The organism is Pseudomonas sp. IT-P176 (genome assembly GCF_949767245.1).
Lineage (GTDB): Bacteria > Pseudomonadota > Gammaproteobacteria > Pseudomonadales > Pseudomonadaceae > Aquipseudomonas.
The window spans coordinates 451182-679642 of sequence record NZ_CATKPN010000035.1 but is presented as its reverse complement, the minus strand read 5'-3'; the positions used below and the strand labels follow the sequence as shown (position 1 = coordinate 679642).

Genomic DNA, 228461 nt, shown 5'->3' with positions numbered 1-228461 from the left:
CTGTAGGAGCGAGGCTTGCCCACGAAGGCGGTGTGTCAGTCACATTGATGTTGAATGTGCTGACATCTTCGCGGGCAAGCCTCGCTCAGGGGATCGCGTATTGTTCAGAGCAGCTTGTGCTCCATGGCGTACTTCACCAACTCCGCCAGTGAGGTGATGTTGAGTTTCTGCATCAGCCGCGCCTTGTGGGTGCTGATGGTCTTACTGCTCAACGCCAGTTGCTGGGCGATGTCATTGACGTTGGCGCCCTGCGCGAGGCGCTCGAACACCGAGAACTCGCGCTCCGAGAGTAGCGAATGCAGGGGCCGTGAATCAGTCAGGCCGACTTCGAAGACCATTCGATCCGCCAGCTCCGGATCGATATAGCGCCCGCCAGCCGCCACCTTGCGAATCGCCGTCAGCAGCAGTGCCGGGTCGCTGTCCTTGGTGGCATAACCGGCGGCCCCGACCTTCAAGGCACGGGCGGCCATCTGCGCCTCGTCGTGCATCGACAGCACCAGAATCGCCGGTGGATTGTTCAGGGCGCGAATCCGCGGGATCGCCTCCAGGCCATTCACCCCGGGCATGGAAATGTCCAGCAACACCACCTCACAGGGCACGTGGCGCAAGGTTTCGAGCAACTGTTCGCCATTGCTCGCCTCCCCCACCACCAACAGATCCTTGGCCAGGCCGATCAATTGCTTGATGCCTTCACGCACGATGGTGTGGTCTTCGGCTACCAGTACACGGATCACAGGCTTCTCCAGAAAAATCAGTTGCACGCTTCATGCAAAGGCACACGGACCTCAAGGGTGGTGCCCTCGCCCGGCACGCTGTCGAGCTGCAGTGTGCCACCCATGATCAACACTCGCTCGCGCATGCCCACTACCCCAAAGGAAGTCGGCCTACCGGCTTGAGCGACAAAACCTACACCATCGTCGCTGACGGTCAGGCACAACTGCTCGTCTTCCAGCACCAGTGTCAATTCGACAGTATGCGCCTGGGCGTGGCGCATGACATTGGTCAGTGCCTCCTGGAGGATCCGGAACAAGCCAATCGCCTTGGCGTCACTCAGCACCGGCAGGTTGTCGGGCACCTGCACCAGGCAGGGAATCTGGGTACGCGCCTCAAAACGCCGGGCCTGCCACTCGATGGCCGAGGCGATGCCGGCGTCCAGAATCGGCGGACGCAGCGCCGTGGCCACGTCCCGCACCAGTTGGAACAGCTGGGCGATCAGGCGTTTCATGCTATTGAGCCGATCACTCAGGCCCGGGTCCAGTTCGGCGTAGGCCAATTCGCACATCGAGGTTTCCAGCTTGAGTACCGTCAGCATCTGTCCCAACTCATCGTGGACTTCCCGGGCAATCCGCGCCTTTTCCTCTTCGCGCACACTCTCCAGATGCGCCGACAGCTCACGCAGTTGCTCGCGGGAGCTGGCCAGTTCCAGTTCGATGCGCTTGCTCTCGCTGATGTCCCAGACGATCCCGTCCCAGACAAAGGCGCCATCGTCGAGGCGCCGAGTGATGGCCTTGATCTCGGCCCAGCGTTGCTGCCCCTGGCGGGTGAGGATGCGGCCTTGCCACGACCAGTCACTGTCGGTGTCCAGCGCGTGATCCTGGGTGCGGTGGTAACTGGCTCTGTCCTGCGGATGTACCACACTGCGCAGGCCCATGTCGCGATGGCTCAAGGTGGCGGGCGAGTAGCCCACCAGGCTCTCACTGCCTTCGCTGATGTAGGCAAAGTCGATTTGCCCGGTCACCGGCGCCCGCTCAAGACGAAATACCAGTCCGGGTACGTTGGCGGCAATCCCCTGCAGCCGCGCCTCGCTTTCGCGCAAGGCCGCCAAGGCCCGCCGGCGCTCAGTGACGTCATTGAGGTAGACCACCAGGTATTCGCTGTCGCGAAAGCGCAGGAAGCTCAAAGTCACGTCAGCCGGCAAAATGCTGCCATCGGCGCGCAGGCAATTGGTTTCGAAGCTTTGCGGCCCCTCCTCGCTGGCCCGCGCGCGTTTCCACAGGTTCAACCAACGGTCCATGTGCAAGTTGGGTTCGAAGTCGATCAGCGGTCGGTCGATCACCCCGCCCGAGACATACCCGAGCATGTCCTCGGCCGCCCGGTTGGCGTAGCGCACGTGGCTGTCCCAATTGACCCAGAGGATCCCGACGGTGCTTTGATCGATGGAGAACTGTGTCAGGCGCAACGCTTCTTCGCTGGCCGCGCGCAGGGCAATGTCCTCGCGGGCGGCGAGCAAGCGCTGCTCGAGCAGGTGTTGCTGGCGCCGTTGCCAGATCACGATGGCCATGGCGCTCAGCAGCAATACCCCCAGCAACAGGCAGAGGTTCTGCCAGAACCCCGGGGACTCCGACAAACGTGGGTACTTGGGTTGCAACCAGCGTGCGTGCAATTGCTCCAGGTCCTTGGCCGGAATCGCGTGCAAGGCGCTTTCGACGATGCCGGCCAACTCCGGCCAATCGCGACGGGTAGCCACCCGCAGCAACTGCGGCAGGCCGATATCCCCCACTACGGCCAACCCGGCAAACTCGGACTCGGCGGACAGCCGGCTGAGTTGGGCCTCATCGATGACCGCGTAACGCGCTTGCTGGGAGAGAAGCAGTTGCAGGGCCTGGCGTTCCTGGGGCACGCCCTGCAAATTGAGGTTGGGGTAGTTGCTGCGCAGGTAATCGGCGATCGCACTGGGCATCCGCACCGCGACCCGTGACTGATCGTCGAGCTTCTCAAGATCCACCGCGCCGGCGCCCTTCTGTTGACCCACCACCAATTGCGGCACGCGCATATAGGGGTCAGTGAATTGCCACAAGCGCAGGGCGGCTGGGGTTTGGGTCAGGCCTGGGGCCAGGTCGACCTCCCCCTCACGCACCGCCTGCTCCAACTGCGCGACATCGGGAAAGTTGCGCCAGGTCAGCTCGACCTTCAGGGCGCTGGCCAGCCACTGCATCAATTCGATATTGGCCCCGGACAGGCGCTGCAGCCGCCGGTCGTACTGCGCGTAAGGCGCCTGCAGCACCACACCGACCCGCAGCTCAGAGTGACGGGCCAGCCATTGCCGTTGCTCGCTGCTCAGTTGCGCCACGCGCGCAGGCGGCGCGGCAGCCGCCCAGGCCATCAAGGGAAGCCAGAAACAGCCGATAAGCAACAGGCAGCAAAGACGTTTCATGCGAACTCTCACACACTGACAAATACTGACCAACCCATTAGGCTGCCGGGAATACTTCTGGCCTGGAATATCCGATGCCCCCTGTCTACCGCCTGGCACTGCCAGTATTGTGCCTGTCGTTGATCTTGCCTGGCGCCTTTTCCGCCCAGGCTGCCGAGCCAACGGAACCTGCTGCCAGCGCACCCTCCGAGCAACGCCAGCCCCTGCCTGAGCGTAGCCAGGAAGAAGCTTTTGCCCTGCAACGCAGCCTGCCCCCTGGCGAACAGCAACAGTTGTCGGCAGGCAGCGAGACCTTCCTGGCCCTGTGGCAGCCGGCCAACACCAGCGAGCCCCAAGGTACGGTGATTATCATCCCGGGCACAGGCGAAACAGCTGACTGGCCTCAAGCCGTCGCGCCGTTGCGGCAAAAATTGCCCGACGCCGACTGGAGCAGCCTGAGTCTTACCCTGCCGGACCTGCAAAGCAATGCCCCCCAACCGCGCATCCTCGAAAGTGCAACGGCACCGGTCAGCACCGAACCCCCGAGTAAAGACGCCAACACCGCGGCCCCTATCGAGCAAGTGGCCGGTGGCGAAGGTGAGGTGCCTGATCAGCCGGTGCCGCAGACCCACGATGAGCAACTCAAGGCCGATACCCAGCGAATCTTCTTGCGCATCGACGCCGCCCTGGCGTTTGCAGAGCAACAGAACGCCCGCAGTATCGTCCTGCTCGGCCACGGCACCGGAGCTTACTGGGCCGCCCGTTACCTGAGCGAAAAACAGCCTGCCCAAGTCGCGAAGCTGGTGATGGTCGCCGCCCAGGTACCCGCCTCCAGCACACCCGGGCTGGCGGAACTGACCAGCGGATTGAAATTGCCAACCCTGGATCTGTACTACAACGACAAACCGTTGCTGCAACGCGCAGCCCAGGAACGCCTGCAGGCCAGCAAACGGCTGAAGGATTCGAGTTTCCGGCAGATTTCCCTGAACGCCCTGCCCGGCAACAACGCCGCCCAACAGGAACAATTGGTACGCCGGGTGCGAGGCTGGTTGACCCCGCAGGACAACGCCGCGCAGTTGCCCTAGACAGGGCGCTACTGCGCTCGATGCTCCCTAGCGAAAATCGCGGCGCTGACGAATCAACGCATAGGCGCTGTGCAACTCCCGGGTCTTCTCCGTCGCTTCGCGCACCTGGGACGGCGAAGCCCCGCTGCCAGCGATCTTGTCCGGGTGATGCCGACTGAGCAGGCGTCGGTAGGCCCGCTTGATCTGCTCCGGCTCGCTGCTCAGCGTCACCCCCAGCAGGCGCATGGCGTGTTGGTAAGCCTCGCCACTGTTGGCCAAGGGTCGCTTGTGCAGTTCGTAATCCTGGGCCAGGGCCTGCACCTGCTCCGGCGTCCAGTCCAGCCATTTGCCCCATTGGGCCAGCAGCTCGCGCTCGGCACGGCCCGCACGCCCGTCTGCCCAGACCATCCGCCAGCACGCCCGCAACACCCCTTCGGCAGCATGGGGCTGTGCGCGCAAACGGCGCAGGTAGCCACGCAACCGATCGTGCCCGCTCTTGCCACGGTTGAACGCCGCAATCGCGCGTTTCTGGGCAAATTCGTTCATCTCCAGTGCGCGCATTTCCTGGCGCGCCTGGTAGATATGGCCGTCGCCCACCCGGCCGTCGCTCTTGGCCAGGCGCCCGAGCAGCACGAACAGCAATTCATCGTTGCGCAACATCGCGCGCCCGCCCAGGCGCTCGCGCAGATGCCCCAGGCTTTGCAGTTGCAAGCGCCGATCCAGCGCCTGCCCCAACAATGCGCCAAGCATGGCCCCCGGAATGCTGGCGATGGCAAAACCCGCCCCGGCTCCGATCAGAGTCCCTGGCCACAACATCTCAGCGGCTCGCTTGCAGCAAGTGTTCGACTTCGGCCAGACGCTCGTGGGTGCCGACATCCACCCAATGACCTGACAACCGCTCGCCACTCACCTGCCCTTGGGCCATGGCGTTGCGCAATAGCGGCGCCAATTTGAACGCACCGTCGCTGCAACCGGTGAACAGCTTGGGGTCGAGCACGGCGATGCCGCTGTAGGTCAGGGTCGGCGCATCGGCCTGGCCGTCGAAGACCTGTCCTTCAACCAGGGCAAAATCCCCTCCTGGGTGGTGGGCCGGGTTATCGGCCAGCACCAGGTGGGCCAAGCCGGCCAGTGGCCGGCGCAAGACACTGAAGTCGTAATCGGTCCAGATGTCGCCATTGACCACCACAAAGGCGCCCTCGCCCAGCATCTCCAGGGCACGGAAGATCCCGCCCCCGGTTTCCAGTGGCTCGCCTTCCGGCGAGTACTGAATGCTCAGGCCATAACGCGAACCGTCTCCCAGGTAGTCTTCGATCTGCTGCCCCAACCAGGCGTGGTTGATCACCACCTCGGTGAAACCCGCCGCCGCCAGGGCCTTGAGGTGGTACTCGATCAGCGGTACGCCGCCGACCTGCACCAGTGGCTTGGGCGTGGTCAGCGTCAAGGGGCGCATGCGCTCGCCCTTGCCGGCCGCCAGAATCATCGCCTTCATACACAAGCTCCGGGCGCCGGGCGCAGACTGGCCAGCAGCTCAGCCAACTCCGCCAGTTCTGGCCGACGGGCCAATACGGCTTCTATATAAGCAAAGAACCGCGGCACGTCCGTCAGGTAGCGCGGCTTGCCGTCGCGATGGCAGATACGGGCGAAGATCCCGATCACCTTCAGATGCCGCTGCACACCCATCAGGTCGCTGGCTCGCAGGAACTCCTGGAAGTCCGCCTGGACTGCAATCCCGAGTTCACCGGCCTGTTGCCAGTAACGCTCCAGCCAGCCGAGCACGCGGGTCTCGGGCCAACTGAGGAAGGCGTCCTTGAACAGGCAGGTCACGTCGTAGGTCACCGGGCCGTACACCGCGTCCTGGAAATCCAGCACGCCTGGATTCGGCTCGCTGATCATCAGGTTGCGCGGCATATAGTCACGATGCACCAGCACTTTCGGCTGGGCCAGGGCGCTGTCGATCAGCAGGTCGCTGGCACGCTGCCAGAGGGCTTGTTGGTGCGAGTCGAACTCGATCCCCAGTTCGCGCTTCACGTACCACTCGGGGAACAGCTCCAGCTCGCGACGCAACAGGGCCACATCATAACTGGGCAACGGCGCCACCATCGGCAACTGCTGGAAAGCCAGCAACGCCTGCAGGGCGTCATCGAACAAGCGATCGGCGTTTTCGTCGTTGATCACGTCCAGATAGGTCTGGTTACCCAGGTCATTGAGCAAAAGAAATCCGCGCTCGAGGTCCTCTGCGTAGATTTTCGGCACGTTAATCCCGGATTTCGCCAGCAAAAAGGCGATATCCACGAACGGTTTGCAGTTTTCCTGGGGCGGTGGTGCATCCATGACGACAAAACTCCTGCCATCACCTTCCCAGCGGAAGTAACGGCGGAAACTCGCGTCGCTGCTGGCCGCAGTCAACGTGGCCTGGGGCACAGCCCCCCAGCCTTGTGCGGCAAACAGGATGGCCAATTGCTCATCGAGCCAAACTTTCAGGTGTAGCAAGCGTACATCTTGATCAGGCATTGCAAGGGTCTCCGACGGCGCTAGCCGTCAAGCGGGTCATGCTTTATTATCCAGCATCTTTTTCAGACCATCGAGAGGCGTGCGGCCCACACCGCGGGCAGATGGCACGCAGGAAGCCCGGACTAATAAGATGGCATTGAAATCCCCCGCGTTTCGTAAAAAATTTCCGTTGTTGGTTACCGGCAGTCTGCTGGCCCTGCAACCTCTAGCCACTTCCTTCGTGGTCGCCGCGGAACAGTATGACTGCTCAGTCTCTGCTTCGGGTGCCTGGGATTGCGCGCCGAAAACCAACGCGGCTCAACTGCCTCCGCGCCCTGTGCATGATGCCAGTGCGGTCAGCTCGGGCAACGAATCGGCAGCAGACACCAGCGTTGCCGGCGAAAGCGCCGACAAACCGGCGTTGGTTACCGAAGCCAAGGGCCGCGGCCTGAAGTCGCGCAGCGCCGACTACAGTCACCTCGACTGGGTCCCGCGTGAACAGCTTACCGCTGCCCAACTGGCCGAAACCGGTCCGTACTGCTCCGGTGCCTATGTCGAACCGACTCGTCCTGGCATGAATGACAAGACGAGCAAAAGCGACGCGCCGACCTTTATCGGTGCCAAGGCTTCCCGCTACCAGCAGGAACAGCAGATTGCCACCCTCGCCGGTGACGTGGTCATGCGCCAGGGCAGCATGCAGGTCGAGGCCGACGAGGCCAGCCTGTACCAGGCCGAGAACCGTGGCGAGCTCAACGGCAACGTCCGGGTGCGCGACAACGGCGCGCTGATCGTTGGCGACCACGCCGACGTGCAACTGGACACTGGCGAAGCCAAGGTCGACAACGCCGAATACGTGTTGCACAAGTCCCGTGTGCGCGGTAACGCGCTGTACGCCAAGCGTGCAGAAAACGCGATCATCCGTCTCAAGGACGGTACCTACACCACCTGTGAGCCGAACAGCAACGCCTGGCAGCTCAAGGGCAACAACATCACGCTGAACCCGGCGACCGGCTTCGGTACCGCGACCAACGTGACGCTGCGGGTCAAGGACATTCCAGTCCTGTACACGCCGTACATCTATTTCCCGATCGATGACCGCCGCCAGTCCGGCTTCCTGCCGCCGACCATCGGCAGCGGCAGCGATACCGGGATGCTGTTGGTCACGCCGTACTACTTCAACCTGGCACCGAACTACGATGCCACGTTGTACCCGCGCTACATGAGCAAGCGCGGCATGATGGTGGAAGGCGAGTTCCGTTACCTGACCGAATCCAGCGAAGGCCAGTTCGGTGGGGCGTACCTGGACGACCAGGAAGACGAGCGCAAGCTGCAGTCCGACTACGAAAAAACCCGCTACATGTACAACTGGCAGCACAAAGGCGGCCTCGATTCGCGGGTCTTCACCGAAGTCGACTACACCAAGATCAGCGATCCCTACTACTTCCAGGATCTGCAGACCGACCAGTTGGGCGTTAAAAGCGTTTCCGATTTCGTCAATCAGCAAGGTGCTGTCAGCTACCGTGGCGACACCTTCACTGCACGTCTGAACGCGCAGGCCTATGAGTTGGCGTCGGTATCGAACATCACACCGTACGACCGCATGCCACAGATCACCTTCAACGGTTTTCTGCCACAACAACCGGGCGGGCTGAACTTTGCCTACCAGACCGAGCTCGTACGCTTTGACCGCGATCTGCAAACAGGGACCTTCTTCGATGAAAACGGCAACCCTGACGACCGCCTCGACACTAACGTCCAGGGTCTGGCGCGAGCTACCGGCAACCGGATGAACCTGGCGCCAAGCGTCAGTCTCCCGCTCGACTGGACCTATGGCTTCGTGAAGCCGTCGCTGAAGTACCAATACACTCAGTACGATCTGGACCTCGACAATCAAGGCAAACTCGACATTGCCAACCAGGGTTCGGAAGGCGATCGCCTCAACGGCACTTATGACCGCAATCAAAACCGCGCCGTGCCGATTGCCAGCATCGACAGCGGCCTGTACTTCGACCGCAATACCCAATGGTTCGGCAAGAACTACCGCCAGACCCTGGAACCGCGCCTGTACTATCTCTATGTTCCCGAGAAAGACCAGTCCGACATTCCAGTGTTCGACACCAGCGAATCCGTGTTCAGCTACTCCTCGCTGTTCCGCGACAACCGTTTCACCGGCTCCGACCGTGTCGGCGACGAAAACAAACTGTCGCTGGGTGTAACCAACCGCTGGATCGAAGAAAACGGCTTCGAGCGTCAACGCATCAGCGTCGGCCAGGCCTTGTACTTCAAGGACCGCGAAGTCCAGTTGCCGGGTATCGATGCCAAGACCCGCGAGGATGCCCACTCCAACGTGTCGCCGTATGCCCTGGAATACGAATACCGCTGGAACCGCGATTGGCGCACCACGGCCGACTACAACTGGGATCCGGACAGCCACAGCCCTCGCTCGGGCAGCGCGATGTTCCACTACCAGCCTGAAGACAACCCGAACAAGGTTATCAACGCCGGTTATCGCTATCGCAACGACCAGGTCCGCTACGACCAGAACACTGGTAAATGGACTGTGGGCGGCGGCGACTACGGCACCCCGGGCCAGCCTGGCTACGTCAAGGATTACTACAAGATCCAACAGCACGACTTCTCGGTCATCTGGCCTGTCGTGCCGCAATGGAATGCCATCAGCCGCTGGCAGTACGACTACAACCGCAACCGTACGCTGGAAGCCTTCGGTGGTTTCGAATACGACAACTGCTGCTGGAAACTGCGCCTGATCAACCGTTACTGGGTGTCCTATGACGAATTCAGTCAGGAAGCCCCGCAAAACGAAAAAGGCGACCACGGCATCTTCCTCCAAATCGTTCTGAAAGGTCTCGGTGGCGTAGTTGGCACCAAAGTAGAGAGCTTCCTCGACAAAGGCATCCAAGGTTATCGTGAACGTGAAGACCAAGCTTTCTGATTGTCTGCGCCCGCTGATGCTGGGCGCGCTGTTCCTGAGTACCGCGGCCAGCGCCGCGGTACAGTCCATCGACAAAGTGGTGGCCATCGTCGACAACGACGTGGTCATGCAGAGCCAACTGGACCAACGGGTTCACGAAGTCCAGCAAACCATCGCCAAGCGTGGCTCGGCCGTTCCACCGGCCGGCGTGCTGGAACAACAGGTGCTTGAGCGCCTGATCGTCGAAAACCTGCAACTGCAGATCGGCGAGCGTTCCGGCATCCGTATCACCGATGAAGAGCTGAACCAGGCGATCGGCACCATTGCCCAGCGCAACAACATGACCGTGGATCAATTCCGCGCCGCCCTGTCCCGCGATGGCCTGTCTTATGAAGACGCTCGTGAGCAAGTGCGCCGTGAAATGATCATCAGCCGTGTGCGTCAGCGTCGGGTCGCCGAGCGCATCCAGGTCACCGAGCAGGAAGTGAAGAACTTCCTCGCCTCTGACCTGGGCAAGATGCAGCTGTCGGAAGAACTGCACCTGGCCAACATCCTGATTCCGACCCCGGAAAGCGCCAACTCCGAAGCGATTCAGGCTGCGTACCGCCAGGCGATGGAGGTTTACCAGCAACTCAAGCAGGGCGCCGACTTCACCCAACTGGCGATTGCCAAATCCGGTAGCGACAACGCCCTGGAAGGCGGCGACATGGGCTGGCGCAAGGCCGCTCAACTGCCACCGCCGTTCGACCGTGAACTGAGTGCCATGTCCGTCGGTGACATCACCCAACCAGCACGTACCCCTGGCGGTTTCATCATCCTCAAGCTGCTGGAAAAACGCGGCGGTGGTAATCAGACCCGTGACGAAGTCCACGTTCGTCACATCCTGATCAAGCCGAGCGAAATCCGCAGCGAAGAAGAAACCAAGCGCCTGGCGCAGAAACTCTACGAGCGCATCGAAGCGGGTGAAGACTTCGCCGAACTGGCAAAGACCTACTCCGAAGACCCAGGTTCTGCCCTCAACGGCGGCGACCTGAACTGGATCGATCCGAACGCACTGGTACCGGAATTCCGTACCGTGATGAACAACACCCCGCAAGGTCAGTTGTCCAAACCGTTCAAGAGCCCGTATGGCTGGCACGTCCTGGAAGTCCTTGGCCGTCGCGCCACCGACAGCACCAGCCAGGCGCGCGATCAACAAGCGATGACTGTGTTGCGTAACCGCAAGTACGACGAAGAGCTGCAAACCTGGTTGCGTCAGATCCGTGACGAAGCCTACGTTGAAATCAAGCTCCCTGGCGTCGACCAGGCACCGAAGTGAAACCCAGACGTTTCGCTCTGACACCCGGCGAACCAGCTGGCATAGGTCCCGACCTGTGCCTGCTGCTCGCCTCGCACGCCCAGCCACACCCCCTGATAGCCATCACCAGCCGCGACCTGCTCCTCGAGCGGGCCGCGCAGCTGGGCGTGGTCGTTGATCTGCTGAGCGTCAGCCCCGGGCACTGGCCGGACGTTCCCGCGCCCGCCAACAGCCTGTACGTCTGGGATACACCACTCAACGCCCCGGTCGTTGCAGGTCAACTGGACCCGGCCAATGCCGCCTTTGTCCTGCAAACCCTGACCCGCGCGGGCCAAGGCTGCCTGGATGGCGACTTTGCCGGAATGATCACCGCCCCGGTGCACAAAGGCGTGATCAACGAATCCGGAATTGCCTTTTCCGGGCATACCGAATTCCTGGCCGACCTGACCCATACCAGCCAAGTGGTGATGATGCTTGCCACCCGTGGCTTGCGCGTCGCCCTGGTGACCACTCACCTGCCGTTGCGCGAGATTGCCGACGCAATTACCCCGCAGCGCCTGGAGCGGGTCACGCGGATCCTGCACGCCGACCTGCAACACAAATTCGGCATCGCCCAGCCACGCATCCTCGTCTGTGGACTCAACCCCCACGCTGGCGAAGGCGGCCACCTGGGCCATGAAGAAATCGATATCATCGAACCCACCCTTGAGCGTCTGCGCGGCGAAGGCATGGACCTGCGTGGTCCCCTGCCCGCCGACACTCTGTTTACCCCCAAATATCTGGAGCACTGCGACGCAGTGCTGGCGATGTACCACGACCAGGGCCTGCCGGTGTTGAAGTACAAAGGCTTCGGCGCGGCAGTCAACGTAACCCTGGGCTTGCCGATCATCCGCACTTCAGTCGACCACGGCACCGCCCTGGACTTGGCTGGCAGCGGAAAAATCGACACCGGCAGCCTGCAAGTTGCCCTGGAAACCGCCTACCAGATGGCCGAGACCCGTTTATGACCGAGCATTACCAACACCGGGCGCGCAAGCGCTTCGGCCAGAACTTCCTGCACGACGCCGGCGTAATCGACCGTATCCTGCGCTCCATCCACGCCAAGGCCGACGACCGCCTGCTGGAAATCGGCCCGGGCCAGGGTGCCCTGACCGAAGGCCTGCTCAACAGCGGCGCGCAGCTTGATGTCGTGGAGCTGGACAAGGACCTGATCCCGATCCTCAACCAGCAGTTCGCCGGCAAGAGCAACTTCAACCTGCACCAGGGCGATGCACTGAAGTTCGATTTCAACAGCCTGAATGCCGCGCCCAACAGCCTGCGCGTGGTCGGCAACCTGCCGTACAACATCTCCACGCCGTTGATTTTCCACCTGCTGAACAACGCCGGGATCATTCGCGACATGCACTTCATGCTGCAAAAGGAAGTGGTCGAGCGCCTGGCGGCGGGTCCTGGTGGTGGCGATTGGGGCCGTCTGTCGATCATGGTCCAGTACCACTGCCGGGTCGAACACCTGTTCAATGTCGGCCCTGGCGCGTTCAACCCGCCACCCAAAGTCGACTCGGCTATCGTGCGCCTGGTGCCCCACGCGGTACTGCCGCACCCGGCCAAGGACCACCGCCTGCTGGAGCGGGTCGTTCGCGAAGCCTTCAACCAGCGTCGCAAGACCCTGCGCAACACCCTCAAGGCCTTGCTCAGCAACGCTGAAATCGAAGCCGCCGGCGTCGATGGCAGCCTGCGCCCGGAACAGCTCGACCTGGCAGCCTTCGTGCGCCTGGCCGATCAGCTGGCAATCCAGCCCGCGCCGGCCGCTGAATAACTCAGAGCCCCTGTAGGAGCCAGCTTGCTGGCGATGGCGTCGGCAAAGTCGACAGATCCACTCGCTGGCAACCCAGCTCCTACAAGGCAGACCACATCGTTCTCCTGTCCTCGGCCACAGCATCTCTGGCCTACTGCCTGCCAGTTGGCCTAGACTGATCACCTCTCGCGTTAGGTAATCTGCGCTTTTGCTTTTAAGGCCTTCTTGCATGTCCGATCCTCGTTATCAGGTCGACGTCAGCGTCGTCACTCGCTTTCTGGCAGAACAGTCGCAACCCGAGCAGAACCGTTTCGCCTTCGCCTACACCATCACCGTGCACAACAACGGCTCGCTACCCGCCAAGTTGCTCTCGCGGCACTGGGTGATTACCGATGGTGACGGCCATGTCGAAGAGGTTCGTGGTGCGGGCGTGGTTGGCCTGCAACCGTTGATCGCCGCCGGCCAGAGCCACACCTACAGCAGCGGCACCGTAATGACCACCCGCGTCGGCAACATGCAGGGCAGTTACCAGATGCTCGCCGAAGACGGTACACACTTCGACGCCATCATCGCGCCCTTCCGCCTGGCGGTGCCCGGAGCCCTGCACTGATGGCGACGTATGCCGTCGGCGATCTGCAGGGCTGCCTCGAGCCGCTGCAGTGCCTGCTCAAGCAGGTCGCCTTCGATCCGCAGACCGACCGTCTGTGGCTGGTGGGCGACCTGGTCAACCGTGGCCCGCAGTCGCTGGAAACCTTGCGCTTCCTCTATAGCATCCGCCAGTCGCTGGTCTGTGTGCTGGGTAATCATGACCTGCACCTGCTGGCCGCCGGGAACAAGATCGAGCGCCTGAAGAAAGCCGACACCCTGCGCGAAATTCTCGAAGCGCCCGACGCCAAGGAACTGCTTGAGTGGCTGCGCCAGCAAAAGCTCCTGCACTACGACGAAATCCGCGACATGGTGCTGGTACATGCCGGCATCCCGCCGCAGTGGTCCCTGCGCAAGGCCCTCAAGTGCGCCGCCGAAGTCGAGGCCGCCCTGCGCGATGACAACCTGTTCGCACCCTACCTGGACGGCATGTATGGCAACGAGCCGGCCAAGTGGGACAGCGACCTCAAAGGCGTGACTCGCCTGCGGGTGATCACCAACTACTTCACCCGCATGCGCTTTTGCACCAGCGAGGGCAAGCTTGACCTCAAGGGCAAGGAAGGCGCCGACACCGCGCCGCCTGGCTACGCGCCCTGGTTCAAGCACAAGGATCGCAAGACTCGCGGCCTGAAGATCATTTTTGGCCACTGGGCCGCACTCGAAGGCCGGTGCGACGAGCCCGGCGTCATCGCCCTCGACACTGGCTGTGTCTGGGGCGGCGCCATGACCCTGCTGAACATCGACACCGGCGTACGCCTGAGTTGCCAGTGCGACGAGCACGGCCATGTTGCGTCGCCTGTCGCCCCACCTACCCCCGAACCATTGTCGGCCAGCGTCAAGCGCTAGGCTGCGCTGTCAGTCTGGCCACAGGAGCCCGCCATGAGCGAATTCAAACGTATCCCCCCCGAACAAGCCCAAGCCCTGCGCGAACAAGGCGCCGTGCTGGTCGACATCCGCGACCCCGCGACCTACGCAGCGCTGCACATCAGCGGCTCCACGCATCTGGACAACCACTCCATCTCGGACTTCATCCGCGCCGCCGACCTCGACGCGCCAACGGTAGTGGTCTGCTACCACGGCAACTCCAGCCAGGGCGCTGCCGCCTACCTGGTCAGCCAGGGGTTTTCCGACGTCTACAGCATGGACGGTGGCTTCGAGCTGTGGCGTACGACGTACCCTTCAGAAACCGCGAAAAGTAGCGGCGAATAATTTTTTTCAGCGCTCCAGCCCACGTCCCGCGTGGGCTGACGAACGGTAGTACACAACAAATTGCGCATTGCTCCTTTACCTCGCGGATTACCAACTATCCTTAGCCTCAGGCCATCCAAAACAGGGGAGAGCCGGTACACCGGCGAGCGGGTCATCGGGAGTAGCTTTCAGGGTTGATAGCTTTGAAGGTGTTCTGGGGGGGTAAAAAGCAGCTGAAATTGCGGCTGCTGACCAGCATCGACTGAATGATCCGACGTCGGCTCCACGTATCGAGCGAGGTGACGTCATGAGTATCTTTAGCCACTTCCAACAACGCTTCGAGTCAACACGCCAGGAAGAACTCTCGCTGCAGGAGTACCTGGAACTCTGCAAACAGGACCGTAGCGCCTACGTTTCCGCCGCCGAGCGTCTGCTGCTGGCAATCGGTGAACCCGAATTGCTGGACACTTCGACCAACTCGAGGCTGTCGCGCATTTTTTCCAACAAGGTGATCCGACGCTATCCGGCCTTCGAGGACTTCCACGGGATGGAAGAATGCATCGACCAGATCGTCTCCTACTTCCGCCACGCCGCACAGGGCCTGGAAGAGAAGAAACAGATCCTCTACCTGCTCGGCCCCGTCGGCGGCGGCAAGTCGTCCCTGGCCGAAAAGCTCAAACAACTGATCGAGAAAGTGCCCTTCTATGCCATCAAGGGCTCTCCAGTATTCGAGTCGCCACTAGGGCTGTTCAACGCCACCGAAGACGGCGCGATCCTGGAAGAAGACTTTGGCATTCCCCGGCGCTACCTGAACACCATCATGTCGCCTTGGGCGACCAAACGGCTGGCCGAATTCGGCGGCGACATCAGCCAGTTCCGCGTGGTCAAGCTCTACCCTTCGATCCTCAACCAGATCGCGGTCGCCAAGACCGAGCCGGGCGATGAGAACAACCAGGACATCTCGGCACTGGTGGGCAAGGTCGATATCCGCAAGCTCGAAGAATTCCCGCAAAACGACGCCGACGCCTACAGCTACTCGGGCGCCCTGTGCCGGGCCAACCAAGGCCTGATGGAATTCGTCGAGATGTTCAAGGCGCCGATCAAGGTCTTGCACCCACTGCTGACCGCCACCCAGGAAGGCAACTACAACAGTACCGAAGGCCTGGGCGCGATTCCGTTCACCGGGATCCTGCTGGCGCACTCCAACGAATCGGAGTGGCACACCTTCCGCAACAACAAGAACAACGAAGCCTTCATCGACCGGATCTACATCGTCAAGGTGCCTTACTGCCTGCGGGTCAGCGATGAAGTGAAGATCTACGACAAGTTGCTGTTCAACAGCTCCCTGGCCAAGGCTCACTGCGCCCCCGACACCCTGAAGATGCTTGCCCAGTTCACCGTGCTCTCGCGCCTCAAGGAGCCGGAAAACTCGAACATCTACTCGAAAATGCGGGTCTACGACGGTGAAAACCTCAAGGATACCGATCCGAAGGCCAAATCGATCCAGGAATACCGCGACACCGCCGGTGTCGACGAAGGCATGAACGGTCTTTCGACCCGGTTCGCCTTCAAGATCCTGTCGAAAGTCTTCAACTTCGACCCGCACGAAATCGCCGCCAACCCGGTGCACCTGCTTTACGTGCTGGAACAGCAGATCGAGCAGGAGCAGTTCCAGGCAGAAACCCGTGAACGGTACCTGCGCTTCCTCAAGGAATACCTGGCACCGCGCTACATCGAGTTCATCGGCAAGGAAATCCAGACCGCGTACCTGGAGTCCTACAGCGAGTACGGGCAAAACATCTTCGACCGCTACGTGCTGTACGCGGACTTCTGGATTCAGGATCAGGAATACCGCGACCCGGAAACCGGCGAGATCCTCAACCGCGTAGCCCTGAACGAAGAACTGGAGAAAATCGAAAAACCGGCGGGCATCAGCAATCCGAAGGATTTCCGCAACGAAATCGTCAACTTCGTCCTGCGTGCCCGGGCCAACAACAACGGCAAGAACCCGACCTGGCTCAGCTACGAGAAACTGCGGGTGGTCATCGAGAAAAAAATGTTCTCGAACACCGAGGACCTGCTGCCGGTCATCAGCTTCAACGCCAAGGCCAGCAAAGAGGACCAACAAAAGCACAACGACTTCGTCACACGGATGGTCGAGCGCGGCTATACCGACAAACAGGTACGACTGCTCTCCGAGTGGTACCTGCGGGTCAGAAAATCACAGTAACCCGCTGCCGGTCAGACCGGTTGTCGTTAGCCAGAGGCCTGTCTACGCATTTTCTGTTACACAGGCCTCTGGAAGGTGTTCGAAAGTCGGTAGCGAGGTACAGGCAGCACCCTGAGCGCTTGGGGGAGCGTGAAACGTCCCTTGGCCTGAGTCCATGCTGCGTCACCGCTCGCCCCTTTCAGGACAGCTTCTAAGGAGCAGTCATGAGCTATGTGATCGACCGACGTCTCAATGGCAAGAACAAGAGCACGGTAAACCGTCAGCGGTTTCTGCGGCGTTACCGTGATCACATCAAAAAGGCCGTCGAAGAGGCGGTCAGTCGGCGTTCCATCACCGATATGGAACACGGCGAACAGATCAGCATTCCCGGTCGCGATATCGACGAACCGGTGCTTCATCACGGTCGTGGTGGCAAACAGACCGTGGTGCATCCGGGCAACAAGGAATTCACCAGCGGTGAGCATATTGCACGTCCACCCGGTGGAGGTGGCGGTAAAGGCCCGGGCAAGGCCGGCAACTCCGGCGAAGGCATGGATGAGTTCGTCTTCCAGATTACCCAGGAAGAATTCCTCGAATTCATGTTCGAAGACCTGGAGCTGCCCAACCTGGTCAAGCGCAACCTGACCGGTACCGACACCTTCAAGACCGTGCGAGCCGGCATCAGCAACGAAGGCAACCCATCGCGGATCAACATCATCCGCACCCTGCGCTCAGCCCATGCCAGGCGTATCGCCCTGTCCGGCAGCAGCCGCGCCAAACTGCGCGACGCCAAGGACGAACTGGCACGACTGAAACTGGAAGAACCAGACAACTTCGGCGATATCCAGGAAATCGAAGCAGAAATCGAGCGTCTTAGCGCACGTATTCACCGCGTACCGTTCCTGGACACCTTCGACCTCAAGTACAACCTGCTGATCAAGCAACCCAACCCCAGCTCCAAGGCGGTGATGTTTTGCCTGATGGACGTTTCCGGCTCCATGACCCAGGCGACCAAGGACATCGCCAAGCGCTTCTTCATCCTGTTGTACCTGTTCCTCAAGCGTAACTACGACAAGATCGACGTAGTCTTCATCCGCCACCACACCAGTGCCCGGGAAGTGGACGAAGAGGAGTTTTTCTACTCCCGCGAAACCGGCGGCACCATCGTCTCCAGCGCCTTGAAACTGATGCAGGAGATCATGGCCGAGCGTTATCCAAGCAACGACTGGAACATCTACGCCGCCCAGGCCTCCGACGGCGACAACTGGAACGATGACTCGCCGATCTGCCGCGACATCCTGATCAACCAGATCATGCCGTTCGTGCAGTACTACACTTATGTGGAGATTACCCCGCGCGAACACCAGGCCCTGTGGTACGAATACGAGCGTATTGCCGAAGCCTTTTCCGACAATTTTGCCCAGCAGCAACTGGTTTCGGCCGGGGATATCTATCCGGTCTTCCGTGAACTCTTCCAGCGCAGGTTAGTGACATGACCGCCAAAGAGCAGAAGCGCCAACCCATCTCCACCGGCTCCGAATGGACATTCGAGCTGATCCAGGCCTACGACCGCGAAATCAGCCGTATTGCGGCCCGTTATGCGCTGGATACCTATCCCAACCAGATCGAGGTGATCACCGCCGAGCAAATGATGGATGCCTACGCCTCCGTGGGCATGCCCCTGGGCTACCACCACTGGTCCTATGGCAAACACTTCCTCAGCACCGAAAAATCCTACAGCCGAGGCCAGATGGGGCTGGCCTACGAAATCGTGATCAACTCGGACCCCTGCATCGCCTACCTGATGGAAGAAAACACCATCTGCATGCAGGCATTGGTGGTGGCCCATGCCTGCTACGGCCACAACAGCTTTTTCAAGGGCAACTACCTGTTCCGCACCTGGACCGATGCCAGCTCGATCATCGATTACCTGGTGTTTGCCAAGCAGTACATCATGCAATGCGAGGAGCGCCATGGCATCGACGCCGTCGAGGACCTGCTGGACTCCTGCCACGCCTTGATGAACTACGGCGTCGACCGCTACAAACGCCCATACCCGATCTCGGCGGAGGAAGAACGGCGCCGCCAGAAAGACCGTGAAGAACACCTGCAAAAGCAGATCAACGACCTGTGGCGCACCATTCCCAAGGGTGCCGACAAGTACAACGAGAAAGACAACGCGCGTTTTCCCGCCGAACCCCAGGAGAACATCCTGTATTTCATCGAGAAACACGCACCGCTGCTGGAGCCCTGGCAGCGGGAAATCGTGCGCATCGTGCGCAAGATCGCCCAGTACTTCTACCCGCAACGCCAGACCCAGGTGATGAACGAAGGTTGGGCGACGTTCTGGCACTACACCTTGATGAACGACCTGTATGACGAAGGCCTGGTCACCGACGGTTTCATGATGGAGTTCCTCACCTCGCACACCAGCGTGGTCTACCAGCCGGGGTTCGACAGCCCGTACTACAGCGGGATCAACCCCTACACCCTGGGTTTTGCCATGTACCGCGATATCCGGCGCATGTGCGAAGAGCCCACCGAGGAAGATTACCGCTGGTTCCCGGACGTCGCCGGGACCGACTGGCTGTCGAGCATCAAGTTCGCCATGAGCAGCTTCAAGGATGAGAGCTTCATCCTGCAGTACCTGTCGCCCAAGGTGATCCGCGACCTGAAGCTGTTCAGCATCCTCGATGACGACCAGAAGGACGACCTGCTGGTGCCCGCCATCCATGACGAGGACGGTTACCGGACTATCCGGGAAACCCTGGCGGCTCAGTACAACCTGGGCAATCGCGAACCCAACGTGCAGATCTACAGCATCGACCGCCGTGGCGACCGCTCGCTGACCCTGCGCCATCAACAACACGATCGCAAACCCCTGGGAGAGTCGACCGAGGAAGTACTCAAGCACCTGCACCGTTTGTGGGGCTTCGATATTCACCTGGAAACCCTGCAAGGCGACCAGGTCATGAAAACCCATCACGTCCCGCCCAGATCGGAGCACAGCGAGGGCGACTACGGCCGGCTCGACCTGGCCGTCATTCATCTTTGAAACCAACCTGGCCTCCGTTGGCTCGATGCAAGGGTTATCCTGTCGAGCTAACGGAGGTTTTTTATGCAGATTTATAAAGTCGGCGGCGCAGTGCGAGATCGCCTGCTCGGCAAACCTGTTACCGATATCGACTGGGTCGTGGTGGGTGCCAGCACCGAAGAGATGCTCGCCAAGGGCTTTCGCCCGGTTGGTGCTGACTTCCCGGTGTTCCTGCACCCCAGGACGGGGGAGGAATATGCCCTCGCCCGCACCGAACGCAAGAGCGGGCGCGGGTATGGTGGGTTCACCTTTCACGCCAGCCCCGAAGTGACCCTGGAAGAAGACCTGATTCGCCGGGATCTGACGATCAACGCCATGGCCGAAGACGATCACGGCCAATTGACCGACCCCTACCAGGGTCAACGCGACCTCCAGGCCCGCGTACTGCGCCACGTTTCCCCCGCGTTCGCCGAAGATCCCCTACGAGTCCTGCGGGTTGCCCGTTTCGCCGCCCGGTATGCCGCGCTCGGTTTCACCGTAGCCCCAGAGACTCTGGAGCTGATGCGCCAACTCAGTGAATCCGGCGAATTGCAGGCACTGACTGCCGAGCGCAGCTGGAAGGAAATCTCCCGCGCCCTGATGGAGGAGCAGCCCCAGGTGTTCATTCAGGTGCTACGCGACTGTGGCGCACTGAAGGTTTTGTTGCCGGAGATTGATGCGCTGTTCGGCGTGCCCCAACCCGAAGTCCATCACCCGGAAATCGACAGCGGCGTGCATACCTTGAGCGTCCTGCACCAGGCCGCCCTACACAAACAACCGCTGACCGTGCGCTGGGCCTGCTTGCTGCACGATCTGGGGAAAGGCCTGACCCCACAAGACGAGTGGCCCCGGCACATTGCCCATGAACACAAGGGCCTGAAGCTGATCAAGGCGGTCAATAACCGCTTCAAGGCTCCGCGCGACTGCCAGGAACTGGCATTGCTGGTGGGCGAGTACCACACCCACGGCCACCGCGCACTGGAGCTAAAGCCCTCGACCTTACTCGAACTGCTGCAAAGCTTTGACGTTTATCGGCGCCCGCAGCGCTTCGAAGAATTCATCGTCGCCTGCGAGATGGATGCTCGTGGGCGCAAGGGCCTGGAGCAAAGAAGTTATCCACAAGCGGATTACTTGCGTGGCGCAGCGACCGCCGCTCGCAACGTGGCGGTTCAGCCGTTGCTGGAACAGGGATTCAAGGGCCCGGAACTGGGCGAAGCGCTCAAGCGCGAACGGCTCAAGGCACTGAAAGCCTACAAAGAGGCGGCATCTGCCTGAAAAGCATCGTGGGCAAGCGGAGCAGCGCCCGGCCCGCTCCCACATGGACGGTGTTCATCCTGGATGTGGGAGCTGGGGTCAGAGCAGATTCAAAGGCGTCAGCGGCTCTCCACGCCACTCGAATGCCACCGGCGCCAACACCTGATCAATCTGCGCCTCAGCCCACAGCGTCGCGAAGCTTTTTCCCGCTCCCGGATGCACCCGGTCCGGGGCAATCAGCGACAACGGCCACAACACAAAGGCATTTTTCAGAATTTCGGCACGCGGAAGAATCAAACCGTCAAAGTTGCCCACCAGATCGCCGTACAACAACACGTCGATATCCAGCGGCAACCCCTTGCGATCCGGCGCGTAACGGCCGTTATCGGCCTCGATGAACTTCAAGCGGCGATCCAGTTCGATCAACGGCAGGCCGGTAAACGCCGACACCACAAAGTTGAAAAACGGCCCGCTCTTGATCCCCACCGGCTGGCTTTCGAATACCGCCGAGCAGCGCATATCCACCAAAAACCCACTCAGCGCTTCCAGCCCCGCCAACAAATGGGTTTCACGCTCGACATTACTGCCCAGCCCAAGAAATACCTGAGTTAGCGACATCCGCGCTCGATCTCCACGCCCACGCCAGTAGCCGCCGGAACGGCCCCTGGCTTGGTCAGTTTGAGACGCATCCAGGTGATCTTGAATTCGCTCATCAACACTTCGGCCAGGCGCTCGGCAAAAGTCTCCACCAACTGGAACTGGGCTTGCTCGGCAAACGCCTGGATACGCGTCGAAACACTGGCGTAATCGAGCGCCAGGGTCAGGTCATCGCCGGCTGCTGCCGGACGATTGTCCCAGGCAAAGCTCAGATCAAGACGCAGGCACTGACGGATGCCGCGCTCCCAGTCGTAGGCACCGATTACCGTGTCGACTTCCAGGCCCTCGATAAACACTCTGTCCAAGCACTTTTCTCCGCAGCACGACAAGGGCGCAATGCGCCGTTAGAATCAGGGCGTCCTCGCCCGGAATAGTTAGCATGTTTTGGTCACTGGCGATTTTCGCCTACCTGCTTGGCTCGCTGTCCTTCGCCATTTTGCTCAGCCGCCTGACCGGTAACCCCGATCCGCGAATGAGTGGCTCGGGTAATGCCGGCGCCACCAACATGTTACGCCTGGCGGGAAAAAAACTCGCGGTCCTGACGTTGCTGGGCGACCTGTGCAAAGGCCTGCTGCCGGTTCTGCTGGCGGCCATCGCCGGGCTGTCGATCCAACAACAGGCCTGGGTCGGCATCTGCGCCGTCATCGGCCACCTGTTCCCGCTGTACTTTCGCTTTCGCGGCGGCAAAGGCGTGGCGACCGCCGCCGGCATGCTGCTGGGGCTCTACCCGCCGGCTGCACTCCTGGCCATTGGCGGCTGGCTGCTGACCTTCTACCTGACCCGCACCAGCTCGCTGGCGGCGTTGATCGCCACACCCCTGACCTTGCCATTGCTGGCCTGGCAGGAGCCGGCAGCGCTGCTGCCCATGAGCGTCCTGACGATCCTGATCGTCTGGCGCCACCGCGGCAATCTACGCGACCTGTTTGCCGGGCGCGAACGGCATTTTTAACCCCGCCCCCTGAGCCACCTTCACCAGACCCGGTTTACAGCGCCGACAACTGCTCCATTGGCCAACGTGCCTGCACGCTGATCGCCAGGCTTTCATGCTGCCCAGCCTGCAGACGCTGGCAGCCGGCAAAAGCGATCATCGCGCCGTTATCGGTGCAGAACTCCGGGCGGGCGTAGTAAACGTCGCCCTTCATATCACCGAGCATTTTCTCCAGGGAAACCCGCAAAGCCTTGTTCGCGCTCACGCCGCCAGCGATCACCAGACGCTTGAGACCCGCCTGTTTCAAGGCGCGCTTGCACTTGACGGTCAAAGTCTCCACCACCGCCTGCTGGAAGGCCAGTGCGATGTCGCTACGAGTCTGCTCGCTGTCGTCTCCAGCGCTGACGCACTGCTGCCAGGTGTTCAGCGCAAAGGTTTTCAGGCCACTGAAGCTGAACGCCAGGCCCGGCCGGTCGCACATCGGCCGCGGGAAGGTGAATCGTCCCGGGACACCGTGCTCTGCCAGACGAGCGATTTCCGGACCGCCGGGGTAATTGAGTCCCATCATCTTCGCCGTCTTGTCGAATGCTTCACCCGCGGCATCGTCGAGGGTCTCGCCCAACAGCTCGTATTGACCGATTGCATCGACCCGCACCAGCTGCGTATGCCCACCGGAGACCAACAAAGCGACGAACGGAAATTCGGGCGGTTGCGGCTCGAGCATCGGCGCCAGCAAATGCCCTTCCATGTGGTGCACGCCGAGGGCCGGAATACCCCAGGCAAACGCCAGCGCCTGGGCGCAGGAAGCCCCCACCAGCAAGGCGCCCACCAGGCCGGGACCCGCGGTGTAGGCGATCGCGTCGATCTCGGTCGGCACGCAGTCCGCCTCAGCCAAGACCTGACGGATCAAGGGCAGCATGCGCTTGACGTGATCCCGTGAAGCCAGCTCTGGCACCACGCCACCATAGGCACGGTGCAGGTCGATCTGACTGAACAGTGCGTCGGCCAGCAGACCTTTTTCACTGTCGTAAAGTGCGACGCCGGTTTCGTCGCAGGAGGTTTCTAATCCCAGTACTAGCATGGGTTTGCGCCTTGTTTAGGCTAAATTCGAAGGCGCGCATAATAGTCCCCATGGGATGCCCCGACCAGCGGTTTTCGATCAGAGGCTTTGCATTCCGAGCGATGAGGGGTTAACATCCGCAACCCTTAAAAACCGACGTCTTCAAGTGCTCTTTTGCCGCGAGGATGTTGACCCCGGTAATGAATGAAGGTAGCTCTGGATGCCAGCCGTCAAAGTAAAAGAGAACGAACCCTTCGACGTAGCTCTGCGTCGTTTCAAGCGCTCCTGCGAAAAAGCCGGTGTACTGGCTGAAGTTCGTAGCCGCGAATTTTACGAGAAGCCAACTTCTGAGCGTAAGCGCAAAGCAGCAGCCGCTGTTAAGCGTCACGCCAAGAAAGTTCAGCGCGAACAGCGCCGCGCCGTTCGTCTGTACTAATACACAGACGATCGTAGCAAGCTTCTGCCAAGCCCGGCCCTCAGCCGGGCTTATGGCATTTGCGGATATCGCTTGATGCTTCACTGTCAAAGCCGCAGACGCGACCGCGACAAACTGCTTTACACGTCAGACCTGGCTCTTTTGCCAGCAGTGCACGTCTCTTCTGACGAGCCTTCCAAGGCTACTGACGAGCACACCCTACTGATTCCTCTCAACGACGATCAGCCCAAGGCGCCTTCTTGCGTGCCTGCTTTTGAGCTATCCGAGGCCTGTCACCGGGCACTGCGGGACTCAGCGCAATACTTTCGAACAGTCGAACCCTGATTGGGACTAACCTCAGTGGATTTTCGGCGGATACACTCCCCTACCGCGAATACGCAGACGATACCTGGTCGAGCCGCACACTTGCCGCGCCTCAAAATCATGACCGGTATCCACTCGCCTCTCGCGTGGGCCAGATACTCACATGCAGTGATGACGAGAACGCCATGGCCGGGCTGATTCCCCAGAGCTTTATTGACGACCTTCTGAACCGCACCGACATCGTCGATGTGGTCAGCTCGCGGCTGCAAATGAAAAAAGCCGGCAAGAACTACACTGCCTGCTGCCCATTCCACAAAGAAAAGACCCCCTCCTTCAGCGTCAGCCCGGACAAACAGTTCTATTACTGCTTTGGCTGCGGCGCGGGAGGCAATGCCCTCGGCTTCCTCATGGACCACGACAACCTGGACTTCCCCCAGGCCGTCGAGGACTTGGCCAAAGCCGCCGGCATGGAAATTCCCCGCGAAGAAAGTGGCCGCCCGCACAAACCCCGGCAACCCACCGACTCGCCGCTGTACCCGCTCCTGAACGCCGCCGCCGACTTTTACCGCCAGGCTCTGAAAAGCCATCCGGCGCGCAAAGCCGCGGTCGACTACCTGAAGGGCCGCGGCCTGACCGGTGAGATCGCCCGGGATTTCGGCCTGGGTTTTGCGCCTCCTGGCTGGGACAACCTGTTCAAGCACTTGAGCAGCGACACCCTGCAACAGAAAGCCATGATCGATGCCGGCCTGCTGATCGAGAATGCCGAAAGCGGCAAGCGCTACGACCGCTTTCGCGATCGCGTGATGTTCCCGATCCGCGACAGCCGTGGACGCATCATCGCCTTTGGCGGCCGGGTGCTGGGCGACGACAAGCCGAAATACCTGAACTCACCGGAAACCCCGGTCTTTCATAAAGGCCAGGAGCTCTACGGCCTGTATGAAGCGCGCAAAAACAACCGCAACCTCGACGAGATCATCGTCGTCGAGGGCTACATGGACGTCATCGCCCTGGCCCAGCAAGGCCTGCGCAACGCCGTCGCCACACTCGGCACCGCCACCAGCGAAGAACACCTCAAGCGCCTGTTTCGGGTGGTGCCCAACGTATTGTTCTGCTTCGATGGCGACCAAGCCGGGCGCAATGCCGCCTGGCGCGCCCTGGAGTCGACGCTGTCGAGCCTGCAGGACGGACGACGCGCACGCTTCCTGTTCCTGCCGGAAGGCGAAGACCCGGACACCTTGGTCCGCTCCGAAGGCACCGACGCCTTTCGTGCCCGCATCAACCAGCACGCACAACCCCTGGCCGACTATTTCTTCCAGCAGTTGATCGAAGAGTCCGATCCGCGCTCGCTTGAGGGCAAGGCCCACATGGCCACCCTCGCCGCGCCGCTGATCGACAAGGTGCCCGGGGCAAATCTGCGCACCCTGATGCGCCAGCGCCTGAGCGAAATCACCGGCCTCAACAGCGAAGCGGTCAGCCAACTGGTGCAAAGCGCACCACAAGAAGCGCCGCCAGCCTACGATCCAGGCATCGATTACGACGCCATGCCGGATTATTCCGACTACCATCAACCGCAGGAAGCCTACGCGCCCCAGCAGGAATGGACGCCGAAAAAGTCTGGCGGCGGCAAGAAATGGGAAGACAAACCCTGGGACAAAAAAGGCAAGCGAGGCGGCGATCGCGATCAGCCACGTGCCCCGCGCGTCCCGGCCGCCGTCGAACCACCAACACTGGCCGCTTTACGCACGCTACTGCACCACCCGCAACTGGCGGAAAAAGTCGAGGACGCCGGGCACTTCGCGGCCGAGGACCACTCCAACACGCAATTGCTGGTGGCACTGCTCGAAGCGGTACAGAAGAATCCCAAGCTAAACTCATTTCAGTTGATTGCGCGCTGGCACGGGACCGAACAAGGTCGCCTGCTCAAGGCATTGGCCGAAAAGGAATGGTTGATTGATGGCGACAACCTTGAACAACAGTTTTTCGACACCATAACTAGCTTGTCAGCCCGCCAACGCGAGCGAAACCTGGAACAACTGCTCAGGAAAGCACGTCAAAGTGAGCTGAGTAGCGATGAGAAAAACCAACTGCGCGACCTTCTAAGTCGCAATGTTTCCGCATCAAGCCCGACCTCAACTGGCGCGTGAGGTCATAGCTCAGGTATAATCCTCGGCTTGTTTTTTGCCCGCCAAGACCTTCAGTGGATAGGGTGTTATGTCCGGAAAAGCGCAACAGCAGTCTCGTATCAAAGAGTTGATCACACTCGGTCGTGAGCAGGGCTACCTGACTTACGCGGAGGTCAACGACCACCTGCCGGAGGATATTTCAGATCCGGAACAGGTGGAAGACATCATCCGCATGATCAACGACATGGGGATCAACGTATTCGAGGTTGCGCCAGATAAGGATTCCCTTATGCTGGCCGACGCCGATACCGACGAAGCCGCGGCCGAAGAGGCAGCAGCAGCGTTGGCAGCGGTTGAGACCGACATTGGTCGCACTACCGACCCAGTGCGCATGTACATGCGTGAAATGGGTACCGTAGAGCTCCTCACTCGTGAAGGCGAAATTGAAATCGCCAAGCGTATTGAAGAGGGCATCCGTGAAGTGATGGGCGCGATTGCGCACTTCCCTGGCACGGTTGATCACATTCTCTCCGAATACACTCGCGTCACCACCGAAGGTGGTCGCCTGTCTGACGTCCTGAGCGGTTATATCGACCCGGACGACGGGATTGCGCCGCCTGCTGCAGAAGTGCCGCCGCCTGTCGACCCGAAAGCAGCGCCTGCTGCCGACGATGCCGAAGAAGACGACGCTGAAGCCAGTGACGACGAAGAAGAAGCCGAAAGCGGTCCGGATCCGGTCATCGCAGCCCAGCGTTTTGGCGCTGTCGCCGACCAGATGGAAATTACCCGCAAGGCCCTGAAAAAGCACGGTCGTGACCACAAGCAAGCAATTGCCGAAATGGTCGCGTTGGCCGAGCTGTTCATGCCGATCAAGCTGGTGCCCAAGCAATTCGAAGGCCTGGTCGAGCGTGTGCGCAGTGCCCTGGATCGTCTGCGTCAGCAAGAGCGCGCGATCATGCAACTCTGCGTACGTGATGCACGTATGCCGCGTGCCGACTTCCTGCGCCAGTTCCCGGGCAACGAAGTAGACGAAAGCTGGACCGAAGCACTGGCCAAAGGCAAAAGCAAATACGCTGAAGCCATCGGTCGCCTGCAACCGGACATCATTCGTTGCCAGCAGAAGCTGACCGCACTGCAAACCGAAACCGGTTTGACGATCGCCGAGATCAAGGACATCAACCGTCGCATGTCGATCGGTGAGGCCAAGGCCCGCCGCGCGAAGAAAGAGATGGTCGAAGCGAACTTGCGTCTGGTGATCTCCATCGCCAAGAAGTACACCAACCGTGGCCTGCAATTCCTTGACTTGATCCAGGAAGGCAACATCGGCTTGATGAAAGCGGTGGACAAGTTCGAATACCGTCGTGGCTACAAATTCTCGACTTATGCCACCTGGTGGATCCGTCAGGCGATCACTCGCTCGATCGCCGACCAGGCCCGCACCATCCGTATTCCGGTGCACATGATCGAGACGATCAACAAGCTCAACCGTATTTCCCGGCAGATGCTGCAGGAAATGGGTCGCGAACCGACCCCGGAAGAGCTGGGCGAACGCATGGAAATGCCTGAGGACAAGATCCGCAAGGTATTGAAGATCGCTAAAGAGCCGATCTCCATGGAAACCCCGATCGGTGATGACGAAGACTCCCACCTGGGTGACTTCATCGAAGACTCGACCATGCAGTCGCCAATCGATGTCGCTACCGTTGAGAGCCTTAAAGAAGCGACTCGCGAAGTACTCTCCGGCCTCACTGCCCGTGAAGCCAAGGTCCTGCGCATGCGTTTCGGCATCGACATGAATACCGACCACACCCTCGAGGAAGTTGGTAAGCAGTTCGACGTTACCCGTGAACGGATTCGTCAGATCGAAGCCAAGGCGCTGCGCAAGCTGCGCCACCCGACGAGAAGCGAGCATCTGCGCTCCTTCCTCGACGAGTGATCACAAAACCCCCGGCCCTGCCGGGGGTTTTGCTTTATGCAGATTAAATCCTCGCGACATCGCTCCCGCCGCCCAGCCCGTCTACACTCGAAACATTCCCCCCCAAGCCATAACGAGACCGTTATGCCCAGACTCCCGGCCGTGCTGCTACTGTCGCTGATGACCTGGACCGCAACGGCTGGCGCGCTGACTCTTAATGACGAAGAACGTGGCTGGCTGGCGGCTCATCCAGAGTTACGCCTGGGCGTCGACGCGTCGTGGCCGCCATTCGAGTTTCGTGACGAGCAAGGCCGCTACCAGGGCCTGGCGGCGGACTACATCAACGTGGTGCGCGATCGTCTGGCCGTCAAGGTTACGCCCGTGGAGCCGGTCAGTTGGACCGAGGTGCTGGACCAGGTCAAAAAGGGCAAGCTCGACCTGCTGCCCGGCATCATGTCCACCCCCGAGCGCCAGAACTACCTGGCCTTCACCCGACCCTACCTGGATTTCCCCATCGTTATCCTGGCCCATGTGGGAGGCGCCCAGCCCCATAACCTTGAGGACCTCTACGGCCTGAAAATCGCCGTGGTGGAAAACTACGCCCCGCACGAACTGCTGCGCACCCAGCACCCCGATCTCAACCTGGTGCCCTTGCCCAATGTCAGCTCGGCGCTGCAGGCCCTGGCTACCGATGAGGTCGACGCCGTTGTCGGCGACCTCGCGTCCAGTGTCTGGAGCCTGCGCCAACTCAAGCTCGATGGGCTCTACGTCAGCGGCGAAACCCCCTATCGCTACCAACTGGCGATGGCCGTGCCACGGGATAACAAACTGCTGGTAAGCATCCTCGACAAAGTGCTGGCCGACATGAGCCCCGGGGAAATCAGCGCCATCCAGGAGCACTGGGTAGGCAACGTCCTCGATCACCGGGGCTTCTGGTCCGACCTGTTGATCTATGGCCTGCCCGGTGTGGGCTTGCTGATCGCGATTCTCGCCGTGGTGATCCGCATCAATCGCCGCCTGAGCTCGGAAATTTCCCGGCGGGTCGCCCTGGAACAGGAACTGCGCAGCAGCGAATACCATTACCGCGGCCTGGTGGAGAGTTTGTCCGCCATCGCCTGGGAAGCACGCATCAGTGACTTCACCTACAGCTACGTGTCGCCCCACGCCGAAGATCTACTCGGTTACCCCCTGTCCCACTGGTTGATTCCCGGCTTCTGGCGCAACATCATTCACCCCGCCGACCTGACACGGGCCCAGAGTTTCTGCGATCACGAAGTGCTGGCCGGGCGCGATCACAGCCTCGACTACCGAGTGATCACGGCCGACGGGCGTTGCCTGTGGGTACGCGACATCGTCAGTCTGATCGAACACGGCCACGAGCCGATCATGCGTGGCCTGATGATCGACATCAGCGAAGCCAAGCGCACCGAAGAAGCCCTGCGCCTCTCCGAGCAGAAGTTTGCCTCGGTGTTCCAGCAGTGCCCGGACATCCTGGTGATTGCGCGCCTGTCCGACGGTTGCCTGCTGGAAGTCAACGAGGCCTTCGAGGAGCAGATCGGCCTGAGCGCCGAACAAGTGGTGGGACAAACCGCCACCGATCTGAACATCTGGGGCATTGCCGGCGTCGGCCCGGGACTGTTGCAGCGTTTGCAGGCCGGCAGCATTCGCAACCTGGAGATGCCCTTTCGCCGCAGCAATGGCCAAGTGTTCACCGGCCTGATCTCCGCCGAGCCCTTCGAGCTCGACACCACGCCAGCGCTGGTGGTGGTGGTCCGGGACATCAGCCAGCTCAAGGAAACCCAACAGCAACTGCAGACCTCCGAAGAGAAGTTCGCCAAGGCCTTCCATGCCTCACCTGATGGCCTGCTGCTCTCACGGGTCAGCGACGGTCTGCTGATCGAGGTCAACGAAGGGTTCAGCCGCATCACCGGTTTCAATAGCGCCATGTCCCTGGATCGCTCGACCCTCGACCTGGGGATCTGGGTCAACCTCAATGAGCGTCGCAAAATGCTCGACCTGCTCAAACGCGACGGCTTAGTGCGCGACTTCACCTGCCACATCCGGCGCAACGACGGGCAGATCCGCCTCTGCGAAATGTCCAGCCGACCGCTACCGATCGGCGAAGAAGAATGCATGCTGACCATCGCCCGGGACATTACCGAGCGGCACCTGATGCAGGAAAAACTGCAACAGGCTGCCACCGTGTTCGAGAGCACCGCCGAGGGCGTGTTGATCACCGACACCCAGCAGCACATCAGCGCCGTCAACCGTGCCTTCAGCGAGATTACCGGCTACAGCGAGACCGAAGCCCTGGGCCACACCCCAAGGCTCCTGGCCTCGGGCCTGCACGACAGCGCCTTCTACGCGGCCATGTGGCATCAGTTGACCGCCGAGGGCCATTGGCAGGGCGAGATCTCCAACCGGCGCAAAAATGGCGAGCTGTACCCCAGCTGGCTGACCATCAGCGCGGTGCGCAACAAGGACCGCTTCATCACCCACTTCGTCGCGGTATTTGCCGATATTTCGAGCCTCAAGCACGCCCAGGCCAAGCTCGACTATCAGGCCCACCACGACCCGCTGACCGGCCTGCCGAACCGCACGCTGTTCGAAAACCGCCTGCTGACAGCCCTCAACGGCCAACGTGAACAGGGTGGCCTGGGGGCCGTGCTGTTTCTCGACCTCGACCGCTTCAAACACATCAACGACAGCCTCGGGCATCCAGTCGGCGACCTCCTGCTCAAGGGCATCGCCGTGCGGCTCAAGGAGCAACTGCGGGACATCGACACCGTGGCCCGCCTGGGCGGCGACGAGTTCATCATCCTGCTGCCGGGCCTGCAGCAAGCCAGCGATGCCGACAACATCGCCAACAAGCTGCTGAACTGCTTTGGCGCGCCGTTCCAGGCCGGTGAACATGAGTTCTTCATCAGCGCCAGCATCGGCACCAGCCTCTATCCCAAGGACGGTAGCGACGTCGCCACCCTGGTCAAGAACGCCGATGCGGCCATGTATCGCTCCAAGGCCAAAGGCCGCAACCGGGTCGAAAGCTATACCCGCGACCTCACCGCCCAGGCTAGCGAACGCATAGCCCTGGAACATGAACTGCGCCGCGCCATCGAACGCAACGAATTGTCCCTGTACTACCAACCGAAAATCAGCCTCAACCATCCACGCCTGGTCGGCGCCGAAGCGCTGATCCGCTGGCACCACCCGACCTTCGGCGATGTACCGCCCGAGCACTTCATTTCCCTGGCCGAAGAAAACGGCATGATCCTGCAGATCGGCGACTGGGTACTGGAACAGGCTTGCCTGCAGATGCACGAATGGAGCAAGCGCTACGAGGGGTTCGGCTCACTCTCGGTCAATCTCGCCGGCGCCCAACTGCGCCAGCCCAACCTCTTGGGGCGCATCGAACAACTGCTCAGGGACAACCACCTCAAACCCGGCCTGCTGCAACTGGAGATCACCGAAAACTTCATCATGAGCCAGGCCGAAGAAGCCCTGGAAGTCCTGCACCAACTCAAACGCCTGGGAGTGCAACTGGCCATCGACGACTTCGGCACCGGCTACTCCTCCCTCAGCTACCTCAAGCGCCTGCCGCTGGACTACCTGAAAATCGACCAGTCCTTCGTCCGCGGCCTGCCCGACGACCCCCACGACGTGGCCATCGTCCGCGCAATCATCGCCCTTGGCCGCAGCATGCAATTCACCATCATCGCCGAAGGCGTGGAAACCCAGGCCCAACAGCAGTTCCTCGCCGGCGAAGGCTGCGAACAGATCCAGGGCTACATCGTCAGCCTGCCCCTGCCCGCCGACGAATTCGCCGCAACCTTCCTTCGTATCGCAGTTTCGGACTTTTCGGATAGCACAGCCGAGAAACCATCGCTATAATCCGCGGCCTACTGAGGGCCTATAGCTCAGTTGGTTAGAGCAGAGGACTCATAATCCTTTGGTCCACGGTTCAAGTCCGTGTGGGCCCACCAAATCCGAAAGCCGCGCACTGCGCGGCTTTCGTGTTTCTGGATGGACCACTACATTGGCCGATGAGCTGCCCGTCCACAGTCCGTGGACGTCGACCGTAGAGGACTGCCCAATGCTAGCCAAGTGGATGGATTCAGTATCTAGACAAGCCAGCTAGTTTGTAGCCTTCAAGCCACAAATAATAACTAGGACACCTATTCTGTAGCCCGTGAGCCATAAATCAAATGTGGCGTCTCTTGCGCAGATGTAGCCCAAGAGCTACATTTTCCTGCATCAAATCTGTTTTAGATGCCCAGGGGCTACAAATGACCTCTCTCTACGATATTTCCGAAATGCTGAAACAGGCGCGTGGCGATGCGAAACTGAGCCAGGACGCACTGGCCAGCCGTGCCGGCGTTTCACGCACCACGGTAGCGCGCATGGAAACATTGGCCAAAGGCGATATGAGCGTCTCAGTGCTGGTTCGGCTGCTGGAAGCAGCAGGCTATGACCTGAAGCTAGTTAAAGCCGGGCACGAACGCACGGTTGAAGACATCCTCAGCGAACAGCGGTCAGGGAGTGCTTGAGCATGATCCTCGACGTTCACGTCAGCTCAAGGTTAGTGGCCAAGCTCTACCGGGAGCGCGATGAATACGTGCTGAAGTATCTTCCAGGAACAGCAGTGGAAGACTTTGTCAGCCTGACGATGCCTGTTCGCGAAGAAGCATGGCGCTGGCCCCGCGACCTGTTCCCTTTTTTCCGGCAAAACCTGCCCGAGGGTTATTTGCTCGGTGTTATCCGTGAAGAGTTTGGCCCGCTGCTCGATGGCACCGATCTGTCGCTGCTGGGCGTGGTGGGAGGCACCGGCATCGGCAGAGTCTCGGTCACGCCTGAAGGCATTCAGCCAGGCGTCGAGATGGCTCCCCTGGAGATCAACCACCTTCTCAGGGCGCAAAACACCACCGACCGATTCGCCGCACTGGTACGGCAATACGCTCGGGTAGCCGTTTCAGGGGTCGTGCCAAAATTCATTGCCACCGACGCCGCCGAACCTCGGAAGCCGCTAGGCAAACCGACCCTGCGCACGGGCTTTCACATCATCAAAGGCTCCGACGACACTACCCCTTTTCTAGGTTTCAACGAGTTCTACACCATGCGCGTACTGGCGCGGCTTAATGTCGTACCGGTCGCAACTTGTCGCATGTCTGAGGACGGCAAAATCCTGGTAGTAGATCGCTTCGACGTGGACGAGCACGGCCTCCCACGCTGCGGCGTCGAAGACGCCTGTGGGCTACTGGGTTTGCCGCCACATGAAAAGTACGCCCCCACCACCGAACGGGTGTGGAATGCCACACGGGCCTACATCCCCGCTGACCGTCTCCAGGCTCAACGCGAGCACCTAGGCTGGCAGCTACTGACCAACTACGTGGTGCGCAATGCCGACTGCCATTCGAAGAACATCGCGCTGTTTTATACCTCGCGTGCTGACGTGGCCTTTACTCCGGTCTATGACCTGGTGACCACTCAGGCCTACCCGCGCTTCGCTAGCAGCCCTCCTGGTCTGTCCGTAGGCAGAAGACAAACCTGGACACCGGGTCGATCACTGGAAACATTTTTCAAAGCCGTGCTGAGCATTCCTCCGAGCAAGTACGCTGCCATGGTCGAACAACTCTGCGAATCCGCCGTAGAGGTCGGACTCGAAGTTATCGAAGCATCGAGAAATGAGCCCGCTTGGCGCGATGTGGCCAAACACATGTTGCACGCCTGGAACGAAGGCATGGAAACATTGCGCAGCCCCAAAGCCGCCCCGCATTTTCGCGGCTTGGATACCGCCATCGAAGAGGCTGGTTTCTCAGGGCCGCGCAAAACAGAGCGCAGCCGAGAGGTGATTGGTCGCTCTGAATTGCTGGCAAAGAAGCACTGAAACTATAGCTGGGGGCCAACTGGTTTAAACCACTCCCCACAGCAGCCTTGCGCTGCGACGCCCCAGTGAGCCAAATATCCGAAGATTGGCATTGAAGCGACTTTCGTGTTTCTAGTCGACGCGCGCTGATTCACCCCTAACCACGCTAATCAAATGTCCAGCTATCCCTGCCGTGAGGCGAATAACTTTCATCAAGCGTTGGCATGGCGGCCGGAACTATAGCGAACTCACCATCCAGAGCCCCCAGGACTCGTGCATAAGCGACCATGCCCACCGACAGATCACCCTTTTCGATGGCGATAACCTTCTGTCGAGTGATGCCCGCCAGGGCCGCGAGGCGGGCTTGGGTCAGCCCGCGATTCAGGCGGCGTTGGCGGAGCTGCTCATACCCTCAATATTCCCCGCCCTTCGTTCCCTGCAACAGCTTTCCCAGCTATTTGCGACCGCCTGCCCATTCGTGCGTTTAGGGGTTGGTCACATCACTCAGCATTTGCTAGATTCGAGCCTTGCCTGCCTGGCGAGCCTGAGAGTTGTGGGCGTCATTCCGTGCTTGAATCAGCCGCGACTGATCCCGTTTCCGGGCGTATAAAAAAACATCAATACAGTCAATGGCATACCTAGCGGACATCGGACATGGAAGTAGTTCAGGCACATCCAGCAGTAGACTCCAGGTTGAGTCATGTGCGTGATTTCGAAGAGTGTCGCCACACCGAGAGCGGCGCTGTGTTTATTATCGCCTCGGGCAGTTCGGCCAAGGACTTCCCGATCGAAGAATTCGCTCACATCCCGATGATCACCATGAATGGTGCGATCTCGCTGTTCAGCAAGACGGCCATCCGGCCGCACTTCTACGTTTGCACCGACATGAGCTTTCCGCTCCAGCAGCCTGAGTTTTTTGCCCATGCGATGAAAATCAGCCAACGGGTTGCCTTGTGGGCAGAGTATGCGCGCCGCACAAACGTGCACCCGGCGGGGAAACTGTTCACGCTCAAACGTGCCCCGAAACAAACCTGGCTCGACTATTTTTTTCGGCGCAACAAGAACCTGGTGCAAAGCCGTGCGCCCATCGGGCAACGAGCCAAGAGTATTGGCTTCAGCAAGAACCTCAGTGATGGTTTTTTTGATGCCCGCACGGTGGCCTATCTGGCATTGCAACTGGCCCACCACCTGGGCTTCAGCAAAGTGTTCCTGGTGGGGGTCGATCTGAATCAGTCCACCGGGCGTTTTTATGAAACCACAGGCTCAGTGCTCTCCCCTTGCGGCCTCGACAAGCATTTCCACACGCGGATTCTTCCCTCGTTGAAGTTGATGTCGAACAAAGTCATGGGGGAAAACTTCGCCGTGTATAACCTGTCCAGCAGCTCGCGGATTCCTGACAGTGTGATTCCGAGAATCGATCTCCCGGCCCTCAGAACCCTTCTCAAATGAGACCTTAAAGGGCGCAGTTGTCCCCCCAGCGCCGCCATGGATGTGCTGTAACATGCACGCCCACTGACCTGTGCTGTTGGAGAAGCCGTTTTGCCTGACACTCGCCCCCTCGCGCTCGATGAAATCGACCGCCAATTGATCGCCGCCTTGCAGCTCAACGCCCGCGAAAGCGTGGCCATGCTCGCCCGGCAACTGGGCATTGCGCGCACCACGGTGACGTCGCGGCTGACGCGCCTGGAAAAGGCCAAGGTGATCACCGGCTACGGCGTGCGCCTCGGCCAGCGAGTGGTCGACGGCGGCTTGCAGGCCTATGTCGGCATCACCGTGCAGCCGCGCTCCGGCAAGGAAGTACTGCGCCGCCTGAGCAGCATGGCCCAGGTCCAGCAACTCTGTGCGGTCAGCGGTGAGTTCGATTACGTCGCCTGGCTGCGCACCGAGTCGCCGGAGCAACTGGACCAATTGCTCGACCAGATCGGCAGCGTCGATGGCGTCGAGAAAACCACCACCTCGATCATCCTCAGCAGCAAGATCGACCGCGGCCAGCCAGTCTGACCAGAATATTCGTCATATCGAAGCATCACCATGCAAAACGACGACACTTTGCGTCTTATTAACGTGCACTACGCTCCCTAGAATGGCGACAGTCTTTTCCTATACTCAGCACCTCGTGCGAGTCGCCAGCAAGGTCAGCCATGAACAACAACAATCGCCATCCTGCAGACGGTAAAAAACCGGTCACCATCTTCGGTCCCGACTTCCCTTTCGCCTTTGATGACTGGATCGAACACCCGGCCGGCCTGGGCAGCATCCCGGCGCACAACCACGGCGCGGAAGTGGCGATTGTCGGTGCCGGCATTGCCGGGCTGGTGGCGGCGTATGAGCTGATGAAGCTGGGCTTGAAACCGGTCGTCTACGAAGCCTCGAAAATGGGTGGGCGCCTGCGCTCCCAAGCCTTCGAAGGTGCCGAGGGGATCATTGCCGAACTGGGCGGCATGCGCTTCCCGGTGTCGTCCACCGCCTTCTATCACTACGTCGACAAGCTGGGGCTTGAGACCAAGCCCTTCCCCAACCCGCTGACGCCGGCCTCCGGCAGCACGGTCATCGACCTGGAAGGCCAGACCCACTACGCGCAAAAACTCGCCGACCTGCCCGCGCTATTCCAGGAAGTCGCCGACGCCTGGGCTGACGCCCTGGAGGACGGTTCGCGCTTTGGCGAGATCCAGCAAGCGATCCGCGACCGCGACGTACCGCGCCTCAAGGAGCTGTGGAACACCCTGGTGCCGCTGTGGGATGACCGCACCTTCTACGATTTCGTCGCCACCTCCAAAGCCTTCGCCAAGCTGTCGTTCCACCACCGCGAAGTGTTTGGCCAGGTCGGTTTCGGCACGGGCGGCTGGGACTCGGATTTCCCCAACTCGATGCTGGAAATCTTCCGCGTGGTGATGACCAACTGCGACGATCACCAGCACCTGGTGGTCGGCGGCGTCGAACAAGTACCGCTGGGTATCTGGCGTCATGTGCCGGAACGTTGTGCGCACTGGCCAGCGGGCACCAGCCTCAGCTCCCTGCACAACGGTGCGCCACGCACCGGGGTCAAGCGCATCGCCCGTGCTGCCGATGGGCGCTTCAGCGTCACCGACAACTGGGGTGATACCCGCGAGTACGCGGCGGTGCTGACCACCTGCCAAAGCTGGTTGCTGACCACCCAGATCGAGTGCGAAGAATCGCTATTCTCGCAAAAGATGTGGATGGCCCTGGACCGCACCCGCTACATGCAGTCGTCGAAGACCTTCGTCATGGTCGACCGGCCGTTCTGGAAAGACAAAGACCCGGAAACCGGCCGCGACCTGATGAGCATGACCCTCACCGATCGCCTGACCCGTGGCACCTACCTCTTCGACAACGGCGATGACAAGCCTGGGGTGATTTGCCTGTCGTACTCCTGGATGAGCGACGCGCTGAAAATGCTCCCGCAGCCGATCGAAAAACGGGTGAAACTGGCCCTCGATGCGCTGAAGAAGATCTACCCAAAAGTCGACATCGCCGCGCGCATCATCGGCGATCCGATTACTGTGTCCTGGGAAGCCGACCCGCACTTCCTCGGCGCGTTCAAAGGCGCCCTGCCCGGCCATTACCGCTACAACCAGCGGATGTACGCGCACTTCATGCAGCAGGAAATGCCGGCCGAGCAGCGCGGGATTTTTATCGCCGGCGATGACGTATCCTGGACCCCGGCCTGGGTCGAAGGCGCGGTGCAGACCTCGCTCAATGCGGTCTGGGGCATCATGAATCACTTCGGCGGCAGCACCCATGCCGAGAACCCGGGCCCGGGTGATGTGTTCAATGAAATCGGGCCAATCGCCCTGCCCGAGTAAGAGGAGTCCGAAATGCGCGTAGCCCTGTACCAATGCCCACCGCTGCCGCTCGACGTTGCCGCCAATCTGCATCGCCTGCAGCAGCTCGCGACAGAAGCCAAGGGCGCCGACCTGCTGGTGGTTCCGGAGATGTTCCTCACCGGCTACAACATCGGCGTCGACGCGGTCAATGTCCTGGCCCAGGTGTACAACGGTGAAGCCGCGCAACAGATCGCCCAGATCGCCAGAACCTCGGGGGTCGCCATCCTGTATGGCTACCCCGAGCGTGCCGAGGACGGGCAGATCTACAACGCCGTGCAGTTGATCGACGCGCAGGGCACGCGCCTGTGCAACTACCGCAAGACCCATCTGTTCGGCGACCTCGACCACTCGATGTTCAGCGCCGGCGAGGACGACTTTCCCCTGGTCGAGCTCAACGGTTGGAAGCTCGGTTTTTTGATCTGTTACGACCTGGAGTTCCCGGAGAACGCCCGGCGCCTGGCCTTGGCCGGAGCCGAGCTGATCCTGGTGCCGACGGCCAACATGATCCCCTTCGACTTCATCGCGGACGTCACCGTGCGCGCTCGTGCCTACGAGAACCAGTGCTACGTGGCCTACGCCAACTACTGCGGCAGTGAAGAGCAGATCCACTACTGCGGGCAAAGCAGCATCGCCGCACCGGATGGCAGCCGTATCGCCCAGGCTGGCCTCGATGAAGCGCTGATCGTCGGCACCCTGGATCGCCAATTGATGCTGGACTCGCGCGCCGCCAATCGCTATTTCCTCGATCGTCGGCCAGCACTCTACGACGCGCTGAACAAGCGCTGACCCAAGGTTTTCGCTAGCATGAGCACTTACCCAGTAGCGGAAGTGCTCATGCCTGCGCCGATCCACCCCCTTGTCCACCACGAAACCCTGGCCAACGGCCTGCGGCTTGCGCTGCGTCATGCGCCCGGTTTGAAACGGTGTGCCGCCGTGTTACGGGTGGCCGCCGGCAGCCACGACGCGCCCCTGGCCTGGCCTGGCCTGGCGCATTTCCTTGAGCACTTGCTGTTCCTTGGCACCGAACGATTTCCTGCCAGCGATGGGCTGATGGCCTACGTGCAACGTCAGGGCGGCCAGTTGAATGCGCAAACCGGCGAACGCCGCACAGACTTTTTCTTCGAACTGCCGCCCGAGGCTTTTGCGGCGGGACTCGAGCGCCTGGGCGACATGCTCGCCCACCCGCGACTGCATCCGGACGAGCAACTGCGTGAACGGGAAGTGCTGCAAGCCGAGTACCTCGCCTGGTCCCAGGATGCCGCAGCCCAGCAACACCAGGCCCTGTTCGACGGCCTCGCGGCGGATCACCCGTTGCGCGGCTTCCACGCCGGCAATCGTGACAGCCTTGCGGTGCAGCACCCTGAGTTCCAACAAGCGCTCAAGGACTACTATCAGCGGTTTTACCAGACCGGGCAGATGACCTTGAGCCTGGTCGGCCCGCAGCCTGTGGATCAATTGCAGCGCCTGGCGCAGCAACTGGTCAGCCCGTTGCGGGTCGGCGCACGGCAACCGCAAAGTCCGCCGCGTTCCTTGATGTCCGAGGCGGGCAGCAGTTATCAACAGGCCAGCGAACGCCAACTCAACCTGCTGTTCGCTTGCGAAGGTTTGCCCGAGTCCAGCGCCGAAGCCCTGGACTATCTCTGCACCTGGCTCAACTGCGCCAAGCCCGGCGGCCTGCTCGCCGAGTTGCGCCAGCGCCAGTGGGTCGACAGCCTCAAGGCAACAGCGCTGTACCACTTTGCCGGGCAAGCGCTGCTGCATGTGCAGTTCCAGCTCAGCGCCACCGCTACCACGCAGCCTGCCTCAATCCGCAGTCTGTTCAACGACTGGCTGAGCTTCTTCGGCCAGCAGTACACCGCGCCAAAACTCGGCGAAGAATATGCCCTGCTGCAGCAACGCAGGCGCCAGTCGAGCAACGCCTTGAGCCTCGCTCGCCTCGACATCGAGCCCGTGCAACCGCTGCTGCCTGAGTCCGCGGTCGGTGCCCTCGCGACGATCTTGCAACAGCTCGATCCGGCACCTGTGGATAACCCGGCCATCACCTGGCAACTGCCACCGCCCAATCCGTTCCTGCGCAGCGCCGAAGAGCCGCCAGCCGCCGGCCTGATTCGCGGCCAAACCAGTGCGCACCGGGGCTTGCGCACCTTCGCCCAGGACCGCACCCGCGGTCGTCGCGAGCGTTCGGCCTTGCAGTTCAACCTGGCGCTGCCAGACACCAGCGGTGAAGGGGCTGTGTGCCTGCGCTGGCGCCTGGCCTCAACGCCGTCGGCCAACCTGCAGCCGGTGCTGGCCCGCAGCCTGCAAGGCCTGATCGACGACGCCGGCCAAGCAGGCGTCGAATTGTCGTTCAGCGAAACTGGCGACCAATGGCTGCTGAAGTTGCTGGGTCGACATGAGCCGATGCCGGCAATTCTCGAACAGGCGCTGTTGTGCCTGACCCAGCCCGCCGCCGAACACTGGCACGCCACACAAGCGCCGCCAGGGTTGATCGCCATCCGACAATTGCTCAAGGCCCTGCCTGAGGTGTGCCTGGGCCAGACGCCAGGCGCGACAGCAGACGCTGCCGGCCCTGCGGACCTGCCCGCGATCTGGGCCAGTGCGCATTGGGATGGCCTGGCTGCCGGCCTGCCCGCCAGCGCACACACCACCATTACCCGGGCCCTGAGTCGGGCTCCGGGCATCGCCGACAGTGAGCCGATGCCACCCGTCGCCATCGCCGGTCAACGACTCTGGAGCACAGTGCCCTGCCAGGGTGGCGAGCACGCGCTCTTGTTGTTCTGCCCCACACCATCGCGGGACGTGGCCGACGAAGCCGCATGGCGCCTGCTGGCCCAGCTCAGCCAAACGCCTTACTACCAGCGCCTGCGGGTCGAACTGCAGTTGGGCTATGCAGTGTTCAGCGGGGTGCGGCAGATCCACGGGCAAACCGGCCTGCTGTTCGGCGTACAGTCGCCAGGTACCCCGGCAGCGCAACTGCTCGCTCACATCGAGGCGTTTATCCAGCAACTGCCAACGCAACTCGCCAGCCTGGACGATGCCGCGCTGGCCGAACAGTTGCAGACGCTGGCCGGACAACTCGACAGCCATACCCTGCCCTTGCCCCAGGCCTTCGAGCTGCTCTGGCAGGGCAAACTGGCCAACCACCCGTCGGATTACCTGATGCAATTGCAACAAGCTGTACTGAATCTGCAACGTCCCGCCCTGCTGCACGCCGCCCACTGCCTGGAGCAGGCCACAGGCGGATGGCGATGTGTATCCAGCGATGCCGGCCCACAGGGCGCGTGGCAAACGAGTGGGGGATCATTACCGGGGCTGTAATGGGTTTTCTTCGAGAGAAGTCTCCAATAAGCGGAAACGTTTCAGTAAGATAGCCACCTAAGCATCTGAACATCTCCGGTTGGAGATGGACTATATGTATAGGGTTCGATCATCCCATCCACTGAAGGAGCATCTTTATGACCTGGTCCAAACCTGCCTACACCGACCTGCGTATCGGCTTTGAAGTCACCATGTACTTCGCCAGCCGTTGATTTTGCCTGCGGGCGGAACACGCGGTACAACGCCTCGGCCAGCCCGGGGCGTTTTCATTTTTAGCGTTGATGTGATGGAGCAGCCATGTTTGTCCAGATTCTAGGTTCCGCCGCCGGCGGCGGATTTCCGCAGTGGAACTGCAACTGCGTGAACTGCGCAGGGTTTCGTGACGGCAGTCTGCGGGCCCACGCGCGTACCCAATCGTCGATCGCGATCTCCGATGACGGCGTGAACTGGGTGCTGTGCAACGCATCGCCGGACATCCGCGCGCAACTCCAGGGTTTTGCGCCGATGCAGCCTGGTCGCGCCCTGCGCGATACGGGGGTGCAGGCAATCATCCTGATGGACAGCCAGATCGACCACACCACCGGCCTGTTGAGCCTGCGTGAAGGTTGCCCGCACCAGGTCTGGTGCACCGACATGGTCCACGAAGACCTGAGCAGCGGCTTCCCGCTGTTCACCATGCTCAGCCACTGGAATGGCGGCCTTGACTGGAACCGCATCGAGCTCGACCAGAGTTTCAGCATCCCGGCCTGCCCCAACCTGCGTTTCAGCCCCCTGCCCCTGCGCAGCGCCGCACCACCGTACTCGCCGCATCGCTTCGACCCGCACCCGGGTGACAACATCGGCCTGATCGTCGAAGACCTGCGCACCGGTGGCAAACTGTTCTACGCCCCGGGGCTGGGCAAGGTCGACGCGCCGTTGCTGGAGATCATGGCCGGTAGCGACTGCCTGCTGGTGGATGGCACGCTGTGGGACGACGACGAAATGCAGCGCCGCGGCGTCGGCACCCGTACCGGTCGGGAAATGGGCCACCTGGCCCAGAACGGCCCGGGCGGTATGCTCGAAGTGCTGGAGCAACTGCCCAAGCAACGCAAGGTGCTGATCCACATCAACAACACCAATCCGATCCTCGATGAAGACTCGGCCGAGCGTGCCGAGCTGGTGCGGCGCAATGTTGAAGTGGCGTATGACGGCATGAGTATTGTGCTGTAGCGGATGGCCTCATCGCGAGCAAGCTCGCTCCCACATGGGATCTGTGGCGCATACAAAACCTGTGGGAGCGAGCTTGCTCGCGATGGCGTCCGAACAAGCACCAAAGCATCCACCGGATGTACACCGGAGAACCGCAATGACCGACACACCGCTGTCCCCCGCCGAGTTCGAAGCCGCGCTGCGGGCCAAGGGCGCCTACTACCACATCCATCACCCGTACCACGTGGCGATGTACGAAGGCCGGGCCAGCCGCGAACAGATCCAGGGCTGGGTCGCCAACCGCTTCTACTATCAGGTGAACATCCCCCTGAAGGACGCGGCGATCCTGGCCAATTGCCCGGATCGCGAGATCCGCCGCGAATGGATTCAGCGCCTGCTCGACCACGACGGTGCGCCCGGTGAAGACGGCGGCATCGAAGCCTGGTTGCGCCTCGGCCAGGCCGTGGGCCTGGCCCCCGAGCAACTGCGCTCCCAGGAACTGGTGTTGCCGGGCGTGCGGTTTGCCGTCGACGCCTACGTCAACTTCGCCCGCCGCGCCAGTTGGCAGGAAGCCGCCAGCAGTTCGCTGACCGAACTGTTCGCCCCGCAGATCCACCAGTCACGCCTGGACAGTTGGCCACAGCACTACCCCTGGATCGACCCGGCCGGTTACCAATACTTCCGCACGCGCCTGGGCCAGGCGCGGCGTGATGTCGAGCACGGGCTGGCGATCACCCTGCAGCACTACACCACCTATGCTGGCCAGCAGCGCATGCTGGAAATTCTCCAGTTCAAACTGGACATACTTTGGAGCATGCTCGATGCCATGAGCATGGCCTATGAATTGAACCGCCCGCCTTACCACAGCGTGACCGAGCAACGGGTCTGGCACCGAGGAATCGCCTTATGAGTTTCGACCGCAGCAGGACCCCCACCTGGCGTCCCGGTTACCGCTTCCAGTACGAGCCGGCGCAAAAAGGCCATGTGCTGCTGTACCCCGAAGGCATGATCAAGCTCAACGAAAGCGCCGCGCTGATTGGCGGCCTGATCGATGGCCAGCGTGACGTCGCCGCGATCATCGCCGAACTGGACAGCCGATTCCCCGGCGTGCCTGAGCTTGGCGAGGATATCGAGCAATTCATGGAGGTCGCCCGTGCACAGCACTGGATCGAACTCGGCTGATCCTGCGGCCCTGCCGGCCAAGCCGGAAGTCGGCCTGCCGCTGTGGCTGCTCGCCGAGCTGACTTACCGTTGCCCACTGCAGTGCCCCTACTGTTCGAACCCGCTGGACTTCGCCGCACAAGGCCAGGAACTGAGCACCGAACAGTGGCTGAAAGTGTTCCGCGAGGCGCGGGAAATGGGTGCCGCGCAACTGGGCTTCTCGGGTGGCGAACCGCTGGTGCGCCAGGACCTTGCCGAGTTGATCGGCGAGGCGCGCAAGCTGGGGTTCTACACCAACCTGATCACCTCGGGCATCGGCCTCACCGAACAGAAAATCAGCGACTTCAAAAAGGCTGGCCTGGACCATATCCAGATCAGCTTCCAGGCCAGCGATGAGCAGGTGAACAACCTGTTGGCCGGCTCGAAAAAAGCCTTCGCGCAGAAACTGGAGATGGCCCGGGCGGTGAAAGCCCATGGCTACCCGATGGTGCTGAACTTCGTCACCCATCGGCACAACATCGACAAGATCGACCGCATCATCGAGCTGTGCATCGCCCTGGAAGCCGACTTCGTCGAGCTCGCCACCTGCCAGTTCTACGGCTGGGCCCAGCTCAATCGGGTCGGCCTGCTACCGACCCAGGAACAACTGGTGCGCGCCGAACGCATCACCAACGAATATCGCGCCAAACTGGAAGCCCAAGGGCATCCGTGCAAGCTGATCTTCGTCACCCCGGACTACTACGAAGAACGCCCGAAAGCCTGCATGAATGGCTGGGGCAGCATTTTCCTGACCGTCACCCCCGACGGCACCGCGCTGCCCTGTCACGGTGCCCGACAGATGCCGGTACAGTTTCCCAACGTGCGCGAGCACAGCATGCAGCACATCTGGTACGACTCGTTCGGCTTCAACCGCTTTCGCGGTTATGACTGGATGCCCGAGCCGTGCCGCTCGTGTGACGAAAAAGAAAAGGACTTCGGCGGCTGTCGCTGCCAGGCCTTCATGCTCACCGGCGACGCCAGCAACGCTGACCCGGTGTGCAGTAAATCCGAGCATCACGGCATGATCCTCAAGGCGCGCGAAGAAGCCGAGCACGCCACCCAGACCATCGAACAGTTGGCCTTTCGCAATGAACGAAACTCACGCCTCATCGTTAAAGGCTGAAGCCTTGAGCGCCCTCAAAGCCGTGTCCGCGGGGGTCGACTTCGCGGACCTGCAGGTGGGCGCCCAAGGCCTGTTCTGGAATGAATATCGCCCCCAGGATGGCGCCTGCCGGATCTGGCACTGGCGCGAGCAGCACGCCCATTGCCTGACTCCACCCGGTTTCAGCGTGCGCAGCCGGGTCTACGAATACGGCGGCGGTGCATTTTGCCTGGGCGATGACGCGCTGTTCTTCGTCAACGAGGCCGACCAGCAGCTTTACCGCCAAACCCTGACGGGCGCACCACCCCTGGCATTGACCGCGGGCGAGTGCCGATACGGCGACCTGCAGTGGGCCAACGGCCAGGTGTTGGCCGTCGAAGAACTGGCCGACCAGCACCGCCTGGTGGCCATCGCTGCCGACGGTCAACGCCAGCTGCTGGTGGAAGGTGCGGACTTTTACGCCGCGCCGACCTTGAGCCCCGACGCCCGACAACTGGCATGGATCGAGTGGAGCCGCCCCCATCAGCCCTGGACCGCCACGCGCCTGATGCTCGCCCAATTGAATCCCGACGGCAGCCTGGCCCCACCCCGTTGCGTAGCCGGGGCAGATGTCGAGGAGTCGCTGCAACAGCCGCGCTTCGATGAGCGCGGGCGCTTGTATTGCCTGAGTGACCGAGATGGATTCTGGCAGCCGTGGGTCGACAGCGAATCAGGCTGGCAACCGCTGCCCAGTGCCGTGGCCGACCACGGTCCGGCGCCCTGGCAATTGGGGGGTTGCACCTGGCTGCCACTGGACGAGCAGCGCTACCTGGCCAGCTGGACAGTTGCCGGCTTTGGCCGCCTGGGCCTGTGCTCAGGCCAGCAGGTCGAGGACTACACCGGCGACTACAGCCGCTTTCGCAACCTGGCGCTGGATCAGCAGTTCATCTACTGCATTGCCGCCTCACCGGTCAGTCCCTCTGCCGTGATCGCCATCGACCGCCACAGCCACCAGGTGCAGGTCCTGGCCGGCGGCGTCGCGCTGTTACCCGCCGAGCAGATCAGCCAACCACAGACCTTGCGTTACCCCAGCGGCAAGGGCGAGGCCCATGGGTTCTTCTACCCAGCCATGGGCAATGTGGAAAAGCCGCCGTTGCTGGTATTCATCCATGGCGGGCCGACCTCGGCCTGCTATCCGATGCTCGATCCACGCATCCAGTATTGGGCCCAGCGCGGCTTTGCCGTGGCCGACCTCAACTACCGTGGCAGCAGCGGCTACGGCCGAGCGTACCGACAGGCCCTGCATCTGCGTTGGGGCGAGGTGGATGTCGAAGATGCCTGCGCGGTGGTGACGTATCTCGCCGCACAAGGCTTGATCGATGGCGAGCACGCGTTCATTCGCGGCGGCAGTGCCGGCGGCTACACCACCCTGTGTGCCCTGGCGTTTCATCAGGTGTTCCGCGCGGGGGCCAGTCTGTACGGGGTCAGCGACCCTGTCGCCCTGAGCCGTGCTACCCATAAGTTCGAGGGTGATTATCTGGATTGGCTGATCGGCGATCCCATCGCCGACGCCGAGCGCTACGCCGCTCGCACCCCGCTGCAACACGCACAGAATATCCAGGTGCCGGTGATCTTTTTTCAAGGCGAACTCGACGCCGTCGTTGTCCCGCAGCAGACCCGCGACATGCTCAAGGCCCTGCAAGACAACGGCATCGCGGCGCAGGCCCATTACTACCCAGACGAACGCCACGGCTTTCGCAAGGCCAGCAATCAGGCCCACGCACTGGAGCAGGAATGGTTGTTTTATCGCGAGGTGATGAAGCCAGCCCAGGGCTGATCGCAGCGCGGTTCAACGCTGCGATCCACAGGCTTAACGCTTGGCGATGATGTACACCGCGTGAACGATGCCCGGAATATAGCCACACAAGGTCAGCAGGATATTCAGCCAGAACGCGCCGCCGAACCCCACTTGCAGGAATACGCCCAGTGGCGGCAACAGAATGGCAATGATGATGCGAATGAAATCCATAGGGCAGCTCCTGAGTAAGGTGGGCTGTGATCAGCCACACACCTAATCGACCCGCGGCGTTGGCCAGGGTTCCGTAACCTTCCGGCCAGGTGCCACTATTGCGGCCTGGTCAGGCCAGAATCTCCAACCCATGCTTTTGCACGATGCTGAGCAGTTTGAGGGCCATGCCACTGGGTTGTTTGTCGCCGGCTTCCCACTGCTTGACCGTGGAGGCGCTGGTGTTCAAGTAACGGGCAAACACCGGCTGGCTGACGTTGTTGCGCTCGCGCAGTTGCTTGATCTCCAGCGCCGCAATCGCCTGGGGTACGTGGGCCAGGCACGTCTCGTCGAATTGGCGCATGGTGGTCTTGCTGATGGCCCCGATCGACAGCAAGGCAGCAGCCGAATCGTGAGCCGACTCAAGGGCTTCACTTTTGAATTTATTGCTCATGGTGCATCTCCACAAATTCCTTCATATCCAGCAACTGCCGGACCTGTGTCTCATCAAGCTTTTCATAGGCTTTAGCCAGTTCTCGAAAAGCGGCCAGTTCCGTCTGGCTGATATTGCCTTGATCTTTTTTGGCAAACAGGAATTGGTATATCCCGTAACGGCCGCCCTTGGCCAGGATGATCGAACGGTGTCGGTTTTGGTTCAGGCGTTTTTTCCAAACGCCGCCTCCCAGGCTGTCCGCTTGTCCTTTTAACAACTCGGCGAATGCTGACCTCAACTCATCGTCCCCAATCCAGGCTTTGGCAGCCTGGAGGGCAAAACGCTTGGTCTTGAACAGTCTGATACTCATGGACATCCCTTCCCTGAAAAATACCACCTAGTGGTATGGATAGCCAATCCGACCGTCGTCATTTCTGCGCACCGGTATCGGCAATCCTTGCCGACTCCATAAAAAGCCATTGTTGCGGTTACCGCTCAAGCCCTGAATAGGCTCCTGAAAATCGTCGGGACAAAAAAAACGCCCCATGCCAAAAGGATCAGGCATGGGGCGATGCGTTATACCGCGAGACGGTTCGGGAATTCAGGTGTTGCGATCACGTCAGACCGCGATGCCTTTGCGACATTGCAATTGGGCGGTGCGCACCCGGGCAAAGGCGCGCGCCAGGCGCAGGAGCATTTCGTCGATGTTGGCCTGGCTGACGGTCAGCGCCGGGGTGAAGCGCAGGCAGTCGGCTTGTGGGGCGCTGATCAGCAGGCCTTCGTACATCGCGGCCTTGACCACGGCGTCGGCCGAGTCATCGCTGAGCCTGAGCCCCCAGAGCAGGCCGTGACCGCACAACTCGCCGTGCCCGTAGCGATTGGCCAGGCGCGCCAAGCCTTCGTGCAGGTGTTGAGCGCTGTCGCGTACATGTTCGAGAAACCCGTGATCGAGCACGCTATCGAGCACTGCCAGGCCAGCCGATGCCATCAGGGCATTGCCGTGATGGGTGCCGTCCAATTCGCCCGGTTCAAAACAGCAGGCGCTGCCCCGGGCCAGCAAGGCCGCCACCGGCACTCCGCCACCGAGGCCCTTGCCCAACACAACAATGTCGGCCCGCACGCCATATAGCTGTTCAGCCAGCAGTCGACCGCAACGGCCCATGCCGGTTTGCACTTCGTCGAGGATCAGCAGAATCCCCAACTCACGGCACAAGCGCTCGACGCCCTTGAGGTAATGCTCGGTCGCAGGCAGTACGCCCGCCGCAGCCTGGATCGGCTCCAGCATGATCGCCACAGTCTGCGCGTCCACCGCCGCATGCAGCGCCGGCAGGTCGTTGAACGGAACACGATCAAAACCCGGGAGCCGGGGCTCGAAGCGATTGTCCTGGCAGTCCGAGGCAGACAACGCAGCAAAGCCATGACCATGGCAGCTACCGCTGGCGGTAATGATTCGCGAAGCACCGCCGCGATGCAGTTGGCCCCATTTGCGCGCCAGCTTGATCGCGGCTTCGCACGCCTCACTGCCGGTATTGAGCAGGTACACCTGGTCGCTGCCAGTGCTGTTGCACAGCCGCTCGGCCAGGTTCAACTGGCCGCGATTGAGCAATCCCGAGCCAGGATTGATCAGCGCCTGCGCCTGGGCCGTCAGCGCCTTGACCAGTGCCGTGGGGCTATGGCCGAGGCTGTTGGCTCCGGCGCCCTGGGTAAAGTCCAGGTAGGCGCGGTCAGCGCTGTCCCACAGCCAGGAACCCTGGCCACGGACGAAAATCTGCGGGGCTCGCTCAACACTCGGCATCAGGCACTCACTGGACAGGTTAGCGCTCCTTGCAGGTAACAAACCCTCGGCCGCCAGGTCATCCAGGCTCGGCTGCGGGCGACGCAGGTTGAACAGGTTCATGCGCGCAAACCCTCCAGCGGCAAGCCCAGCAGACGCGCCGTCCAATCCTCGACCCGCCCGCTGCGCAGGCGCTTGATGGCAATATCGCGCCAGCGCGAAGACAGCGCCGGACAATCAATCAGCTTTTTCAAACCGGTATGTTCCAGCGGTTCGCGATAAAAACTGCGCAACGCCCAGGCCACGGTCAGGCCGGGGTAACTGCGCTGGATCAGTTCGAACGGTTGCTCGGCGCTGACAAACCCAGGCTTGAGCACGCGGTAGAACCAGCCACAGCGTCCGGTGTCCTGGGCGAGCTGGGGCAGGATCGGCACACCCCAGCGACGGCTCAGGCGATAGCACGGCGAACGCGGCTGGCTGACCTGCAACAGCGCGCCACCCCAGCGAAACAGATCGCCCAGGCACACTTGCTCTTCACCGAGGCCGTGGGTCGAGAGGTTCTCGCCGAAGGCCGGCGCCTGCCAGTCAATCTGTGGATAACGTTTGCGCCAGTACGCGTAGTGCTCGGCCGGGTAGTGATGCAGGGCCCGTTCGGGACCGGTGTGAAAGCGCGGATCGCCGTGCTCGTCACTGCCCAGGCCCTGCGGCCACAACCAGAGTCGATTGGCAATCCGCTCTTTGTCGGTATCGCTGACCAAGCCCTGCCCCAGGTTTTTTGCCTTGCCTATGTAAACACCATCAACGTAAACGGTATTCATCGCGCTCTCTGGCCCTATAAGCCTTGTGAATGCGGTTAGACTAGGCTTCTGCAGGGCGCTGAGCCATTTCGATTTCCCAGCTTTTTCGATAAGAAATACTTATGGATTTTAAGCAACTGCGTTATTTCGTCGCGGTGTACGAAGAAGGCCATGTCGGCCGGGCCGCCGAACGTCTGTCGATCTCCCAGCCGGCGCTCTCGCAACAGATCCGGCAACTGGAACAGAACCTCGATGTGAGCCTGTTCGAGCGCAGCAGCAAACGGCTGCTGCCCACACTGGCCGCGCATACCCTGTACAACCACGCCCTGCCCTTGCTCGATGGCATGCAACGGGCGCGCGAAGCCTTGGGCAACTTCAAGGGCCAAGCCTCGCGCACCTTGGCCATCGGGGTCCTGCAAACCGTGCACACCAGCCTGGTGCCAAAGATGCTTGAGCGGGTGCGCACGGCCCAGCCCCATTTGGTGGTGCAGATCTACGAGCTCACGGGGCTGGAAATCGAACGCCGCCTGCTTAACGGCTCGCTGGACATCGGCATCAGCTACCTGCCGCCGCGCCAGCCGGGGCTGCATGGCGTGCTGCTGTACGAAGACGAACTGACCCTGGTCATCCCCGTCGACCACCCACTGCGCGAATTCAAGAAAGTCTCCATGAGCCAGGCCGCCGAATTGCCGATGTTGCTGCTGGGCGAGGAGTTTCAGATCCGCCAGATCTGGCAGGGACAACTGGCCAGCCTCGGCCGCCGCCCGCAAGTGCAGGCCGAGCTGAACAACATGGCGGGGATCCTCGACAGTTTGCCCCACACCCGGCTGGCGACTGTTTTGCCCGGACGCTCACAGCGCGAGCATGGCAACAAGGCGTTGTTGTGGAAACCGTTGAGTGAACCGCGGGTGCCGCTGAAGGTGGGGTTGGTCTGTCGGGATGTGCAGCGTCAGCAGGCCACCCTGGAATTGTTGCGCAACCTGCTGGAGGATGTGATGGATGGCCCGGACGGGCGCCTGGCGAGCCCGACGGTCCTGGATGCCCAGGGTTGATGGGCAAAACATAAATCGCAGGCAAAAGAAAACCCCGCCGAAGCGGGGCTTTGCAGACTGTTTCCCTGACATCCATTTCACTCCGCCGTCCTGGCAGAATCCTACGTGTCCGTGTTGTTGCTTTGCGCTTCCTGCGCGACGTCCATATGAGTAGATTAGCTGTGGATCCAATCTGCGAACAGGGGAGAACAGCAGCACGTCATGTAAGTAAATGCTTACATGAGGTTACATTCCTCAAAACTGCGCGGCATCCAGCAGGAACAACGACTCGCTGCCGGCTTTGACCGAAGCGCTGAGCGAGTGAATCCGCGGCAGCAGACGGGCGAAGTAGAAGCGTGCAGTGCCCAGCTTGCTGGCGTAGAACTCATCCTGTGTTTCCTTGCCGATGGCAGCCTTGGCCATCAGGGCCCACATGTAGGCGTAGGACACATAGCCAAACACCTGCAAGTATTCGACCGAGGCCGCGCCGATTTCGTTCGGATTACCTTGCACCCGGTCCAGCAGCCAGGCGGTCAGTTCGTCCAGCGTCTCCACTGCACGGTTCAACGGCCGGGTAAATTCACCCAGCTCGGCATCGGCGGTCGCAGTGAAATGACGAATCTCATCAGCGAACAGGTTGTAGAGCGCCCCGCCACTGCCGACGATTTTGCGCCCGACCAGGTCCAGCGCCTGAATGCCGTTAGTGCCCTCGTAGATCTGGGTAATGCGCACGTCGCGTACCAGTTGCTCCTGGCCCCATTCGCGAATGTAACCGTGGCCGCCGAACACTTGCTGGCCGTGAATCGTGGTTTCCAGGCCCAGGTCGGTGAGGAACGCCTTGGCGACTGGGGTCAGCAACGCCACCAGGTCTTCGGCACGTTTGCGGGTGGTTGGGTCTTCGCTGAACTTGGCGGTGTCCAGTTGCATGGCCACGTAGGTGGAGAAGGCACGGCCACCTTCGTTCGACGCCTTCATGGTCAGCAGCATGCGTCGCACATCAGGGTGAACGATGATCGGGTCGGCAACCTTGTCCTTGTTCTGCGCGCCGGTTGGCGCACGGCTTTGCAGGCGGTCACGGGCGTATTCGACCGCGTTCTGGTAAGAGCGCTCGCCGGTGGCCAGCCCCTGGATACCGACACCCAGACGCTCGTAGTTCATCATGGTGAACATCGCCGCCAGGCCTTTGTTCGGCTCACCGACCAGGTAACCCACGGCTTCGTCGAAGTTCATCACGCAGGTGGAGGATGCCTGGATACCCATCTTGTGTTCGATCGAACCACAGTTGGCCGGGTTACGTGCGCCCAGGCTGCCGTCGGCGTTGACCATGAACTTCGGCACCAGGAACAGCGAAATGCCTTTCGGACCTGCCGGGGCGTCCGGCAGCTTCGCCAGCACCAGGTGAATGATGTTCTCGGTCAGGTCGTGTTCGCCGCCGGTGATGAAGATCTTGGTCCCACTGACTTTGTAGGAACCATCGGCCTGAGGCTCGGCCTTGGTGCGGATGATCCCCAGGTCAGTCCCGGCATGGGGTTCGGTCAGGCACATGGAACCGGCCCAGACCCCGGCGTACATGTTCGGCAGGTACGTGGCCTTCAGTTCTTCGCTGGCATGAGCGTTGATCGACAGACAGGCACCGGCGGTGAGCATCGGGTACAGGCCGAACGACAGGCTGGCGGAGTTGACCATCTCCTCGACCTGGGCCGAAACGGTCTTGGGCATGCCCATGCCGCCGAACGCCGGATCGCCACCGACCCCGACCCAGCCCCCTTCAGCGTAGGTCTGATAGGCCTGTGGGAAACCTGCCGGGGTGGTCACGGCACCGTCACTCCAGTGGCAACCTTCTTCGTCGGCGGCCCGGCTCAGTGGCGCAATGCTTTTGCTGGTGACTTTGCCAGCTTCCTCAAGGATCGCCTCGACGGTCTCGGCATCCACGGTGTCGGCCAAAGCAGGAAGTTCTGCCCAGAGCTTGGCCACCTCGAAAACTTCATTGAGGACGAAGCGCATATCGCGCAGGGGCGCTTTGTAGTCAGCCATGGCAAACCTCGTAATACGTGAAAGGTGATTCGTGGGGATCGGGATACAACAAGTGCCGGGAGTGTACCCGAACAACTTTTGCGACACATAGGGTCGACTCGTGACTTATTTGTAATTTTTAGTCACTAAAAACCATCACGGGCAAGCCTTGCGCCGCCTTCCCGGCGCTGCAGGGCTTGCCCGCGATGTGCTTAAACCACCACCGTCAAAGCGCAAACAGCCCTGCTGGTAGCTTCATCAGGCAATCACTGCCTGCCTGCACCGCCGCCCGATGGGCCGCCGTGCGCGGCAGCAGACGCTTGAAGTAAAACTCGCAGGTGGCCAATTTGCCCTCACAGTAGTCGGCATCACCACTGCCCGCCTCCAACTGCGCCTGAGCCACCAGCGCCATGCGCAGCCACAGGTAGGCGTGGATGATGTAACCGCTGTACATCAGGTAATCCAGCGCCGCGGCCCCCACTTCATCAGGGTTCTTCAGCGCCGCCATCCCGACCTGGGTGGTCAGTTCACCCCACTGCTGATTGAGCCCGTCGAGCTGCGCGACATACGTCTTGAGCTGTGGATGCCCGGCGTTGGCGGCACAGAACTTGTGGACGATTTTGGTAAAACCGCGCAGCAACTGGCCCTGGCTGCCCAGTACCTTGCGCCCCAGCAGGTCCAGCGCCTGGATGCCGTTGGTGCCCTCGTAGATCGGCGCAATGCGGCAGTCACGCACCAACTGCTCCATGCCCCACTCGCGGATATAGCCGTGACCACCAAACACCTGCATCCCGTGGTTGGTCACCTCCAGGCCGGTTTCGGTCATGAACGCCTTGCAGATCGGCGTCAGGAACGCCAACAGGTTCTCGGCGTCCTGGCGTTGCTCGGCGTCGCTGGACAGGTGCGCGGCATCGAGCAATTGGGCGGTGAAGTAGGTCAGCGCCCGATTGCCTTCGTTGAAGGCTTTCATGGTCAGCAGCATGCGCCGCACATCGGGGTGGACGATGATCGGGTCGGCGGCTTGTTCCGGGGCCTTGGGCCCGGTCAGCGCGCGCATCTGCAGGCGCTCGTTGGCGTACTTGATCGCACCCTGGAAACTCGCCTCGCCCAGGCACAAGCCCTGCATCCCAGTGCCGAGCCGAGCGTGGTTCATCATGGTGAACATGCAGTTCAGGCCTTTGCTCGCCTCGCCGATCAGGTAACCCGTGGCGCCGTCGAAGTTCAGCACGCACGTGGCCGAGGCCTTGATGCCCATCTTGTGCTCGATCGAACCACAGGTAACCCCGTTGCGCTCGCCCGCCTCGCCTTCGCTGTCGGGCAGGAACTTGGGCACGATGAACAGCGAGATGCCTTTGGTCCCGGCCGGCGCATCCGGCAGCTTGGCCAGCACCAGGTGAATGATGTTGTCACTCAGGTCGTGCTCACCGGCGGAGATGAAGATCTTGCTGCCGGTGACCGCGTAGCTGCCGTCGGCTTGGGGCACCGCGCGGGTCTTGATGATCCCCAGGTCAGTGCCGCAATGGGCCTCGGTCAGGCACATGGTGCCGGTCCACTGGCCGGCCGTGAGTTTGCTCAGGTAGGCCTGTTTCTGCTGCTCGGTGCCGTGGGCGTGAATGGCCGACATCGCACCGTGGGTCAGGCCCGGGTACATGCCCCAGGAGGTATTGCTGGAACCGACCATCTCGCTGATCACCAGCCCCAGTGAACTCGGCAACCCTTGTCCACCATACGCTGGGTCCGCCGCCAGCCCATGCCAGCCACCTTCGACATACTGGGCGAACGCCTGCTTGAAACCCTTGGGGGTGGTGACCACGCCATTGTCGAAATGGCAGCCTTCTTCGTCACCCGAGCGGTTCAGCGGGGCCAGGACGTTTTCGCAGAAGCGGGCGCCCTCTTCGAGGATTGCATTGACCATGTCCGGGCTGGCATCGGTAGCCCCGAGCGCGGCGTAGTTGGCATGGAAGTAAAACACGTGGTCGATCAGAAAGCGCATGTCGCGCAGGGGGGCTTTGTACTCAGGCATAGTCATTGCTCCGTCAGCAGATCCCTGCAACCTACTGCCGCACGCCCCCCCGGACAATCACAGTGCAGGCGCTGAATGCGCCATCATCACTCAATCCGTTGCCCCGTCCATGCGCACCGCGCCACGGCGGTTCTGCCCAAACGCCATCACACAATTTCGCCCGGCCCCCTTGGCGCTGTAGAGTGCCTGGTCGGCGCTTTTCAACACCTCTTCCGGCGTACGCTGCGCCAGGCGCTCGGCAACCCCGATGCTCACCGTGACCGCCACGCTGCAAGCACTGGCCCCGGAGCGGCGCTGCCGACCTTGTTGATCGTCCAGGGGCCGGCTGTCTTGATTGCGCAGCTGAATGTTGTAGCTGGCAATCGCTTCGCGGATCTCCTCCAGGTACGGCAAACACTCCTCAAGGCTCTTGGCCGCGAATACCAGGGCAAACTCTTCGCCACCATAACGATAGGCACGGCCACCGCCACCGACCTTCGACAACTTGCTGGCCACCAGGCGCAGCACCTGGTCGCCGACATCATGCCCGTGGGTGTCGTTGAATTTCTTGAAGTGATCGACGTCGCTCATGGCCAGCACGTAATTGCGGCCCAGCCGTTGCAAGCGCTCGTTCAGCGCCCGCCGCCCGGGCAAACCGGTCAGCTCATCGCGAAACGCCATCTGGTAGGCCTCGTGTGCCACCGCGGCGGCGATCATCAACATCACCTGGCTGCACATGATGTTCAGGGTAAACGGCAGGATGAAGGTCTTGGGCAGCATCCAGAACAAGCCGAGCAGGCCTACCAGTTGAGCCGCGTGCAAAGGTCGGGGATGGCGCCAATATTGGTAGGCCAATAACCCAAAGGCCGCGAGGAACAGCGGGTACGCCAGCTGGATCAGGCTCATCCAGGCCCCATGCAGCGCCGGCCAACGGATTTCCGCCAGCCAGGCCTGCACGGCCTGGGGATAACTTTGCTCCAGGGCCAGGGCCACACTGCCCACGGCCAGCAGTACCGCGAACCGCGCGACCAGGTCCTGAAACAGATGGGTCCGCTCCTGCCACGCCGCGAATGTCCCGTACAACACGGGCAGCAGCAGGCAGCAGAGATGGAAGATCACCGCGGCGTCTTCGCGTACCCCGCCAAAGTCACGGTAATAGTCGGTTTGGGTGTCGAGCAGAAAGTAGGCGATGTACACCGTGACCATCAGGAACAGTTCACGCTGGCGTCGGTAAACCGCGCAGTACGCGCCGCCGAGCAGCAACACCAGGGTCGGCAGGACGTTGAACAACGAGGTGAAAAACACGTTGAGTTCCCTGACGTAAGCCACTGCGAGGCCTGCGAGCAACAGCAGCAGCGAAGGCAGGAAGTGACTCAAACGTACAGCAGAGGAACGCGACAAGGGTAAAGCTCCGGCCCGGCAAATTGATTGATGGCATTATGCCTTCATGCTGGCACGACAGTGCATGAAATGTACTGTCTACGGTTCTTTAACGGCCGCCATAGCGCACGGTTGGGTGTTTCAGCCGGGGGTTTGTATCGCTTTATTTCGGGAATAAAAAAACCGCTGCACCCGAAGGTGCAGCGGTTTGTTGAAGGACCTGCCTTAGGCTTAGTAGCCCAGTGCGAAGTCTTCTTCTTTCATGTCCATCAGGTTGTTGGCGCCCGACAGCATGGTTACAACGTGAGTGCGGGTACGCGGCAGGATGCGCTGGAAGTAGAAACGCGCAGTCTGCAACTTGGCGGTGTAGAACGCCTCTTCGGTCGTGCCGGCAGCCAGTTTTTCGGCTGCCAGGCGCGCCATGTCAGCCCAGAAGTAAGCCAGGCAGACGTAACCGGAGTACATCAGGTAATCCACGGAAGCCGCGCCCACTTCTTCGCGGTCTTTCATCGCGGCCATGCCGACCTTCATGGTCAATTCGCCCCACTCTTTGTTCAGTGCTGCCAGCGGTGCCACGAATTCCTGGACCACTTCGTTGCCTTCGTTGGTCTGGCAGAACTTGTGCACGATCTTGGTGAAGCCTTTCAGAGCCTCGCCTTGGGTCATCAGCACTTTACGACCCAGCAGGTCGAGAGCCTGGATGCCGGTAGTGCCTTCGTACAGCATGGAAATACGGCTGTCGCGAACGTTCTGCTCCATGCCCCACTCGGCGATGAAGCCGTGGCCGCCGTAGATCTGCACGCCGTGGTTGGCCGATTCAAAACCGACTTCGGTCATGAAGGCTTTGGCGATTGGAGTCATGAAGGCCAGCAGTGCGTCGGCTTTCTTCTTCTCTTCTTCATCTACGCCGTACTTGACGATGTCGACCTGCTTGGCGGTGAAGTAAACCATTGCACGGTTGCCTTCGGCGAATGCCTTCATGGTCAACAGCATGCGACGAACATCCGGGTGCACGATGATCGGGTCAGCGGCTTTTTCCGGGGCTTTCGGCCCGGTCAGGGAGCGCATCTGCAGGCGATCGCGAGCGTATTTCAGGCCACCCTGGAAGCCGATTTCGGCGTGGGCCAGGCCTTGCAGGGCGGTACCCAGGCGTGCGGTGTTCATGAAGGTGAACATGCAGTTCAGGCCTTTGTTCGCCGGGCCGATCAGGAAACCGGTGGCCTCGTCGAAGTTCATCACGCAGGTGGCGTTGCCGTGGATACCCATCTTGTGTTCCAGGGAACCACAGGTCACGGCGTTGCGCGCACCGATGCTGCCATCGGCGTTGGGCATGAACTTTGGAACGATGAACAGGGAAATGCCTTTGGTGCCAGCCGGAGCGTCCGGTAGGCGGGCCAGTACGATGTGGACGATGTTATCGGCCATGTCGTGTTCACCGGCCGAGATGAAAATCTTGGTCCCGGAAACCTTGTACGAACCATCGGCCTGTGGCTCGGCCTTGGTGCGCAGCATGCCCAGGTCGGTGCCGCAGTGCGGTTCGGTCAGGCACATGGTGCCGGTCCATTCGCCGGAAACCAGCTTGGTCAGGTAAGCCTCTTGCTGCTCTGGCGTGCCGTGCTCGGAGATGGTGTTCATCGCGCCGTGCGACAGGCCAGGGTACATGCCCCACGACCAGTTGGACTCGCCAACCATTTCGCTGACTGCCAGGCCCAGGGACTCCGGCAGGCCTTGGCCGCCGTGCTCGATGTCGTGCGCCAGGCTCGGCCAGCCGCCTTCAACGAATTGTTTGTAGGCTTCCTTGAAACCAGTTGGCGTCTTAACGCCCGACTCGCTCCAGGTGCAGCCTTCGGTGTCACCCACGCGGTTCAGCGGAGCCAGCACCTGCTCACAAAACTTGGCGCCTTCCTCGAGAATGGCGTTAACCATGTCCGGGGTAGCGTCCTGGCAAGCCGGAAGGCTCTGATAGTGCGCTTCGTAGCCGAGCAGTTCGTCACGAACGAAGCGAATATCACGCAAGGGGGCCTTGTAGTCAGGCATAGCGATAAACCTCTGCTGATGTAACCGGGAATGAACGACCGCGATGATTTGTTGTGACGGTCAAACAGTTGTTTGAAACATACGTTTACGCTGAAATCTTGTCAAGCGTCGATCCTTCGCCGTTCGTCAACGGCCTCCTGAATTACGCACACAACAAAGCGCACGGCCGATGCACAAAGCATCGCCGTGTGTCACAAAGATTAGTTGAAGGAGCAGCAATAGCCCGGCCCGACAGCGTATCCATCACGCTGTCGACCAGGGAAGGAGTGGGCGTTAGTCGAGCAGATCCAGTTGCAGGTGTTCGGCCACCGCTTCGGCGGTGACCACCTTGAGTTTCGGCACCCGTCCCAGGCAAGGCGCGGGCAGTCGCTCGGCCAGGGTTGCGAGGTTTTCTTCCAGGCGTGAGGTCTTGGGTTCGATGATATTGGCCACCCACCCGGCCAGTTGCAGTCCGTCGCGGGCAATCGCTTCGGCGGTCAGCAAAGCGTGATTGATGCACCCCAGGCGCACCCCGACTACCAGGATCACCGGCAGGCCCAGCGCCATCGCCAGGTCCGACAGATTATCCTGGTCGGCCAGCGGCACACGCCAGCCACCGGCGCCCTCGATCAAGGTGAAGTCCGCCTGCTTATCGAGGATATGGCGCATCGGCGCCACCAGCGACTGGACCGTCAGCGCAACACCGGCCTCGCGTGCCGCCAGATGGGGGGCGATGGCCGGCTCGAACGCCTGCGGATTAACCTCGGTGTAGGTCAGCGGCAACGAACACTGTGCCAGCAACGCCAGTGCGTCGGCATTGCGCAGGCCCTTGGGCGTCACGTCGCAACCGGAAGCCACGGGCTTGCCGGCCGCCGTGCTCAACCCTGCCAAGCGTGCGGCGTGCAACAGGCCGGCGGCCACCGTGGTCTTGCCGACATCGGTATCGGTGCCCGTGATGAAATACGCTGCGCTCATCGAGGTTTCTCCAATACGGCATAGACCACCTGATACGTGGCTGGCAGCCCTTGCGCCTGACGGAACTGCTCATAGGCGGCGATCAAACCACTGATGCGCGCCCGACCTGTCAGCCCACCTGGCCGACCCGGATTCAGATTATGCGCGCCCAGCGCTTTAAGTTCATGGGTCAAGCTGCGCACGTCCGGATAATGCAGCACATGGGCACACTGCTGCAGGTCCAGCACGTTCAAACCGCTGGCCGCACATAACTGCTGATAGCGGCTGAACTCACGGAACCGATTGACGTGCACCTGGCCGTCGACCTGCCGCCAACTGTCGCGCAGTTCATACAACGTGCCGACGCACAGGCTGGCAAAGGCCAACACCCCTCCCGGCTTGAGCACCCGATAGGCTTCACTGAGTACCGTGGCAAAATCGGCGCACCACTGCACCGCCAGGCTGGAAAACACCAGGTCGCAACTGGCGTCCTGCAGGGGCAGGCGTTCCGCGTCCCCGGCAATGAAATGCTGCGCCCCGCCCAAGGGCCTGGCGTGCTTGAGCATGCCTTCAGCAATGTCCAGTGCCACTCCGGCGCTCGCAGGAAACCGCTCTTGCAACGCTCGGCTGAAATACCCGGTGCCGCAGCCCATGTCTAGCCAAACAGCAGGGACAAAATCTTCCGGTAACCGACGTAACAATTCACTACCCACGTCGCGCTGCAACTCGGCCACGCTGTCGTAACTGGCCGCCGCCCGGGAAAAGGACGCCGCGACCTGGCGCTTGTCGGGCAAACCGCCGGGCAGGTTGGGAAGAGACAAATCAGTCATCACCGCACTCGTGCAAAAAGGCTTGGATCGCCCCCGCCACACCGTGGGGGTCTTCCAGAAGAAACGCATGACTGGCCTGTTCAATCAGACCAATTTCAACATCGGGCAACAGGCTCAACAGCTCGCCCGCAGCCTCGGCCGGCACCAAGCCATCGAGGCCGGCAAACAGATGCAACTGCGGCCCGCGGAAAGCCTGCAAGGCCTTGCGGGTGTCCAGTTGGGCGAGCAGTTCCAGGCCACTCATCAGCACCGCTGGCGCCGTATGGGGGGCACCGCCCAACAACAGCCGCGACAGGCCGCGCGAGTCTTCGGCGCCCTGGGCGCAGAGCAGGCTGAAGCGTTTGAGGGTGGTGCGCGGGTCGGCGTTGCAACCGGCCAGGAACCCGTCGAACGTCTGCGCCGGCATGGCGCTGGACCACTCGGCATGGGCGACAAACGATGGATTGCTCGCCAGCGTCAGCAAGCCACAGCAGCGCTCGCCACGGCGGGCGGCCAGTTCTGCGGCGAGCATCCCGCCCAGTGACCAACCGCCCAGCCAGGCGTCTTGCGGCACACTGGCGTCGAGTTCTTCGAGCCATTCATCAAGGTCGCTGGAGTCCAGCTCCGGCAAGGGTTCGATCTCCACCCGCAGGTGTTCGTCAAGACCTTGCAACGCGGCCGCCAACGGCTCCAGTGGAGAAATACCCAGACCCCAGCCCGGCAACAGAATCAGTCGATCACGCATGGTTCGCCGCCGCTCCCAGATGCTGTACACAATCGGCCAGCCCTTCTAACAATAGCTGCACCTGTGCCTCGCTGTGGGCGGCGGTCAGGGTCACGCGCAAACGGGCGCTGCCGGCCGGCACGGTGGGTGGGCGAATCGCCGTGACCATCAACCCGCGCTCACGCAGCATCTGCGAGAACCGCAGCGCTCGCCCGGCATCGCCGATCATGATCGGCTGAATCGGCGTGGCGCTGTCCATCAGTTCCAGGCCAATCTGTTCGGCACCCTGGCGGAACTGGCGGATCAGCACCTGCAGATGCTCACGTCGCCAATGCTCGCTGCGCAACAACTCCAGGCTCTTGAGGGTCGCGCAGGCCAGGGCCGGCGGTTGGCTGGTGGTGTAGATGTACGGGCGAGCGAATTGGATCAGGCTTTCGATCAACTCTTCGCTGCCAGCCACAAACGCACCGGCCGTACCGAAGGCCTTGCCGAGGGTGCCGACCAATACCGGCACATCTTCCTGGCTCAGGCCGAAATGCTCGACCACTCCACCGCCATTGGCACCCAGCGGACCAAAACCGTGGGCGTCATCGACCATCAGCCAGGCGCCCCTGGCTTTGGTTTCCCGAGCCAGGGCGGGCAGGTCGGCAATGTCGCCGTCCATGCTGAACACGCCATCGGTGACCACCAGGGTATTGCCGGTGGCCTTCTCCAGGCGCCTGGACAGGCTGGCCGCGTCGTTGTGCAGATAACGATTGAATCGCGCCCCCGAGAGCAAACCGGCATCCAGCAACGAAGCGTGGTTGAGACGGTCTTCCAGCACCGTATCGCCCTGCCCCACCAACGCCGTGACTGCCCCGAGGTTGGCCATGTAACCGGTGGTGAACAGCAGCGCCCGCGGGCGACCGGTCAGGTCGGCTAGGGCCTCTTCCAGTTCGTGGTGCGGCGTGCTGTGGCCGATCACCAGGTGTGAAGCGCCACCGCCCACACCCCAGCGTGCCGCGCCCGCGCGCCAGGCTTCAATCACTTGGGGATGATTGGCCAGGCCCAGGTAATCGTTGTTGCAGAACGCCAGCAACGGCTGTCCATCGACCACCACTTGTGGGCCCTGCGGGCTCTGCAGCAGTGGACGTTGACGGTACAGGTGTTCGGCACGACGGGCCGCAAGACGCGCGGCGAGATCGAAAGACATGCAGACCTCGATTAGCGCTCAACCCTGTGGGAGCTGGACCGCACTTCGACAAGAGATATGACTTAAACAGCCGCGTTGTAGAACTGCTCGCTGCTTTTCTGTTCTACCAGCGCCTGCTCGATGGCGGCCTGGTGGACCTCGTCGGCGTGCTCTTCGCGAGCCTCCGGCAAGATGCCCAGGCGCGCGAACAGCTGCATGTCCTTGTCGGCCTGCGGGTTGGCGGTGGTCAGCAATTTGTCGCCGTAGAAAATCGAGTTGGCACCGGCGAAGAAGGCCAGGGCCTGCATTTGCTCGTTCATGGCCTCACGGCCAGCCGACAGGCGCACATGGGATTGGGGCATCAGGATGCGCGCGACGGCCAGCATGCGAATGAAGTCGAACGGGTCGATGTCTTCGGCGTTCTCCAGCGGTGTGCCCGCCACTTTCACCAGCATGTTGATCGGCACCGACTCCGGGTGCTCCGGCAGGTTGGCCAACTGGATCAGCAGGTTGGCGCGATCGTCCAGCGACTCGCCCATGCCCAGGATCCCGCCCGAGCAGATCTTCATCCCCGAATCACGCACATAGGCCAGGGTCTGCAGACGCTCGCTGTAGGTGCGGGTGGTGATGATGCTGGTGTAGAACTCCGGCGAGGTATCGAGGTTGTGGTTGTAGTAATCCAGGCCCGCTTGCGCCAGGGCGGCGGTCTGGTCCTGGTCGAGCCGGCCCAGGGTCATGCAGGTTTCCAGGCCCATGGCCTTGACGCCTTTGACCATCTCCAGCACGTAGGGCATGTCTTTGGCCGAGGGGTGTTTCCACGCCGCGCCCATGCAGAAACGGGTCGAACCGATGGCCTTGGCACGAGCGGCCTCTTCCAGGACCTGCTGCACTTGCATCAGCTTTTCTTTTTCCAGGCCGGTGTTGTAGTGACCGGACTGCGGGCAATATTTGCAATCTTCCGGGCAAGCACCGGTCTTGATCGACAGCAGGGTCGAGACCTGGACGCGGTTGGCATCGAAATGCGCACGGTGCACCGTCTGCGCCTGGAACAACAGGTCATTGAAAGGCTGAACGAACAGCGCTTTAACTTCGGCCAAAGACCAATCGTGACGCAATTTGGCGGTGATGCTGGCGCTCATCGGCTCATTTCCTTTCTTATGCTTTGGCACGTACCCCGGGAAAAACCGAATTCCCACAGGCACAACACGGATGTTTCAGCATATTTAAGGAAGAGTCATGCGCTGTCAACCACAGTACGAAGGGCCGGTTTACATCTGGTTAAAAAGCACACAACAATGTTTGCTCTGCAACGATCCAGCCGACACCCCGCAGCCCATTTGCCAACCCTGTGAAACCGAACTGCCCTGGCTGGTCGAACATTGCACGGTCTGCGCATTGCCCCTGGCCGTCAGCGGCCAGGTCTGCAGCCAGTGTCTGAGCACCCCTCCGGCCTTCGCACAAGTGATCGCGCCCTGGTCCTATAGCTTTCCGGTCGATAGCTTGATCACCCGTTTCAAGCACTCGGCGAACTGGCCCTATGGCCGCCTGTTGGGCGAACTTCTCGGACAATTCGTGCAACATTGCTTCGATGAAGGTTTGCCCCGCCCCGCCGCACTGGTGCCGGTACCGCTGGCACGCCAAAGGCTTCGCGCGCGAGGTTTTAATCAGGCGGCGATGCTGGCCAACTGGCTTAGCGCCAGCTTGCAGATACCCTGCGAGGAACACCTGCTCCAACGCATCCACGACACCACCGCGCAGCAGGACCTCAGCGCCAGGGCGCGCCAGCAGAACCTGCGCAATGCCTTCGCGCTGACCCCGCAGGCAGCTATCAAAGGCCGGCACCTGGCCTTGGTCGACGATGTGCTGACCACCGGCGCCACCGCCCAGAGCCTGGCGCGCCTGTTGATCGACGCGGGCGCCAGCCGCGTCGATGTCTATTGCCTGGCGCGCACCGCAAAACCCGGCACCCCAACTTGACTCCGACGCGCCGAGCCGCCAACGTCCGAGTCCATCACCCGTACTCGCAGCGCAGATCATGTCCTTGCCTACTTTGTTGTCTCAACACATTGTCCGTCGCCCGCAACGCATTGCGCTGCTGCAGCACATTGCCGAACAGGGTTCGATCACCCGCGCCGCGAAAAGCGCCGGGCTGAGCTACAAGGCGGCGTGGGATGCCATCGATGAACTCAACAACCTGGCACAAAAGCCCCTGGTGGAGCGCAGTGTCGGCGGCAAGGGCGGCGGTGGCGCGCGACTGTCCAGCGAGGGCGAGCGCGTGCTGCGCCTCTACCTGCGCCTGCAGGCCTTGCAAGCGCAGGTCCTGGAGGCGGCAGAAGATGCCAGCGACCTCGACCTGCTCGGTCGCTTGATGCTGCGCACCAGCGCCCGCAACCAGTTGCATGGCACGGTCGCCGGTATCGAGGCCCAAGGGCGCAATGACCTGATCGCCCTGACCCTGGCGGGCGGCCTGACCCTGCACGCGCAAATCACCCACGACAGCACCCAGCATCTGGACCTGCAAGCCGGCACCGAAGTGGTCGCGCTGATCAAGGCCGGCTGGCTCGAGCTGCTGGCGAGCGAACAAACGCCTACGCCTGGCTATAACTCCCTGAACGGTACGATCGAGCAGATTCTCGACGCCGAAGACGGCCCCAGTGAGGTGCGAATCGCCCTACCCAACGGTCAAACTTTGTGCGCCCTGGCCGAGCCATTGCACCTGCGGAGCAACTCCCTGCTGATTGGCAAACCGGTGCGGGTGCAATTCTCCCCTGCCAACGTGTTGCTCGGCACACCGCTGTGAACCGCTGAGCACTGCAATATTTGTGTCATCAACGCCCCTTATGGTGACTGCCAAAACCAGCAGGGAGCCTGATGTGAGCCTATTAGAAGAAAACCAAGCCACCGACCTCGAACAAATCGTCGGCCTCAGCCGTCGCGGTTTTATCAGTGCCGGTGCGCTGTGTGGTGCCGCGATGTTCCTCGGCGGCAACCTGTTGAGTCGTAGCGTACTGGCCGCCAGCGTCAGTGCCGCCAACAGCAAATTGCTGGGTTTTGCCAGTATCGCCGCCGCCACCAGTGACACCATCAGCCTGCCGGCAGGCTACACCTCATCGGTATTGATCAGTTGGGGCCAACCCCTGCACAAGGACGGCCCGGCCTTTGACCCCAGTGGCAACGGCACCGCCCTGCAGCAGGAAGCCCAGTTTGGCGACAACAACGATGGCATGAGCCTGTTCGCGTTCCCGGACGACGACAACCGCGCACTGATGGCCATCAACAACGAATACACCAACTACCGCTACCTCTACCCCCACGGCGGCATGCCGCAGTCGGCCGAAGAGGTGCACAAGGCCCTGGCGTGCGAAGGCGTATCGGTCATTGAAGTGCAGCGCCAGGACGGCCAATGGCACTTCGTCCAGGGCTCGCGCTACAACCGCCGAATCCACGGCAACGCGCCCATTCGTGTCGGTGGCCCGGCCGCCGGGCACGCCTTGTTGCAGACCAGCGCCGATCCCAAAGGCCTGAATGTGCTCGGCACGTTCCAGAACTGCGCCAACGGCAAGACGCCCTGGGGCACCTACCTGACCTGCGAAGAGAACTTCACCGACTGTTTTGGCAGCAGCAACGCCGATCAGAAGTTCGACGCCGCACAAAAGCGCTACGGTGTAGTGGCGACCAGCAAAGAGATCAACTGGCACCCCCACGATCCGCGTTTTGACCTGGCGAAAAACCCCAACGAGCTCAATCGCCACGGCTGGGTGGTGGAAATCGATCCGTTCGACCCACAGTCGACCCCGGTCAAACGCACCGCCCTGGGCCGTTTCAAGCACGAAAACGCCGCCCTGGCCGAAACCCATGACGGGCGTGCGGTGGTGTACATGGGCGACGACGAGCGAGGCGAATTCATCTACAAGTTCATCAGCCGCGACAAGATCGACCACCAGAATCCCAAGGCCAACCACGACCTGCTGGACCATGGCACCTTGTACGTCGCCCGTTTTGATGCCGGCGACAGCAACCCCGATCACCCCAAGGGCCAGGGCCAGTGGGTCGAACTGAGCCACGGCAAGAACGGCATCGACGCCAGCAGCGGCTTTGCCGATCAGGCCGAGGTGCTGATTCACGCGCGCCTGGCGGCCAGCGTGGTTGGCGCAACGCGCATGGACCGCCCGGAGTGGATTGTCGTCAGTCCGAGCGACGGCCAGGTCTATTGCACCCTCACCAACAACGTCAAGCGTGGGGAAGAGGGGCAGCCGGCGGGCGGACCGAACCCGCGGGAGAAGAACGTCTACGGGCAGATCCTGCGCTGGCGCACCGAGGGCGACGACCATGCCTCGCCGGCGTTCGCCTGGGACCTGTTCGTGGTTGCCGGCAACCCGACACTACACGCTGGCACGGCCAAGGCCGGCTCGTCGAACATCACCCCGCAGAACATGTTCAACAGCCCCGATGGCCTGGGCTTCGACCAGGCCGGTCGCCTGTGGATCCTGACCGACGGCGACTCCAGCAATGCCGGGGACTTTGCCGGCATGGGCAACAACCAGATGCTCTGCGCCGACCCTGAAACCGGGGAAATCCGCCGCTTCATGGTCGGCCCGGTAGGTTGTGAGGTCACAGGCATCAGCTTCTCGCCCGACCAGAAAACCCTGTTTGTCGGCATTCAGCACCCCGGCGAGAACGGCGGCTCGACCTTCCCCGAGCACCTGCCCAACGGCAAGCCGCGCTCCTCGGTCATGGCCATCCGCCGGGAAGACGGCGGGATCGTCGGCGCCTGACCCAGGCCATTCGCGAACCGGCTCGCCTGCACAGCCAACTGTGCGAGCCGGCTCGCGATGCCATCTGCACAGCCCCCACCTATCTGCGTCCGTCTGCGCTACCATGCTTGGCCGGACGCGGCAGCCTGCTGCGCGCAGGAGTCAGCATGTCTCACCCGTTTGAAACACTTACCCCCGATCTGGTGCTCGATGCCGTTGAAAGCATCGGCTTTCTCAGCGACGCCCGCGTCCTGGCACTCAACAGCTACGAAAACCGCGTGTATCAGGTCGGCATCGACGACAGCGAGCCCCTGATCGCCAAGTTCTATCGCCCTCAGCGCTGGACCAACGAAGCCATTCTCGAAGAACACCGCTTCACCTTCGAGCTGGCCGAGTGTGAAGTACCGGTGGTGGCGCCGCTGATTCACAATGGCGAAAGCCTGTTCGAACACGCCGGTTTTCGTTTCACCCTGTTCCCGCGCCGTGGCGGCCGTGCCCCGGAGCCGGGCAATCTCGACCAGCTCTACCGCCTGGGCCAGTTGCTCGGGCGTTTGCACGCGGTGGGCTCGACCCGCCCGTTCGAACACCGCGAAGCACTGGGGGTGAAGAATTTCGGCCATGACTCGCTGAACACCCTGCTCGAAGGCAATTTCGTACCGCGCAGCTTGCTGCCCGCCTACGAGTCAGTGGCACGCGATCTGCTCAAGCACGTGGAAGAGGTGTACGCCAGCACGCCGCACAAGAACATCCGCATGCACGGCGACTGCCACCCCGGCAACATGATGTGCCGCGATGAGATGTTCCATATCGTCGACCTCGACGACTGTCGCATGGGCCCGGCGGTGCAGGACCTGTGGATGATGCTTGCTGGCGATCGCCAGGAATGCCTCAGCCAATTGTCGGAGCTGATGGACGGCTACCGCGAGTTCCACGACTTCGACCCGCGCGAACTGGCGCTGATCGAGCCGCTGCGCGCCCTGCGCCTGATGCACTACAGCGCCTGGCTGGCCCGTCGCTGGGACGACCCGGCATTCCCCCGCAGCTTCCCCTGGTTCGGCACCGAGCGTTACTGGGGCGACCAGGTGCTGGCGTTGCGTGAGCAATTATCGGCGTTGAACGAAGAGCCCCTGAAACTCTTCTGACCGCAGGCCCAAGGTGGGAGCGAGCCTGCTCGCGAAAGCGCTGGCTCATTCAACAAATCTGTTGAATGTTGATCCGCTATCGCGAGCAGGCTCGCTCCCACATTAGTTTTGTGGTTTAACCGGTATCCAACCTGTTCAGATAAGACATCCAGCGACAAATCTCCTTACAATCCACTCTTTGTTAGTTGCCTAAGCAAGGATTCTGCATGCAAGCCGCCAACCCGCGTCGCGGTTACATCCTGGGCCTGAGTGCCTACATCATCTGGGGCTTGTTCCCGCTCTACTTCAAGGCCATCGCCAGCGTACCCGCCGTGGAAATCATCATCCACCGGGTGCTGTGGTCGGCGCTGTTCGGCGCGCTGCTGCTGATGGTCTGGAAACACCCGGGCTGGTGGCGCGAACTGCGGGAGAACCCGCGCCGCCTGGCGATCCTGGCCCTGAGCGGGACGCTGATCGCGGCCAACTGGCTGACCTACGTCTGGTCGGTAAACAACGGGCGCATGCTCGAAGCCAGCCTCGGCTACTACATCAACCCGTTAGTGAACGTGCTGCTGGGCATGCTGCTGCTCGGTGAGCGCCTGCGTCGCATGCAGTGGCTGGCCGTTGGCCTGGCAGCCGTAGGTGTGGCGCAGCAGGTCTGGCAAGTCGGCAGCCTGCCCTGGGTGTCGCTGGTGCTGGCATTGACCTTCGGTTTCTACGGCCTGATCCGCAAGCAGGCGCCGGTCAAGGCCCTGCCTGGGCTGGTAGTGGAGACCTGGATGCTGGTGCCGATTGCGGTCGCATGGCTGCTCTTCAACCCGACCGCAAGTAGCGCCCAAGCTGAATTCTGGACCACCTCCGAAGCCTGGTGGCTGGTGGCGGCCGGTCCAGTGACGCTGGTGCCGCTGGTCTGCTTCAACGCCGCCGCCCGGCACCTGCCCTACACCACCCTGGGCTTCCTGCAATACCTGGCGCCGACCCTGGTGCTGTTGCAGGCAGTGCTGCTGTTTGGCGAACACCTGTCCTCCAGCACCCTGGTGGCCTTCATGTTTATCTGGGCTGGGTTGGCGGTCTACAGCGTCGATGCCTGGATCAGTTTGCGTCGACGCAACTGATCAAAAAACGCACAACAAGCTGCAAGCCACGGTGTACGTGGCCTGCAGCTATCCTTCCCAAGGTTATCCACAACCTGATCCCCGCCGTTTGTGCACAAGCCCTTGAAACTGCTGGTTTTTTGACCAATATCCCGTAGGCCACGGCCCGCCTGCGCTGCAGGCCTGTCTCTACAGGTTATCCACAGGCAGGTGCAGGTTTTTCTTGGATAACCCTACCTGCGCCTACGGATCGCTACGCAACACCAACTCCACCATCAAGTCATCGGCCAGGGTTTCCAGCCGCGACTGCAGCACGTCCAGCGACAGGGTCAAGGGCACCGCAAGAATGGCTTCGGCATGAAACAGCGGTTCACTGCTCATGGGTGCTGGCCGCACCTCGGTCACCAACCGCTCGAGGTTGACCCCTTGCTCACTGAGCAGGCGGGTAATGTCGCGCACAATTCCCGGACGATCGTTACCTACCAACTCCATGGCAATCGGCTTCCAGGTGCAGGACTGTTCGATCCCGCTCTCGGCAATCAATACCCGAATCCCGTGGCTGGCCAACGCCTGCAGCGCATCCACCAGTTCGTCGTAGGCCTCGGCCGGCACCCCCACCCGCAGGATCCCGGCAAATTGCCCGGCCATCCGCGACATGCGGCTTTCCAGCCAGTTGCCGCCATGTTCGGCGATACATTGGGCAATGCGCTCGACCTGACCGGGTTTATCCGGGGCGAATACCGTGAGTACGAGGTGGTCCATGGCGCAGCCCTCTAGTCATGACTTTTGTTCTGGAAAGGCAAGTATAGGCAAGGGGCTGGTGATGCTCGGCCGCGATGCGTCGGTGAGTCGATTGCCGGTGATTGGCGCGACAGCGGAAACCCTGAAAACCACAAATCGTGTACAACTTTTTATATTTAGCTGGAACAATCTCATGGTTTTTTGAGAACATCCCGTGCCATGACGTGACTGCAATGCGTCATGGGGTCGCAGAACGACGTAATTAGTCTAATTTTCACAACCGCAATTCATCATGTAGTATGCCGCAGCGCGCACTACATAACGTTGGATCGATGTCTGCCGCAGGCCCAATCGCAACCCTGAAAGCCCCGTCAGCAAGGCCTCCAAGCCGTTGATTGGTCCCGCCCAGCCGCCCTTTATGGCATGTACTGGTAGGGCGGTTTGTGGTTTAAATGGCCAGTGGCTTCATTGTCATAATTGAAGAGCTGAAAAGCGAAATAGCTGAGCAGAGTGAGGCAAGCAATGACTGAACACGTTCAAGTCGGTGGCCTGCAGGTCGCCAAAGTCCTGTTCGACTTCGTGAACAACGAAGCCATTCCCGGTACCGGCCTCACCGCCGATAAGTTCTGGGCCGGAGCCGACAAGGTCATTCACGACCTGACCCCGAAGAACAAAGCCCTACTCGCCAAACGCGATGACTTCCAGGCGCGTATCGACGCCTGGCACCAGTCCCGTACCGGCCAAGCACACGATGCTGTGGCCTACAAAGCCTTCCTGCAAGACATCGGTTATCTGCTGCCAGAAGCGGCCGATTTCCAGGCTACGACGCAAAACGTCGACGAAGAAATCGCCCGGATGGCCGGCCCGCAACTGGTGGTGCCGGTGATGAACGCCCGCTTCGCCCTGAACGCCTCGAACGCTCGCTGGGGTTCGTTGTACGACGCGCTCTATGGCACTGACGCCATCAGCGAAGCCGATGGCGCGCAGAAAGGCAAAGGCTACAACAAGGTCCGCGGCGACAAGGTCATCGCCTTCGCCCGCGCCTTCCTCGACGAAGCCGCACCGCTGGCCGCCGGCTCCCATGTCGACTCCAGCCGCTACGCGATCGTTGCTGGCAAGCTGGTGGTCAGTCTCAAGGGCGGCAGCAACACCGGCCTGCGCAACGACGCGCAATTGATAGGTTTCCACGGCGACGCCGCGGCACCGACCGCAGTGTTGCTCAAGCACAACGGCCTGCACTTCGAAATCCAGATCGACGCCAGCACCCCGGTCGGCCAGACCGACGCAGCCGGTGTCAAAGACGTACTGATGGAAGCGGCGCTGACCACCATCATGGACTGCGAAGACTCGGTCGCTGCCGTCGATGCCGACGACAAAGTGGTGATCTACCGCAACTGGCTCGGCCTGATGAAGGGCGACCTGTCGGAAGAAGTCAGCAAGGGCGGCCAGAGTTTTACCCGCACCATGAACGCCGACCGCACCTACACCGCGCCTGATGGCAGCGAACTGAGCCTGCACGGCCGCTCCCTGCTGTTCGTGCGTAACGTCGGCCACCTGATGACCATCGATGCGATCCTCGACAAGGACGGCAACGAAGTTCCGGAAGGCATCCTCGACGGCCTGGTGACCAACCTGGCGGCGATCCACAGCCTCAACGGCAACACCACCCGCAAAAACAGCCGCACCGGTTCGGTCTACATCGTCAAACCGAAAATGCACGGTCCTGAAGAAGCGGCGTTCACCAACGAGCTGTTCGGGCGCATCGAAGACGTCCTCGAACTGCCACGCAACACCCTCAAAGTCGGGATCATGGACGAAGAGCGGCGCACCACCATCAACCTCAAGGCGTGCATCAAGGCCGCCAGCGAGCGCGTGGTGTTCATCAACACCGGCTTCCTCGACCGCACCGGCGATGAAATCCACACCTCCATGGAAGCCGGCCCGATGGTTCGCAAGGCCGACATGAAGGCTGAAAAATGGATCGGCGCCTACGAAAACTGGAACGTCGATATCGGTCTGAGCACCGGCCTGCAAGGCCGCGCGCAAATCGGTAAAGGCATGTGGGCCATGCCCGACCTGATGGCCGCCATGCTCGAGCAGAAAGTCGCTCACCCACTCGCCGGTGCCAATACCGCCTGGGTGCCGTCACCGACTGCTGCCGCCCTGCACGCCCTGCACTACCACAAGGTCGACGTGTTCGCCCGCCAGGCCGAACTGGCCAAGCGCACCCGCGCCTCGGTGGACGACATCCTGACCATCCCGCTGGCGGTGAACCCGCAGTGGAGCGCCGAGCAGATCAAGAACGAACTGGACAACAACGCCCAGGGCATTCTCGGTTATGTCGTGCGCTGGATCGACCAGGGTGTCGGTTGCTCGAAGGTCCCGGACATCAATGACGTTGGCCTGATGGAAGACCGTGCGACGCTGCGTATCTCCAGCCAGCACATCGCCAACTGGCTGCGCCATGGCATCGTCACTGAAGATCAGGTGATGGAAAGCCTCAAGCGCATGGCGCCGGTGGTTGACCGCCAGAACGCCAACGACCCGCTGTATCGTCCGCTGGCACCGAACTTCGACAGCAACATCGCCTTCCAGGCGGCGGTCGAACTGGTGATCGAAGGCACCCAGCAGCCGAACGGCTACACCGAGCCGGTCCTGCACCGTCGCCGGCGTGAATTCAAGGCTGCCAATGGCCTCTAAGTAAGCGCTGACGCCGGACAAAAAAAGGCCCTGATCGACAGATCAGGGCCTTTTTTCGTGGTGCCGGGTGTGACTGGTTAGAGCGACATGCCCAGCTCATGCCTGACCAACTCCAGCAACTTGCCGGTATCGATCGGCTTGAGCAGGAAGTCCACCACGCTCATGTGCATGGCCGCAATCGCGTCCTGCACGTCGGCCTCGCCGGAGACAATGATGATCGGCAGTGCGGCCCGGACCGATTCACGCACCTGGCGGATCAGATCCAGCCCATCGACATGCCCCATGCGCAGATCGGTGATCACCAGGCCGATCGAGGGGGTTGTCTCCAGCAGCTTCAGCGCGCTTTCGCCACTGGCGGCGGTCATGCACCGAATGCCGGCAAGGGCCAGGAACTGCTTGAGCAATTCGCGGGCATCCTGGTCATCATCGACGATCAATACCCGCTGGGCCGGTAAATCCGGCTCAAGCATGATTGCACTCAGCGCTTCACGCTCGGCATCGCTCAAAATATCGTGGTCGGACATAGGTCACTCAACAGTTTCAGATCGTTCCCCTAGCACAATTATCTGACATCGCTAAGCAGTGCTTAAATGTGCGCTTCGTCGGATACTTTTCCAAGAGGGTCGGGCAAAGGTTTTAGGTACCCATGACGTAGGACCGCTCCGAGTTTTTTAATCGAGGTCCCGCGACCTAGACTTACGTCCAATGGGCACCCCGTGCGCAGGGGCCGACCATGCAGATACCCCAACAACAATAAATCGAAAAAGACTGCGGTCATGGTTATGAGTAAAACGGACGCCTTCACCCAGGCTGGGAAAACCGCGGTGTTGCAGAACATCCAGGGCACCTTGCAGTTCCTGCAGCGGTTCCCGCCGTTCAACCAGATGGAACACGCGCACCTGGCATACCTGGTGGAGCAGTGCCAACTGCGTTTCTACGCGCCTGGCGACAGCATCATCAAGCCGGCCGACGGCCCGGTTGAGCACTTCTACATCGTCAAGCAGGGCCGAGTGGTGGGCGAACGTCCGCATAGCGCCAAGGGCGGCACTGAAACCACCTTCGAAATCACCACCGGCGAGTGCTTTCCCCTCGCCGCGCTGCTCGGTGAGCGGGCGACCCGCACCGAGCACCTGGCGGGCGAAGATACCTTTTGCCTGCAGTTGAACAAGCTGGCGTTCATCAAGCTGTTTGCCCTTTCCAGCACCTTTCGCGACTTCGCCCTACGCGGCGTCAGCAGCCTGCTGGACCAGGTCAACCAGCAAGTCCAGCAGAAGGCCGTGGAAACCCTCGGCACCCAGTACTCACTCAACACCCGCCTCGGCGAACTGGCGATGCGCCACCCCGTGACTTGTAGCCCGACCACGGCCCTGCGCGAAGCCGTGACCCTGATGCACGAGCAACAGGTCGGCAGCATCGTGATCGTCGACGAACACAAGGCCCCCCTGGGGATTTTCACCCTGCGCGATTTGCGCCACGTGGTCGCCGACGGCACTCGCGACTTCGATCAGCCCATAGCCCGGCACATGACTCAGGCGCCGTTTTACCTGAGCCCGGACCACAGCGCATTCGACGCGGCCATTGCCATGACCGAACGGCACATTGCCCACGTCTGCCTAGTCAAGGACCAACGCCTGTGCGGCGTGGTCTCCGAGCGCGATCTGTTTTCCCTGCAGCGGGTCGACCTGGTGCACCTGGCACGGACCATTCGTAACGCGCCACGGGTCGACAACCTGGTGGCGATTCGCGGTGAGATTGGTCAACTGGTCGAGCGCATGCTCGCCCACGGCGCCTCCTCGACCCAGATCACCCAAATCATCACCCTGCTCAACGACCACACCGTGTGCCGGGTGATCGAGCTGACACTGGCGGAAAAGGGCGACCCGGGCATCCCCTTCAGTTGGTTGTGCTTCGGCAGTGAAGGCCGCCGCGAGCAAACCCTGCACACCGACCAGGACAACGGCCTGCTGTTCGAGGCGCGCGATGCTGCCCATGCCGCCGAGATCCGCGGCCGGCTACTGCCCATCGCCCAACAAATCAACCACAGCCTGGCGCTCTGCGGCTTCACCCTGTGCAAGGGCAACATCATGGCCGGCAATCCCGAGCTGTGCCTGTCCCGAGCCGAGTGGGCCAGGCGTTTCGCCGCCTTCATCCGCGAGGCCACCCCGCAGAACCTGCTGGGCTCGAGTATCTACTTTGACCTGCGGGTGGTTTGGGGCGAGGAGCAGGGTTGCGCGCAACTGCGTCGAGCCATCCTCGACCAGGTAGCCGACAATCGCCTGTTCCAGCGCATGCTGGCTGAGAATGCCTTGCGCCAGCGGCCACCGGTGGGGCGTTTGCGCGAGTTCGTGCTGAGCAAAAAGAGCGGCGAAAAAGCCACCCTCGACCTCAAGGTGCAGGGCCTGACGCCCTTCGTCGACGGCGCGCGCCTGTTGGCCCTGGCCAACGGCATTGAAACCAACAACACCCTGGAACGTTTCCGCGAGCTGGTGGCCAAGGAAATCATCGAGCCCCTGGACGGCGCTGCCTACGAAGAGGCCTATCACTTCATCCAGCAAACCCGCATGCAACAGCATCAGCGCCAGAGCCGCGAGAACCTGCCCTACTCCAACCGCGTCGACCCGGACAGCCTCAATCACCTGGACCGGCGCATCCTGCGCGAATCCCTGCGCCAGGCCCAACGCCTGCAAAGCAGCCTCAGCCTGCGGTACCAGCTATGAGCCTGTTTTCCTGGCTGCGTGCGGCCACCCCGACCCTGACCCTCGAACAGCAACAGCGCCTGGCACAACTGCCCAGCGCACCGACCCTGGACGATTGCAGCCTGCGCGAGCAACGCTGGGTGGTGCTCGACCTGGAAACCACCGGCCTGAACCTGAGCAAGGACCTGGTGCTGTCCATTGGCGCCGTGGTCATCGAAGATGGCGCGATCGATTTCAGCCAGCAGTTCGAGCGCACCCTGCAACGCCACGCACACAAACTCGGTCCCAGCGTGTTGCTGCACGGGCTGGGGCCGAGCGCGATTGCCGCCGGCAGCGATCCGGTGGACGCCCTGCTGGACTTCATGGAGTTTGTCGGCGACAGCCCGCTCCTGGCCTTCCATGCCCCCTTCGACCAACACATGCTTGGCCGCGCCTTGAAGGACAGCCTGGGTTATCGCCTGCAACATAAGTTTCTTGATGTTGCCGACATGGCTCCACTGCTCTGCCCCCAAGCGCACATCCGCGAAGCCGGCCTGGATGACTGGATCAACTGGTTCCAGTTGCAGATCTTCGAGCGCCACAACGCCAGCGCCGACGCCATGGCCACGGCCGAGCTGGCGTTGATCCTGTTCAGCCGGGCGCGGGCGCAACAGATTCACAGCCCGCTGGAGCTGCAACAACGGCTCAGCCAGTGGAAGCGACGCCAGCAAAAACACTCCTTTTAATCCAGCTTTCGGCACAATCGACCCGACCAACGCCAATTGCGCACGGGCATGGGCTCTGAGACAATCGCGAATAATTCTCGTTAGTTTAAACGTGTATTCGGTGAAGCCATTTGTCGTCAGTCCAAAGCCCTCACAGTGAACTGGTTGGTGCGTTGTATCGCGACCATCGCGGTTGGCTATTGGCCTGGCTACGGCGCAACGTGGCTTGCCCCTCCAAAGCCGAAGACCTGAGCCAGGACACCTTCGTCCGCTTGCTCGGGCGCGAAGCGTTCAAGCAGCCCCGCGAACCCCGAGCCTTCCTGGTGGCGATCGCCAAGGGCCTGCTGTTCGACTATTTCCGTCGCGCCGCGCTGGAACAGGCCTACCTCACTGAATTGATGCTGATCCCCGAAGGCGAGCAACCCTCGGTGGAAGAACAGCAACTGATCCTCGAAGACCTCAAGGCCATCGACCGCCTGCTCGGCAAGCTGTCGAGCAAAGCCCGCGCCGCCTTCCTCTATAACCGCCTCGACGGCCTCGGCCATGCCGAAATCGCCGAGCGCCTGGGCGTCTCCGTGCCACGGGTGCGGCAGTACCTGGCCCAGGGCATCCGCCAGTGTTATGTGGCGCTGTACGGCGAGCCCGCTTGAGCCCGCTCAGCTCCAAGCCGGTCTCGGCGCGGGTACTCGACGCCGCCATCGCCTGGCAACTGTCTCTCGATTCCGGCGCCGGCAGTGCGGTGGAACGCGAGGAGTTCGCCAAATGGCACGCCGCCGATGAAGAACATGCTCGCGCCTGGCAGCAACTGGGCATGCTCGATCAACGCTTCAGCGTGGCCAGTGGACCGGGTCGGGTAGCGCTGCTGCAATCGCGTGAAGGTATCCGGCGCCGGGTGCGCAAGCTGGGCAGCGGGATCGCCAGCGTCCTGCTGGTGATCGGCCTGGGATTGTTCGCCAGCGAACGCTACCTGCCCCTCGACTATTGGCTGGCCGACCAGCGCACCGCCACCGGCGAGCAACGCACCCTGCGCCTCGCCGACGGCACGCTGATCAACCTCAACACCCACAGCGCGCTGGACGTGCGTTTTGATGAGAAGCAGCGCCGGATCGTCCTGCAGGAAGGGGAAATCCTCATTGAAACCGGACACAACGATACGCGCCCCTTCATCGTCGAAACCCGCGACGGCCAGATGCGCGCCCTCGGCACCCGGTTCCTGGTCAAGCGCGAAGACCACGGCACGCGCCTGAGCGTGTTGCAGTCCGCGGTGGCCGCACGCCCCGAGACCCTGGCTGACGAACAGATTCTCAAGGAAGGCCAGCAGGTGCTGATGCAGCGCGACGGCCTCGGCCCGCTGCTGGCGCTCAACCCCGGCAGCGACGCCTGGACTCGCGGCATGCTGGTGGCCGACAACGTCCGCCTCGAAGACCTGGTCCACGAACTCGATCGTTATCGCCCGGGCCACCTCGGCGTCGATCCGGCCGTCGCCGACCTGCGGATCACCGGCAGCTTCCCGCTGCACAACACCGACCTGGCCCTCAGTGCCCTGCTGCCGACCCTGCCAGTGCAGATCGAGCAGCACACCTCGTGGTGGGTCACCGTGGTCGCCAAACCCTGAGGGTTGAGGACAGCCCCGGTAACCGGGGCTATTTTTCCTGAATCGAAATTATTTCGATCCGCCCCTATCACTTTTTCAATCTCGTTCGGCACATAGGCAATTGAGAAATATTTCCATTCAGGAGCCGCCGTATGTCACGTTCGCTAGACACCTTGTTGCGCCCCAGTCTGTTGGCCCTGGCCATTGCCTTCGGCACCCCGCTGACCAGCACCCTGCTGGTGGCCGCTGAACAGACGTCCAGCGTTCGCGCCTACAACCTGCCGGCCGCACCCCTGGCCAGCACCCTGAACCAGATCGCCAGCCAGGCCGGCCTCGCCTTGAGCCTCAACCCGTCGCTGGCCGCCGGCAAGACCTCCGCCCCAGTCAACGGCCAGTACGACGCCGCCAGCGCCCTGAGCCAAGCCCTGCGCGGCACCGGCCTGCAACTGGAACAAAGCAGCGCCGGCACCTACAGCCTGGTGGCGGTTCCCGAGGGCGTGATGGCGTTGCCGGAAACCAGCGTGATCGGTATCGAAGGCAGCGAAAGTGCCTGGGGCCCAGCCGCCGGTTTTGTAGCGACCCGCACCGCTGCCGGGACCAAGACCGACACCGCCATCGTCGAAGTGCCTCGCTCGATGACCGTGATCACCCGCGAGCAACTGGATGAGCGCCAGGTGCTCAACCTCAATGACGCCCTGCGCTACACCGCAGGCGTACAGAGCAGCGGCTACGGCTCCGACTCCCGGGCCGACTGGCTGCGCGTACGTGGCTTCGACCCCTCCCAGTTCCTCGACGGCCTGCCACTGCCCAAGGGTTCGTTCTCCAACCCGAAAGTCGAACCCTGGAACCTGGAGCGCATCACTGTACTGCGCGGCCCGGCCTCCTCGGTCTACGGCCAGACGCCACCGGGCGGCATGCTCGACATGGTCAGCCGCCGTCCGCAACTCGAAAGCGCGCACCAGATCGAAGCCCAGGCCGGCAGTAACGAACATAAGCAGATCAACTTCGACAGCACCGGCAAGATCGACGACGAAGGCCAGTTTCTCTACCGCGTCAGTGGCGTGGTGCGCGACAGCAATGCACCGGTCGACCACATCCCGGACAAGCGCTACAACATCGCCCCAAGCCTGACCTGGAACATCAATGAAGATGCGAGCCTGACCTTCATTTCCCAGTACACCCGCGACGACACCGGCATCACCGGTCAGTTTTTGCCGCTGCAGGGCACCAAGCTCGGCTCACCGGCCGGCGATATTTCCCATCACAAGAACCTGGGCGAGCCGGACTGGGACTTCTATGACCGCACCTACTACGCCCTGGGTTATGCCTACGAACAGCGCCTGAACGACGTCTGGCAATTCCGTCAGAACCTGCGCTACACCAAGAGCGACCTGGAATTCCAGGCGGTCAACGTAGCCACCTTCAACGAAGTCGACGAGGCTGGCAACGTCAACCGCGAGTCGGGCATCGTCAACGAAGACATCAGCCAGTTCACGGTCGACAACAACTTCCAGGCCGACTTCGACACGGGTGCCATCCGCCATACCCTGTTGCTGGGCCTCGATCACCAGCGCGCCAATACCAACTACCAATGGCTGTACGGCATGGGCGTGCCACCGATCAACGTCAACAACCCGATCTACGGCGCGGACATGTCGGGCGTCACGTACTTCGCCATGCAGGACTACAACCAGAAAACCCACCAGACCGGCCTCTACGTCCAGGACCAGATGGCCCTGGACAACTGGCGCCTGACCCTCGGCGGTCGTGAAGACTGGGTGCACACCGGCACCACCTTCCATAACAACAACGATGTCACCAATACCCAGCGCGACAAGGCCTTCTCCGGCAACGTCGGCCTCAGCTATGTGTTCGACAACGGCGTGACGCCATACATTTCCTACACTGAGTCGTTCCAGCCGAGCATCGGCGCCAACGTCTCGGCCACCGAGGCGTTCAAGCCGACCGAAGGCCACCAGTACGAAGTCGGCGTGAAGTACCAGCCAGTGGGCAGCAAGAGCCTGTTGACGGCGGCGGTCTACGACCTGCGCCAGGAAAACGTCAGCGTCACCGAAGGCAGTATCACCCGCCAGGTTGGTGAGCTGAAGGTCCGCGGGCTGGAGCTGGAAGCGACCACCGAGGTCACCGACAACCTCAAGGTGATTGGTTCCTACACCTACACCGACACAGAAATCAGCAAAGGCCTGGAGAGCGAAGTCGGCAACCGCATGGCGCTGATTCCGCGCAACCAGGCCACCCTGTGGGCTGATTACACCTGGCACGCCGGCGCGCTCGACGGCTTCGGCGTTGGAGGCGGGGTTCGCTACGTTGGCGACACCTACGGCAACACGGCCAATACCGATGTCGCCCATGTCAGCTCCTACACCGTGTATGACGCCGCCGTCCATTACGACCTCGGTCGCCTGGACAAAACCATGAAGGGTGTCACGGTCGCCGTCGAAGCCAAGAACCTGTTCGACAAAGACTACCTGGCCAACTGTGATGGCTACTGGTGCTACTACGGTGATGAGCGCAACGTAGTCGCCAGCGTCAACTACAAGTTCTAAGCCGCACCCCCTGATTGAAGGGCCACCCGTACGGTGGGCCTTGTCCATTTGGATGACCGATGAAAAGCAAAACCATCCGCCGCTGGTCCTTTATCCACACCTGGGCCAGCCTGATTTGCACGGCGTTCCTGCTGATGCTCGCCCTGACCGGCCTGCCGTTGATCTTTCATCACGAGATCGAGCACCTGCTGGGCGATGCGCCCGTGCTGCGACAGATGCCGGCCGACACCCCGCATCTGGACCTGCAGCAACTGGTCGAAAAGGCCCAGGCCCATCGTCCCGACGAAGTCATGCAGTACTTCGGCTGGGATGAGGACGAGCCCAACGGCGTGATCGCGATCATGGCCAAGACCGCCGGCACCGAACCCAACCTGTCCCACACCTACATGCTCGACGCCCGCACCGGCGAACCGGTGGCCATGCCCTCGGCCAACGGCGGGCTGATGATGGTCATCTTGCGCCTGCACGTCGACATGTTCGCCGGGCTACCGGGCAAGTTGTTGTTGGCGTTCATGGGCATTCTGTTCGTGCTGGCGATCGTTTCCGGCGCGGTGCTGTACCTGCCGTTCATGCGCCGCCTGAAGTTCGGCACCGTGCGCCAGGACAAATCCACGCGCCTGCGCTGGCTCGATCTGCACAACCTGATCGGCGTCGTCACCTTGACCTGGGCGCTGGTGGTGGGTGTCACCGGTGTGGTCAGCGCCTGCGCCGACCTGCTGATTGCGGCCTGGCGCAGCGAAGCCCTGAGCGCGATGATCGAACCCTACCGCGACGCACCGCCCCTGACCCGCCTGGCACCCGCCAGCCAGTTGCTGGAGATTGCCCAGCGGGCCGCACCCGAGATGCAGACCGACTTCATCGCCTTCCCTGGCACCCGTTTCTCCAGCGAACACCATTACGCGGTGTTCATGAAAGGCAATACCCACCTGACCTCCCACCTGCTGACCCCGGTGCTGATCGACGCCAGTACCCTGCAAGTCACCGCGATCGCCGAACGACCGTGGTACATGGACGTCATGGGCATGTCGCAACCGCTGCACTTCGGTGACTACGGTGGCATGCCGATGAAAATCCTCTGGGCGGCACTCGATGTACTGACCATCATCGTCCTCGGCAGCGGCCTGTACCTGTGGATAGTCCGGCGCCGGGCGGTAAAACCGCTGGCCGTGGCCCAGGAGAGCACCCAATGAGACCGCGCCAGTCGAACTTCTGGAAAGTCTTCGCCACTCCCACCGTGATTGCCCTGCTCAGTGCCGCAGGGTTGTTCGCGGCGCTATTGGGTGATGGGATCTGGGACGGCTTGAGCTGGATCGGCTTGGGCGTGCCGGCCGTTTTGGGACTTCGGGGGTTGTTGCGTAGGAGTTGAAATCTACTGTGTTTGAACGGCCCGCTCCCATAGCTGACCTTGGGTGAACACAAAATAGATAAACAACCGCTAGCCCTGTGGGAGCGGGCGTGACCCCGCGAAGGCGATTTCACAGGCGCCATCAACCCCCTCGCCAGCCACGCCGGAACTGACTAGGCTAAGCCTCTGCTCCCCGATGATCGCCGAGGAATGCCCATGTCCGCCCCCAGCATGACCCTGTACCACAACCCACTTTCCCCCTTCGTGCGCAAAGTCATGGTGCTGCTGTACGAAACCGGACAACAGGACCGCGTGGCGTTGCAGGCCAGCGTGCTCACCCCGGTCAACCCGGACCTGAGCCTGATCGACGACAACCCCCTGGGCAAAATCCCGGCTCTGCGCCTGGCCGACGGCAACATCATTCACGACAGCCGGGTCATCCTCGACTACCTCGACCAGCAGCACGTCGGTAACCCGCTGATCCCCCGCGAAGGATCGGCGCGCTGGCGGCGCCTGACCCTCGCCTCGCTGGCCGACGGGATCATGGACGCGGCCGTACTGGTGCGCTACGAAGTCGCCCTGCGTGCCCCAGAGAAGCACTGGGACGAATGGCTCGACGGCCAGCGCGAGAAAATCCGCCGCGCCCTGGCATTGCTGGAAAAAGACGCCATCGCCGAGCTGACCTGCCACTTCGACATCGCCGCCATCAGCGTCGCCTGTGCCCTGGGCTACCTGGACCTGCGTCACCCGGATCTGGATTGGCGCACATCGAATCCGCAACTCGCCGCCTGGTATGCCGACGTCAGCCAGCGCCCATCGATGCTGGCGACTGCGCCGAAGGTGTGAAGCCGGCAAGGCCCAGTACCTAGCAGTTCTGCTAGTAGGCAAAACCTAAAAAACCTCCGATGCTGAAGGTCCAGCTGTTAGGACCTTGCACGGAGCTGCGTCGATGCCCTCCTCATCTCGCCTGACCGAATTGTGCCGCTACCACTACGACCCACTGGATCGCCAGGCCGCTTGCACCCTCGCACTCGTGCAGCCGGCTACCCTCCAGCGCTTTTACTGCACAAGCCGCTTGGCCACTGAAATCCACGGCGCAGTCCGCACCAGCCTGCTCCAGCACGACGACCAGTTGTTGGCGCAACAGCGGCACCATAACGAAAAAGTCGATACCACCCTCCTGGCGACCGATCAGCAGCGCACGGTATTGAGCGCGCTCGACGCAATCCGCCCCCATCCCCTCGCCTATACCCCCTACGGCCATCGCCCGGCAGAAAACGGCCTGCTCAGCCTGCTCGGTTTCAACGGCGAACGGCCTGACCCGGTGACCGGGCATTATCATTTGGGCAATGGCTATCGGCAGTTCAATCCGGTGTTGATGCGGTTTAACAGTCCGGACAGTTGGAGTCCGTTTGGTGAGGGTGGGTTGAACGCCTATGGGTACTGTGAGGGGGAGCCGGTGCTTGGGAGCGACTCATCAGGCCACTTCAAAGTCATTAGTAGTTTCTGGAAGGGTGTTAGAAATCGCCTTGGCGTGCGAACACCCAATGAAGCTAAAAAACATTCTATTGCTAAAACAACGCAAACATCTAAAACTGGCAAACATAATACTCAACATAAAGTCCCCGCCAACAACAGCCTCGACCAAAACCTCAGTAATATCCAAACACCCGTCTCTCCATCTCACCACGACGATATAGCAGGCTCATCCAAATACAAGTCCTGGATAGAATCGCAGGAGCGAAACAAATTAAGAATCAAGAGAAGAATATCAAAAAACACCCGAGAATCCGAACCGCACAGCAGTAAGCATTATTGGCCAAAAAAGGCCAAGCCCACCACACCACAATCAGAGCCCTCCTATAAAAAATTCATCTCAAATGCACCTGACTCAGAACTTAACAAGGCATATTACGAGTTACTCATAGAAACCCAACATGCAGCATTTCCTCGAGAGCTTAAGATAGCTAAAGCAATGGAAATAGAGATCATTCGGCGTCTTACCCGTTGACTTTTCAATTCACCACACCAGCCTTCTTGGAGCACTGTCGATGTCCACTTCCCCTCGTGAAACCCTATTGTGCCGTTACCACTACGACCCACTGGATCGCCAGGCCGCTTGCACCCTCGCACTCGTGCAGCCGGCTACCCTCCAGCGCTTTTACTGCACAAGCCGCTTGGCCACTGAAATCCACGGCGCAGTCCGCACCAGTCTGTTCCAGCACGACGACCAGTTGTTGGCGCAACAACGGCACCATAACGAAAAAGTCGATACCACCCTCCTAGCGACCGATCAGCAGCGCACGGTATTGAGCGCGCTCGACGCAACCCGCCCCCATCCCCTCGCCTATACCCCCTACGGCCATCGACCGGCAGAAAACGGCCTGCTCAGCCTGCTCGGCTTCAATGGGCAACGGCCGGACCCAGTGACCGGGCATTATCATTTGGGCAATGGCTATCGGCAGTTCAATCCGGTGTTGATGCGGTTTAACAGCCCGGACAGTTGGAGTCCGTTTGGTGAGGGTGGGTTGAATGCGTATGCGTACTGCACTGGAGATCCAGTGGGGCGAAGTGATCCGACTGGGCATATACCGCGATTTTCTATATTCAAATTTCTGTCAAACATTAATCCGCGCACGGTTATAGCCACTTCAGCGATAGTCTCTATTGTTTCAGGAGCAGCCAGTCTTGCCGTAAAAGACGACGATGTTTCCAAGGCGCTTGGAATAACGTCAATGGCTACTTTAAGTACTGTGCTGGGATTAGGCGCCGTCGTCGGGGCTTCAGTTATCATTCGTTATCGGCTAATCCCAAGCGTTCTGAATAGGTTGTCAGGAATGCGTTCCCACAGAGTTCCTCCAGCGCCACCTACGTCGACATCCAGCGGCCGGAGTAGCATTGCATTGCCGCAAATACGCCCCCCTGATCCACCACCGCCGTATGAGCCGCCCCCTAGCTACCAGGAGGCCACATCGCTTACCCGACTGCCCCCAACTGCGCCTGTCAACCCCAGCCCTCCACCTCCCGCACCCAACGGCTCAACGCCCAGAACCACGGCGCCACCAACCACCCAAAGTACGACTATCCGAACCTCCTGAGGTTTGCCATTTGCACGCGGTACTGATCCGACACGCAGGGAACAAGCTGGCGATCTCCATCGCCAGCTTTTGCCCCCTCTCCTGATCCTCTCTCAACCCCACCCACTTACCCACGGTTCACCTTCCCCTGCCCCATCCCATACCAATCCAGCCTACGCGTCAGCACCATAAACACCCCCAGCAACCCAAACAGCAACAACGAGCCCATCAACAACGCGTAATCCTCGGCACTCAACAATCCGTAAAGCAGCCCATACAACGCCGCCAACCCCGCTGAAAAGCTCAAGCCATGCACCGCACTGCGCAACACGTGGCAGACATAAAAGCCGATCAACAACACGCAGGCACTGGCCGACAGCAGATACGCCAGGGCAAACCCGATGTGTTCGGACAGTGACAACAACAGCAAGTAGAAGAACGCCAGTGCCACGCCGACCAGGGCGTATTGCACCGGGTGCACGGCCAGGCTTTTCAGCACTTCGAAGAGGAAGAAACCGGCGAAGGTCAGCACGATGAACAGCAGGGCGTATTTGATTGCCCGCTCGCTCTTGAGGTACTGGTCCACCGGGTCGATGAAGCTCACGCCGAAGCTGCGGCTTTTGAATTCGTCACAGCTGCCACGGGCAACACAGTTGCTCAGCGCTTCTTCCAGGTTGGTGGAGAAGAACGAGGTCTGCCAGTTGGCCGTGAAGCCTTCAGCGCTGATCGCTCGTTGGGCCGGCAGGTAGTTACCGATAAAGCTGGGGTGGGGCCAGTTGGCGGACACCGTCACGTTGCTGGTCCTGCCTACCGGGGTGACCTGCAACTGGCCGGTGCCCTGCAAGCGCAGGTCGAACGCGAAGCTCAGTTCGTTGGCTTTGCGAACATCCAGTGGCGCCAGCGTGACATGCACCCCCTCCCCCAACCATTCCTCTTGAGTGCCCGGTACAAAGTCCAGGCGCTGGCCATCGAGTTCCAGTTGCAGCGCGTTTTCGATGCCGCGGATATCACTGATGCCTACGGCCAGATAGGGCGAGTCAAATGTGTAGTCGGCAAAGTCTTCATCGATCCCCAGTTGCTGCGGAATCGAAAAGTGCCCGCTAATTCGGTTATCCGCATGGAACAACCGCGCCTCGTAGATGCCACGGGCACGCAGTTCGGTCTGCACCTTCGCGTCGAGCTCAAAACGCTCCGGCAGGAAATACAGGCGCCCGCGCTCCAGGCTGGTTTCCTGATAACGCGCGTTGGTTTTTTCGTTGTGTTTCCAGGTACGCACCACCTTGCGGTACGGCACCACCATCACCGGTCCGCTCAGTTGCTGGCTGTAACTGGAGCTGCGGGCGATGTCTTCGAGGACGCCGTCGCGCAGTTGCTGACGGTCGTCAATCATGCCGCTGATCATCAGTAACGGAATCAGCAACAACAGAATCAATAGGGCAATTGCCCCGAGTTTCAAGGCCAGGCTGCGGTTCATGGGGTCTCTCCCTGTTCGAATGAGGGAAAGTCTGCAAGGCCCGTGTGTGGGTTTTATGGAGGGAATATGCAGAGTGTGTGGAGAACAGCAGCTACGGTAGACGCAGCTTCACCTCAACGCCGCCCTCGACATTCCCGATCGTCAGCAGACCACCGTGCAACTTCACCACCTCTTCAACAAAATTCAGGCCCAGCCCGGTGCTTTTACGTCCACTGTCCGGCCGTGGCAGCGAGTAGAAACGCTCGCTCAGGCGTCCCAGGGCGTAGCCGGGAATCGGGGCGGCCTGATTGAACAGACTGAACTCGATCTGCTCGCCCAGCCGTTGTGCGCTAAACCGCAGGACACCGTGGGACGGGGTGAAATCCAGGGCGTTCTCCAGCAGGTTGGCCAGTGCCTGGCGCAACAGAAAGGCTTCGCCTGACAGCGCCAGGTCAGCGGCAAGGTGTTTTTCAATGCGCAGCTGTTTGCGTTCAATACGCGCCTGTTGGGTATCGAGCAACTCATCGACCAAGGCCACCAACGGTACCTGTACTCGCTCCTCGAGGGTTTGCCGTTGCTCGACCTGGGCCAGGTTCAACAGTCGCTCGATCAACTGCTGCATTCGCGCGCTTTCAGTGTCGATGTTGCTGACGAAACGCTGGCGTTGGGTGTCTGGCATCTGCTCCTGTAACAGTTCGGCGGCACCGCGAATCGCCGCCAGCGGGCTCTTCAGTTCGTGGGTCAAGGTGTGCACATAACGCTCCACATACGCCTTGCCTTCCAGTTGCGTACGCATGTGTTCGACCGCCGTGGCCAGTTGCGCAAGCTCACCGCCACGGTAGTGCGGCAGCTCGGCCCGGCGCCCTTTGCTGACCGCCTGGGCATACGCGGTCAAGCGCCGCAGCGCCACGCTCAACCACCACGACAATGCCGCTCCGAACAGCAGGCCTAGGCCAATCAAGCCCGCGCCGTAGCCGAGCAAACGGCGCTCGGTGCGGTCGACGTAGGGCTGCAGTGAGCTGTTGGGCTTGGCCACGGTGACCACGCCGATGATCTTCCCGTTGTCGCGAATCGGCGCGCCGACGTGCATCACCGAAGAACTGGCGTCGTCAGGATCACTGCGGGTCGAACGCGCGCCGTACTCACCGCGCAGGGTCAGGTACACATCGTTCCAGCGCGAGTAATCCTGACCAACTGCAAGAGCGCTGGAGTCCAGCACCACCACGCCCCTGGCGTCGGTCACGTAGATGCGATGGTTGACCTGATTCTTCGCCAGGCCCCAGATACTCGCCCCCGGCTGCCGCTCGCCATAAGCCTTGAGCAACTGCGGCCAGCGGTTCTGATTGAGTGTCCCGGCCTTGAAGTCGTCGCGCAGGATCTCGGCCATCAGATTGGCGGTGTCCACCAGGGTTTCTTCGGTGGACTGACGCACGCCGGGACGGATTTCTTCCATCACCGTGTTGAGCACAAAGTACCCGGTCAGGCCGACGAACAGCACATAGACCAGGAAGATCCGGATCGCCAATGGCATCAGCTGGTCCCTGGGCTGTAGCTGTAACCGAGGCCACGGTGGGTCTGGATCGGCTCGGCATTGGCCGCCACCAGGCGCAACTTGGCGCGCACGCTCTTGATGTGGCTGTCGATGCTGCGCTCGTACCCAGCGTCGCTGGCAATGCCCAGGGCATCGAGCAGTTGTTCGCGACTAAACACCCGCTCGGGTTGTTCCAGCAAACACTGGAGCAAGCGGAACTCATGCCGGGTCAGGCTCAATGGCTGGCCACGATAGCTGATCAGCACCCGCTCGCTGTCCACCAGGAACAACGCACTGGTGGACTCGATCCCCGGACGCGGCGCCATGCGCTTGAGAATTGCCCGCACCCGCGCCGCCACTTCCCGTGGGCTGAATGGCTTGACCACATAATCATCAGCGCCAATCTCCAGGCCCACCACGCGGTCGATCTCACCATCACGGGCGCTGAGGAACATCACCGGCACTTCGCTGAACCGGCGCAACTGCTTGCAGGTTTCAAAACCGCTGATGTCCGGCAGGCCGATGTCGAGAATGATCAGGTCGGCGGGAGTCGCCCGCTGATGCTCAAGGGCGGCCGCCCCCAGGCTCACCCAGGTGGTGGTGAAACCCTCGCCTTGCAAGGCAAACACCAGGGTATCGGCAATCGCCGCTTCGTCTTCGACAATCAGGATATGAGGCATGGCATCCAGGCCCGGCAGTTAAGTGGGCGAACGGTGACTCAAGGGGGAATCGGCGTCAATCCGGCTGAGCAGATTGGCGGTGTGGTCTGTAGTACCTAGCAGTTCTGCTAGTAGGCAAAGGCTGAAAAAGGCCGGATGCTGATCATCCTGACATTCGGAACCTGCACGGAGATCAGCCAATGCCTGTTTCCCGCCGCGCCACCATACTGAGCCGGTACAGCTATGACCCGCTGGATCGTCAGACCGATTGCACTCCCCTGACATTGCCCGCCATCCAGCGCTTCTACTGCAAAAGTCGTTTGGCGACCGAGATCCAGGGCTCGCTACAGACCAGCGTTTTCCAACATGACGATCAGTTGCTGGCACAGCAGCACCAGCAGGACGGTAGCGTCGACACCACTTTGTTGGCGACAGATCAGCAACGATCGGTGTTGGGTACACGCGGGTTAAGCGGTTCTCATTTTCTCGCCTACAGCCCCTACGGTCATCGCCCAGCGGAAAACGGATTGCTCAGCCTGCTCGGGTTCAATGGCGAACGGCCGGACCCGCTGACCGGGCATTATCATTTGGGCAATGGCTATCGACAGTTCAACCCGGTGTTGATGCGGTTTAACAGTCCGGACAGTTGGAGTCCGTTTGGTAGGGGCGGATTGAACTCTTATGCTTATAGTGGTGGCGATCCGAGAAACTGGTTAGATTCGAGCGGACATGCGCCTACAGCCGTATCGCTAGAAATCACCAAGTTCCAAGCCAAACTAGCACTGAATCGGACGTCAAATACGGCCTCAAAACTTCCTGCAACAGGAGTTAGTCCAGCGACACAGAGAAGTTTATCATCTAACGCCAATAGAGCCTCAAAGCCAAAAACAGCGCGTAACAGTCCTGACTATCAACAGAACCGTAGAGCCGCAATCAAAGAGCTTACAAGCACAATTAAAGCAAATGAAGCGAGCACATCAAACCTAAACAAATACAATGTCAGCAACGACATCACCGATATAGCGACAAGCACAGCAGGATATCAAAACGCAAAAAAGGCTTATAAATTTGAAGAACTTCCAGACCACGAAATCAAACATACATGGATAGACAAAAACAACAAAGAACTGTTAGATGTAGCACACTTCGACATAACAATATCTCACCATAGAAACCTTACTCAACATCAAAAAAACAGACATCTATACTATAGAGCTCACTCAAAACTTTATCGCACAAAAATACTAAGGGCAATGTACATAAAAAAACATACCGGCATTGACCTAATGAAAATCCGACAAGACATTTGACGCTTTCAGTTTTTAAAAGCGTCGAAAACCTACAAAGCCTAAAATCAGGGTAATGTTCTTGTGGCACTCCTATCCACAGGAGCGCCTGATCGAAACTTCTTGACTGCCACACATCAACACTCCGGCTTATCCGCCGTAAATCTGCGAGCCGGATTCACCGCCGCGCCAAACTCACGCAACGCCTTGGCACCGATCAGCAGCGGGTAGTTGAAACTACTGCGGTCGGTGAGGTTGACTTCCACCGTGCGCTTTACGTTGCCCAGGCACAAATCCAGATCGACCACCGGACGCTTCGTGGGCTCGATCACTTCATTGTCATCCTCGTCTTCTTCGGAGCGGGTCTTGATCTTACTGATCCGTGCCACCTTGTGCTCGTAGACCTTATTGCTGGCGTCCTTGGTCGCCAGGCGGAAACGCACCCACTCCTCGCCATCGCATCGGCGTCAATCGGGCTGAGTAGATTGGCGGTGTGGTCTGTAGTACCTAGCAGTTCTGCTAGTAGGCAAAGGCTGAAAAAGGCCGGATGCTGACCATCCTGACATTCGGAACCTGCACGGAGATCAGCCAATGTCTGTTTCCCGCCGCACCACCGTACTGATTCGGTACAGCTATGACCCGCTGGATCGTCAGACCGACTGCATTCTCCGCACACTGCCCGCCATCCAGCGCTTCTACTGCAAAAGTCGTTTGGCGACCGAGATCCAGGGCTCGCTACAGACCAGCGTTTTCCAACATGACGATCAGTTGCTGGCACAGCAGCACCAGCAGGACGGTAGCGTCGACACCACTTTGTTGGCGACAGATCAGCAACGATCGGTGTTGGGTACACGCGGGTTAACCGGTTCTCATTTTCTCGCCTACAGCCCCTACGGTCATCGCCCAGCGGAAAACGGATTGCTCAGCCTGCTCGGGTTCAATGGCGAACGGCCGGACCCGCTGACCGGGCATTATCATTTGGGCAATGGCTATCGACAGTTCAACCCGGTGTTGATGCGGTTTAACAGTCCGGACAGTTGGAGTCCGTTTGGTAGGGGCGGATTGAACTCTTATGCTTATAGTGGTGGCGATCCGAGAAACTGGTTAGATTCGAGCGGACATGCGCCTACGCCTATATCGCAAGCACTTGCCATGTTCAAAGCATCCAAACAAGCACTGAGTGGAACATCAAATACGGCTTCAAAACTTTCTGTAGCCGCCAGTCTAGCGACGCAGAGAAGTTTATCGTCTAACGCCAATAGAATTTCAAAGCCAAAACGGAAGTTTGACGATATTGGATACAATCGTAACCGCAGAGCCGTAACCAAAGAACTTTCAGATACAATTAAAGCTAATGAACTAGAGCTATCAAAGCCCGACAAATACAACATCAGCGACGACATCACCGACATAAATACAAGTACAACGGGATATGACATAGCAAAGAATAATTATAATTTTACTAAATTTCCAGACCCCAACATAAAACACACATGGACAGACCAAGATAACAATGAACTGTTAGATGTCGCACACTTTGACATAACAAAGTCTCATTACAGAAATATCACTAAATATATAAAAAACAAATCTTCACACCATAAAGATTACTCAGTACGTTATCGCATAGAAATACTAAGAGCGATATACATAAAGAACCATACCGGCATAGACCTAATGAAAGTCCGACAAAATATTTGACGTTTTCAGTTTCTTAAAAACGTCGAAAACTTACAAAGCCTAAAATCAGGGTAATGTTGTTGTGGCATTCCTGCCCAAAGGAGCGCCTGATCGACATTTCTTGACTGCTACACATCAACAGTCCGGCTTATCCGCCGTAAACCGCCGCGCCGGATTCACCGCCGCGCCAAACTCACGCAATGCCTTGGCACCGATCAACAGCGGATAATTAAAGCTGCTACGGTCCGTCAGGTTGACCTCGACCGTGCGTTTGACATCCCCCAGGCACAGTTCCAAATCAACCACCGGACGCTTGGTCGGCGCTGCCACATCTTCGTCCTCGTCCTCTTCGGAACGGGTCTTGATCTTGCTGATCCGCGCGACCTTGTGTTCGTAGACCTTGTTGCTGGCATCCTTGGTCGCCAGGCGGAAACGCACCCACTCCTCGCCATCGCGGGTGAAGGTCTCGATGTCCTTGGCCGACAGCGAGGCCGTCAACGCGCCGGTGTCCATCTTGGCCTTGAGCACTTCACCACCGATCTCCGGTAGCTGGATGTATTCGTAACGGCCATACAGGGTCGGCTCGGCGGCCATGACTGGCAGGGCCAGGAGGGATAACAGTGCGAGGATGGATTTCACGTGGTGGATTCCCTTGTGGAGTGAGCAGCGGGATTTTAGACAGTCTGTCAGCTATTCGTTCGCTCTTCGGAGCGCCATCGCGGGCAGGCCCGCTCCCACAGGGATCTGTGCCGAACCATTGTGGGAGCGGGCTTGCCCGCGATGAGGCCAGCGAGAACACCACTAAAACCAGATCATCTGGCGCAGCATACCCGCGCAAAAGTGAAACATTCGTCAGCCCGCAGATTTGGCCTGGGCCTCGAAGCTGCTTATCATGGCCCGCCCAAATGCTTTCAAGAGTTACTTATGCGCCGCCTGCTCACCGGCTGTTTCGTTACCCTTCTGCTTCTGCTCAACACCCTGGTCCTGATCGGGCCGTTGCTGGTGTTCGCCCTGCTCAAACTACTCCTGCCCGGCCGTTATCGCGATGCCGCAAGCGCGGCGGTGATGTGGATCGCCGAGACCTGGGCACAAATCGACAAGCTGATTTTCGCCTGCTGCATCCCCACCCGCTGGGACATTCGTGGCGGTGAGGGCCTGCGGGTCGACACCTCTTACCTGGTGGTCAGCAACCATCAGTCCTGGGTCGATATCCCGGCGCTGATCCAGACCCTCAACCGACGCACGCCGTTCTTCAAGTTCTTCCTGAAAAAGGAGCTGATCTGGGTGCCGTTCCTGGGCCTGGCCTGGTGGGCGCTCGATTACCCGTTCATGAAGCGCTACAGCAAGGCCTTTCTGGCCAGACACCCGCAGCTGCGGGGCCAGGACCTGGCGATTACCCGGGCCGCATGCGAGCTGTTCAAGCGCCAGCCGGTGACCGTGGTCAACTATCTGGAAGGCACGCGCTTCACCCAGGCCAAACGTGGCGCCCAGCAATCCCCTTTCAAGCACCTGCTAAAACCCAAGGCCGGTGGTGTGGCGTTTGTATTGGCCGCCATGGGCGAACAGCTGGATGCCATCCTCGACGTCACCGTGGTCTATCCACAGGAAAAGATTCCGGGGTTCTGGGATTTGATCAGCGGTGCGGTGCCGCGGGTGATCATCGACATTCAGCCCCGTGAGCTGGATCCGGCGTTGTGGCAGGGTGATTACGAAAACGATCCGCTGTTTCGCCAAAGCGTCCAGAACTGGGTCAACCAGCTCTGGATCGACAAGGATGCACGCATCGACGCCTTGCGCGCCGGGCGTGAGTGAGGCGCGGTTATACGCCCCAGATGCTGCCCAGGCTCTTGAGCAGGGTACCGCCAACGCCTTGCTGGCCCAAGTACTGCAGCAGGATCGGGGCAAACTGGCCGACCATGCCACTGTCCATGCCCAACGCGCTGAACGCGGTGTTCAGGTCGTTGGTGTCCTTGACGTTACCCAGGGCGTTTTCCAGGCCCGCGGCCTTGCCGGACGAACCCAGCATGCCCGCCAGGGCGCCCAGATTACCGCTGCCACCGGAGAGCTTGTCGATACCCGGCACGCTCTTGGCCAGTTCCGAATAGTCGCTGGCGCTCAGCTTGTTCTTGGCCAGGCCCAACATCGCGCTGGTGCCGCCAATGGCTTGTTCTGGTTTAACGTCCAGGGCGCTCAGGGCGCTCAACAGGCCGGCAGTCTGCGAGGTCGGCGCTGCGGCGGCGGCCTTGTCGCCACCCTGCATGCCCGATACCGCACCCGCCACATCGTTCAGGCTGAAACCGGCGAAGACCGGGCTGGCGACCAATGTCATGAGCGAAGCCAAAGCAAAACCGCGTGAAATCTTCATCGAAAAACTCCTGAACCTTCAAAAATGCCCTCAAGCGGGCGCAAAGCTGGCATTTTGACTGAAAACCACCGGCTATTGTTCCGCGACTGCCTTTCCTTTCATCTCATGGACTGCGCAGAGGTTTTTTTCCCCAATAAATTGGCACGTAGCTAGTGGCACCCTGCGTCCCTTCCAGACGTCGACCCTAGCAGTTCTGCCAGTAGGCAGAATCACCTGATTGCGCCACAGTACTCCCTGCATCGCCGCGCTTTCAGAGAGCCACGCCCATGCCAACCCAACGCCAAACCCTGCTCTGCCGCTACCACTACGACCCACTGGATCGCCTGGCCGATTGCACCCCAACGGCACAGGCCCGCAGCCAACGCTTCTACCTCAAGGACCGCCTGACCACCGAGGTTCAAGGCGCACTTCAGCGTTCGATCATGCAGCACGAAGATCAACTGCTGGCGCAGCAACAGCGGCAGAACGGCACGGCGCAATCCCGCTTGCTCGCCACCGATCAACAGCGCTCGGTACTGGCTATCCTCGACGCCACCCGCTCCCATCACCTTGCCTACACCCCTTATGGTCATCGCATTCCAGAGAACGGCTTGCTCAGCTTGCTCGGCTTCAACGGCGAACGGCCAGACCCGGTGACTGGGCACTATTTGTTGGGCAATGGTTATCGGGCGTTTAACCCGGTGTTGATGCGATTCAACAGCCCGGACAGTTGGAGTCCGTTTGGGGAAGGCGGGTTTAATAGCTATGCCTACTGCTACGGAAACCCTGGAAACAAAACAGATCCCTCTGGACACACGCCAATAGCTCTATGGGCAGTCCTGCGGAAAAACTTGAAATTTTTAATTAATAAGGGTGATCAAATAACCACTCTTGTTCGTCGACCACTAAGAGTAGCAGGCCAAGCAACCAAGCGTTCAGCTGCGGATGCTTTTGAACAGACACTAAAAGAAATACCTATACAAAAAGTTGTACCTAGTCAGCGCGCCCCCGTCTTGACAGTGCAGCCGACACCCCCACGAAACTTGCAGAATTCCATCGCCAATCAAACAGCGAACTCGGCGGCCATTGCAAACCGATCTCAAACCAATCCCGGCACCTCCGCTCTAACGACGCAAAATACTAGCGCAACATCTCCAGCCGATACAGCAAGAAATATAACAATACGCACACTAACAGACAGCGGTTATTCCGAGGCTTTCATCATTAACTTTTCAAATCGAGAAATAAGAGTAACCCCGAGCTCAAGTGGCGATAGCGCCAATTTCTCACCCCCTCGAAACAGCGGTTCTGCTAGTAGGCAAGCCCATCCGCCTAGGCCACAGTAAACCCTGTATTGCGCACTTTTCAGGGAGCCCCTTCCATGAAGCCCCACCGCGAAACCCTGCTCTGCCGCTACCACTACGACCCACTGGATCGCCTGGCCGATTGCACCCCGACGGCACAGACCAGCAGCCAACGCTTCTACCTCAAAGAGCGCCTGACCACCGAGATTCAAGGCGCGCTACAGTGCTCGATCATGCAGCACGAAGATCAACTGCTGGCACAGCAACAGCGCCAGAACGGCACGCAGGCATCCCGCTTGCTCGCCACCGATCAACAGCGCTCGGTACTGGCCATCCTCGACGCCACCCGCTCCCATCACCTCGCCTACGCCCCTTACGGTCATCGCATTCCAGAGAACGGCTTGCTCAGCCTGCTCGGCTTCAACGGCGAACGGCCAGACCCGGTGACTGGACATTATTTGTTGGGCAATGGTTATCGGGCGTTTAACCCGGTGTTGATGCGGTTCAACAGCCCGGACAGTTGGAGTCCGTTTGGCGAGGGTGGGTTGAATGCGTATGCGTATTGCGATGGGGATCCGGTGAATCGGGAGGATCCGACAGGGCATACTTGGCAATTTGTGAAAAGCGTTTTGCTCTCGCGTGGTTTGATAAAAAGCAATATGCAGGGTGCAACCTCCAGACTCTCTTCCCATAGCAATACACCCAATATGGCACAATTTGTCATACTCCCTAAAACCCAGAAGCCCCCACCCTGGACGACCCGAAACCAATTGAATTTTTCAGGAACAGAAGCACAAGCCATAATTGAGGGCAATCCCACTACAGTACAAGCGTCTTTAACGGAATCTAGTATTGATCCAAACGCATCACAGCAACCGTACGTACGAACAAGACGTAACGCAAACATCTATGACGTCAGTACATCTCAAGGTGTGCGTAATTTAACACCAAGATTCGGTAGCAACCGATCTATCGACTCTACAAGCAGTATTGAAGGCATAACCCTCGATCCACCACCTCCCTTCGATCAAGCTGTATTACCTTCTTATGACGCGGCAATCATCCATGAACTGGTTATGTCTAATTGGCAAAACAGAATAAGGCGAGCTCACTGACTGGCATCTGGCATTTAAAAAATGATAAACATTATTCAAGGTGTCCGCGTCATGACAACGAACGATGAGTCACCTCTCTGCCGGTACCACTACGACCCACTGGATCGCCTGGCCGATTGCACCCCGACGGCACAGACCAGCAGCCAACGCTTCTACCTCAAGGACCGCCTGGCCACCGAGATTCAAGGCGCGCTACAGCGCTCGGTCATGCAGCACGAAGATCAACTGCTGGCGCAGCAACAACGGCAGAGCGGCACGGCGCAATCCCGCTTGCTCGCCACCGATCAGCAGCGCTCGGTACTGGCCATCTTCGACCCCACCCGCTGCCATCACCTTGCCTACACCCCTTATGGTCATCGCATTCCAGAGAACGGCTTGCTCTGCTTCAACGGCGAACGGCCAGACCCGGTGACTGGGCATTACTTATTGGGCAATGGCTATCGGGCGTTTAACCCGGTGCTGATGCGGTTCAACAGTCCGGACAGTTGGAGTCCGTTTGGGGAGGGGGGGATCAATACGTACACATACTGCTCAGGAAATCCCGTGAATTATCGCGATCCGACAGGTCATGGCTGGAGCTCTCCTATCAATAGGGCTCCATCAACCGCCCTATACTCTTCGTCAAATAGCAGTCAAACAACGTCACGGCTTTTACCCTCACACCTAACACCAAAAAGTATGCCAAAAGAGCTAATTGAAAGTATAAACCGAATTCAACCAAACACTAAACGAATATTAACCAGCGCCGACAATGCAATTAATCACGCCAAACTAATAAAATATCACGGAGAGGAAATTGAATCTCTAACCAAAGTAAAAGATAGACTAAACCTCTACAAATCCAACAAAAAGGAAACAATAAGAAAACTGCAGTCTGACGTCAGCTATCACTCCAGCGACAACAGTTCGACGTTGATGGTAGTGAGCCGAACGCAATATAACGACGCATTGGAACTCCTCTCTCTCGTCACACTTCAAAGAACATACGAGCTCAACAAGAAACTCCTTGAAACCTTGGGCCAATCGTCTGCAAGCATACGAACAGGCCAGCCTAGCACACACCACAATCCGTCAACTTAGTCGGGACAATCACAAATTTCTTCGGCACACCCGCATCGATCTCGTCATGGCCACGTGGCGCGTCATCCAGGCCGATCACGCCCCCAACGATGTCGGCCATATAAATGCGGTTCCACACGAATGCCTGCATCAACTGGCGGTGGTACTTCATGACCGGGATCTGGCCGGTGTGGAAGCTATGGAATTTGGCCCAGCCTAGGCCAAAACGGATGCTTGAGCGGCCCATGTTTGCAGTCGTATCCTATCCAGGCATCGACTCTAGCAGTTCTGCTAGTAGGCAATCCCGTCCGACTGCGCCACAGTAAAACCCTGTATTGCGCACCTTTCAGGGAGCCCCATTCATGCAGCCCCAACGCCAAACCCTGCTCTGCCGCTACCACTACGACCCACTGGATCGCCTGGCCGATTGCACCCCAACGGCACAGGCCCGCAGCCAACGCTTCTACCTTAAGGACCGCCTGGCCACCGAGATTCAAGGCGCGCTACAGCGCTCGATCATGCAGCACGAAGATCAACTGCTGGCGCAGCAACAGCGGCAGAGCGGCACGGCGCAACCCCGCTTGCTCGTCACCGATCAACAGCGCTCGGTACTGGCCATCCTCGACGCCACCCGCTCCCATCACCTTGCCTACACCCCTTATGGTCATCGCATTCCAGAGAACGGCTTGCTCAGCTTGCTCGGCTTCAACGGCGAACGGCCAGACCCGGTGACTGGGCATTATTTGTTGGGTAATGGTTATCGGGCGTTTAACCCGGTGTTGATGCGATTCAACAGTCCGGACAGTTGGAGTCCGTTTGGGGAGGGTGGGTTGAATGCGTATGGGTATGGTGTGGGGGATCCGGTGAACAAAAGGGATGATACGGGGCACATGCCCTTTAGGAAATGGCTCGGTTTTTTTAATAGTGGCCGAAGTATCAGTAGCCAGAATCTACTTAGTCATCCTACACAAAGTCTAAGTACCTCACAAAACAGTTTAAACGCCCCCATAGCCTCCACCAACCAGGCAGCTTCTCCCATTATCGGAAACGATGTCACCTACCGGATCCAATCAGAAGGCGCAATATACAATATTAAAAATCCAATAGCCCGAAACAAAGCAAAACTTCAGAACACAAGACATAACATTTTAAACTTAAAAAACCATCCAGACAGCTACATGGAAAGAATAACCAAACTAACTTCCGAAGAGTATGACTTCCCCATCGCAGCCACACCTCTTGCGGAAAAAGATGCGCCAGCCATTCAAAAACTTCTGAAACGCCTAATGAAACAAGAGCAACACTATGAGAACAAGTTAATCAAGCTCATGAAAAATCCCAAGTCACCTCAAGAGCTGCAAACTCCAATAAGAACAGCCCATTAACTTAACCTACAAAAAGGGCGACTTAGCGTCGCCCTGTCTAACTCCCTAAAATTTACGCCGCACTAAACAACTTATGCGGATCGATCACAAACTTCTTCGGCACACCCGCATCAAATTCGCCATAACCACGTGGCGCATCATCCAGGCTGATCACCTCAACACCCACGATGTCGGCAATATGAATGCGGTCCCACATGATCGCCTGCATCAGTTGGCGGTTGTACTTCATCACCGGGGTCTGGCCGGTGTGGAAGCTGTGGGATTTGGCCCAGCCGAGGCCAAAGCGGATGCTCAGGCTGCCCATTTTTGCGGCGGCGTCCACCGCACCCGGGTCTTCAGTCACGTAGAGGCCAGGGATACCGATCTTGCCAGCGACACGCACCACACCCATCAGGGAGTTGAGCACGGTGGCCGGGGCTTCGTGTTTCACGCCTGCATGGCCGTGGCCACGAGCTTCGAAGCCCACCGCGTCGACGGCGCAATCCACTTCTGGCTCACCCAACAGTGCGGCGATCTGTTCGTGCAGTGGGGTATCGAGGGACAGGTCGGCGATTTCGAAACCCTGGGCCTTGGCGTGGGCCAGGCGGATCGGGTTGACGTCACCGATGATCACCACCGCGGCGCCCAGCAGGCGTGCCGACGCGGCGGCCGCCAGACCGACGGGGCCGGCACCGGCCACATACACGGTGCTGCCCGGGCCAACGCCGGCAGTAACGGCGCCGTGATAACCGGTCGGGAGGATGTCGGAGAGGCAGGTCAGGTCGCGGATCTTCTCCATGGCGCGGTCGCGATCCGGCAGTTTCAGCAGGTTGAAGTCAGCGTACGGCACCATGGCGTACTCGGCCTGGCCACCGGTCCAGTCGCCCATGTCGACATACCCGTAGGCGCCGCCCGGGCGAGCCGGGTTCACGCTCAGGCACACGCCGGTGTGCATTTCCTTGCAGGAACGGCAGCGCCCGCAAGCCACGTTGAACGGCACCGAGACCAGGTCGCCGATTTTCAGGTTCTCGACGTCGCTGCCCTTCTCGATCACTTCACCGGTGATCTCGTGTCCCAGCACCAGACCGGTCTGGGCCGTGGTACGACCGCGCACCATGTGCTGGTCGGAACCACAGATGTTGGTGGAGACCACTCGCAGGATCACCCCGTGCTCGATCTTGCGGCCGCGCGGGTCCTGCATTTTCGGATAGTCGATTTTCTGTACTTCGACCTTGCCCGCGCCGAGATACACCACACCACGATTGCCAGACATGCTTTCACCTCGCTGTTGTTTTTATGGAACCGCGTTGCCCAGGCAGGCAGCGCGTTAAGTGCTCGGGTACAGATGCTGTTTCTTGTGTTGCTTGTTGGGGCCTCATCGCGGGCAAGCCCGCTCCCACAATGATTCGGGTTGAGCTTGAGATTTGTGAACGACACAAAACCCTGTGGGAGCGCGCTTGCCCGCGATGGCAATCTAAAGAACGACCGTGCGATTGGCGTTCAAGAACACCCGCCGCTCAATGTGATACCCCACCGCCCGGGCCAGGGTCAGGCCTTCGATATCCCGCCCCTTGGCGATCAGGTCTTCGGGGTAATGGCTGTGATCCACCGCCTCCACGCCCTGGGCAATGATCGGGCCTTCGTCCAGGTCGTTGTTGATGTAATGCGCCGTGGCGCCGACCAGCTTCACGCCCTTGTTGTAAGCCTGGTGATAGGGCTTGGCGCCCTTGAAACCGGGCAGCAACGAGTGGTGGATGTTGATCGCCTTGCCGTCGAGCTTGCGGCACAGTTCCGGCGACAGCACTTGCATATAACGCGCAAGAATCACCAGTTCGGCACCGGACTCCTCGATCACCTGCCACACCTGCCGCTCTTGCGAGGGCTTGTCGTTGGGGTCGAGGGGGAAGTGGTAATAGGGAATGCCGTGCCAGTCGGCCAGGGGCTTGAGGTCTGGGTGGTTGGAGACCACCGCCGCGACGTCCATCGACAGCTGGCCGATGCGTTGGCGGTAGAGCAGATCGTTGAGGCAGTGATCGGCCTTGGAGACCATGATCACCACTTTTGGCCGGTGGTGCGGCGGGGTCAGTTCGAAAATCATCCCGAAGGCTTCGCCGCGCTCGGCCAGACCGGCGCGGAACGATTGCTCGTCGAAACCCTCGGGCTGGCGAAACTCCACACGAATGAAAAAACGCCCCGAAAGCCGGTCATCAAAGGAGTGGTGCTCGGTGACGTAGCAGCCCTGCTCGAACAGAAAGCGGGTCACCGCATCCACGGTGCCGAGGACGCTTGGGCAGTCGGCGGTCAGAATCCATGTGTCTGGGGCGCGGCTCATTGTGCGGTGACTCCTGTGAAATCGGTGGATGCCTACTGTTGGAGCGAGTGCCCGCTTGCGGCCCTGCTCGCGATGGACTTGAGAGCGACGCGCTAAATCAGGAAGCACGCGTCATCGTTGACGTCCATCGCGAGCAGGCTCGCTCCTACAGGTTTTCATCAAGCCTGAACGCTAAGCCCGTACTCGGCCGCCGCATCCTGCAACCACAACCACCAGTAATCCGAGAAGCTGCGGCGGATCAGTAATTCCCAGGTGTCTTCTGCGGTGTGGCGGATCACCAGTTGCGACTTGGCGAACACCGTGCCCACCGCCTTGCCTACCGGGAAATTGTTGGGGTGCACGTCGTAGCTGGTGGATTTCATCAGCACCTGGCGCACGTTCGGGCCGCTCAGTTCGAGGATCTGCTGACCACCGCTGACGTTGACGATCTGGATGTGCAACTCGCCCAGGGCTTCACGCAGCTTCTGCTCGGCGACGAACTCTTCACCGCTTGGAACGATCAGCAGCCATTCATCCGGCCCCATCCATTGCAGGCTGGTCTCACCCTTGACGATGACGCTCAGCGCCCCCGGCAACTCGATGCCCAGGGCCTTGTGCACACCGGCGGCGAACGCGGCATCGTGGCCGTCGCCACGCAGGGTCAGGTGACCGAGGAGTTTTTTCTCACGCACGATCACGCCGGCGTTTTTGCGGCCCTTGCCCACCAGGCTGGCGAGGTCGGCATGCTGCAACGACGACTCGGCCTTGGCCCCGGTGGTTGGGCGTTGTTGGTACACATTGGCTACGGTCATAAAGCACCTTTCCTGAATTCGTTTCCCTGTGGGAGCGGGCTTGCCCGCGATGGGAGCAACTCGGTCTGCCTGAGGCACCGCGTTATCGTTCATCGCGGGCAAGCCACGCTCCCACAGGTTCTGTGGTGTTAGATGTTCTGGCGATCACCCTTCGGATCGAAGAACACCGAAGAAACGATTTCCGCCTCGATCACGCTGCCGTCGGCCAGCGGTGCGAACACCCGCTCACCGATGCGCTTCAGGCCGCCTTTGACCACGCCCATGGCAAACGAGTAGCCCAGGGAGTTGTGCAAGTAGCTGGAAGTCACGTGACCGACCATGCTCATCGGGATCGCCTGCTTGGTGTTGAACACCAACTGCGCGCCTTCCGGCAGCCACTTGGTCGGGTCGATCGGCTTGAGACCGACCAGTTGCTTGCGTTGCTCACGCACGCAGTCTTCGCGGTTCATGCCCCGCCAGCCGATCCACGAGAACGGTTTGGTGCGGCCCACACACCAGCCCATGTTCAGGTCGTCCGGGGTCATCGAGCTGTCGGTATCCTGACCAACGATGATGAAACCCTTCTCGGCGCGCAGCACGTGCATGGTCTCGGTGCCATATGGCGTCAGGTTGTACTTCTTCCCCGCCTCAACAATCTTCTCCAAAACACCCATGGCGTAGTCGGCCTGCACGTTGACTTCGTACGACAGCTCACCGGTAAAGGAAATCCGGAACACCCGCGCCGGCACGCCGCCCACCAGGCCTTCTTTCCAGGTCATGAACGGGAAGCCGTCCTTGTCCAGGTCGATGTCGGTGACTTCGCTGAGCAGCTTGCGGCTGTTCGGCCCGGACAGGGTCATGGTGGCCCAGTGGTCCGTCACGGAAGTGAAGTACACCTTCAGGTCCGGCCATTCGGTCTGGTGATAGATCTCCAGCCACTGCAACACGCGGGCCGCGCCGCCGGTGGTGGTGGTCATGACAAAGTGGTTGTCGGCCAGGCACGCCGTCACACCATCGTCGAAGACCATCCCGTCTTCCTTGCACATCAGGCCGTAGCGCGCCTTGCCCACGTCCAGCTTGGTCCAGGCGTTGGTGTAGACCCGGTTGAGAAATTCGCGCGCATCCGGCCCTTGAATATCGATCTTGCCCAGGGTCGAGGCATCCAGCAGGCCGACGCTTTCGCGCACCGCCAGGCATTCACGCTTGACCGCGGCATGCAGGTCTTCAGCGTTTTTCGGGAAGTACCAGGGACGTTTCCACTGCCCGACGTCTTCGAACTCGGCGCCGTTTTTCAGGTGCCATTGATGCAGCGCGGTATACCGCACCGGCTCGAAGATGTGCCCACAGTGACGACCGGCTACTGCGCCGAATGTTACCGGCGTGTAGTTGGGACGGAACATGGTGGTGCCCATCTGCGGGATCGTCACGTTCAGCGAACGGGCCGCGATGGCCAGGCCGTTGACGTTACCCAGCTTGCCCTGGTCGGTGCCGAAGCCCAGCGCGGTGTAGCGCTTGACGTGCTCGACCGACTCGAAGCCCTCGCGGGTGGCCAGTTCGATGGCGGCCGCGGTGACATCGTTCTGCAGGTCGACGAATTGCTTCGGCGCCCGTGCGGTGTTCTTTTCGTGCGGCACCTGGAACAGTGCCAGGGTCCCCTCTTCATGGCGGCTCAGGGCTTTGGGCAACACACCCTCGACCGTCTGGAAGCCGGCTTCGGCAGCGGCGCGGGCGCCCCCTTCAAAACCATCGGCCAGGGAATCGCCAAGGCCATAGACGCCGTTGATCCCACCCACGCACACGCGTTTTTGCGGCGCTTCACCCGGGACAAAACCGAGGATGTCTTCACGCCAGGTCGGCTTGCCGCCCAGGTGTGACGCCAGGTGAACTACCGGGCTGTAGCCGCCGGAGCTGGCCACCAGGTCGCACTCCAGCCATTCGCCTGGACTGGTCACGGTGTGCGCCTTGACGTCGATCGCGGCCACACGGGCAGCGGTCACGTGCTTGCTGCCACGGGCTTCGATCACTGCGCTGCCGGTAAGGATGCGGATGCCCTTGGCCCGGGCTTCTTCCACCAGCGCACCGCGCGGGTTGCTGCGGGCATCGGCGATGGCCACCACTTGCAGGCTGGCGTCGAGCCAGTCCAGGGCCACGCGGTAGGCGTGATCGTTGTTGGTGCTCAGGACCAGCTTCTTGCCCGGTGCAACGCCATAGCGCCGCACGTAGGTGGAGACCGCACCAGCCAGCATGTTGCCCGGCACGTCGTTGTTGCCGTAGACCAGCGGCCGCTCGCACGCACCGGTCGCCAGCACCACACGCTTGGCGCGAACCCGGTGGATGCGCTGGCGCACCTGGCCGATCGGGGCGCGGTCGCCGAGGTGATCGGTAAGGCGCTCGTGAATGGTCAGGAAGTTATGGTCGTGGTAACCGTTGACCGTGGCGCGCGGCAACAGCAGCACGTCCGGGGTGTCTTTCAGTTCAGCGATGACGCTGGCGACCCATTCGGCGGCCGGCTTGCCATCGAGGCTTTCACGCGAGTCGAGCAGGCTGCCGCCGAACTCTTCCTGTTCATCGGCGAGGATCACCCGCGCTCCGCTGCGCGCAGCCGCCAGTGCCGCAGCCAGGCCAGCAGGGCCGGCGCCGACGATCAGCACGTCGCAGTGCTGGTTCATGTAGTCGTAGGTGTCCGGATCGTTTTCGGTCGGCGAGCGACCCAGGCCAGCGGCCTTGCGGATGTACTTCTCGTACGTCATCCAGAACGATTGCGGGTACATGAAGGTTTTGTAGTAGAAACCCGGCGGCATCAGCTTGCCGCCGACCTTGCCGAGAATCCCCATCATGTCGTTGTTGACGCTCGGCCAGCCGTTGGTGCTGGTGGCGACAAGGCCCTGGTACAGCGCTTGTTGCGTGGCACGCACGTTGGGGATCTGGGTGGCTTCGGTGGCGCCGATCTGCAGCACCGCGTTCGGCTCTTCGGCACCGGCGGCAAAGATCCCGCGTGGCCGCGAATACTTGAAGCTGCGACCGATGATGTCGACGCCGTTGGCCAGCAGGGCCGCCGCCAGGGAGTCACCTTCAAAGCCCTTGTACACCTGGCCGTTGAACGTGAAGCTCAAGACTTTGTTGCGGTCGATCCGTCCACCGTTGGACAGGCGATTGATCTGGCTCATACCTTCGCTCCCAGAGCCTGCGCGGCCGCTTTCGGACTTTCAGTCTTGTCGGTGAACTGCGGCTTGCTGCCGATCTTGTAGGTTTCGAGAATCTCGTAGGTCACGGTGTCGCGGGTGGCGTTGAAATACTGACGGCAACCGGCGACGTGGTCCCAGAGTTCGTGGTGCAGGCCACGGGGGTTGTCGCGGAAGAACAGGTAGTCGCCCCACTCCTCGTCGGTGCAGGTGTTCGGATCCAGTGGACGCGGGATGTGCGCCTGGCCGGATGCGTGGAATTCCTCTTCGGAGCGCAGTTCGCCGCAGTGAGGACAGAAGATATGCAACATAGGAAATTTCTCCTGTTAGTGGGCGACGGCAGCAGCGCCGTGTTCGTCGATCAGCGCACCGTTGTGGAACCGGTCGATGGAGAAAGGCGCCGCCAGCGGATGCATTTCACCCTTGGCCAGGCTCGCCGCAAATACGTTGCCCGAACCCGGCGTGGCCTTGAAGCCACCGGTGCCCCAACCGCAGTTGAAGAACATGTTCGGCACCGGGGTCTTGGAAATGATCGGGCAGGCATCCGGCGTGGTGTCGACGATGCCGCCCCACTGGCGGTTCATGCGCACCCGCGACAGCACCGGGAACATCTCGACGATGGCCTGGATGGTGTGCTCGATCACCGGGTACGAACCGCGCTGGCCGTAGCCGTTGTAGCCGTCGATACCGGCACCGATCACCAGGTCGCCCTTGTCGGACTGGCTGATGTAGCCGTGCACCGCGTTGGACATGATCACGCTGTCGATAATCGGCTTGATCGGCTCGGACACCAGCGCTTGCAGCGGGTGAGATTCGATCGGCAGGCGGAAGCCGGCGAGCTTGGCCATGTGCCCGGAGTTACCGGCGGTCACCACACCGACGCGCTTGGCACCGATGAAACCCTTGTTGGTCTCGACGCCGATGCACACGCCGTTTTCCTTGCGAAAGCCGATCACTTCGGTCTGCTGGATCAGGTCCACGCCGAGGGCGTCGGCGGCCCGGGCAAAACCCCAGGCCACGGCATCGTGACGGGCTACGCCGCCGCGACGCTGGACGGTAGCGCCCATCACCGGGTAGCGGGTGTTCTTCGAGCAGTCCAGGTACGGAATCTCGTCGGCGACCTGCTGGGCGTTGAGCAGCTCGCCGTCGACGCCGTTGAGGCGGTTGGCGCTGACCCGACGCTCGGAGTCACGAATGTCCTGCAGGGTGTGGCACAGGTTGTAGACGCCACGCTGGGAGAACATCACGTTGTAGTTGAGGTCCTGGGACAAGCCTTCCCAGAGTTTCATCGCGTGTTCGTAGAGGTGCGCCGACTCGTCCCACAGGTAGTTGGAACGCACGATGGTGGTGTTGCGCGCGGTGTTACCACCGCCCAGCCAGCCCTTCTCGACCACGGCCACGTTGGTGATGCCGTGTTCTTTCGCCAGGTAGTAGGCGGTCGCCAGACCATGCCCGCCGCCGCCGACGATGACCACGTCGTAGACTTTTTTCGGGGTTGGCGTGCGCCACATGCGCTGCCAGTTTTCGTGGTGGCTGAGGGAGTGCTTGAAGAGGCCGAAGCCTGAGTAGCGTTGCATAGTCATTTACTCCAAAAACCGCGCTCAGCGATAAACCGGGAAGTCAGCGCACAGGGCCGAAACCTGCTGGGCGACATTGGCCTCGACATCGGCATCGCCGAGGTTATCGAGGATGTCGCAGATCCAGCCGGCCAGCGTCACGCACTGGCTCACTTTGAAGCCGCGAGTGGTGACTGCCGGGGTGCCGATGCGCAGGCCGGAAGTGACGAACGGCGACTGTGGGTCATTCGGCACGGCGTTCTTGTTCACGGTGATGTGCGCACGACCAAGGGCGGCATCGGCGTCTTTGCCGGTCAGGCCCTGGCGGATCAGGCTGACCAGGAACAGGTGATTGTCGGTGCCGCCGGACACTACATCGTAGCCACGTTTGATAAACACGCTGGCCATGGCCTGGGCGTTGTCGATCACTTGTTGCTGATAAACCTTGAAGCCTGGCTCCAGCGCTTCCTTGAAACACACTGCCTTGCCGGCAATCACATGCATCAGCGGACCGCCCTGGGCACCGGGGAACACCGCGGAGTTGAGCTTCTTCTCGATTTCTTCGTTGGCCTTGGCCAGGATCAGGCCGCCACGCGGACCGCGCAGGGTCTTGTGGGTGGTGGTGGTGACCACGTCGGCGTACGGCAGCGGGTTGGGATAAAGACCGGCAGCGACCAGGCCGGCAACGTGGGCCATGTCGACGAACAGCAGTGCACCGACCTTGTCGGCGATCTGCCGAAAGCGTGGGAAGTCGAGGGTCTTGGAGTAGGCCGAGAAGCCGGCGACGATCATCTTCGGCTGGCACTCGACGGCCAGGCGCTCGACTTCGTCGTAGTCGATCAGTCCGGTCTTGGTGTCGATGCCGTACTGCACCGCGTTGTACAGCTTGCCCGAGGACGACACCTTGGCGCCGTGGGTCAGGTGACCGCCGTGGGCCAGGCTCATGCCCAGGATGGTGTCGCCCGCCTGGATCAGGGCCAGGTACACCGCGCTGTTGGCCGAGGAGCCGGAGTGCGGCTGGACGTTGGCGTAGTCGGCACCGAACAGCTGCTTGGCGCGTTCGATGGCCAGCGCTTCGACTTTATCCACATGCTCGCAGCCACCGTAGTAACGCTTGCCCGGATAACCCTCGGCATATTTGTTGGTCAGGCCACTGCCTTGTGCTTGCATGACACGCTTGCTGGTGTAGTTCTCTGACGCGATCAGCTCGATGTGATCTTCCTGGCGTTGCTCCTCGGCATTCATCGCCGCCAGCAGTGCATCGTCATAACCCTGGATCTGGTCTTGCTTGCTGAACATCGCGTCTCTCCCAGCGGCGGTGGTGCGCCATTTTGTCTTGGTGAGGCACCGGCCTGGCGGCAGTGCCCTTTGATGCGATGGTATGACCGGCGCAGACAGGTCAAATGCCTACGGACGCCACGCAAAGGTGCGTTTACGACATGGGCTGAAATGGACGCGTCGTACTCGCTCACAAGATCAACACACTCCTGTGGGAGCGGGCTTGCCCGTGATGGCGGAGGGTCAGCCGACTCTTATGCCGGATGTGACGCCGTCATCGCGGGCAAGCCCGCTCCCACACAGTTATGCGGCGATATTGCGGACGAGTAACAGAAGCAGAAAATGTAGCGGATACAAGGCATACGCCCAACGGCGCATCGGCGGTGGCTTGAGATGTTTGGTATGTCGCAACAAGACCAGACCCAGCAATGGCGCAATCAGGCAGACACCAAGAGCGCCCACCGCCACCGGGTTACCCAGACGGATGGCGGCAATCAACACCTGCCACTGATTCGCCGCCAGGCAGACCAGCCCCGGCAACACTGCCCAGTACCAGGGCCGACGAATCACCAGCAATGTCGCCAACGGCAGCAGCACCCCAAAAACGCCGAACATCAGTCGCTCACTGAACAGCGTCGCCAGCAGCAGCGCGACCAGCCCCAAGCCTCGCGCCTGCAGGTCCTGGTACAGCCAACCACGCGCCACCAGCAGCCCCAGCGCCAGCGTAGGCAATACGTTGAGGACATCAGGGTCGGGGATGAACAGGCGGTAGGGAATTTCACTGACCAGGCTAAACAGCATCAACCAGCCCAGGTAACGCCACTGACCGTCGGTCGGCGCTGTCGGTGTACGTGCCAGGTTGACCGCCATCGCCAGGCAGAACCAGGGAAACGCCAGGCGCCCCGGCACATAGAGCGCATCGAGCGGCCAGCCGACATAGCGCAGGTGATCGAGGACCATGCTCAACAGTGCCAACCATTTGAGCAGATCGAGTGCACCGTCACGTTGCGTCACGTGCATAATTGCCCCTCGACTGTGTAGTTTTCTGACAGACACATCGCGTGTGCTCTCCGGACGATCTTCGGTAAAGTGCGCACCATCATTGACCACGAGCCGCTTCACCATAAGCGCCTCGACCACGGAAGCCGGCCATGACCGATAAGAGCCAACAATTCGCCAGCGACAACTATTCCGGCATCTGCCCTGAAGCCTGGGCGGCCATGGAACAGGCCAATCAGGGCCACCAGCGCGCCTATGGCGACGATGAGTGGACCGCCCGCGCCTCGGACTATTTCCGCAAACTGTTCGAAACCGACTGCGAAGTGTTCTTCGCCTTCAATGGCACCGCCGCCAACTCCCTGGCCTTGTCGTCGTTGTGCCAGAGTTACCATAGCGTGATCTGCTCGGAAACCGCACACGTCGAAACCGACGAATGTGGCGCCCCGGAGTTCTTCTCCAATGGCTCCAAGTTGCTCACGGCGCGCACCGAAAACGGCAAGCTGACGCCGGAGTCAATCCGCGAGATCGCCCTCAAGCGCCAGGACATTCACTACCCCAAGCCGCGGGTGGTGACCCTGACCCAGGCCACTGAAGTCGGCAGCGTCTACACCCCGCAAGAAATCCGCGCCATCAGTGCCACCTGCAAAGAGCTGGGCCTGAACCTGCACATGGACGGCGCGCGCTTCTCCAACGCCTGCGCGTTCCTCGATTGCTCGCCGGCCGACCTGACCTGGAAAGCCGGGGTCGACGTGTTGTGTTTTGGCGGCACCAAAAACGGCATGGCGGTGGGCGAGGCGATTCTGTTCTTCAACCAGAAACTGGCCGAAGACTTCGACTACCGCTGCAAACAGGCCGGGCAACTGGCATCGAAAATGCGCTTCCTCTCAGCGCCCTGGGTCGGCCTGCTGGAACACGACGCCTGGCTCAAGCACGCCCGCCACGCCAACTACTGCGCACAGCTGCTGGCAGAATTGGTCAGCGACATTCCCGGCGTCGAACTGATGTTCCCGGTACAGGCCAACGGCGTGTTCCTGCAACTCTCGGAACCGGCCATCGCTGCACTGACTGCCAAGGGCTGGCGCTTCTACACCTTCATCGGTAAAGGCGGCGCACGCTTCATGTGCTCCTGGGACACCGAGGAAGAGCGGGTGCGGGAATTGGCTGCGGACATTCGCGAAGTGATGTCCCGCTAAAGCGTTGGTTTACACCGCTCCCCCGTGGGAGCGGGCTTGCTCCGGGCGACGTTCCGACGATCAGGCCAGCACATTCAACGTTGATGTCACTGACAGTCCGCTATCGCGAGCAAGCTCGCTCCCACAAAAGCCAACATCATCCCCTCCTATTGCTTGCTCCTCGTCTACATTGTCTGTCGAGCCCTTACGCTCACATAACAATAAGCAGGAGCACGCGCATGTCACTTCAAGGCAAAACCCTCTTCATCACCGGCGCCAGCCGTGGCATCGGCCGTGAAATTGCGCTGCGTGCCGCCAGGGATGGGGCCAATATCGTCATTGCCGCGAAAAGTGCGAAACCCCACGCCAAGCTGCCCGGAACCATTTTCAGCGTGGCTGAGGAAGTCGAGGCCGCCGGCGGCAAGGCACTGGCGCTGCAGGTGGATGTGCGCGATGAAGTGGCGGTGCATGCGGCACTGGCCCAGGCCAACGAGCATTTCGGTGCCATCGACGCGCTGGTCAACAATGCCGGGGCGATTAAGCTGACAGGCGTGCAGCACCTCGAACTCAAGCGTTTCGACTTGATGCACCAGATCAACACCCGCGCCGTGCTGCTGTGCAGCCAGGCCGCCCTGCCCTACCTGAAAAAGTCCAGCGGGCACATCCTCAACCTCTCACCGCCGCTGAACCTCGCCAGCAAATGGTTCGCCCAGTACAGCCCCTACACCGTGACCAAGTACGGCATGAGCATGCTGACGTTGGGCATGAGTGAGGAGTTCAGGAATTACGGGATCAGCGTCAACTCGCTATGGCCACAGACGATGATTGCCACCGCCGCGATCGAGTTTCAGTTGGGGTCGAGGGAGTCGTTCAAGCATGCGCGCACGCCTGCGATCATGGCCGACGCCGCCCACGTCATTCTGAGCAGTGCAAGCCGCAGCTTGACCGGGCGCTTGCTGATTGATGAGGAAATACTGCGGGAAAGCGGTGTGACGGAGTTCGACCACTACCGCTTCGCGCCTGACAGCAGCGACAAGCTGATGACGGACCTGTTTGTCGACTAAACACCCTCCCCTGTAGGATCGAGCGCCCGCTTGCGGCCTGCTCGCGATGGACGTCAACGATAATGTTGGCAGCCTGACACCCCGCGGTGTTCTCAGGTTCATCGCGAGCAGGCTCGCTCCTACAGGGGATCGGTGTTGATCAGAACTCGATCCGCACGTCGCCCTTCGGCACGCTGCAGCACGACAGGATGAACCCTTCGGCTTCGTCTTCCTCGGTGATCCCGCCGTTGTGATCCATCTCCACCTCGCCCCCCAGCTTCATCACCTTGCAGGTCCCGCAGATGCCCATGCCGCAAGCCTTGGGAATCAGCAGGCCAAGCTTGGCCGCCGCCGCGTGCACGGTTTCTCCCGGGGCCACGTGGATGCTTTTGCCGGACGCGGTGAACTCCACCTGATGCAGGTCGGCGATGTCGATTTCCGGAGCGTCGGCTGCTTGTTCGGCTTGCTCCACGGCATCGGCGCGGGCTTCCGGCGGCGTGGCGCCGAAGGATTCCTCGTGATAGCGCGTCATGTCGAAGCCGGCAGCCTCCAGCAGGCGCTTGACCGCATTCATGTACGGCGTCGGACCGCAGCAGAATACTTCACGCTCGAGGAAGTCCGGCGCCATCAATTCGAGCATTTTATGGTTCAGGTAACCGCGATAGCCGGCCCAGGGCTCACCCAGGCCGTGTTTCTCGCAAATCAAGTGCAGGCTGAAGTTATCGATCCGCGACGCCATGTGCTCCAGCTCGCGGTGGTAGATGATGTCCTTGGGCGAACGAGCGCTGTGGATAAACACCATATCGACGTTGGCGTTGGTGTCGTAGAACCAGCGCGCCATCGACATCACAGGGGTAATGCCGACACCACCGCTGAGGTAGAGCACCTTCGGCGCGGTGAAGTCCATGGCGTTGAACAACCCGACCGGCCCGTGCACCGCCAGCTCCTGACCTTCGTGCAGGGTGTCGTGCAGCCAGTTGGAGACCTTGCCGCCCGGCACCCGCTTGATGGTCACCGAGAAGCTGTAGGGCACCGACGGCGAGCTGGAGATGGTGTACGAACGCATGATCGGCTGGCCGTCGATTTCCAGCTCCAGGGTGACAAATTGCCCCGGTTTGAAGAAGAACATGATCGGCTGGTCGGCCATGAAGCAAAAGGTGCGCACGTCCCAGGTTTCCTGGATGACTTTGACGCAACGGACAATGTGTCGACCATTGGCCCAGGTCTGGGTGGTTACCGGGTTCAGGAAGCTGTTGGACATGCTGATCTCCACGGCCGACTGTCGGCCTCATGTTGGCGATTCTGCGTATAGCGCCGACCGGCCATTTACCTATCTGCGACATTCACATGCTTATCGCGACCAGCCCCTTGCTACCGGGGGTTGAGCGTCGGGAACAGAGTGGGCCATGTCGCTCGTGGATAAGGTTCTGGGCGGCGGCAGCCCCACACTCGCCTCAACAGATAAACACTGTTTGTGTCTTGCGTAGCAACCGTATCAGCCACTATTCGCCGGCCACACAGAATGGCCATGAGGACTCAATCGATGGACGTCACCGCAAAAATCAGCCTGGGCGATCCTCTGGAACCCGCACGCAAGGCCACCGCCCAGATGCTGCAGGAACGTGAGCGCACGTTCTCGCTGCCGCAGCCGTTCTACTCCGATGAGCGGCTGTTCGATATCGACATGCAGGAAATCTTTCAGAAAGAATGGTTGATCGCTGGCATGACCTGCGAAATCCCGACCAAGGGCAACTACCTGACCCTGCAGATCGGCAAGAACCCGATCATCGTGATTCGCGGTGCCGAGGGAGTGGTGCATGCCTTCCACAACGTCTGCCGCCACCGTGGCTCGCGCCTGTGCACCAGCGATAAAGGCAAGGTGGCCAAGCTGGTCTGCCACTACCACCAGTGGACCTACGAGCTCGACGGGCGCCTGCTGTTTGCCGGCACCGAGATGGGTGACGACTTCGACATGAAGCAGTACGGCCTCAAGCCGGTGAACGTGAAGACCGCGGGCGGCTACATCTTCATCAGCCTGGCGGAAAATCCGCCGGCCATCGATGACTTCCTGTCGACGCTGAATCACTACATGGAACCGTACGACATGGAAAACACCAAGGTGGCGATCCAGACCACCTTGTTCGAAAAAGCCAACTGGAAGCTGGTGCTGGAGAACAACCGCGAGTGTTACCACTGCAACGCCTCGCACCCTGAATTGCTGAAAACCCTGCTCGAATGGGACGACGTCACCGACCCCCGTGCCGACCAGGCCTTCAAGGACCACGTGGCCGCCTCTGCCGCCGCCTGGGACGCCGAGAAGATTCCGTATGCCCACGCCAGCTTCGGCCTGCGTAACCGCATCGTGCGCATGCCGCTGCTCAAGGGCACCGTGTCGATGACCCTGGATGGCAAGCAAGGCTGCAAGAAACTCATGGGCCGCATCCAGAACCCGGACCTGGGCTCGATGCGCATCCTGCACTTGCCGCACTCCTGGAACCACTGCATGGGCGACCACATCATCGTGTTCACCGTGTGGCCGATCAGCGCCCAGGAAACCATGGTCACCACCAAGTGGCTGGTGCACAAGGACGCCGTCGAAGGCGTCGACTACGACGTCGACCGCATGCGCCAGGTGTGGGACGCCACCAACGACCAGGACCGGCGCCTGGCCGAAGAGAACCAGCGCGGCATCAACTCCACCGCCTACCAGCCAGGGCCGTACTCCAAGACCTATGAGTTTGGTGTGGTGAATTTTGTGGATTGGTACAGCGAGCGGTTGCTGAGCAACCTGGGGGCCGAGCCTGCGCCGTACCTCAAAGGGGTTCCAGTTCAAGGCTAAAAGCATCGCGGGCAAGCCCGCTCCCACAGGATTTGCGTTTGAACACATTATTTGTGAACAACAGAGATCACTGTGGGAGCGGGCTTGCCCGCGATGAGGCCCTCCCTTTCACTATTTTCTTCCGCTACGCCACCCTCATCCTTAGAACTGTACGAAATATGATCTATTGCGTTCAGAGCTATGCTGCGCGCGCCTCCCAGCCTTCAGTGAACAAGTTACCCACAGCTCCACCCACAGCAAATGGGGACAACTGTGGAAAGGCTGAAAGTTTTCTCCACAGAAACTGAAGAAAATCCGTGACTTATCCAAATGAGTGGTTTTCGTCGGTGATTGGTTGTTTTTTGATCGAAAGCCTAAAAGCCACGGCCTGCATGGCTCTTAGCGGACCGCAAACACCTTATCCACAGAAGCGCCAACAGAGTTTGGGGGCAACTTGTGCGTCGTCTTCATTCCTTGTGGAAAACCCCGCCCAAGCTGCATATTTCGCGGGTTTGAGTAGCTTTCGAAGGGTAAAGAACGGCATTTGGCTATTTATTGATCAAATCCTTGAAAGCATTGATCTGTATGGCTTACAGCCGACAGCAAACATCTTATCCACAGAAACGCCAACAGAGATTGGGGGCAAGTCTTGAACAAGGGATCGCCTCGCCCAATGAAAAAAGCTCGAAAAAACAACCACTAGCACTGGTTGTTTTTCGTACAAAGGCTTGCAGGGCTTGCTGTGCAGGGGGTGTAGCGATGGGTAAACATGTTATCCACAGAAGCGCTAACAGGGATTGTGGGTAATTACTTAGCAGACTCTGATCAGATGGAATTAGTGGTCATCTATGTGGGATTTTGCCCTTGAGTTCTTACGGCACTAGCGATCACCGTAACGCTCTCCAAAGGAACGTCTGCGGCCCTATGGGAAACCTGACCTAAGGGTTGCCCACGAATCAAGTTGTACCCAGTGACCTCCTTAGCTGTTTCTATCGCTATACGCGAAAGGGGTTGACCCGTTTGGCGGGCAGTATTCAGGGTTTTTTGAAGCATATCGCGGTTCAGGGCGAGCGCACCGCCACCCGTCAGAGTCTGGCTGACACCATTGCCCACAACTGAAACGCCTTGCATTAACCTGGGTACCGCTTGGGTTATCGCAGCAGGAACTCCCAACGGGCGGACTACAACAGCTGAAACTCCGCCGTAAAAGCCCGCGACGTTACCCAGTCGTGCCCCCAAAGATTGTGGTAACCGGTGTACAACTGCATGTGCCACCCGATTAACCGCTGCTCCTGCAAAAATCCCACCTAACAAAGTCCCTATACCTTGTACCAAAGTAGACACCCACCACGCTCCAGAGGGGTCGACCCGAGTCACGGGTGAGCCACCGCAGTACGCATAGGCATTGACGCCCCCCGCACCAAACGGACTCAACCGATCCGGGCTATGAAACCGCATCAACACCGGGTTATAGACCCGATGACCATTGCCCAGGTGATACCAACCAGTGGGATGTTCACCAAGTTGCCCATTGAAACCCAGGCCCGCGCTCGTCGGGCGCAGGCTACTGGGCGAGCCATAGGCGGTGTAGACGCGAAGGTTCGGACCGCTGCGGTCCAGTTCGGCGAGGATCGATTGTTGCAGATCGGTCGCCAGCAACAGGGTGCGCGTGGTTGCTGGCGGATGGGCAGGACAGGGGGCGTTTCCGGCGGTGGGCATCAGGTGGCCTCGCATCGATCCAGACGCCCCGCAGTGCTGCTGCGGGGGCTTAATCCATACTTATCAACCTAACAAAAGCGCGTGCAATGCAACACTAGCAGTTCTGCTAGGGCGCCCTCAGGACTAGCGAACAACGCCCTCTTCAATCAGCAGCTTGAGGATCGCCTCGGCGCCTTCCTGGGCAGACACGCCCTTGAGCACCTGGCCACCGCCGCCACTGGCCTTGGCCGTGGCCGCCTTCATCCGGTCGGCACCGCTTTTGGCCTTGATCACTTTCAGGCGTTTAGGCCGTGACTTGGCCGCTTGCAGCGTGGCGACGGCGAGCAGTTCGTCGTCGAGCACTTCAACGTCTTCAGGCTGCAATAATCCACGTCGAGCCGGGCCGAACGCACTTTGCCGAGGCTTGGGCGCGGCGTTATCCACCGTTGCCAGAAACGGCAAGCGGACTTTCAAGCGCCGCCGCTGACCGCGGGGCAACGCTTGCAGCACCAGGGCTGAACCACCGTCGATGGACTCGACCTGCGCCAGCCCCACCACCAGCGGCCAGCCGAGGCTTTCGGCCAGCAGGAACGGCAACATGCCCGAGCCTTCACCGGTTTCCGCCTGGCTGCCGGTCAGCACCACCTGGGCACCTGCGCCGCGCAAATAGTCGGTCAAGGCCGGTAACGCATCGGCGCCCGCCGGGTGTTCCAGCACATGCAACTGTTCCAGGCCCATGCCCAGATAGGCGCGCAACGCAGGCTCGGCGACGTCGCCGGCATGTAGCACTTGCAGGCCGTCCCCCGCCAGTTGCAGACCGAGTTCGACCGCCCGCGCATCCTGCTCCGCGCGACGTGGCCGACCGGAAGTCGGGTGGGCGCCAATCGACACCAGGCTGATGATTTTCGTGCTCATGACCCTTTCCTTCCCTTAAGCCGCATCGCGCTTGGCACCGTTGCGGTAAGCCTCTACCGCCGCGATCAAGGCGTGAAGAATCTCGGCGCTCTCACCGATCACCGACAGGTCGGCCCGCTTGATCATGTCGCATCCGGGGTCCAGGTTGATCGCCACCACCTTGTCGCAGGCACCGATGCCTTGCAGGTGCTGGATCGCCCCGGAAATCCCCACCGCCACGTAGACCCGCGCGGTGACCCAGGTGCCGGACGCCCCGACTTGACGGTCGCGGGCCATGAAGCCGTCGTCCACCGCCACCCGCGAGGCGCCTTCGGTGGCACCCAGCGCAGCGGCGGTCTGGTGGAACAACGGCCAATCCTTGACCCCGTTGCCGCCCGAGAAAATGAACTCGGCTTCGGCCATTGGAATCGCTGCCGGGTCCACTGCCACCGCCCCCAGATCTTCAATACGCGAAAGACTGCGAGCCACGGTTGTGGATAACTCCACCGGCAAGGCTTCGTGGCGGGTTTCGCTGACCGGTTCTGCACATTCGACGGCGCCCAGAATCAAGCGTGCGAGCGGTCGTGCCAGGTCTTGCAACCCGGCACCGGCGCGGCCGATGCATTGCTGATCCTTGACCTGCCAGACCCGTGTGGCCGGGCGTTCGCCCAGGGCGGCGGCAAAGCGTCGACCCAGTTCACCGCCACCGGTACGACTGTCCGGCAGCAACCAGTGACGTGGGCTGAATTGGTTATCCACAGCCCGCAGGCCCTGGACCCGTTGTTCCGGTGCATAACCGTTGAACTCGTCCCCCTCGAGTACCAGCAGGCGATCGACGCCAGCCGTAGCGAAGGCGCTCTCTTTGTGTTCGCCGAAGACCACGGCCAGGACGGCACCGTCGTTGCCGGCCAATTGATGAGCCAGGCCCAGCAAGTCGCGGTCATGGCTGCTCAAGCGGCCGCCGACCATGTCGGGCACCACGCTGATGTAGAACGCAGGGACCACTACCTGATGCAGCGGCAATTGCACTTCCACGGCGGCAGTACGCTTGGTCGCGCCGCCCTGCTGGGCGCCGCTACGGTCAATGCGCTTGATCCCGTTGGGGCCGATGAAGCCGATGCCATGGGGGTTCTTGCGGATGACGCCGTTAGGCCCCATCCAGCTGTGTTGCGCCGGCTGCATGGCCGCGTGCAGCGGGTGCAGGCGGTTGCGGGCGATCCATTCGGCACGGGGGTCGCGGCGGATTATGTCGCTCATCAGTGCACCTGCGCAGGTTTACGTTGAGCCGGCGTGATCGGCTTGCTCGGCGCTTGGTCTTCAAGCAACGCATCGGCCACCAGTTCGGCAATGTCCTTGATCAAAGGTCGCGGCTCGACCACCCCTTCCAGCATCGCCGTGCACTGCGGGCAGCCCACGGCCACCAGTTCGGCGCCTGTTTCGCGGATGTCTTCCATGCGCATGTCGGGAATCCGCTGCTTGCCCGGAATGTCAGTGATCGGCGCGCCGCCGCCACCGCCACAGCAGCGCGAGCGGAAGCCGGAGCGTTGCATCTCTTTGACTTCGATACCGAGGGCGCGCAGCACTTCACGCGGCGCCTCGTATTCGCCGTTGTAGCGACCGAGGTAGCACGGGTCGTGATAGGTCACGCTGTCGCCCTTGTGCTGGCCGAGATTCAGCGCGCCGGCGCCGATGATTTGCGCCATGTAGGTACTGTGGTGCTGCACCAGGTAGTTGCCATCGAACGCGCCGTATTCGTTTTTCAGCACGTGGAAGCTGTGCGGATCGCAAGTGACGATGCGGTTGAAGCTGTACTTGGCCAGGGTCTGGATGTTGCGTTTGGCCAACAACTGGAAGGTCGCTTCATCGCCCAGGCGTCGAGCCACGTCACCACTGTCGCGCTCTTCAAGGCCGAGCACGGCAAAGTCGATTTTCGCCGCTTTCAGCACTTTGACGAACGCGCGCAGGGTGCGTTGGTTGCGCATGTCAAACGCCCCGTCGCCGACCCAGAACAGCACGTCAGTGGATTTCTTTTCGCTGAGCAGATTGAGGTTCAAGTCCGCCGCCCAGTTCATCCGCCCACCCGGGGCGAAGCCGCCCGGGTTGTCGGTGGCGATCAAGTTCTCCAGGACCTCGGCGCCCTTGTTCGGGGTCGCACCTTTTTCCAGGGTCAGATGGCGGCGCATGTCGACGATCGCATCGACGTGCTCGATCATCATCGGGCACTCCTCGACACAGGCGCGACAGGTGGTGCACGACCATAGGGTTTCGGCGTCAACCAGGCCGTTGACGATCGGCTGATGCGGATTACCCGCGTGTTGGCCAATCGGTTTGCCTGGATACGGGCTACCGGCGAACTTGGCATCGGTGCCTCCGGCCAGGCCGACCACCATGTCCTGAATCAGCTTTTTCGGATTCAACGGCTGGCCGGCGGCGAAGGCCGGGCACGCGGCTTCGCACTTGCCGCACTGCACACAGGCGTCGAAGCCGAGCAATTGATTCCAGGTGAAATCCTTGGGTTTTTCCACGCCCAGCGGCGCCGACAGATCGTTCAAATCCAGCGGTTTCAAACCGGTGGAACGGCCGCCACCAAAGCGTTCGGCGCGGCGGTGCCAGGCCAGGTGCAAAGCACCGGCGAAGGCGTGTTTCATCGGCCCGCCCCAGGTCATGCCGAAGAACAGCTCAGACACGCCCCACAGCACGCCGATACCGAGGATGACCGCCAACAGCCAGCCACCGAAGTGTTCCGGCAGGATACCGGCCACCGGCAGGGTCACCAGGAAGAACGACGCCGAGAACGCCAGCAGGCTTTTCGGCAAACGCATCCACGGGCCTTTGGACAGCCGGGCCGGCGGGTTGCGCCGACGTAGATAAACGAAGATCGCACCGACGAACATCACTGCCGTCATCAACAGCAGCGCGTACCCCAGGAAGCGGTTATGCAGGCCAAATCCGTGGACCAGGATCGCCAGCACCGCGGACGCCACCGCACCGCCGGCCGTGGCGACGTGGGTGTTGGCGATGTACTTGTCACGCGCCACCACGTGGTGCAGGTCGACCATGTAGCGCTTGGGCATGGCCAGCAGGCCGCCGATCAGGTCGACTTTCGAAGCTCGGCCGCGACGCCACATAGCCACCCGCCGCAACGCGCCCAGAACCGCCAGGCCCAGGGCAGCGAACAGCAGGATGGGAAGAATTGTGTTCAACATGGGTGTTGCTCCCAAAGACCTCAGGGTCTTAACGATCTGGATACCTGACCCGACTCCTGTGGGAGCGGGCTTGCCCGCGATAGCGATAGGTCAGTCAACATTGGTGTTGAATGTGCTGCCGTCATCGCGGGCAAGCCCGCTCCCACATTGGTTTGGTGTCGTATCAGAAATCCTTGCACAGCCGCAGGGCGTCATAGATCGCAGCATGCGTGTTGCGCTGGGCCACGCAGTCGCCAATGCGGAACAGCAGGTAGCCGTCGCCTGGTTGGCTCAACGAAGGCTGGGGCTTGATCGCGAACAGGGCTTCAACGTCCATCTGCCCCTTGTTGCGCGAACCTTCCTTCAGCGCGTAATAGATTTCTTCATCCGGGCGCACGCCGTTTTCCACCACCACCTGGTCGACCACCCGCTCCTCCTTGGCGCCGGTGTATTCGTTCTCCAGCACGGCAATCAGCTTGTCGCCTTCGCGGTAGACCTTTTCCAGCATCATGTCGCCGGTCATGATCACTTCCTTGGGGTACATGCTGCGGTAGTAGGTCGGGAACGACGTACCGCCGACGGCCACGCCGGGCTTGATGTCGTCGGTGACGATCTCGACCTGGCAACCCTTGTCGGCCAGGAAGTCGGCCACCGACATCCCGGTGAACTCACAGATGGTGTCGTAGACCAGCACGTTCTTGCCGGGCGCCACCTTGCCGTCGAGTACGTCCCAGCTGCTGACCACCAGGCCTTCTGCCGCGCCCCAGTGTTCGTTCTGCTCCAGGAACGGATGCCCGCCCACTGCCAGCACCACCACGTCCGGACGCAGGTCGAGAATGGTCGCGGCATCGGCAGCCACGCCCAGGCGCAGGTCGACTTTCAGGCGTGCCAGTTCCAGCTGGAACCAGCGGGTGATACCGGCGATCTGGTCCCGTTGCGGGGCTTTGGAGGCAGTGGTGATCTGCCCGCCGATGAATTCCTTCTTCTCGAACAGGGTCACGTCATGGCCACGTTCCGCCGCTACGCGCGCAGCTTCCATCCCGGCTGGGCCGGCACCGACCACCACCACCTTGCGTTTCACGCCGGTGGATTTTTCGATGATGTGCGGCACCCCCATGTACTCGCGGGAAGTCGCGGCGTTCTGGATGCACAACACGTCCAGGCCCTGGTACTGCCGGTCGATACAGTAGTTGGCGCCGACGCACTGCTTGATCTGGTCGATCTGGCCCATCTTGATCTTGGCGATCAGGTGCGGGTCGGCGATATGGGCGCGGGTCATGCCGACCATGTCGACGTAGCCGCCTTCCAGAATCCGCGTGGCCTGGTTCGGGTCCTTGATGTTCTGTGCGTGCAGCACCGGAACCTTGACCACTTCCTTGATCCCGGCTGCCAGGTGCAGGAACGGCTCCGGTGGATAACTCATGTTCGGAATGACGTTGGCCAGGGTGTTGTGGGTGTCGCACCCCGAGCCGACCACTCCGATGAAGTCGAGCATGCCGGTGTCGTCGTAGTACTTGGCGATCTGCTTCATGTCTTCGTGGGACAGACCGTCCGGATGGAACTCGTCGCCGCACAGGCGGATGCCGACACAGAAGTCGTCACCGACCTCGGCACGCACCGCCTTGAGCACTTCCAGGCCAAACTTCATGCGGCCTTCGAAGGTGCCGCCCCACTCGTCAGTACGCTTGTTGACCCGCGGGCTCCAGAACTGGTCGATCATGTGCTGGTGCACGGCCGACAGTTCGACGCCGTCCAGGCCGCCGGCCTTGGCCCGACGCGCGGCCTGGGCATAGTTGCCGATGACCCGCCAGATTTCTTCCGGCTCGATGGTCTTGCAGGTGGCGCGGTGCACCGGTTCACGGATGCCCGACGGCGACATCAGCGTCGGCCAGTTAAAACCGTCCCAACGCGAGCGGCGGCCCATGTGGGTAATCTGGATCATGATCTTGGCGCCATGCTTGTGCATGGCGTCGGCCAGGTTCTGGAAGTGCGGAATGATGCGGTCGGTGGACAGGTTGACCGAGCTCCACCATTCCTGCGGGCTGTCGATGGCCACCACCGAGGAACCGCCGCAAATCGCCAGGCCGATCCCGCCCTTGGCTTTCTCTTCGTAATACTTGACGTACCGATCGGTGGTCATGCCGCCGTCAGTGGCATACACCTCGGCGTGCGCGGTGCTGAGCACACGGTTGCGGATGGTCAGTTTGCCGATCTGGATCGGCTGGAACATTGCTTCGAAAGCCATGGCAGGATCCTCGACTTACAACGGCTTGACGGTGAACAAGCCGTCGTCGTGGCCTTCTTCCGAGCCACCGTATACCTGTTCGGCGACGGTGCGGATCTTGCTGCCGCGCGCCTGCAGGATCTGGTCCATGGCGCCGGCGAACCAGCCGGTGAACATGTAGTCGACCTTGCGTCCAACCTTGCCGTACACATAGACAAACGCCGAATGTTCGAGCTTGACGCTGGCGGTGCCTTTGTCGAGGTCGATGTCCTGGATCTTGAACAGGCCCCAGCCGCGCTGCGACAGGCGCTTCATGTAGTGCTCGAACACCGCGACGCCTTCCAGGCCGTGGCACTCAGCTTCCTTCTCGCACCAGTGCCAGGCGGACTTGTAGCCGGCCTTGTAGAGGATCTCGGCATAGGCATCGGCGCCCAGCACTTCCTCGATGCCCATGTGGTTGTTGACGAAGAAGTGACGCGGTACATACAGCATCGGCAGGGCGTCGGAAGTCCAGACACCGGTCTCGCTGTCGACTTCGATTGGCAATTGCGGGGCGATCTTGGCCATGGAAACTAAACTCCAGAAAATTCGTGGTCAGTGCTTAGCAAAGCTTTTGCTTTGCTCTTATAAACAAGCTGTGTGAATGACTTTGGAGCCGTAGCGAGCACGTCGAGAGCAAGGAAGGACCGGAGCGACAAGCGAGACAGTACGGGACGTACGGCGAGCTTGGCGCGAGGACCTGACGCAGCTATCGGCGAGCGGAGTAGGCTCCAGAGTTATTCACTCGCCCCAGACGTCTTTGAGAACGTTCACCCAGTTCTCGCCCATGATCTTGCGCACCACGCGCTCAGGATGGCCGCGCTTGAGCAGGGTTTCGGTAAGGTTCGGGAACTCGCCCACGGTGCGGATACCCAGCGGATTGATGATCTTGCCGAAGCTGGTCAGGCGGCGGGCGTAGCCCTTGTCGTGGGTCAGGTATTCGAAGAAATCCTGGCCATGGCCCTGGGTGAAGTCGGTACCGATACCGATGGCGTCTTCGCCGACGATATTCATGGTGTATTCGATGGCTTCGGCGTAGTCCTCGATGGTCGAATCGATGCCCTTGGCCAGGAACGGCGCGAACATGGTCACGCCGACAAAACCGCCGTGGTCGGCAATGAACTTGAGCTCTTCATCGGACTTGTTGCGCGGGTGCTCCTTGAGGCCCGACGGCAGGCAGTGGGAGTAGCAGACCGGCTTTTTCGATTCGAGGATGACTTCTTCCGAGGTCTTGGAGCCAACGTGGGAGAGGTCGCACATCACGCCGACGCGGTTCATCTCGGCGACGATTTCCCGGCCGAAACCCGACAGACCGCCGTCACGCTCGTAGCAGCCGGTGCCGACCAGATTCTGGGTGTTGTAGCACATCTGCACGATGCCTACGCCAAGCTGCTTGAACACCTCGACATAGCCGATCTGGTCTTCGAAGGCATGGGCATTCTGGAAGCCGAAGAGGATCCCGGTCTTGCCCAGCTCCTTGGCCTTGCGGATGTCGGCGGTGGTGCGCACCGGCATCACCAGGTCAGCGTTCTCGCGGATCAGTTTCTGGCTGGCGGCGATGTTGTTGATGGTCGCCTGGAACCCTTCCCACACCGACACGGTGCAGTTGGCCGCAGTCAGGCCACCCTTGCGCATGTCTTCAAACAGCTCACGGTTCCACTTGGCAATGATCAGCCCGTCGATAACGATGCTGTCGGCGTGCAGTTCGGCTGGGCTCATCAGGCTGTCCCCTTATTGGTGATTCATGCGCCGAATCGTCTGCCGGCGCTTTGGGTCAGCATATGCCTCGGTGCCTGGGCAGCCGGGTGCAAAAACGACAGGGGGTTTGCCGAAAGCGTCAATCCACGACAAAGGCTTACATAGCCGTCGGTTTGCCCGTCTGTTCTTTACCCCGCGCTTGGGCCAGAATCCGCCGCATCACTGGATGCTTCACGGAATTGGGACGACAGCTCAATGAAATCGATCTTCTTCGCATTGGCACTGATCGCGACCGGGGTACAGGCAGCTGAAGACGCTGACAACACCCCTTGCGATGCGGTCGAAAACGACGTCCAGACCCTGGAATGCTCGGCGTACAACAAGACCACCGCCGAACAACTGCTCAAGGACAACTACCAGGGTTTGCTGGAGCGGTTCAGGGCCGAGTACGCGAACAACAAGAGCCAACTGGCAGACATCACCAGCAAACTGCAGGTCGCCGAACAGCTCTGGGTCAAATCCAGGGACGCCGATTGCACAATCGCGCCATTCCCTGCCGCCGTGGGCAGCAAGGCCTACCTCATCGACCAGAACGACTGCCTGGCGAACAAGAGTGACGAGCGCTCGGAGTTCCTCGAATCACTGGCGCAGTGACTAAGCCACACCCCTCAACGACTATTGAAAAAGGCGACCTTCATGAAACTCTGCGGCATCGAAATCAAAGGCAGCGAAGCGATCATCGCCCTCGCCTCCCTCGACGGCCAGGCGCTCAGCCACGTCGCCATCGCCACCAAGAAAATCGCCCTGGACGATGACGACGAGGCCGCCAACGTCAAACTGTTCGCCGCACAAGTCGCTTCGTTCGTCCGCGAGAACTCGATCGACCGCATCGCGATCAAGAAGCGCAGCAAGAAAGGCGAATTCGCCGGCGGCCCGACCACCTTCAAGATCGAAGGTGTATTCCAACTGCTCGACAGCTGCGAAGTGACCCTGCTGTCACCGCAGACCATCAATGCGCAATCCAAGAAACACGACTTCGCCCTGCCGGCCACCCTCAACAAGTATCAGCATGAGGCTTATAAGGCGGCATGTTCGGCGTTGTTGAAGAAGTAGCCCCTGCATCGTGAGCCCTAAGTCGCATCGGGAAGCGGACGCCGGCACTAGCAGTTCTGCTAGTAGGCCGCACAAACTGTTTGAGACACAATAAAACCCTGAATCACCGGCCTTTCAGGGAGCACCTGCCGTGTGGAACCACAGCAAAACCCTGATCTGCCGCTACCGCTACGACCCACTGGATCGCTTGGCCGATTGCACCCCGACGACACAGGCCAACTCCCAACGCTTCTACCTCAAGGACCGCCTGGTCACCGAGGTTCAAGGTGCCGTGTGGCGCTCGATCGTGCAGCACGAAGACCAACTGCTGGCACAGCATCAGCACCATAACGGCTCGCTGGAAACCCACCTGCTCGTCACCGATCAACAACGCTCGGTGCTGGCTGTCCTCGACGCCTCCCGCCCCCAACACCTAGCCTACACACCCTATGGTCATCGCCCTCCAGAGAACGGCTTGCTCAACCTGCTGGGCTTCAACGGCGAACGGCCGGATCCTGTAACCGGGCATTATTTGCTGGGCAATGGTTACCGGGCGTTTAACCCGCAGCTGATGCGGTTCAACAGCCCAGACAGTTTGAGTCCGTTTGGGCAGGGTGGGTTGAATGCGTATGCATATTGCGATTGGGATCCGATGAATCAGTCGGACCCAAGTGGGCATTACAGCGTCCGTGGATTCTTTAAATTTATTGGACGCAAACTTGGTCTCCGACAATCGTCAAAGCGGCCGTTCCAACCGGATAAAATAATTGAGGGGGACGAGCGAGTACCAAGAGGAATGCCAATGGATAACATCAAGCAATGGGTATCTTCAACTTCTTCCAGTGCCGAGAGTGATCTGATTGGCTTCACTCAAATACCACGTTTGGGAGCAGTGCCAGAGAGAGCCCGTGAGGCACAGGTTGTTGGTGCACATAGAAGCAAAAACTTGCAGAGGGGAATTATTGATAGAGAATATGCGAGTGTCATGAAAAAAAATGGAGAGGTCCGCGGCTTAATGGTAGACAGCAGTTCATACATCACGAATCCAAGAAAAATAATGTGAAATGGTGGGTCAATGCAGTTTTGGACCGTTGAATCATTCCCACGCATAGGATCGATCATGCCTTGGCGGTACGTCGATCCTCCCGCGGGCACCGCGCAAAGCGTGTCCGATAACTGCGGGTAAAGTACGACGGCGATTCAAAGCCGCAGGCGATGCTCACCTCCAACACGCTCATGTCAGTCTGGCGCAGCAGTTGCCGGGCTTTTTCCAGGCGCAGGCCCAGGTAGAAATTGCTCGGCGTATCGTTGAGATGCAGGCGGAACAGGCGCTCCAGCTGACGGCGGGTGACTTTGATCGATTCCGCCAGCTCCAGGGTGCTCAGGGGCGGCTCGCTGTGCTGCTCCATTTCGCCAATCACCTGCACCAGCTTCTTGTTGCTGATGCCGTAGCGCGTGGCGATCTGCATGCGCTGGTGGTCCTTGCGCGGGCGAATGCGCCCCAGCACGAACTGCTCGCTGACCTCGATCGCCAGCTCTGGACCGTGGGCCTGGGCGATCAAGTCCAGCATCAAATCGATGGACGCGGTGCCGCCGGCCGAGGTGATGCGGCGACGGTCGATTTCGAACAGTTCCTGGGTCACGCTCAGCTGTGGATAAGTCTCCTTGAACGCCTCGATGGCTTCCCAGTGCAGGGTCACCCGATGGCCGTCCAGCAGACCCGCTTGGGCCAGGACAACACTGCCGGTATCGATCCCGCCGAGGGTGACGCCCTCGTGATCGAGACGGTGCAACCAGTGCTCCAGTGCCGGGTCGACGAACTTCAGCGGTTCGAAGCCGGCGACCACCAATAACGTCGCGCCTCTCTTCAATGGCTCCAGCGCCGCGTCGGCGTTGAGTGACATGCCGTTGCTGGCCAACACCGGCCCACCGTCGACGCTGAGCACGTGCCAGCGATACAACTCGCCGCGAAAGCGATTGGCGACCCGCAGCGGCTCGATCGCCGAGATAAATCCAATCGCCGAGAAACCCGGCATCAACAAGAAGTAGAAATCCTGGGACATGGGGCGCACTCGATAAGCGGGTAACGTGAGGGCGGTAGCGTGTGGACGTTGATACGCCACTTGCCACAGGCATTCAAGAGCACAGGTCGCTGCAGTGCAAGAGCTGGTCGCCGTGGTGCGCTTTCATCGGCCTTGAGCTGCGTAACTTGGCATCACCGGCGCACAAAGACGACCGGACCCACAATAACGAACTGCCGAGGAACCTGAGATGAAACGACTGATCAGCAGCTGTGTTCTTGCACTCAGTGGTAGCGCATTGCTGAGCGCCAGCGCCATGGCCGCCGACCCCGCTGCATGCCAGAACGTGCGCATGGGCGTGGTCAACTGGACTGACGTGATCGCTACCAGCGCCATGACCCAGGTCCTGCTCGACGGCCTCGGCTACAAGACCAAACAGACCAGCGCCTCGCAACAGATCATCTTCGCCGGCATCCGCGACCAGCGCCTGGATCTGTTCCTCGGCTACTGGAACCCGCTGATGACCCAGACCATCACCCCGTTCGTCGAGGCCAAGCAGGTCACAGTCCTGGCTGAGCCCAGCCTCAAGGACGCCCGCGCGACCCTGGCGGTGCCGACTTACCTGGCCGACAAGGGTCTGAAAAGCTTCGCCGACATCGCCAGGTTCGAAAAAGAGCTGGGTGGCAAGATTTATGGCATCGAGCCCGGTTCGGGTGCCAACACCCAGATCAAGGCGATGATTGCCAAGAACCAGTTCGGCCTGGGCAAATTCCAACTGGTCGAGTCCAGCGAGGCCGGCATGCTCGCGGCGGTGGATCGTGCCGTACGGCGCAAGGAAGCCGTGGTGTTCTTCGGCTGGGCGCCGCACCCGATGAACGTCAACGTACAGATGACTTACCTGACCGGCAGCCAGGACGCCCTGGGTCCGAACGAAGGCTCGGCCACCGTCTGGACCGTGACCGCCCCCAATTACGCCAGCCAGTGCCCGAACGTCAGCCGCTTGCTCAGCAACCTGACGTTCACCGCCGCAGATGAGAGCCGAATGATGCAACCGTTACTCGACCACAAGGACGCGTTCGAGTCGGCCAGACAGTGGCTCAAAGATCACCCGCAAGACCAGCAACGCTGGCTGGAAGGCGTGACCACTTTCGACGGCAAGCCGGCGGCCGAGAACCTGCAACTGACCAGCAAGTAAACCCCGACTCAATCACCGTTTCGCAGCCGAGCGTGGCTGCGAACGGGCTCCCTATGCCCCACAAAACCGGCCTGAAGGAAACTGCCCCATGAACCACGACGTCATCATCACCTGCGCACTGACCGGTGCTGGCGACACGACCGCCAAGAGCCCCCACGTGCCGGTCACTCCGAAACAGATTGCCGCCGCCGCGGTGGAAGCCGCCAAGGCTGGGGCCACGGTGGTCCACTGCCATGTGCGCGACCCGCAGACCGGCAAGTTCAGCCGTGACGTGGCGCTGTACCGCGAGTTGATGGAGCGCATTCGCGAAGCGGATGTCGACATCATCGTCAACCTCACCGCCGGCATGGGTGGCGACCTGGAAATCGGCGCCGGCGAGAACCCGATGGAATTCGGCCCCAACACCGACCTGGTCGGTCCGCTGACCCGCCTGGCTCACGTCGAAGCCCTGCTGCCGGAAATCTGCACCCTGGATTGCGGCACCCTCAACTTCGGTGACGGCGACACCATCTACGTCTCCACGCCGGCGCAACTGCGGGCCGGGGCTAAACGGATCCAGGAGCTGGGGGTCAAGGCCGAGCTGGAAATCTTCGACACCGGCCACCTGTGGTTCGCCAAACAGCTGATCAAGGAAGGCTTGCTCGACGATCCGCTGTTCCAGCTGTGCCTGGGCATTCCGTGGGGCGCGCCGGCCGACACCACTACCATGAAAGCCATGGTCGACAACCTGCCGGCCAATGCCGTGTGGGCCGGCTTTGGCATCGGTCGCATGCAGATGCCGATGGCCGCCCAGGCGGTGCTGCTGGGCGGCAACGTGCGGGTCGGGCTGGAGGACAACATCTGGCTGGACAAAGGCGTGCTAGCGACCAACGGCCAACTGGTCGAGCGCGCCGGCGAAATCCTCAGCCGCCTCGGCGCCCGCGTCCTGACCCCGGCCGAAGGGCGCAAGAAAATGGGCCTGGTCCAGCGCGGCTAAACCCAACCTACTTCTAACACCTGTGGGAGCGGGCTTGCCCGCGAAGAGGCCGGAGCATCCAAAACCTCTTCAGTGGTGATCCATCGCTTTCGCGGGCAAGCCCGCTCCCACAGGGATCGCCGGTAACTTTCAGGAAATCGCCATGAGCTTTATCACCGAAATCAAAACCTTCGCCGCATTAGGCAGTGGTGTCATCGGCAGCGGCTGGGTGTCCCGCGCCCTCGCCCATGGCCTGGATGTAGTGGCCTGGGACCCAGCACCCGGGGCCGAGGCGGCGCTGCGCAAGCGTGTCGCCAACGCTTGGGGCGCCCTGGAAAAACAAGGCCTGGCACCCGGTGCCTCACAGGATCGGCTGCGTTTTGTCGACACCATCGAGGCCTGCGTGAAGGACGCCGACTTCATCCAGGAAAGCGCCCCGGAACGCCTTGAACTGAAACTTGAACTGCACAGCAAGATCAGCGCCGCGGCCAAGCCTGATGCACTGATCGGTTCCAGCACCTCGGGCCTGTTGCCCAGCGAGTTCTTTGAGAGCTCGACCCACCCGGAACGCTGCGTGGTCGGCCACCCGTTCAACCCGGTGTACCTGCTGCCGCTGGTGGAAGTGGTCGGCGGCAAGCACACCGCGCCCGAGGCGGTACAGGCGGCCATGCAGGTCTATGAGTCCCTGGGCATGCGCCCCTTGCACGTGCGCAAGGAAGTGCCGGGATTCATCGCCGACCGCATGCTCGAGGCCTTGTGGCGCGAGGCGTTGCACCTGGTCAACGATGGCGTGGCCACCACCGGTGAGATCGACGACGCGATCCGCTTTGGCGCAGGCCTGCGCTGGTCGTTCATGGGTACTTTCCTCACCTACACCCTGGCCGGTGGCGATGCCGGGATGCGCCACTTCATGGCGCAGTTCGGTCCGGCCCTGCAACTGCCGTGGACCTACCTGCCCGCACCGCAGTTGACCGAAAAACTGATAGATGATGTGGTGGACGGCACCCGCGAACAGCTGGGCAACCACAGCATTGCGGCGCTGGAGCGCTATCGTGATGACTGCCTGTTGGCCGTATTGGACGCGGTGAAAAATACCAAGCAAAAGCACGGGATGAGCTTCAGCGACTAATGTATCGGCTGTTCTGGCGCTTTCGCGGGCAAGCCCGCTCCCACAGGTTTTCACTGCCCATGTGGGAGCGGGCCGGGCGGCGTTCCGCTTTCCCGCGAAAGCGCCAGTCCCGTCACCACCCCTATCGGAACCTGAAGCATGCCCACCCTCACCACCTACCAAACCACCATCATCCCTGACTGGGTCGACTACAACGGCCATCTGCGCGATGCCTTCTATCTGCTGATCTTCAGCTATGCCACCGACGCGCTGATGGACCAGTTGGGCATGGACAGCAACAACCGCGAGGCCACCGGCAACTCGCTGTTCACCCTCGAACTGCACCTCAATTACCTGCACGAAGTGAAGCTCGGCAGCGACGTCGAAGTGCGCACGCAGATCATCGGCCACGACCGCAAACGCCTGCACCTCTATCACAGCTTGCACCTGGCGGGAGAGGCACAGGAACTGGCGGGCAACGAGCAGATGCTGCTCCACGTCGACCTTGCCGGCCCGCGTTCGGCGCCGTTCAGCGAGCAGGTGACGAACAAGCTGCTGGCCATGACCGCGCTGCAATCAGACCTGCCCACTCCCGCCTATATCGGCCGGGTGATCGCCCTGCCGCCAGAAAAATAATCACAATAAAAAGGAGCGCCCATGAACACCGCCGCCCCCATTGCCGACTTTCGCCGTTACCCAATGATCAGCGCGTTGACCGCCGTGCAAACCCTGGCGGATCGCGTTTCAGTGCAGTGGGCTGATGGCCGGACGAGCCCCTTCCACCATCCCTGGCTACGGGATAATTGCCCCTGCGCCGAATGCGTCTACAGCGTGACCCGCGAGCAGGTCCTGGAGATCGTCGACGTCCCTGAAAACCTGCTCCCCCGCAACACCCGGGTGGACAGCGATGGCTGCCTGCACATCGACTGGCAGGACGGCCATGTCAGCCGCTTCGACCCCGGCTGGTTGCGCGCCCACGCCTATGACGATGCTTCCCGCGCCGAGCGCCGCGCCGCAAAACCGCAAAGCCAACTGTGGGACAGCCAGTTGCAGCTGCCGGTGTTCGAGTACCAGGCGCTGATGGAAGACTCCCAGGCTCTGCTGCAATGGCTGCTGGCACTGCGCGATATCGGCCTGAGCCAGGTGCGTGGCCTACCCACCGAGCCGGGCTCACTGACATCGATCGCCAAGCGGATTTCATTCATTCGCGAGAGCAATTTTGGCGTGCTGTTCAACGTGCAATCACGCGCCGACGCCGACAGCAACGCCTACACCGCCTTCAACCTGCCGCTGCATAGCGACCTGCCGACACGGGAGTTGCAACCGGGGCTGCAATTTCTGCACTGCCTGGTCAACGAAGCGCAGGGGGGCGAGAGTATTTTTGTCGATGGTTTTGCCATCGCCCACGCTTTGCGCCAGGAGGACCCCGAGGCTTTTCGTGCGCTGTGTGAAATCCCGGTGGAGTTTCGCAACAAGGACCGCCACAGCGACTACCGCTGCCAGGCACCGATCATTGCCCTCGATGCATTCGGACAAGTGGCGGAGATCCGCATGGCGAATTTCCTGCGCGGTCCGTTCGATGCTTCGGTCGAACAGATGCCCGACCTCTATCGGGCCTATCGGCGCTTTATCGCCATGACCCGCGAGCCCCGCTTCCGTCTGATCCAGCGCCTGCAGCCCGGCGAACTCTGGTGCTTCGACAACCGCCGGACCCTGCACGCCCGCAACGCCTTCGACCCCACCAGCGGGGCCCGGCACTTCCAGGGTTGTTATGTGGACCGCGATGAATTGTTGTCACGGATATTGGTGTTGCAGAGGTAGTGTCTGCGCGCGCATATAACGTGTTGGCTACTCTTCCAGATTCTGCGGTGGCTGGGCAGCCTCAAGAGCCTGTCTCTTTTCCACTGCCGCAGCAATGAGTGGAGCCATCTCACGCAACATATCCAAGTCTTTGTTGCTCTCATAGAGACTCAACCACTTACGCCGAGGCCTCATCACTCTTTCATCATCACGCAAAGGGAGCTTTTTCAGGGTGTTTTCAGCCCGCTCACGATACTCAGGGGGAATGGCATCGGTTGTCACTAATTGTAATGAAGGTAAGAGAATCTCAAACCATCCTTCTTGCACTTCAAAAGGGTCCAGCAAGCTCGCTGCCACCTGTTTGCTTTTCGAGCTGTTAACCCAGCCGTCGATGTACCGGTAGTTCGACCACTCGTAAGCAAGCGTCGGATTTTCATTGAAACTAATACCGTGATCGACTGTGCCACTTGGAATATACATTGCTGTATAACCACATCGATCATTAAATCCATCCGCAAGGTTAAGCCTGAAAGGAGACCATAAGTCGGTCGGTCTTTTCGCGGTTGGATTCGCCTCCAGCCACCTCTCGCCCCGCTTACGACATTTCTCATCAAACTTTTCTGGCTCGGCGATAGGATTTAATACCGGTGTCATTATTCTTTTCCTTTTAACCGCGCCTGGGGCTTACCTTGAGAGACAATCCATCGCGGCCAAAAATCATCAAGCCCAGGCAGAACACGTACTAGTTCGTCATGAATGGCTGATTTCGTTTTCAGCTTTTCCGGTAGTTGATCTTTGTCATTACGCATCCAAGCTTCAGCAGCTTCGATGGCTTCCTCCGCGGCAACGGACCGAGCCTGTTGCAGACCAAAGACATCTGAAACCAACCAATTCACCACATCTCCTTGCTTGGCCCACACCTCTTTAATGACCTTGGCCTCTCCCTCTTCGAGGTGGATATTGAATACTGCATCCTCTGACTCGATAAACTCCGGCTCAGCAGAAGCCAGTACCAACGGAGAGTGTGTTGCCACGATCAGCTGTACGGCGACCTCTTCTTGAGTCATCTCACGTACAACCTTGAGTAACGCCGGAACGATTCGACGCTGCCATTGCGGGTGCAAATGACACTCGACTTCATCGATTAGAAAAATAATCTCTTTAGCGGGCTTGATCCTTCGCTGCTTGCAGGCCCGCTTGTGACCGTTCCAAGTCCATACAAGCATGTAGGCCAGCGCTGCTATACGACGCATACCCGCGGAAGCATGAACAAGAGGGACGTCAAGACCATATGACATCCGTAACGTCGGATACTCGGTTTCATCTAGAGGACCGATGTGACAAGGTTCGCCAGGCAACAACTTTTCGATACCCGATGGAGACAACGCATCCAAGGCAATGGTCAACTCCTTGAAAGAGGAATCACCCGTCGTTCTCTGCCATCTGACCCAGTCATGAATCAGTCCATTACAGATATTTGTGCCCTTTTCGGACACAGCTCCCCTCCACACTTCATCAGGGGAAAAATTAAAGGCTCGAATTTTTTCCTCAGCGCCGGCCTGCTGATCGCTCCAATAGTTTCGTGCGGGATCCCACGCCGAAAAGCTACCATCCACCCCTGCATAAATAACAATTCCAGGAATCGACGGCCGAGCCTTTGGCTGACGCCAAACACCGTCCTTGAAGAGAATCTCACCCGCTTTGTCGCCAGCTGTCACCTTGCTGAAAGCAAACTCAATACTAGCCGAACTCGCAGACTCTCTAGGAATAGCCTCAGCGCCCCGAGCCCAAGTTCGCGTCAGAACCCACCAGGCAGCGTCCAGCAAGAAGCTTTTGCCAAGGCCATTGTCACCAGTGATGAAGTTGAGACGAGGCGCGAACTCAACGGGTCCAAACTTTTCAGCGGGACCAACACCTTTGAGAGACAAGAGTTTTAGCATTGCTTTACCTTCTGTTTTGCCTGAGAGCCAAAGCATAAGTCTGGTATGAACCGACTAGGCTTATGCGTTAACACATTTGGGACACAAGCCCAACGGTGTAAACAGCATATAGGCATTCCAATGTTTGAGCTGCGGCAATGCTAATGCCAAACAATGACCGGTAGCTATCCCCCCGCCTATGACCGTTAGGAAATAGGGCTCCTGAAGCAAAAAAAGCCCCGATCCAGCCGTGACTGGATCGGGGCCCAAGGTACTGTTGAGGAGCCGATGCGCGAGGGTGACCAAACCTTCGTGTAGCGAGCTGGGATCAGTGTGCCCAGTCCCGGACAGGGTGAGTTAGCCGAAAACGACCTGTTCATAGGTATTGCGGCCATCACGACAATTCGCCCTTGCCCACACCCCAAGCCCCCACCAGAATCGAATCACGACACCGTTCCCTGAAGAAGGATTGCGTCATGATGCACGCCGATTTGATAGACCAGGAAGACCTGCTGGGCCAACTGAAGTCATTGGGGTTTCAAGTACCGAGCGGCTCCACCGCCGAGCAGGCGTGCGAGTGTGCGGTGCGCGGCTTGAACGATGAGCGGGCCAATACCCTGCGGACCATGATCAAGCAGATGTACACCAGCAGCGCAACCATCCTGCCGGCCGTGCGCCAGGCCATCGACAAGCAGCTGTTGCCGGCATTGACGGCGTATCAGCAAAGCCGCAGCGCCTGATAAAACGCCTTCGCGGGCAAGCCCGCTCCCACACTGGATCTGTGTCGTTCACAAATCAATGTGGGAGCGGGCTTGCCCGCGAATAAAGGCGACTCGGTTTAAAGCCTTACGCTAGCAAACGTCGACTCATTACGCGCCTGGCTCAACGCCGACATCGGCCCGGACAACGGCGCCAGCACCAGTGCCTGCGGAATCGGCATCATCGCCACTTGCTGGGAGTTGTTGGAGCCAACACGTTCGTCACGCGGTGGAATGCCGAAGTATTCGCGGTAGCACTTGGAGAAGTGCGGCGTGGAGACAAAACCGCAGACCGAAGCCACCTCGATGATCGACATCGGCGTTTGCTTGAGCAACTGCCGGGCGCGGATCAGGCGCAGCTTGAGGTAATAGCGTGACGGTGAGCAGTGCAGGTATTTCTGGAACAGCCGCTCCAGTTGCCGACGCGACACAGCGACGTAGACCGCCAGTTCATCAAGGTCGATCGGCTCTTCCAGGTTGGCTTCCATCAGCGCGACGATTTCCTGCAGTTTCGGCTGGTTGGTGCCCAACATGTGCTTGAGTGGCACGCGCTGGTGATCCTGTTCGTTACGAATGCGCTCGTAGACAAACATTTCCGAAATCGCCGCCGACAATTCGCGGCCGTGATCGCGGCTGATCAGGTGCAGCATCATGTCCAGCGGCGCGGTGCCGCCAGAGCTGGTGAAGCGGTTGCGGTCGAGGGTGAACAAGCGGGTGCTCATGGCTACGCGCGGGAAGGCTTCCTGCATCGCGGCCAGGCATTCCCAGTGCACGCTGCAATCAAAACCGTCCAGCAACCCTGCGCAGGCCAGCGCCCAGCTGCCGGTGCATACGGCGCCGAGACGGCGCGATTGACGGGCCTGGCTTTGCAGCCATGACACGTGTTCGCGGGTCACCGTACGCTGGATGCCGATACCGCCACAGACGATGATGGTGTCCAGTGGCGGCGCTTTGTGCATGGAGGCGTCGGGGGTGATCTGCAGGCCGTCACTGGCCCAGACCTGGCCGCCGTCGACGGTGAGGGTCGTCCAGCGATACAGCTCGCGACCGGACAACTGGTTGGCCATGCGCAGGGGTTCGACTGCGGAGGCCAGAGAAATCAGCGTGAAATTGTCCAGCAGCAAAAAGCCGATGGATTGAGGCGCACGGTTCTGGGGTTGAGCCCCGGAGTTGAACGACGTCATCGCGGTATCTCCTCACACAAAGCGGGTGATGGCCTCAGGCGGAGGCTCTTGTTATGGCCATCGTTCTCGCGCGGGAGACGGGCTTTGTAATGACAGAGCAATTGCCATGCCTAAAGTTGAATGGCTATTCAATAACTCCTGAAAACGACGTCGCCGTGTGTCTATATATGTCTATAGAGCCCACTGGGCGAGTAAGGATTATCGGGGTGGCAAGTGCCGTGTCCCGCAGGCTGTGAGCAAATCGGTAGCACTTGTGGGAACAGGGCTACAGGCATCGGTGAAGAGTGTCACCGCAGGCACGGCTGACAGACGGTCCGGGCCGGATTGGATCCCTTGGCGGAAGTCGTGGGCTTATCTGAGAGCGACGCGCCAAAAGGTGGCGCGTCGCGGTGTGGGTGTTCATTTAGTGCGCAGTTTTGACTGGTCTGGCGGTATCGCGAGTTCTCAACACTCCACCGCACTCACCGCCAAGCCACCGCGCGAAGTCTCTTTGTATTTGTCATGCATGTCGGCTCCGGTGTCACGCATGGTGCGGATCACCCGATCCAGGGAAATGAAGTGCTGGCCATCGCCGCGCAAGGCCATCTGCGCCGCGTTGATCGCCTTCACCGCGGCAATTGCGTTGCGCTCGATACAGGGCACTTGCACCAGGCCGCCGACCGGGTCGCACGTCAGCCCCAGGTTATGTTCCAGGCCGATTTCCGCCGCGTTGCACAATTGTTCCGGCGTGGCCCCGAGAATCTCCGCCAGCCCGGCCGCGGCCATGGCGCAGGCAGAACCGACCTCGCCCTGGCAGCCGACCTCGGCGCCGGAAATCGACGCGTTCTTCTTGCACAGGATGCCCACGGCCGCGGCACCGAGAAAGTAATCGACCACATTGGCGTCGGTCACTGCCTCGCTGAACTTCATGAAGTAATGCAGCACTGCCGGGATGATCCCCGCCGCGCCGTTGGTCGGCGCCGTGACCATGCGCCCACCGGCAGCATTTTCTTCGTTGACCGCCAGAGCAAACAGGTTGACCCACTCCATGGCGCTCAAGGTCGAGCCGATCACATTGGGCTTGCCCAGCTCTTGCAGGCTGCGATGCAACTTGGCGGCGCGCCGGCGCACGTTCAGGCCACCCGGCAGGATGCCTTCGTGTTTGAGGCCCTGCTCGACGCAATCCTGCATGGCGCGCCAGAGCTTCATCAGGCCGCTGCGGATTTCTTCTTCCGAACGCCAGACTTTCTCGTTCGCCATCATCAATTCGGCGACCCGCAGGTTGTGTTTCTGACACAGCGCAAGTAACTCCACCGCGCTGGAAAAGTCGTAGGGCAGCACGGTGCGATCCAGGTCCATCACGCCACTCGACGCCTGGGCCTCATCCACCACAAAACCGCCACCGACCGAATAGTAGGTATCGCGGTGCAGCTCGCCCGCCTCACCTTCAGCCACCAGCGACATGGCGTTGGGATGGAATGGCAGGTTTTCGTCGATCAGGCGCATATCCCGCGACCAGACGAAGGGCACCGGCAAGCGCCCATCGAGCAGCAAGGTCTGGGTTTCACGCAGGATCTCGATACGGATGCCGATTAACGACGGATCGATCGCATCCGGCCATTCCCCCATCAAGCCCATGATCACCGCATTGTCGCTGCCATGGCCGATACCCGTGGCCGACAACGAACCATACAGCTGCACCTCAATGCGTCGTACCTGCTCCAGCAGGCACTTTTCCCGCAGCGACTCGACGAACAACGCGGCTGCGCGCATGGGGCCGACGGTGTGTGAGCTGGAGGGGCCGATGCCGATTTTGAACAGGTCGAAAACACTGATAGCCATGACGTACGGGACTCCTCGATGAGCGGATTCCAGGCGTCAAAGCGCCTGGCGACGGAGCTGCTACGCTCAAGCAGCAATCCGTTGACTGGCCGCATCATCAGGCTTTTGCGAGGTCGTTCGACGTCTCACACCGACGTAACCATGCCCACTAACGCCGCTGGCCGCAGACGACACATTACGGCGTATTTTTTGCGGTGCAGAGCGCTGAAAAGGTCCGAATAAAGCTGTAAACGACCTCGCTGACACTGGATGCGACCCTCCCTGTACTGGATACGACGCACCCTGTAGGCGTCAGATTTTCACTGGTACATGATCGGTTACGACTCGATTGCGAGGCGCCGGGGCAGAGCAGTCGCCAGGCGCCACCAACCGCAACACTTATAAGTGCGGTGTCCGGTCGGAACACCGCCAAAAAAAACACCAAGGAGTCCACCTATGAAAGGTTCCCCGTCGTTGTTGTTGGCCGCCATGCTGAGTCTGCCGGTGCTGGCTCAAGCCGCAGAACCGGCTCAATGCAGCACCGTAAACTTCTCCGATGTTGGCTGGACCGACATCACCGTGACGACCGCCACCACCAGCGTCATCCTCGACGCCCTCGGCTACAAGACCAAGACCACGATGATCTCCGTGCCCGTGACCTACAAGTCGCTGGCCGACGGCAAGAACATGGACATCTTCCTCGGCAACTGGATGCCGACCATGGAAAACGACATCAAGCCGTACCGCGAGGCCGGCACCGTGGAGACCGTGCGCGCCAACCTGGAAAACGCCAAGTACACCCTCGCGGTGCCAGAGGCGCTGTACGAAAAAGGTCTGAAGGATTTCGCCGACATCGCCAAGTTCAAGAAGGAGCTGGACGGCAAGATCTACGGGATCGAGCCGGGCAACGACGGCAACCGCATGATCCAGAGCATGATCGACAAGAACGCCTTCGGTCTCAAGGACGCTGGTTTCAAGGTCGTCGAATCCAGCGAAGCCGGCATGCTGTCCCAGGTTGAGCGCGCCTCGCGCCGCAACACCGACGTGGTGTTCCTGGGCTGGGAACCGCACCCGATGAACACCCGATTCAAGATGAAGTACCTGACCGGCGGGGACGAGTTCTTTGGTCCCAACTATGGCCAGGCCACCATCTACACCAACACTCGCAAGGGCTACAGCCAGGAGTGCAGCAACGTTGGCCAGTTGCTGAAGAACCTGTCGTTCACCCTGAACATGGAAAGTACCCTCATGGGTAACGTTCTGGACGACAAGATCAAACCGGACGCGGCTGCCAAAGCGTGGCTGAAGAACAACCCACAGGTCCTCGATACCTGGCTCGCTGGCGTCACCACCATTGACGGTAAACCAGGGCTGGAAGCCGTGAAAGCCAAACTCGGGCAGTAATCGCGACGCCGGGCGAGCGTGCTCGCCCGGGCTGTTTTTTTCCTTGCATGCGGACGTTCACTACCATGCTGATTGATCAGAAAATCCCTTTAGGCCAGTACATCGCTGCCTTCGTTGAATGGTTGACGCAAAACGGCGCCAATACCTTCGATGCGATTGCCACGACACTGGAAACGATGATCCACGGCGTGACGTTTGCGCTGACCTGGTTCAACCCGCTGGCATTGATCGGCCTGATCGCCTTGCTGGCGCACTTCATTCAACGCAAATGGGGCCTGACCGGCTTCGTCATCCTGTCGTTCCTGCTGATCCTCAACCTGGGTTACTGGCAGGAAACCATGGAAACCCTGGCCCAGGTGTTGTTCGCCACCCTGGTCTGCGTGCTCATAGGCGTGCCGTTGGGCATCGTCGCTGCGCATAAACCGATGTTCTACACCATGATGCGTCCGGTACTCGATCTGATGCAGACCGTACCGACGTTCGTGTACCTCATTCCTACCCTGACCCTGTTCGGTCTGGGTGTTGTCCCGGGGCTGATCTCCACGGTGGTGTTCGCGATTGCCGCGCCCATCCGCCTGACCTACCTGGGCATTCGTGATGTGCCACAAGAACTGATGGACGCCGGCAAGGCCTTCGGCTGCTCGCGCCGGCAGTTGCTCTCGCGAATAGAACTGCCCTATGCGATGCCGAGCATCGCGGCCGGTATCACCCAGTGCATCATGCTGTCGTTGTCGATGGTGGTGATTGCCGCGCTGGTGGGTGCCGATGGCCTGGGCAAACCCGTGGTCAACGCACTGAACACCGCCGATATCGCCCTGGGCTTTGAAGCCGGGCTGGCGATCGTCCTGCTGGCAATCATGCTCGACCGTATCTGCAAACAACCCGATGCCAAAGTAGTAGGGGGTGACGCATGAGCATAATCCGCTTCGATAACGTCGACGTTATCTTCGCCAAGGATCCACGCGAGGCCCTCAAGCTGCTGGACCAGGGCATGACCCGCAATGAAATCCTGAAAAAGACCGGCCAGATCGTTGGCGTGGAAAAGGCCAGCCTGGACGTCGAGAAAGGTGAAATCTGCGTGCTGATGGGCCTCTCCGGCTCCGGCAAATCGAGCCTGCTGCGTTGTATCAACGGCCTGAACACGGTGAGCCGCGGCAAGCTGTTCGTCGAGCACGAAGGCCGGCAGATCGATATCGCCTCGTGCACCCCGGCAGAGCTGAAAATGATGCGCACCAAGCGCATCGCCATGGTGTTCCAGAAGTTCGCCCTGATGCCCTGGCTGACCGTGCGCGAGAACATCAGCTTTGGCCTGGAAATGCAGGGTCGTCCCGAAAAGGAACGACGCAAGCTGGTAGACGAGAAGCTTGAGCTGGTGGGCCTGACCCAATGGCGCAACAAGAAACCCGATGAGCTGTCCGGCGGCATGCAGCAACGTGTCGGCCTGGCTCGCGCCCTGGCGATGGACGCCGACATCCTGCTGATGGACGAACCCTTCTCGGCCCTCGACCCGCTGATCCGCCAGGGGCTGCAGGACGAACTGCTGGAACTGCAACGCAAACTGAGCAAGACCATCGTGTTCGTCAGCCACGACCTCGATGAGGCGCTGAAACTTGGCAGCCGCATCGCGATCATGAAGGACGGCCGGATCATCCAGTACAGCAAGCCCGAAGAGATTGTGCTCAACCCGGCCGACGACTATGTGCGCACCTTCGTCGCCCACACCAACCCGCTCAACGTGCTCTGCGGTCGCAGCCTGATGCGCACCCTGGACAACTGCAAACGCATCAACGGTTCGGTGTGCCTGGACCCGGGCGGCGATTCGTGGCTGGACCTGGCCGAAGGCAACACCATCAAGGGCGCCCGTCAGAACGGTGCAAGCCTGGACCTGCAGAATTGGGTTCCGGGGCAAGCGGTAGAAGGCCTGGGCCGACGGCCGACCCTGGTGGACTCCAGCATCGGCATGCGTGACGCGCTGCAGATTCGTTACCAGACCGGCAACAAGCTGGTGCTGCACGACAATAACCATGTGGTGGGGATTCTCGGCGACAGCGAGCTGTACCACGCGCTGCTTGGCAAGAACCTGGGATAGACCAGACAGCAGACACAAAAACGCCGCGAGAGGATCGCGGCGTTTTTGTTTATAGGGAAATCTGGGTATGCAGGTTGACGCTAGTGGCGCCATCGCGGGCAAGCCCGCTCCCACAAGGACGGTGTTCATCCTGTGGGAGCGGGCTTGCCCGCGATGAATACGGCGCAGTGCTTAAGATGAAACACCGCGCCTTATCGAAACTCAGCTATAGACACGGCCAAGGAGCTGCCGATGGCTTTCAAACTGATCGAGCACGTCACGGGTGATCTGATCCTGGGTGAAGCCCATCAAGTCGTACTCCTGGCTGCCGTTGTGCAGGTACACCTCGGCGCGGTAGTAACGGGTGCGGGTTTCGTCCGGGCTCGGCGATTCGCTTGGCGCCGCCAGATAACCGTCCAGGCTGACTTCGTAGACAAACGGGTTGCCCTCTTCCATCTCGATCCGCAGGCCCATGCAGCGCTTGGCTTTGCCCAGCAGCGTTTGCACGTCCAGCCCTTGCGTGCGCAACTGCACCGCCGCGTCTTCCAGCGCCGGGCTCACGTGTTTGTCCATGAAACGTTGCACGATCGCCTGGGTCGGTTGCAGTTCCAGTGCCGTCAGCCTCTCGCTGAAACCACGACGACCACGCGCCGCCAGCTCGGCCTGTTCCTGTTCGATCTGCACGTCCTGGCGCATGGCCTTGTGCAAGCCGAACATGAAGCACACCAGCACCACCGAGAACGGCAGCCCGGCCAGCACCACCATGGTTTGCATGGCTTCGAAGTTACCGGCGAACAACAGGCCGATGGTCACCAGGGTGATCACGACCGACCAGAAGATCCGCAACCAGTGCGGCGCATCTTCATCGACGTTGCCGCCCTTGCAGGACAGGTTCGCCATCATCACCGCGCCGGAGTCGGCCGGGGTCAGGAACAGCACGAAGCCGACAAAGATCGACACCCCGATCACCACTTTCGATGCCGGGTAATGCTCGAGCAACTGATAGATCGCCATCGACGGCTGCTCGAGTGCCGTCTTGCCCAGCTCCACCGCCCCCTGGTTCATCACCAGGTCCAGGGCCGAGTTGCCGAAGATCGACAGCCACGCCAAGGTGAAGCCCAGCGGAATCAGGAGCACACCGGCGACCAGTTCACGCACGGTCCGGCCACGGGAAATACGCGCGATGAACATGCCGACGAAAGGTGCCCAGGAAATCCACCAGGCCCAGTAGAACAGGGTCCACAGGCCCAGCCAGCGCTCGGACTTGGCGGTGTCGGCTTCGTACACATACAGGTCGAACGTCTTCAGCACCACGCCGTTGAGGTAGTCACCGACGTTCTGCACAAAACCGTTGAGCAGGTGCAGGGTCGGGCCGAACAACAGCACAAAGATCAGCAGGCCACTGAACAGCACGATGTTCAGGTTGGACAGGCGACGAATGCCGTTTTCCACACCCGACACGGCCGCGATGGTCGCCACGGTGCTCATCACGATGATCACGATCAGCAGGTTGGTATTGCTGTGCTCCATGCCGAACAGGTTCTCCAGCCCCGACGACACCTGCAGCGAGCCAATCCCCAGGTTGGTCACCAGGCCCAGCAGGGTCACGAACATGCCGAAGCCGTCCACCGCATGCCCGGCCGCACCCTTGACCCAGCGCTCGCCGACCAGCGGATAGAGCGCAGAACGCAGCGCCAGCGGCTGGTTGTGACGGTAGGCAAAGTACGCCACGGCCAGGCCGACCAGGGCGTAGATCGCCCAGCCGTGCAGGCCCCAGTGCAGGAACGTCAACTGGACTGCCTGGCGCGCGGCCAACTGGCTGCCCGCCACGCCTTCCGGCGGGTTGAAGTAGTGATCCAGAGGCTCGGATGCGCCGAAGTACAACAGCGAGATGCCGATACCGGACGAGAACAGCATCCCGGCCCAGGCGCCATAGCTGAAGTCCGGGGTATCGTCCTTGCTGCCCAGCTTGAGCTTGCCGTAGGAGGAAAACGCCAGGCCGACCACAAACACCAGGTAGGCGGCGATCACCACCATGTAGTACCAGCCAAAGCTGCGCGACAACCAGGCCTGGGCAATCCCCAGCATTCTCCCGGCTTCTTGCGGCGCGGCAATGAGAATGGCGGTCAACAGCAGGATCAACGCGGTAGAGGTGTAGAACACCCAACCGTTGACCGTCACCTTCTCGGGTGGGGTCTTTATCAGAGAGGCAGAACTCATTGCACAGATGCTCCAGGCAGTGCGGGAGAAGGACACAAGGCAAAGCAGCACCCGACTAATCGGTTAGTGGGCAGCCGACCGACGGGTGATATAAAGACACCCCGAAAAAAGCCCGAAGCCCGCAAGCGCCAGAGCGCGTGGGTTTCGAGCATTTTTGGATGCCGTTTTTCCGCCAACCGTACGTAGGAAAAACCTGTAGGTAGCGACGATTTGTCGCAGATCTTATTCTTTGTTGATTGAACGTTCAATCAAAACAAAATAGACTGGCCTTCAATCCGACAGACGTTTTGCGCCTGTCGGAAGGCCTAAGGAGATGTGCAGATGCCCAAGGTCGGTATGCAACCCATCCGCCGCCAGCAATTGATCGAAGCCACCTTGCTGGCCGTAGATCAGGTCGGTATGGGGGACGCCAGCATTGCGCTGATCGCCCGTTTGGCTGGTGTCTCGAATGGCATCATCAGTCACTACTTCAAGGACAAGAACGGCCTGATCGCCGCCACGGCGCAGTACCTGATGAGCGTCCTCAGCGAGAACGTCACTGCGCGCCGTCAGGCGCTGGAGGACAACAGCCCGCGGGCACACCTGCAGGTGATTATCGAAGGCAACTTCGACGCCAGCCAGGTCAATGGCCCGGCAATGAAAACCTGGCTGGCCTTCTGGGCCACCAGCATGCACCACCCGTCTTTGCACAGGTTGCAGCGGATCAACGATCACCGCTTGTATTCCAACCTGTGCTGCCAGTTCCGCCGAGTGTTGCCGCTTGAACAAGCGCGCAGTGCAGCCCGCGGCCTGGCAGCCCTGATTGACGGCCTGTGGTTGCGCGGCGCGCTGTCGGGAGATGCTTTCGACACCACGCAAGCGCACCAGATTGCGTACGAATACATGGATTTCCAACTGGCCAAGCAGGCGTGCTAGAGCACACATAAAACGCTCAGCCCCTGAACTGTCGCGGATCGGTGATGCCACATCAATAAGGCAGCACCGTTGCGACCAACGCCAACCACTTATGCACTTGCGAGGACTTTATGGCCCGTTTCGAACTGCAAAAACTCTACATCGACGGCGGCTACACCGACGCTGGCAGCGACGCCACCTTCGAAGCCATCAACCCGGGTAACGGTGAAGTTCTCGCCAACGTGCAACGTGCCACTTTCGACGACGTTGAACGCGCCGTTGTCAGCGCCGAAAAAGGCCAGAAGATCTGGGCCGCGATGACCGCCATGGAGCGTTCGCGCATCCTGCGCCGCGCCGTCGACATCCTGCGTGAGCGCAACGACGAACTGGCCGCCCTGGAAACCCTGGACACCGGCAAGTCGTACTCCGAAACCCGCTACGTCGACATCGTCACCGGTGCTGACGTGCTGGAATACTACGCCGGCCTGGTGCCCGCCATCGAAGGCGAGCAGATCCCGCTGCGCACCACTTCGTTCGTCTACACCCGTCGCGAGCCGCTGGGCGTCGTGGCCGGCATCGGCGCGTGGAACTACCCGATCCAGATCGCCCTGTGGAAATCCGCCCCGGCCCTGGCGGCGGGCAACGCGATGATCTTCAAGCCGAGTGAAGTGACGTCCCTGACCACCCTGAAACTGGCCGAGATCTACACCGAAGCCGGCGTTCCAGATGGCGTGTTCAACGTCCTGACCGGCAGCGGCCGTGAAGTCGGCACCTGGCTGACCGAGCACCCGCGCATCGAGAAGATCTCCTTCACTGGCGGCACCGACACCGGCAAGAAAGTCATGGCCAGCGCCTCGAGCTCCTCGCTCAAGGACGTGACCATGGAACTGGGCGGCAAGTCCCCGCTGATCATCTTCGACGACGCCGACCTCGATCGCGCCGCCGACACCGCCATGATGGCCAACTTCTACAGCTCCGGTCAGGTCTGCACCAACGGCACCCGCGTATTCGTGCCGAGCCACCTGAAAGCCGCTTTTGAAGCCAAGATCGCCGAGCGTGTTGCGCGCATCCGTGTGGGCGACCCGCAAGACGAGAACACCAACTTCGGCCCGCTGGTCAGCTTCGCCCACATGGAAAGCGTGCTGGGCTACATCGCCAAGGGCAAGGAAGAAGGCGCCCGCGTACTGTGCGGCGGGAACCGCCTGACCGAAGGCGAATTCGCCAAGGGCGCGTTTGTGGCACCGACCGTGTTCACTGACTGCACCGACGAGATGACCATCGTGCGTGAAGAAATCTTCGGCCCGGTGATGAGCATCCTCACTTACGAAACCGAAGAAGAAGTGATCCGTCGTGCCAACGACACCGACTTCGGCCTGGCCGCCGGTATCGTCACCAAGGACCTGAACCGCGCCCACCGCGTGATTCATCAGCTCGAAGCCGGTATCTGCTGGATCAACGCCTGGGGCGAATCCGACGCCAAGATGCCGGTCGGTGGCTACAAGCAGTCGGGCGTGGGCCGTGAGAACGGCATCAGCTCGCTGAACAACTTCACACGCATCAAATCGGTACAGGTCGAACTGGGCGATTACGCCTCGGTGTTCTAAGACCCGAGTCTTGTATTGCCCGCGAGGGCCTCTTCGCGGGCAAGTCGAATCGTCGCACCGCCGCTCCCACAGGTTTGGAGTCGCCCATCAAATCTGTGGCAGCCCCCAATCCTTGTGGGAGCTGGCTTGCCAGCGATTCGAGTGCGCAGCACTCGCCGAGGCCTGACCTGAACCAACTTTAAAGAGGGTGCATCCAATGTCCCAAGAATACGACTACATCATTGTGGGTGCCGGCTCCGCCGGTAACACCCTGGCGACCCGTCTGACCGAAGACGAAGGCGTCACCGTCCTGCTGCTGGAAGCCGGCGGCCCGGACTATCGTTTTGACTTTCGCACACAAATGCCGGCAGCCCTGGCGTTCCCGCTGCAAGGCCGACGCTACAACTGGGCCTACGAAACCGATCCAGAGCCACACATGGACGGTCGCCGGATGGAATGCGGTCGCGGCAAGGGCCTGGGTGGCTCGTCCCTGATCAACGGCATGTGCTACATCCGTGGCAACGCCATGGACTACGACGGCTGGGCCAAGATCCCGGGCCTGGAAGACTGGACCTACCTGGACTGCCTGCCGTATTTCCGCAAGGCGGAAACCCGCGACATCGGCGCGAACGACTACCACGGTGGCGAAGGCCCGGTCAGCGTAACCACCCCTAAAGCCGGCAACAACCCGCTGTTCCACGCGATGGTTGAAGCAGGCGTACAGGCCGGTTACCCGCGCACTGAAGACCTCAACGGCTATCAGCAAGAAGGTTTCGGTCCGATGGACCGTACCGTCACGCCTAAAGGCCGTCGCGCCAGCACCGCTCGCGGCTACCTGGACACCGCCAAAAAGCGTTCGACCCTGAACATCGTCACCCACGCCCTGACCGACAAGATTCTGTTTGAAGGCAAGCGTGCGGTCGGCGTGCGTTACCTGGTCGGCAGCGCCGAAGAGCGGGTTGAAGCCCGTGCCCGCAAGGAAGTGCTGGTGTGCAGCGGCGCGATTGCGTCCCCGCAACTGCTGCAACGTTCCGGCGTCGGCCCGGCCCAGCTCCTGGAAAGCCTGGACATCCCAGTCGTTCACGACCTGCCGGGCGTGGGCGAGAACCTGCAGGATCACCTTGAGCTGTACCTGCAATACGCCTGCACCCAGCCGGTGTCCCTGTACCCCTCGCTGCTCTGGTACAACCAACCGGCCATCGGTGCCGAGTGGCTGTTCAACGGCACCGGGATCGGCGCCAGCAACCAGTTCGAAGCCGGCGGTTTCATCCGCACCCGTCCTGACTTCGAGTGGCCGAACATCCAGTACCACTTCCTGCCGGTGGCGATTAACTACAACGGCAGCAACGGGGTGAAAGAGCACGGTTTCCAGGCACACATGGGCTCCATGCGTTCACCAAGCCGCGGGCGGATCCAGGTCAAGTCCAAGGACCCGCGCCAGCACCCGAGCATCCTGTTCAACTACATGGCCAGCGAGCAGGACTGGCAGGAATTCCGTGACGGCATCCGCCTGACCCGGGAAATCATGCAGCAGCCGGCCCTGGACGCGTTCCGTGGTCGCGAGCTGAGCCCGGGCATCGAGGTGCAAACCGACGAGCAACTGGACACCTTCATCCGCGAGCACGCCGAAACCGCGTTCCACCCGTCCTGCTCGTGCAAGATGGGCACCGACGAGATGGCAGTGGTCGATGGTGAAGGTCGCGTCCACGGGATGCAGGGCCTGCGCGTCGTCGATGCCTCGATCATGCCGCTGATCACCACCGGCAACCTGAACGCACCAACGATCATGATCGCCGAGAAAATCGCCGACAAGATCCGCGGTCGCCAGCCGTTGCCACGCAGCCAGGCCAAGTACTACGTCGCGGGCGACGCCCCGGTACGTGGCAAGCCGCTGCGGGAAGTGAGCCGGACCGCGCAATAACCCGGCGCTTCGGCGCATCGCGGGCAAGCCCGCTCCCACAGGAGAATGAGGTCTCTTGTGGGAGCGGGCTTGCCCGCGATGGCGTCCGACCAGACGCCACACCCCCTCCCTCCTGCACCTATACCACCCTTGCCCCCACCCCCCGCGCCGGCCTACTCTAGGCACCGCGCAAACGTTTCACCCCCCGCCCCACCGACAAGCCGCCACCTGGCTGGCCACGAGGCTTACTCATGTTTGATGTCGTGTCTTCGAGCAAATGGCCCACCGGCTATCTGATCAATCCCAACGTAGAACCCCTCGATCCAAAATGGCTGACCGAGTTCAGCAAGATCCCCGCCGCCGCAGTCAGTGACTGCCTGGGACGCAACGTCGGAGGCCTGGGGCTCAAGGCCTTCCATGGCAATGCGCCGATGCTCGGCAGTGCCCTGACTGTGCGCGTACGCCCCGGCGACAACCTGATGATCCTCAAGGCCATGCAGATGGCCCGTCCCGGTGACGTACTGGTGATCGACGGCAGCGCCGACCTGACCCGCGCCGTGTTCGGCGGCATCATGCGCGCCATGGCGCTCAAGGCCGGTATCGTCGGCGTGGTGATCAACGGCGCCCTGCGCGACCTCGACGAATGGCAGACCGGCGAGCTGCCGGCCTATGCCATCGGTGGCGTGCACCGGGGCCCGAGCACCGACGGTGGTGGCGAGATCAACGTACCGATCTCCTGCGCCGGCATGCTGGTAGCGCCTGGCGACCTGATGATCGGCGACGGTGACGGCGTCGTCGCCGCTGCCCGCGCCGAATTGCCGGAACTGTTGGTGCGTTGCCACGACCTGCTGGCCCGCGAACAGGCTACGCTTGCCGCTATCGAAGCCGGCACCCTGGACCCGGATCGTTTCGACGCCATCCTGCGCGCCAAGGGTTGCCCGGTCTGACGCCAAAAGCATCGCGAGCAAGCTCGCTCCCACAGGTTCGAGGTTGGATCACAAAACCTGTGATCCAACCCACAAGGAGGTTCGTGCATGTTCGATTTCCACCCCCAGCTCAAGCAGCGCTTCGCTGCCCTGCGCACCGGCGCTGAATTTTTTTCGCTGCGCTACGTGCGCGAGTCTGGCCAGTACCTGTCGGTACGCAAGAACGTCGCCGAGCCACCTCACCTGAGCCGCGACGAAGGCGCGATGCTGACCGCCCGGGTCAATGGCGTCGAGGCCTATGCCGCGACCAACGACCTGTCGCCCGCCGGCCTGCAGGCCGCCCTCGACCGCGCCGAACAACAGGCCCGCGCGCTCGCGGCCCACGCCCTGCTCGATCTGCGCCAGCACGCCGTCTCCAGCGAACGTGGCGACTACCTGTCACCGGATCTGCAACAGCCCTTCCCGTCCCTCAGCGAGTGCTACCAACTGCTCGGCGCCGAATCCGCCGCCGTGCCCAAGGACGAGCGCCTGGTGAACTGGCAGGTCAGCATCGGCATCAACCATGTCGAGCAGATTTACCTCAACAGTGCCGGCGCCGAACTGCGCCAGGCGCAACGTTTTGTCTACCCGGGCCTGGACGTCACCGCCTACGACGGCAATGACAGCCAGACCCGCAGCCTGGGCCGCGAGAACTTCGGCCAGCAAGGCAGCGCCGACGTCATCAATCGTTGCGGGCTGATCGGTGCCGGCCCCCTGGTCGCCGACCAGGCCCTGCAACTGCTGCTCGCCCCCAACACCCCGCAAGGCCCGCGCGACCTGCTGCTGATGCCCGACCAGATGATGCTGCAGATTCACGAATCCATCGGCCACCCGCTGGAACTGGACCGCATCCTCGGTGACGAGCGCAATTACGCCGGTACCAGCTTCGTCAAGGCCAGCGACTTCGGCCACCTGCAATATGGTTCCCGGCTGCTCAACGTGACCTTCGACCCGGACATTCCCGAAGAGCTCGCCAGCTACGGCCATGACGACGACGGTACTGCCGCCAGCAAGCAGTTCCTGATCCGCGAGGGCCGGCTGGAACGTCCGTTGGGCGGTGCGCTGTCGCAGTTTCGCGCCGGTCTCGACGGCGTCGCCAACAGCCGCGCCTGCGGCTGGAACCGGCCGCCGATCGACCGCATGGCCAACCTCAACATCGAACCGGGCGAGCAGTCCCTGGAGCAACTGATTGGCGGCATCGAACACGGCGTGCTGATGTCGACCAACCGCTCCTGGTCCATCGACGATGCGCGCAACAAGTTCCAGTTCGGCTGCGAGTGGGGCCAACTGATCGAGAACGGCGAACTCAAGGGCGTGGTGAAGAATCCCAACTACCGGGGCATCAGCGCGCAGTTCTGGAACAACCTCAGTGCCGTAGGCGACCGCAGTACGCTCAAGGTGCTGGGCACGCCGAACTGTGGCAAAGGCGAACCGAACCAGGTGATCCGCGTGGGTCATGCCTCGCCAGCCTGCGTATTCAGCAACATTGATGTGTTTGGGGGAGATGCCTGATGAGTAGTGCATTGAGTCAGGTTGAACAGTTCAAGGCCCTGGTGTCGTGGCTGCGCAGCGCCCTGCGCGAGTCGGAGCAATTCACCTTGAGCTATGCCGCCGAGTCCTCGGCGTTCGTGCGCTTCAACCACGCCAAGGTGCGCCAGGCCGGAGAGGTGCAACAGGCCAGCCTGGGCTTCAAGCTGATCGACGAGGGCCGGCATGCCGACCTCAACATCACCCTGGCCGGCGACCCGCAAGTCGACCAGTTGCGTCTGGCCGAGGGTCTGCAGCAATTGCGCGAGACCCTGCCCTTGCTGCCACCGGACCCGTACCTGCTGCTCAACCACAGTGGCTGGCAGAGCAAGCAAGTGCAGGAGCATCCGCTGCCAGACACCGCCCAGGTGGTGGAACAGATCGCCCGCGCGGCCGAAGGCCTGGACCTGGTCGGTTTTTATGCCGCCGGCCCCATCAGCCGGGGTTTCGCCAGCTCGGCTGGGGCTTTCGGTTGGCACCAGGCCAACAGCTTCAACTTCGATTTCAGCCTGTTCCACGCCAACGGCCAGGCGGTAAAGGCCAGCTACGCTGGGCACGACTGGAGCGATGCCGGTTTTGCCAAGCGCTTCGAACAGGCGCGCGAGCAACTGGAGTTTCTGGGCCGCCCCCTGCATACCCTGGCACCCGGGCAATACCGGGCCTACCTGGCACCGGCCGCGCTCGACGAGATTCTCGGCATGCTCTGCTGGGGTGGTTTCTCGGCGCAGTCGATTGCCAGCAAAAGCAGCCCGCTGCAAAAACTCTACGGCGGCGACCAGCACTTCAGCCCGCTGCTGGATCTTGCGGAGAAAGTCAGCGGTTCCCTGAGCCCGGCATTTTCCGGCGAGGGCTACCCACGCAGCGACCTGGCATTGATTGTCGCCGGCGCGGCAGGTGAACAACTGGTGAGCTCGCGCAGCGCTGCCGAGTATGGCCTGACCGCCAACGGTGCCGGCGGCGGTGAGTCGCCCAGCGCCCTGAACATGGCCGCCGGCACCTTGCACGAAGCCGAGATTCTCAAGCAACTGGGCACCGGCCTGTACATCAGCAACCTGTGGTACCTGAACTACTCGGACCAGCCGGCCGCGCGCCTGACGGGCATGACCCGTTTCGCCACCTTCTGGGTCGAGAACGGCGAGATCCAGGCACCGGTCAGCACCATGCGTTTCGACGACAGCGCCTACAGCCTGCTGGGCTCGCAACTGGAAGCGCTGACCCAGGAGCGCGAGCTGATTCTGTCGGCCAGCACCTACGACCAGCGCGCCACGGCATCGGCGTTGCTGCCAGGCGCGTTGATCAAGCGGTTGACGTTGACCCTGTAAAAATCTGGATCTGTTAACACCGATCAACCTGTGGGAGCGGGCTTGCCCGCGATGAAGTTGATGCGGTGTTGCTGATGGCCCCTCGCGGGCAAGCCCGCTCCCACAGGGTGTGTGTCGAGCCCTGCGGGAGTTGTCAAAATTCAAGAGGTCCCATGCCCAATCGCCCCAATCTGGACGCCACCACCGCCCGCTGGATTCCCTGGGTGGTGGCGATTGCGTTTTTCATGCAGTCCCTCGACGGGACCATCCTCAACACCGCCCTGCCCGCCATGGCCCGCGACCTGGCCGAAGACCCATTGCGCATGCAGGGTGTGATCATTGCCTACATGCTCACCGTGGCATTGCTGATTCCCGCTTCGGGGTGGATAGCCGACCGCTTCGGCACCAAGAAAATCTTCTTCGGTGCGATCCTGCTGTTCAGCTTTGGCTCCCTGCTCTGCGCGCTGTCGGAGACCCTGAGCATGCTGATCGGCGCCCGGGTGATCCAAGGCCTGGGCGGTGCCTTGATGCTGCCGGTCGGGCGCCTGGTGGTGCTGCGCGCCTATCCGCGTTCGGAGCTGGTGCGGATCATGGGGTTCATCACCATTCCCGGTCTGCTCGGCCCGCTGATCGGGCCGACCATGGGCGGCTGGATGGTGCAGTACCTGACCTGGCACTGGATCTTCCTGATCAACCTGCCCGTGGGCCTGGTCGGTTGCTACGCCGTCTGGAAGTTCATCCCCGACCTGCGGGGCAGTGAGCGCACGCGCTTCGATGGCCTGGGCTTCGTGCTGTTCGGCGCGGCCATGGTACTGATTACCATCGCCATGGAAGGCCTGGGCGAACTGCACCTGCCGCACCTGCGGGTGATGTTGCTGCTGTTTGGTGGCATGGCCTGTCTGGCGGCCTACTGGCTGCGGGCCGGACACATCGACAATCCGCTGTTCGCGCCGTCGCTGTTCAAGACCCGGACCTTTGCGGTGGGCATCCTGGGCAACCTGTTCGCCCGCCTGGGCAGCGGTGCATTGCCGTTCCTGGTGCCGTTGCTGCTGCAAGTGGCGCTGGGTTATTCGCCCTCCCAGGCCGGGATGAGCATGTTGCCGCTGGCTGCGGCCGCGATGCTTGCCAAGTCGGTGGCGCGGCCGTTGATCGAGCGTTTTGGCTACCGCATCGTGCTCACCGGCAACACCCTGGCGCTGGGGATCATGCTGGCAAGCATGGGCCTGGTCAGCGAGCAGACGCCATATTGGCTGTTGCTGGTGCACCTGGGAGTTCTCGGGGCAATCAACTCCCTGCAGTTCACCGCGATGAACACCGTGACCCTGATCGACCTCGACGACGCCAGCGCCAGCAGCGGCAACAGCCTGCTGTCGGTGGTCGCGCAACTGTCCCTGAGCCTTGGGGTAGCCTGTGCCGGTGCGTTGCTTGGCGGCTTTACCGCCGAGGTCGGCAACGATGGCGTGGAGACCATTCTCGGGGCATTCCAGATGACCTTTGTCACCGTGGGCATCATGGCAATGCTGGCCGCGACGATCTTCTCCCAGCTGTCCAGAGAAGACGGACGGCGCGTCAAACGTCCGGAACAGCACATCGAACCTTAGGGCGAATGGCCACCGGGCTGGTACACTGCGCGACATTTTGTTTTGCAGGCCAGTCCCGTGACCACCATCGCCACCGCTTTTAATACTTTGCCGCTGTCCGCCGCCATGCTGGCTAACCTCGACTCTTTGGGTTATGCCGAGATGACGCCGATCCAGGCGCAAAGCTTGCCGGTGATCCTCAAGGGGATGGATCTGATCGCCCAGGCCAAGACCGGCAGCGGCAAGACCGCCGCCTTTGGTATCGGCCTGCTGAACCCGATCAATCCGCGCTTCTTCGGTTGCCAGGCGCTGGTCATCTGCCCGACCCGCGAGCTGGCCGACCAGGTTGCCAAGGAAATCCGTCGCCTGGCCCGTGCCGAAGACAACATCAAGGTCCTGACCCTGTGTGGCGGCGTATCGTTCGGCCCGCAGATCGGCTCCCTGGAGCACGGCGCACACATCATCGTCGGCACCCCGGGCCGCATCCAGCAACACCTGCGCAAGGGTTCGCTGGTCCTGCACGGCCTGAACACGCTGATCCTCGACGAAGCCGACCGCATGCTCGACATGGGTTTCTACGATTCCATCGAAGAAATCATTGCCCAGAGCCCGGAGCGCCGCCAGACCCTGTTGTTCTCCGCCACTTACCCGGTGGGCATCAAGCAACTGGCCGCCAAGTTCATGCGCAACCCGCAGCAAGTGAAGGCCGAGGCGTTCCACGACGACAGCCAGATCGAACAGCGCTTCTTCGAGATTTCCCCGGAAGAGCGCATGGACGCCGTGGTCAAGGTGCTTGCGCACTACCGTCCGCAGTCCACCGTGGCCTTCTGCTTCACCAAGCAGCAAGTACAGGAAACCGTCGACCACCTGACCGCCAAGGGCATCTCTGCCGTCGGCCTGCACGGTGACCTGGAGCAACGTGACCGTGACCAGGTCCTGGCGATGTTCGCCAACCGCAGCACCTCGGTGCTGGTCGCCACTGATGTGGCTGCCCGCGGCCTGGACATCGATGCGCTGGACATGGTGATCAACGTCGAGCTGGCCCGGGATTCGGAAATCCACATCCACCGCGTCGGCCGTACCGGTCGTGCCGGTGAAAAAGGTATCGCGATCAGCCTGGTGGCGCCGTCCGAAGCGCACCGCGCCCAGGCCATCGAGCTGCTGCAGAAGTCGCCGCTGAGCTGGGATCAACTGAGCAACCTGCCCTCCCAGGGCGGTGGTCCGCTGCTGCCGGCCATGAGCACCCTGTGCATCGGTGCCGGGCGCAAGGACAAGGTTCGTCCGGGCGACATCCTCGGCGCACTGACCGGCGACGCCGGCGTGCCGGGTGCCCAGGTCGGCAAGATCGCAATCTTCGACTTCCAGGCCTACGTGGCCGTGGACCGCAGCATCGCCAAGCAGGCTGTGCAGCGCTTGAGCGAAGGCAAGATCAAAGGCCGCTCGTTGCGCGTGCGGATTTTGTAAGCGATCTTCATCCCGACGAAGATCCCTGTGGGAGCGGGCTTGCCCGCGATAGCGGACTGACAGACAACATCAATGTTGGATGTGCCAGCCCCATCGCGGGCAAGCCCGCTCCCACATTGGTTTGTCGGTGAATTAAAAATTTGTGTGAGGACACCGTTTTGCGCTCTACCGAAGTCGTGATCATTGGCGCTGGCGCCGCAGGGTTGATGTGTGCACTGACCGCCGCTGGGCGCGGGCGCAAGGTGTTGTTGCTGGACCACGCCAACAAGGCCGGCAAGAAAATCCTCATGTCGGGCGGTGGGCGCTGCAACTTCACCAACATGTACACCGAACCGAGCAATTTTCTCTCGCAGAATGCGCATTTCTGCAAATCCGCCCTGGCCCGCTACACCCAGTGGGATTTCATTGGCATGGTGGCCAAGCATGGCGTGCCGTACCACGAGAAGAAGCTCGGCCAACTGTTCTGCGATAACAAGTCCAGTGACATCCTCGAGATGCTGCTCAGCGAGTGCGAACAGGTCGGCGTCAGCCTGCACCTGGACACCTCGATCCAGACCATCGAGAAACTCGCCAGCGGCTACCTGCTGGACACCACCCTCGGCCAATTGACTTGCGAGTCCCTGGTGATCGCCACCGGCGGCCTGTCGATCCCGACCCTGGGTGCCACGGGCTTCGGTTATCAGGTCGCCCGCCAGTTCGGTCACGAACTGCTGCCGACCCGCGCCGGCCTGGTGCCGTTCACCATTACCGACCAGCTCAAGGAGCTATGCGGCGAGTTGTCCGGCACCTCGGTGGACTGCCTGGTGAGCTGCAACGAGCAGAGTTTCCGCGAGAACATCCTGTTCACCCACCGCGGCCTCAGCGGTCCGGCGATCCTGCAGATTTCTTCGTTCTGGCAGTCCGGCGACACGCTTGAAATCAACCTGATGCCCGACCACGACGTACCGGCCTGGCTGCAACAACAGCAAGCCGAACGGCCGAACAGCGAGCTGAAAACCTTGCTTGGCGAGATCTTCACCAAGAAGATGGCCAACCTGCTGGCTGACAACTGGTTCGTCTCCAAGCCGATGAAGCAGTACACCCACGCTGAAATTGCCGAGATCGCCGACAAGCTGGCGAGCTGGCAGCTGGTACCGGCCGGTACCGAAGGCTACCGCACTGCCGAGGTCACCCTGGGCGGTGTCGACACCCATGAAGTGTCCTCCAAGACCATGGAATCGCTGAAAAGCCCGGGGCTATATTTCATCGGCGAAGTGCTGGATGTCACCGGCCACCTGGGCGGCTTCAACTTCCAGTGGGCCTGGGCTTCGGGCTACGCGGCGGCGCAGTACGTCTGACACCCCACGGCTCCTACAGGGGGCGTGTTTACCAGGGAAGGAACAGATTTTGCTGTCAGATGTGATCGGCGCCATTGCGTCGGCGTCATTACTGGCTCAATTTAGCGTCATTGCCCCGGAAGGCCTTCGCACTTCATGCCATCGACTTCGTTTCGTCAGTCTCTGCGTCGCCTTTGGGCACTGGATAAATTCAGCTACAGCGTGCGGGTATTCATCGCCCTGACCGGCAGCATGGCGCTGTGCTGGTACCAGGATGAGATGGGCCTGCTGATTCCGCTGTTCCTGGGGATTATCGCCAGCGCCCTGGCCGAGACCGACGACAGCTGGCAAGGCCGGCTCAATGCGCTGGCGGTCACGCTGGTGTGTTTCAGTGTCGCGGCGTTCTCGGTCGAACTGTTATTCCCCTACCCCTATATCTTCGTGTGCGCGCTGGCGCTGGCCAGTTTCGGCCTGACCATGCTCGGTGCCCTGGGCGAGCGGTATGGGGCGATTGCCTCGGCAACCTTGATTCTCTCGGTCTACACCATGATTGGCGTTGACCAGCGCGGCGGCGCGGTCACCGATCTGTGGCACGAGCCGCTGCTGCTGGTGGCCGGGGCAGCGTGGTACGGCCTGCTCTCGGTGTTGTGGCAGGCGCTGTTTTCCAACCAGCCAGTGCAACAAAGCCTGGCGCGGCTGTTCCGCGAGTTGGGGTTTTACCTCAAGCTCAAGTCAGCGCTGTTCGAACCGGTCCGGCAGATGGACGTCGAGGCCCGGCGCCTCGAACTGGCGCAGCAGAACGGCCGAGTGGTGGCCGCCCTGAACGCCGCCAAGGAAATCATCCTGCACCGGGTCGGCAATGGCCGGCCGGGGTCGAAGGTCAGCCGTTACCTGAAGCTGTACTTCCTCGCCCAGGACATCCACGAACGCGCCAGTTCCTCGCACTACCCCTACAACGCCCTGGCCGACGCCTTCTTCCACAGCGACGTGCTGTTTCGCTGCCAGCGCCTGCTGCGCCAGCAAGGCAAGGCCTGCCGAGCGCTGGCCGAGTCGATCCAGATGCGCCAGCCGTTCGTCTACGATGCCAGCTTCGCCCAGGCCCTCAGCGACCTCGATGCGTCCCTGGAGCACCTGCGCATCCAGAGCAATCCAGCCTGGCGCGGCCTGCTGCGCTCCTTGCGCGCCTTGGCCGCCAACCTTGGCACTCTCGACCGCCTGCTCAGCGATGCCAGCAACCCCGACAGCCTGGCCGATGCTACCGACAGCAGCCTGCTCGACCGCTCGCCGCGCAACCTCAAGGATGTCTGGGTCCGCCTGCGCACCCAGCTGACGCCCACCTCCCTGCTATTCCGGCATGCCCTGCGCCTGCCCCTGGCGTTGACCATCGGCTACGCCATGGTGCATTTGATCCACCCCTCGCAGGGCTACTGGATCATCCTCACCACGCTGTTTGTCTGCCAACCGAACTACGGCGCGACCCGACGCAAACTCGGGCAACGGATCATCGGCACCGCCATCGGCCTGACCGTGGCCTGGGCGCTGTTCGACCTGTTCCCCAATCCACTGGTGCAATCGTGCTTCGCGATTGCCGCCGGGGTGGTGTTCTTTATCAACCGCACCTCCCGCTACACCCTGGCCACGGCGGCAATCACGGTGATGGTGCTGTTCTGCTTCAACCAGGTCGGTGACGGCTACGGGCTGTTCCTGCCGCGCCTGTTCGATACCTTGCTCGGCAGCCTGATCGCCGGCCTGGCGGTGTTCCTGTTCCTGCCGGACTGGCAAGGCCGTCGGCTGAACAAGGTGTTGGCCAACACCCTGACCTGCAACAGCATCTACTTGCGCCAAATCATGCAGCAGTATGCCGCCGGCAAACGCGACGACCTGGCCTACCGCCTGGCTCGCCGCAATGCGCACAACGCCGATGCCGCCCTGTCCACCACCCTGGCCAACATGCTCATGGAGCCTGGGCATTTTCGTAAGGAAGCGGACGTCGGCTTCCGCTTCCTGGTGCTGTCCCACACCTTGCTCAGCTACCTCTCGGGTCTGGGCGCGCACCGCGAGACCCAGCTCCCGGATGAAGTCCGCGAGCACCTGATCGAAGGTGCCGGCGTCAGCCTGGCGGCGAGCATCGACGAAATCGCCCAGGGCCTGGCAAGCAAACTGCCGATCGCCATTCACAGTGACACCGAAGAAGCCCTGGCCGCGGAGCTTGAGCAGATGCCGGACGAAATCGATGAAGGCCAGCGCCTGGTGCAGAGCCAACTGGCATTGATCTGCCGTCAACTCGGGCCGTTACGAACGCTGGCAGCGCATTTGATTAAGGACACGCGCCAGGATTGATCGCTGGGGTGTCTGTGGAGGGCTTCATCGCGAGCAGATGGAGTCCCGCCCGGCTCGCACACAGTAAATCTGGCGGCCCACAAATTTTGCGTATGGCCGCCAAATCTGTGGGGCCGGGCGCCCGCTGCGGCTTGCCCGGGATGGCAGCGGGTCAGGGACCATTGATGCTGGCTGTGCCGGCCCCATCGCGGGCAAGCCCGCTCCCACAGTGGTTCTGGGGTGCTCGCGGATTTTGCACGCGCCACAGCCAACTTGCGGCGCCCGCTTGCGGCCTGCCAGCGATAACTGTGGGGGGCGGCCCCATCGTTAGCAGGCTAGCCCCCGCAGGGTTTCACATCCCATGCTGGCGGAGCAGCCGGTCGTAGCTGCCATCGGCCTTCATCTCGGCGATTTCCCGGTCGAACCCGGCGACTATCTTCGCGTGGTCCGGGTTCTTCAGGCTGACCAGAATGTGCAGGCTGTTTTCGCTCAAGGGCCTGGGCAGGAACTCCACCGAGTTACGTACCTTGGGTGATTCGCGCGCCAGGAAATAGCGGGCGACGTACTCGTCCTCCAGCGTCAGTTGCACCCGGTCAGCCGCCAGCATGCGCACGGCCATGGCGAAGTTATGCACCGGGACCTTCTGCAGGGCCGCGTCGCCGTCGAACTCCGGGGAATAGGCATAACCGCGTACAACCGCAATCGGGTAGGTGTGCAACTGCTGCAGGTTGTTGTATTCGATGGGTGCATCCCTGCGCTTGAGAAAGCGGATGCGATTGAGCAGGTATTCGGCCGAATACTGCCCAAGTTGGGTGCGCTCCGCGTTGTACCAGGCATTCACCAGCACGTCGTAGCGCCCTTCGCCCAAACCCAGCAACGCCCTGGCCCAGGGCACTTGCTGGAAATCACTGGCATAACCGGCCCGCGCCAGCGCGGTGCTGACGATATCGGTGGCCAATCCGCCATTGACCAACGTAGCGTCAGTGAAGGGCGGCCAGGCATCGGCAACTAGCCGCAGCTTGTCCGCTGCAGCGCTCTGGCTCAGCAACAGCAGACCAATCAAGGCGAAGGCTCGAAGCAATCGCGGCATGCCCAAGGATCCTTAGAGGGCGCGAAGCCCAGCGTATTTGTAGCCGAACTCGATATCTCGTACACCGACTGACGGCGACCGCCCAGGCTATAACAATAGCCGAGCATGGCCTCGGCGATTCGCCTCAAAACAGATTACACAAAGATGACGAAGCCGCGCGAAATGAATGATGGCATTTTGGTCTTTGTCACAGAATTTCCTGCAGGCAAGACATCCAGAAGCCAGACGCTTAGTATCAGGACCAGACTTTCAAAGGACGCGAAGATGACAGTTGAATGGGTTTGCAAACACCACAGTGACCTGGGCAAAGAGCAGCTTTATGCCATTTTGCAGTTGCGTACACAGGTGTTCGTGGTCGAACAGAAGTGCGCCTACCAGGAAGTCGATGGCCAGGACCTGGACAGCGACACCTGCCACTTGATGGCCTGGGACGGTGATCAACTGGTGGCCTATCTACGCCTGCTCGACCCCACCTCGCAAGGCGGTGACGTGGTGCTCGGCCGAGTGGTGATTGCACCGCAAGCCCGGGGCCAGGGGCTGGGTCATGAGCTAATGGAACAGGCGCTCAAGCAGGCCGAAAAATACTGGCCGCAGACTCCGATCTACCTGTCGGCCCAGGCCCATCTGCAGGGGTACTACGGGCGTTATGGGTTTGCCGTGGCCGGTGAGCAATACCTGGAAGACGGCATCGCGCATATCGGCATGCGGCGGCCCTGAAGGCCTTTGCGCAGGGTAGGTGCTGGTTGACCAGCGAAGGCGCCAGCACTACCAGTGCAAACACTCAGGGATAACCCAACACCGCCTTGATCTGGCGCAGATGCTGTTCGATCCAGCGCGGATCGATCGCCCCCCACTCGCGAATGCAGTAACGTCCGGCGTGGTTGCGCGCGCCCTCCTCCTGCTCGAACTCACAGACCACATCCAGGTCCGCCAGGGCGGCAATGGTGTCCTGGGCCGTGCGCCGGGGCATGCCGGTGACTTCGGTCAGTGCCGGGACACTGCTGGCCAGCCCGCTGTCGATCAGGTACGCCACGTACAGGCGGCGGTAGAAGCTGCTCTTGGTCTTGCTCACGTCCATCCAGACACTCCTGCTGGTGATGATTACTGCATGTCCCGCCAGGTCAGATAAACCCGCAAATCGAATTCCAGCTGGTGGTAACCGGGCAGCATGTGTTCGCACAACTTGTAGAACGCCTTGTTGTGGTCGGACTCTTTGAAATGCGCAAGCTCATGCACCACGATCATCTTGAGGAACTGCGGCGCGGCATCCTTGAACAAAGAGGCAATGCGGATTTCTTTCTTGGCCTTGAGCTTGCCGCCCTGCACCCGCGAGATTGCGGTATGCAGGCCAAGTGCACGATGGGTCAGGTCCAGGCGGTTGTCGAACAGCACTTTGTCGATCGCCGGTGCGTTGCGCAGGTATTCCTGCTTGAGCTCCAGCGCATAGCTGTACAGCGCCTTGTCACTCTGCACGGCGTGCTTGTCCGGGTAGCGTTGGCTCAGGTAGGCGCCCAGCCGATCCTGCTCGATCAGTTGATGCACCTGCTGTTGCAAGGCGGCGGGATACGCCTGGAGGTATTTGAGCGCGGTCATGGGACAACAACAAAAGTCACGAAAGACCGCCAGTGTAGCGAATTCAGGCGCTCGCCGCGCTCCAGTCGAACGGCTGCACAAAGTCCCTGACTTCGTCCGCCATCAATGGCCGCGCCACCAGGCAACCCTGGGCAAAGGGACAACCATTGGCCAGCAGCCACTGATACTGGGCAATCGATTCGACCCCTTCGGCGATCACCAGCACGCCGAATTGCCTGGCCAGCTCGATGATGTTTCGCACCAGCGCTGCATCCCGCGGCGAGTCCAGGACCCTGGCGATCAGATGCCGGTCCAGCTTCAAGGTATCGAGTTCGACATCACGCAGATGGGTCAGCGAACAAGGCCCCGAGCCAAAGTCGTCGAGCGCCACCCGCACCCCGAGGTTGCGCAGCAGGCGCAGTTGCTTGCGCGCTTCATCGGGGTTGTGCAGCAAGGCCTCTTCGGTGATTTCCACCTCCAATTGACGGGGTAGCAACTGATGGCGCTCCAGCACGAGCCGCAACTCAGTGGCCAGGTTAGGCATGCAGAACTGGGTGTTGCTCAGGCTGACCGCCAGCACCATGTCTTGGCTGAACAGCTTGTCCCAGGCCTTTCGCTGCTGGGCACTGCTCTGGTAGATCCAACTGCCGAGGCGGCTGATCAGTTGCGCTTCTTCCAGCAGCGGCAAGAACAGCCCCGGCGAAACGTCGCCGACACTGGGATGCTGCCAGCGCAGCAAGGCCTCGAACCCGCGTATGCGTCCATCGGCCAATGAAACCTGAGGCTGGTAGACCAGGTTGAAATCCTTGTGCTCGATGGCCGAACGCACGCTCTCCTCGAGCATCAAGCGGGTCCGCGCGCGGCCATTCATGTCGTGGTCGTAGAAGCGGTACTGCTGGCGACCTGCGCGCTTGGCCTCATACATGGCGATATCGGCGGTACGCAGCAAGTCGTCGAGGCTGGCGCCGCAATCCGGATACGTGGCGATGCCGATGCTCGCGCCCAGCGCTACGTCCAGCCCGTCAATCTGCTGACAGATCGACACCCGCTCTATGAGTTTCTCCGCCATTTTCGCCGCTTGCTCGGCGAACTCGAGGTCAAGTAGCGCGGTGAACTCATCGCCGCCCATGCGCCCCAGGATATCGAAGGGGCGCAGGCAGGCCTTCAACTGTTCCGCGACCCAGCGCAGCACCCGATCGCCGGCGTCGTGCCCCAACGAATCATTGACCCGCTTGAAGCCATCCAGATCCAGGTACAGCAACACCCAGACACTGCCCGCGCGCTCGCCGCGCAGCAGCAGGTTTTCCGTAGCCTGGTAGAACCCCCGGCGGTTGAGCAGGCCGGTCAGCGGATCGGTGACCGCCTGGAACTCCAGTTGCTGATGCAGGTGGCAGACCACCGACATGTCGAGCACGGTGACCACCATCGCCCGCTGCTCGGACGGCAGCGGCGCACACGACAGCGCCACTGGCACTTGCTGCCCGGACGCGGTACGCAGCATCGCATCATGGGCGCGCCAGATTTCGCCGCGACGGTAGTGGGCATGGATGTCCGAACCGGCCCACAGGGTGATCGGCGGCTTTTGCAGAAAGTCGATGAAACCTGTCCCCTGTAGCTCGTCGACCCTGGCACTGAGCAAGCGGCACATCGCCGGGTTGGCAAAGCGCACTCGCCCGTCCTCGCCCACCACCAGGATGCCTTCGGCGGCATTCTCCAGTACCGAGGCGTTAAAGGCCCGCGCCGCCTCCAGGTCCTGGCTCAACTGCTGCAGTGCCCGGCGGCTGCGCTGATGCTCAAGCAGGGCCTGGACCTTGGGCTTGAGTATCTATGGGTCACACGGTTTGAACAGGTAGTCCACCGCGCCATGGGCATAGCCCTTGATCACGGCGTCCGGGGATTGCTCGTTAGCGGTCAGGAAAATGATCGGGGTCAACTGGGTGCGTTGGCTGCCGCGCATCAGGCGGGCCACTTCGAAACCATCCATGCCCGGCATCTGCACATCCAGCAGTACCAGGTCGACCTCATGTTCGAGTAACAGGTTCAGGGCTTCCAGGCCCGAGGCAGCAGTCATCACCTGCCAATCCTGGCGCTGCAGCAACGCACGCATGCTGACCAGGTTTTCCGGGTAATCATCAACGATCAAAAGAACCGAGCGGCCGTCACCTGGCTTGGGTTGCGCGCATTCCATGCTGCTTCTCTTTCTGGGGAGGGGTGAAACGGCTTACCGAAAAACCGGACAAACGTTGTGTGTTTCACTTTAGACCGGGTTTTGCCCAATCAGTAGGTATCAACACGCCATCACCGCATCAAAGCAGGCGGCTCCCGACTAACGGACTGTCTTTGCAGGCCCCGCAAACCGCTACTTGTGGCACGTCGCCATTTAGCTGGCGCCAATTAACCGCCAGGCGGGCCTTAACAAAGCACCCTCCCGGGCTTATAAAGGCCGCCCCCAAGATGGGCGGGCCAGAGCTTCCCCCGCGCCATTTCAGCCAGTACTCGTGGAATTCTTTGACGATGATCGATCTCGCAACCTGGAACCTCAGCGTTCCCGTTGGCACTCCCCCGGCTACCATCGATACCCCGAAACTGGTCAGTGGTTTCAAGAACCAGTATTTCCATTCCAACACCGGCACCCTGTTTTTCTGGGCACCGGTCACCGGAACCCGCACTGAAAACGCGATCTATCCACGCACCGAGCTGCGCGAAACCTTCAGCAACGGCACCCTGCGCAATTGGCTCTACCCGGACGCCGACAACTCGTTGCGGGCCACCCTGGCGGTTAACCAGGTGCCGAGCTCGGGCAAGCTGGTCATCGGCCAGATCCACGCGTACGACAGCCAGAAACCGCTGGTGAAACTCGAGTACCAGTACAAAAGCACAACCGCCACCGGCAACATCGTCGCCAAGGTACGGATGCGCCCGGATGATGCCGAAGGCCGGGTGATCACCATCGCCAGCGGGGTCAAGCTCGACCGCGACTTCTCGTACCTGATTCATTTGAGCCCGGGCGGCGCCCTGGGGATCAGCGCCGCCGGCTCCCAGTGGGACAGCCAGATCAGCACCACCTGGCGCAACAAACCGCTGTATTTCAAGGCCGGGGTCTATGTGCAGGACAACAGTGGCAACAGCCAGGAAGGCGGCAAGGTGACCTTCAGCAAGCTGGACATCGATCACGACAAATAAACGCGTGTGGTACGGGCGAATCAGCAAGGTGACGGGAGACAGATGCAGCACCACGACGCTTTCAGACAGATCCGCGTCGAGGGGGTCGACATTTCTGTAGGACAATCTGAGTATTGCCCCGCGTAAATACGACACCCCCTACAAGAACGTCATGGAGACACACCCGATGCCCTTTACTCGCTCCCTTCTCGCACTCTCTCTGGGCATGGTTTTGTTGCACAACCCGGTCTTCGCCGCGCCACCTTTGTCGATGGTCGATGGGGTGGCCCAGGTCCACGCCCAGGACAGCAACGCCTGGGTCGAAATCAACAAAAGCGCGTTCGAAAACAACATTCGCGCCCTGCAGGCCACCCTCGCCGACAAATCAAAAATCTGCGCCGTACTCAAGGCGGACGCCTACGGCCACGGCATTGGTCTGCTCATGCCCTCGGTGATCGCCATGGGCGTGCCGTGCGTGGGCGTTGCCAGTAACGAAGAAATCCGTGTGGTGCGTGAAAGCGGCTTCAAGGGCCAGCTTATCCGCGTGCGCACGGCCGCCCTGAGCGAGCTGGAAGCAGCCCTGCCCTACAACGTCGAAGAGTTGGTGGGTAACCTCGACTTCGCCGTCAAAGCCAGCCTGATTGCCGAACAGCATGGCCGCCCGCTAGTGGTGCACATTGGCCTGAACTCCAGCGGCATGAGCCGCAATGGCGTGGAAATGACCACCGCCCAGGGTCGCCGTGACGCAGTCGCCATTACCAAGGTGCCGAACCTCGACGTGCGGGCGATCATGACCCACTTCGCGGTCGAAGACGCCGCCGACGTGCGTGCCGGCCTCAAAGCGTTCAACCAGCAAGCCAAATGGCTGATGAGCGTGGCCCAACTGGACCGCAGCAAGATCACCCTGCATGCGGCCAACTCCTTCGCCACCCTGGAAGTGCCCGAGTCACACCTGGACATGGTCCGTCCCGGCGGCGCGCTGTTCGGCGACACCGTGCCGTCCCATACCGAATACACCCGGGTGATGCAGTTCAAATCCCACGTCGCCTCGGTCAACAGCTACCCCAAGGGCAACACGGTCGGCTACGACCGCACCTTCACCCTGGCCCGTGACTCGAAGCTGGCCAACATCACCGTGGGCTACTCCGACGGCTACCGCCGTGCCTTCACCAACAAAGGCATCGTGCTGATCAACGGTCATCGTGTGCCGGTCGTCGGCAAAGTCTCGATGAATACCTTGATGGTCGACGTTACCGACGTACCGAGCGTCAAAGGCGGTGATGAGGTGGTGCTGTTCGGCAAGCAGGGCAACGCCGAGATTGCCCAGGCAGAAGTCGAAGACATCAACGGCGCGCTGCTGGCCGACCTGTATACGGTGTGGGGCAACTCCAACCCGAAACTGCTGGTCGACAAATAAGCCAACGCCGAGCACAAAAAAACCCGCCTTGCGGCGGGTTTTTTCAATGCAGGTGGTGCAACGCTTAAGGCTTAGTTGACCTTGGCGTTCAGCTCACCTTTGAGGTAACGCTGGTACATCGCTTCCAGGGAGATCGGCTTGATCTTCGAAGCGTTGCCGGCAGTACCGAAGGCTTCGTAACGCGCGATGCACACGTCACGCATGGCGGTCACGGTGGCGCCGAAGAATTTACGCGGGTCGAACTCGCTCGGGTTGGTGGCCATCAGGCGACGCATCGCACCGGTGGATGCCAGGCGCAGGTCGGTGTCGATGTTGACCTTGCGCACGCCGTGCTTGATGCCTTCGACGATTTCTTCAACCGGTACGCCGTAGGTTTCTTTGATGTCGCCGCCGTACTGGTTGATGATCGCCAGCCACTCTTGCGGCACCGAGGAAGAACCGTGCATCACCAGGTGGGTGTTAGGGATGCGCTTGTGGATTTCCTTGATGCGATCGATCGCCAGCACGTCACCGGTAGGTGGCTTGGTGAACTTGTAGGCGCCGTGGCTGGTGCCGATGGCGATGGCCAGGGCATCGACCTGAGTGCGCTTGACGAAGTCAGCTGCTTCTTCCGGGTCGGTCAGCATCTGGCTGTGGTCCAGCACGCCTTCGGCGCCGATGCCGTCTTCTTCACCGGCCATGCCGGTTTCCAGCGAACCCAGGCAGCCCAGCTCGCCTTCTACCGATACGCCGCAGGCGTGGGCCAGGGCTACGGTCTGCTGGGTGACACGGACGTTGTAGTCGTAGTCGGTCGGGGTCTTGCCGTCTTCACCCAGGGAGCCGTCCATCATGACCGAGCTGAAGCCCAGTTGGATCGAGCGCTGGCAGACGTCAGGGCTGGTGCCGTGGTCCTGGTGCATGCACACCGGGATATGCGGGAACTCTTCGATCGCCGCCAGGATCAGGTGCCGCAGGAATGGCGCGCCAGCGTATTTACGGGCGCCGGCCGAAGCCTGGACGATCACCGGGGAGTCAGTCTTGTCAGCGGCTTCCATGATGGCGCGCATCTGCTCAAGGTTGTTGACGTTGAAAGCTGGAACGCCGTAGCCGAATTCGGCGGCGTGGTCCAGCATCTGGCGCATGCTGATAAGTGCCATTGTGTGTGTGTCTCCCGGTTTAGGGTCGTTAATCGTGCAAGCCTGCCGTAGCGGCGGCTGCTATTCAAGTTATTGCTGATCGGGGGTAAGGCCGACCTGCGTGTATTCGTTGTGTGTTACTTGGCCTTGCAGCCACGGCCGATCAAATCGTTGGTGGCAACCCAGTACACCAGGCCTTCCTCACCTTTGAGGTGAAAGGCCAGTTGGTCGTCGCTGTACAACGTGCCACTGCCGGCCGGCTCAAGCTTCAAGCGATGCACCTGGTCATCCCCAAGCCGCACCTCGACGGAGTCCTGCGTGGCATCGGTGAAGCGCCAGTGCACCTGGGCCTGGCTGTCACAGACCCAGTCGGTCCACGTGCCGGACGCTGCCGGCGCTGATGCAAACGGGTTCAAACTGGCGCAACCGGCAAGTACTGCCAGGGACACCACGGCGATCAAGCCTTTCATCCATCTTCCTCGGCGGTCGGCACACGCCAACCGCACTGGGCGTTAGTGAATCAGACCGGTCAGGGACAACCCTGTTCCTTGGCCGGAGTGTGCGTCTCGTACTTATCCAGGCCCTCGGGCCCGGAACGCTTGTTGAGCACCGGGTTGGTTTCCGCCTGCCAGTCGGCCTGGTAACAGCCTTTGTCGGGCGCGCCGGTGTCCGGGTCCTTGGCGGCCTTGGGATTACTCCCACAGCCGGCCAGCACTGCCGCGGCGATCAACGTCGCTAACGTCTTGACCATGTGAACACTCCTTTGCCTGGTCAACGGGCGGCTTCAGGCCTTGGCCCGGCTTTCCAGGACTTCTACGGCCGGCAGCACCTTGCCTTCGACGAATTCGAGGAATGCGCCGCCACCGGTAGAAATGTAGGAGATTTGCTCGGCAACGCCATATTTATCGATGGCCGCCAGGGTATCGCCGCCGCCCGCGATGGAGAACGCCGAGCTGTCTGCGATGGCCTGGGCCAGCACTTTGGTACCGTTGCCGAACTGATCGAATTCAAACACGCCCACTGGACCGTTCCACAGAATAGTCTTCGACGACTTCAGCAGCTCAGCGAAATGCGCTGCAGTCTGTGGGCCGATGTCCAGGATCATGTCGTCTTCAGCCACATCAGCGATCAGCTTGACGGTGGCCGTGGCGCTCTCGGCGAATTCCTTGGCAACCACCACGTCGACCGGCAATGGCACGCTGACTTTGCCGGCGATGGCGCGCGCGGTGTCCAGCAGGTCAGGCTCGTACAGGGACTTGCCGACCGGGTGCCCCGCCGCTGCGAGGAAGGTGTTGGCGATGCCGCCGCCGACGATCAACTGGTTGCAGATCTGGCTCAGGCTGTTGAGCACGTCCAGCTTGGTCGAGACCTTGGAGCCGGCCACGATGGCGGCCATTGGCTGGGCCGGGGCACCCAGGGCCTTGCCCAGTGCATCCAGCTCGGCAGCCAGCAGGGGACCCGCTGCGGCCACCTTGGCGAACTTGGCCACGCCGTGGGTCGAACCCTCGGCACGGTGCGCGGTGCCGAAGGCGTCCATCACGAACACGTCGCACAGGGCGGCGTACTGCTGGGCCAGTTCGTCGGCGTTCTTTTTCTCGCCCTTGTTGAAGCGCACGTTTTCAAACAGCACGATGTCGCCGGCCTTGACGTCGACGCCGCCCAGGTAGTCGGCCACCAGCGGCACGTCACGACCCAGCGCCTTGCTCAGGTACGCCGCAACCGGTGCCAGGCTGTTCTCGGCCGAGAATTCACCTTCGGTCGGACGACCCAGGTGCGAGCAGACCATCACGGCCGCGCCTTTTTCCAGGGCCAGCTTGATGGTCGGCAGCGAAGCCAGGATACGCGCATCGCTGGTGACTACACCGTCCTTGACTGGGACGTTGAGGTCTTCGCGGATCAATACGCGCTTACCTTGCAGATCGAGGTCGGACATCTTCAACACGGTCATGGGTCGCACTTCCTGTTAGCTCAGGTTAGAGAGCAGGTTTCTTGATAGCTGTTTGCAGATAGTGTTCTGCAACATCCAGCATTCGGTTGGCAAAACCCCATTCGTTGTCGAACCAGGCCAGGACGTTCACCAACCGAGGGCCGGAGACGCGGGTCTGACTGGCATCGACAATCGCCGAATGTGGGTCATGGTTAAAATCACAACTGGCGTGAGGCAGTTCGGTGTACGCCAGCAAGCCCTTGAGCGGGCCGCTGGTGGCGGCCTCGCGCAGGAGCCGGTTGACCTCGGTGGCGTCGGTGTCGGTCACCGTCTGCATGGTGATATCCAGGCAGGACACATTCACCGTCGGCACCCGTACCGCTTTGGCCTGAATTCGCCCGGCAAGTTCCGGCAACAGGCGTTCGATGCCACGCGCCAGACCAGTGGACACCGGGATCACCGACTGGAACGCCGAGCGGGTGCGGCGCAGGTCCTCGTGGTGATAGGCATCGATCACCGGCTGGTCGTTCATCGCCGAGTGGATGGTGGTGATTGACACGTAGTCCAGGCCAAATGCCTGGTCCAGCAGGCGCAGCAACGGCACACCACAGTTGGTGGTGCAGGACGCGTTGGACACCAGCAGCTCAGCGCCAGTCAGGCAGTCCTGGTTGACACCAAAGACGATGGTGGCGTCGACATCGGCCTCGCTGGCCATCGGCTGGGAGAACAACACCCGTGGTGCGCCGGCGTCGAGGAACCGCTGGCCGTCGGCGCGGGTGTTGTAGGCGCCGGAACATTCGAGCACCAGATCGACGCCCAGGGACGCCCAATCGATGCCTTCGGGAGTGGCGCTGCGCAGGACCTTCACGCAGTCGCCATTAATATGCAGACAATCGCCATCGACCTTCACTTCGCCGGGAAACCGGCCGTGGGTGGAGTCAAAGCGTGTCAGGTATTCAATACTGGCCATGTCAGCCAGATCGTTGATCGCGACAATTTCAAACCCAGCCGCCGAGCCTCGCTCGAACAACGCCCGCAAGACGCAACGACCAATGCGGCCGTAGCCGTTGAGTGCAACTTTGTAAGGACGCGGTTGAGGCATGGGGTTCTCGATTACCGTGGTGAATCCGTTAATGCAGCGTCGCCTGACCGACCGCTATCGCGGGCAAGCCCGCTCCCACATGGACGGTGTATATCCCTGTGGGAGCGGGCTTGCCCGCGATGGCGTCGGCTCAGGCAACACCTTTTCTGGATCAGTCTTCCAGCAGCTCTTCAGCCTGGCCCAGGATGTTCTCCAGGGTAAAGCCGAACTCTTCGAACAAGGCTGGCGCAGGCGCCGACTCGCCGTAGGTGGTCATGCCGATGACGCGGCCTTCCAGGCCCACGTACTTGTACCAGTAGTCGGCGTGAGCCGCCTCGATGGCGATACGGGCGCTGACTTGCAACGGCAGGACCGATTGCTTGTAGCCGGCGTCCTGGGCTTCGAAGACGCTGGTGCACGGCATGGAAACCACACGCACTTTGCGACCCTGCTCGGTCAGTTTGTCGTACGCCTGAACGGTCAGGCCCACTTCGGAACCGGTGGAGATCAGGATCAGTTCCGGCTCGCCGGCACAGTCCTTGAGCACATAGCCGCCACGGCTGATGTCGGCGATCTGCGCGTCGGTACGAACCTGGTGTTGCAGGTTCTGACGCGAGAAGACCAACGCCGAAGGACCGTCCTTGCGCTCAATTGCATGCTTCCAGGCCACGGCCGATTCGACCGCGTCGGATGGGCGCCAGGTGTCCAGGTTTGGCGTGGTCCGCAGGCTGGTCAGTTGCTCGACCGGCTGGTGGGTCGGACCGTCTTCGCCCAGGCCAATGGAGTCGTGGGTGTAGACATGGATCACACGCTTTTTCATCAGCGCCGCCATGCGTACCGCATTGCGGGCGTATTCCATGAACATCAGGAAGGTCGCGCCGTAAGGCACCAGGCCGCCGTGCAGGGCAACACCGTTCATGATGGCGCTCATGCCGAACTCGCGCACGCCGTAGTACATGTAGTTGCCGCTGGCGTCTTCAGCGCTGACGCCCTTGCAACCTTTCCACAGGGTCAGGTTGGAACCGGCCAGGTCAGCCGAACCGCCAAACAGCTCTGGCAGCAGTGGGCCAAATGCGTTCAGGGCATTCTGGCTGGCCTTGCGGCTGGCGATGGTTTCGCCTTTCGCTGCCACTTCGGCAATGTATTCATCGGCCTTGGCAGAGAAGTCCAGCGGCAAATCGCCATTGAGACGACTTCCGAACTCGATGGCCAGTGCCGGGAATTCGGCGTAATAAGCCTCAAAACGCTGGTCCCACTCGGCTTCGACAGCTTTACCGGCTTCCTTGGCATCCCATTCGGCATAGATATCGGCCGGGATTTCAAACGGGCCGTGGTTCCACTTCAGCGCCGCACGGGTCAGGGCGATTTCCGCGTCACCCAGTGGGGCGCCGTGGCAGTCTTCCTTGCCTTGCTTGTTCGGCGAACCGAAGCCGATGGTGGTCTTGCAGCAGATCAGGGTCGGCTGCTCGCTTTTGCGGGCAGTCTCGATCGCGGTCTTGATCTCTTCCGGGTCGTGACCGTCAACGTTGCGGATCACCTGCCAGTTGTAGGCTTCGAAACGCTTGGGCGTGTCGTCGGTGAACCAGCCTTCGACTTCGCCGTCGATGGAGATGCCGTTGTCATCGTAGAAGGCGATCAGCTTGCCCAGGCCCAGGGTACCGGCCAGGGAAGCGACTTCGTGGGAAATGCCTTCCATCATGCAGCCATCACCCAGGAACACATAGGTGTGGTGGTCGACAATGTTGTGCCCAGGACGGTTGAACTGCGCCGCCAGGACTTTTTCCGCCAGGGCGAAGCCCACAGCGTTGGCCAGGCCCTGACCCAGCGGGCCAGTGGTGGTTTCAACGCCCGGGGTGTAACCGAACTCCGGGTGGCCCGGGGTACGGCTGTGCAGTTGACGGAAGTTTTTCAGGTCATCGATCGACAGGTCGTAGCCAGTCAGATGCAGCAGCGAGTAGATCAACATCGAGCCATGACCGTTGGACAGCACGAAGCGGTCACGGTCGGCGAACGATGGATTGCTCGGGTTGTGCTTGAGGTAGTCACGCCAAAGTACTTCGGCGATATCCGCCATACCCATAGGGGCACCGGGATGGCCGCTGTTGGCTTTTTGCACGGCATCCATGCTGAGGGCACGAATGGCGTTGGCACGCTCACGACGGCTGGGCATCGCTGTTCTCCTGAGGATTTTGAATCGAGAGTGAATAAAACGGCACGGAAAAAAGGCGAGCATTTTCCCTCAGCGGATAGCCCGGGGGCAATGACAGATAGTCGATCAGGCACATTATTCCTGTGGATAACTGCTCATTGCCGGGGTGAAACCTTTCCGCATTTAGTTTGTAGAGTAAGGTTCGGCGGAAGAAGTGCCATCCATCGAGCAATATCAAAACTTTTTGATATTGAACTTGCGATGCTTTCGAGGCGTGACTAGACTGCCGGCCTTATGAACCTACGCGCGCCTTCCATTCGCCCTGACGATTGTGATGAGCTGGCGGCCCTGTGCAAGGCCGGCGGCGATCCGTTGCGCCTGAATGTATTGCGCGCCCTGGCCAATGACTCGTTTGGCGTGCTGGAACTGGCACAGATCTTTGCCACCGGCCAATCGGGCATGAGCCACCACCTCAAAGTGCTGGCCCAGGCCGACCTGGTGGCGACTCGCCGTGAAGGCAATGCGATTTTTTATCGACGCGCCCTGCCCCACACCGAATTGCCGGGCGGCAAGCTGCATGCGGCCCTGCTTGAAGAAGTCGACAACCTGACCCTGCCCAGTGACGTGCAATCACGCATCGCACAGGTTCACGGGCAAAGGGCTGCCGCAAGCCAGGATTTTTTCTCACGGGTTGCGGAGAAGTTTCGCGCCCAACAAGACTTGATTGCCGGCCTGCCGCAGTACCGCGAAAGTGTGCTGGCGCTGCTCGACAAACTCAGCTTCAGTGACATGGCCACGGCGATTGAAGTCGGCCCCGGGGATGGCAGTTTTCTCCCGGAACTGGCCCGGCGCTTCAGTCAGGTCACGGCGCTCGACAACAGCCCGGCGATGCTCGAACTGGCGCGCCAGGTGTGTGAGCGGGAAAGGTTGACTAACGTCAGCCTGCAACTGGCCGATGCCTTGAATGGCGTGAGCCTGGCAGCCGACTGTGTGGTACTGAATATGGTCCTGCACCATTTCGCCGCCCCGGCTGATGCGCTCAAGCACATGGCTGGCTTGCTACAACCAGGCGGCAGCCTGCTCGTGACAGATTTATGCAGTCACAACCAAAGTTGGGCCAGGGAGGCCTGCGGTGATCTTTGGTTGGGGTTTGAACAGGACGATCTGGCCCGTTGGGCCACCGCTGCGGGACTCGTTCCCGGGGAAAGTCTCTATGTAGGCTTACGTAATGGTTTCCAGATCCAGGTCCGCCATTTTCAGCGACCGGCTGGCGACACTCACCATCGGTAAATTTCAGGAAAACATCGAGATGAGCGAATACTCCCTTTTCACCTCCGAGTCCGTGTCTGAAGGGCATCCGGACAAAATCGCCGACCAGATTTCTGATGCGGTGCTGGACGCAATCATTGCTGAAGACAAGTTCGCCCGTGTGGCGTGCGAGACTCTGGTGAAAACGGGCGTGGCGATCATCGCCGGCGAAGTCACTACCTCGGCCTGGGTTGACCTGGAGCAGATCGTTCGTGACGTCATCACCGACATCGGCTACACCAGCTCCGACGTCGGTTTCGACGGCGCAACCTGCGGCGTGATGAACATCATCGGCAAGCAGTCCCCGGACATCAACCAGGGTGTCGACCGCGCCAAGCCAGAAGACCAGGGCGCCGGCGACCAGGGCCTGATGTTCGGCTACGCCAGCAACGAAACCGAAGTGCTGATGCCAGCGCCGATCACCTTCTCGCACCAGCTTGTACAAAGGCAAGCCGAAGCCCGTAAATCCGGGCTGTTGCCGTGGCTGCGCCCGGATGCCAAGTCCCAGGTTACCTGCCGCTACGAAGGCGGCAAGGTCGTCGGCATCGACGCCGTCGTCCTGTCGACCCAGCACAACCCGGACGTGTCGTACAAAGACCTGCGCGAAGGCGTGATGGAGCTGATCGTCAAGCACGTACTGCCGGCCGAACTGCTGAGCAAGGACACCCAGTTCCACATCAACCCGACTGGCCAGTTCATCATTGGTGGCCCGGTTGGCGACTGCGGCCTGACCGGTCGCAAGATCATCGTCGACAGCTATGGCGGCATGGCCCGTCACGGCGGCGGCGCGTTCTCCGGCAAGGATCCATCGAAGGTTGACCGTTCGGCTGCCTACGCCGGTCGCTACGTAGCCAAGAACATCGTGGCCGCCGGCCTGGCCGAGCGTTGCGAGATTCAGGTGTCCTACGCCATCGGCGTCGCTCAGCCTACCTCGATCTCGCTGAACACCTTCGGCACCGGCAAGATCAGCGATGACAAGATCGTCAAGCTGGTGCGCGAAGTGTTCGACCTGCGTCCATACGCCATCACCAAAATGCTCGACCTGCTGCACCCGATGTACCAGGAAACCGCAGCCTACGGCCACTTCGGCCGCACGCCGCAAACCAAGACCGTGGGCGAAGACACCTTCACCACGTTCACCTGGGAAAAAACCGACCGCGCCGACGCCTTGCGCGCTGCTGCCGGCCTGTAAGCCCTACGGGCTACAACACAAGCCCCGCCCGGTTCGCCGCGCGGGGCTTGTGCTTTTTCGGGGCGGCGACACACCCTGCAAAGCACTTGGCAACGCCCGCTTCGGTCCTGATCTAGCCTTGAGTTTCTCCCCCTCGAGCAAGGACGCTCACGATGCCGGTTCGCTCCCCCCTGTTGCTCGGCCTATGCCTGGGCAGCGTCTGCCTGCTGGCCAATGCCAGCCCCTGCCCCGATTGGCCGGCCGAGCGTGCCGGGGCTGAAATCGAGGCCTTGCAGCAACAGCTCCAGCGCTGGGACGAGCGCTATCACCGCCAGGGCCAGTCACCGGTGGCGGATGAACTCTATGACCAGTCCCGCGCCCGGCTCAGCGCCTGGCGTAGCTGCTTCAATACCCACGCGGCAGCCGACAATCCGTTACTGACCGCTCGCGGCACCCTGGCCCACCCCACGCCCCATACCGGCCTGGACAAACTCAGCGACGGCCAGGCCGTCAAAGACTGGCTAGCCTCACGCCAGCAGGTCTGGGTGCAACCCAAGGTCGACGGGGTGGCCGTGACCCTGGTCTACCAGCAGGGCCGACTGACCCAGGCCATCAGTCGGGGCGACGGCATCCTCGGACAGGACTGGACCGCCCAGGCCCGCAAACTCAGCGCCGTCCCCCAGCAATTGCCGAAAGCCATCGACCTGCTGGTGCAGGGCGAGCTCTATTGGCGCCTGACCGATCACGTGCAGGCCACGGCAGGCAGCCGCAATGCCCGCAGCAACGTGGCCGGGCTGATGGCCCGCAAGACCCTGCAGCCCCAGGAGGCCGACGGGATTGGACTGTTCGTCTGGGACTGGCCCCGGGGCCCCGTTGAGCTACCGTTCCGTGCCGCAGCCCTGACTGCCCTGGGATTCAACGACACGCAGCCCTTCAGCCAACCGATCCAGACCTTTGCCGATGCCGAGCGCTGGCGTGAGCATTGGTATCGCACGCCGCTGCCGTTCGCCACGGACGGCATCGTCCTGCGCCAGCAACAACGACCGTCCGCCGAACGCTGGCAAGCCAGGTCGCCCTATTGGGCCATCGCCTGGAAATACCCCTTCGCCCAGGCCCTGGCCGAGGTCCGCAAGGTGCACTTCAAGACCGGGCGCACCGGACGCATCACCCCGGTGCTGGAGCTTGTGCCCTTTACGCTCGATGACCGGCAGATCAAACGAGTGAGCGTCAGTTCACTGCAACGATGGCAACGCCTGGATATCCGCCCTGGCGATCATGTCGCGATCAGCCTCGCTGGCCTGACCATTCCGCGACTCGACAGCGTGGTGCTGCGCAGCACTGAACGCGCCCAGGTCCTGGTGCCGCGCGCTGAAGACTTTCATCCACTGAGTTGCTGGCAACCGACGCCCGGTTGTGAAAACCAGTTCCTGGCGCGCCTGACCTGGCTCAGTGGCAAGCAGGGTCTGGCCTTGGCGCAGGTAGGCCCCGGTACTTGGGAGAAGCTGGTCCAGGCCGGCCGTATCAAAGGGTTACTGGATTGGTTGACCCTCGATGCCCAAGAGCTTGCTACCATTGACGGTTTCGGCGAGCGCAACAGCGCACGCCTGCTGGAGAGCCTGCAACGTGCCCGTCAGCAACCATTCACCCGCTGGCTCAAGGCCTTGGGGGTCCCGCCCACGGGCGCGGCCAATCTGGCAGGTCCATGGCAGTTGCTGGCACAGCGAGACACCGCTCAATGGTTAGCCGAAGGTGCAATCGGCCCGGGCCGCGCGGCGCAGTTAAGCGCCTTTTTTCGCGACCCGCATGTGCAGGCCTTGAGCGAACAATTACGGGCTGCCGGTATCGACGGGTTTGAGTGACCGGGATACCTGCAGCATTGAACCCAACGAGTATCGATGCGCTCAAACAGGCCATCTGCTCGTCGACTTGATTACCTGTTAAACGGAGCTTTCATGAAACGTCTTTCACCGCTCGCCCTGTTGACCCTGTGCAGCGTCCTGGCTGCCCCCCTGATGGCGGCCGAACAAGCCCCGGAACTCACCGGCTGCGCCGCCAAGCGCCAGTCCATCAGCACCCAGATCGAGCAGGCCAAGGCCCACGGCAATGCCGAGCAACAGGCCGGCCTGGAAAAGGCCCTGAGCGAAGTCACCGCCCACTGCACCGATGCCTCCCTGAAAAAAGAACGCGAAAGCAAGGTGCTCGATGCCAAGCACGAGGTCAGCAAGCGTCAGGCCGACCTCGACAAGGCGATGAAAAAGGGCGATCCGGAGAAGATCAATAAACGCAAAGACAAACTCGCCGAGTCCCGCAAGGAATTGCAGGAAGCGCTGGACGAGCTGGATAAGTAAGCACAACGCCTAATCCTGATTGTGCAGGAGCGCGCGGCGCCCGCTTGCGGCTTGCCAGCTCCCGCACACGTCAGCGCACTCAGTGGTCGCGAAACTCTTTATGACAGGCACTGCACGCGTCTTCGACTTTCTGCACCGCAGGGCCGAGGTTGCTTGCCTTGTAGGGCTGGACCTGGCTGGCGACCACCAATTGAGCGGTAGCCGCTTCCAGCGTGCGGGCCATTTCCTGGAAGCGCGCCTGTTTCTGCCAGACCTCATCCTTGGCGCTGCTGTGATCCTCCTCGCGAACCTGGGGGAAATGCTTCCACGGTTCCCGGGACAAGGTATCCAGCTTGACGGCACCTTCGGCAAAACGCGGACCGTCGAACGGTATGCGTCCGCGCAACATGCCGCCCAGGTCTTCACCGGTCTTGAGCATTTGCTTGAAGATCGCCTTGCGCTGACCCAGCGGCGAGTTCGGATCGACACCGCCACAGGCAGACAGCGTCAGGCAGGCCAGCAATACAACAGAAATTCTTTTAAGAGTCATGGTGGCTCAAGGTCACGGAAATCGGCGGCCAGTATCCTCGCCTGATCCGCAAAGACCAATAGCCCTATTAACAATAAGGGTTGCCTGAGTACCTGAAGGACTCCGGCAGCCGGTCATAGGAAGTACCGCATGAACAGTCGTTTCAAGGCCTGGCGCAAGCACCTGGGCTGGACCTTTCCGATGATCGCCCTCCTCGCCGGTTGCAACGGTGGCGATAACACCCAGCCGCAAACCCATGCGCTGGCCACCTACTCCAGCGCGACCTGGGACGCCTTACCGGCGGTGTCCGATAACGACCTGCTCGCCGGGTTCGGTTCATGGCGCAGCGCCTGCACCCGCCTCAAGGCCGATCCGGTCTGGGGCGCGCCCTGCGCCGCCGCGGCCAACGTGCCACAAGACGCCACGGCAATCCGCGCCTTCCTCAAGGAACAACTTCAGGTCTACGGCCTGCGCTCCTCCGGCGGGAACGCCAACGGCTTGATCACCGGCTATTACGAACCGGTGTACCCCGGCAGCCTGACGCAGACCCCGGCAGCCAACGTGCCGATCTATGGTGTGCCGGAAGACATGATCATCGTCTCCCTCGAGAGCATTTACCCCGAGCTCAAGGGCAAGCGCCTGCGCGGCCGCCTCGAAGGGCGAGTACTCAAGCCTTACGATGACGCCGCCACCATCGGAACCCAAGGGGTCAAGGCGCCGGTAGTGGCCTGGCTGACCGACCCGATGGACCTGCAATTCCTGCAGATCCAGGGCTCGGGCCGGGTCCAACTGGCCGATGGCCGACAACTGCGCATCGCCTACGCCGACCAGAACGGCCACCCGTACCGGCCCATTGGTCGCTGGTTGGTGGAACAGGGTGAACTGAAGAAAGAAGACGTGACCATGGGTGCCATCAGCACCTGGGCCAAGGCCAACCCGACACGCATTCCCGAGCTGCTGGCCAGCAACCCGAGCTATGTGTTCTTCACCCGCAACCCCGACAGCAACGAAGGCCCCCGCGGTTCACTGAACGTGCCGCTGACTTCGGGTTACAGCGTGGCGGTAGATCGTAAGGTGATTCCGCTGGGCAGCCTGCTGTGGCTATCGACCACGCGTCCCGATGGCACCCCATTGGTCCGCCCGGTGGCCGCGCAGGACACCGGCGGCGCGATCACTGGCGAAGTGCGCGCCGACCTGTTCTGGGGAACCGGCGATGCCGCCGGGCACTTGGCCGGCGACATGAAGCAGCAGGGACAGATCTGGATGTTATGGCCAAAAGGTGCGCCGCTGCCCCAACTGCCACAGGTGCCTGACAGCAAGTAACCGGCCGGTTCAGATCGAGACGAAAAAGAAGCTGACGATCAGCCCGACCCCGACAAACCACACCAGCGAACGCAGGATGGCCCAGTCGGCCAGGTAGCAGATGATGTACAGCAGGCGGCTGGTGATGAACAACACCGACAATACGTTGATCGTCACCAGCTCCGCGTTGCCGGCCAAATGCGCGACGATGACCGCCGCGGCGAATGCCGGGGTGATCTCGAAACTGTTGAGCTGGGCCGCATACGCGCGCTTGGCGAAGCCGTCCAGGGTCAACGCAAACGAGCGCGGGTCATGGTTGTCCCGCAGCCGGTAGCCGCCGCCGACCTTGGCGACGGCTGTGCACAGGTACGGCAGGAAAATCGCGATCAAGATGCACCACAGAGCCACAGTCATTACCGATTCCTTCTTGTTGGGGTTTATGAGCCAGGGCTCAGAACTTCATCACGAGCATGCCAATCAGCACCAGCCCACAGGCTAAGAGTCGTGGTCTGCCGAAAGGTTCTTTGAGGTAACGCATACCAAAGAGCACCACCAGGATCACGCTGATCTCGCGCAACGCAGCCGCTTCGGCAATCGACCCCAACTGCATGGCCCAGAGCACCAGAGCGTAGCTGAACAACACGCAGAATCCGACCGCCAGTCCCAGCCGCCACTGCTCTCGCCAGAACTGCATGAATGCTGGCCGCTTGCTCACCATGGCCAGCAACGGGAACGGCCAGGCACTGAGCAGCGTGACCCAGACCAGGTAATCCAGGGGATGCGACCAGCGACGAATAGCCTGGCCATCAATGAAGGTGTAGCAGCCGATGCACAGGCCGATCAACGCCACCACCGGCAGCATCGTCCACGGCAAGCGCTCGCCACCACCGCCCTGCCACAGCAGGCAAAGCATGCCGAACGGGATCAGCAGGATGCCGAGGATCTGCTGGGTGCTCAGCACTTCGCCGGCGAAAATCAGGGTCAACGCCAACACCACTAACGGCGACAACCCGCGCATCAACGGATAGACCAGGCCCAGGTCACCCACCCGATAGGCCTGGATCAGCAGGTAGCGATAAAGCAATTCAAAGGCCGCCGAAGCGAGGATCCACGGCCAGATGTCCAGCGGCGGCAAACTCACGAACGGCAGCGCCACCGCCACGAACAACAGCGCCACGCTGTCCATGCAGGCCACCACCAGCAAACGTTCAGCGCTGAACTTGATCAGGGTATTCCAGGCCGCGTGCAACAGCGCCGCCACCAAAACCAGAACTGTCGCGAGCACGTAGCCTCCTTGCCCAAGAGAATTGATTCGCCATATGTCAGTAGCTGTTTATACTGCAAGCGACCACGCCGCACTCACTTGCGCACATACTTATTCCAATAAATTTCTGCTACTGCCTGACTCTTCAACGATTCGGGAGCCGGCAGGCGTTCGCCTGATCAAAGCGTCAAGACTACCCATAGAGACCTTGCGCATGCCACTGGCCTTGCTTGCTTTGGCCGTTGCCGCTTTTGGCATCGGCACCACCGAATTTGTCATCATGGGCCTGCTGCCCGATGTTGCGCGCGACCTCGCGGTGAGCATCCCCGACGCCGGCCTGCTGATTACCGGCTACGCCCTGGGCGTGGTGTTCGGCGCCCCGATCCTCGCGATCGGTACTGCCAACATGCCCCGCAAGGCCACATTGCTGGGCATGACGCTGATGTTCATCCTCGGCAACATCCTCTGCGCCCTGGCGCCAAACTACGCCACGTTGATGGCGGCCCGGGTGATCACCGCACTGTGCCATGGGGCCTTCTTTGGCATCGGCTCGGTGGTCGCCGCCGGCCTGGTGGCACCGAACAAGCGGGCCCAGGCGATTGCGCTGATGTTCACCGGCCTGACCCTGGCCAATGTGCTGGGCGTCCCTCTGGGCACGGCCTTGGGCCAATACGCCGGCTGGCGCTCGACATTCTGGGCAGTGTCGGTAATCGGGGTGATTGCGGCCCTCGCCCAATGGCTGTGGCTGCCCAAGGACATCGCCATGGACAAGGCCAATCTGGCCAGTGAGTTCAAGGTGCTGGGCAAGCCCAGTGTCCTGCTGGCACTGGGCATGAGCGTGCTGGCGTCCACCAGCCTGTTCAGCGTATTTACCTACATCGCACCGATCCTGCAGGACATCACCGGCGTCAGCCCCCACGGCGTGACCCTCATGCTGCTGTTGTTCGGTGTCGGCCTGACGGCAGGCAGCATGCTTGGCGGAAAGCTGGCCGACAGCCGCTTGCTGCCATCACTGGTGGGCATGGCACTGGCCGTCATGGTGGTGTTGGCAGCGTTCAGCCAGACCAGCCATTCGGTGATCCCGGCGGCCATTACCCTGGTGCTCTGGGGCATATTTGCCTTTGCCCTGTGCCCGATCCTGCAACTGCTGATCATCGACCAGGCCCATGAAGCACCCAACCTCGGCTCGACCCTGAACCAGAGCGCCTTCAATCTGGGCAACGCTGCCGGCGCCTGGATCGGCGGACTGGTGGTGGCCAGCGGTGCCGACTTGGCGGACCTGCCCTGGACCGGCGCGCTGGTCAGCGGCTTGACCGTGCTGACCGCGCTGTACTTCATCTACCGGCAACGGCGCGCGAGCGCCACGACGCTTAAAGCGACTGCACAATGATCTGACTTTTCAGGTCATTGGCCGCTGCCTCGGCCATGGTTTTCATCGACTTGAAGTCATCCGGGGTGCACACCGCACCCGGTTGCTTGAAGTCGAAACGGCGCTTGACCACCACCGTGTTGCCTTCGCGGACATAGGTCGAACTGTAGTCGAACCGCTCATGGCGCAGCGTCACGTTCTTTGGTGCCGCGAGAATGCTGACATCCTGCGGGAACTCAAAACGCGCCTGCTCTTCGGTCACCCCGGAAATACAGGTGAACGCCTGAGTCCGCTCCGGCTCCATGAGCAGGCCAAAGACACTTTGTGCAATGCCGCCGGCAAGGCTGCTCATAGTCAGAACGCCAATCGGTCCAGGTAGATTGACCAGGTTTTCCACGCGCCCGGCCATGTTCATTGCATAGTCCTGGCCGCTCTCCTCGAACTTTCCGGCATCAAAAGTGCCACTGCCATTGAGCCCGTAGGACGCGAGGATCTGCTGGATCATCAGGTCGCGGTCGGCGGGCTTCATCGACTTGACCCCGTAGCGGTTCACTTCGGCGGCCCAGCCAATCACATTGGAGGTATGGCTGAAGTCGGCCGCGCCTTTTGACGAGACCTTGAACAGCATGCTGTTTTCCACCAGGCCCTCTTGAAGGGCGGGCGTGTGCCCAAGACCACCGGACTTGCTCAAGACCACCGGTTTGTCCAGCACTGGCACCGGCAGGTAACCGGCGGCAATGCCTTCGGCGGTGGAGTCGAGATACAGGTTCAGGCTCGGCACATAGGTGATGGCGTGGTTGAGCAGCCCCAGCGTCGGCACCTTGGGCAACACATAGGCATTGCCCAGGTTGACCAGGGCCGGCGAACTCTCGATCCCCACCGCCGCCAGCATGGCTTCCAGCAGCGCAACGTGGTCCTTGCAGTCGCCATAGCGGTTGGCCAGGATCGTATCCACCGGATGCGGCACGACACCGCCCGGGCCGACGTAGACCGCAACATAACGAATGTTCTTGCGGACCCAGTCGCTCAGTGCAATAGCCTTGGCCCGAGGCGTGTCGAGCCCGGCCGTGAGGCCGTTGGCGAGGTCCTGGATCTGCGGCGTCAGGGTGCTGTGGGCCCGTGCATCGTAGGCCTTGGCGAACGTGGCGAAATCGCTGAACGTCGACACGGCCAGGTATTGGCCGTAGTCCAGGTAGGACACCGCCCCCTGCTCGATGCGCGCCTTTTGCGCAGGCACATAGTCCCAGCGATAGATTTTGCGTCCCGGCCCGGCGGCGGGCGTGCTCGCGGTAAAGCCCTTGGCGTCGGCGTGCAACGGCATGTTGGCCGGCAGGTCATAGATCAGGGTGAATTGCCGGGTAGGGAAAAACGCCGGGTAGGAAAGGTCTTCAAAATGGCCAGGAAACAGCGCCGTACTGCGTTTTTTCTTGAACTGAACCACCAGCCGGTCACCCACGGCAACCTCAGGGAAGATCACCACCTTGAGCAGCGTGTCCTGGAACATCGGTGCACCCGCAGACGCTTGCTCCTGCTGCTCCTTGATCTGGTCGGCCTGAACCTGCACCTTGCGTCCGTCAGGCTTTTGCGTATATGCCTGGACCACCTCCAGGGTTTCCAGGGTCCGGTTGTAACTCATCGAACGTTGTGCCCAGGCCTTGATCGCCCGCTCTTCGTTGATCAGGTACGCCGTTTCCCAGGTAGCCACAAAACTGCCGTCGGCATTGACCACATTGGTCTGGATTTCTTTCTCGATGGTTATCGAAAGGTCAGTGCCATCGTCCTTGGCCTGGGCGGTGCCCAAAGCCAGGACAGACACCAGCAGCGCACTCAGAAGGCGCGCGGGGAAGAAGCCTGAGGACTGCATAAAGATCCGTCTTTTTATGAATAGGAAGCGTTCGCAATATACAGCAAACGCTGCGCTATCATTTAGCCTCCCTTAAATATTGTGCAAATTCAGGCTCTTACCCGCGCATGCAGGGTGAAACTGGCCTCACTTGTGCAATGTGCGCGAATCAGCCACAGGCGCTTCAGCCTTCTTCGGCGGCCCGCTCTCGCTGCGAATTTGCGCATGGCTCAGCAAGGCAAAGATAAAGCTGCCACCAATGATGTTCCCCGCCAGCGTAGGACCTGCAAACACCAGCCAGAAGTCCGCCCATGACAATTGGCCCGCGAACACCAGGTAGGAGACTTCGGCCGAACCGACCACGATGTGGGTGAAGTCCCCCAGCGCCATCAGGTAAGTGATGAGGATAATGATCCACATCTTGGCGCTCTCCATGGACGGAATCATCCAGACCATGGTGGCGATCATCCAGCCAGAGACGATGCCCTTGGCGAACATCTTGCTGGCGTCGTTTTCCATGACCTTGCGCCCGATATCGAGGAAGGCCAGGTCGGTCTTGGTGTCGAAAATCGGCAGGTGCAACATCACGTAGGCCACCAGCAAGGTCCCACACAAATTGCCGAACAAGACCACCGTCCACAGGCGCAACAGCCGGCCGAAATTGTTCAACGTGGGTTTGGTCATGACCGGCAGCACGGCGGTCAGGGTGTTTTCCGTGAACAGCTGCTGGCGGGCGAGGATTACCGCCAGGAACCCGGCACAGTAGCCAAAACTGGCGATCACCTTGAAGGCCTCGCCGTCCGGCAGTCGCGAGTTCAGCAGCCCCATGGCCATCAGCGACAGGCCCATGGTCAAACCGGCGGCCAAGGCAGACCACCAGAGCGCAGCGACACTGCGCTCCAGCTCCTGGTCACCCTGGGTACGAATGATCTCGTGCAACACTGCCGCGCGCGGTGGCTGGTTCTTGTCGACGTCGTGCTGTTCCTGCGCCGAAAGGTTCGGGGTCTTGCCGTCGTGTGCCGAGCTCATGGGATGCGCAACCGGTGGCGGGATATCTAGCTATGACCTGCACAGCGCAGATTCCGTTCTACAGGCCTTGCATCACTCGACGCCGGCGCCATCCTGGAACTGGTCCTTGACGTACTTGATCTCGGTCCGCCCGTGCGCGGCCGGCAGACCGTCCTCGCCGAGGTTCACAAAGACCATCTTCTCCACCGTGAGAATGCTCTTGCGGGTGATCTTGTTGCGCACCTCGCACGTCAGGGTGATCGAGGTACGACCGAACTCGGTGGCGGTGATGCCCAGTTCGATGATGTCGCCCTGGCGCGAGGCGCTGACAAAGTTGATTTCGGAAATGTACTTGGTAACCACGCGCTGGTTGCCCAGCTGGACGATGGCATAGATCGCCGCTTCTTCGTCGATCCAGCGCAACAGGCTACCGCCGAACAGCGTGCCGTTGGGGTTGAGGTCTTCGGGTTTTACCCATTTGCGGGTGTGGAAATTCATGCTCACTCCTGACCGTCTTGCCGATTGATGCCGCCCATCATGGCAGAGCCCGACGCAGAGCTCTACGCAGCATCGACTATGGTCTCGATCAAGATTATCAACCAGCCGACAGAAACCCTTTGGAAGATCCGCCGAGCCCGCTATAATCGCCCCCGTTTCAAAACGGTCATCTTCAATTGCTACCGTTTTCCCGCCACCTGTCCGAGGGGCGCTGCAGCAGGCTAGACCTGTCAGGCTCGGATGGGGCGTTGCCTGGCCTTGAATGGCCGGACACTAAACGCACAACGGCGCCCATTCGCATACATTACGAATGGAGGCTCTTCATGAGCGCTGTCAACACGCCTGCAGATTTCACCGACTACAAAGTCGCCGACATGTCCCTGGCTGCCTGGGGCCGTCGCGAAACCATCATCGCCGAATCGGAAATGCCGGCCCTGATGGGTCTGCGTCGCAAGTACGCCGAAGAGCAACCGCTCAAGGGTGCGAAGATCCTCGGCTGCATCCACATGACCATCCAGACTGCCGTGCTGATCGAAACCCTGGTTGCCCTGGGTGCCGAAGTGCGTTGGTCGTCCTGCAACATTTTCTCGACTCAGGACCAGGCTGCCGCGTCCATCGCTGCTGCCGGCATCCCGGTATTCGCCTGGAAAGGTGAAACCGAAGCTGAGTACGAGTGGTGCCTGGAGCAAACCATCCTCAAAGATGGCGCGCCATGGGATGCCAACATGATCCTCGACGACGGCGGCGACCTGACCGAGCTGCTGCACAACAAATACCCGGCGGTACTGGATCGCGTTCACGGCGTGACCGAAGAAACCACCACTGGCGTGCACCGTCTGCTGGACATGCTGGCCAAGGGCGAGCTGAAAATCCCGGCCATCAACGTCAACGACTCGGTGACCAAGAGCAAGAACGACAACAAGTACGGCTGCCGTCACAGCCTCAACGACGCGATCAAGCGTGGTACCGACCACCTGCTGTCCGGCAAGCAAGCGCTGGTCATCGGCTACGGTGACGTGGGCAAGGGTTCCGCTCAATCCCTGCGTCAGGAAGGCATGATCGTCAAGGTTTCCGAAGTTGACCCGATCTGCGCCATGCAAGCCTGCATGGACGGTTTTGAACTGGTATCGCCGTTCATCGACGGTATCAACACCGGCACCGAAGCAAGCATCGACAAGGCGCTGCTGGGCAAGATCGACCTGATCGTGACCACCACCGGTAACGTTAACGTTTGCGACTCGAACATGCTCAAGGCCCTGAAGAAGCGTGCAGTAGTCTGCAACATCGGCCACTTCGACAACGAAATCGACACCGCTTTCATGCGCAAGAACTGGGCATGGGAAGAAGTGAAGCCACAGGTGCACAAGATCCACCGCACCGGCCCTGGCGATTTCGACGCACAGAACGACGACTACCTGATCCTGCTGGCCGAAGGCCGCCTGGTGAACCTGGGTAACGCTACCGGTCACCCAAGCCGCATCATGGACGGCTCGTTCGCCAACCAGGTCCTGGCGCAGATCTTCCTGTTCGGCCAGAAGTACGCCGACCTGTCGCCAGCCCAGAAAGCCGAGCGCCTGACCGTTGAAGTACTGCCAAAGAAACTCGACGAAGAAGTGGCCCTGGAAATGGTCCGCGGTTTCGGCGGCGTCGTGACTCAACTGACCAAGACCCAGGCCGACTACATCGGTGTGACCGTCGAAGGTCCGTTCAAGCCGCACGCTTACCGTTACTGATCGGTTCTGCTGCCTGCTCTCCCTGTGGGAGCGGGCTTTTGTGGGAGCCGGGCTTGCCCGCGATACAGCCACCGCGGTGTTTCATTTACACCGCGGCGATGGCATCGCAGGCAAGCCAGCTCCCACAAGAGCCGCTCCGACGTGGGATGTGCAAGCCTCACAGGCTTACGCGTTTTCAAGGGTATTCTCATGTCACAAGATCGTCGCTACAGCTTCGAGTTCTTCCCGACCAAGACCGATGCTGGGCATGAAAAGCTGCTCGCCACTGCTCGTCAGCTGGCCACCTACAACCCCGATTTCTTCTCCTGCACCTATGGCGCTGGCGGTTCGACCCGTGATCGCACGATCAACACCGTGTTGCAGCTGGAAAGCGAAGTCAAAGTCCCTGCCGCCCCGCACCTGTCCTGCGTAGGCGACAGCAAGGCTGACCTGCGCGGCCTGCTGACTCAGTACAAGGCGGCGGGTATCACCCGCATCGTTGCCTTGCGCGGTGACCTGCCGTCGGGCATGGGCATGGCCAGCGGCGAACTGCGCCACGCCAATGACCTGGTGCAATTCATTCGTGAAGAAACCGGCGATCATTTCCACATCGAAGTCGCCGCCTACCCGGAAATGCACCCGCAAGCGCGCAATTTCGAAGACGATCTCGCCAACTTCGTGCGCAAGGCCAATGCTGGCGCCGACAGCGCAATCACCCAGTACTTCTTCAACGCCGACAGCTACTTTTACTTCGTCGAGCGTGTACGGGCGATGGGCGTGAACATCCCGATCGTGCCGGGCATCATGCCGATCACCAACTACAGCAAGCTGGCGCGCTTCTCCGATGCCTGCGGCGCGGAAATCCCACGCTGGATCCGCAAGCAGTTGGAAGCCTACGGCGACGATACCCAGAGCATTCAGGGTTTCGGCGAGCAGGTGATCACGCAGATGTGTGAACGTTTGTTGCAGGGCGGCGCACCAGGGCTGCATTTCTATACCCTGAACCAGGCTGATCCTAGCCTCGCTGTCTGGAACAATCTGAAACTGCCGCGCTGATCACGGCAGTGCATTCAGAAAAATGGCCCTGGCGAACCCCAGGGCCTTTTTTTTATCTGTCACTCAACCGGGAAAACCGTAGTAGATGTCGATTCCTAGCCCAACTCCGACCCCACAACTGATCTACCTGGTCTACGGTGCCTGCACTTACCACCAGGAAGCACTCTTCAGTATTGCCAGCGCTTTGGCGGGCATGCGCAAGACGCCGGGGGAAGCGCTCGACATCCAGGTTTTCACCGACGACCCGGCGCCTTACCGCGACCTGCCAGTACGGATTCGCCAGTTCGACGAAGCCACCCGTCAGGGCTGGATCGCCCCCCACGGCTACCACTTCCGCGCCAAACACGCGGTCATGCAACAGGTGATGGCCGAGTCGGAGCTGGCCCTGTTGATCGACACCGACACCTTCTTCCACTGCTCGCCCCTGGAATTGTTCCGGCGCATCCAGCCCGGCACCCTGCTGTGCAACACCCTCGGCATGTCCTACGGCAGCAACAAGCAGACCCGCCTCTACCAGACCCTGGCCGAGGTGCTGCAACAGCGGCAACTGGCGGACGACCAGATGCCCCTGCTGAACTCCGGGGTCATCGGCCTGTACCGCGAAGATGCCGACATCCTCGCCCACTCCCTGGCGCTGATGGACGAGTTGTATCCCCTGGCCCAAGGTGCCTACACCCTTGAAGAGTTCTGCCTGTCGGTGGCCACCTACCGCCAGCGTCAGGTGCGCGAATGCCCGGACCTGATCCATCACTACTGGAGCCGCAAGGAGCTGTTTCGCGCCAAGACCAATGCCTGGCTGGAAAAGCACCGCGCCAACCCCACCAGCACCCTGGCCCTGGACGAAACGTCCCTGGTGACGGCGACTCTGCCGCGGCCACCGGCCCTGCAGCGCCTGGCCTATAAAATCGTGACCCTGGCCCTGCCCCGCCAGCAGCGCCAGTTCATGCGTGAAATCCTCTACGGCTGCTACCGCCATGCCAATCCGTTTGATCAGGCCTGTACGCCGGTCTGGTGGGAAAAGGCTCATGCCAATGTGGAAAAACGCCTGAAACGACCACTGGAAAACGATCAATTGGAACGCTGGTTCAACCACCCGATCAACCGCCTGGTGCTGGGCCGGCGACGCGAAGCCATCTACCTACATCTGATGCAGGCAAAAGGCGACTAAGCCTCGGGCTAGACCGCCTCTAGCTATTTCCCCGCCTCTCGTCGTAATCTCCAGCGATGCCCGTCATTGCCCAATTGCTGACAGCCGCGCTTCTCGTTTGCCTGAGCTTTGCTGCCCGGGCGGAAAAGTTGCGCATCGTCACCGAGCCCTGGGCACCTTACGTGTACGAGGAAAATGGCCAGCCCCGGGGGCTGGACTACGAAACCACGGCCATTGTCTTCCAGCGCCTGGGAATCGAAGTGCAATGGCAGTTCCTGCCCTGGAAGCGCTGCCTGGCCATGCTCGATCAAGGGCTGGCCGACGGCGCACTGGACATCTTCCATAGCAACGAACGCGACGCCACCCTGCTCTACCCCAGCGAACCGCTGTCGCAAGTCGAGTTCGTGATGTTCTATGCCAACGCCCGCCCGCACCCGTTCAACACCCTGGAAGACCTGCGCGGCCTGACCATCGGCACCTCCCCCGGCTACCTGTACAGCCAGGACTTTCGTGAATCCACGCTGTTTACCCGAGAGCCGGCGCCGACCCATGAAGCCAACTTCGGCAAGCTGGCACGCGGGCGCATCGACCTGTTGATTACCGACCGCCGGGTTGGGCAAACCCTGCTCGACAGCCTGGACCTGCGAGACCAGATCAGCGAAAACCCGACCGTCATCAGCCGCGAGAGCCAGTTCCTGGCCGTGCGCCGCAATGCCGGCATGGACCTGCTGGTGCAGCGTTTCGGCGCCGAACTAAAGCGCTTCAAGCGTGAACCGGCGTACGCCCAACTCAGCGCACGTTATGGCGCCGCACCGGCCAAGGACCTGACGCTTGTGACCCCGCAAGCCCATGAAGAAAAAACCGTTGAGCAGCAGGAAAGCAGCGCACAGTGATTGCTCTGTTATACTCCGGCCTTCCCGCCAGGCTTACGCCCGGACGCTCGGCACTGTTTCAGGCCTCTCGACATCGCTACAGCGCAGCTTTTCAGCCCGCGCGAGCACTCGCAGATGAGCCATCAGGGCCCAGCAGGACCGGACGCGATTGCGCTTCTCTCAAACGCCACTCGCGCCAGGCAAGACTATCCCATTGGGCCAAGCCCTAACTAAAACAGGATTACTCATGTCCTTTGCTTCCCTCGGTCTCTCCGAGGCTTTAGTCGGCGCCATCGAAGCCGCCGGCTACACCCAGCCTACTCCGGTGCAACAGCGGGCCATTCCCGCCGTGTTGCAAGGTCGCGACTTGATGGTTGCGGCACAGACAGGCACTGGCAAAACCGGCGGCTTTGCCCTGCCGATTCTGGAACGCCTGTTCCCCAACGGTCACCCGGACAAGTCCCAGCGTCACGGCCCGCGCCAACCGCGCGTATTGGTCCTGACCCCGACCCGCGAACTGGCCGCCCAGGTGCACGAGAGCTTCAAGCTCTATGCCCGCGACCTCAAGTTCGTCAGTGCCTGCATCTTCGGCGGCGTTGGCATGAACCCTCAGGTTCAGGCCATGGCCCGCGGTGTTGACGTGCTGGTAGCCTGCCCGGGTCGCTTGCTCGACCTGGCCGGTCAAGGCAGCGTCGACCTGTCCCACGTGGAAATCCTCGTGCTCGACGAAGCCGACCGCATGCTCGACATGGGTTTTGTCCATGACGTGAAGAAGGTCCTGGCCCGTCTGCCGGCCAAACGCCAGAACCTGTTGTTCTCGGCGACGTTCTCCAAGGACATCACCGACCTCGCCGGCAAGTTGCTGCACAACCCCGAGCGCATCGAAGTCACGCCACCGAACACCACGGTCGAGCGGATCGAGCAACGTGTGTTCCGCCTGCCGGCAAGCCACAAGCGTTCGCTGCTAGCGCACCTGATCACCGCTGGCGCCTGGGAACAGGTACTGGTCTTCACCCGTACCAAGCACGGCGCCAACCGCCTGGCCGAGTACCTGGACAAACACGGCCTGAGCGCCGTGGCCATCCACGGTAACAAGAGCCAGAACGCCCGCACCAAAGCCCTGGCCGACTTCAAGGCCGGTGAAGTGCGGATCCTGGTTGCCACCGACATCGCGGCACGCGGCCTGGACATCGACCAACTGCCACACGTGGTCAACTTCGAACTGCCGAACGTCGACGAAGACTACGTGCACCGCATTGGCCGTACTGGCCGTGCCGGTCGTTCGGGCGAGGCGATCTCGCTGGTCGCCCCGGACGAAGAAAAACTGCTGAAAAGCATCGAGCGCATGACCAAGCAGAAGATCGCCGATGGCGATCTGATGGGGTTTGATGCCAGCAGCGTCGAGGCCGAGAAGCCAGAAGTGCGCGAGCGTCCGGATGTGCGTAACCCGCGCAACCCACGTGGCCCACGCGGCGACGGTCCGAACGGCGGTGGTGGTGGCGGCGGTCGCAAGGACAAAGGCAAGGACAAGGGCGGCAAGGAAAAGCCGGCAGCCAACCGTGGCGAACGCCCGGCGCAAAAGCCGCGTGAAGGCACGCCTGCCCGCGAACAGCAGCGCCCTGCCCCACGTGCGACCGCTGATCGGGCACCGGACGAGTTCCTCGACGACGATGTGGATAACTTCGGTAACCGCGTCGACTACGTGCCACAACAGAAACCGGCCCAGGGCCGTGGTCGCCGTCCAGGTGCCCCGGCACAAGGCACAGGCGCAGGCGCCGGTGCTCCACGCACTGGCCAGCCACAGGGCCGGCAGAACGGTCCACGCAACAGCAGCGGCGCCAGCACTGGCACCCCGCCTGCCAAGCGCAGCGGCCCACGCAGTGGCGCCCCCCGTGACGGCCAGGCCCGTCGCGAGGAGTCCCGCAACCGTCGCCCAGCCCGTGATGAGCAGCCACGCCAGGAACCTGCGGTACAAAACCCGCGCGGTGGTCCGGCACCGAAGATCATTCACAAGGAGTCGAAGACCGACCGGTTCCCGACACCTGAGCAGCTCGATCAACTGCCAAGCCGTCCACGTGGCGAAAAACCAGCGCTGCTGACCCGCAACCGCTGATTTTTCCTGCGTAAAAAAAACGCCCCGGCTCTAACGAACCGGGGCGTTTTTTTTGCTGGCGAAAATTACTTCGCCTTCACACCTTCAAACGTAACGTACAGCTCGACTGCGTCGGAAGCAGGGCCCAGGTCCTTCTGCTTGCCGAAATCGCTACGCTTGATCTGGGTAGTGCCTTCGAAGCCGGCACGGTAGCCGCCCCATGGATCCTTGCCTTCACCCAGGAAAGTGGCCTTGACCACGACTGGCTTGGTCACGCCCAGGATGGTCAGGTCGCCTGCGACATCAGCGGTTTCCTTGCCATCGGCATTCTTGCCAGTGGATTTGACGCTGGTGGAAACAAACGTCGCCTTGGCGAATTTGCTCGCATTCAGGAAGTCAGCGCTGGCGATGTGCTTGTCGCGCTCGGCGTGGTTGGTGAATACGCTGGAGGTATTAACGTTGAATTCGATCTTGCTGGCTTCAGGCTTGGCAGCGTCAAAGCTGAACTTGCCGTCGATATCCTTGAAAGTACCGGTGATGAAGCTGTAGCCCAGGTGGCTGATCTTGAAGTCAACGAAGGCGTGCTGGCCTTCCTTGTCGACAACGTAATCGGCTGCCATCACGTTAGCCGACAGCAGAGCAGTACCGATTGCCAGAGCGGCGAGAGACTTTTTCAACATGCTTTCTATTCCTTGGAGTCGAGGTTGAACATCAGGCTTTGCGACCCAGCATGCGTGCCAGGGTCACATCACGATCGATAAAGTGGTGTTTCAATGCTGCCAACGCATGGAGGCCGGAGACAATCACCAGCGCCCATGCCAGGTAGAAATGAATCACACCGGCCAGGTCTGCCTGGTCCGGTAGTCCGGAAATCAGGGCAGGGACTTCAAACAAGCCAAACACCGGTATCCCGACACCGTCAGCGGTGGAAATCAGGTAACCGGCAATCATTACCGCAAACAGGCTGAGATACAGAAACCCATGACCGAGCTTGGCGCCGACGCGAGTCAGGCGATCGTAGCTGGCCAGGGTCGGTGGTGGCGGGCTGATCAAACGCCAGAGCACCCGCAGCAGCATGACCGCGAAGAGCACCAGACCGATGCTTTTATGCAGGTCCGGGGCGTCCTTGCGCCAGGTGCTGTAGTAATCCAGCCCGACCATCCACAAGCCCAGGGCGAACAGACCCACCACTACCAGGGCTACACCCCAGTGCATGAAAATACTGACCCAGCCGTAGCGGGAGGAAGAGTTACGTAGCTGCATTGCCCAAATCCTGTAAGAACTGCGCTCAAGACTATCGAGTTATCTATCGAATTAAAGCGGAAAAATTCGCTTTGAAATATCGAGAAATACGATCTGGAGTCTGGTGTCGGATGGTTAAGGAAAGATTAACCACGTCCGACACTTGTCCTCCTAGCACCACAAGCGCGCCCTCCAAAGCGGGTTTCTCGTCAGCCCAGGTAACTGAAAAAACCACAATAGGTTGTCCGCATGCCCAGCATTGCATAGGCTTGCGCGATTGTTTGCCCGCGAAACCAGCGCGCCGTCTCGAGGAGAATTTACATGGGCTTGAATAATCAGTGGATGCAGCGCGATCTCGCGGTGTTGTGGCATCCCTGCACCCAGATGAAAGATCACGAACAACTGCCGTTGATCCCGATCAAACGCGGTGAAGGGGTGTGGCTGGAGGACTTCGAAGGCAAGCGCTACCTCGACGCCGTCAGCTCCTGGTGGGTCAACGTGTTCGGCCACGCCAATCCGCGGATCAACCAGCGGATCAAGGATCAGGTCGATCAACTCGAGCACGTGATCCTCGCCGGCTTCAGCCACCAGCCGGTGATCGAGCTCTCGGAGCGCCTGGTGAAAATGACGCCCGAAGGGCTGACCCGGTGTTTCTACGCCGATAACGGCTCATCGTGCATCGAAGTCGCGTTGAAAATGAGCTTTCACTACTGGCTCAACCGCGGCCAGCCGAACAAGAAACGCTTCGTCACCCTGACCAACAGCTACCACGGCGAGACCATGGCCGCCATGTCGGTCGGCGACGTGCCCCTGTTCACCGAGACTTACAAGGCCCTGCTGCTGGACACCATCAAGGTGCCGAGCCCCGATTGCTACCTGCGCCCCGACGGCATGAGCTGGGAGGAACACTCGCGGAACATGTTCGCGGCGATGGAGCACACCCTGGCCGAGCATCACGACAGCGTTGCAGCAGTGATAGTCGAGCCGTTGATCCAGGGCGCGGGCGGCATGCGCATGTACCACCCGGTGTACCTGAAACTGCTGCGCGAAGCCTGTGACCGCTACGGCGTGCACCTGATCCACGACGAAATCGCCGTCGGTTTCGGCCGCACCGGGACCATGTTTGCCTGTGAGCAGGCCGGCATCCGCCCGGACTTCCTGTGCCTGTCCAAGGCCCTGACCGGCGGCTACCTGCCGCTGGCGGCCTGCGTCACCACCGACGAGGTCTACAGCGCCTTCTACGACGACTACCCGACCCTGCGCGCGTTCCTCCATTCCCACAGCTACACCGGCAACCCGCTGGCCTGTGCCGCCGCGTTGGCGACCCTGGATATCTTCGAGCAGGACAACGTCATCGAGAACAACAAGGCCCTGGCCCAGCGCATGGCGACCTCGACCGCACACCTGGCCGATCACCCGAACGTGTCGGAGGTGCGTCAGACCGGCATGGTGCTGGCCATCGAGATGGTCAAGGACAAGGCCAGCAAAGAGGCCTATCCCTGGCAAGAACGTCGGGGCCTGAAGGTATTCCAGCACGCCCTGGAGCGCGGGGCGCTGTTGCGCCCGCTGGGCAGCGTGGTGTACTTCCTGCCGCCCTACGTAATCACCCCCGAGCAGATCGATTTCCTCGCCGAAGTGGCCAGCGAAGGCATCGACATCGCCACCCGCGACTCGGTCAGTGTCGCCGTGCCGAAGGACTTCCACCCAGGGTTCCGTGATCCGGGCTAGCAGCCACAAGCTCCCACAAGGGCTGTGCCTAAGCAGGCAAATCCAACTCAGATGAACGACCCCTTTTACAGAGACCCCGCATGAGACTGTCGCGCTTTTTTATCGATGCCCCCTTGAGCCTTGGCGAGCATGAGTTGCCGGAGGCCCAGGCCCATTACATCAGCCGCGTGCTGCGCATGGCCGAGGGCGATGCGCTGCAGGTGTTCGATGGCTCAGGCCTGGAATACCTCGGCACACTGGTGGAAGTCGGCAAGAAACGCGTGCGCGTGGCGTTGAGCGAAAGTTTCGCCGGGCAAATCGAGTCGCCGCTGCAGATTCACCTGGGCCAGGGCCTGTCCCGGGGTGAGCGCATGGATTGGGCGATTCAGAAAGCCACGGAGCTGGGGGTGAGTGAAATCACGCCGATCTTCAGTGACCGCTGCGAAGTACGACTCAAGGACGAGCGCGCCGACAAACGCCTGCAGCACTGGCGCCAGGTCGCGATCAGCGCCTGCGAGCAATGTGGGCGCTCGCGGGTGCCTGTGATCCATCCGCCGATGCTGCTGGCAGACTGGATCAAGCAGGTCCCGGCCGAGCTGAAACTGGTGCTGCACCCGGTGGCAGAGCCATGGGCCAGCCACGCCAAGCCCGCGACCCTGGCATTTCTGATCGGCCCCGAAGGTGGCTTGTCGGACACTGAAGTAGAGCAGGCCAAGGCGGGCGGTTTTCACGCCGCACGCCTCGGCCCTCGCGTGTTGCGCACCGAAACCGCGCCGGTAGTGGCGCTGGCGGTAGCACAACAGCTATGGGGCGATTTCTAAGCCCTTAGCCTGCGAGTTCTTGAGCTGAAAATCACTGCACCGGATCACTGGTCGGCTTGGCAATGATCGCCTTGAGTTCGCTGGTCATCGGGAACTCGAGGTTCAAGCCTTTTGGCGGGATCGGCTGTTCAAACCAGCGCTGGTAGATCCCGTTGATTTCCCCTGAGCTGTACAGCTCGCCCAACGTCGAGTTCACCAGCGCCAGGAACTGCGGATCGTCCTTGCGCACCATGCAGCTGTAGATCTCCCGCGACTGCTCTTCCCCGACCACCACCCACTTGTGCGGGTCGCGAGCCTTGGCGCGCTCGCCGTAGAGCAATGCATCGTCCATGTAGAACGCCGCTGCCCGACCGGACTGCAACATCTGGAAGGCTTCGCCGTGGTCCTTGGCGCTGATCACGAACATGTCGATCTTGTTATCGACGTTGTAGCTCTTCAGATAGCGCTCGTTGGTGGTGCCGGCGGTGGTCACCACGTTCTTGCCGCGCAGGTCGGCGAAGCTCTTGACCCCACTGTCGTTGGCGGTCAGCAACTGGCCTTTGACATAGATAAAGCCGTAGGAAAACGCCACCTGCTTTTGCCGCTCAGCGGTCACGCCGGTCGAACCACATTCCAGGTCGACCGTGCCGTTCTGCACCAGCGGAATACGGGTTTGCGAGGTCACCAGGTTGTATTTGACCTTGAGCTGGGGCGCTGCGAGCTTCTGCTGCACACGCTCGACTATCTTGCTCGCCAGGTCCACCGAGTAACCCATCGGTTGACCCGAGTGATCACCCACGTAGGAGAAGGGCACCGACGCATCGCGATAACCCAGGGTAATGCTGTTAGTGCTGGCAATCTTGCTCAGGGTCGGGCCCAGCGGGGCTTCTTCAGCCTGCACTTGAGTGCCGAGCAACACGCCCAGGGTGCAGCCGAGCAACGTGATTTTTTGCATTGTTATTCTCCGTTGTGGGTGATGGATTACTTAGCGGCGGGCCGCGATAACGCTGATTTCGACTCGCACCTGCGGGCGGGCCAACTCGGCCTGCAAGGTCGTGCGACTCGGTGCCTGGCCAGGCGACAACCAGGCCGACCAGACGTCATTCATCGCCGCGAAATCCTCACCAATATCCTTCAGGTAAATGGTCGCGCTGAGCAGATGATCCTTGTCGCTGCCCGCCTCGGCCAGCAGCGCGTCGATTTTTTCCAGCACCTGGCGAGTCTGGCCAGTGGCGTCGGTGGCATCACCCGGTACTTGGCCGGAGAGAAACACCAGGTCGCCAAAGGTCACGGCAGCGGACAAGCGTGGATTGGTCTGGATACGGCTGATGGTCATCGGATAGTCCTTCTCTTGGGTAATGGTTTCAGGCCGCACGGGGCGTAAAGCCCTGCAGGTCAATGGAGGGGCGGCGCTGGCCGATCAGCTCACTGAGCAACTGCGCGCTGCCGCAGGCCAGGGTGAAACCCAGGGCGCCATGGCCGAGGTTAAGCCACAGGTTGCAATACGCCGTTGCGCCCAGCAGCGGCACGCCGCTAGGGGTCGCCGGGCGCATGCCAGCCCACTCGATGGCCTGCTCGTAGTCGCCGGCATTGGCAAAGGTGTCGCGTGCCTGGCGCTTGATCAGGGCCAGCCGCTTGGGGTCCAGCGCCGGGTCAAAGCCGACGATGTCGACCATGGCCGCCACCCGCAGTTGCTCGCCAATGCGGGCGTAGACGATCTTGCGGTCATAGTCGGTGATGCTCAGGTCCGGGGCCCGGTGTTGGGCGCCGATCGGCACAGTCAGGCTATAACCCTTGAGCGGGTACAGTGGCAGGTGCACCCCTGGCAACGCCAGCAGTGGGCTGCGATGACCGGCGGCAATCACCAGATGTTCCACTGGCAGCACTTCATCCCCCAGTTCGATTGCGCTCACCACACCATTGGCCTGGCGAATGCCGGTCACGGCCTGGCCCAGGCGGAACTCGCAACGACCTGAGGCCTGCAAACGCGCCGCCAGTTGCTGGCAAAAACCGTGGCAGTCACCGACTTCCTCATCCGGGGTGTAAATCGCACCCACGAAGGGTGCATCGGCCAGTGCCGGGTCCAGGCGGGCGCACTCGGCGGGCGACAGCACCTGTTGTTGCTGGGGGTCGGCCAGTTTTTGGCGGGCATGCTCGAAGCTGGCGGTGCTGCGAAAGGTCACCAGCTTGCCGTTGCGTCGCCAGTGGAAACCCTCCAGGGCATCGGCTTCGCGCCAGGTCTGCAGGGTGGACTGGCTGAACAGCGCCAGGCGCAGCAGATGGGCGGCGTTGGCGCGGTTGACCGAAGAACGGCAGGCCCCCAGGAAGGACGCCATCCAGCGCCACTGCGCAGGGTCGAAGCGTGGACGCAGCTTCAGCGGTGAGTCACCACGCAACATCCAGCCAATGGCCTGCAACGGCACACCGGCATCGGCCAGGGGCGCCACGTAGCGATAGGACAACTGGCCGCCATTGGCAAAGCTGGTTTCGCTGCCCAGCGAATCCCGCGCCTCGACCAGGGTCACCTCAACGCCATCGCGCACCAGTGCGTAGGCCGTTGCCAGGCCGATGACGCCGCCGCCGATGATGCATACACGCTGAGCCATGTCAGTCCTTAATCGTGGTTGAGACGAGCCCGAGGTTAGAGCCAGGTGACAGGCGCCGAACAATGAATAAAGATGGTCATCCCATAAACAAAAGTTATGGACTCGCCATGCGCCTTCGCCACATCGAGATTTTCCAGGCCATCCGCCAGACCGGTTCGGTCAGCGCTGCCGCGCAATTGCTGCACGTCTCCCAACCCGCCGTGACCAAAGTGCTGCAACACGCCGAGCAGCACCTGGGCTTCCCGCTGTTTCTGCGGGTGCGCGGCAAACTCCAGGCCACCCCGGAGGCGCTGGAACTGGAGCGTGAGGTCGACAAGGTCACCGAAAGCCTGCAAGGAGTGCGACGCCTGGCCCAGAGCCTGCGCCGCGAGCCGGGCCACAGCCTGCGAATCGGCGCGACCCCGGCCCTGGCCCTGTCGTTATTGCCCCCGGCCATTCATGAGTGGACGCAACGCTATCCGGAGATCGCCTGCGAGCTGTCCAGCGCCCACAGTCGTGAGTTGGTGCAGAACCTGCTGATGCGCGAAATCGATGTTGCCCTGACCCTGCAACTGCCCGATCACCCGGCACTCAAGGCCCAGGCGCTGGCCAGCGGGGTGTTGGTGGCGCTGGCGCCGGCGGGTTACTGGCCCCTGGAAGATGAAGGCCAACCGCTGCCGTTGCAGGCCCTGGCCGATGCGCCGTTGATCGGGCTATCCAGTGCCGATCCACTGTCGGCCCGGCTCGACAGTTACCTCAAGGCGGTCGAGCCGCCGCCCCGGGTCAGCATCGCGGTGCAGACGTACTCACTGGCCAGGGCGATGGTCGAATCCGGGGCCGGCCTGACCGTGATCGACCCCTTCACCGCCCTGGGCGCCTCACCCGGGACCACCGCCATCCGCCCCCTGGCGCCGGCGCTGCCGATCACCCTGTACGCGGTGACCCGCGCGACCGAGCCGCCACCGCACACCCTGAACGAGCTACTGAGCATCTTCAGCAGCCGCGCACAGGAGCAACTGGACAGGTTGGTCGGGGGGCCTAGTTACGCCGCCAAAGGGCTGCCCCCGGCGATCAGATCACATAAAACAGAATCGCCACAAAGTGCAGCAGGCTGCCGGTGATCACAAACAGGTGCCAGATCCCGTGGGCATGGCGCAGCCGGCTGTCGAGGGCGAAAAATATGATACCGACGGTGTAAAACACTCCGCCGGCCGCCAGCCAGGCAAACCCCGTGGTGCCCAGCGCGGCAATCAGCGGCTTGACCGCCACCAGCACGATCCAGCCCATCACCGCGTAGATCACCAGCGACAGGATCCGCGCCTCGGAGCGCGGCTTGATCTCTTGCAGCATGCCGATCACCGCCAGCGCCCAGACAATCGCAAACAGCGACCAGCCCCAGGGCCCGCGCAGGGTCACCAGGCAAAAAGGCGTGTAGCTGCCGGCAATCAGCAGGTAGATCGACAAATGATCGACCTTCTGCATGATCACCTTCGCCCGTCCGCGCACGCTGTGATAGACCGTCGACACGCTGTACAGCACCAGCAGTGTGACCCCGTAGATCGCCACGCTGACGATCTTCCATGGACTGCCATCGAGACTGGCCACCACCAACAACCAGACCGCCCCGACAAACGCCGCAACCGCCCCGAACAAATGGCTCCAGGCGTTGAATCTTTCTCCGTGGTACATGGGCCTCTCACTTCAAAATCACAAAAACAGCGTGCAAGGCCAAGGCCGACACCGCAGTTCAGTCAAGTGAACGCGGAGCTTTTTTGTAGGAGCGAGCTTGCTCGCGATGGACGTTAACGATGACGCGTACTGCCTGAATAACGCGTTGTTTTTGAGTTCAACGCGAGCAAGCTCGCTCCTACAAAGCTCCGCGTTCACTTACCTGAACAGCATTGCCCCAATCGGCTGTAGCGCCAAAGGGTTTTCACCCAACAAGTTGATCTTTTCCTGTTGCGCGACCTGCAGCACGAAGCTGTTGCCCGCAGCCAACTTTCCGGCCCAGTCCTCAGGGGTGTAGAGCGTCGGATTAAGCGGACGACCCAGTTGCTCTTCCATGGGTATCAATCGTTCCATGACTTCACTGTAGTGCAGACCTTCGCCAATCAGCATCAGGTCTATGTCACTGGATGCGTTGGCCTGATCCTTGGCGATAGAGCCATAGACAAAGGCCCAGATAAGTTGCTCCGCAAAGGGCGCTAGGGCACGACGCAAGGGGTCGGCAATGCCAAAGGTCTTGCGCACAATGCCTGCCAATTCACGATAGATCGGGCACTGTTCATTGGCCTGGTAGTGGGTCTGATTACCCCGGCGCGTCATCTTCAGTACGCCCGCCGAATTCAAACGCTCCAGTTCACGCATAAGGCTGCCCTTGCCCACTTGAGCCCAGCGAGCGATCTCATTGGCATAAAAGCTCTGATCGGGTTTGCCGTAGAGTAACCCCAGCACTTTTTGCTGGGTCACCGTGAATAGGGCGTTGCTGAGTGAAAGGGTTTGCACAGCCAGCACCAATAAGTCTCAAAAAGGGAACGATAGGTCCCTTTTTGAGACTTATCAAGAAATCCCATGTTCTATGACCAACCCCGCCCCCACCAACAACGCCTCCAACGCCAGCAAATCGGGGATTTTTGCTACGTGATCGACGACTTGTACCGCTGCCTGTTCCAGTGCACACAGCGGCACGTCGACGTAGCTCAACTGGCTGTCGAGCTTGCAGGAGCGTGGGATGCCCTGGACCAGCAAGGCAATGAACCTGAGGTTGGCTCGCCCGCCCAGGGTGTTGAGGATGACGATGCGGGCGCGTTCGCCGATCACGGTTTTGCTGCCGCAGGCCGACTCGAAACTCAGCAGGGGGATCTGGCGGTCGCGCCAGTTGACCTGGCCCAGGTACCAGGGCGGTGAATCGAGGTCGAAGGTTCCGGGCTGATAGTCGATCAACTCGGCAACGGCGACGTTGGGCAGGATCAGGGTGCGGTCGGCCAGGGGCAGCAGCAGCCCGGTGAGGTGGCTGGTACGGTGCTCAAGCATGGGCCTTGCTCCACAGGGCGATACTGTCGAGCAACACCGATTCCTGGTACGGCTTGCCGAGGTAGTCGTTGACGCCGATGGCCATTGCCCGGTCGCGGTGTTTTTGCCCGGTGCGCGAGGTAATCATGATGATCGGCAGGTGCTGCAGGCGGGGATCGTTGCGCACCTGGGTGGCCACTTCGAAGCCGTCCATGCGCGGCATTTCGATGTCCAGCAGCATCAGGTCGGGCATGTGCTCTTCCAGCAACTGCATCGCGTCCACCCCGTCCTTGGCCGTGAGCACGCTCATGCCGTGGCGCTCCAGCAGCCGGCTGGTGACTTTGCGCACGGTGACCGAATCGTCCACCACCAGCACCAGCATCGAGCGCTGCGGCTCGCCTTCCGGGCTGGTCGCGGCCGGCGCCGGCAAACGTACCTGCATCGCCCGCAACGGTGCCAGCAGGTCGAGAATCAGCACCACCCGGCCATCACCGAGAATCGTCGCGCCGGACAGGCCCTGGACCGCGGCAAACTGCGGGCCGAGGCTCTTGACCACGATTTCCCGGGTGCCGGCCATGGCGTCGACCTGCACCGCGATATGCCGCTCGTTGCACTGCACCAGCAGCACCGGCAGCGGCAGGTTCTGCCCCAGCAAGCGCGGGCGAATACTGGTCTTGAGCAACTCGCCCAGGTAGCACAGCTCATAACGTTGTCCGGCGTACTCGTACCGGGGCGGATCCAGTTGGTAGCGGGCTTCCAGTTCGCTGGGCAGGACTCGCACCATGCCCTCGATGGTATTGAGCGGGATCGCGTACAGATCCTCGCCACACTGCACCATCAACGCGCGGTTGACCGACACCGTGAACGGCAGGCGAATGCGAAAATGCACGCCCTTGCCCGGGACCGAGTCAATGCTCATCAGGCCGCCGAGCTGGCGCACTTCTTCATGCACCACGTCCATGCCCACCCCTCGCCCGGAGATCTGGGTGATTTTCTCGGCAGTAGAGAAGCCGGGCTGCAGGATGAACTGCAGCACATCGCGGTCACTCAGGCTGCTTTCGGGGGCCAGCAGCCCGCGCTTGATCGCCTTGCGCCGTACGGCATCGAGGGGCACGCCGGCACCGTCGTCACGGATGTCGAAAATGATATCGCCGCCCTCGCGGGACAGGTCCAGGCTGATCCGCCCCTGCTCGGGCTTGCCGGCAGCGCGGCGTACTTGCGCAGACTCCAGGCCATGGTCGATGGCGTTGCGCAACATGTGCTCCAGCGGGGCGGCCATGCGCTCAAGGACATTACGGTCCATCTCGCCTTCGGCGTTGCCGACGATAAACTCAACGTCTTTGCCCAGCTCGCTGGAGACCTGGCGGACGATGCGTTTGAGGCGCGGCAGCATCCGTTCGAACGGCACCATGCGCGTGCGCATCAGGCCTTCTTGCAGCTCACTGTTAATCCGCCCCTGTTGCTGCAACAGGTTCTCGGCGTCGAGATTGCGCCGATCGAGGGTTTCCTTGAGGTCGAGCAGATCGGAAGCAGACTCGAACATCGCCCGCGACAACTGCTGCAGTTGCGAATGGCGATCCATTTCCAGCGGGTCGAATTCTTCGTAGCCCAGGCGCTCGGCGTCGACGTGCTGGCGACTGAGGATGCGTCCCTGGGTTTCGGTGTCGAGGCGGCGCAGTTGATCGCGCATGCGCTCGATGGTGGTTTCCATCTCGCTCAAGGTCACCCGGGCATCGTTGACCTGTTGCTCGACACGTCCACGAAAAATCGAAGTCTCAGCGGCCAGGTTGACCAGGTCGTCGAGCAGTTCGGCGGACACCTTGACCATATCGGCGCCCGCTTCAGCGGGCGGGGCGGACGGCTCCGGCTTGTTCTGCGCCAGGCTGTCGAGCGCCACCGATGGCGCAGCACGCTCGACCGCCGAGGGGTGACTGAAGGCCTGGATGGCCTCGAGCAGGCGCTCGGCCGGCGCTACCGGTTGACCGGCACGGGTAGCGTCGAGCATCTGCGCCAGCCGGTCATGGCTGCGCTGCAACAGCCCGAACAGCGCCGGTGTGGCCTGCAGCAAGCCGGTCGACAGGCCTTCGTAGAGAAATTCCAGTTCATGGGCCAGGTCGCCAATCGGCGCAATCTCGACCATTCGCGCGCCACCTTTGAGGGTGTGCAGATCGCGCAGCAGGGTTTCCATTTCCTGGCGGCTTTGCGGGTCGGCCTGCCAGCGCAGCAAGGCTGCGCCCGAACTGTCGATGATGTCGAAGCCTTCCTCGAGGAAGATCTCCAGCAACTCCGGGTCATTACCCGGCGCATCGTCGGCGGGCACCTGTGCAGCGGCGTCGGCAGGGTTGGCGCTGCCTTGGCGCCACTGCGCGATGGCCTCGATCAATGCCGTGCAATCGCCCAGCGGTTGTTGGCGCTGCAGTTGCTCCAGCAGTTGCGCGAGGCGGTCGTGGCTCTGCTGCAACAACTGGCCAAGCTCGGTGCTATAGCTCAAGCGCCGGTCCACCAACCCCTCGTAAAGGCTTTCCAGCTCGTGGGCCAGGTCACCCACCGGTCCGATCTCGGCCATCCGCGCCCCACCCTTGAGGGTGTGCAAGTCGCGCTGCAGCGACAACAACGGCGCAGGGTTCTGCGGTTCCGTGAGCCAACGCTGCAAGGCCTGCCCGGCGCTCTCCAGAATGTCCACGGCCTCTTCGAGAAAAATCGCCTCCATTTCATCGTCCGCCGCCAACGGCGTCGGCGAGGACTGCCCGAGTTCGGCGGTGACGCTGCCAAGTTCGGTAATACTCAGGGTGCGACTGCCGTCGCTGCGGATCAGGCCCATCGCGGACGGATCCAGGCCTTCATCAAGCAGATCGCGCAGGGCGTGCACACGAGCCGATTGGTGACTGACTTCCTGGCCTGCCGCCAGTTCGTCGAGCATGTTGATCAAGGCTTCATGGGCACTTTGGGCCTCGTGAAAGAACCGCTCGCTGACCGCCAGGCTGCTTTCCTCCACGGCGCCATACAGGTCGAGCAAGGCCTCGCACAACTCATCCATCGGGTGCAGGTCGGCCAGGTGTGCGCCCTCACCCAGGGTCGTCAGCTCATCCAGCAAGGCCGTCAGTTCCTGGCGCTCGCCGGGGTGTTGCTGCCAGCGTTGCAACAGGCTTTCGGCGTCCAGCAGGATGTCCATGCCCTGGGCCAGGAAGTTGTTGATCAACTGCGGGTCACGCTTGATCCGCACACCGCTGTCGGGCGAGCTGTGCAAGGCTTCCAGGCGCTCGGCGAGCAGGGCCTGGGTGCGCAGGATCAGATCAGGCGCGCCGCGGATTTCCACCAGCGGGTTGCCCTGCAATTGCGCCAAGCCGCGGCGCAGCAAGCCTTCGGCCTCCAGCAGCAGTTCGACTTCATCCAGGTCCAGGGCCAACAGGTGCGCCTTGTATTCGCGGGCCAGTTGGTCGAAGGGTGCCGCCAGCTCGGCGATCGGCACCACACCGGCCACCGACGCGCTGCCCTTGAGGGTGTGCAGCGCACGCTGCAACTCGTCAGTGGCCTGCAACGGCAGATGTTCGGCGGCCTGCTCGAGAAAGCGCTGGAGGCTGTTGAGGTGGCTGTCGGCTTCGTTGCGGAAGATCTCCAGCAACTGCGGATCGGCGGCGCCAGCGTGCGCTCCGCTCGCTTGCTCGGGCAGGGCCGCGCCCCGGGCCAACGCGTGGGCACGGGCTGCCAGGTGGTCCACGTCATCGCGTTGGCGCTGGTGGCTGGCGGCGAATTCCGCCACCAGCTCTGGCAGCAGGTGCAGCGTGTCGCGCAGCAGCTCATCGACCTGCGGCCCAGGCTCGACACTGTGTTCGAGTATTCGGTTGAGCAGGTTTTCCACGGCCCAGGCGAGTTCGCCGAGCACCAGCGCGCGGACCATCCGTCCACTGCCCTTCAAGGTATGAAAGGCCCGCCGCAGTTCGCCCAGGAGCGCAGCACTGCCTGGGTTGGCCGACCAGCGCGGCAGGCACTCGCGCAGGATATCCAGGACTTCGGCGGTCTCCTCGAGGAACACCTCGCGCAACTCGTCATCCACCGGTTCTTCATCGGCCGGCGGTGGTTGCAGGCTGTCGGGGGTACTCACGGCCGGCGGGTTGACGGCCGACACCGGGCTGGCCAGGGCATCTGCCAGCGACTGCTGGGCGGCCGGGTCAGCTTCGGCGAACCGACCGCCATCGGCACTCGGCGACGGATTGAACGGCGGCAGATGAACCGCGCTGGGCTGATAGCCGAGTGTCGCCAGACTCTGTTCGGCCACATCCAGCACCTGCTCGCCGAGGGTTTGCGGGTCCTCGCTCAAGCGCTCCAGGTAATACTCGATGCTGGTGATGGCATCGGCCAGGTTGTCCAGGTGCTGCCAATCCGGCGGCGTGCGGTCCGCCAGCAGGTGTTCACGAATGTAGCTATTGCAGGCTTCCAGCAGGCTCGCCGCGCGGTGCAGGGGAATCATCGCCAGCGCACCACGAACCTGGGTCAGCAAGTCCGGCAGCAACTGCAACGGCTGGCGATCCCAGTGGGCATCGATGTATTCGACGATCATGTCCTTGGCCTGTTGCAGGCAGAGGCGGGCTTCCTTGATGACGATCTGGTGGATCTGCGTCAGGTCGGTGGTCGGCAGCCGGCTTTCTTCACGGTTTTCCTCGACGATACCGACCATGCCCGCCAGGGTCGCCTCGACGTAGAGCAAGGCACCGGCGACGTCCATCAGGATCGCATCGTTGGGCTCGCGCTGCCCCTGGGCCAGGCTCAGCACCACGCCTAACTGGTCGATGATGACCTTGCGCGGCTGGCCAAAACCGAGCACCGCCAGGGTGTCGGCAATCTGCCGCAGCGGCGCCAGCAGGCTGTCGAGGTCCGAGGCATGCTGGCGGTCGCTGCGCACGAACAGGTCCAGGCGTTCCTTGACCCGCACCAGTTCCTCGCACAAGGCGGCCAGCACCGAGCGCATGGCGTCGCGGTCAGGCCCAGCCAGGCGCGCGCGCTCTGCATCGAGCAAGGCGTTGTCAGGCAAGGCGTCATCCAGCCCGTAGCGATCTTTCATGATTAACATCCGGGCACTGGGGGATTGCGCCTTGGCGATATAAAACAGCAGGCTTTTCAGCAATTCGGGGGGCGCTGCCTGGTTGATGGCCGGCATGCCGTGTTCCAGCAGGCGCTTGAGTTCCTTGTCGGTGTCCTTGAACAAGCTGCGCAGTGCCGGACTGTTATCGATACGGCCACTGAGCATGCCTTCGACCAGCGCTGAAGCCACCTGCCACAGCGGGCTCAATGGCGCATCGGCACACAGCGCCTCAAGGCGTGCAAAGACCTTGGCCAGGTATCCCAGGTTTGTGCTGTCGTCTTGTTCGCGCAGCAGGCCGACCAGACCCATCTGCAGCATCTGCCGCAGTTTGCGCAACACATTGGGCAAGTCTGCCGGCGCCAGCAGCGCCAGTTGCGCCTCCGTCAGGGCCGGCAGTTCTTGCAGTTGTGGACTGAACAGGCTGGTTTCCGCGAGCAGGCCTTCGCCACGGGCGCTGCGCAAGTCATTGATCAGCGGCAGCACCACCAGGGGCAAGTCGCGCCGGGCGCTGAGCACGCGGTCGAGGTAAATCGGCAATTGGCCGAGGGCCTGTTGTAGCAGGCGGATGGCTTCGTCGCGATGGGCCACCATGCCACGCTGCAAGGCTGCCGCCAGTTGCTCCATCTCTTCGGCAAGCAGGGCCGCACCGTAGAACTCGACCATCTGCAGACTGCCATGGACCTGATGGATACCTGCCAGGCATTGCTCGAGCGCGTGCAGCGCCTGCGGGTCCTCGACCAGTTGATCGAGGGCAAGGTAGGCCTGCTTCAGCGTTTCGGCAATTTCGCCCTTGACCCATTCAAGGGCCACATAGTCGTGCCGATCACCCATAACCACTCCAGTCAAAATTCGTTCCCAGCGTGCAGGGTTCAGGTCTTGTCGGTACCGCGCTCCGGTACCGCCGGCAAGGTGAAGCCGGACACCGAGCGCCGCAACTGACTGGCCATTTTCGCCAGGTTGCCAATGCTCTCTGCGGTGGCCGTGGAGCCCGACGAGGTTTGCGTGGTGATCTGCTGGATCACGTTCATGGTCAAGGAAATCTGTCCCGCCGACGACGTCTGTTGCTGCGCCGCATTGGAAATGCTCTGGATCAGCGCCGCAAGGGTTTTCGAAACGCCTTCGATTTCTTCCAGGGCTACTCCGGCATCCTGCGCCAGCCGCGCGCCGCGCACCACCTCGGTGGTGGTCTGTTCCATGGAGATCACCGCCTCATTGGTGTCGGTCTGGATCGCCCGCACCAGGGTTTCAATCTGCCGGGTGGCGGCGGAAGAACGTTCAGCCAGGCGCTGCACCTCGTCGGCCACCACGGCAAACCCGCGCCCGGCGTCGCCGGCCATGGACGCCTGGATCGCCGCGTTGAGGGCCAGGATATTGGTCTGGTCGGCGATGTCGTCGATCAGGCTGACGATATCGCCGATTTCCTGGGACGACTCGCCCAGGCGCTTGATGCGCTTGGCGGTGTCCTGGATCTGCTCACGAATGTTGTCCATGCCGTGAATGGTGTTGTGCACCACCTCGTTGCCCTTGTTGGCGATCTCCACCGAACGCTCGGCCACAGCCGATGATTCGGCGGCGTTCGCCGACACCTGGTCGATGGACTGGGCCATGTCGTTGATCGAAGCCGACGCTTCGCTGATCTGCTGGGCCTGATGCTCCGAGGCCTGGGCCAGGTGCATCGCCGTGGCCTGGGTTTCCTGCACAGCGGCGGCGACCTGGCCGGCCGTGAGGTTGATGGTGGCCACCAGATCGCGCAACTGGTCGACCGAGTAGTTGATGGAGTCGGCAATGGTCCCGGTGAAGTCTTCAGTCACCGACGCCGTGACCGTCAGGTCGCCATCTGCCAGGTCCTCGATTTCGTCGAGCAGGCGCATGATCGCGTTCTGGTTGCGCTCGTTCTTCTCGGCGGTCTCGCGCAACTGGCGGTTGGTTTCACGCACCATCACCAGGCCAATCAGGATGATCGAGGTCAGCGCCAGCAGGCCCAGCACGTAACCGCCGATGGTGTCGGTGGAGCGTCCGCCCACCAGGTTCTCGAAGCCGTTGGCCAGGTGCGAGGCTTCCTCCAGCAGGGTCTGCGACAGGTTGAAGATATTGCCCGCCGACTCACGGACCTTGAACAGCTGGGGCGAGGTCTCGAGGATTTCATCCACCGAACCGGAGACAAACTGGAACAGCTCGGCGATTTCGGTCAGACGAGCACGGGCATCGCGGTCCTCGACCTGGCTGACCTTGAGCGCGGGATTGCCCTGCAGCATGCCGTTGAGCACCTGGCCGAAGCGCGCCGCGTCCCGGCCAAACACATCGGCGGCCTGCTGGGCGTTTTCATCGCCGGCCAGCACCGTGTTGACGGCGCCAAGGATGCGCTCGGCAAGCAGCGACTGGCGCTGGGCCATGGCCACCTGAGTAGCTGGCGCGCCGCGCTGCAGCAGGATTTCGACGACTTTTTCGTACTCGACCTGCAACTGCGGCACGGTCTCGGCCAACGTCGCGGCCACTTGGTGCAGCGACAGCACGGTCTGCTCGCTGGAGAGGATCGCGTCGGTGTTTTTCAGCAAGCGCTCCCAATCCAGCTGCACCGCGCGCATTTGCGGACGCACCACCGCCGGTGCTGGCGGCAGGCCCGTGGCCGGGTCGCCTTTCTTCAGGTAGCCCCAACGCTGTGCAAAGTCATTGCGCGCGTCGCTGAGCAGCTTGAACGCCGCGGCTTTGCCGGCAGCCGCTTCGGTGGCGTTCTTGGCAATACGCTGGGACAGCACGCGCAACTCACCAGCATGGCCGATGTACTGCTTGTCGTAGGAGGCTTGAGTATTGAGGTAGGCAAAGTTGGCGAACAACAGCACGATAAACACGATCAGCGCGATGAACAGCGCAATGATCTGCGAACGACTGCGCGATCCATCGCTTGAGGTGCCCGTGTTGACTTTAATCATCGATCTTCGCCTGTTGACCCACATTGTGTAACCCGTCCGGCGTCCTTGCGCGTGCTGCGCACTCGGACGCAGCCTTCGGCAGCTGCTACAGGTACCCGCCTACACCGCCACATCCATGAAGCGTGGCGACTGCGCCACGGCAAACGGACTGAACACCTGCCAGCGTTGCTCACGCTCGAACCGACCCTTGATGAAAGCCGCCGCCGGGTCGTCCTGACTGCCTGCCGCTCCCGGCTCGAACCGGGCCTGGTCGAAGTGCTGCATGCCCAGCACCTCATCGACCATCAGGCCGACGAACGTTTCCTTGTACTCGACCACCAGGACCCGGCGCTGCTTGCGCTGAGCCGACAACTCGGCGCCCAGGAAGCCGCACAGGTCCATCACCGGCAGCAAGCGGCCACGCAGGTTGGCCACCCCTCGAACCCACGGCTTGACCCCGGGCAACTGGGTCAGGCGCGGCTCATGCAGGACTTCGCTGACCTCGCCCATGGGCGCCACGTACCAGTGTTCGCCCAGGCGAAAGCCAATGCCGCTCCAACCGTGATTGCGGGTTGGCTGGGACGGCAAGTCAGCCGCCAGCAAGCGGCAACGCTGGTCGATCTGCAGCAGCAGTTCAAAGGCGCTCAGCGACTCGGCCATGGCGCGGCCGTCAGCCTGCCAGCACAGCGTTCAGGGTCTTGATCAGGGTGTCTTCGTCCACCGGCTTGGTCAGGTAGTCCTTGGCGCCCTGGCGAGTGCCCCAGACCTTGTCGGTATCCTGGTCCTTGGTGGTGATGATGATTACCGGAATATGGCCGGTCTCCGGGTCCTTGGTCAGTTGACGGGTCGCCTGGAAGCCGTTGAGGCCGGGCATGACGATGTCCATCAAGACCGCGTCGGGCTTTTCCTGACGGGCCAGCGCCACGCCATCGGCACCGTTTTGTGCCTTCAACACTTCATGGCCGTGCTTTTCCAGCATGCCGGTGAGTTTGTACATTTCGGTCGGCGAGTCATCGACGATCAGAATACGTGCCATGGTCTTCCCCATTCTTGTAGACGCCAGGCCGGTTGGCCGGGCATCACTGTGCGTGTCTTACAGCGGCGCATCGGCTGCGAAGCCCGGTACATGAGCGCGAATCGCGTTCAACAGTTCTTCCTTGCTGAATGGCTTGGTCAAAAACTGATCGGAACCGACAATCCGCCCCTTGGCCTTGTCGAACAAGCCGTCCTTGGACGACAGCATGATCACTGGCGTGGCCTTGAACGCACTGTTGTTCTTGATTAAAGCGCAGGTCTGATAACCATCCAGACGCGGCATCATGATGTCGACAAAAATGATCCCCGGATGGTTGTCGGTGATCTTGGCCAGCGCATCAAAACCATCGATGGCGGTGATCACCTCGCAGCCCGCATTGCGTAACAAGGTTTCAGCGGTACGGCGAATGGTCTTCGAATCGTCGATCACCATGACCTTCAAGGCGTTGGAATGCTGTTCCATATCTGCTCTACCATCGCCTGGGCGAATCAGTTTGTCCGTTTGCGGCTGCCCGTTGGCTCGAAACCCTTGATGATCAAGGGCCAGCGCGACATGCCAGCCTTTTTAGCACAGTCTCCATGTCCAATCTATCGGCCGACCCGCGAGGCGGTTTTTCCTTGACCGGGAACCCACCGGGCGCCACTCTGACGCCACTTTTTCTGGCCTTCGGCTGGTTTTTTTGCAGGAGCGAGCTCGCTCCTGCACAAGACACACCCAGCCCTTCAAACTCGAGGAAACACCCATGAGCGTTCGCGTCGGGATTGTCATGGACCCTATCGCCAGCATTTCCTATAAAAAGGATAGCTCGCTGGCCATGCTGCTGGCCGCCCAGGCACGCGGTTGGGAACTGTTCTATATGGAACAGAGCGACCTGTACCAGGGCGAAGGCGAGGCGCGGGCCCGCATGCGACCGTTGAAAGTCTTCGCCGACCCGCAGAAATGGTTCGAGCTCGAAGCCGAGACCGACGCGCTGCTGAGCGACCTGGATGTGATCCTGATGCGCAAGGATCCGCCCTTCGACATGGAGTTCGTCTACTCCACCTACCTGCTCGAGCAAGCCGAGCGCGCCGGTGTCCTGGTGGTCAACAAGCCGCAAAGCCTGCGCGACTGCAATGAAAAACTGTTCGCCACCCTGTTCCCCCAGTGCACCCCGCCGACCGTGGTCAGCCGCCGCGCCGACGTGCTGCGTGAGTTCGCCGCCAAACACGGCGATGTGATCCTCAAGCCGCTGGACGGCATGGGTGGCACCTCGATCTTCCGTCACCGCGCGGGCGATCCGAACCTGTCGGTGATTCTTGAAACCCTGACCGCCCTGGGCACCCAGCAGATCATGGGCCAGGCTTACCTGCCGGCAATCAAGGACGGTGACAAGCGCATCCTGATGATCGACGGCGAGCCGGTGGACTACTGCCTGGCGCGCATCCCGGCCCAGGGCGAAACCCGTGGCAACCTGGCCGCCGGCGGCCGTGGCGAAGCCCGTCCATTGACCGACAAGGACCGCTGGATCGCTGCCCAGGTCGGCCCGACCCTGCGGGAAAAAGGCCTGCTGTTTGTCGGCCTCGACGTGATTGGTGAGCACCTGACCGAAATCAACGTCACCAGCCCGACCTGCATTCGCGAGATCGACAATGCATTTGGCACGAACATCGGCGAAATGCTGATGGCAGCCATCGATCAGAAGCTCAAGGCTCGTTGATATAGAACCCCCAAGGGCAGACCAACATTGCGTTATCATGCGCGGCCTGTGCAAAACGCGATGTTGGTTTCCTTGTCATGACCCTGCCGTCCGATCTGCCCCCTGAACTCGCCCACCGCGGCGTGCGCCCGGCCGATCGCCTCGGATTTACCCTGTTCCTGGCGGCGCTGATCCACCTGGCACTGATCCTCGGCCTGGGGTTTACCTTTGCCGAACCCAAGCAGATCAGTAAAACCCTGGAAATCACCCTCGCCACCTTCAAAAGCGAAACCAAGCCGAAAAAAGCCGACTTCCTGGCCCAGGAAAATCAGCAAGGCAGCGGCACCCTGGATAAAAAGGCGATCCCCAAGACCACCGAGATCGCGCCGTTCCAGGACAACAAGGTGCAAAAGGTCACGCCACCGCCCGCGGTCAAACCCCAAGTACCGGTCGCCGCTCCCAAGGCCGCCGTGACCACCGTGGCGCCAGCCCCGAAAAAAGCCGCGACCAAGAAGGAAGAAGTGAAGTCGGCACCGACGCCCAAGCCGGTGACGCCGACCTTCGACAGCGCCCAGCTGTCCAGCGACATCGCCAGCCTCGAGGCGGAACTGGCCAACGAACAACAGCTGTATGCCAAGCGCCCGCGCATCCACCGCCTGAGTGCGGCCTCGACCATGCGCGACAAGGGTGCCTGGTACAAGGATGAATGGCGCAAGAAGGTCGAGCGCATCGGCAACCTGAACTATCCCGACGAAGCGCGGCGCAAACAGATCTACGGCAATTTGCGCCTGATGGTCTCGATCAACCGCGACGGCTCGCTGTACGAAGTGCTGGTCCTGGAGTCTTCCGGCCAGCCACTGCTGGACCAGGCGGCCCAGCGTATCGTGCGTCTGGCAGCACCCTTTGCGCCGTTTACCGGCGACCTGTCGGACATTGACCGATTGGAGATCATCCGCACCTGGAGGTTTGCCCGCGGGGACAGGCTTTCCAGCAACTGACCCCACAGATGATCTGTGTTGTTCGGGATATTCTGGGCTTTTCGTATGCATCCCCAGCTTGTCAGTTTGCCCCTCCAACGCCACACTAGCGCACATGAAAAACGTCATTCCCAGCTACCTCAAGCATCACTTCCTGATCGCCATGCCCCACATGGCCGACCCGAACTTTGCGCACACCTTGACCTACATCGTCGAGCACACGGCCAATGGTGCCATGGGGCTGGTGATCAACCGCCCGCAGGACCTGAGCCTGGCGGATATCCTTGAGCAGTTGCGCCCTGACGTCGAACCACCGGTGTTGTGCCAGCATGTACCGATTTTCATCGGTGGCCCGGTGCAGACCGACCGTGGTTTTGTGCTGCACCCCTCGGGCATGACGTTCCAGGCGACTGTTGATCTGGAGGGCGAGCTGTCCTTGTCCACTTCCCAGGACGTGCTGTTTGCGATTGCCGACGGCGTCGGTCCGGCCAAGAGCCTGATCGCCCTCGGCTATGCCGGCTGGGAAGCCGGGCAACTGGAGGCCGAACTGGCCGACAACGCCTGGCTGACCTGCCCGTTCGACACCGACATCCTGTTCAACACCAGCAGCGAACTGCGCCTGGACGCGGCGGCCAAGCACCTGGGCGTCAACCTCAGCCTGCTCACCAGCCAGGCGGGGCACGCCTGATGGCCCTGCGTCTGATCCTCGGTTTTGACTACGGCACCAAACAGATCGGCGTGGCCGTTGGCCAGGTAATTACCGGCCAGGCCCGCGAGCTGTGCACCCTCAAGGCGCAAAACGGCATTCCCGACTGGAACCAGGTCGAAGCCCTGATCAAGGAGTGGAAGCCTGACGCGGTGGTGGTCGGCTTGCCGCTGAACATGGACGGCACGCCCAGCGACATGTGCCTGCGCGCGGAAAAATTCGCCCGGCGCCTCAATGGCCGCTACAACCTGCCCTTTTATACCCACGATGAACGCCTGACCACTTTCGAGGCCAAAGGCGAACGCCTGGTCCGTGGCGGGCAGAAAGGCAGCTACCGCGACAACCCGGTCGACGCCATCGCTGCCGCCCTGCTGCTGCAAGGCTGGCTCGACGAAAACAGCGCACTGTTCGAATCCTGAAGAGCCGCAGCAAGCGACTCTCTTAGCTACAACCCGAGCCTCTCCCTGCAAGTCCCGGCTCGGGCCCAAGAAGGAGCAACCATGAGCCTGCCCAATCCCGTCGAACTGATCAGCCAGATGGCGACCCAGCTTGACGCCTACCTGGCCAAACGCGGCATCAGCGAGCCGCGCTACATCGGCATTCGCACCGGCGGCGTGTGGGTCGCTCAGGCCCTGCTCGAAGCACTGGGCAGCGACGCGCCACTGGGTACCCTGGACGTTTCCTTCTACCGCGACGACTTCAGCCAGAATGGCCTGCACCCGCAAGTGCGCCCATCGGCCCTGCCCTTCGAGATCGAAGGCCAGCACCTGGTGCTGATCGACGACGTGCTGATGAGCGGGCGGACCATCCGCGCCGCCATGAACGAACTCTTCGACTATGGCCGCCCAGCCAGCGTGACCCTGGTCTGCCTGCTGGACCTGGACGCCGGCGAGCTGCCGATCCGCCCGAACGTGGTCGGCGCGACCCTGTCCCTGGCCGCCCACGAACGGGTCAAGCTGTCCGGTCCGGAACTTGCGCTCGAACTGCAAGACCTCGCCCTTTAATCCGCCCTATTGAGAGTCCCCCTCGCGATGACGCCTCTAGATACCAAGCGCCCGCTGCAGCTCAATGATCAGGGCCAGCTGCGCCACTTCCTCTCCCTCGACGGCCTGCGCCGCGAGCTGTTGACGGAAATCCTCGACACCGCCGACTCGTTCCTCGAAGTCGGCGCCCGGGCGGTGAAAAAAGTCCCGTTGCTGCGCGGCAAGACCGTGTGCAACGTGTTCTTCGAGAACTCCACCCGCACCCGCACCACCTTCGAACTGGCCGCCCAGCGGCTGTCGGCGGACGTGATCACCCTGAACGTGTCGACCTCGTCGGCGAGCAAGGGCGAAACCCTGCTCGACACCCTGCGCAACCTGGAAGCCATGGCCGCCGACATGTTCGTCGTGCGGCACGGCGACTCCGGCGCCGCGCACTTCATCGCCGAGCATGTCTGCCCACAAGTGGCGATCATCAACGGTGGTGATGGTCGTCACGCCCACCCGACCCAGGGCATGCTCGACATGCTCACCATCCGTCGGCACAAAGGCAGCTTCGAAAACCTCTCGGTGGCCATCGTCGGCGATATCCTGCACTCGCGGGTTGCCCGTTCGAACATGCTGGCCCTGAAAACCCTCGGTTGCCCGGACATCCGCGTGATCGCGCCAAAAACCCTGCTGCCGATCGGCATCGAGCAATACGGCGTGAAGGTCTACACCGACATGACCGAAGGCCTTAAGGACGTCGACGTGGTGATCATGCTGCGCCTGCAGCGTGAACGCATGACCGGCGGCCTGCTGCCGAGCGAAGGCGAGTTCTACCGCCTGTTCGGCCTGACCACCGCACGCCTGGCCGGCGCCAAGCCGGACTGCATCGTCATGCACCCGGGGCCGATCAACCGTGGGGTGGAGATCGAGTCGGCGGTGGCCGACGGTCCGCACTCGGTGATCCTCAATCAGGTGACCTACGGGATCGCCATTCGTATGGCCGTGTTGTCCATGGCCATGAGCGGGCAGACTGCCCAGCGCCAATTCGAGCAGGAGAACGCCCAGTGAAGCTCAGCATTCTCGGCGCCCGCGTCATCGATCCGAGCAGTGGCCTGGATCAAGTCACCGATATCCACATCGAAGCCTGCAAGATCGTCGCCCTGGGCGCCGCACCCGCCGGCTTCGTCGCCGTGCAAACCATCGAGGCCCAGGGCCTGGTGGTCGCGCCCGGGCTGGTCGACCTCAACGTCGCGCTGCGCGAACCGGGTTACAGCCGCAAAGGCACGATTGCCAGCGAAACCCGCGCCGCCGCGGCCGGTGGCGTCACCAGCCTGTGCTGCCCGCCTCGTACCAAGCCGGTGCTGGACACCTCGGCCGTCGCCGAACTGATCCTCGACCGCGCCCGTGAAGCCGGCAATGCCAAGGTGTTCCCGATCGGCGCCCTGAGCAAGGGCCTGGAAGGCGAGCAACTGGCCGAACTGATTGCCCTGCGCGACACCGGTTGCGTGGCCTTCGGCAACGGCCTGGACAGCTTTCGCAACACCCGCACCCTGTGCCGGGCCCTGGAATACGCGGCGACCTTCGACCTGACGGTGATCTTTCACTCCCAGGACCATGACCTGGCCGAAGGTGGCCTGGCCCACGAAGGCCCGACCGCCAGCTTCCTCGGCCTGCCGGGGATTCCCGAAACCGCGGAAACCGTGGCCCTGGCCCGTGACCTGCTGCTGGTGGAGCAAACCGGGGTGCGTGCGCACTTCAGCCAGCTCACCAGTGCCCGCGGCGTAGCCTTGATCGCCCAGGCCCAGGCCCGGGGCTTGAAGGTCACGGCCGACGTGGCGCTGTATCAGTTGATCCTCACCGATGAGGCGTTGATCGACTTCAACAGCCTGTACCACGTGCAACCGCCGCTGCGCACCCGCGCCGACCGCGATGGCCTGCGCGAGGCAGTGAAGTCCGGGGTGGTGCAAGCCATCTCCAGCCATCACCAGCCCCACGAGCGCGACGCCAAGCTGGCGCCGTTCGGCGCCACCGAACCCGGGATCAGCAGCGTTGAACTGCTGCTGCCGTTGGCCATGACCCTGGTCGAAGACGGCCTGCTCGATCTGCCGACCCTGCTGGCACGCCTCAGCGCCGGTCCGGCCGAGGCCCTGCGCCTGCCGGCGGGCAAGCTGGCGGTGGGCGCTGCGGCTGACCTGGTGGTGTTCGACCCGGCCGCCTCGACCGTCGCCGGCGAGACCTGGCTGTCGAAGGGCGAAAACTGCCCGTTCCTCGGCCACAGCCTACCGGGCGTGGTGCGCTACACCCTGGTGGATGGACGGATCAGCCACCAGGCCTGAACCGTGTCGCTCCAATCGCGGGCAGGCGCAGCGCCGCCCGCGATGCTTTTACTGGAAAGCGCCGCGATTCTGCGCGTTGCGCACCGAAACCTGGTCATTCAGGGTCCAGAAGTCATACAACACCCCCAGAAAGAACAACCCGCCCGTCACCAGGTACAGCAAACCGCTGATCCACTTCCCCTGATACATGCGGTGTACACCGAACACGCCGAGGAACGTCAGCAGAATCCAGGCCACGTTGTATTCGATCGGCCCTGCGGTAAAACGCAGATCCGCCTCACGGTCCATGGCCGGGATCAGGAACAGGTCGATCAACCAGCCGATGCCCAGCAAACCGAAGGTGAAAAACCAGATCGTGCCAGTCACCGGCTTGCCGTAATAAAAGCGGTGCGCCCCGGTAAAGCCGAGAATCCACAACAGATAACCGATCACCTTGCTGTGGGTGTCCTGGGGTGAAACATCCTGACGATAGGTGTTCATGTAGTCCCTCATATGCCGCGATAGAAAAATAATTTTGTGACTTGTGTGACTTTTTTATGTCGTGCCGACAAGTGGTTTGCCAGCCAGGCACTTCGCGCAAAGCCTTGTACCACCTGACTTGTGTCCGACAATCGAGCCAATTTGCCGCGGCTTCGACGGTTTTGAGCCCCGGTTTGAATCGACCAACGGCCCCGAAAAGGACAAAAAAGCTGTTATAAAGTTGCGCGTTCCTTATATAGAGCCTTGCCTAATGCGTCCATTTTTCAAGACATGGCTAACCATTTGCCTATTATTGCCACTGGCCGCCCACGCCACCAATCGTGAGCAACGTCTTCCAAACGTTAATGGTTACACCCCTAAATCCCATGTTTCTGCTGCTACCAGCAAAAACAAACACAGTGTAAAAGCGCCACAACTGAGCAAGGCCAACAGCTCGCTGGTGCCACCAATGGCCACCAAGCAGAGCAGCGATGTCTTGAGTCGCGCAGTCAATGTGCTCGGCACTCCCTATCGTTGGGGTGGCAGCAGCCCAAGTAAAGGTTTTGATTGCAGCGGCCTGGTGAAATACGCCTTCAATGACGTAGCCGCCGTAGACCTGCCGCGCACCTCCAATGCCATGGCCTCCGGCCACGGGCTGAAAGTCGATCGCAAGGACCTGAAACCCGGCGACCTGATTTTCTTCAAGCTCAAGAGCCGCAGGGTCAATCATGTTGCCATCTACCTGGGCAACGACCGCTTCATCCACGCACCACGCCGTGGCAAGTCGGTCTCCATCGACACCCTGAAGAAGCCGTACTGGGATAACCACTACGTGGTTGCCAAGCGGGTCCTGCCGAAAGAGCCGAACACCATGCGGATTGTTCAGCGCTGAGTTGAGCTGAGTCAAAGCAAGATCAACAGATCGCAGCCGGTGGCATTCCCGCCGGCTGCGATTTTTTGTATTTACAGGCCTTCGGCCGAGCGCACCCGCTCTCGCGCATGCTCACGGCTGATCAACCCCCTGCCCAGCAGCGACCTCAGGCTCATGTCCAGGGTCTGCATGCCCAGCGCGCCACCCGTCTGGATCGCCGAATACATCTGCGCCACCTTGTTCTCACGGATCAGGTTACGGATTGCCGGGGTACCCAGCATGATCTCGTGGGCCGCCACCCGACCGCCTCCGACCTTCTTCAACAGCGCCTGGGACACCACCGCCTGCAGGGACTCCGAGAGCATCGAGCGGACCATGGCTTTCTCTTCACCGGGAAACACGTCCACCACCCGGTCGACGGTTTTCGCCGCCGAACTGGTGTGCAACGTGCCGAACACCAAGTGCCCGGTCTCGGCGGCGGTGAGGGCCAGGCGAATGGTTTCCAGGTCCCGCATCTCCCCTACCAGGATCACGTCCGGGTCCTCGCGCAGGGCCGAACGCAGCGCAGCCGCAAAGCTGTGGCTATCGCGGTGCACTTCACGCTGGTTGATCAGGCATTTGCGCGGCTCATGGACAAACTCGATCGGGTCTTCAATGGTCAGGATGTGCTGATGCCGGTGGCTGTTGAGATGATCGATCATTGCCGCCAGGGTGGTCGACTTGCCGGAGCCCGTGGGCCCGGTGACCAGCACCAGGCCCCGGGGAAGCTCGGCAATACGACGAAACACATCCCCCAGTCCCAGCTCGTCCAGGCTCGGCACCTTCGACGGGATGATCCGTAATACCGCGCCCGGTCCCCGGTGCTGATGGAAGACATTGACCCGAAAGCGCGCCACACCTGGCGCCGAGTAGCAGAAGTCGAGCTCCAGTGCCTGCGCGAACTCGACCTGCTGTGGTTCGCTCATGAGCCCATGGATCAGCGCCGTCACCTGGCGGGCATCCTGTGGCGGCAGGTTGATCCGCCGCACATCGCCATCCACCCGGATCATCGGTGGCAGGCCGGTGGACAAGTGCAAGTCGCAGGCGCCCTGTTTGACGCTGAAGGCCAGCAGCTCAGTGATATCCATAGCACTCCTCAATTCCAGTAGAATGCCGCGAACCTCAGACTGCCGGCGTCCCTTGAATGTCCACGATAGCAGACAACATCTCCCAGGTAGCGGCACGCATCCGCAGTGCTGAACAGGCCGCGCAACGTGCCGCCAACAGCGTCCAGCTGCTAGCCGTGAGCAAAACCAAACCCGCCGCCGCAGTCCGCGAAGCGTACGCTGCCGGGGTCCGTGACTTTGGTGAAAACTACCTGCAGGAAGCGTTAGGCAAACAACGGGAATTGACCGACCTGCCCTTGTGTTGGCACTTCATCGGCCCCATTCAATCGAACAAGACGCGAGATATCGCGCAAAACTTCGCTTGGGTGCACTCCGTGGATCGCTTGAAAATCGCACAACGCCTGTCCGAACAGCGCCCCGCTGAATTGCCAGCCCTGAACATCTGCATCCAGGTCAACGTCAGCGGTGAAGCCAGCAAGTCCGGCTGCACTCCAGCCGACCTGCCGGCCTTGGCGGCGGCGATCAAGGCCCTGCCGCGCCTGACCTTGCGCGGATTGATGGCGATTCCCGAGCCCACCGACAATCGCGCCGAGCAGGACGCTGCCTTTGCCGCCGTACGCGAGCTGAACACCAGCCTGCAAGACAGCCTCAACCTGCCGCTCGACACACTGTCCATGGGCATGAGCCACGACCTCGAGTCGGCCATTGCCCAAGGCGCCACCTGGGTCCGCATCGGTACAGCCCTGTTTGGTGCGCGCGACTATCAGTAAAAACATCACCAGCCATGAACCCTGGCTGGCACCCCACTTTAAAAGGACCTGACATGAGCAAGACGCGTATTGCCTTTATCGGTGCCGGAAACATGGCCGCCAGCCTGATCGGCGGCCTGCGTGCCAAGGGCCTGGACGCCGCGCAGATCCGCGCCAGCGATCCGGGCGCCGAGACCCGTGCGCGGGTGGCCGCAGAGCACGGCATCGAAGTATTCGCCGACAACGCAGACGCCATCGCCGGCGCCGATGTGGTGGTTCTGGCAGTCAAGCCGCAGGCAATGAAAGTAGTCTGCGAAGCACTGCGCCCGAGCCTGCAACCGCAGCAACTGGTGGTCTCGATTGCCGCTGGCATCACCTGCGCCAGCATGAACAACTGGCTAGGTGCCCAGCCGATCGTGCGCTGCATGCCCAACACCCCAGCCCTGCTGCGCCAGGGCGTGAGCGGCCTGTTCGCGACCACCCAGGTCACAGCCGAGCAACGCCAGCAAGCGCAAGACCTGTTGTCGGCCGTGGGCATCGCCCTGTGGCTGGACGAAGAGCAGCAACTGGATGCGGTCACCGCCGTGTCTGGCAGTGGCCCGGCATATTTCTTCCTGCTGATCGAAGCCATGACCGCCGCCGGCGAGAAGCTCGGCCTGCCACGGGAAACCGCCGCCCAACTGACCCTGCAAACCGCCCTTGGCGCCGCGCACATGGCAGTTGCCAGTGACGTCGACGCCGCCGAACTGCGCCGCCGCGTCACTTCACCTGCCGGCACCACCGAAGCTGCGATCAAGGCCTTCCAGGCCGGCGGATTCGAAGCCCTGGTGGAACACGCACTGGGTGCCGCAGCACACCGTTCAGCCGAGATGGCTGAGCAACTGGGTCAATAAGGAGCCATACATGATTGGATTGAACACTGCAGCGGTGTACGTGCTGCAAACCCTCGGCAGCCTGTACCTGCTGATCGTACTCCTGCGTTTTGTGCTGCAACTGGTGCGCGCCAACTTCTACAATCCACTGTGCCAGTTCGCCGTGAAGGCCACTCAACCCCTGCTCAAGCCACTGCGCCGGATCATACCGAGCGTGTTCGGCCTCGACATGTCGTCGCTGGTCCTGGCGATCCTGGTGCAACTGGCGTTGATGGCCCTGACCCTGCTGCTGACTTACGGCACCACCGGCAACCCGCTGCAACTGCTGATCTGGTCGCTCATCGGGGTCACCGCGCTGTTCCTCAACATCTTCTTCTATGCACTGATCATCAGCGTGATCCTCTCGTGGGTCGCGCCTGGCAGCCATAACCCGGGTGCCGAGCTGGTCAATCAGATCTGCGAGCCGGCCCTGGCGCCATTCCGCAAGATCCTGCCGAACCTGGGCGGCCTGGATATTTCGCCGATCCTGGCGTTCATGGCGCTCAAGCTGATCGACATGCTGGTGATCAACAACCTCGCCGCCATGACGCAGATGCCGGAAATCCTGCGCCTGCTGATCTGATGAGCTATTACCGCTGGGACGGCGCGGACCTGATCCTCGAATGTCACCTGCAACCGGCGGCCCGCAGCGATGATTTCGCGGGCCTGCACGGTGATCGCCTGAAGATCCGCCTGACCGCCCCGCCCGTCGAAGGCAAGGCCAACGCCTACCTGATGGCCTTCCTGGCCAAGGCCTTTGGCGTCTCCAAGAGCCAGGTGAGCCTGCTCAGCGGCGAGCTGAGCCGGCAGAAGCGGGTACGGATCTGCTCACCACAGAAGCTCCCGGACTTGCCGGATCTGGTGCGACAGCCGGGGTGACCGCGTCATCGTTCATCGCGGGCAAGCCACGCTCCCACATGGGAATGCGCCCCCTTGTGGGAGCGTGGCTTGCCCGCGATGGCCGCGCCTCAGTCTGACAGGAAAAATCATCCCCGCCCTTTGCTTGCCGCTGACCACAGCGGTCTTTAGACTTACGCCTCATTTCAACGAGAGCAGGGTCGATGCCAACTGCCTTTCCCGCCGATTCTGTTGGTCTGGTGACGCCCCAAGTGGCGCACTTCAACGAGCCCCTGGCCCTTGCCTGCGGCCGCTCCTTGTCAGCCTATGACCTGATCTACGAAACCTACGGCACGCTGAACGCCACGGCGAGCAACGCCGTGCTGATCTGCCATGCCTTGTCCGGGCACCATCACGCGGCCGGCTTCCACAGCCCCGACGACCGCAAGCCCGGTTGGTGGGACAGCTGCATCGGCCCCGGCAAGCCGATCGACACCGACAAGTTTTTCGTCGTCAGCCTGAACAACCTCGGCGGTTGCAACGGCTCCACCGGCCCCAGCAGCACCAACCCTGAGACAGGCAAGCCATTCGGCGCCGAGTTCCCGGTGCTGACCGTCGAAGACTGGGTCCATAGCCAAGCGCGCCTGGCCGACCGCATCGGCATCACGCAGTGGGCTGCCGTGATCGGTGGCAGCCTGGGTGGCATGCAGGCGATGCAATGGAGCATCACCTACCCCGACCGCATCCGCCACTGCCTGGCCATTGCCTCGGCACCCAAACTCTCGGCACAGAACATTGCCTTCAACGAAGTCGCGCGCCAGGCGATCCTCACCGATCCGGAGTTCCATGGCGGTTCGTTCCAGGAAGCCGGGGTGATCCCCAAGCGTGGCCTGATGCTGGCGCGCATGGTCGGGCACATCACTTACCTGTCGGACGACTCGATGGGTGAGAAATTCGGCCGCGGCCTCAAGAGCGAAAAGCTCAACTACGACTTCCACAGCGTCGAGTTCCAGGTCGAGAGCTACCTGCGTTATCAGGGTGAAGAGTTCTCCGGACGGTTCGACGCCAACACCTACCTACTGATGACCAAGGCGCTGGACTACTTCGATCCGGCGGCGAACTTCGACGATAACCTGGCGAAAACCTTCGCCGGTGCCAAGGCCAAGTTCTGCGTGATGTCGTTCACCACCGACTGGCGCTTCTCCCCGGCCCGCTCCCGCGAGCTGGTAGATGCCCTGATGGCCGCCAAGAAAGACGTTTGCTACCTGGAGATCGACGCTCCGCAAGGCCACGACGCCTTCCTGATTCCGATCCCGCGCTACCTGCAGGCGTTCAGCAATTACATGAAGCGAATTACGGTGTGAACAAGCCATGAGAGCTGATCTTGAAATCATCCAGGAATGGATCCCCGCCGGCAGCCGCGTGCTCGACCTGGGCTGCGGTGATGGCGAGCTGCTGACCTGGCTGCGCGACAACAAGCAAGTCACCGGCTATGGCCTGGAAAACGACCCGGACAACATTGCCGAGTGCGTGGCCAAGGGCATCAACGTCATCGAGCAGGACCTGGACAAGGGCCTGGGCAACTTTGCCAGCAACAGCTTCGACATCGTGGTCATGACCCAGGCCCTGCAGGCCGTGCATTACCCCGACAAGATCCTCGACGAAATGCTGCGGGTCGGTCGCCAGTGCATCATCACCTTCCCCAACTTCGGGCACTGGCGCTGCCGCTGGTACTTGGCGAGCAAGGGTCGGATGCCGGTTTCGGAGTTCTTGCCGTACACCTGGTACAACACGCCGAACATTCACTTCTGCACCTTCGAAGACTTCGAAGCCTTGTGCAGTGCACGTGAAGCCAAGGTCATTGATCGGCTTGCCGTGGATCAACAGCATCGGCATGGGTGGGCCAGTAAGCTATGGCCTAATCTATTAGGTGAGATTGGCATCTACCGTGTCAGCAGTCCTGGCCTGCAGGATCACCAGGTAGCGGTCTAACCCGTTTTTCAAAGGAGTACGATCATGAGTCGTCTAGCTCTGTTTGCCTTAACCGCCTGCCTGAGCGTCAGCGCCATGGCGGCCGACGTCATCAAGGGCGAGCGCCAGGAAACTTTCGGCGATGTGACGGTGCACTACAACACCTTCAACTCGACCTTCATTCAGCCGGACATCGCCAAGGCCGCCGAACTGATCCGCAGCAAGAACCAGGGCGTGATCAACGTCTCGGTGATCAAGGCCGGCCAGCCCATGGTTGCCAGCGTCACCGGCAGCGTGAAAGACCTGACCAGCAAGACCGTGCCGCTGAACTTCAAGCAAATCACCGAACAAGGGGCGATCTACTACCTCGCCCAATACCCGGTGGACCAGCAAGAAGTCCGCACTTTTGAGATCAAGGTCCAGGCCGGCGACAAGATCAACACCATCAACTTCAACCAAGAGCTCTTCCCCGGCGAATGATCACTTTCACCCAACTCGTACTGGCCAGCCATAACGCCGGCAAACTCAAGGAACTGCAGGCCATGCTCGGCGAATCGGTGCAACTGCGCTCGATTGGCGAGTTCAGCAGCGTGGAGCCTGAAGAAACCGGTCTGTCGTTCGTCGAAAACGCCATTCTGAAGGCCCGTAATGCCGCCCGCATCTCCGGCTTGCCGGCGCTGGCCGACGACTCGGGGCTGGCGGTGGACTTTCTCGGCGGTGCGCCGGGCATCTACTCGGCGCGCTACGCCAACGGCCAGGGTGATGCGGCGAACAACGCCAAGCTGCTCGACGTGCTCAAGGACGTCCCGGCCGCCGAGCGTGGCGCCCAGTTCGTCTGCGTCCTGGCCCTGGTGCGCCACGCCGATGACCCGCTGCCGATTCTCTGCGAAGGGCTTTGGCACGGGCGCATCCTGACCCAGGCCAGCGGCGAACACGGCTTTGGCTACGACCCGCTGTTCTGGGTGCCGGAGCGTGACTGCTCGAGCGCCGAACTGAGCCCGGCCGACAAGAACCTCATCAGCCACCGCGCCCGCGCAATGGATCTGCTGCGCCAGCGTCTGGGCCTGAAATGACCCACGAACCCTCTGCGTCGCCGCTGATTTTCGGCGGCGCCGCACCATCGCCACGGGCCGCCCTGCCTACGCTGCCGCCCCTGGCGCTGTACATCCACATCCCGTGGTGTGTACGCAAATGCCCCTATTGCGATTTCAACTCGCACACCGCCAGCCCGGTGTTGCCGGAAGAAGAGTACGTCGATGCCCTGCTGGCGGACCTCGATCAGGACCTGCACGCAGTCTACGGCCGAGAACTGAGTTCGATCTTCTTTGGCGGCGGCACCCCGAGCCTGTTCAGTGCCGTGGCCTTGGGTCGTTTGCTCAAGGGTGTGGAGCAACGCATCCCGTTCGCCAGTGACATCGAAATCACCCTGGAGGCCAACCCGGGCACCTTCGAGCAGGAGAAGTTCGTCGCCTACCGGGCGTTGGGCATCAATCGCCTGTCGATCGGTATCCAGAGCTTCCAGCAGGAAAAACTCCAGGCCCTGGGCCGCATCCACAACGGTGACGAAGCGATTCGCGCCGCTGGCATGGCGCGCCAGGCCGGGTTCGACAACTTCAACCTGGACCTGATGCACGGCTTGCCCGATCAATCCCTCGACGACGCCCTGGACGACCTACGCCAGGCCATCGCCCTCAAGCCCACCCACCTGTCCTGGTATCAGCTGACGCTGGAACCCAATACGGTGTTCTGGAACCAGCCGCCAACACTGCCGGAAGACGACACCCTGTGGGACATCCAGGAGGCCGGCCAGGCATTGTTGGCCGAGCACGGCTACGCCCAGTACGAAGTCTCGGCTTACGCCCAGGACGGCCGTGCGGCGCGGCATAACCTCAACTACTGGAGCTTTGGCGACTTCATCGGCATTGGCGCCGGGGCCCACGGCAAGCTAAGCCATCCGGACGGGCGCATCGTGCGCACCTGGAAGACCCGCCTGCCCAAGGACTACCTCAACCCGGCCAAAAGCTTCAAGGCGGGCGAGAAAGCCCTGAGCAATGACGAGCTGCCGTTCGAGTTCCTGATGAATGCCTTGCGCCTGACCGAGGGTGTCGAGGCGCGGTTGTACCCGCAACGTACCGGGCTGCCCATGGAAAGTCTTGCCGAAGGCCGACGCGAGGCCGAACAAAGTGGTTTGTTGCAGGTCGAACCGTCACGCCTTGCGGCGACGCTGCGTGGACAGCTGTTTCTCAATGACTTGCTGCAGAATTTTCTGAGCTGATTTTCAGAACTAAGGGAAAACGAATGGATTTGGTACTCGACCTGCTCGCCACCGTCTCTCGCTGGAGCCGCAGTAACCTCTCGGAAATCGCCCTGGCATTAGTGGGCTGCTTGCTGGTGTTGTTTGGCGCGGACTTCAAAGGCTGGGTCGAGCAACGCCTGGGCAACATCGCCGGTGCCTTGCGCGTGCCGATGATGGCCCTGCTGTGCGTGATCGGCAGCGGTGCGTCGCTGATCTACGCCACACCCTGGATCGTCAAGGGCCTGAGCCAGTTCAACAACTACAGCCTGGCGCCGGTGTTGCTGGTGGTGCTGGTGTTGATTGGGGTCGTGGCTGATCGCCGCTAGCCCCCTTAGACCAATACAAAACAACTGTGGGGGCGGCGGTGCGGCGATCCGACTTGCCCGCGAAGACGGTGTAACAGCCAACAGAGATGTTGAATGTTATGACCTCTTCGCGGGCAAGTCGGATCGCCGCACCGCCGCCCCCACAGTTGATTGTATTTCAGGCTGGCAGCCGCTTAAGCCTGTTTCTCGAACTTCAAATCCCACACACCATGCCCAAGACGTTCGCCGCGGCGCTCGAACTTGGTGATCGGGCGCTCGGCCGGGCGCGGTACGCACTTGCCGTCCTCGGCCAGGTTGCGGTAACCCGGCGCGACGTTCATCACTTCCAGCATGTATTCAGCGTACGGTTCCCAGTCGGTGGCCATGTGCAGCACACCGCCGACCTTCAACTTGCTGCGTACCAGCTCAGCGAAGGACGCCTGGACGATCCGGCGCTTGTGGTGACGGCTCTTGTGCCACGGGTCCGGGAAAAACAGCATCAGGCGATCCAGGCTGTTGTCCGCCACGCAGCGGTTGAGCACTTCGATCGCGTCACAGTCGTAGACCCGCAGGTTAGTCAGGCCCTGGGTCAGCACGCCATTGAGCAGCGCGCCCACACCCGGACGGTGCACTTCAACCCCGATGAAATCCTGGTCCGGCGCCGCCGCGGCCATTTCCAGCAGCGAGTGGCCCATGCCGAAGCCGATTTCCAGCGAGCGCGGGGCCGAGCGACCGAACACCTGGTCGAAGTCCACCGGCGCGTCGGCCAATGGCAGGACGAACAGCGGCGTGCCCTGCTCCAGGCCCTTTTGCTGGCCTTCGGTCATGCGCCCGGCGCGCATCACAAAGCTCTTGATGCGGCGGTGTTGGCGCTCTTCGCCTTCTTCCGTCTGGATAGGCGTGTCGTTCGATTCAGTCATCAATGGCTCTTACTTGATCAGACCATCCAGCGGCGAGGAGGCGCTGGCATAGAGTTTTTTCGGCATGCGGCCAGCGAGGTACGCCAGGCGACCTGCGACAATCGCGTGTTTCATGGCTTCGGCCATCAGGATCGGTTGCTGGGCATGGGCAATGGCCGAGTTCATCAGCACCGCCTCGCAGCCCAGCTCCATGGCGATGGTGGCGTCGGACGCGGTACCGACACCGGCATCCACCAGCACGGGCACTTTGGTTTCTTCGAGGATGATCTGCAGGTTGTACGGGTTGCAGATCCCCAGGCCCGAACCGATCAGGCCAGCCAGCGGCATGATCGCGATGCAGCCGATCTCCGCCAGTTGCCGGGCGATGATCGGGTCATCACTGGTGTAGACCATCACGTCGAAACCTTCCTTGACCAGCGTTTCGGCGGCCTTGAGGGTTTCGATCACGTTGGGGAACAGGGTTTTCTGGTCGGCCAGTACTTCCAGCTTCACCAGGTTGTGCCCACCGAGCAGCTCACGGGCCAGGCGACAGGTGCGCACGGCCTCGATGGCGTCGTAGCAACCGGCGGTATTCGGCAGGAACGTGTAACGCTCTGGCGACAGCACATCGAGCAGGTTCGGCTCGCCCTCGTTCTGGCCCAGGTTGGTGCGGCGCACGGCGAAGGTGACGATCTCAGCGCCCGAGGCCTCGATGGCCAGGCGGGTCTCTTCCATGTCACGGTACTTGCCGGTACCTACCAGCAAACGCGACTGGTAAGTACGACCGGCCAGGACGAAAGGCTTATCGCTGCGAACGTTGCTCATCGGAAATCCTCTGGTGGGGTGAGGGTCTTGCACAATGCGGGTGGGCGCGGTTGTCGCTGCGGGCGACTAGCCGCCACCGATGGCGTGCACCACTTCCACCGAGTCGCCCTCGGTGAGGGTGGTGTCAGCGTGCTGGCTGCGCGGGACGATATCCAAGTTGAGCTCGACCGCCACCCGGCGACCGGTCAGGTCCAGACGGGTCAGCAGGGCCGCAACGGTTTCACCGTCGGGCAGTTCAAGGGATTCGCCGTTCAACTGAATGCGCATGCCGGATGCCGCCATCATTTTTAGGGGCCAGCATTCTAGCCCGATCATGACCTAAAGGTCAGCTACAAGTGTCAGGCGGTTATCTGCAAGCGCCAGGCGGTAATCCCCAGCAGCAGCCAGCCCACGAGGAATGCCAGGCCGCCAAACGGGGTGACGATCCCCAGCTTGCTGATGCCCGTCAGCGTCAGCAGGTACAGGCTGCCGGAAAACAGCAGGATGCCCACGGCAAAACTAACCCCTGCCCAGGTCACCAGGCGCCCAGGAACCTGCGTGGCCAGCAGCGCGACACCCAGCAACGCCAGGGTATGCACCAGTTGATAAGTGACGCCGGTATGAAAAATCGCCAGGTATTCGCTGCTCAAGCGGCCCTTGAGGCCATGGGCGGCAAATGCACCCAGGGCGACACCGGTAAAACCGAAAAAAGCGGCCAGCATCAAAAAGCCACGCAGCATGGGGAACTCCAGTCAGAATCATTGGGCAGGGTCTGTATAATGGCCCGCTCGACGGGTTCGGCCAAGCCATCTCTATGCTGCCAATATTTGTGCGCCGCTTCATGAAAGCCCTGCTCTGGGTTGCCGGTGGCAGCGTAGTGCTGGTCCTGCTGTTGCGTTTTATTCCGCCACCGGGGACCGCGCTGATGGTCGAGCGCAAGATCGAATCCTGGTTCGATGGCGAACCCATCGACCTGCAGCGTGACTGGCAGTCCTGGGACAACATCAGCGACGACCTGAAAGTCGCGGTGATGGCCGGTGAAGACCAGAAATTCCCCGAGCACTGGGGTTTTGACTTCGGCGCGATTCAGGCCGCGCTGGCCCACAACGAACGCGGCGGCTCGATCCGTGGCGCCAGCACCCTGAGCCAGCAAGTGGCGAAAAACCTGTTCCTCTGGTCCGGCCGCAGCTGGCTGCGCAAAGGCCTGGAAGCCTGGTTTACCGCGCTGATCGAGGTGTTCTGGCCCAAGCAGCGGATTCTCGAGGTGTACCTCAATAGCGTGGAATGGGATGCCGGTGTGTTTGGCGCCGAGGCTGCAGCGCGCCATCACTTCGGCGTCAGCGCCCGCTCATTGAGCCGTCAGCAGGCCAGCCTGCTGGCGGCCGTGCTGCCGAATCCGCGGGTGTATAGCGCCAGCCATCCGAGCGCCTACGTGGCCCGGCGTGCAGGCTGGATTCGCCAGCAGATGAGCCAGTTGGGCGGCGACAGCTACCTGATCGGCCTCAACGATTCACGCCGGGCGCCTTGGGCGCAGTAGCCGAACACATTCCTCCAGACACCGCCCCCACAAGGGCCAAGATGAGTCAGGAAAATGGGCACAAACAAAAAACCCCCGATCAATGAGCGGGGGTTTTTGCATTGCGCCGCAGGTTAGGCG

Annotated in this window: 202 protein-coding genes, 1 tRNA gene, 5 pseudogenes and 1 riboswitch (1 of these 209 only partly in view); of the genes and pseudogenes, 118 read left to right on the top strand and 90 right to left on the bottom strand. The window is 61.2% G+C overall.

The genetic code is table 11. From position 1 onward, the window contains the following. Positions 1-104: 104 nt before the first annotated feature. Both ACM6IP_RS09170 and ACM6IP_RS09165 read right to left on the bottom strand, forming a co-directional pair. A complete protein-coding gene (locus ACM6IP_RS09170) occupies positions 105-734 on the bottom strand; it encodes a response regulator transcription factor (RefSeq protein ID WP_084318557.1) in 630 nt (209 codons plus the stop codon). A gap of 17 nt (positions 735-751) precedes the next feature. Beyond that, entirely contained in the window at positions 752-3154 is a 2403-nt protein-coding gene (locus tag ACM6IP_RS09165; protein WP_401125689.1) for a PAS domain S-box protein, read from the bottom strand. 74 nt (positions 3155-3228) lie between these two features. Between ACM6IP_RS09165 and ACM6IP_RS09160 the strand changes: the two genes are divergently transcribed. After that, a complete protein-coding gene (locus tag ACM6IP_RS09160; RefSeq protein ID WP_414861318.1) occupies positions 3229-4218 on the top strand; it encodes an alpha/beta hydrolase family protein in 990 nt (329 codons plus the stop codon). A gap of 27 nt (positions 4219-4245) precedes the next feature. Here the strand turns inward: ACM6IP_RS09160 and ACM6IP_RS09155 are convergent, their stop codons facing one another. The 3 genes from ACM6IP_RS09155 to ACM6IP_RS09145 are packed head-to-tail and all read right to left on the bottom strand — an operon-like array spanning position 4246 to position 6708. Further along, a complete protein-coding gene (locus ACM6IP_RS09155) occupies positions 4246-5013 on the bottom strand; it encodes a TerB family tellurite resistance protein (RefSeq protein ID WP_414861317.1) in 768 nt (255 codons plus the stop codon). Between the two features lies 1 nt (position 5014). Beyond that, positions 5015-5686, bottom strand: coding sequence for an N-acetylmuramate alpha-1-phosphate uridylyltransferase MurU (gene murU, locus ACM6IP_RS09150; RefSeq protein ID WP_159998213.1), 672 nt, complete (start codon positions 5684-5686; stop codon positions 5015-5017). Continuing rightward, a complete protein-coding gene (locus ACM6IP_RS09145; protein WP_159998215.1) occupies positions 5683-6708 on the bottom strand; it encodes an aminoglycoside phosphotransferase family protein in 1026 nt (341 codons plus the stop codon). The genes murU and ACM6IP_RS09145 overlap by 4 nt, the downstream gene beginning before the upstream one ends. A 130-nt stretch (positions 6709-6838) precedes the next feature. On the opposite strand from ACM6IP_RS09145, the gene ACM6IP_RS09140 reads away from it, so the two are divergent. From ACM6IP_RS09140 to ACM6IP_RS09090, 11 genes are all read left to right on the top strand, one after another. Then, entirely contained in the window at positions 6839-9640 is a 2802-nt protein-coding gene (locus ACM6IP_RS09140; protein WP_414861316.1) for an LPS-assembly protein LptD, read from the top strand. Then, positions 9621-10937, top strand: a complete 1317-nt coding sequence (surA, locus tag ACM6IP_RS09135) for a peptidylprolyl isomerase SurA (protein ID WP_143501275.1) — start codon at positions 9621-9623, stop codon at positions 10935-10937. Before ACM6IP_RS09140 ends, surA begins: the two co-directional genes overlap by 20 nt. Continuing rightward, positions 10934-11923, top strand: a complete 990-nt coding sequence (gene pdxA / locus ACM6IP_RS09130) for a 4-hydroxythreonine-4-phosphate dehydrogenase PdxA (RefSeq protein WP_159998219.1) — start codon at positions 10934-10936, stop codon at positions 11921-11923. The genes surA and pdxA overlap by 4 nt, the downstream gene beginning before the upstream one ends. Continuing rightward, complete coding sequence (gene rsmA, locus ACM6IP_RS09125; RefSeq protein WP_095170572.1) at positions 11920-12732, top strand: 16S rRNA (adenine(1518)-N(6)/adenine(1519)-N(6))-dimethyltransferase RsmA; 813 nt, start codon at positions 11920-11922, stop codon at positions 12730-12732. The genes pdxA and rsmA overlap by 4 nt, the downstream gene beginning before the upstream one ends. Before the next feature lie 208 nt (positions 12733-12940). Beyond that, positions 12941-13321: a Co2+/Mg2+ efflux protein ApaG gene (gene apaG, locus ACM6IP_RS09120; protein WP_095170574.1), complete on the top strand. Its 381-nt coding sequence runs from the start codon at positions 12941-12943 to the stop codon at positions 13319-13321. Further along, entirely contained in the window at positions 13321-14202 is an 882-nt protein-coding gene (locus ACM6IP_RS09115; protein WP_095170576.1) for a symmetrical bis(5'-nucleosyl)-tetraphosphatase, read from the top strand. The genes apaG and ACM6IP_RS09115 overlap by 1 nt, the downstream gene beginning before the upstream one ends. 33 nt (positions 14203-14235) lie before the next feature. Then, positions 14236-14565, top strand: coding sequence for a thiosulfate sulfurtransferase GlpE (gene glpE / locus ACM6IP_RS09110; RefSeq protein WP_159998223.1), 330 nt, complete (start codon positions 14236-14238; stop codon positions 14563-14565). Between the two features lie 286 nt (positions 14566-14851). After that, positions 14852-16774 carry a PrkA family serine protein kinase gene (locus ACM6IP_RS09105; RefSeq protein WP_095170580.1) on the top strand — a complete coding sequence of 641 codons (1923 nt, stop codon included), beginning with the start codon at positions 14852-14854 and terminating at the stop codon, positions 16772-16774. A 203-nt stretch (positions 16775-16977) separates the two neighbouring features. Beyond that, entirely contained in the window at positions 16978-18249 is a 1272-nt protein-coding gene (locus ACM6IP_RS09100) for a YeaH/YhbH family protein (RefSeq protein WP_095170582.1), read from the top strand. Next, complete coding sequence (locus ACM6IP_RS09095) at positions 18246-19808, top strand: SpoVR family protein (RefSeq protein WP_095170584.1); 1563 nt, start codon at positions 18246-18248, stop codon at positions 19806-19808. The genes ACM6IP_RS09100 and ACM6IP_RS09095 overlap by 4 nt, the downstream gene beginning before the upstream one ends. 63 nt (positions 19809-19871) lie before the next feature. Beyond that, entirely contained in the window at positions 19872-21101 is a 1230-nt protein-coding gene (locus tag ACM6IP_RS09090) for a multifunctional CCA addition/repair protein (protein WP_320333136.1), read from the top strand. 78 nt (positions 21102-21179) lie between these two features. Here ACM6IP_RS09090 and folK read toward each other — a convergent pair whose 3' ends face one another. Together folK and folB are read right to left on the bottom strand one after the other, a co-directional pair. Next, complete coding sequence (folK, locus tag ACM6IP_RS09085; protein WP_401125674.1) at positions 21180-21698, bottom strand: 2-amino-4-hydroxy-6-hydroxymethyldihydropteridine diphosphokinase; 519 nt, start codon at positions 21696-21698, stop codon at positions 21180-21182. Continuing rightward, entirely contained in the window at positions 21689-22042 is a 354-nt protein-coding gene (gene folB, locus ACM6IP_RS09080) for a dihydroneopterin aldolase (protein ID WP_095170590.1), read from the bottom strand. Before folB ends, folK begins: the two co-directional genes overlap by 10 nt. A 74-nt stretch (positions 22043-22116) precedes the next feature. Between folB and plsY the strand changes: the two genes are divergently transcribed. Continuing rightward, positions 22117-22686 carry a glycerol-3-phosphate 1-O-acyltransferase PlsY gene (gene plsY, locus ACM6IP_RS09075; RefSeq protein WP_095170592.1) on the top strand — a complete coding sequence of 190 codons (570 nt, stop codon included), beginning with the start codon at positions 22117-22119 and terminating at the stop codon, positions 22684-22686. A 34-nt stretch (positions 22687-22720) separates the two neighbouring features. On the opposite strand, the gene tsaD is transcribed toward plsY, so the two are convergent. After that, on the bottom strand, positions 22721-23746 hold the full coding sequence (tsaD, locus tag ACM6IP_RS09070) for a tRNA (adenosine(37)-N6)-threonylcarbamoyltransferase complex transferase subunit TsaD (protein WP_095170594.1): 1026 nt from the start codon (positions 23744-23746) through the stop codon (positions 22721-22723). Positions 23747-23945: 199 nt separating this feature from the next. Between tsaD and rpsU the strand changes: the two genes are divergently transcribed. The 7 genes from rpsU to ACM6IP_RS09035 all read left to right on the top strand — a co-directional run bounded on the left by rpsU (position 23946) and on the right by ACM6IP_RS09035 (position 34383). Next, a complete protein-coding gene (gene rpsU / locus ACM6IP_RS09065) occupies positions 23946-24161 on the top strand; it encodes a 30S ribosomal protein S21 (RefSeq protein ID WP_002551877.1) in 216 nt (71 codons plus the stop codon). Between the two features lie 488 nt (positions 24162-24649). Then, complete coding sequence (gene dnaG / locus ACM6IP_RS09060) at positions 24650-26608, top strand: DNA primase (RefSeq protein ID WP_320333138.1); 1959 nt, start codon at positions 24650-24652, stop codon at positions 26606-26608. Between the two features lie 67 nt (positions 26609-26675). After that, a complete protein-coding gene (gene rpoD / locus ACM6IP_RS09055) occupies positions 26676-28523 on the top strand; it encodes an RNA polymerase sigma factor RpoD (protein ID WP_095170598.1) in 1848 nt (615 codons plus the stop codon). A 123-nt stretch (positions 28524-28646) separates the two neighbouring features. Then, positions 28647-32390 carry an EAL domain-containing protein gene (locus tag ACM6IP_RS09050; protein WP_414861315.1) on the top strand — a complete coding sequence of 1248 codons (3744 nt, stop codon included), beginning with the start codon at positions 28647-28649 and terminating at the stop codon, positions 32388-32390. 15 nt (positions 32391-32405) lie between these two features. After that, a tRNA-Ile gene (locus tag ACM6IP_RS09045) sits at positions 32406-32482 on the top strand. 303 nt (positions 32483-32785) lie between these two features. Beyond that, on the top strand, positions 32786-33046 hold the full coding sequence (locus ACM6IP_RS09040) for a helix-turn-helix domain-containing protein (protein WP_095170602.1): 261 nt from the start codon (positions 32786-32788) through the stop codon (positions 33044-33046). Between the two features lie 2 nt (positions 33047-33048). Continuing rightward, positions 33049-34383, top strand: coding sequence for a type II toxin-antitoxin system HipA family toxin (locus tag ACM6IP_RS09035; RefSeq protein ID WP_414861314.1), 1335 nt, complete (start codon positions 33049-33051; stop codon positions 34381-34383). A 145-nt stretch (positions 34384-34528) separates the two neighbouring features. On the opposite strand, the pseudogene ACM6IP_RS09030 reads toward ACM6IP_RS09035, so the two are convergent. After that, a pseudogene (locus ACM6IP_RS09030) lies at positions 34529-34768 on the bottom strand (helix-turn-helix transcriptional regulator); the annotation flags it as partial. A gap of 248 nt (positions 34769-35016) precedes the next feature. Here ACM6IP_RS09030 and ACM6IP_RS09025 point away from each other — a divergent pair. The 11 genes from ACM6IP_RS09025 (at position 35017) to ACM6IP_RS08975 (ending at position 46831) form a co-directional block, all read left to right on the top strand. Beyond that, a complete protein-coding gene (locus ACM6IP_RS09025) occupies positions 35017-35811 on the top strand; it encodes a lipopolysaccharide biosynthesis protein (protein ID WP_095170607.1) in 795 nt (264 codons plus the stop codon). 90 nt (positions 35812-35901) lie between these two features. After that, the gene (locus tag ACM6IP_RS09020) at positions 35902-36363 is read left to right on the top strand and encodes an Lrp/AsnC family transcriptional regulator (protein WP_095170609.1); all 462 of its coding nucleotides are present in this window, start codon (positions 35902-35904) and stop codon (positions 36361-36363) included. 140 nt (positions 36364-36503) lie between these two features. Then, positions 36504-38186 carry a flavin monoamine oxidase family protein gene (locus ACM6IP_RS09015; RefSeq protein ID WP_095170611.1) on the top strand — a complete coding sequence of 561 codons (1683 nt, stop codon included), beginning with the start codon at positions 36504-36506 and terminating at the stop codon, positions 38184-38186. Positions 38187-38198: 12 nt separating this feature from the next. Continuing rightward, positions 38199-38993 (top strand): carbon-nitrogen hydrolase family protein, encoded by a 795-nt coding sequence (locus tag ACM6IP_RS09010; RefSeq protein WP_095170613.1) that lies wholly within the window; start codon positions 38199-38201, stop codon positions 38991-38993. A 48-nt stretch (positions 38994-39041) separates the two neighbouring features. Beyond that, positions 39042-41525, top strand: a complete 2484-nt coding sequence (gene pqqF / locus ACM6IP_RS09005; RefSeq protein ID WP_414861327.1) for a pyrroloquinoline quinone biosynthesis protein PqqF — start codon at positions 39042-39044, stop codon at positions 41523-41525. A gap of 137 nt (positions 41526-41662) precedes the next feature. Further along, a complete protein-coding gene (pqqA, locus tag ACM6IP_RS09000; RefSeq protein WP_003194766.1) occupies positions 41663-41737 on the top strand; it encodes a pyrroloquinoline quinone precursor peptide PqqA in 75 nt (24 codons plus the stop codon). An 85-nt stretch (positions 41738-41822) separates the two neighbouring features. Next, positions 41823-42734 (top strand): pyrroloquinoline quinone biosynthesis protein PqqB, encoded by a 912-nt coding sequence (gene pqqB, locus ACM6IP_RS08995; RefSeq protein WP_095170617.1) that lies wholly within the window; start codon positions 41823-41825, stop codon positions 42732-42734. Positions 42735-42870: 136 nt separating this feature from the next. Further along, positions 42871-43623: a pyrroloquinoline-quinone synthase PqqC gene (gene pqqC / locus ACM6IP_RS08990; protein ID WP_414861313.1), complete on the top strand. Its 753-nt coding sequence runs from the start codon at positions 42871-42873 to the stop codon at positions 43621-43623. Further along, positions 43620-43895, top strand: a complete 276-nt coding sequence (gene pqqD, locus ACM6IP_RS08985) for a pyrroloquinoline quinone biosynthesis peptide chaperone PqqD (protein ID WP_095164265.1) — start codon at positions 43620-43622, stop codon at positions 43893-43895. Before pqqC ends, pqqD begins: the two co-directional genes overlap by 4 nt. After that, positions 43867-45036, top strand: coding sequence for a pyrroloquinoline quinone biosynthesis protein PqqE (gene pqqE, locus ACM6IP_RS08980; protein ID WP_095164267.1), 1170 nt, complete (start codon positions 43867-43869; stop codon positions 45034-45036). The genes pqqD and pqqE overlap by 29 nt, the downstream gene beginning before the upstream one ends. Continuing rightward, positions 45002-46831 carry a prolyl oligopeptidase family serine peptidase gene (locus tag ACM6IP_RS08975; RefSeq protein ID WP_414861312.1) on the top strand — a complete coding sequence of 610 codons (1830 nt, stop codon included), beginning with the start codon at positions 45002-45004 and terminating at the stop codon, positions 46829-46831. The genes pqqE and ACM6IP_RS08975 overlap by 35 nt, the downstream gene beginning before the upstream one ends. 33 nt (positions 46832-46864) lie before the next feature. Here the strand turns inward: ACM6IP_RS08975 and ACM6IP_RS08970 are convergent, their stop codons facing one another. The 5 genes from ACM6IP_RS08970 to ACM6IP_RS08950 form a co-directional block, all read right to left on the bottom strand. Beyond that, positions 46865-47023 (bottom strand): YqaE/Pmp3 family membrane protein, encoded by a 159-nt coding sequence (locus ACM6IP_RS08970; protein WP_003228885.1) that lies wholly within the window; start codon positions 47021-47023, stop codon positions 46865-46867. A gap of 109 nt (positions 47024-47132) precedes the next feature. Beyond that, positions 47133-47453, bottom strand: coding sequence for a helix-turn-helix domain-containing protein (locus tag ACM6IP_RS08965; protein WP_095164271.1), 321 nt, complete (start codon positions 47451-47453; stop codon positions 47133-47135). Then, complete coding sequence (locus tag ACM6IP_RS08960; RefSeq protein WP_414861311.1) at positions 47443-47802, bottom strand: type II toxin-antitoxin system RelE/ParE family toxin; 360 nt, start codon at positions 47800-47802, stop codon at positions 47443-47445. The genes ACM6IP_RS08965 and ACM6IP_RS08960 overlap by 11 nt, the downstream gene beginning before the upstream one ends. Before the next feature lie 249 nt (positions 47803-48051). Continuing rightward, a complete protein-coding gene (locus ACM6IP_RS08955) occupies positions 48052-49329 on the bottom strand; it encodes an aspartate aminotransferase family protein (protein ID WP_095164275.1) in 1278 nt (425 codons plus the stop codon). Continuing rightward, entirely contained in the window at positions 49326-50024 is a 699-nt protein-coding gene (locus tag ACM6IP_RS08950) for an MOSC domain-containing protein (RefSeq protein WP_095164277.1), read from the bottom strand. The genes ACM6IP_RS08955 and ACM6IP_RS08950 overlap by 4 nt, the downstream gene beginning before the upstream one ends. 101 nt (positions 50025-50125) lie before the next feature. Between ACM6IP_RS08950 and ACM6IP_RS08945 the strand changes: the two genes are divergently transcribed. After that, a complete protein-coding gene (locus ACM6IP_RS08945; RefSeq protein ID WP_095164278.1) occupies positions 50126-51055 on the top strand; it encodes a LysR family transcriptional regulator in 930 nt (309 codons plus the stop codon). A gap of 234 nt (positions 51056-51289) precedes the next feature. Here the strand turns inward: ACM6IP_RS08945 and ACM6IP_RS08940 are convergent, their stop codons facing one another. From ACM6IP_RS08940 to bioB, 9 genes are all read right to left on the bottom strand, one after another. After that, on the bottom strand, positions 51290-53068 hold the full coding sequence (locus tag ACM6IP_RS08940; RefSeq protein ID WP_414861310.1) for an acyl-CoA dehydrogenase C-terminal domain-containing protein: 1779 nt from the start codon (positions 53066-53068) through the stop codon (positions 51290-51292). Positions 53069-53273: 205 nt separating this feature from the next. Next, positions 53274-55070: an acyl-CoA dehydrogenase C-terminal domain-containing protein gene (locus ACM6IP_RS08935; protein ID WP_414861309.1), complete on the bottom strand. Its 1797-nt coding sequence runs from the start codon at positions 55068-55070 to the stop codon at positions 53274-53276. Positions 55071-55160: 90 nt separating this feature from the next. Then, on the bottom strand, positions 55161-56450 hold the full coding sequence (locus ACM6IP_RS08930; RefSeq protein WP_414861308.1) for a diguanylate cyclase: 1290 nt from the start codon (positions 56448-56450) through the stop codon (positions 55161-55163). 210 nt (positions 56451-56660) lie between these two features. Further along, positions 56661-58466, bottom strand: coding sequence for a phenylacyl-CoA dehydrogenase (locus tag ACM6IP_RS08925; RefSeq protein WP_414861307.1), 1806 nt, complete (start codon positions 58464-58466; stop codon positions 56661-56663). Between the two features lie 273 nt (positions 58467-58739). Next, the gene (bioD, locus tag ACM6IP_RS08920; RefSeq protein WP_159998261.1) at positions 58740-59420 is read right to left on the bottom strand and encodes a dethiobiotin synthase; all 681 of its coding nucleotides are present in this window, start codon (positions 59418-59420) and stop codon (positions 58740-58742) included. Further along, positions 59417-60229: a malonyl-ACP O-methyltransferase BioC gene (gene bioC, locus ACM6IP_RS08915; RefSeq protein WP_401125649.1), complete on the bottom strand. Its 813-nt coding sequence runs from the start codon at positions 60227-60229 to the stop codon at positions 59417-59419. The genes bioD and bioC overlap by 4 nt, the downstream gene beginning before the upstream one ends. Continuing rightward, positions 60222-60953 carry an alpha/beta fold hydrolase gene (locus ACM6IP_RS08910; protein ID WP_095164293.1) on the bottom strand — a complete coding sequence of 244 codons (732 nt, stop codon included), beginning with the start codon at positions 60951-60953 and terminating at the stop codon, positions 60222-60224. The genes bioC and ACM6IP_RS08910 overlap by 8 nt, the downstream gene beginning before the upstream one ends. After that, positions 60946-62124 carry an 8-amino-7-oxononanoate synthase gene (gene bioF / locus ACM6IP_RS08905; RefSeq protein WP_414861306.1) on the bottom strand — a complete coding sequence of 393 codons (1179 nt, stop codon included), beginning with the start codon at positions 62122-62124 and terminating at the stop codon, positions 60946-60948. Before bioF ends, ACM6IP_RS08910 begins: the two co-directional genes overlap by 8 nt. Positions 62125-62186: 62 nt before the next feature. Beyond that, positions 62187-63242 carry a biotin synthase BioB gene (bioB, locus tag ACM6IP_RS08900; protein ID WP_095164297.1) on the bottom strand — a complete coding sequence of 352 codons (1056 nt, stop codon included), beginning with the start codon at positions 63240-63242 and terminating at the stop codon, positions 62187-62189. A 97-nt stretch (positions 63243-63339) separates the two neighbouring features. On the opposite strand from bioB, the gene ACM6IP_RS08895 reads away from it, so the two are divergent. The 5 genes from ACM6IP_RS08895 to rarD all read left to right on the top strand — a co-directional run bounded on the left by ACM6IP_RS08895 (position 63340) and on the right by rarD (position 69093). Beyond that, the gene (locus tag ACM6IP_RS08895) at positions 63340-64080 is read left to right on the top strand and encodes a ComF family protein (RefSeq protein ID WP_414861305.1); all 741 of its coding nucleotides are present in this window, start codon (positions 63340-63342) and stop codon (positions 64078-64080) included. 58 nt (positions 64081-64138) lie between these two features. Beyond that, complete coding sequence (locus ACM6IP_RS08890) at positions 64139-64903, top strand: TOBE domain-containing protein (RefSeq protein WP_414861304.1); 765 nt, start codon at positions 64139-64141, stop codon at positions 64901-64903. Between the two features lie 73 nt (positions 64904-64976). Then, the gene (locus ACM6IP_RS08885) at positions 64977-66878 is read left to right on the top strand and encodes a PhoX family protein (RefSeq protein WP_414861303.1); all 1902 of its coding nucleotides are present in this window, start codon (positions 64977-64979) and stop codon (positions 66876-66878) included. Positions 66879-67024: 146 nt separating this feature from the next. Next, on the top strand, positions 67025-67999 hold the full coding sequence (locus ACM6IP_RS08880; RefSeq protein WP_414861302.1) for a serine/threonine protein kinase: 975 nt from the start codon (positions 67025-67027) through the stop codon (positions 67997-67999). A 206-nt stretch (positions 68000-68205) separates the two neighbouring features. After that, positions 68206-69093, top strand: a complete 888-nt coding sequence (gene rarD, locus ACM6IP_RS08875) for an EamA family transporter RarD (protein ID WP_182342661.1) — start codon at positions 68206-68208, stop codon at positions 69091-69093. Between the two features lie 222 nt (positions 69094-69315). Here rarD and ACM6IP_RS08870 read toward each other — a convergent pair whose 3' ends face one another. Then, positions 69316-69834: a glycine cleavage system protein R gene (locus tag ACM6IP_RS08870; protein ID WP_095164307.1), complete on the bottom strand. Its 519-nt coding sequence runs from the start codon at positions 69832-69834 to the stop codon at positions 69316-69318. Between ACM6IP_RS08870 and ACM6IP_RS08865 the strand changes: the two genes are divergently transcribed. Further along, a complete protein-coding gene (locus ACM6IP_RS08865) occupies positions 69833-70018 on the top strand; it encodes a hypothetical protein (RefSeq protein WP_414861301.1) in 186 nt (61 codons plus the stop codon). The two genes, ACM6IP_RS08870 and ACM6IP_RS08865, sit on opposite strands and share 2 nt — an antisense overlap. Before the next feature lie 317 nt (positions 70019-70335). Beyond that, positions 70336-72513, top strand: coding sequence for a malate synthase G (locus tag ACM6IP_RS08860; protein WP_414861300.1), 2178 nt, complete (start codon positions 70336-70338; stop codon positions 72511-72513). A 77-nt stretch (positions 72514-72590) separates the two neighbouring features. Here ACM6IP_RS08860 and ACM6IP_RS08855 read toward each other — a convergent pair whose 3' ends face one another. Beyond that, entirely contained in the window at positions 72591-73037 is a 447-nt protein-coding gene (locus ACM6IP_RS08855) for a response regulator (protein WP_095164311.1), read from the bottom strand. Between the two features lie 252 nt (positions 73038-73289). Between ACM6IP_RS08855 and ACM6IP_RS08850 the strand changes: the two genes are divergently transcribed. The 10 genes and pseudogenes from ACM6IP_RS08850 to ACM6IP_RS08805 all read left to right on the top strand — a co-directional run. After that, on the top strand, positions 73290-75230 hold the full coding sequence (locus ACM6IP_RS08850; RefSeq protein WP_414861299.1) for a putative nucleotidyltransferase substrate binding domain-containing protein: 1941 nt from the start codon (positions 73290-73292) through the stop codon (positions 75228-75230). Further along, positions 75227-75934, top strand: coding sequence for a PolC-type DNA polymerase III (locus ACM6IP_RS08845; protein ID WP_159998279.1), 708 nt, complete (start codon positions 75227-75229; stop codon positions 75932-75934). Before ACM6IP_RS08850 ends, ACM6IP_RS08845 begins: the two co-directional genes overlap by 4 nt. Before the next feature lie 110 nt (positions 75935-76044). Continuing rightward, positions 76045-76563, top strand: a complete 519-nt coding sequence (locus tag ACM6IP_RS08840; RefSeq protein ID WP_095164315.1) for an RNA polymerase sigma factor — start codon at positions 76045-76047, stop codon at positions 76561-76563. Further along, positions 76560-77528 (top strand): FecR domain-containing protein, encoded by a 969-nt coding sequence (locus ACM6IP_RS08835; protein ID WP_414861298.1) that lies wholly within the window; start codon positions 76560-76562, stop codon positions 77526-77528. Before ACM6IP_RS08840 ends, ACM6IP_RS08835 begins: the two co-directional genes overlap by 4 nt. Before the next feature lie 131 nt (positions 77529-77659). Beyond that, positions 77660-80074, top strand: coding sequence for a TonB-dependent siderophore receptor (locus tag ACM6IP_RS08830; RefSeq protein ID WP_414861297.1), 2415 nt, complete (start codon positions 77660-77662; stop codon positions 80072-80074). Positions 80075-80133: 59 nt separating this feature from the next. Further along, positions 80134-81264 carry a PepSY-associated TM helix domain-containing protein gene (locus ACM6IP_RS08825; RefSeq protein WP_414861296.1) on the top strand — a complete coding sequence of 377 codons (1131 nt, stop codon included), beginning with the start codon at positions 80134-80136 and terminating at the stop codon, positions 81262-81264. Next, a complete protein-coding gene (locus ACM6IP_RS08820; protein WP_095164319.1) occupies positions 81261-81440 on the top strand; it encodes a hypothetical protein in 180 nt (59 codons plus the stop codon). The genes ACM6IP_RS08825 and ACM6IP_RS08820 overlap by 4 nt, the downstream gene beginning before the upstream one ends. Before the next feature lie 195 nt (positions 81441-81635). Continuing rightward, positions 81636-82265 (top strand): glutathione S-transferase family protein, encoded by a 630-nt coding sequence (locus tag ACM6IP_RS08815; protein ID WP_414861295.1) that lies wholly within the window; start codon positions 81636-81638, stop codon positions 82263-82265. A 103-nt stretch (positions 82266-82368) separates the two neighbouring features. Further along, positions 82369-83430, top strand: coding sequence for an RHS repeat-associated core domain-containing protein (locus tag ACM6IP_RS08810; protein ID WP_414861294.1), 1062 nt, complete (start codon positions 82369-82371; stop codon positions 83428-83430). A gap of 40 nt (positions 83431-83470) precedes the next feature. After that, a pseudogene (locus ACM6IP_RS08805) lies at positions 83471-84019 on the top strand (RHS repeat-associated core domain-containing protein); the annotation flags it as partial. Positions 84020-84623: 604 nt separating this feature from the next. Here the strand turns inward: ACM6IP_RS08805 and creD are convergent. From creD to creB, 3 genes are all read right to left on the bottom strand, one after another. After that, the gene (gene creD / locus ACM6IP_RS08800; RefSeq protein WP_414861293.1) at positions 84624-85970 is read right to left on the bottom strand and encodes a cell envelope integrity protein CreD; all 1347 of its coding nucleotides are present in this window, start codon (positions 85968-85970) and stop codon (positions 84624-84626) included. Between the two features lie 91 nt (positions 85971-86061). Further along, complete coding sequence (creC, locus tag ACM6IP_RS08795; protein ID WP_414861292.1) at positions 86062-87480, bottom strand: two-component system sensor histidine kinase CreC; 1419 nt, start codon at positions 87478-87480, stop codon at positions 86062-86064. Then, entirely contained in the window at positions 87480-88160 is a 681-nt protein-coding gene (creB, locus tag ACM6IP_RS08790) for a two-component system response regulator CreB (RefSeq protein WP_414861291.1), read from the bottom strand. Before creB ends, creC begins: the two co-directional genes overlap by 1 nt. Before the next feature lie 179 nt (positions 88161-88339). Between creB and ACM6IP_RS08785 the strand changes: the two genes are divergently transcribed. After that, complete coding sequence (locus tag ACM6IP_RS08785) at positions 88340-89449, top strand: RHS repeat-associated core domain-containing protein (protein ID WP_414861290.1); 1110 nt, start codon at positions 88340-88342, stop codon at positions 89447-89449. Between the two features lie 113 nt (positions 89450-89562). Here ACM6IP_RS08785 and ACM6IP_RS08780 read toward each other — a convergent pair. After that, positions 89563-89883, bottom strand: a pseudogene (locus ACM6IP_RS08780) (RimK/LysX family protein); the annotation flags it as partial. Positions 89884-90016: 133 nt separating this feature from the next. On the opposite strand from ACM6IP_RS08780, the gene ACM6IP_RS08775 reads away from it, so the two are divergent. Then, positions 90017-91126: an RHS repeat-associated core domain-containing protein gene (locus ACM6IP_RS08775; RefSeq protein ID WP_414861289.1), complete on the top strand. Its 1110-nt coding sequence runs from the start codon at positions 90017-90019 to the stop codon at positions 91124-91126. A 114-nt stretch (positions 91127-91240) separates the two neighbouring features. Here the strand turns inward: ACM6IP_RS08775 and ACM6IP_RS08770 are convergent, their stop codons facing one another. Further along, positions 91241-91744, bottom strand: coding sequence for an ATP-dependent zinc protease (locus ACM6IP_RS08770; RefSeq protein ID WP_414861288.1), 504 nt, complete (start codon positions 91742-91744; stop codon positions 91241-91243). 285 nt (positions 91745-92029) lie between these two features. Here ACM6IP_RS08770 and ACM6IP_RS08765 point away from each other — a divergent pair, with 285 nt between their 5' ends. Next, the gene (locus ACM6IP_RS08765; RefSeq protein ID WP_414861287.1) at positions 92030-92917 is read left to right on the top strand and encodes an acyltransferase; all 888 of its coding nucleotides are present in this window, start codon (positions 92030-92032) and stop codon (positions 92915-92917) included. Between the two features lie 7 nt (positions 92918-92924). Here ACM6IP_RS08765 and ACM6IP_RS08760 read toward each other — a convergent pair whose 3' ends face one another. After that, positions 92925-93470 carry a DUF2780 domain-containing protein gene (locus ACM6IP_RS08760; RefSeq protein WP_095164329.1) on the bottom strand — a complete coding sequence of 182 codons (546 nt, stop codon included), beginning with the start codon at positions 93468-93470 and terminating at the stop codon, positions 92925-92927. A 266-nt stretch (positions 93471-93736) separates the two neighbouring features. On the opposite strand from ACM6IP_RS08760, the gene ACM6IP_RS08755 reads away from it, so the two are divergent. Genes ACM6IP_RS08755 through ACM6IP_RS08745 form a run of 3 tightly spaced genes read left to right on the top strand, consistent with a single transcriptional unit; the run spans position 93737 to position 96948 of the window. After that, positions 93737-94795, top strand: a complete 1059-nt coding sequence (locus ACM6IP_RS08755; protein WP_414861286.1) for an RHS repeat-associated core domain-containing protein — start codon at positions 93737-93739, stop codon at positions 94793-94795. Between the two features lie 35 nt (positions 94796-94830). Beyond that, positions 94831-95868 (top strand): RHS repeat-associated core domain-containing protein, encoded by a 1038-nt coding sequence (locus ACM6IP_RS08750; protein ID WP_414861285.1) that lies wholly within the window; start codon positions 94831-94833, stop codon positions 95866-95868. A gap of 51 nt (positions 95869-95919) precedes the next feature. Further along, positions 95920-96948, top strand: a complete 1029-nt coding sequence (locus tag ACM6IP_RS08745; RefSeq protein WP_414861284.1) for an RHS repeat-associated core domain-containing protein — start codon at positions 95920-95922, stop codon at positions 96946-96948. Here ACM6IP_RS08745 and ACM6IP_RS08740 read toward each other — a convergent pair. Continuing rightward, positions 96920-97189: pseudogene (locus ACM6IP_RS08740) on the bottom strand (formaldehyde dehydrogenase, glutathione-independent); the annotation flags it as partial. The gene ACM6IP_RS08745 and the pseudogene ACM6IP_RS08740 sit on opposite strands and share 29 nt — an antisense overlap. A gap of 100 nt (positions 97190-97289) precedes the next feature. Here ACM6IP_RS08740 and ACM6IP_RS08735 point away from each other — a divergent pair. Continuing rightward, positions 97290-98312: an RHS repeat-associated core domain-containing protein gene (locus ACM6IP_RS08735; RefSeq protein ID WP_414861283.1), complete on the top strand. Its 1023-nt coding sequence runs from the start codon at positions 97290-97292 to the stop codon at positions 98310-98312. A gap of 52 nt (positions 98313-98364) precedes the next feature. On the opposite strand, the gene fdhA is transcribed toward ACM6IP_RS08735, so the two are convergent. The 8 genes from fdhA to ACM6IP_RS08695 form a co-directional block, all read right to left on the bottom strand. Further along, the gene (fdhA, locus tag ACM6IP_RS08730; protein WP_095164333.1) at positions 98365-99564 is read right to left on the bottom strand and encodes a formaldehyde dehydrogenase, glutathione-independent; all 1200 of its coding nucleotides are present in this window, start codon (positions 99562-99564) and stop codon (positions 98365-98367) included. Positions 99565-99765: 201 nt separating this feature from the next. Further along, positions 99766-100623 (bottom strand): formyltetrahydrofolate deformylase, encoded by an 858-nt coding sequence (gene purU, locus ACM6IP_RS08725; RefSeq protein WP_095164335.1) that lies wholly within the window; start codon positions 100621-100623, stop codon positions 99766-99768. Positions 100624-100781: 158 nt separating this feature from the next. Beyond that, a complete protein-coding gene (locus ACM6IP_RS08720) occupies positions 100782-101414 on the bottom strand; it encodes a sarcosine oxidase subunit gamma (protein WP_095164337.1) in 633 nt (210 codons plus the stop codon). 128 nt (positions 101415-101542) lie between these two features. Next, complete coding sequence (locus tag ACM6IP_RS08715; RefSeq protein ID WP_414861282.1) at positions 101543-104560, bottom strand: sarcosine oxidase subunit alpha; 3018 nt, start codon at positions 104558-104560, stop codon at positions 101543-101545. Further along, positions 104557-104886: a sarcosine oxidase subunit delta gene (locus ACM6IP_RS08710; RefSeq protein WP_414861281.1), complete on the bottom strand. Its 330-nt coding sequence runs from the start codon at positions 104884-104886 to the stop codon at positions 104557-104559. Before ACM6IP_RS08710 ends, ACM6IP_RS08715 begins: the two co-directional genes overlap by 4 nt. Before the next feature lie 15 nt (positions 104887-104901). Then, positions 104902-106152 carry a sarcosine oxidase subunit beta gene (locus tag ACM6IP_RS08705; protein ID WP_027617102.1) on the bottom strand — a complete coding sequence of 417 codons (1251 nt, stop codon included), beginning with the start codon at positions 106150-106152 and terminating at the stop codon, positions 104902-104904. A gap of 24 nt (positions 106153-106176) precedes the next feature. Next, positions 106177-107430, bottom strand: a complete 1254-nt coding sequence (gene glyA / locus ACM6IP_RS08700) for a serine hydroxymethyltransferase (protein WP_095164340.1) — start codon at positions 107428-107430, stop codon at positions 106177-106179. 282 nt (positions 107431-107712) lie between these two features. Then, positions 107713-108429 (bottom strand): TraX family protein, encoded by a 717-nt coding sequence (locus ACM6IP_RS08695; protein ID WP_414861280.1) that lies wholly within the window; start codon positions 108427-108429, stop codon positions 107713-107715. Positions 108430-108560: 131 nt separating this feature from the next. Here ACM6IP_RS08695 and ACM6IP_RS08690 point away from each other — a divergent pair, with 131 nt between their 5' ends. Both ACM6IP_RS08690 and ACM6IP_RS08685 read left to right on the top strand, forming a co-directional pair. Beyond that, positions 108561-109601: a low specificity L-threonine aldolase gene (locus tag ACM6IP_RS08690; protein WP_401125605.1), complete on the top strand. Its 1041-nt coding sequence runs from the start codon at positions 108561-108563 to the stop codon at positions 109599-109601. A gap of 218 nt (positions 109602-109819) precedes the next feature. Beyond that, the gene (locus ACM6IP_RS08685) at positions 109820-110644 is read left to right on the top strand and encodes an SDR family oxidoreductase (protein ID WP_414861279.1); all 825 of its coding nucleotides are present in this window, start codon (positions 109820-109822) and stop codon (positions 110642-110644) included. Between the two features lie 139 nt (positions 110645-110783). Here the strand turns inward: ACM6IP_RS08685 and gbcB are convergent, their stop codons facing one another. Then, entirely contained in the window at positions 110784-111884 is a 1101-nt protein-coding gene (gene gbcB, locus ACM6IP_RS08680; RefSeq protein WP_414861278.1) for a glycine-betaine demethylase subunit GbcB, read from the bottom strand. 282 nt (positions 111885-112166) lie between these two features. Here gbcB and gbcA point away from each other — a divergent pair, with 282 nt between their 5' ends. Beyond that, a complete protein-coding gene (gene gbcA / locus ACM6IP_RS08675; protein WP_095165185.1) occupies positions 112167-113462 on the top strand; it encodes a glycine-betaine demethylase subunit GbcA in 1296 nt (431 codons plus the stop codon). Positions 113463-113758: 296 nt separating this feature from the next. Next, positions 113759-114094 (top strand): hypothetical protein, encoded by a 336-nt coding sequence (locus ACM6IP_RS08670; RefSeq protein ID WP_143501085.1) that lies wholly within the window; start codon positions 113759-113761, stop codon positions 114092-114094. 193 nt (positions 114095-114287) lie between these two features. Here ACM6IP_RS08670 and ACM6IP_RS08665 read toward each other — a convergent pair whose 3' ends face one another. The 7 genes from ACM6IP_RS08665 to ACM6IP_RS08635 form a co-directional block, all read right to left on the bottom strand. Beyond that, positions 114288-115160, bottom strand: coding sequence for an RHS repeat-associated core domain-containing protein (locus ACM6IP_RS08665; protein WP_414861277.1), 873 nt, complete (start codon positions 115158-115160; stop codon positions 114288-114290). A 123-nt stretch (positions 115161-115283) separates the two neighbouring features. After that, on the bottom strand, positions 115284-116054 hold the full coding sequence (locus ACM6IP_RS08660) for an electron transfer flavoprotein subunit beta (RefSeq protein WP_414861276.1): 771 nt from the start codon (positions 116052-116054) through the stop codon (positions 115284-115286). Positions 116055-116069: 15 nt separating this feature from the next. Further along, on the bottom strand, positions 116070-117290 hold the full coding sequence (locus ACM6IP_RS08655) for an electron transfer flavoprotein subunit alpha/FixB family protein (protein WP_159998311.1): 1221 nt from the start codon (positions 117288-117290) through the stop codon (positions 116070-116072). Beyond that, positions 117290-119239, bottom strand: a complete 1950-nt coding sequence (gene dgcB / locus ACM6IP_RS08650) for a dimethylglycine demethylation protein DgcB (protein ID WP_401125595.1) — start codon at positions 119237-119239, stop codon at positions 117290-117292. Before dgcB ends, ACM6IP_RS08655 begins: the two co-directional genes overlap by 1 nt. Positions 119240-119402: 163 nt before the next feature. After that, on the bottom strand, positions 119403-121463 hold the full coding sequence (gene dgcA / locus ACM6IP_RS08645) for a dimethylglycine demethylation protein DgcA (RefSeq protein ID WP_095164363.1): 2061 nt from the start codon (positions 121461-121463) through the stop codon (positions 119403-119405). A 15-nt stretch (positions 121464-121478) separates the two neighbouring features. Beyond that, entirely contained in the window at positions 121479-122009 is a 531-nt protein-coding gene (locus ACM6IP_RS08640; RefSeq protein WP_008033249.1) for a DUF5943 domain-containing protein, read from the bottom strand. Between the two features lie 213 nt (positions 122010-122222). Then, a complete protein-coding gene (locus ACM6IP_RS08635) occupies positions 122223-123200 on the bottom strand; it encodes a dipeptidase (protein ID WP_159998315.1) in 978 nt (325 codons plus the stop codon). A 234-nt stretch (positions 123201-123434) separates the two neighbouring features. On the opposite strand from ACM6IP_RS08635, the gene ACM6IP_RS08630 reads away from it, so the two are divergent. The 3 genes from ACM6IP_RS08630 (at position 123435) to ACM6IP_RS08620 (ending at position 125334) form a co-directional block, all read left to right on the top strand. After that, entirely contained in the window at positions 123435-123833 is a 399-nt protein-coding gene (locus tag ACM6IP_RS08630) for a lysozyme inhibitor LprI family protein (protein WP_095164367.1), read from the top strand. Positions 123834-123875: 42 nt separating this feature from the next. After that, positions 123876-124292 carry a DUF3010 family protein gene (locus tag ACM6IP_RS08625; RefSeq protein WP_414861275.1) on the top strand — a complete coding sequence of 139 codons (417 nt, stop codon included), beginning with the start codon at positions 123876-123878 and terminating at the stop codon, positions 124290-124292. A 130-nt stretch (positions 124293-124422) separates the two neighbouring features. Beyond that, a complete protein-coding gene (locus tag ACM6IP_RS08620) occupies positions 124423-125334 on the top strand; it encodes an RHS repeat-associated core domain-containing protein (RefSeq protein ID WP_414861274.1) in 912 nt (303 codons plus the stop codon). 55 nt (positions 125335-125389) lie between these two features. Here ACM6IP_RS08620 and ACM6IP_RS08615 read toward each other — a convergent pair whose 3' ends face one another. After that, the gene (locus ACM6IP_RS08615; RefSeq protein ID WP_095164371.1) at positions 125390-126334 is read right to left on the bottom strand and encodes a GlxA family transcriptional regulator; all 945 of its coding nucleotides are present in this window, start codon (positions 126332-126334) and stop codon (positions 125390-125392) included. A 208-nt stretch (positions 126335-126542) separates the two neighbouring features. Between ACM6IP_RS08615 and choX the strand changes: the two genes are divergently transcribed. The 5 genes from choX (at position 126543) to ACM6IP_RS08590 (ending at position 131371) form a co-directional block, all read left to right on the top strand. Beyond that, the gene (gene choX / locus ACM6IP_RS08610) at positions 126543-127487 is read left to right on the top strand and encodes a choline ABC transporter substrate-binding protein (protein WP_095164372.1); all 945 of its coding nucleotides are present in this window, start codon (positions 126543-126545) and stop codon (positions 127485-127487) included. Positions 127488-127575: 88 nt separating this feature from the next. Next, positions 127576-128463, top strand: coding sequence for a 3-keto-5-aminohexanoate cleavage protein (locus ACM6IP_RS08605; protein WP_159998321.1), 888 nt, complete (start codon positions 127576-127578; stop codon positions 128461-128463). 142 nt (positions 128464-128605) lie between these two features. Beyond that, positions 128606-129571 carry an L-carnitine dehydrogenase gene (locus tag ACM6IP_RS08600; RefSeq protein WP_414861273.1) on the top strand — a complete coding sequence of 322 codons (966 nt, stop codon included), beginning with the start codon at positions 128606-128608 and terminating at the stop codon, positions 129569-129571. Between the two features lie 138 nt (positions 129572-129709). Further along, a complete protein-coding gene (locus ACM6IP_RS08595; protein ID WP_095164378.1) occupies positions 129710-130186 on the top strand; it encodes a thioesterase family protein in 477 nt (158 codons plus the stop codon). 21 nt (positions 130187-130207) lie between these two features. Beyond that, entirely contained in the window at positions 130208-131371 is a 1164-nt protein-coding gene (locus ACM6IP_RS08590) for a gamma-butyrobetaine dioxygenase (RefSeq protein WP_414861272.1), read from the top strand. 27 nt (positions 131372-131398) lie between these two features. On the opposite strand, the gene ACM6IP_RS08585 is transcribed toward ACM6IP_RS08590, so the two are convergent. Continuing rightward, complete coding sequence (locus ACM6IP_RS08585; RefSeq protein ID WP_414861271.1) at positions 131399-132004, bottom strand: hypothetical protein; 606 nt, start codon at positions 132002-132004, stop codon at positions 131399-131401. Beyond that, positions 132004-133290 (bottom strand): AAA family ATPase, encoded by a 1287-nt coding sequence (locus ACM6IP_RS08580; RefSeq protein ID WP_414861270.1) that lies wholly within the window; start codon positions 133288-133290, stop codon positions 132004-132006. Before ACM6IP_RS08580 ends, ACM6IP_RS08585 begins: the two co-directional genes overlap by 1 nt. A 455-nt stretch (positions 133291-133745) precedes the next feature. Here ACM6IP_RS08580 and ACM6IP_RS08575 point away from each other — a divergent pair, with 455 nt between their 5' ends. Further along, on the top strand, positions 133746-134009 hold the full coding sequence (locus ACM6IP_RS08575) for a hypothetical protein (RefSeq protein WP_159998327.1): 264 nt from the start codon (positions 133746-133748) through the stop codon (positions 134007-134009). Positions 134010-134107: 98 nt separating this feature from the next. Here ACM6IP_RS08575 and ACM6IP_RS08570 read toward each other — a convergent pair whose 3' ends face one another. Then, the gene (locus ACM6IP_RS08570; protein ID WP_095164384.1) at positions 134108-135211 is read right to left on the bottom strand and encodes a GlxA family transcriptional regulator; all 1104 of its coding nucleotides are present in this window, start codon (positions 135209-135211) and stop codon (positions 134108-134110) included. 444 nt (positions 135212-135655) lie between these two features. Continuing rightward, positions 135656-137032, bottom strand: coding sequence for an L-serine ammonia-lyase (locus tag ACM6IP_RS08565; RefSeq protein ID WP_414861269.1), 1377 nt, complete (start codon positions 137030-137032; stop codon positions 135656-135658). Between the two features lie 435 nt (positions 137033-137467). Here ACM6IP_RS08565 and ACM6IP_RS08560 point away from each other — a divergent pair, with 435 nt between their 5' ends. From ACM6IP_RS08560 to choV, 3 genes are all read left to right on the top strand, one after another. After that, complete coding sequence (locus ACM6IP_RS08560) at positions 137468-138415, top strand: choline ABC transporter substrate-binding protein (protein ID WP_095164388.1); 948 nt, start codon at positions 137468-137470, stop codon at positions 138413-138415. A 65-nt stretch (positions 138416-138480) separates the two neighbouring features. Further along, positions 138481-139329, top strand: coding sequence for a choline ABC transporter permease subunit (gene choW, locus ACM6IP_RS08555; RefSeq protein WP_095164390.1), 849 nt, complete (start codon positions 138481-138483; stop codon positions 139327-139329). Further along, positions 139326-140504, top strand: coding sequence for a choline ABC transporter ATP-binding protein (gene choV, locus ACM6IP_RS08550; RefSeq protein ID WP_095164392.1), 1179 nt, complete (start codon positions 139326-139328; stop codon positions 140502-140504). The genes choW and choV overlap by 4 nt, the downstream gene beginning before the upstream one ends. A 201-nt stretch (positions 140505-140705) precedes the next feature. On the opposite strand, the gene ACM6IP_RS08545 is transcribed toward choV, so the two are convergent. Then, a complete protein-coding gene (locus ACM6IP_RS08545) occupies positions 140706-142646 on the bottom strand; it encodes a BCCT family transporter (protein ID WP_237235030.1) in 1941 nt (646 codons plus the stop codon). 378 nt (positions 142647-143024) lie between these two features. On the opposite strand from ACM6IP_RS08545, the gene betI reads away from it, so the two are divergent. From betI to yccS, 10 genes are all read left to right on the top strand, one after another. Further along, a complete protein-coding gene (gene betI, locus ACM6IP_RS08540) occupies positions 143025-143618 on the top strand; it encodes a transcriptional regulator BetI (RefSeq protein WP_095164396.1) in 594 nt (197 codons plus the stop codon). A gap of 110 nt (positions 143619-143728) precedes the next feature. Then, on the top strand, positions 143729-145201 hold the full coding sequence (betB, locus tag ACM6IP_RS08535; protein ID WP_414861268.1) for a betaine-aldehyde dehydrogenase: 1473 nt from the start codon (positions 143729-143731) through the stop codon (positions 145199-145201). A 196-nt stretch (positions 145202-145397) separates the two neighbouring features. Next, positions 145398-147101, top strand: coding sequence for a choline dehydrogenase (gene betA / locus ACM6IP_RS08530; RefSeq protein ID WP_159998333.1), 1704 nt, complete (start codon positions 145398-145400; stop codon positions 147099-147101). Positions 147102-147331: 230 nt separating this feature from the next. After that, complete coding sequence (locus tag ACM6IP_RS08525; protein ID WP_095147478.1) at positions 147332-148027, top strand: RraA family protein; 696 nt, start codon at positions 147332-147334, stop codon at positions 148025-148027. Between the two features lie 87 nt (positions 148028-148114). Beyond that, complete coding sequence (locus ACM6IP_RS08520; RefSeq protein ID WP_414861267.1) at positions 148115-149557, top strand: TldD/PmbA family protein; 1443 nt, start codon at positions 148115-148117, stop codon at positions 149555-149557. Next, the gene (locus ACM6IP_RS08515) at positions 149557-150894 is read left to right on the top strand and encodes a TldD/PmbA family protein (protein WP_414861266.1); all 1338 of its coding nucleotides are present in this window, start codon (positions 149557-149559) and stop codon (positions 150892-150894) included. Before ACM6IP_RS08520 ends, ACM6IP_RS08515 begins: the two co-directional genes overlap by 1 nt. Before the next feature lie 152 nt (positions 150895-151046). Continuing rightward, positions 151047-152474 (top strand): multidrug transporter subunit MdtD, encoded by a 1428-nt coding sequence (gene mdtD / locus ACM6IP_RS08510; RefSeq protein ID WP_414861265.1) that lies wholly within the window; start codon positions 151047-151049, stop codon positions 152472-152474. A 105-nt stretch (positions 152475-152579) separates the two neighbouring features. After that, on the top strand, positions 152580-153917 hold the full coding sequence (dbpA, locus tag ACM6IP_RS08505; protein WP_237235031.1) for an ATP-dependent RNA helicase DbpA: 1338 nt from the start codon (positions 152580-152582) through the stop codon (positions 153915-153917). A 158-nt stretch (positions 153918-154075) separates the two neighbouring features. Further along, on the top strand, positions 154076-155254 hold the full coding sequence (locus ACM6IP_RS08500; RefSeq protein ID WP_414861264.1) for an NAD(P)/FAD-dependent oxidoreductase: 1179 nt from the start codon (positions 154076-154078) through the stop codon (positions 155252-155254). Positions 155255-155389: 135 nt separating this feature from the next. Further along, positions 155390-157573 (top strand): YccS family putative transporter, encoded by a 2184-nt coding sequence (yccS, locus tag ACM6IP_RS08495; protein WP_414861263.1) that lies wholly within the window; start codon positions 155390-155392, stop codon positions 157571-157573. Positions 157574-157904: 331 nt separating this feature from the next. Here yccS and ACM6IP_RS08490 read toward each other — a convergent pair whose 3' ends face one another. Further along, on the bottom strand, positions 157905-158642 hold the full coding sequence (locus ACM6IP_RS08490; protein ID WP_414861262.1) for a substrate-binding periplasmic protein: 738 nt from the start codon (positions 158640-158642) through the stop codon (positions 157905-157907). 264 nt (positions 158643-158906) lie between these two features. On the opposite strand from ACM6IP_RS08490, the gene ACM6IP_RS08485 reads away from it, so the two are divergent. After that, positions 158907-159359: a GNAT family N-acetyltransferase gene (locus ACM6IP_RS08485; RefSeq protein ID WP_095164414.1), complete on the top strand. Its 453-nt coding sequence runs from the start codon at positions 158907-158909 to the stop codon at positions 159357-159359. A 64-nt stretch (positions 159360-159423) separates the two neighbouring features. On the opposite strand, the gene ACM6IP_RS08480 is transcribed toward ACM6IP_RS08485, so the two are convergent. The 3 genes and pseudogenes from ACM6IP_RS08480 to ACM6IP_RS08470 form a co-directional block, all read right to left on the bottom strand. Beyond that, a complete protein-coding gene (locus ACM6IP_RS08480) occupies positions 159424-159720 on the bottom strand; it encodes a winged helix-turn-helix domain-containing protein (protein ID WP_095164416.1) in 297 nt (98 codons plus the stop codon). Positions 159721-159743: 23 nt separating this feature from the next. Next, complete coding sequence (locus ACM6IP_RS08475; RefSeq protein ID WP_414861261.1) at positions 159744-160235, bottom strand: M48 family metallopeptidase; 492 nt, start codon at positions 160233-160235, stop codon at positions 159744-159746. A gap of 43 nt (positions 160236-160278) precedes the next feature. Then, positions 160279-162402 (bottom strand): annotated as a pseudogene (locus tag ACM6IP_RS08470) (putative bifunctional diguanylate cyclase/phosphodiesterase). 326 nt (positions 162403-162728) lie between these two features. On the opposite strand from ACM6IP_RS08470, the gene ACM6IP_RS08465 reads away from it, so the two are divergent. Both ACM6IP_RS08465 and alr read left to right on the top strand, forming a co-directional pair. Further along, positions 162729-163397, top strand: coding sequence for a polysaccharide lyase family 7 protein (locus ACM6IP_RS08465; RefSeq protein ID WP_401125576.1), 669 nt, complete (start codon positions 162729-162731; stop codon positions 163395-163397). A gap of 166 nt (positions 163398-163563) precedes the next feature. Then, a complete protein-coding gene (gene alr, locus ACM6IP_RS08460; RefSeq protein ID WP_159998347.1) occupies positions 163564-164793 on the top strand; it encodes an alanine racemase in 1230 nt (409 codons plus the stop codon). Positions 164794-164864: 71 nt separating this feature from the next. Here the strand turns inward: alr and fba are convergent, their stop codons facing one another. The 6 genes from fba to tkt form a co-directional block, all read right to left on the bottom strand. After that, positions 164865-165929, bottom strand: coding sequence for a class II fructose-bisphosphate aldolase (fba, locus tag ACM6IP_RS08455; protein WP_027617054.1), 1065 nt, complete (start codon positions 165927-165929; stop codon positions 164865-164867). A gap of 116 nt (positions 165930-166045) precedes the next feature. Further along, positions 166046-166378, bottom strand: coding sequence for an MliC family protein (locus ACM6IP_RS08450; protein ID WP_414861260.1), 333 nt, complete (start codon positions 166376-166378; stop codon positions 166046-166048). A 59-nt stretch (positions 166379-166437) separates the two neighbouring features. Continuing rightward, positions 166438-166659: a hypothetical protein gene (locus ACM6IP_RS08445; protein ID WP_095164428.1), complete on the bottom strand. Its 222-nt coding sequence runs from the start codon at positions 166657-166659 to the stop codon at positions 166438-166440. Between the two features lie 33 nt (positions 166660-166692). Further along, positions 166693-167856 carry a phosphoglycerate kinase gene (locus tag ACM6IP_RS08440; protein ID WP_095164430.1) on the bottom strand — a complete coding sequence of 388 codons (1164 nt, stop codon included), beginning with the start codon at positions 167854-167856 and terminating at the stop codon, positions 166693-166695. Between the two features lie 25 nt (positions 167857-167881). Next, the gene (gene epd / locus ACM6IP_RS08435; protein WP_095164432.1) at positions 167882-168937 is read right to left on the bottom strand and encodes an erythrose-4-phosphate dehydrogenase; all 1056 of its coding nucleotides are present in this window, start codon (positions 168935-168937) and stop codon (positions 167882-167884) included. Between the two features lie 151 nt (positions 168938-169088). Beyond that, complete coding sequence (tkt, locus tag ACM6IP_RS08430) at positions 169089-171086, bottom strand: transketolase (RefSeq protein ID WP_414861259.1); 1998 nt, start codon at positions 171084-171086, stop codon at positions 169089-169091. 273 nt (positions 171087-171359) lie between these two features. Between tkt and ACM6IP_RS08425 the strand changes: the two genes are divergently transcribed. From ACM6IP_RS08425 to ACM6IP_RS08410, 4 genes are all read left to right on the top strand, one after another. Next, entirely contained in the window at positions 171360-172355 is a 996-nt protein-coding gene (locus ACM6IP_RS08425; RefSeq protein WP_095164446.1) for an ArsR/SmtB family transcription factor, read from the top strand. 19 nt (positions 172356-172374) lie between these two features. Further along, a complete protein-coding gene (gene metK, locus ACM6IP_RS08420) occupies positions 172375-173565 on the top strand; it encodes a methionine adenosyltransferase (protein ID WP_095164448.1) in 1191 nt (396 codons plus the stop codon). A gap of 152 nt (positions 173566-173717) precedes the next feature. After that, positions 173718-175403, top strand: a complete 1686-nt coding sequence (ligB, locus tag ACM6IP_RS08415; protein ID WP_401125568.1) for an NAD-dependent DNA ligase LigB — start codon at positions 173718-173720, stop codon at positions 175401-175403. A gap of 93 nt (positions 175404-175496) precedes the next feature. Further along, positions 175497-175892: a DUF1090 domain-containing protein gene (locus ACM6IP_RS08410; RefSeq protein ID WP_095164451.1), complete on the top strand. Its 396-nt coding sequence runs from the start codon at positions 175497-175499 to the stop codon at positions 175890-175892. A gap of 79 nt (positions 175893-175971) precedes the next feature. Here ACM6IP_RS08410 and ACM6IP_RS08405 read toward each other — a convergent pair whose 3' ends face one another. Then, positions 175972-176421: a c-type cytochrome gene (locus tag ACM6IP_RS08405; protein WP_095164453.1), complete on the bottom strand. Its 450-nt coding sequence runs from the start codon at positions 176419-176421 to the stop codon at positions 175972-175974. 129 nt (positions 176422-176550) lie between these two features. On the opposite strand from ACM6IP_RS08405, the gene ACM6IP_RS08400 reads away from it, so the two are divergent. Further along, entirely contained in the window at positions 176551-177723 is a 1173-nt protein-coding gene (locus ACM6IP_RS08400) for a murein transglycosylase A (RefSeq protein WP_414861258.1), read from the top strand. A 9-nt stretch (positions 177724-177732) separates the two neighbouring features. Here ACM6IP_RS08400 and ACM6IP_RS08395 read toward each other — a convergent pair whose 3' ends face one another. Together ACM6IP_RS08395 and ACM6IP_RS08390 are read right to left on the bottom strand one after the other, a co-directional pair. Further along, positions 177733-178116: an MAPEG family protein gene (locus tag ACM6IP_RS08395; RefSeq protein ID WP_095164457.1), complete on the bottom strand. Its 384-nt coding sequence runs from the start codon at positions 178114-178116 to the stop codon at positions 177733-177735. Positions 178117-178153: 37 nt separating this feature from the next. Next, entirely contained in the window at positions 178154-178987 is an 834-nt protein-coding gene (locus ACM6IP_RS08390; RefSeq protein WP_095164459.1) for an EamA family transporter, read from the bottom strand. A gap of 193 nt (positions 178988-179180) precedes the next feature. Here ACM6IP_RS08390 and ACM6IP_RS08385 point away from each other — a divergent pair, with 193 nt between their 5' ends. Beyond that, positions 179181-180356, top strand: a complete 1176-nt coding sequence (locus ACM6IP_RS08385; protein ID WP_401125562.1) for an MFS transporter — start codon at positions 179181-179183, stop codon at positions 180354-180356. Here the strand turns inward: ACM6IP_RS08385 and ACM6IP_RS08380 are convergent. The 3 genes from ACM6IP_RS08380 to ACM6IP_RS08370 all read right to left on the bottom strand — a co-directional run bounded on the left by ACM6IP_RS08380 (position 180337) and on the right by ACM6IP_RS08370 (position 183684). Then, on the bottom strand, positions 180337-182199 hold the full coding sequence (locus ACM6IP_RS08380) for a DUF3857 domain-containing transglutaminase family protein (protein ID WP_414861257.1): 1863 nt from the start codon (positions 182197-182199) through the stop codon (positions 180337-180339). The genes ACM6IP_RS08385 and ACM6IP_RS08380 overlap by 20 nt on opposite strands. Before the next feature lie 126 nt (positions 182200-182325). Further along, positions 182326-183207: a formate/nitrite transporter family protein gene (locus tag ACM6IP_RS08375; RefSeq protein ID WP_095164465.1), complete on the bottom strand. Its 882-nt coding sequence runs from the start codon at positions 183205-183207 to the stop codon at positions 182326-182328. A gap of 72 nt (positions 183208-183279) precedes the next feature. Then, on the bottom strand, positions 183280-183684 hold the full coding sequence (locus ACM6IP_RS08370; protein ID WP_027617039.1) for an acyl-CoA thioesterase: 405 nt from the start codon (positions 183682-183684) through the stop codon (positions 183280-183282). A 197-nt stretch (positions 183685-183881) separates the two neighbouring features. Next, positions 183882-183984: riboswitch (S-adenosyl-L-homocysteine riboswitch) on the top strand. Between the two features lie 23 nt (positions 183985-184007). On the opposite strand from ACM6IP_RS08370, the gene ahcY reads away from it, so the two are divergent. From ahcY to ACM6IP_RS08345, 5 genes are all read left to right on the top strand, one after another. Next, on the top strand, positions 184008-185417 hold the full coding sequence (gene ahcY / locus ACM6IP_RS08365; protein WP_095164467.1) for an adenosylhomocysteinase: 1410 nt from the start codon (positions 184008-184010) through the stop codon (positions 185415-185417). Between the two features lie 189 nt (positions 185418-185606). Further along, positions 185607-186452, top strand: a complete 846-nt coding sequence (gene metF, locus ACM6IP_RS08360; protein ID WP_159998372.1) for a methylenetetrahydrofolate reductase [NAD(P)H] — start codon at positions 185607-185609, stop codon at positions 186450-186452. An 85-nt stretch (positions 186453-186537) separates the two neighbouring features. Next, positions 186538-187620 carry a hypothetical protein gene (locus ACM6IP_RS08355; RefSeq protein WP_095164471.1) on the top strand — a complete coding sequence of 361 codons (1083 nt, stop codon included), beginning with the start codon at positions 186538-186540 and terminating at the stop codon, positions 187618-187620. Between the two features lie 56 nt (positions 187621-187676). Next, positions 187677-188492 (top strand): substrate-binding periplasmic protein, encoded by an 816-nt coding sequence (locus ACM6IP_RS08350; RefSeq protein ID WP_159998376.1) that lies wholly within the window; start codon positions 187677-187679, stop codon positions 188490-188492. 226 nt (positions 188493-188718) lie between these two features. Continuing rightward, positions 188719-190584: a DEAD/DEAH box helicase gene (locus ACM6IP_RS08345; RefSeq protein ID WP_414861256.1), complete on the top strand. Its 1866-nt coding sequence runs from the start codon at positions 188719-188721 to the stop codon at positions 190582-190584. A gap of 65 nt (positions 190585-190649) precedes the next feature. Here ACM6IP_RS08345 and ACM6IP_RS08340 read toward each other — a convergent pair whose 3' ends face one another. Both ACM6IP_RS08340 and ACM6IP_RS08335 read right to left on the bottom strand, forming a co-directional pair. After that, positions 190650-191243, bottom strand: a complete 594-nt coding sequence (locus ACM6IP_RS08340; RefSeq protein WP_095164477.1) for a YceI family protein — start codon at positions 191241-191243, stop codon at positions 190650-190652. 31 nt (positions 191244-191274) lie between these two features. Continuing rightward, positions 191275-191826: a cytochrome b gene (locus ACM6IP_RS08335; RefSeq protein WP_095164479.1), complete on the bottom strand. Its 552-nt coding sequence runs from the start codon at positions 191824-191826 to the stop codon at positions 191275-191277. Positions 191827-192126: 300 nt separating this feature from the next. Between ACM6IP_RS08335 and ACM6IP_RS08330 the strand changes: the two genes are divergently transcribed. Continuing rightward, positions 192127-193533: an adenosylmethionine--8-amino-7-oxononanoate transaminase gene (locus tag ACM6IP_RS08330; protein ID WP_095164481.1), complete on the top strand. Its 1407-nt coding sequence runs from the start codon at positions 192127-192129 to the stop codon at positions 193531-193533. Positions 193534-193613: 80 nt separating this feature from the next. Continuing rightward, entirely contained in the window at positions 193614-194333 is a 720-nt protein-coding gene (locus ACM6IP_RS08325; protein WP_414861255.1) for a 16S rRNA (uracil(1498)-N(3))-methyltransferase, read from the top strand. Between the two features lie 31 nt (positions 194334-194364). Here ACM6IP_RS08325 and ACM6IP_RS08320 read toward each other — a convergent pair whose 3' ends face one another. Genes ACM6IP_RS08320 through ACM6IP_RS08310 form a run of 3 tightly spaced genes read right to left on the bottom strand, consistent with a single transcriptional unit; the run spans position 194365 to position 196918 of the window. Beyond that, positions 194365-195267 (bottom strand): transporter substrate-binding domain-containing protein, encoded by a 903-nt coding sequence (locus ACM6IP_RS08320; RefSeq protein ID WP_095164485.1) that lies wholly within the window; start codon positions 195265-195267, stop codon positions 194365-194367. Between the two features lie 30 nt (positions 195268-195297). After that, positions 195298-195648: a RidA family protein gene (locus tag ACM6IP_RS08315; protein WP_095164487.1), complete on the bottom strand. Its 351-nt coding sequence runs from the start codon at positions 195646-195648 to the stop codon at positions 195298-195300. Between the two features lie 28 nt (positions 195649-195676). Next, entirely contained in the window at positions 195677-196918 is a 1242-nt protein-coding gene (locus tag ACM6IP_RS08310) for a D-amino acid dehydrogenase (protein WP_414861254.1), read from the bottom strand. Positions 196919-197025: 107 nt separating this feature from the next. On the opposite strand from ACM6IP_RS08310, the gene ACM6IP_RS08305 reads away from it, so the two are divergent. Beyond that, positions 197026-198018: a LysR family transcriptional regulator gene (locus ACM6IP_RS08305; RefSeq protein ID WP_414861253.1), complete on the top strand. Its 993-nt coding sequence runs from the start codon at positions 197026-197028 to the stop codon at positions 198016-198018. Here ACM6IP_RS08305 and trhA read toward each other — a convergent pair. The 8 genes from trhA to pilG form a co-directional block, all read right to left on the bottom strand. Next, positions 197969-198586: a PAQR family membrane homeostasis protein TrhA gene (gene trhA, locus ACM6IP_RS08300; protein WP_095164492.1), complete on the bottom strand. Its 618-nt coding sequence runs from the start codon at positions 198584-198586 to the stop codon at positions 197969-197971. The two genes, ACM6IP_RS08305 and trhA, sit on opposite strands and share 50 nt — an antisense overlap. A 198-nt stretch (positions 198587-198784) precedes the next feature. Beyond that, positions 198785-199402, bottom strand: a complete 618-nt coding sequence (locus tag ACM6IP_RS08295) for a nucleotidyltransferase domain-containing protein (protein ID WP_159998386.1) — start codon at positions 199400-199402, stop codon at positions 198785-198787. 54 nt (positions 199403-199456) lie between these two features. Next, positions 199457-199930 carry a chemotaxis protein CheW gene (locus ACM6IP_RS08290; RefSeq protein ID WP_401125539.1) on the bottom strand — a complete coding sequence of 158 codons (474 nt, stop codon included), beginning with the start codon at positions 199928-199930 and terminating at the stop codon, positions 199457-199459. Next, a complete protein-coding gene (locus tag ACM6IP_RS08285) occupies positions 199923-205820 on the bottom strand; it encodes an Hpt domain-containing protein (RefSeq protein ID WP_414861252.1) in 5898 nt (1965 codons plus the stop codon). Before ACM6IP_RS08285 ends, ACM6IP_RS08290 begins: the two co-directional genes overlap by 8 nt. 38 nt (positions 205821-205858) lie before the next feature. Next, on the bottom strand, positions 205859-207919 hold the full coding sequence (locus tag ACM6IP_RS08280) for a methyl-accepting chemotaxis protein (RefSeq protein ID WP_095164498.1): 2061 nt from the start codon (positions 207917-207919) through the stop codon (positions 205859-205861). A gap of 99 nt (positions 207920-208018) precedes the next feature. Beyond that, positions 208019-208558, bottom strand: coding sequence for a chemotaxis protein CheW (locus tag ACM6IP_RS08275; RefSeq protein ID WP_095164500.1), 540 nt, complete (start codon positions 208556-208558; stop codon positions 208019-208021). Positions 208559-208568: 10 nt separating this feature from the next. Beyond that, a complete protein-coding gene (gene pilH / locus ACM6IP_RS08270) occupies positions 208569-208934 on the bottom strand; it encodes a twitching motility response regulator PilH (protein WP_095165186.1) in 366 nt (121 codons plus the stop codon). A gap of 57 nt (positions 208935-208991) precedes the next feature. After that, positions 208992-209396 (bottom strand): twitching motility response regulator PilG, encoded by a 405-nt coding sequence (pilG, locus tag ACM6IP_RS08265; RefSeq protein WP_095164502.1) that lies wholly within the window; start codon positions 209394-209396, stop codon positions 208992-208994. Between the two features lie 280 nt (positions 209397-209676). Here pilG and gshB point away from each other — a divergent pair, with 280 nt between their 5' ends. From gshB to ACM6IP_RS08230, 7 genes are all read left to right on the top strand, one after another. Continuing rightward, the gene (gene gshB, locus ACM6IP_RS08260; protein WP_095164504.1) at positions 209677-210630 is read left to right on the top strand and encodes a glutathione synthase; all 954 of its coding nucleotides are present in this window, start codon (positions 209677-209679) and stop codon (positions 210628-210630) included. Between the two features lie 77 nt (positions 210631-210707). Next, positions 210708-211607: an energy transducer TonB gene (locus ACM6IP_RS08255; RefSeq protein WP_095164506.1), complete on the top strand. Its 900-nt coding sequence runs from the start codon at positions 210708-210710 to the stop codon at positions 211605-211607. A gap of 94 nt (positions 211608-211701) precedes the next feature. Further along, a complete protein-coding gene (locus ACM6IP_RS08250) occupies positions 211702-212274 on the top strand; it encodes a YqgE/AlgH family protein (RefSeq protein WP_095164508.1) in 573 nt (190 codons plus the stop codon). Next, positions 212274-212711, top strand: a complete 438-nt coding sequence (gene ruvX, locus ACM6IP_RS08245) for a Holliday junction resolvase RuvX (protein ID WP_008007435.1) — start codon at positions 212274-212276, stop codon at positions 212709-212711. Before ACM6IP_RS08250 ends, ruvX begins: the two co-directional genes overlap by 1 nt. 81 nt (positions 212712-212792) lie before the next feature. Next, positions 212793-213296, top strand: a complete 504-nt coding sequence (gene pyrR / locus ACM6IP_RS08240) for a bifunctional pyr operon transcriptional regulator/uracil phosphoribosyltransferase PyrR (RefSeq protein WP_095164510.1) — start codon at positions 212793-212795, stop codon at positions 213294-213296. Between the two features lie 27 nt (positions 213297-213323). Beyond that, positions 213324-214328 carry an aspartate carbamoyltransferase catalytic subunit gene (locus tag ACM6IP_RS08235; RefSeq protein WP_095164512.1) on the top strand — a complete coding sequence of 335 codons (1005 nt, stop codon included), beginning with the start codon at positions 213324-213326 and terminating at the stop codon, positions 214326-214328. After that, positions 214325-215596 carry a dihydroorotase gene (locus tag ACM6IP_RS08230; RefSeq protein WP_095164514.1) on the top strand — a complete coding sequence of 424 codons (1272 nt, stop codon included), beginning with the start codon at positions 214325-214327 and terminating at the stop codon, positions 215594-215596. The genes ACM6IP_RS08235 and ACM6IP_RS08230 overlap by 4 nt, the downstream gene beginning before the upstream one ends. A gap of 48 nt (positions 215597-215644) precedes the next feature. Here the strand turns inward: ACM6IP_RS08230 and ACM6IP_RS08225 are convergent, their stop codons facing one another. Beyond that, positions 215645-216076, bottom strand: coding sequence for an NINE protein (locus tag ACM6IP_RS08225; RefSeq protein WP_095164516.1), 432 nt, complete (start codon positions 216074-216076; stop codon positions 215645-215647). Positions 216077-216326: 250 nt separating this feature from the next. On the opposite strand from ACM6IP_RS08225, the gene ACM6IP_RS08220 reads away from it, so the two are divergent. After that, positions 216327-216947 carry a C40 family peptidase gene (locus tag ACM6IP_RS08220; protein WP_095164518.1) on the top strand — a complete coding sequence of 207 codons (621 nt, stop codon included), beginning with the start codon at positions 216327-216329 and terminating at the stop codon, positions 216945-216947. Between the two features lie 71 nt (positions 216948-217018). Here the strand turns inward: ACM6IP_RS08220 and ACM6IP_RS08215 are convergent, their stop codons facing one another. Further along, on the bottom strand, positions 217019-218053 hold the full coding sequence (locus ACM6IP_RS08215) for a type IV pilus twitching motility protein PilT (RefSeq protein WP_414861251.1): 1035 nt from the start codon (positions 218051-218053) through the stop codon (positions 217019-217021). A gap of 56 nt (positions 218054-218109) precedes the next feature. On the opposite strand from ACM6IP_RS08215, the gene ACM6IP_RS08210 reads away from it, so the two are divergent. From ACM6IP_RS08210 to ACM6IP_RS08165, 10 genes are all read left to right on the top strand, one after another. After that, positions 218110-218802, top strand: a complete 693-nt coding sequence (locus tag ACM6IP_RS08210; RefSeq protein ID WP_095164522.1) for a YggS family pyridoxal phosphate-dependent enzyme — start codon at positions 218110-218112, stop codon at positions 218800-218802. A 53-nt stretch (positions 218803-218855) separates the two neighbouring features. Beyond that, the gene (gene proC / locus ACM6IP_RS08205; RefSeq protein WP_095164524.1) at positions 218856-219674 is read left to right on the top strand and encodes a pyrroline-5-carboxylate reductase; all 819 of its coding nucleotides are present in this window, start codon (positions 218856-218858) and stop codon (positions 219672-219674) included. A 10-nt stretch (positions 219675-219684) separates the two neighbouring features. Continuing rightward, complete coding sequence (locus ACM6IP_RS08200) at positions 219685-220275, top strand: YggT family protein (protein ID WP_095164526.1); 591 nt, start codon at positions 219685-219687, stop codon at positions 220273-220275. Then, the gene (locus tag ACM6IP_RS08195; protein WP_095164528.1) at positions 220275-220571 is read left to right on the top strand and encodes a DUF167 domain-containing protein; all 297 of its coding nucleotides are present in this window, start codon (positions 220275-220277) and stop codon (positions 220569-220571) included. Before ACM6IP_RS08200 ends, ACM6IP_RS08195 begins: the two co-directional genes overlap by 1 nt. A 182-nt stretch (positions 220572-220753) precedes the next feature. After that, positions 220754-221893, top strand: coding sequence for a homoserine O-succinyltransferase MetX (metX, locus tag ACM6IP_RS08190; protein WP_095164530.1), 1140 nt, complete (start codon positions 220754-220756; stop codon positions 221891-221893). A gap of 7 nt (positions 221894-221900) precedes the next feature. Continuing rightward, complete coding sequence (gene metW, locus ACM6IP_RS08185; protein WP_095164532.1) at positions 221901-222521, top strand: methionine biosynthesis protein MetW; 621 nt, start codon at positions 221901-221903, stop codon at positions 222519-222521. 24 nt (positions 222522-222545) lie between these two features. Then, positions 222546-222980, top strand: coding sequence for a DUF4426 domain-containing protein (locus ACM6IP_RS08180; protein ID WP_159998394.1), 435 nt, complete (start codon positions 222546-222548; stop codon positions 222978-222980). Continuing rightward, entirely contained in the window at positions 222977-223573 is a 597-nt protein-coding gene (rdgB, locus tag ACM6IP_RS08175; protein ID WP_095164536.1) for an RdgB/HAM1 family non-canonical purine NTP pyrophosphatase, read from the top strand. Before ACM6IP_RS08180 ends, rdgB begins: the two co-directional genes overlap by 4 nt. Continuing rightward, a complete protein-coding gene (hemW, locus tag ACM6IP_RS08170) occupies positions 223570-224775 on the top strand; it encodes a radical SAM family heme chaperone HemW (protein WP_414861250.1) in 1206 nt (401 codons plus the stop codon). The genes rdgB and hemW overlap by 4 nt, the downstream gene beginning before the upstream one ends. A gap of 23 nt (positions 224776-224798) precedes the next feature. Beyond that, the gene (locus tag ACM6IP_RS08165; protein WP_095164539.1) at positions 224799-225122 is read left to right on the top strand and encodes a DUF3392 domain-containing protein; all 324 of its coding nucleotides are present in this window, start codon (positions 224799-224801) and stop codon (positions 225120-225122) included. 173 nt (positions 225123-225295) lie between these two features. On the opposite strand, the gene trmB is transcribed toward ACM6IP_RS08165, so the two are convergent. The 4 genes from trmB to ACM6IP_RS08145 form a co-directional block, all read right to left on the bottom strand. Then, positions 225296-226021: a tRNA (guanosine(46)-N7)-methyltransferase TrmB gene (gene trmB, locus ACM6IP_RS08160; protein ID WP_095164541.1), complete on the bottom strand. Its 726-nt coding sequence runs from the start codon at positions 226019-226021 to the stop codon at positions 225296-225298. 9 nt (positions 226022-226030) lie between these two features. Further along, complete coding sequence (locus ACM6IP_RS08155; RefSeq protein ID WP_095164543.1) at positions 226031-226825, bottom strand: thiazole synthase; 795 nt, start codon at positions 226823-226825, stop codon at positions 226031-226033. Positions 226826-226891: 66 nt separating this feature from the next. After that, positions 226892-227092: a sulfur carrier protein ThiS gene (thiS, locus tag ACM6IP_RS08150; protein WP_162530216.1), complete on the bottom strand. Its 201-nt coding sequence runs from the start codon at positions 227090-227092 to the stop codon at positions 226892-226894. A gap of 71 nt (positions 227093-227163) precedes the next feature. After that, positions 227164-227544, bottom strand: a complete 381-nt coding sequence (locus tag ACM6IP_RS08145) for a DUF423 domain-containing protein (RefSeq protein WP_095164544.1) — start codon at positions 227542-227544, stop codon at positions 227164-227166. A 74-nt stretch (positions 227545-227618) separates the two neighbouring features. Between ACM6IP_RS08145 and mtgA the strand changes: the two genes are divergently transcribed. Further along, complete coding sequence (gene mtgA / locus ACM6IP_RS08140; RefSeq protein ID WP_414861249.1) at positions 227619-228341, top strand: monofunctional biosynthetic peptidoglycan transglycosylase; 723 nt, start codon at positions 227619-227621, stop codon at positions 228339-228341. A 113-nt stretch (positions 228342-228454) separates the two neighbouring features. Here mtgA and rpoH read toward each other — a convergent pair whose 3' ends face one another. Further along, positions 228455-228461, bottom strand: partial view of an RNA polymerase sigma factor RpoH gene (rpoH, locus tag ACM6IP_RS08135; RefSeq protein WP_095164548.1) — the 3' portion only. The gene runs 848 nt beyond the window's last position; the window shows 7 of its 855 coding nt (coding positions 849-855); the start codon falls outside the window, past its right edge — the gene reads right to left on this strand; the stop codon is at positions 228455-228457.

What these genes read in the sequence shown, in the direction of transcription:
- ACM6IP_RS08525 (WP_095147478.1), top strand. Translation starts at nt 147,332, where the DNA reads ATGTTTGATGTCGTGTCTTCGAGCAAATGGCCCACCGGCTATCTGATC.
- ACM6IP_RS08975 (WP_414861312.1), top strand. Translation starts at nt 45,002, where the DNA reads ATGAACGAAACTCACGCCTCATCGTTAAAGGCTGAAGCCTTGAGCGCC.
- ACM6IP_RS08665 (WP_414861277.1), bottom strand. Translation starts at nt 115,160, where the DNA reads ATGCCCACCGCCGGAAACGCCCCCTGTCCTGCCCATCCGCCAGCAACC.
- ACM6IP_RS09050 (WP_414861315.1), top strand. Translation starts at nt 28,647, where the DNA reads ATGCCCAGACTCCCGGCCGTGCTGCTACTGTCGCTGATGACCTGGACC.
- ACM6IP_RS08640 (WP_008033249.1), bottom strand. Translation starts at nt 122,009, where the DNA reads ATGGCCAAGATCGCCCCGCAATTGCCAATCGAAGTCGACAGCGAGACC.
- ACM6IP_RS08345 (WP_414861256.1), top strand. Translation starts at nt 188,719, where the DNA reads ATGTCCTTTGCTTCCCTCGGTCTCTCCGAGGCTTTAGTCGGCGCCATC.
- gshB (WP_095164504.1), top strand. Translation starts at nt 209,677, where the DNA reads ATGAGCGTTCGCGTCGGGATTGTCATGGACCCTATCGCCAGCATTTCC.
- ACM6IP_RS08705 (WP_027617102.1), bottom strand. Translation starts at nt 106,152, where the DNA reads ATGCAACGCTACTCAGGCTTCGGCCTCTTCAAGCACTCCCTCAGCCAC.
- thiS (WP_162530216.1), bottom strand. Translation starts at nt 227,092, where the DNA reads ATGCGCATTCAGTTGAACGGCGAATCCCTTGAACTGCCCGACGGTGAA.
- ACM6IP_RS09155 (WP_414861317.1), bottom strand. Translation starts at nt 5,013, where the DNA reads ATGTTGTGGCCAGGGACTCTGATCGGAGCCGGGGCGGGTTTTGCCATC.
- fba (WP_027617054.1), bottom strand. Translation starts at nt 165,929, where the DNA reads ATGGCACTTATCAGCATGCGCCAGATGCTGGACCACGCCGCCGAATTC.
- gbcA (WP_095165185.1), top strand. Translation starts at nt 112,167, where the DNA reads ATGGACGTCACCGCAAAAATCAGCCTGGGCGATCCTCTGGAACCCGCA.
- fdhA (WP_095164333.1), bottom strand. Translation starts at nt 99,564, where the DNA reads ATGTCTGGCAATCGTGGTGTGGTGTATCTCGGCGCGGGCAAGGTCGAA.
- metF (WP_159998372.1), top strand. Translation starts at nt 185,607, where the DNA reads ATGTCACAAGATCGTCGCTACAGCTTCGAGTTCTTCCCGACCAAGACC.
- hemW (WP_414861250.1), top strand. Translation starts at nt 223,570, where the DNA reads ATGACCCACGAACCCTCTGCGTCGCCGCTGATTTTCGGCGGCGCCGCA.
- apaG (WP_095170574.1), top strand. Translation starts at nt 12,941, where the DNA reads ATGTCCGATCCTCGTTATCAGGTCGACGTCAGCGTCGTCACTCGCTTT.
- ruvX (WP_008007435.1), top strand. Translation starts at nt 212,274, where the DNA reads ATGGCCCTGCGTCTGATCCTCGGTTTTGACTACGGCACCAAACAGATC.
- ACM6IP_RS08720 (WP_095164337.1), bottom strand. Translation starts at nt 101,414, where the DNA reads ATGACCGTAGCCAATGTGTACCAACAACGCCCAACCACCGGGGCCAAG.
- ACM6IP_RS08880 (WP_414861302.1), top strand. Translation starts at nt 67,025, where the DNA reads ATGTCTCACCCGTTTGAAACACTTACCCCCGATCTGGTGCTCGATGCC.
- ACM6IP_RS08870 (WP_095164307.1), bottom strand. Translation starts at nt 69,834, where the DNA reads ATGGACCACCTCGTACTCACGGTATTCGCCCCGGATAAACCCGGTCAG.
- ACM6IP_RS08830 (WP_414861297.1), top strand. Translation starts at nt 77,660, where the DNA reads ATGTCACGTTCGCTAGACACCTTGTTGCGCCCCAGTCTGTTGGCCCTG.
- ACM6IP_RS09100 (WP_095170582.1), top strand. Translation starts at nt 16,978, where the DNA reads ATGAGCTATGTGATCGACCGACGTCTCAATGGCAAGAACAAGAGCACG.
- ACM6IP_RS08485 (WP_095164414.1), top strand. Translation starts at nt 158,907, where the DNA reads ATGACAGTTGAATGGGTTTGCAAACACCACAGTGACCTGGGCAAAGAG.
- dgcA (WP_095164363.1), bottom strand. Translation starts at nt 121,463, where the DNA reads ATGGCTTTCGAAGCAATGTTCCAGCCGATCCAGATCGGCAAACTGACC.
- rarD (WP_182342661.1), top strand. Translation starts at nt 68,206, where the DNA reads ATGCAAGCCGCCAACCCGCGTCGCGGTTACATCCTGGGCCTGAGTGCC.
- ACM6IP_RS08215 (WP_414861251.1), bottom strand. Translation starts at nt 218,053, where the DNA reads ATGGATATCACTGAGCTGCTGGCCTTCAGCGTCAAACAGGGCGCCTGC.
- ACM6IP_RS08655 (WP_159998311.1), bottom strand. Translation starts at nt 117,290, where the DNA reads ATGAGCGACATAATCCGCCGCGACCCCCGTGCCGAATGGATCGCCCGC.
- ACM6IP_RS08450 (WP_414861260.1), bottom strand. Translation starts at nt 166,378, where the DNA reads ATGAAAGGCTTGATCGCCGTGGTGTCCCTGGCAGTACTTGCCGGTTGC.
- ACM6IP_RS08580 (WP_414861270.1), bottom strand. Translation starts at nt 133,290, where the DNA reads ATGCTAAAACTCTTGTCTCTCAAAGGTGTTGGTCCCGCTGAAAAGTTT.
- pilG (WP_095164502.1), bottom strand. Translation starts at nt 209,396, where the DNA reads ATGGAACAGCATTCCAACGCCTTGAAGGTCATGGTGATCGACGATTCG.
- ACM6IP_RS09140 (WP_414861316.1), top strand. Translation starts at nt 6,839, where the DNA reads ATGGCATTGAAATCCCCCGCGTTTCGTAAAAAATTTCCGTTGTTGGTT.
- ACM6IP_RS08860 (WP_414861300.1), top strand. Translation starts at nt 70,336, where the DNA reads ATGACTGAACACGTTCAAGTCGGTGGCCTGCAGGTCGCCAAAGTCCTG.
- ACM6IP_RS09040 (WP_095170602.1), top strand. Translation starts at nt 32,786, where the DNA reads ATGACCTCTCTCTACGATATTTCCGAAATGCTGAAACAGGCGCGTGGC.
- creD (WP_414861293.1), bottom strand. Translation starts at nt 85,970, where the DNA reads ATGAACCGCAGCCTGGCCTTGAAACTCGGGGCAATTGCCCTATTGATT.
- pqqC (WP_414861313.1), top strand. Translation starts at nt 42,871, where the DNA reads ATGACCGACACACCGCTGTCCCCCGCCGAGTTCGAAGCCGCGCTGCGG.
- ACM6IP_RS08340 (WP_095164477.1), bottom strand. Translation starts at nt 191,243, where the DNA reads ATGTTGAAAAAGTCTCTCGCCGCTCTGGCAATCGGTACTGCTCTGCTG.
- ACM6IP_RS08910 (WP_095164293.1), bottom strand. Translation starts at nt 60,953, where the DNA reads ATGCGTGATCGACTGATTCTGTTGCCGGGCTGGGGTCTGGGTATTTCT.
- pyrR (WP_095164510.1), top strand. Translation starts at nt 212,793, where the DNA reads ATGAGCCTGCCCAATCCCGTCGAACTGATCAGCCAGATGGCGACCCAG.
- ACM6IP_RS08285 (WP_414861252.1), bottom strand. Translation starts at nt 205,820, where the DNA reads ATGGGTGATCGGCACGACTATGTGGCCCTTGAATGGGTCAAGGGCGAA.
- bioB (WP_095164297.1), bottom strand. Translation starts at nt 63,242, where the DNA reads ATGAGCGCCAGCATCACCGCCAAATTGCGTCACGATTGGTCTTTGGCC.
- ACM6IP_RS08715 (WP_414861282.1), bottom strand. Translation starts at nt 104,560, where the DNA reads ATGAGCCAGATCAATCGCCTGTCCAACGGTGGACGGATCGACCGCAAC.
- ACM6IP_RS08820 (WP_095164319.1), top strand. Translation starts at nt 81,261, where the DNA reads ATGAGACCGCGCCAGTCGAACTTCTGGAAAGTCTTCGCCACTCCCACC.
- ACM6IP_RS08480 (WP_095164416.1), bottom strand. Translation starts at nt 159,720, where the DNA reads ATGGACGTGAGCAAGACCAAGAGCAGCTTCTACCGCCGCCTGTACGTG.
- dbpA (WP_237235031.1), top strand. Translation starts at nt 152,580, where the DNA reads ATGCTGGCTAACCTCGACTCTTTGGGTTATGCCGAGATGACGCCGATC.
- dgcB (WP_401125595.1), bottom strand. Translation starts at nt 119,239, where the DNA reads ATGTTGAACACAATTCTTCCCATCCTGCTGTTCGCTGCCCTGGGCCTG.
- ACM6IP_RS08955 (WP_095164275.1), bottom strand. Translation starts at nt 49,329, where the DNA reads ATGAACCTGTTCAACCTGCGTCGCCCGCAGCCGAGCCTGGATGACCTG.
- ACM6IP_RS08625 (WP_414861275.1), top strand. Translation starts at nt 123,876, where the DNA reads ATGAAACTCTGCGGCATCGAAATCAAAGGCAGCGAAGCGATCATCGCC.
- ACM6IP_RS08405 (WP_095164453.1), bottom strand. Translation starts at nt 176,421, where the DNA reads ATGACTCTTAAAAGAATTTCTGTTGTATTGCTGGCCTGCCTGACGCTG.
- ACM6IP_RS08350 (WP_159998376.1), top strand. Translation starts at nt 187,677, where the DNA reads ATGCCCGTCATTGCCCAATTGCTGACAGCCGCGCTTCTCGTTTGCCTG.
- ACM6IP_RS08825 (WP_414861296.1), top strand. Translation starts at nt 80,134, where the DNA reads ATGAAAAGCAAAACCATCCGCCGCTGGTCCTTTATCCACACCTGGGCC.
- ACM6IP_RS08750 (WP_414861285.1), top strand. Translation starts at nt 94,831, where the DNA reads ATGAAGCCCCACCGCGAAACCCTGCTCTGCCGCTACCACTACGACCCA.
- ACM6IP_RS08235 (WP_095164512.1), top strand. Translation starts at nt 213,324, where the DNA reads ATGACGCCTCTAGATACCAAGCGCCCGCTGCAGCTCAATGATCAGGGC.
- ACM6IP_RS08710 (WP_414861281.1), bottom strand. Translation starts at nt 104,886, where the DNA reads ATGTTGCATATCTTCTGTCCTCACTGCGGCGAACTGCGCTCCGAAGAG.
- ACM6IP_RS08945 (WP_095164278.1), top strand. Translation starts at nt 50,126, where the DNA reads ATGGATTTTAAGCAACTGCGTTATTTCGTCGCGGTGTACGAAGAAGGC.
- ACM6IP_RS08520 (WP_414861267.1), top strand. Translation starts at nt 148,115, where the DNA reads ATGTTCGATTTCCACCCCCAGCTCAAGCAGCGCTTCGCTGCCCTGCGC.
- metK (WP_095164448.1), top strand. Translation starts at nt 172,375, where the DNA reads ATGAGCGAATACTCCCTTTTCACCTCCGAGTCCGTGTCTGAAGGGCAT.
- betI (WP_095164396.1), top strand. Translation starts at nt 143,025, where the DNA reads ATGCCCAAGGTCGGTATGCAACCCATCCGCCGCCAGCAATTGATCGAA.
- ACM6IP_RS08320 (WP_095164485.1), bottom strand. Translation starts at nt 195,267, where the DNA reads ATGCAAAAAATCACGTTGCTCGGCTGCACCCTGGGCGTGTTGCTCGGC.
- dnaG (WP_320333138.1), top strand. Translation starts at nt 24,650, where the DNA reads ATGGCCGGGCTGATTCCCCAGAGCTTTATTGACGACCTTCTGAACCGC.
- betB (WP_414861268.1), top strand. Translation starts at nt 143,729, where the DNA reads ATGGCCCGTTTCGAACTGCAAAAACTCTACATCGACGGCGGCTACACC.
- ACM6IP_RS08225 (WP_095164516.1), bottom strand. Translation starts at nt 216,076, where the DNA reads ATGAACACCTATCGTCAGGATGTTTCACCCCAGGACACCCACAGCAAG.
- ACM6IP_RS08940 (WP_414861310.1), bottom strand. Translation starts at nt 53,068, where the DNA reads ATGGCTGACTACAAAGCGCCCCTGCGCGATATGCGCTTCGTCCTCAAT.
- ACM6IP_RS08290 (WP_401125539.1), bottom strand. Translation starts at nt 199,930, where the DNA reads ATGCTTGAGCACCGTACCAGCCACCTCACCGGGCTGCTGCTGCCCCTG.
- ACM6IP_RS08425 (WP_095164446.1), top strand. Translation starts at nt 171,360, where the DNA reads ATGAACCTACGCGCGCCTTCCATTCGCCCTGACGATTGTGATGAGCTG.
- ACM6IP_RS08845 (WP_159998279.1), top strand. Translation starts at nt 75,227, where the DNA reads ATGAGCCTGTTTTCCTGGCTGCGTGCGGCCACCCCGACCCTGACCCTC.
- ACM6IP_RS08385 (WP_401125562.1), top strand. Translation starts at nt 179,181, where the DNA reads ATGCCACTGGCCTTGCTTGCTTTGGCCGTTGCCGCTTTTGGCATCGGC.
- ACM6IP_RS08735 (WP_414861283.1), top strand. Translation starts at nt 97,290, where the DNA reads ATGCAGCCCCAACGCCAAACCCTGCTCTGCCGCTACCACTACGACCCA.
- ACM6IP_RS08200 (WP_095164526.1), top strand. Translation starts at nt 219,685, where the DNA reads ATGATTGGATTGAACACTGCAGCGGTGTACGTGCTGCAAACCCTCGGC.
- ACM6IP_RS08305 (WP_414861253.1), top strand. Translation starts at nt 197,026, where the DNA reads ATGCGCCTTCGCCACATCGAGATTTTCCAGGCCATCCGCCAGACCGGT.
- ACM6IP_RS08685 (WP_414861279.1), top strand. Translation starts at nt 109,820, where the DNA reads ATGTCACTTCAAGGCAAAACCCTCTTCATCACCGGCGCCAGCCGTGGC.
- ACM6IP_RS08925 (WP_414861307.1), bottom strand. Translation starts at nt 58,466, where the DNA reads ATGCCTGACTACAAGGCCCCCTTGCGTGATATTCGCTTCGTTCGTGAC.
- bioF (WP_414861306.1), bottom strand. Translation starts at nt 62,124, where the DNA reads ATGTCTTTCGATCTCGCCGCGCGTCTTGCGGCCCGTCGTGCCGAACAC.
- ACM6IP_RS09035 (WP_414861314.1), top strand. Translation starts at nt 33,049, where the DNA reads ATGATCCTCGACGTTCACGTCAGCTCAAGGTTAGTGGCCAAGCTCTAC.
- ACM6IP_RS08595 (WP_095164378.1), top strand. Translation starts at nt 129,710, where the DNA reads ATGCCCACCCTCACCACCTACCAAACCACCATCATCCCTGACTGGGTC.
- ACM6IP_RS09095 (WP_095170584.1), top strand. Translation starts at nt 18,246, where the DNA reads ATGACCGCCAAAGAGCAGAAGCGCCAACCCATCTCCACCGGCTCCGAA.
- pqqB (WP_095170617.1), top strand. Translation starts at nt 41,823, where the DNA reads ATGTTTGTCCAGATTCTAGGTTCCGCCGCCGGCGGCGGATTTCCGCAG.
- ACM6IP_RS08890 (WP_414861304.1), top strand. Translation starts at nt 64,139, where the DNA reads ATGTCCTTGCCTACTTTGTTGTCTCAACACATTGTCCGTCGCCCGCAA.
- bioD (WP_159998261.1), bottom strand. Translation starts at nt 59,420, where the DNA reads ATGAGCGCAGCGTATTTCATCACGGGCACCGATACCGATGTCGGCAAG.
- glpE (WP_159998223.1), top strand. Translation starts at nt 14,236, where the DNA reads ATGAGCGAATTCAAACGTATCCCCCCCGAACAAGCCCAAGCCCTGCGC.
- ACM6IP_RS08515 (WP_414861266.1), top strand. Translation starts at nt 149,557, where the DNA reads ATGAGTAGTGCATTGAGTCAGGTTGAACAGTTCAAGGCCCTGGTGTCG.
- ACM6IP_RS08355 (WP_095164471.1), top strand. Translation starts at nt 186,538, where the DNA reads ATGTCGATTCCTAGCCCAACTCCGACCCCACAACTGATCTACCTGGTC.
- ACM6IP_RS08155 (WP_095164543.1), bottom strand. Translation starts at nt 226,825, where the DNA reads ATGAGCAACGTTCGCAGCGATAAGCCTTTCGTCCTGGCCGGTCGTACT.
- creB (WP_414861291.1), bottom strand. Translation starts at nt 88,160, where the DNA reads ATGCCTCATATCCTGATTGTCGAAGACGAAGCGGCGATTGCCGATACC.
- ACM6IP_RS08630 (WP_095164367.1), top strand. Translation starts at nt 123,435, where the DNA reads ATGAAATCGATCTTCTTCGCATTGGCACTGATCGCGACCGGGGTACAG.
- bioC (WP_401125649.1), bottom strand. Translation starts at nt 60,229, where the DNA reads ATGACTGATTTGTCTCTTCCCAACCTGCCCGGCGGTTTGCCCGACAAG.
- ACM6IP_RS08575 (WP_159998327.1), top strand. Translation starts at nt 133,746, where the DNA reads ATGATGCACGCCGATTTGATAGACCAGGAAGACCTGCTGGGCCAACTG.
- ACM6IP_RS08465 (WP_401125576.1), top strand. Translation starts at nt 162,729, where the DNA reads ATGATCGATCTCGCAACCTGGAACCTCAGCGTTCCCGTTGGCACTCCC.
- ACM6IP_RS08950 (WP_095164277.1), bottom strand. Translation starts at nt 50,024, where the DNA reads ATGAATACCGTTTACGTTGATGGTGTTTACATAGGCAAGGCAAAAAAC.
- ACM6IP_RS08195 (WP_095164528.1), top strand. Translation starts at nt 220,275, where the DNA reads ATGAGCTATTACCGCTGGGACGGCGCGGACCTGATCCTCGAATGTCAC.
- pqqF (WP_414861327.1), top strand. Translation starts at nt 39,042, where the DNA reads ATGCCTGCGCCGATCCACCCCCTTGTCCACCACGAAACCCTGGCCAAC.
- metX (WP_095164530.1), top strand. Translation starts at nt 220,754, where the DNA reads ATGCCAACTGCCTTTCCCGCCGATTCTGTTGGTCTGGTGACGCCCCAA.
- gbcB (WP_414861278.1), bottom strand. Translation starts at nt 111,884, where the DNA reads ATGTCCAACAGCTTCCTGAACCCGGTAACCACCCAGACCTGGGCCAAT.
- ACM6IP_RS08565 (WP_414861269.1), bottom strand. Translation starts at nt 137,032, where the DNA reads ATGGCTATCAGTGTTTTCGACCTGTTCAAAATCGGCATCGGCCCCTCC.
- ACM6IP_RS08695 (WP_414861280.1), bottom strand. Translation starts at nt 108,429, where the DNA reads ATGCACGTGACGCAACGTGACGGTGCACTCGATCTGCTCAAATGGTTG.
- ACM6IP_RS08335 (WP_095164479.1), bottom strand. Translation starts at nt 191,826, where the DNA reads ATGCAGCTACGTAACTCTTCCTCCCGCTACGGCTGGGTCAGTATTTTC.
- ACM6IP_RS09115 (WP_095170576.1), top strand. Translation starts at nt 13,321, where the DNA reads ATGGCGACGTATGCCGTCGGCGATCTGCAGGGCTGCCTCGAGCCGCTG.
- ACM6IP_RS09165 (WP_401125689.1), bottom strand. Translation starts at nt 3,154, where the DNA reads ATGAAACGTCTTTGCTGCCTGTTGCTTATCGGCTGTTTCTGGCTTCCC.
- ACM6IP_RS08855 (WP_095164311.1), bottom strand. Translation starts at nt 73,037, where the DNA reads ATGTCCGACCACGATATTTTGAGCGATGCCGAGCGTGAAGCGCTGAGT.
- ACM6IP_RS08395 (WP_095164457.1), bottom strand. Translation starts at nt 178,116, where the DNA reads ATGACTGTGGCTCTGTGGTGCATCTTGATCGCGATTTTCCTGCCGTAC.
- ACM6IP_RS08760 (WP_095164329.1), bottom strand. Translation starts at nt 93,470, where the DNA reads ATGAAGATTTCACGCGGTTTTGCTTTGGCTTCGCTCATGACATTGGTC.
- ACM6IP_RS09015 (WP_095170611.1), top strand. Translation starts at nt 36,504, where the DNA reads ATGAACAACAACAATCGCCATCCTGCAGACGGTAAAAAACCGGTCACC.
- ACM6IP_RS08815 (WP_414861295.1), top strand. Translation starts at nt 81,636, where the DNA reads ATGTCCGCCCCCAGCATGACCCTGTACCACAACCCACTTTCCCCCTTC.
- ACM6IP_RS09025 (WP_095170607.1), top strand. Translation starts at nt 35,017, where the DNA reads ATGGAAGTAGTTCAGGCACATCCAGCAGTAGACTCCAGGTTGAGTCAT.
- creC (WP_414861292.1), bottom strand. Translation starts at nt 87,480, where the DNA reads ATGCCATTGGCGATCCGGATCTTCCTGGTCTATGTGCTGTTCGTCGGC.
- ACM6IP_RS09105 (WP_095170580.1), top strand. Translation starts at nt 14,852, where the DNA reads ATGAGTATCTTTAGCCACTTCCAACAACGCTTCGAGTCAACACGCCAG.
- rpsU (WP_002551877.1), top strand. Translation starts at nt 23,946, where the DNA reads ATGCCAGCCGTCAAAGTAAAAGAGAACGAACCCTTCGACGTAGCTCTG.
- ACM6IP_RS08600 (WP_414861273.1), top strand. Translation starts at nt 128,606, where the DNA reads ATGAGCTTTATCACCGAAATCAAAACCTTCGCCGCATTAGGCAGTGGT.
- folK (WP_401125674.1), bottom strand. Translation starts at nt 21,698, where the DNA reads ATGTCGCTAACTCAGGTATTTCTTGGGCTGGGCAGTAATGTCGAGCGT.
- murU (WP_159998213.1), bottom strand. Translation starts at nt 5,686, where the DNA reads ATGAAGGCGATGATTCTGGCGGCCGGCAAGGGCGAGCGCATGCGCCCC.
- ACM6IP_RS08375 (WP_095164465.1), bottom strand. Translation starts at nt 183,207, where the DNA reads ATGAGCTCGGCACACGACGGCAAGACCCCGAACCTTTCGGCGCAGGAA.
- ACM6IP_RS08315 (WP_095164487.1), bottom strand. Translation starts at nt 195,648, where the DNA reads ATGACCATCAGCCGTATCCAGACCAATCCACGCTTGTCCGCTGCCGTG.
- pqqD (WP_095164265.1), top strand. Translation starts at nt 43,620, where the DNA reads ATGAGTTTCGACCGCAGCAGGACCCCCACCTGGCGTCCCGGTTACCGC.
- ACM6IP_RS08935 (WP_414861309.1), bottom strand. Translation starts at nt 55,070, where the DNA reads ATGCCTGAGTACAAAGCCCCCCTGCGCGACATGCGCTTTCTGATCGAC.
- ACM6IP_RS08560 (WP_095164388.1), top strand. Translation starts at nt 137,468, where the DNA reads ATGAAAGGTTCCCCGTCGTTGTTGTTGGCCGCCATGCTGAGTCTGCCG.
- choX (WP_095164372.1), top strand. Translation starts at nt 126,543, where the DNA reads ATGAAACGACTGATCAGCAGCTGTGTTCTTGCACTCAGTGGTAGCGCA.
- tsaD (WP_095170594.1), bottom strand. Translation starts at nt 23,746, where the DNA reads ATGCTAGTACTGGGATTAGAAACCTCCTGCGACGAAACCGGCGTCGCA.
- mdtD (WP_414861265.1), top strand. Translation starts at nt 151,047, where the DNA reads ATGCCCAATCGCCCCAATCTGGACGCCACCACCGCCCGCTGGATTCCC.
- proC (WP_095164524.1), top strand. Translation starts at nt 218,856, where the DNA reads ATGAGCAAGACGCGTATTGCCTTTATCGGTGCCGGAAACATGGCCGCC.
- glyA (WP_095164340.1), bottom strand. Translation starts at nt 107,430, where the DNA reads ATGTTCAGCAAGCAAGACCAGATCCAGGGTTATGACGATGCACTGCTG.
- ACM6IP_RS08965 (WP_095164271.1), bottom strand. Translation starts at nt 47,453, where the DNA reads ATGAGCAATAAATTCAAAAGTGAAGCCCTTGAGTCGGCTCACGATTCG.
- ACM6IP_RS08635 (WP_159998315.1), bottom strand. Translation starts at nt 123,200, where the DNA reads ATGAGCCCAGCCGAACTGCACGCCGACAGCATCGTTATCGACGGGCTG.
- ACM6IP_RS09160 (WP_414861318.1), top strand. Translation starts at nt 3,229, where the DNA reads ATGCCCCCTGTCTACCGCCTGGCACTGCCAGTATTGTGCCTGTCGTTG.
- ahcY (WP_095164467.1), top strand. Translation starts at nt 184,008, where the DNA reads ATGAGCGCTGTCAACACGCCTGCAGATTTCACCGACTACAAAGTCGCC.
- rpoD (WP_095170598.1), top strand. Translation starts at nt 26,676, where the DNA reads ATGTCCGGAAAAGCGCAACAGCAGTCTCGTATCAAAGAGTTGATCACA.
- ACM6IP_RS08325 (WP_414861255.1), top strand. Translation starts at nt 193,614, where the DNA reads ATGAGACTGTCGCGCTTTTTTATCGATGCCCCCTTGAGCCTTGGCGAG.
- ACM6IP_RS08250 (WP_095164508.1), top strand. Translation starts at nt 211,702, where the DNA reads ATGAAAAACGTCATTCCCAGCTACCTCAAGCATCACTTCCTGATCGCC.
- ACM6IP_RS08660 (WP_414861276.1), bottom strand. Translation starts at nt 116,054, where the DNA reads ATGAGCACGAAAATCATCAGCCTGGTGTCGATTGGCGCCCACCCGACT.
- rdgB (WP_095164536.1), top strand. Translation starts at nt 222,977, where the DNA reads ATGATCACTTTCACCCAACTCGTACTGGCCAGCCATAACGCCGGCAAA.
- yccS (WP_414861263.1), top strand. Translation starts at nt 155,390, where the DNA reads ATGCCATCGACTTCGTTTCGTCAGTCTCTGCGTCGCCTTTGGGCACTG.
- ACM6IP_RS08605 (WP_159998321.1), top strand. Translation starts at nt 127,576, where the DNA reads ATGAACCACGACGTCATCATCACCTGCGCACTGACCGGTGCTGGCGAC.
- ACM6IP_RS08410 (WP_095164451.1), top strand. Translation starts at nt 175,497, where the DNA reads ATGAAACGTCTTTCACCGCTCGCCCTGTTGACCCTGTGCAGCGTCCTG.
- ACM6IP_RS08275 (WP_095164500.1), bottom strand. Translation starts at nt 208,558, where the DNA reads ATGGCCGAGTCGCTGAGCGCCTTTGAACTGCTGCTGCAGATCGACCAG.
- ACM6IP_RS08570 (WP_095164384.1), bottom strand. Translation starts at nt 135,211, where the DNA reads ATGACGTCGTTCAACTCCGGGGCTCAACCCCAGAACCGTGCGCCTCAA.
- ACM6IP_RS08850 (WP_414861299.1), top strand. Translation starts at nt 73,290, where the DNA reads ATGGTTATGAGTAAAACGGACGCCTTCACCCAGGCTGGGAAAACCGCG.
- ACM6IP_RS08280 (WP_095164498.1), bottom strand. Translation starts at nt 207,919, where the DNA reads ATGATTAAAGTCAACACGGGCACCTCAAGCGATGGATCGCGCAGTCGT.
- ACM6IP_RS08475 (WP_414861261.1), bottom strand. Translation starts at nt 160,235, where the DNA reads ATGACCGCGCTCAAATACCTCCAGGCGTATCCCGCCGCCTTGCAACAG.
- rsmA (WP_095170572.1), top strand. Translation starts at nt 11,920, where the DNA reads ATGACCGAGCATTACCAACACCGGGCGCGCAAGCGCTTCGGCCAGAAC.
- ACM6IP_RS08220 (WP_095164518.1), top strand. Translation starts at nt 216,327, where the DNA reads ATGCGTCCATTTTTCAAGACATGGCTAACCATTTGCCTATTATTGCCA.
- ACM6IP_RS08755 (WP_414861286.1), top strand. Translation starts at nt 93,737, where the DNA reads ATGCCAACCCAACGCCAAACCCTGCTCTGCCGCTACCACTACGACCCA.
- betA (WP_159998333.1), top strand. Translation starts at nt 145,398, where the DNA reads ATGTCCCAAGAATACGACTACATCATTGTGGGTGCCGGCTCCGCCGGT.
- ACM6IP_RS08810 (WP_414861294.1), top strand. Translation starts at nt 82,369, where the DNA reads ATGCCCTCCTCATCTCGCCTGACCGAATTGTGCCGCTACCACTACGAC.
- ACM6IP_RS08165 (WP_095164539.1), top strand. Translation starts at nt 224,799, where the DNA reads ATGGATTTGGTACTCGACCTGCTCGCCACCGTCTCTCGCTGGAGCCGC.
- ACM6IP_RS08765 (WP_414861287.1), top strand. Translation starts at nt 92,030, where the DNA reads ATGCGCCGCCTGCTCACCGGCTGTTTCGTTACCCTTCTGCTTCTGCTC.
- epd (WP_095164432.1), bottom strand. Translation starts at nt 168,937, where the DNA reads ATGCCTCAACCGCGTCCTTACAAAGTTGCACTCAACGGCTACGGCCGC.
- ACM6IP_RS08445 (WP_095164428.1), bottom strand. Translation starts at nt 166,659, where the DNA reads ATGGTCAAGACGTTAGCGACGTTGATCGCCGCGGCAGTGCTGGCCGGC.
- ACM6IP_RS08255 (WP_095164506.1), top strand. Translation starts at nt 210,708, where the DNA reads ATGACCCTGCCGTCCGATCTGCCCCCTGAACTCGCCCACCGCGGCGTG.
- ACM6IP_RS08775 (WP_414861289.1), top strand. Translation starts at nt 90,017, where the DNA reads ATGTCTGTTTCCCGCCGCACCACCGTACTGATTCGGTACAGCTATGAC.
- metW (WP_095164532.1), top strand. Translation starts at nt 221,901, where the DNA reads ATGAGAGCTGATCTTGAAATCATCCAGGAATGGATCCCCGCCGGCAGC.
- ACM6IP_RS08440 (WP_095164430.1), bottom strand. Translation starts at nt 167,856, where the DNA reads ATGACCGTGTTGAAGATGTCCGACCTCGATCTGCAAGGTAAGCGCGTA.
- choV (WP_095164392.1), top strand. Translation starts at nt 139,326, where the DNA reads ATGAGCATAATCCGCTTCGATAACGTCGACGTTATCTTCGCCAAGGAT.
- ACM6IP_RS08210 (WP_095164522.1), top strand. Translation starts at nt 218,110, where the DNA reads ATGTCCACGATAGCAGACAACATCTCCCAGGTAGCGGCACGCATCCGC.
- ACM6IP_RS08370 (WP_027617039.1), bottom strand. Translation starts at nt 183,684, where the DNA reads ATGAATTTCCACACCCGCAAATGGGTAAAACCCGAAGACCTCAACCCC.
- choW (WP_095164390.1), top strand. Translation starts at nt 138,481, where the DNA reads ATGCTGATTGATCAGAAAATCCCTTTAGGCCAGTACATCGCTGCCTTC.
- ACM6IP_RS08490 (WP_414861262.1), bottom strand. Translation starts at nt 158,642, where the DNA reads ATGCCGCGATTGCTTCGAGCCTTCGCCTTGATTGGTCTGCTGTTGCTG.
- ACM6IP_RS09090 (WP_320333136.1), top strand. Translation starts at nt 19,872, where the DNA reads ATGCAGATTTATAAAGTCGGCGGCGCAGTGCGAGATCGCCTGCTCGGC.
- ACM6IP_RS08330 (WP_095164481.1), top strand. Translation starts at nt 192,127, where the DNA reads ATGGGCTTGAATAATCAGTGGATGCAGCGCGATCTCGCGGTGTTGTGG.
- ACM6IP_RS08310 (WP_414861254.1), bottom strand. Translation starts at nt 196,918, where the DNA reads ATGGCTCAGCGTGTATGCATCATCGGCGGCGGCGTCATCGGCCTGGCA.
- ligB (WP_401125568.1), top strand. Translation starts at nt 173,718, where the DNA reads ATGCCGGTTCGCTCCCCCCTGTTGCTCGGCCTATGCCTGGGCAGCGTC.
- trmB (WP_095164541.1), bottom strand. Translation starts at nt 226,021, where the DNA reads ATGACTGAATCGAACGACACGCCTATCCAGACGGAAGAAGGCGAAGAG.
- purU (WP_095164335.1), bottom strand. Translation starts at nt 100,623, where the DNA reads ATGAGCCGCGCCCCAGACACATGGATTCTGACCGCCGACTGCCCAAGC.
- ACM6IP_RS08615 (WP_095164371.1), bottom strand. Translation starts at nt 126,334, where the DNA reads ATGTCCCAGGATTTCTACTTCTTGTTGATGCCGGGTTTCTCGGCGATT.
- mtgA (WP_414861249.1), top strand. Translation starts at nt 227,619, where the DNA reads ATGCTGCCAATATTTGTGCGCCGCTTCATGAAAGCCCTGCTCTGGGTT.
- alr (WP_159998347.1), top strand. Translation starts at nt 163,564, where the DNA reads ATGCCCTTTACTCGCTCCCTTCTCGCACTCTCTCTGGGCATGGTTTTG.
- ACM6IP_RS08960 (WP_414861311.1), bottom strand. Translation starts at nt 47,802, where the DNA reads ATGAGTATCAGACTGTTCAAGACCAAGCGTTTTGCCCTCCAGGCTGCC.
- ACM6IP_RS08585 (WP_414861271.1), bottom strand. Translation starts at nt 132,004, where the DNA reads ATGACACCGGTATTAAATCCTATCGCCGAGCCAGAAAAGTTTGATGAG.
- ACM6IP_RS08745 (WP_414861284.1), top strand. Translation starts at nt 95,920, where the DNA reads ATGACAACGAACGATGAGTCACCTCTCTGCCGGTACCACTACGACCCA.
- pilH (WP_095165186.1), bottom strand. Translation starts at nt 208,934, where the DNA reads ATGGCACGTATTCTGATCGTCGATGACTCGCCGACCGAAATGTACAAA.
- ACM6IP_RS08380 (WP_414861257.1), bottom strand. Translation starts at nt 182,199, where the DNA reads ATGCAGTCCTCAGGCTTCTTCCCCGCGCGCCTTCTGAGTGCGCTGCTG.
- ACM6IP_RS08180 (WP_159998394.1), top strand. Translation starts at nt 222,546, where the DNA reads ATGAGTCGTCTAGCTCTGTTTGCCTTAACCGCCTGCCTGAGCGTCAGC.
- trhA (WP_095164492.1), bottom strand. Translation starts at nt 198,586, where the DNA reads ATGTACCACGGAGAAAGATTCAACGCCTGGAGCCATTTGTTCGGGGCG.
- ACM6IP_RS08785 (WP_414861290.1), top strand. Translation starts at nt 88,340, where the DNA reads ATGCCTGTTTCCCGCCGCGCCACCATACTGAGCCGGTACAGCTATGAC.
- ACM6IP_RS08895 (WP_414861305.1), top strand. Translation starts at nt 63,340, where the DNA reads ATGCGCTGTCAACCACAGTACGAAGGGCCGGTTTACATCTGGTTAAAA.
- ACM6IP_RS08145 (WP_095164544.1), bottom strand. Translation starts at nt 227,544, where the DNA reads ATGCTGCGTGGCTTTTTGATGCTGGCCGCTTTTTTCGGTTTTACCGGT.
- ACM6IP_RS08590 (WP_414861272.1), top strand. Translation starts at nt 130,208, where the DNA reads ATGAACACCGCCGCCCCCATTGCCGACTTTCGCCGTTACCCAATGATC.
- ACM6IP_RS09145 (WP_159998215.1), bottom strand. Translation starts at nt 6,708, where the DNA reads ATGCCTGATCAAGATGTACGCTTGCTACACCTGAAAGTTTGGCTCGAT.
- tkt (WP_414861259.1), bottom strand. Translation starts at nt 171,086, where the DNA reads ATGCCCAGCCGTCGTGAGCGTGCCAACGCCATTCGTGCCCTCAGCATG.
- plsY (WP_095170592.1), top strand. Translation starts at nt 22,117, where the DNA reads ATGTTTTGGTCACTGGCGATTTTCGCCTACCTGCTTGGCTCGCTGTCC.
- ACM6IP_RS08970 (WP_003228885.1), bottom strand. Translation starts at nt 47,023, where the DNA reads ATGGATTTCATTCGCATCATCATTGCCATTCTGTTGCCGCCACTGGGC.
- ACM6IP_RS08400 (WP_414861258.1), top strand. Translation starts at nt 176,551, where the DNA reads ATGAACAGTCGTTTCAAGGCCTGGCGCAAGCACCTGGGCTGGACCTTT.
- ACM6IP_RS08690 (WP_401125605.1), top strand. Translation starts at nt 108,561, where the DNA reads ATGACCGATAAGAGCCAACAATTCGCCAGCGACAACTATTCCGGCATC.
- ACM6IP_RS08865 (WP_414861301.1), top strand. Translation starts at nt 69,833, where the DNA reads ATGGCGCAGCCCTCTAGTCATGACTTTTGTTCTGGAAAGGCAAGTATA.
- ACM6IP_RS09010 (WP_095170613.1), top strand. Translation starts at nt 38,199, where the DNA reads ATGCGCGTAGCCCTGTACCAATGCCCACCGCTGCCGCTCGACGTTGCC.